The 225652-nt window shown below is 67.4% G+C and carries 226 protein-coding genes and 3 tRNA genes (1 of these 229 only partly in view); 99 read left to right on the plus strand and 130 right to left on the minus strand.

Annotated features, from left to right (window positions below; translation table 11 throughout):
* Positions 1 to 21 carry the beginning of an SDR family oxidoreductase gene (locus OHA70_RS03055; protein ID WP_328328254.1) on the minus strand. Its footprint begins 732 nt before the window's first position, so only the first 21 of its 753 coding nucleotides appear in the window; the start codon lies at positions 19 to 21; its stop codon lies off the left edge, out of view.
* 151 nt (positions 22 to 172) lie between these two features.
* On the opposite strand from OHA70_RS03055, the gene OHA70_RS03060 reads away from it, so the two are divergent.
* The 3 genes from OHA70_RS03060 to OHA70_RS03070 all read left to right on the plus strand — a co-directional run bounded on the left by OHA70_RS03060 (position 173) and on the right by OHA70_RS03070 (position 2868).
* On the plus strand, positions 173 to 712 hold the full coding sequence (locus tag OHA70_RS03060) for a MarR family winged helix-turn-helix transcriptional regulator (protein ID WP_328328256.1): 540 nt from the start codon (positions 173 to 175) through the stop codon (positions 710 to 712).
* A complete protein-coding gene (locus tag OHA70_RS03065; protein WP_328328258.1) occupies positions 709 to 2310 on the plus strand; it encodes an MDR family MFS transporter in 1602 nt (533 codons plus the stop codon). The genes OHA70_RS03060 and OHA70_RS03065 overlap by 4 nt, the downstream gene beginning before the upstream one ends.
* A gap of 84 nt (positions 2311 to 2394) precedes the next feature.
* Positions 2395 to 2868: a hemerythrin domain-containing protein gene (locus OHA70_RS03070; RefSeq protein WP_328328260.1), complete on the plus strand. Its 474-nt coding sequence runs from the start codon at positions 2395 to 2397 to the stop codon at positions 2866 to 2868.
* A gap of 165 nt (positions 2869 to 3033) precedes the next feature.
* Here OHA70_RS03070 and OHA70_RS03075 read toward each other — a convergent pair whose 3' ends face one another.
* The 3 genes from OHA70_RS03075 to OHA70_RS03085 are packed head-to-tail and all read right to left on the minus strand — an operon-like array spanning position 3034 to position 6936.
* Positions 3034 to 4383: an AI-2E family transporter gene (locus OHA70_RS03075; protein WP_328328262.1), complete on the minus strand. Its 1350-nt coding sequence runs from the start codon at positions 4381 to 4383 to the stop codon at positions 3034 to 3036.
* 31 nt (positions 4384 to 4414) lie between these two features.
* Complete coding sequence (locus tag OHA70_RS03080; RefSeq protein ID WP_328328264.1) at positions 4415 to 5785, minus strand: glutamate mutase L; 1371 nt, start codon at positions 5783 to 5785, stop codon at positions 4415 to 4417.
* A complete protein-coding gene (locus OHA70_RS03085) occupies positions 5782 to 6936 on the minus strand; it encodes a cystathionine gamma-synthase (RefSeq protein ID WP_328328266.1) in 1155 nt (384 codons plus the stop codon). The genes OHA70_RS03080 and OHA70_RS03085 overlap by 4 nt, the downstream gene beginning before the upstream one ends.
* A gap of 162 nt (positions 6937 to 7098) precedes the next feature.
* Here OHA70_RS03085 and OHA70_RS03090 point away from each other — a divergent pair, with 162 nt between their 5' ends.
* Together OHA70_RS03090 and OHA70_RS03095 are read left to right on the plus strand one after the other, a co-directional pair.
* Entirely contained in the window at positions 7099 to 7680 is a 582-nt protein-coding gene (locus tag OHA70_RS03090; protein WP_328328268.1) for a hypothetical protein, read from the plus strand.
* A gap of 8 nt (positions 7681 to 7688) precedes the next feature.
* Positions 7689 to 8894, plus strand: a complete 1206-nt coding sequence (locus OHA70_RS03095; protein ID WP_328328270.1) for a hypothetical protein — start codon at positions 7689 to 7691, stop codon at positions 8892 to 8894.
* Between the two features lie 393 nt (positions 8895 to 9287).
* Here the strand turns inward: OHA70_RS03095 and OHA70_RS03100 are convergent, their stop codons facing one another.
* Together OHA70_RS03100 and yczE are read right to left on the minus strand one after the other, a co-directional pair.
* Positions 9288 to 9872: a TetR/AcrR family transcriptional regulator gene (locus OHA70_RS03100; RefSeq protein WP_328328272.1), complete on the minus strand. Its 585-nt coding sequence runs from the start codon at positions 9870 to 9872 to the stop codon at positions 9288 to 9290.
* A gap of 56 nt (positions 9873 to 9928) precedes the next feature.
* Entirely contained in the window at positions 9929 to 10618 is a 690-nt protein-coding gene (yczE, locus tag OHA70_RS03105; RefSeq protein ID WP_328328274.1) for a membrane protein YczE, read from the minus strand.
* A 62-nt stretch (positions 10619 to 10680) separates the two neighbouring features.
* On the opposite strand from yczE, the gene yczR reads away from it, so the two are divergent.
* From yczR to OHA70_RS03120, 3 genes are all read left to right on the plus strand, one after another.
* On the plus strand, positions 10681 to 12120 hold the full coding sequence (gene yczR / locus OHA70_RS03110; RefSeq protein WP_328328276.1) for a MocR-like transcription factor YczR: 1440 nt from the start codon (positions 10681 to 10683) through the stop codon (positions 12118 to 12120).
* 87 nt (positions 12121 to 12207) lie between these two features.
* The gene (gene msrA, locus OHA70_RS03115; RefSeq protein WP_328328278.1) at positions 12208 to 12852 is read left to right on the plus strand and encodes a peptide-methionine (S)-S-oxide reductase MsrA; all 645 of its coding nucleotides are present in this window, start codon (positions 12208 to 12210) and stop codon (positions 12850 to 12852) included.
* 223 nt (positions 12853 to 13075) lie between these two features.
* Entirely contained in the window at positions 13076 to 13450 is a 375-nt protein-coding gene (locus OHA70_RS03120; protein WP_328328280.1) for a YciI family protein, read from the plus strand.
* A gap of 58 nt (positions 13451 to 13508) precedes the next feature.
* On the opposite strand, the gene OHA70_RS03125 is transcribed toward OHA70_RS03120, so the two are convergent.
* Positions 13509 to 14270, minus strand: coding sequence for a class I SAM-dependent methyltransferase (locus tag OHA70_RS03125; protein ID WP_328328282.1), 762 nt, complete (start codon positions 14268 to 14270; stop codon positions 13509 to 13511).
* A 157-nt stretch (positions 14271 to 14427) separates the two neighbouring features.
* Here OHA70_RS03125 and OHA70_RS03130 point away from each other — a divergent pair, with 157 nt between their 5' ends.
* From OHA70_RS03130 to OHA70_RS03145, 4 genes are read left to right on the plus strand one after another with little or no spacing between them, the layout of a single operon-like run.
* Complete coding sequence (locus OHA70_RS03130; RefSeq protein ID WP_328328284.1) at positions 14428 to 14778, plus strand: hypothetical protein; 351 nt, start codon at positions 14428 to 14430, stop codon at positions 14776 to 14778.
* Between the two features lie 10 nt (positions 14779 to 14788).
* Entirely contained in the window at positions 14789 to 16186 is a 1398-nt protein-coding gene (locus tag OHA70_RS03135) for a hypothetical protein (RefSeq protein WP_328328286.1), read from the plus strand.
* A gap of 32 nt (positions 16187 to 16218) precedes the next feature.
* On the plus strand, positions 16219 to 16899 hold the full coding sequence (locus OHA70_RS03140; protein ID WP_328328288.1) for a vWA domain-containing protein: 681 nt from the start codon (positions 16219 to 16221) through the stop codon (positions 16897 to 16899).
* Positions 16896 to 17885, plus strand: coding sequence for a protein phosphatase 2C domain-containing protein (locus OHA70_RS03145; RefSeq protein ID WP_328328290.1), 990 nt, complete (start codon positions 16896 to 16898; stop codon positions 17883 to 17885). The genes OHA70_RS03140 and OHA70_RS03145 overlap by 4 nt, the downstream gene beginning before the upstream one ends.
* Before the next feature lie 143 nt (positions 17886 to 18028).
* Here the strand turns inward: OHA70_RS03145 and OHA70_RS03150 are convergent, their stop codons facing one another.
* On the minus strand, positions 18029 to 18559 hold the full coding sequence (locus OHA70_RS03150; protein ID WP_328328292.1) for a DinB family protein: 531 nt from the start codon (positions 18557 to 18559) through the stop codon (positions 18029 to 18031).
* Positions 18560 to 18659: 100 nt separating this feature from the next.
* On the opposite strand from OHA70_RS03150, the gene OHA70_RS03155 reads away from it, so the two are divergent.
* Both OHA70_RS03155 and OHA70_RS03160 read left to right on the plus strand, forming a co-directional pair.
* On the plus strand, positions 18660 to 18965 hold the full coding sequence (locus tag OHA70_RS03155; protein ID WP_328328294.1) for a hypothetical protein: 306 nt from the start codon (positions 18660 to 18662) through the stop codon (positions 18963 to 18965).
* 5 nt (positions 18966 to 18970) lie between these two features.
* Complete coding sequence (locus OHA70_RS03160; protein ID WP_328328296.1) at positions 18971 to 19180, plus strand: hypothetical protein; 210 nt, start codon at positions 18971 to 18973, stop codon at positions 19178 to 19180.
* Positions 19181 to 19194: 14 nt separating this feature from the next.
* Here OHA70_RS03160 and OHA70_RS03165 read toward each other — a convergent pair whose 3' ends face one another.
* Entirely contained in the window at positions 19195 to 19509 is a 315-nt protein-coding gene (locus tag OHA70_RS03165) for a nucleoside triphosphate pyrophosphohydrolase (RefSeq protein WP_328328298.1), read from the minus strand.
* A complete protein-coding gene (locus OHA70_RS03170; protein ID WP_328328300.1) occupies positions 19502 to 20122 on the minus strand; it encodes a histidine phosphatase family protein in 621 nt (206 codons plus the stop codon). The genes OHA70_RS03165 and OHA70_RS03170 overlap by 8 nt, the downstream gene beginning before the upstream one ends.
* Before the next feature lie 55 nt (positions 20123 to 20177).
* On the opposite strand from OHA70_RS03170, the gene OHA70_RS03175 reads away from it, so the two are divergent.
* Positions 20178 to 20333 (plus strand): hypothetical protein, encoded by a 156-nt coding sequence (locus tag OHA70_RS03175; RefSeq protein WP_328328301.1) that lies wholly within the window; start codon positions 20178 to 20180, stop codon positions 20331 to 20333.
* Between the two features lie 90 nt (positions 20334 to 20423).
* Positions 20424 to 21386: an alpha/beta fold hydrolase gene (locus OHA70_RS03180; protein WP_328328304.1), complete on the plus strand. Its 963-nt coding sequence runs from the start codon at positions 20424 to 20426 to the stop codon at positions 21384 to 21386.
* On the opposite strand, the gene OHA70_RS03185 is transcribed toward OHA70_RS03180, so the two are convergent.
* Complete coding sequence (locus tag OHA70_RS03185) at positions 21358 to 21684, minus strand: ArsR/SmtB family transcription factor (protein WP_328328306.1); 327 nt, start codon at positions 21682 to 21684, stop codon at positions 21358 to 21360. The genes OHA70_RS03180 and OHA70_RS03185 overlap by 29 nt on opposite strands.
* Before the next feature lie 64 nt (positions 21685 to 21748).
* On the opposite strand from OHA70_RS03185, the gene OHA70_RS03190 reads away from it, so the two are divergent.
* Both OHA70_RS03190 and OHA70_RS03195 read left to right on the plus strand, forming a co-directional pair.
* A complete protein-coding gene (locus OHA70_RS03190) occupies positions 21749 to 22747 on the plus strand; it encodes a zinc-dependent alcohol dehydrogenase family protein (protein WP_328328308.1) in 999 nt (332 codons plus the stop codon).
* Between the two features lie 44 nt (positions 22748 to 22791).
* Complete coding sequence (locus OHA70_RS03195) at positions 22792 to 23499, plus strand: DinB family protein (RefSeq protein WP_328328310.1); 708 nt, start codon at positions 22792 to 22794, stop codon at positions 23497 to 23499.
* Between the two features lie 32 nt (positions 23500 to 23531).
* Here OHA70_RS03195 and OHA70_RS03200 read toward each other — a convergent pair whose 3' ends face one another.
* Positions 23532 to 25556 (minus strand): copper-translocating P-type ATPase, encoded by a 2025-nt coding sequence (locus OHA70_RS03200; RefSeq protein WP_328328312.1) that lies wholly within the window; start codon positions 25554 to 25556, stop codon positions 23532 to 23534.
* 138 nt (positions 25557 to 25694) lie between these two features.
* On the opposite strand from OHA70_RS03200, the gene OHA70_RS03205 reads away from it, so the two are divergent.
* Positions 25695 to 26414: a nucleotidyltransferase domain-containing protein gene (locus tag OHA70_RS03205; protein ID WP_328328314.1), complete on the plus strand. Its 720-nt coding sequence runs from the start codon at positions 25695 to 25697 to the stop codon at positions 26412 to 26414.
* A 118-nt stretch (positions 26415 to 26532) separates the two neighbouring features.
* Here the strand turns inward: OHA70_RS03205 and OHA70_RS03210 are convergent, their stop codons facing one another.
* Positions 26533 to 27435, minus strand: coding sequence for an aminoglycoside phosphotransferase family protein (locus OHA70_RS03210; RefSeq protein WP_328328316.1), 903 nt, complete (start codon positions 27433 to 27435; stop codon positions 26533 to 26535).
* A 30-nt stretch (positions 27436 to 27465) separates the two neighbouring features.
* The gene (locus OHA70_RS03215; protein WP_328328318.1) at positions 27466 to 28977 is read right to left on the minus strand and encodes a phospholipase D family protein; all 1512 of its coding nucleotides are present in this window, start codon (positions 28975 to 28977) and stop codon (positions 27466 to 27468) included.
* Positions 28978 to 29038: 61 nt separating this feature from the next.
* Between OHA70_RS03215 and OHA70_RS03220 the strand changes: the two genes are divergently transcribed.
* A complete protein-coding gene (locus tag OHA70_RS03220; RefSeq protein ID WP_328328320.1) occupies positions 29039 to 29854 on the plus strand; it encodes a hypothetical protein in 816 nt (271 codons plus the stop codon).
* On the opposite strand, the gene OHA70_RS03225 is transcribed toward OHA70_RS03220, so the two are convergent.
* A complete protein-coding gene (locus tag OHA70_RS03225; RefSeq protein ID WP_328328322.1) occupies positions 29762 to 30838 on the minus strand; it encodes a LacI family DNA-binding transcriptional regulator in 1077 nt (358 codons plus the stop codon). The two genes, OHA70_RS03220 and OHA70_RS03225, sit on opposite strands and share 93 nt — an antisense overlap.
* 99 nt (positions 30839 to 30937) lie before the next feature.
* On the opposite strand from OHA70_RS03225, the gene OHA70_RS03230 reads away from it, so the two are divergent.
* A complete protein-coding gene (locus OHA70_RS03230; RefSeq protein WP_328328324.1) occupies positions 30938 to 31942 on the plus strand; it encodes a hypothetical protein in 1005 nt (334 codons plus the stop codon).
* 4 nt (positions 31943 to 31946) lie between these two features.
* Here OHA70_RS03230 and OHA70_RS03235 read toward each other — a convergent pair whose 3' ends face one another.
* Positions 31947 to 33335: an FAD-binding oxidoreductase gene (locus OHA70_RS03235; protein WP_328328326.1), complete on the minus strand. Its 1389-nt coding sequence runs from the start codon at positions 33333 to 33335 to the stop codon at positions 31947 to 31949.
* Between the two features lie 194 nt (positions 33336 to 33529).
* On the opposite strand from OHA70_RS03235, the gene OHA70_RS03240 reads away from it, so the two are divergent.
* Together OHA70_RS03240 and OHA70_RS03245 are read left to right on the plus strand one after the other, a co-directional pair.
* Entirely contained in the window at positions 33530 to 34771 is a 1242-nt protein-coding gene (locus OHA70_RS03240) for a lactate racemase domain-containing protein (RefSeq protein WP_328328328.1), read from the plus strand.
* Positions 34772 to 34804: 33 nt separating this feature from the next.
* On the plus strand, positions 34805 to 36286 hold the full coding sequence (locus OHA70_RS03245; RefSeq protein WP_328328330.1) for a flavin-containing monooxygenase: 1482 nt from the start codon (positions 34805 to 34807) through the stop codon (positions 36284 to 36286).
* A gap of 836 nt (positions 36287 to 37122) precedes the next feature.
* Here OHA70_RS03245 and OHA70_RS03250 read toward each other — a convergent pair.
* Positions 37123 to 38496 carry a cystathionine beta-synthase gene (locus OHA70_RS03250; protein ID WP_328328332.1) on the minus strand — a complete coding sequence of 458 codons (1374 nt, stop codon included), beginning with the start codon at positions 38494 to 38496 and terminating at the stop codon, positions 37123 to 37125.
* A 76-nt stretch (positions 38497 to 38572) separates the two neighbouring features.
* Here OHA70_RS03250 and OHA70_RS03255 point away from each other — a divergent pair, with 76 nt between their 5' ends.
* Complete coding sequence (locus tag OHA70_RS03255) at positions 38573 to 39601, plus strand: SGNH/GDSL hydrolase family protein (protein WP_328328334.1); 1029 nt, start codon at positions 38573 to 38575, stop codon at positions 39599 to 39601.
* An 88-nt stretch (positions 39602 to 39689) separates the two neighbouring features.
* Entirely contained in the window at positions 39690 to 39938 is a 249-nt protein-coding gene (locus OHA70_RS03260) for a DUF4287 domain-containing protein (protein ID WP_328328336.1), read from the plus strand.
* Positions 39939 to 40025: 87 nt separating this feature from the next.
* On the opposite strand, the gene OHA70_RS03265 is transcribed toward OHA70_RS03260, so the two are convergent.
* The 4 genes from OHA70_RS03265 to OHA70_RS03280 form a co-directional block, all read right to left on the minus strand.
* The gene (locus tag OHA70_RS03265; RefSeq protein ID WP_328328338.1) at positions 40026 to 40463 is read right to left on the minus strand and encodes a VOC family protein; all 438 of its coding nucleotides are present in this window, start codon (positions 40461 to 40463) and stop codon (positions 40026 to 40028) included.
* Positions 40464 to 40565: 102 nt separating this feature from the next.
* On the minus strand, positions 40566 to 41384 hold the full coding sequence (locus OHA70_RS03270; RefSeq protein WP_328328340.1) for a Bax inhibitor-1/YccA family protein: 819 nt from the start codon (positions 41382 to 41384) through the stop codon (positions 40566 to 40568).
* Between the two features lie 132 nt (positions 41385 to 41516).
* On the minus strand, positions 41517 to 42125 hold the full coding sequence (locus tag OHA70_RS03275; protein ID WP_328328342.1) for a hypothetical protein: 609 nt from the start codon (positions 42123 to 42125) through the stop codon (positions 41517 to 41519).
* A gap of 164 nt (positions 42126 to 42289) precedes the next feature.
* Positions 42290 to 43039: a DUF4118 domain-containing protein gene (locus OHA70_RS03280; RefSeq protein ID WP_328328344.1), complete on the minus strand. Its 750-nt coding sequence runs from the start codon at positions 43037 to 43039 to the stop codon at positions 42290 to 42292.
* A 107-nt stretch (positions 43040 to 43146) separates the two neighbouring features.
* Here OHA70_RS03280 and OHA70_RS03285 point away from each other — a divergent pair, with 107 nt between their 5' ends.
* The 3 genes from OHA70_RS03285 (at position 43147) to OHA70_RS03295 (ending at position 44566) form a co-directional block, all read left to right on the plus strand.
* Positions 43147 to 43662 carry a DinB family protein gene (locus tag OHA70_RS03285; protein WP_328328346.1) on the plus strand — a complete coding sequence of 172 codons (516 nt, stop codon included), beginning with the start codon at positions 43147 to 43149 and terminating at the stop codon, positions 43660 to 43662.
* A gap of 81 nt (positions 43663 to 43743) precedes the next feature.
* Positions 43744 to 44136 carry a hypothetical protein gene (locus OHA70_RS03290; RefSeq protein WP_328328348.1) on the plus strand — a complete coding sequence of 131 codons (393 nt, stop codon included), beginning with the start codon at positions 43744 to 43746 and terminating at the stop codon, positions 44134 to 44136.
* Entirely contained in the window at positions 44126 to 44566 is a 441-nt protein-coding gene (locus tag OHA70_RS03295) for a DUF4440 domain-containing protein (RefSeq protein ID WP_328328350.1), read from the plus strand. The genes OHA70_RS03290 and OHA70_RS03295 overlap by 11 nt, the downstream gene beginning before the upstream one ends.
* A 713-nt stretch (positions 44567 to 45279) precedes the next feature.
* Here the strand turns inward: OHA70_RS03295 and OHA70_RS39755 are convergent.
* The 3 genes from OHA70_RS39755 to OHA70_RS03305 form a co-directional block, all read right to left on the minus strand.
* Complete coding sequence (locus OHA70_RS39755) at positions 45280 to 45744, minus strand: DUF4304 domain-containing protein (RefSeq protein WP_442913867.1); 465 nt, start codon at positions 45742 to 45744, stop codon at positions 45280 to 45282.
* Positions 45744 to 46427 carry a Type 1 glutamine amidotransferase-like domain-containing protein gene (locus OHA70_RS03300; RefSeq protein WP_328328352.1) on the minus strand — a complete coding sequence of 228 codons (684 nt, stop codon included), beginning with the start codon at positions 46425 to 46427 and terminating at the stop codon, positions 45744 to 45746. Before OHA70_RS03300 ends, OHA70_RS39755 begins: the two co-directional genes overlap by 1 nt.
* A 150-nt stretch (positions 46428 to 46577) precedes the next feature.
* On the minus strand, positions 46578 to 47510 hold the full coding sequence (locus OHA70_RS03305; RefSeq protein WP_328328354.1) for a hypothetical protein: 933 nt from the start codon (positions 47508 to 47510) through the stop codon (positions 46578 to 46580).
* A gap of 115 nt (positions 47511 to 47625) precedes the next feature.
* Between OHA70_RS03305 and OHA70_RS03310 the strand changes: the two genes are divergently transcribed.
* From OHA70_RS03310 to OHA70_RS03340, 7 genes are all read left to right on the plus strand, one after another.
* The gene (locus tag OHA70_RS03310) at positions 47626 to 48468 is read left to right on the plus strand and encodes a phosphoribosylaminoimidazolesuccinocarboxamide synthase (RefSeq protein WP_328328356.1); all 843 of its coding nucleotides are present in this window, start codon (positions 47626 to 47628) and stop codon (positions 48466 to 48468) included.
* Between the two features lie 2 nt (positions 48469 to 48470).
* Positions 48471 to 48659 (plus strand): hypothetical protein, encoded by a 189-nt coding sequence (locus OHA70_RS03315; RefSeq protein ID WP_328328358.1) that lies wholly within the window; start codon positions 48471 to 48473, stop codon positions 48657 to 48659.
* 70 nt (positions 48660 to 48729) lie between these two features.
* Positions 48730 to 49473 carry a GntR family transcriptional regulator gene (locus OHA70_RS03320; protein WP_328328360.1) on the plus strand — a complete coding sequence of 248 codons (744 nt, stop codon included), beginning with the start codon at positions 48730 to 48732 and terminating at the stop codon, positions 49471 to 49473.
* Between the two features lie 163 nt (positions 49474 to 49636).
* The gene (locus tag OHA70_RS03325) at positions 49637 to 49918 is read left to right on the plus strand and encodes a hypothetical protein (RefSeq protein ID WP_328328362.1); all 282 of its coding nucleotides are present in this window, start codon (positions 49637 to 49639) and stop codon (positions 49916 to 49918) included.
* Positions 49919 to 50014: 96 nt separating this feature from the next.
* Complete coding sequence (locus OHA70_RS03330) at positions 50015 to 50275, plus strand: hypothetical protein (RefSeq protein ID WP_328328364.1); 261 nt, start codon at positions 50015 to 50017, stop codon at positions 50273 to 50275.
* A gap of 143 nt (positions 50276 to 50418) precedes the next feature.
* Positions 50419 to 51069 carry a DddA-like double-stranded DNA deaminase toxin gene (locus OHA70_RS03335; RefSeq protein WP_328328366.1) on the plus strand — a complete coding sequence of 217 codons (651 nt, stop codon included), beginning with the start codon at positions 50419 to 50421 and terminating at the stop codon, positions 51067 to 51069.
* Between the two features lie 4 nt (positions 51070 to 51073).
* A complete protein-coding gene (locus OHA70_RS03340; protein ID WP_328328368.1) occupies positions 51074 to 51520 on the plus strand; it encodes an Imm1 family immunity protein in 447 nt (148 codons plus the stop codon).
* Between the two features lie 50 nt (positions 51521 to 51570).
* Here OHA70_RS03340 and OHA70_RS03345 read toward each other — a convergent pair.
* The 3 genes from OHA70_RS03345 to OHA70_RS03355 all read right to left on the minus strand — a co-directional run bounded on the left by OHA70_RS03345 (position 51571) and on the right by OHA70_RS03355 (position 53306).
* A tRNA-Leu gene (locus OHA70_RS03345) sits at positions 51571 to 51651 on the minus strand.
* Positions 51652 to 52227: 576 nt separating this feature from the next.
* Positions 52228 to 52803: a peptide deformylase gene (locus tag OHA70_RS03350; RefSeq protein WP_328328370.1), complete on the minus strand. Its 576-nt coding sequence runs from the start codon at positions 52801 to 52803 to the stop codon at positions 52228 to 52230.
* Positions 52800 to 53306, minus strand: coding sequence for a glycine cleavage system protein R (locus tag OHA70_RS03355; RefSeq protein WP_328328371.1), 507 nt, complete (start codon positions 53304 to 53306; stop codon positions 52800 to 52802). Before OHA70_RS03355 ends, OHA70_RS03350 begins: the two co-directional genes overlap by 4 nt.
* Before the next feature lie 103 nt (positions 53307 to 53409).
* Here OHA70_RS03355 and OHA70_RS03360 point away from each other — a divergent pair, with 103 nt between their 5' ends.
* From OHA70_RS03360 to OHA70_RS03370, 3 genes are all read left to right on the plus strand, one after another.
* Positions 53410 to 54534 (plus strand): sensor histidine kinase, encoded by a 1125-nt coding sequence (locus OHA70_RS03360; protein ID WP_328328373.1) that lies wholly within the window; start codon positions 53410 to 53412, stop codon positions 54532 to 54534.
* Positions 54531 to 55196 (plus strand): response regulator transcription factor, encoded by a 666-nt coding sequence (locus OHA70_RS03365; protein WP_328328375.1) that lies wholly within the window; start codon positions 54531 to 54533, stop codon positions 55194 to 55196. The genes OHA70_RS03360 and OHA70_RS03365 overlap by 4 nt, the downstream gene beginning before the upstream one ends.
* A gap of 87 nt (positions 55197 to 55283) precedes the next feature.
* Positions 55284 to 57638, plus strand: a complete 2355-nt coding sequence (locus tag OHA70_RS03370) for a GH92 family glycosyl hydrolase (protein WP_328328377.1) — start codon at positions 55284 to 55286, stop codon at positions 57636 to 57638.
* A gap of 3 nt (positions 57639 to 57641) precedes the next feature.
* On the opposite strand, the gene OHA70_RS03375 is transcribed toward OHA70_RS03370, so the two are convergent.
* From OHA70_RS03375 to OHA70_RS03400, 6 genes are all read right to left on the minus strand, one after another.
* On the minus strand, positions 57642 to 58949 hold the full coding sequence (locus OHA70_RS03375) for an NAD(P)/FAD-dependent oxidoreductase (RefSeq protein ID WP_328328379.1): 1308 nt from the start codon (positions 58947 to 58949) through the stop codon (positions 57642 to 57644).
* 224 nt (positions 58950 to 59173) lie between these two features.
* Positions 59174 to 60004 carry a hypothetical protein gene (locus tag OHA70_RS03380; RefSeq protein ID WP_328328382.1) on the minus strand — a complete coding sequence of 277 codons (831 nt, stop codon included), beginning with the start codon at positions 60002 to 60004 and terminating at the stop codon, positions 59174 to 59176.
* Positions 59991 to 60986 (minus strand): type IV toxin-antitoxin system AbiEi family antitoxin, encoded by a 996-nt coding sequence (locus OHA70_RS03385; protein ID WP_328328383.1) that lies wholly within the window; start codon positions 60984 to 60986, stop codon positions 59991 to 59993. Before OHA70_RS03385 ends, OHA70_RS03380 begins: the two co-directional genes overlap by 14 nt.
* Before the next feature lie 78 nt (positions 60987 to 61064).
* The gene (locus OHA70_RS03390; RefSeq protein WP_328328385.1) at positions 61065 to 61604 is read right to left on the minus strand and encodes a hypothetical protein; all 540 of its coding nucleotides are present in this window, start codon (positions 61602 to 61604) and stop codon (positions 61065 to 61067) included.
* Entirely contained in the window at positions 61601 to 62431 is an 831-nt protein-coding gene (locus OHA70_RS03395) for a uracil-DNA glycosylase (RefSeq protein ID WP_328328387.1), read from the minus strand. The genes OHA70_RS03390 and OHA70_RS03395 overlap by 4 nt, the downstream gene beginning before the upstream one ends.
* Before the next feature lie 18 nt (positions 62432 to 62449).
* On the minus strand, positions 62450 to 63874 hold the full coding sequence (locus tag OHA70_RS03400) for an MFS transporter (protein WP_328328389.1): 1425 nt from the start codon (positions 63872 to 63874) through the stop codon (positions 62450 to 62452).
* 108 nt (positions 63875 to 63982) lie between these two features.
* On the opposite strand from OHA70_RS03400, the gene OHA70_RS03405 reads away from it, so the two are divergent.
* On the plus strand, positions 63983 to 64561 hold the full coding sequence (locus tag OHA70_RS03405; RefSeq protein WP_328328391.1) for a TetR/AcrR family transcriptional regulator: 579 nt from the start codon (positions 63983 to 63985) through the stop codon (positions 64559 to 64561).
* A 4-nt stretch (positions 64562 to 64565) separates the two neighbouring features.
* Here the strand turns inward: OHA70_RS03405 and OHA70_RS03410 are convergent, their stop codons facing one another.
* From OHA70_RS03410 to OHA70_RS03435, 6 genes are all read right to left on the minus strand, one after another.
* Positions 64566 to 65483 (minus strand): Ppx/GppA phosphatase family protein, encoded by a 918-nt coding sequence (locus OHA70_RS03410; protein WP_328335025.1) that lies wholly within the window; start codon positions 65481 to 65483, stop codon positions 64566 to 64568.
* A gap of 70 nt (positions 65484 to 65553) precedes the next feature.
* Complete coding sequence (locus OHA70_RS03415) at positions 65554 to 66036, minus strand: DUF501 domain-containing protein (protein WP_328328393.1); 483 nt, start codon at positions 66034 to 66036, stop codon at positions 65554 to 65556.
* The gene (locus tag OHA70_RS03420) at positions 66033 to 66467 is read right to left on the minus strand and encodes an FtsB family cell division protein (RefSeq protein WP_328328395.1); all 435 of its coding nucleotides are present in this window, start codon (positions 66465 to 66467) and stop codon (positions 66033 to 66035) included. Before OHA70_RS03420 ends, OHA70_RS03415 begins: the two co-directional genes overlap by 4 nt.
* Positions 66468 to 66665: 198 nt before the next feature.
* Positions 66666 to 67946, minus strand: a complete 1281-nt coding sequence (gene eno / locus OHA70_RS03425) for a phosphopyruvate hydratase (RefSeq protein ID WP_328328397.1) — start codon at positions 67944 to 67946, stop codon at positions 66666 to 66668.
* 37 nt (positions 67947 to 67983) lie between these two features.
* Positions 67984 to 68544: an RNA 2'-phosphotransferase gene (locus OHA70_RS03430; protein WP_328328399.1), complete on the minus strand. Its 561-nt coding sequence runs from the start codon at positions 68542 to 68544 to the stop codon at positions 67984 to 67986.
* Positions 68541 to 69410 (minus strand): LysR family transcriptional regulator, encoded by an 870-nt coding sequence (locus OHA70_RS03435; RefSeq protein WP_328328401.1) that lies wholly within the window; start codon positions 69408 to 69410, stop codon positions 68541 to 68543. The genes OHA70_RS03430 and OHA70_RS03435 overlap by 4 nt, the downstream gene beginning before the upstream one ends.
* Positions 69411 to 69480: 70 nt before the next feature.
* Between OHA70_RS03435 and OHA70_RS03440 the strand changes: the two genes are divergently transcribed.
* Together OHA70_RS03440 and OHA70_RS03445 are read left to right on the plus strand one after the other, a co-directional pair.
* Positions 69481 to 69987 carry a hypothetical protein gene (locus OHA70_RS03440; protein WP_328328403.1) on the plus strand — a complete coding sequence of 169 codons (507 nt, stop codon included), beginning with the start codon at positions 69481 to 69483 and terminating at the stop codon, positions 69985 to 69987.
* Between the two features lie 9 nt (positions 69988 to 69996).
* The gene (locus OHA70_RS03445; RefSeq protein ID WP_328328405.1) at positions 69997 to 70182 is read left to right on the plus strand and encodes a hypothetical protein; all 186 of its coding nucleotides are present in this window, start codon (positions 69997 to 69999) and stop codon (positions 70180 to 70182) included.
* A 60-nt stretch (positions 70183 to 70242) separates the two neighbouring features.
* Here OHA70_RS03445 and OHA70_RS03450 read toward each other — a convergent pair whose 3' ends face one another.
* Genes OHA70_RS03450 through OHA70_RS03475 form a run of 6 tightly spaced genes read right to left on the minus strand, consistent with a single transcriptional unit; the run spans position 70243 to position 77068 of the window.
* On the minus strand, positions 70243 to 70506 hold the full coding sequence (locus OHA70_RS03450; protein WP_328328407.1) for a hypothetical protein: 264 nt from the start codon (positions 70504 to 70506) through the stop codon (positions 70243 to 70245).
* 34 nt (positions 70507 to 70540) lie between these two features.
* Positions 70541 to 71524, minus strand: a complete 984-nt coding sequence (locus OHA70_RS03455; RefSeq protein ID WP_328328409.1) for a MazG family protein — start codon at positions 71522 to 71524, stop codon at positions 70541 to 70543.
* Positions 71525 to 71528: 4 nt separating this feature from the next.
* Positions 71529 to 72173, minus strand: a complete 645-nt coding sequence (locus OHA70_RS03460) for a hypothetical protein (RefSeq protein WP_328328411.1) — start codon at positions 72171 to 72173, stop codon at positions 71529 to 71531.
* Between the two features lie 29 nt (positions 72174 to 72202).
* Entirely contained in the window at positions 72203 to 75829 is a 3627-nt protein-coding gene (gene mfd / locus OHA70_RS03465) for a transcription-repair coupling factor (protein WP_328328413.1), read from the minus strand.
* Entirely contained in the window at positions 75826 to 76401 is a 576-nt protein-coding gene (gene pth / locus OHA70_RS03470; RefSeq protein WP_328328415.1) for an aminoacyl-tRNA hydrolase, read from the minus strand. Before pth ends, mfd begins: the two co-directional genes overlap by 4 nt.
* A gap of 43 nt (positions 76402 to 76444) precedes the next feature.
* Positions 76445 to 77068, minus strand: a complete 624-nt coding sequence (locus OHA70_RS03475) for a 50S ribosomal protein L25/general stress protein Ctc (protein ID WP_328328417.1) — start codon at positions 77066 to 77068, stop codon at positions 76445 to 76447.
* 318 nt (positions 77069 to 77386) lie between these two features.
* On the opposite strand from OHA70_RS03475, the gene OHA70_RS03480 reads away from it, so the two are divergent.
* Both OHA70_RS03480 and OHA70_RS03485 read left to right on the plus strand, forming a co-directional pair.
* Positions 77387 to 78250, plus strand: a complete 864-nt coding sequence (locus tag OHA70_RS03480) for a cobalamin-binding protein (protein WP_328328419.1) — start codon at positions 77387 to 77389, stop codon at positions 78248 to 78250.
* Between the two features lie 10 nt (positions 78251 to 78260).
* Positions 78261 to 78923: a PhzF family phenazine biosynthesis protein gene (locus OHA70_RS03485; RefSeq protein WP_328328421.1), complete on the plus strand. Its 663-nt coding sequence runs from the start codon at positions 78261 to 78263 to the stop codon at positions 78921 to 78923.
* Here OHA70_RS03485 and OHA70_RS03490 read toward each other — a convergent pair.
* Genes OHA70_RS03490 through OHA70_RS03500 form a run of 3 tightly spaced genes read right to left on the minus strand, consistent with a single transcriptional unit; the run spans position 78913 to position 82282 of the window.
* On the minus strand, positions 78913 to 79677 hold the full coding sequence (locus tag OHA70_RS03490; protein ID WP_328328423.1) for an NAD(P)-binding domain-containing protein: 765 nt from the start codon (positions 79675 to 79677) through the stop codon (positions 78913 to 78915). The genes OHA70_RS03485 and OHA70_RS03490 overlap by 11 nt on opposite strands.
* 17 nt (positions 79678 to 79694) lie before the next feature.
* A complete protein-coding gene (locus tag OHA70_RS03495; RefSeq protein WP_328328425.1) occupies positions 79695 to 80327 on the minus strand; it encodes a response regulator transcription factor in 633 nt (210 codons plus the stop codon).
* Positions 80315 to 82282 carry a sensor histidine kinase gene (locus tag OHA70_RS03500; protein WP_328328427.1) on the minus strand — a complete coding sequence of 656 codons (1968 nt, stop codon included), beginning with the start codon at positions 82280 to 82282 and terminating at the stop codon, positions 80315 to 80317. The genes OHA70_RS03495 and OHA70_RS03500 overlap by 13 nt, the downstream gene beginning before the upstream one ends.
* Before the next feature lie 140 nt (positions 82283 to 82422).
* On the opposite strand from OHA70_RS03500, the gene OHA70_RS03505 reads away from it, so the two are divergent.
* Positions 82423 to 83067, plus strand: coding sequence for a hypothetical protein (locus tag OHA70_RS03505; protein WP_328328430.1), 645 nt, complete (start codon positions 82423 to 82425; stop codon positions 83065 to 83067).
* On the opposite strand, the gene OHA70_RS03510 is transcribed toward OHA70_RS03505, so the two are convergent.
* From OHA70_RS03510 to OHA70_RS03535, 6 genes are all read right to left on the minus strand, one after another.
* Positions 83064 to 84044: a ribose-phosphate diphosphokinase gene (locus tag OHA70_RS03510; RefSeq protein ID WP_328328431.1), complete on the minus strand. Its 981-nt coding sequence runs from the start codon at positions 84042 to 84044 to the stop codon at positions 83064 to 83066. The genes OHA70_RS03505 and OHA70_RS03510 overlap by 4 nt on opposite strands.
* Entirely contained in the window at positions 84041 to 85507 is a 1467-nt protein-coding gene (glmU, locus tag OHA70_RS03515; protein ID WP_328328433.1) for a bifunctional UDP-N-acetylglucosamine diphosphorylase/glucosamine-1-phosphate N-acetyltransferase GlmU, read from the minus strand. Before glmU ends, OHA70_RS03510 begins: the two co-directional genes overlap by 4 nt.
* 86 nt (positions 85508 to 85593) lie before the next feature.
* A complete protein-coding gene (locus OHA70_RS03520; protein WP_328328435.1) occupies positions 85594 to 86808 on the minus strand; it encodes a hypothetical protein in 1215 nt (404 codons plus the stop codon).
* A gap of 10 nt (positions 86809 to 86818) precedes the next feature.
* Positions 86819 to 87034 (minus strand): hypothetical protein, encoded by a 216-nt coding sequence (locus OHA70_RS03525; RefSeq protein WP_328328437.1) that lies wholly within the window; start codon positions 87032 to 87034, stop codon positions 86819 to 86821.
* 21 nt (positions 87035 to 87055) lie between these two features.
* Positions 87056 to 87697, minus strand: a complete 642-nt coding sequence (locus OHA70_RS03530; RefSeq protein ID WP_328328439.1) for a hypothetical protein — start codon at positions 87695 to 87697, stop codon at positions 87056 to 87058.
* Between the two features lie 17 nt (positions 87698 to 87714).
* Positions 87715 to 88605, minus strand: a complete 891-nt coding sequence (locus tag OHA70_RS03535) for an aminoglycoside phosphotransferase family protein (protein ID WP_328328441.1) — start codon at positions 88603 to 88605, stop codon at positions 87715 to 87717.
* A gap of 203 nt (positions 88606 to 88808) precedes the next feature.
* Here OHA70_RS03535 and OHA70_RS03540 point away from each other — a divergent pair, with 203 nt between their 5' ends.
* Positions 88809 to 89168 carry a YciI family protein gene (locus OHA70_RS03540; protein ID WP_328328443.1) on the plus strand — a complete coding sequence of 120 codons (360 nt, stop codon included), beginning with the start codon at positions 88809 to 88811 and terminating at the stop codon, positions 89166 to 89168.
* Positions 89169 to 89557: 389 nt separating this feature from the next.
* On the opposite strand, the gene OHA70_RS03545 is transcribed toward OHA70_RS03540, so the two are convergent.
* Positions 89558 to 90064 (minus strand): DinB family protein, encoded by a 507-nt coding sequence (locus tag OHA70_RS03545; RefSeq protein WP_328328445.1) that lies wholly within the window; start codon positions 90062 to 90064, stop codon positions 89558 to 89560.
* A 222-nt stretch (positions 90065 to 90286) separates the two neighbouring features.
* On the opposite strand from OHA70_RS03545, the gene OHA70_RS03550 reads away from it, so the two are divergent.
* Complete coding sequence (locus OHA70_RS03550) at positions 90287 to 90721, plus strand: NUDIX hydrolase (protein ID WP_328328447.1); 435 nt, start codon at positions 90287 to 90289, stop codon at positions 90719 to 90721.
* Here OHA70_RS03550 and OHA70_RS03555 read toward each other — a convergent pair.
* Both OHA70_RS03555 and OHA70_RS03560 read right to left on the minus strand, forming a co-directional pair.
* Positions 90706 to 91152, minus strand: a complete 447-nt coding sequence (locus tag OHA70_RS03555) for a hypothetical protein (RefSeq protein ID WP_328328449.1) — start codon at positions 91150 to 91152, stop codon at positions 90706 to 90708. The genes OHA70_RS03550 and OHA70_RS03555 overlap by 16 nt on opposite strands.
* Before the next feature lie 198 nt (positions 91153 to 91350).
* The gene (locus tag OHA70_RS03560) at positions 91351 to 91878 is read right to left on the minus strand and encodes a DUF6326 family protein (RefSeq protein WP_328328451.1); all 528 of its coding nucleotides are present in this window, start codon (positions 91876 to 91878) and stop codon (positions 91351 to 91353) included.
* A 409-nt stretch (positions 91879 to 92287) separates the two neighbouring features.
* On the opposite strand from OHA70_RS03560, the gene OHA70_RS03565 reads away from it, so the two are divergent.
* From OHA70_RS03565 to OHA70_RS03595, 7 genes are all read left to right on the plus strand, one after another.
* Complete coding sequence (locus tag OHA70_RS03565) at positions 92288 to 93265, plus strand: acyl-CoA desaturase (protein ID WP_328328453.1); 978 nt, start codon at positions 92288 to 92290, stop codon at positions 93263 to 93265.
* Positions 93266 to 93317: 52 nt separating this feature from the next.
* Entirely contained in the window at positions 93318 to 93959 is a 642-nt protein-coding gene (locus OHA70_RS03570) for a TetR/AcrR family transcriptional regulator (protein ID WP_328328456.1), read from the plus strand.
* A 72-nt stretch (positions 93960 to 94031) separates the two neighbouring features.
* On the plus strand, positions 94032 to 95231 hold the full coding sequence (locus tag OHA70_RS03575; protein ID WP_328328458.1) for a sensor histidine kinase: 1200 nt from the start codon (positions 94032 to 94034) through the stop codon (positions 95229 to 95231).
* The gene (locus tag OHA70_RS03580) at positions 95228 to 95899 is read left to right on the plus strand and encodes a response regulator transcription factor (protein ID WP_328328460.1); all 672 of its coding nucleotides are present in this window, start codon (positions 95228 to 95230) and stop codon (positions 95897 to 95899) included. The genes OHA70_RS03575 and OHA70_RS03580 overlap by 4 nt, the downstream gene beginning before the upstream one ends.
* Positions 95899 to 96198 (plus strand): hypothetical protein, encoded by a 300-nt coding sequence (locus tag OHA70_RS03585; protein ID WP_328328462.1) that lies wholly within the window; start codon positions 95899 to 95901, stop codon positions 96196 to 96198. Before OHA70_RS03580 ends, OHA70_RS03585 begins: the two co-directional genes overlap by 1 nt.
* Positions 96199 to 96307: 109 nt before the next feature.
* Entirely contained in the window at positions 96308 to 97087 is a 780-nt protein-coding gene (locus tag OHA70_RS03590) for an ABC transporter ATP-binding protein (protein WP_328328464.1), read from the plus strand.
* Between the two features lie 3 nt (positions 97088 to 97090).
* The gene (locus OHA70_RS03595; RefSeq protein WP_328328466.1) at positions 97091 to 99550 is read left to right on the plus strand and encodes an ABC transporter permease; all 2460 of its coding nucleotides are present in this window, start codon (positions 97091 to 97093) and stop codon (positions 99548 to 99550) included.
* Here the strand turns inward: OHA70_RS03595 and OHA70_RS03600 are convergent, their stop codons facing one another.
* Positions 99551 to 99898 carry a VOC family protein gene (locus tag OHA70_RS03600; protein WP_328328468.1) on the minus strand — a complete coding sequence of 116 codons (348 nt, stop codon included), beginning with the start codon at positions 99896 to 99898 and terminating at the stop codon, positions 99551 to 99553.
* Positions 99898 to 100683 (minus strand): methyltransferase domain-containing protein, encoded by a 786-nt coding sequence (locus tag OHA70_RS03605; protein WP_328328470.1) that lies wholly within the window; start codon positions 100681 to 100683, stop codon positions 99898 to 99900. The genes OHA70_RS03600 and OHA70_RS03605 overlap by 1 nt, the downstream gene beginning before the upstream one ends.
* A 96-nt stretch (positions 100684 to 100779) precedes the next feature.
* Here OHA70_RS03605 and OHA70_RS03610 point away from each other — a divergent pair, with 96 nt between their 5' ends.
* Positions 100780 to 101277, plus strand: a complete 498-nt coding sequence (locus OHA70_RS03610; protein WP_328328472.1) for a MarR family winged helix-turn-helix transcriptional regulator — start codon at positions 100780 to 100782, stop codon at positions 101275 to 101277.
* Positions 101278 to 101664: 387 nt separating this feature from the next.
* On the opposite strand, the gene OHA70_RS03615 is transcribed toward OHA70_RS03610, so the two are convergent.
* Positions 101665 to 103455, minus strand: a complete 1791-nt coding sequence (locus OHA70_RS03615) for an ABC-F family ATP-binding cassette domain-containing protein (RefSeq protein ID WP_328328474.1) — start codon at positions 103453 to 103455, stop codon at positions 101665 to 101667.
* A gap of 12 nt (positions 103456 to 103467) precedes the next feature.
* Positions 103468 to 105294 (minus strand): translation factor GTPase family protein, encoded by a 1827-nt coding sequence (locus OHA70_RS03620; protein WP_328328476.1) that lies wholly within the window; start codon positions 105292 to 105294, stop codon positions 103468 to 103470.
* Positions 105295 to 105465: 171 nt separating this feature from the next.
* On the opposite strand from OHA70_RS03620, the gene OHA70_RS03625 reads away from it, so the two are divergent.
* Entirely contained in the window at positions 105466 to 107835 is a 2370-nt protein-coding gene (locus OHA70_RS03625; RefSeq protein ID WP_328328478.1) for an ATP-binding protein, read from the plus strand.
* A gap of 50 nt (positions 107836 to 107885) precedes the next feature.
* Here the strand turns inward: OHA70_RS03625 and OHA70_RS03630 are convergent, their stop codons facing one another.
* The 11 genes from OHA70_RS03630 to rsmI form a co-directional block, all read right to left on the minus strand.
* Complete coding sequence (locus OHA70_RS03630; RefSeq protein ID WP_328328480.1) at positions 107886 to 108812, minus strand: 4-(cytidine 5'-diphospho)-2-C-methyl-D-erythritol kinase; 927 nt, start codon at positions 108810 to 108812, stop codon at positions 107886 to 107888.
* 9 nt (positions 108813 to 108821) lie between these two features.
* Entirely contained in the window at positions 108822 to 109640 is an 819-nt protein-coding gene (gene rsmA, locus OHA70_RS03635) for a 16S rRNA (adenine(1518)-N(6)/adenine(1519)-N(6))-dimethyltransferase RsmA (protein ID WP_328328482.1), read from the minus strand.
* Between the two features lie 87 nt (positions 109641 to 109727).
* The gene (locus tag OHA70_RS03640; RefSeq protein ID WP_328328484.1) at positions 109728 to 110840 is read right to left on the minus strand and encodes a ubiquitin-like domain-containing protein; all 1113 of its coding nucleotides are present in this window, start codon (positions 110838 to 110840) and stop codon (positions 109728 to 109730) included.
* 219 nt (positions 110841 to 111059) lie between these two features.
* Complete coding sequence (locus tag OHA70_RS03645) at positions 111060 to 111674, minus strand: nitroreductase family protein (RefSeq protein ID WP_328328486.1); 615 nt, start codon at positions 111672 to 111674, stop codon at positions 111060 to 111062.
* Positions 111675 to 111686: 12 nt separating this feature from the next.
* On the minus strand, positions 111687 to 112589 hold the full coding sequence (locus tag OHA70_RS03650) for an ornithine cyclodeaminase family protein (RefSeq protein WP_328328488.1): 903 nt from the start codon (positions 112587 to 112589) through the stop codon (positions 111687 to 111689).
* Positions 112583 to 113497 carry a TatD family hydrolase gene (locus OHA70_RS03655; RefSeq protein WP_328328490.1) on the minus strand — a complete coding sequence of 305 codons (915 nt, stop codon included), beginning with the start codon at positions 113495 to 113497 and terminating at the stop codon, positions 112583 to 112585. The genes OHA70_RS03650 and OHA70_RS03655 overlap by 7 nt, the downstream gene beginning before the upstream one ends.
* Positions 113498 to 113515: 18 nt before the next feature.
* Positions 113516 to 115759: a hypothetical protein gene (locus tag OHA70_RS03660; RefSeq protein WP_328328492.1), complete on the minus strand. Its 2244-nt coding sequence runs from the start codon at positions 115757 to 115759 to the stop codon at positions 113516 to 113518.
* A 48-nt stretch (positions 115760 to 115807) separates the two neighbouring features.
* Positions 115808 to 116236 (minus strand): SRPBCC family protein, encoded by a 429-nt coding sequence (locus OHA70_RS03665; protein WP_328328494.1) that lies wholly within the window; start codon positions 116234 to 116236, stop codon positions 115808 to 115810.
* Between the two features lie 73 nt (positions 116237 to 116309).
* Positions 116310 to 117221, minus strand: coding sequence for an NADP-dependent oxidoreductase (locus OHA70_RS03670; RefSeq protein WP_328328496.1), 912 nt, complete (start codon positions 117219 to 117221; stop codon positions 116310 to 116312).
* Positions 117222 to 117299: 78 nt separating this feature from the next.
* Positions 117300 to 118871, minus strand: coding sequence for a methionine--tRNA ligase (metG, locus tag OHA70_RS03675; RefSeq protein ID WP_328328498.1), 1572 nt, complete (start codon positions 118869 to 118871; stop codon positions 117300 to 117302).
* Between the two features lie 22 nt (positions 118872 to 118893).
* Entirely contained in the window at positions 118894 to 119757 is an 864-nt protein-coding gene (gene rsmI / locus OHA70_RS03680; protein WP_328328500.1) for a 16S rRNA (cytidine(1402)-2'-O)-methyltransferase, read from the minus strand.
* Positions 119758 to 119795: 38 nt separating this feature from the next.
* Between rsmI and OHA70_RS03685 the strand changes: the two genes are divergently transcribed.
* Positions 119796 to 121460, plus strand: a complete 1665-nt coding sequence (locus OHA70_RS03685; RefSeq protein WP_328328502.1) for a dolichyl-phosphate-mannose--protein mannosyltransferase — start codon at positions 119796 to 119798, stop codon at positions 121458 to 121460.
* 9 nt (positions 121461 to 121469) lie between these two features.
* Here the strand turns inward: OHA70_RS03685 and OHA70_RS03690 are convergent, their stop codons facing one another.
* The 16 genes from OHA70_RS03690 to OHA70_RS03765 form a co-directional block, all read right to left on the minus strand.
* Positions 121470 to 122147, minus strand: coding sequence for a DUF1707 SHOCT-like domain-containing protein (locus OHA70_RS03690; RefSeq protein WP_328328504.1), 678 nt, complete (start codon positions 122145 to 122147; stop codon positions 121470 to 121472).
* A 105-nt stretch (positions 122148 to 122252) separates the two neighbouring features.
* Complete coding sequence (locus OHA70_RS03695) at positions 122253 to 125123, minus strand: S8 family serine peptidase (RefSeq protein ID WP_328328506.1); 2871 nt, start codon at positions 125121 to 125123, stop codon at positions 122253 to 122255.
* 94 nt (positions 125124 to 125217) lie between these two features.
* Positions 125218 to 126426 carry an MFS transporter gene (locus OHA70_RS03700; RefSeq protein WP_328328508.1) on the minus strand — a complete coding sequence of 403 codons (1209 nt, stop codon included), beginning with the start codon at positions 126424 to 126426 and terminating at the stop codon, positions 125218 to 125220.
* Positions 126423 to 127235, minus strand: coding sequence for a Rossmann-like domain-containing protein (locus OHA70_RS03705; protein ID WP_328328510.1), 813 nt, complete (start codon positions 127233 to 127235; stop codon positions 126423 to 126425). The genes OHA70_RS03700 and OHA70_RS03705 overlap by 4 nt, the downstream gene beginning before the upstream one ends.
* Entirely contained in the window at positions 127232 to 127990 is a 759-nt protein-coding gene (locus OHA70_RS03710; protein WP_328328512.1) for a phytanoyl-CoA dioxygenase family protein, read from the minus strand. The genes OHA70_RS03705 and OHA70_RS03710 overlap by 4 nt, the downstream gene beginning before the upstream one ends.
* Before the next feature lie 10 nt (positions 127991 to 128000).
* Positions 128001 to 129047 carry a pyridoxal-phosphate dependent enzyme gene (locus tag OHA70_RS03715; RefSeq protein WP_328328514.1) on the minus strand — a complete coding sequence of 349 codons (1047 nt, stop codon included), beginning with the start codon at positions 129045 to 129047 and terminating at the stop codon, positions 128001 to 128003.
* Entirely contained in the window at positions 129044 to 130600 is a 1557-nt protein-coding gene (locus tag OHA70_RS03720) for an ABC transporter ATP-binding protein (RefSeq protein ID WP_328328516.1), read from the minus strand. Before OHA70_RS03720 ends, OHA70_RS03715 begins: the two co-directional genes overlap by 4 nt.
* Positions 130597 to 131403: an ABC transporter permease gene (locus tag OHA70_RS03725; protein WP_328328518.1), complete on the minus strand. Its 807-nt coding sequence runs from the start codon at positions 131401 to 131403 to the stop codon at positions 130597 to 130599. Before OHA70_RS03725 ends, OHA70_RS03720 begins: the two co-directional genes overlap by 4 nt.
* Positions 131400 to 132338, minus strand: coding sequence for an ABC transporter permease (locus OHA70_RS03730; RefSeq protein WP_328328520.1), 939 nt, complete (start codon positions 132336 to 132338; stop codon positions 131400 to 131402). The genes OHA70_RS03725 and OHA70_RS03730 overlap by 4 nt, the downstream gene beginning before the upstream one ends.
* A complete protein-coding gene (locus tag OHA70_RS03735) occupies positions 132339 to 133877 on the minus strand; it encodes an ABC transporter substrate-binding protein (RefSeq protein ID WP_328328522.1) in 1539 nt (512 codons plus the stop codon).
* Positions 133878 to 134082: 205 nt separating this feature from the next.
* The gene (locus OHA70_RS03740) at positions 134083 to 134646 is read right to left on the minus strand and encodes an NADPH-dependent FMN reductase (protein ID WP_328328524.1); all 564 of its coding nucleotides are present in this window, start codon (positions 134644 to 134646) and stop codon (positions 134083 to 134085) included.
* 94 nt (positions 134647 to 134740) lie between these two features.
* Positions 134741 to 135202, minus strand: a complete 462-nt coding sequence (locus tag OHA70_RS03745; protein ID WP_328328526.1) for a MarR family winged helix-turn-helix transcriptional regulator — start codon at positions 135200 to 135202, stop codon at positions 134741 to 134743.
* Between the two features lie 29 nt (positions 135203 to 135231).
* The gene (locus tag OHA70_RS03750; protein WP_328328528.1) at positions 135232 to 136095 is read right to left on the minus strand and encodes a copper resistance D family protein; all 864 of its coding nucleotides are present in this window, start codon (positions 136093 to 136095) and stop codon (positions 135232 to 135234) included.
* Positions 136096 to 136241: 146 nt separating this feature from the next.
* Positions 136242 to 136751 (minus strand): copper resistance CopC family protein, encoded by a 510-nt coding sequence (locus OHA70_RS03755; RefSeq protein ID WP_328328530.1) that lies wholly within the window; start codon positions 136749 to 136751, stop codon positions 136242 to 136244.
* Between the two features lie 2 nt (positions 136752 to 136753).
* A complete protein-coding gene (locus OHA70_RS03760; protein ID WP_328328532.1) occupies positions 136754 to 137437 on the minus strand; it encodes a YcnI family copper-binding membrane protein in 684 nt (227 codons plus the stop codon).
* A gap of 38 nt (positions 137438 to 137475) precedes the next feature.
* Positions 137476 to 138360 carry a hypothetical protein gene (locus OHA70_RS03765; RefSeq protein WP_328328534.1) on the minus strand — a complete coding sequence of 295 codons (885 nt, stop codon included), beginning with the start codon at positions 138358 to 138360 and terminating at the stop codon, positions 137476 to 137478.
* Positions 138361 to 138621: 261 nt separating this feature from the next.
* On the opposite strand from OHA70_RS03765, the gene OHA70_RS03770 reads away from it, so the two are divergent.
* From OHA70_RS03770 to OHA70_RS03805, 8 genes are all read left to right on the plus strand, one after another.
* Complete coding sequence (locus tag OHA70_RS03770; protein ID WP_328328536.1) at positions 138622 to 139149, plus strand: SigE family RNA polymerase sigma factor; 528 nt, start codon at positions 138622 to 138624, stop codon at positions 139147 to 139149.
* 1 nt (position 139150) lies between these two features.
* Entirely contained in the window at positions 139151 to 139870 is a 720-nt protein-coding gene (locus OHA70_RS03775; RefSeq protein ID WP_328328538.1) for a hypothetical protein, read from the plus strand.
* A 31-nt stretch (positions 139871 to 139901) separates the two neighbouring features.
* A complete protein-coding gene (locus tag OHA70_RS03780; RefSeq protein WP_328328540.1) occupies positions 139902 to 140747 on the plus strand; it encodes an ROK family protein in 846 nt (281 codons plus the stop codon).
* Positions 140748 to 140773: 26 nt separating this feature from the next.
* Positions 140774 to 141460 (plus strand): pentapeptide repeat-containing protein, encoded by a 687-nt coding sequence (locus OHA70_RS03785; protein ID WP_328328542.1) that lies wholly within the window; start codon positions 140774 to 140776, stop codon positions 141458 to 141460.
* Between the two features lie 85 nt (positions 141461 to 141545).
* A complete protein-coding gene (locus OHA70_RS03790) occupies positions 141546 to 142850 on the plus strand; it encodes an MFS transporter (protein ID WP_328328544.1) in 1305 nt (434 codons plus the stop codon).
* Between the two features lie 4 nt (positions 142851 to 142854).
* Positions 142855 to 143508, plus strand: coding sequence for a response regulator transcription factor (locus OHA70_RS03795; protein ID WP_328328546.1), 654 nt, complete (start codon positions 142855 to 142857; stop codon positions 143506 to 143508).
* Positions 143505 to 144869, plus strand: coding sequence for a sensor histidine kinase (locus OHA70_RS03800; RefSeq protein ID WP_328328548.1), 1365 nt, complete (start codon positions 143505 to 143507; stop codon positions 144867 to 144869). The genes OHA70_RS03795 and OHA70_RS03800 overlap by 4 nt, the downstream gene beginning before the upstream one ends.
* On the plus strand, positions 144866 to 145864 hold the full coding sequence (locus OHA70_RS03805) for a TAXI family TRAP transporter solute-binding subunit (RefSeq protein WP_328328550.1): 999 nt from the start codon (positions 144866 to 144868) through the stop codon (positions 145862 to 145864). The genes OHA70_RS03800 and OHA70_RS03805 overlap by 4 nt, the downstream gene beginning before the upstream one ends.
* 19 nt (positions 145865 to 145883) lie before the next feature.
* On the opposite strand, the gene OHA70_RS03810 is transcribed toward OHA70_RS03805, so the two are convergent.
* On the minus strand, positions 145884 to 146612 hold the full coding sequence (locus OHA70_RS03810; protein WP_328328552.1) for a TetR/AcrR family transcriptional regulator C-terminal domain-containing protein: 729 nt from the start codon (positions 146610 to 146612) through the stop codon (positions 145884 to 145886).
* Between the two features lie 57 nt (positions 146613 to 146669).
* On the opposite strand from OHA70_RS03810, the gene OHA70_RS03815 reads away from it, so the two are divergent.
* Positions 146670 to 147467 (plus strand): alpha/beta fold hydrolase, encoded by a 798-nt coding sequence (locus OHA70_RS03815; protein ID WP_328328554.1) that lies wholly within the window; start codon positions 146670 to 146672, stop codon positions 147465 to 147467.
* Here the strand turns inward: OHA70_RS03815 and OHA70_RS03820 are convergent.
* Together OHA70_RS03820 and OHA70_RS03825 are read right to left on the minus strand one after the other, a co-directional pair.
* Positions 147464 to 148450, minus strand: coding sequence for a LuxR C-terminal-related transcriptional regulator (locus OHA70_RS03820; protein WP_328328556.1), 987 nt, complete (start codon positions 148448 to 148450; stop codon positions 147464 to 147466). The two genes, OHA70_RS03815 and OHA70_RS03820, sit on opposite strands and share 4 nt — an antisense overlap.
* Positions 148451 to 148580: 130 nt before the next feature.
* On the minus strand, positions 148581 to 148991 hold the full coding sequence (locus OHA70_RS03825; RefSeq protein WP_328328558.1) for a hypothetical protein: 411 nt from the start codon (positions 148989 to 148991) through the stop codon (positions 148581 to 148583).
* A gap of 453 nt (positions 148992 to 149444) precedes the next feature.
* On the opposite strand from OHA70_RS03825, the gene OHA70_RS03830 reads away from it, so the two are divergent.
* The 5 genes from OHA70_RS03830 (at position 149445) to OHA70_RS03850 (ending at position 153772) form a co-directional block, all read left to right on the plus strand.
* Positions 149445 to 150080: a hypothetical protein gene (locus OHA70_RS03830; protein WP_328328560.1), complete on the plus strand. Its 636-nt coding sequence runs from the start codon at positions 149445 to 149447 to the stop codon at positions 150078 to 150080.
* 10 nt (positions 150081 to 150090) lie between these two features.
* Complete coding sequence (locus OHA70_RS03835) at positions 150091 to 151344, plus strand: hypothetical protein (RefSeq protein ID WP_328328562.1); 1254 nt, start codon at positions 150091 to 150093, stop codon at positions 151342 to 151344.
* Entirely contained in the window at positions 151341 to 151511 is a 171-nt protein-coding gene (locus OHA70_RS03840) for a hypothetical protein (protein ID WP_328328564.1), read from the plus strand. The genes OHA70_RS03835 and OHA70_RS03840 overlap by 4 nt, the downstream gene beginning before the upstream one ends.
* Before the next feature lie 28 nt (positions 151512 to 151539).
* Positions 151540 to 152742, plus strand: coding sequence for an OmpA family protein (locus OHA70_RS03845; RefSeq protein WP_328328566.1), 1203 nt, complete (start codon positions 151540 to 151542; stop codon positions 152740 to 152742).
* An 82-nt stretch (positions 152743 to 152824) separates the two neighbouring features.
* Positions 152825 to 153772 carry a hypothetical protein gene (locus OHA70_RS03850; protein ID WP_328328568.1) on the plus strand — a complete coding sequence of 316 codons (948 nt, stop codon included), beginning with the start codon at positions 152825 to 152827 and terminating at the stop codon, positions 153770 to 153772.
* On the opposite strand, the gene OHA70_RS03855 is transcribed toward OHA70_RS03850, so the two are convergent.
* The 16 genes from OHA70_RS03855 to OHA70_RS03930 all read right to left on the minus strand — a co-directional run bounded on the left by OHA70_RS03855 (position 153751) and on the right by OHA70_RS03930 (position 170111).
* The gene (locus OHA70_RS03855) at positions 153751 to 154656 is read right to left on the minus strand and encodes a hypothetical protein (protein WP_328328570.1); all 906 of its coding nucleotides are present in this window, start codon (positions 154654 to 154656) and stop codon (positions 153751 to 153753) included. The two genes, OHA70_RS03850 and OHA70_RS03855, sit on opposite strands and share 22 nt — an antisense overlap.
* Positions 154657 to 154770: 114 nt before the next feature.
* Positions 154771 to 156720, minus strand: a complete 1950-nt coding sequence (locus tag OHA70_RS03860) for a hypothetical protein (protein ID WP_328328572.1) — start codon at positions 156718 to 156720, stop codon at positions 154771 to 154773.
* A complete protein-coding gene (locus OHA70_RS03865) occupies positions 156713 to 157864 on the minus strand; it encodes a CHAT domain-containing protein (protein ID WP_328328574.1) in 1152 nt (383 codons plus the stop codon). Before OHA70_RS03865 ends, OHA70_RS03860 begins: the two co-directional genes overlap by 8 nt.
* The gene (locus OHA70_RS03870) at positions 157861 to 159345 is read right to left on the minus strand and encodes a hypothetical protein (RefSeq protein ID WP_328328576.1); all 1485 of its coding nucleotides are present in this window, start codon (positions 159343 to 159345) and stop codon (positions 157861 to 157863) included. The genes OHA70_RS03865 and OHA70_RS03870 overlap by 4 nt, the downstream gene beginning before the upstream one ends.
* A 225-nt stretch (positions 159346 to 159570) precedes the next feature.
* Positions 159571 to 160089, minus strand: coding sequence for a nucleotide exchange factor GrpE (locus OHA70_RS03875; RefSeq protein WP_328328578.1), 519 nt, complete (start codon positions 160087 to 160089; stop codon positions 159571 to 159573).
* Positions 160090 to 160094: 5 nt separating this feature from the next.
* Positions 160095 to 161249 (minus strand): tetratricopeptide repeat protein, encoded by a 1155-nt coding sequence (locus tag OHA70_RS03880; RefSeq protein WP_328328580.1) that lies wholly within the window; start codon positions 161247 to 161249, stop codon positions 160095 to 160097.
* A 4-nt stretch (positions 161250 to 161253) separates the two neighbouring features.
* Positions 161254 to 162771, minus strand: coding sequence for an Hsp70 family protein (locus OHA70_RS03885; RefSeq protein WP_328328582.1), 1518 nt, complete (start codon positions 162769 to 162771; stop codon positions 161254 to 161256).
* 195 nt (positions 162772 to 162966) lie between these two features.
* Positions 162967 to 163968, minus strand: coding sequence for a LuxR C-terminal-related transcriptional regulator (locus tag OHA70_RS03890; RefSeq protein ID WP_328328584.1), 1002 nt, complete (start codon positions 163966 to 163968; stop codon positions 162967 to 162969).
* A gap of 400 nt (positions 163969 to 164368) precedes the next feature.
* A tRNA-Ala gene (locus OHA70_RS03895) sits at positions 164369 to 164444 on the minus strand.
* A gap of 91 nt (positions 164445 to 164535) precedes the next feature.
* A complete protein-coding gene (sepX, locus tag OHA70_RS03900; RefSeq protein ID WP_328328586.1) occupies positions 164536 to 165354 on the minus strand; it encodes a divisome protein SepX/GlpR in 819 nt (272 codons plus the stop codon).
* 98 nt (positions 165355 to 165452) lie between these two features.
* Positions 165453 to 166064, minus strand: a complete 612-nt coding sequence (locus tag OHA70_RS03905) for a GNAT family N-acetyltransferase (RefSeq protein WP_328328588.1) — start codon at positions 166062 to 166064, stop codon at positions 165453 to 165455.
* A complete protein-coding gene (locus OHA70_RS03910; protein ID WP_328328590.1) occupies positions 166064 to 166552 on the minus strand; it encodes a MogA/MoaB family molybdenum cofactor biosynthesis protein in 489 nt (162 codons plus the stop codon). The genes OHA70_RS03905 and OHA70_RS03910 overlap by 1 nt, the downstream gene beginning before the upstream one ends.
* Positions 166549 to 167031: a cyclic pyranopterin monophosphate synthase MoaC gene (gene moaC / locus OHA70_RS03915; protein ID WP_328328592.1), complete on the minus strand. Its 483-nt coding sequence runs from the start codon at positions 167029 to 167031 to the stop codon at positions 166549 to 166551. Before moaC ends, OHA70_RS03910 begins: the two co-directional genes overlap by 4 nt.
* Positions 167028 to 168254: a molybdotransferase-like divisome protein Glp gene (gene glp, locus OHA70_RS03920; protein WP_328328594.1), complete on the minus strand. Its 1227-nt coding sequence runs from the start codon at positions 168252 to 168254 to the stop codon at positions 167028 to 167030. Before glp ends, moaC begins: the two co-directional genes overlap by 4 nt.
* Complete coding sequence (locus OHA70_RS03925) at positions 168251 to 168730, minus strand: GNAT family N-acetyltransferase (protein ID WP_328328597.1); 480 nt, start codon at positions 168728 to 168730, stop codon at positions 168251 to 168253. Before OHA70_RS03925 ends, glp begins: the two co-directional genes overlap by 4 nt.
* The gene (locus tag OHA70_RS03930; protein ID WP_328328598.1) at positions 168723 to 170111 is read right to left on the minus strand and encodes a UTP--glucose-1-phosphate uridylyltransferase; all 1389 of its coding nucleotides are present in this window, start codon (positions 170109 to 170111) and stop codon (positions 168723 to 168725) included. Before OHA70_RS03930 ends, OHA70_RS03925 begins: the two co-directional genes overlap by 8 nt.
* Positions 170112 to 170181: 70 nt before the next feature.
* Between OHA70_RS03930 and OHA70_RS03935 the strand changes: the two genes are divergently transcribed.
* A complete protein-coding gene (locus OHA70_RS03935; protein WP_328328600.1) occupies positions 170182 to 170739 on the plus strand; it encodes a 5-formyltetrahydrofolate cyclo-ligase in 558 nt (185 codons plus the stop codon).
* Here OHA70_RS03935 and OHA70_RS03940 read toward each other — a convergent pair.
* On the minus strand, positions 170736 to 173273 hold the full coding sequence (locus tag OHA70_RS03940; protein WP_328328602.1) for a penicillin acylase family protein: 2538 nt from the start codon (positions 173271 to 173273) through the stop codon (positions 170736 to 170738). The two genes, OHA70_RS03935 and OHA70_RS03940, sit on opposite strands and share 4 nt — an antisense overlap.
* 205 nt (positions 173274 to 173478) lie before the next feature.
* Between OHA70_RS03940 and OHA70_RS03945 the strand changes: the two genes are divergently transcribed.
* From OHA70_RS03945 to mscL, 3 genes are all read left to right on the plus strand, one after another.
* Positions 173479 to 173841: an FmdB family zinc ribbon protein gene (locus tag OHA70_RS03945; RefSeq protein WP_328328604.1), complete on the plus strand. Its 363-nt coding sequence runs from the start codon at positions 173479 to 173481 to the stop codon at positions 173839 to 173841.
* Positions 173842 to 173905: 64 nt separating this feature from the next.
* Complete coding sequence (locus OHA70_RS03950) at positions 173906 to 174529, plus strand: SAF domain-containing protein (RefSeq protein WP_328328606.1); 624 nt, start codon at positions 173906 to 173908, stop codon at positions 174527 to 174529.
* 135 nt (positions 174530 to 174664) lie between these two features.
* The gene (mscL, locus tag OHA70_RS03955; protein WP_328328608.1) at positions 174665 to 175072 is read left to right on the plus strand and encodes a large conductance mechanosensitive channel protein MscL; all 408 of its coding nucleotides are present in this window, start codon (positions 174665 to 174667) and stop codon (positions 175070 to 175072) included.
* 103 nt (positions 175073 to 175175) lie between these two features.
* Here the strand turns inward: mscL and OHA70_RS03960 are convergent, their stop codons facing one another.
* The 3 genes from OHA70_RS03960 to OHA70_RS03970 form a co-directional block, all read right to left on the minus strand.
* Positions 175176 to 175658 carry a GNAT family N-acetyltransferase gene (locus OHA70_RS03960; RefSeq protein WP_328328610.1) on the minus strand — a complete coding sequence of 161 codons (483 nt, stop codon included), beginning with the start codon at positions 175656 to 175658 and terminating at the stop codon, positions 175176 to 175178.
* Positions 175659 to 175720: 62 nt separating this feature from the next.
* Positions 175721 to 176332, minus strand: a complete 612-nt coding sequence (locus OHA70_RS03965; RefSeq protein ID WP_328328612.1) for an alpha/beta fold hydrolase — start codon at positions 176330 to 176332, stop codon at positions 175721 to 175723.
* A 13-nt stretch (positions 176333 to 176345) separates the two neighbouring features.
* Positions 176346 to 176480 (minus strand): hypothetical protein, encoded by a 135-nt coding sequence (locus tag OHA70_RS03970; RefSeq protein WP_328328614.1) that lies wholly within the window; start codon positions 176478 to 176480, stop codon positions 176346 to 176348.
* 164 nt (positions 176481 to 176644) lie between these two features.
* Here OHA70_RS03970 and OHA70_RS03975 point away from each other — a divergent pair, with 164 nt between their 5' ends.
* The 11 genes from OHA70_RS03975 to OHA70_RS04025 all read left to right on the plus strand — a co-directional run bounded on the left by OHA70_RS03975 (position 176645) and on the right by OHA70_RS04025 (position 185833).
* On the plus strand, positions 176645 to 177250 hold the full coding sequence (locus tag OHA70_RS03975) for a hypothetical protein (RefSeq protein ID WP_328328616.1): 606 nt from the start codon (positions 176645 to 176647) through the stop codon (positions 177248 to 177250).
* A gap of 193 nt (positions 177251 to 177443) precedes the next feature.
* On the plus strand, positions 177444 to 177938 hold the full coding sequence (locus OHA70_RS03980) for a SigE family RNA polymerase sigma factor (protein ID WP_328328618.1): 495 nt from the start codon (positions 177444 to 177446) through the stop codon (positions 177936 to 177938).
* Entirely contained in the window at positions 177935 to 178555 is a 621-nt protein-coding gene (locus OHA70_RS03985) for an META domain-containing protein (protein WP_328328620.1), read from the plus strand. Before OHA70_RS03980 ends, OHA70_RS03985 begins: the two co-directional genes overlap by 4 nt.
* Before the next feature lie 195 nt (positions 178556 to 178750).
* The gene (locus OHA70_RS03990) at positions 178751 to 179956 is read left to right on the plus strand and encodes a hypothetical protein (protein WP_328328622.1); all 1206 of its coding nucleotides are present in this window, start codon (positions 178751 to 178753) and stop codon (positions 179954 to 179956) included.
* A gap of 32 nt (positions 179957 to 179988) precedes the next feature.
* Positions 179989 to 180061: transfer RNA gene (locus OHA70_RS03995), tRNA-Arg, on the plus strand.
* A 39-nt stretch (positions 180062 to 180100) separates the two neighbouring features.
* Entirely contained in the window at positions 180101 to 180580 is a 480-nt protein-coding gene (gene smpB, locus OHA70_RS04000; RefSeq protein WP_328328624.1) for an SsrA-binding protein SmpB, read from the plus strand.
* A gap of 142 nt (positions 180581 to 180722) precedes the next feature.
* Entirely contained in the window at positions 180723 to 181889 is a 1167-nt protein-coding gene (locus tag OHA70_RS04005) for an EfeM/EfeO family lipoprotein (RefSeq protein WP_328328626.1), read from the plus strand.
* Entirely contained in the window at positions 181886 to 183166 is a 1281-nt protein-coding gene (efeB, locus tag OHA70_RS04010) for an iron uptake transporter deferrochelatase/peroxidase subunit (RefSeq protein ID WP_328328628.1), read from the plus strand. Before OHA70_RS04005 ends, efeB begins: the two co-directional genes overlap by 4 nt.
* A gap of 24 nt (positions 183167 to 183190) precedes the next feature.
* Positions 183191 to 184840, plus strand: coding sequence for a phospholipase C (locus OHA70_RS04015; protein WP_328328630.1), 1650 nt, complete (start codon positions 183191 to 183193; stop codon positions 184838 to 184840).
* A gap of 93 nt (positions 184841 to 184933) precedes the next feature.
* Entirely contained in the window at positions 184934 to 185464 is a 531-nt protein-coding gene (locus OHA70_RS04020) for a hypothetical protein (protein WP_328328633.1), read from the plus strand.
* Positions 185465 to 185476: 12 nt separating this feature from the next.
* Positions 185477 to 185833: a YciI family protein gene (locus tag OHA70_RS04025; RefSeq protein ID WP_328328635.1), complete on the plus strand. Its 357-nt coding sequence runs from the start codon at positions 185477 to 185479 to the stop codon at positions 185831 to 185833.
* 43 nt (positions 185834 to 185876) lie between these two features.
* Here the strand turns inward: OHA70_RS04025 and OHA70_RS04030 are convergent, their stop codons facing one another.
* The gene (locus tag OHA70_RS04030; protein WP_328328637.1) at positions 185877 to 186158 is read right to left on the minus strand and encodes a hypothetical protein; all 282 of its coding nucleotides are present in this window, start codon (positions 186156 to 186158) and stop codon (positions 185877 to 185879) included.
* A 153-nt stretch (positions 186159 to 186311) separates the two neighbouring features.
* Here OHA70_RS04030 and OHA70_RS04035 point away from each other — a divergent pair, with 153 nt between their 5' ends.
* The 3 genes from OHA70_RS04035 to OHA70_RS04045 are packed head-to-tail and all read left to right on the plus strand — an operon-like array spanning position 186312 to position 188147.
* Complete coding sequence (locus OHA70_RS04035; protein WP_328328639.1) at positions 186312 to 186995, plus strand: PadR family transcriptional regulator; 684 nt, start codon at positions 186312 to 186314, stop codon at positions 186993 to 186995.
* Positions 186992 to 187393, plus strand: a complete 402-nt coding sequence (locus OHA70_RS04040) for a DUF1707 SHOCT-like domain-containing protein (RefSeq protein ID WP_328328641.1) — start codon at positions 186992 to 186994, stop codon at positions 187391 to 187393. The genes OHA70_RS04035 and OHA70_RS04040 overlap by 4 nt, the downstream gene beginning before the upstream one ends.
* 25 nt (positions 187394 to 187418) lie before the next feature.
* Positions 187419 to 188147, plus strand: coding sequence for an LmeA family phospholipid-binding protein (locus OHA70_RS04045; protein ID WP_328328643.1), 729 nt, complete (start codon positions 187419 to 187421; stop codon positions 188145 to 188147).
* Between the two features lie 22 nt (positions 188148 to 188169).
* Here OHA70_RS04045 and OHA70_RS04050 read toward each other — a convergent pair whose 3' ends face one another.
* Positions 188170 to 189105 carry an alpha/beta fold hydrolase gene (locus OHA70_RS04050; protein ID WP_328328645.1) on the minus strand — a complete coding sequence of 312 codons (936 nt, stop codon included), beginning with the start codon at positions 189103 to 189105 and terminating at the stop codon, positions 188170 to 188172.
* Positions 189106 to 189183: 78 nt separating this feature from the next.
* On the opposite strand from OHA70_RS04050, the gene OHA70_RS04055 reads away from it, so the two are divergent.
* Complete coding sequence (locus OHA70_RS04055; RefSeq protein WP_328328647.1) at positions 189184 to 191916, plus strand: ATP-binding protein; 2733 nt, start codon at positions 189184 to 189186, stop codon at positions 191914 to 191916.
* A gap of 47 nt (positions 191917 to 191963) precedes the next feature.
* Positions 191964 to 192242, plus strand: a complete 279-nt coding sequence (locus tag OHA70_RS04060) for a hypothetical protein (RefSeq protein ID WP_328328649.1) — start codon at positions 191964 to 191966, stop codon at positions 192240 to 192242.
* Between the two features lie 9 nt (positions 192243 to 192251).
* On the opposite strand, the gene OHA70_RS04065 is transcribed toward OHA70_RS04060, so the two are convergent.
* From OHA70_RS04065 to OHA70_RS04085, 5 genes are all read right to left on the minus strand, one after another.
* On the minus strand, positions 192252 to 193259 hold the full coding sequence (locus tag OHA70_RS04065) for a DUF2278 family protein (protein WP_328328651.1): 1008 nt from the start codon (positions 193257 to 193259) through the stop codon (positions 192252 to 192254).
* Between the two features lie 53 nt (positions 193260 to 193312).
* Positions 193313 to 194062, minus strand: coding sequence for an SDR family NAD(P)-dependent oxidoreductase (locus OHA70_RS04070; RefSeq protein ID WP_328328653.1), 750 nt, complete (start codon positions 194060 to 194062; stop codon positions 193313 to 193315).
* A 548-nt stretch (positions 194063 to 194610) separates the two neighbouring features.
* Positions 194611 to 198216: a CARDB domain-containing protein gene (locus OHA70_RS04075; protein WP_328328655.1), complete on the minus strand. Its 3606-nt coding sequence runs from the start codon at positions 198214 to 198216 to the stop codon at positions 194611 to 194613.
* Between the two features lie 146 nt (positions 198217 to 198362).
* Positions 198363 to 199358, minus strand: coding sequence for a hypothetical protein (locus OHA70_RS04080; RefSeq protein ID WP_328328657.1), 996 nt, complete (start codon positions 199356 to 199358; stop codon positions 198363 to 198365).
* Between the two features lie 189 nt (positions 199359 to 199547).
* A complete protein-coding gene (locus tag OHA70_RS04085; protein ID WP_328328658.1) occupies positions 199548 to 200375 on the minus strand; it encodes an SAM-dependent methyltransferase in 828 nt (275 codons plus the stop codon).
* Between the two features lie 287 nt (positions 200376 to 200662).
* Here OHA70_RS04085 and OHA70_RS04090 point away from each other — a divergent pair, with 287 nt between their 5' ends.
* Together OHA70_RS04090 and OHA70_RS04095 are read left to right on the plus strand one after the other, a co-directional pair.
* Positions 200663 to 202099, plus strand: coding sequence for a polysaccharide lyase 6 family protein (locus OHA70_RS04090; RefSeq protein ID WP_328328660.1), 1437 nt, complete (start codon positions 200663 to 200665; stop codon positions 202097 to 202099).
* Between the two features lie 56 nt (positions 202100 to 202155).
* Complete coding sequence (locus OHA70_RS04095) at positions 202156 to 202692, plus strand: dihydrofolate reductase family protein (RefSeq protein ID WP_328328662.1); 537 nt, start codon at positions 202156 to 202158, stop codon at positions 202690 to 202692.
* Between the two features lie 167 nt (positions 202693 to 202859).
* Here the strand turns inward: OHA70_RS04095 and OHA70_RS04100 are convergent, their stop codons facing one another.
* Entirely contained in the window at positions 202860 to 203879 is a 1020-nt protein-coding gene (locus OHA70_RS04100) for a GntR family transcriptional regulator (RefSeq protein WP_328328664.1), read from the minus strand.
* Positions 203880 to 204163: 284 nt separating this feature from the next.
* Between OHA70_RS04100 and OHA70_RS04105 the strand changes: the two genes are divergently transcribed.
* Positions 204164 to 206434, plus strand: a complete 2271-nt coding sequence (locus OHA70_RS04105; RefSeq protein ID WP_328328666.1) for a polysaccharide lyase 8 family protein — start codon at positions 204164 to 204166, stop codon at positions 206432 to 206434.
* Here OHA70_RS04105 and OHA70_RS04110 read toward each other — a convergent pair.
* Positions 206424 to 206786 (minus strand): YciI family protein, encoded by a 363-nt coding sequence (locus tag OHA70_RS04110; RefSeq protein WP_328328668.1) that lies wholly within the window; start codon positions 206784 to 206786, stop codon positions 206424 to 206426. The genes OHA70_RS04105 and OHA70_RS04110 overlap by 11 nt on opposite strands.
* An 86-nt stretch (positions 206787 to 206872) precedes the next feature.
* On the opposite strand from OHA70_RS04110, the gene OHA70_RS04115 reads away from it, so the two are divergent.
* A complete protein-coding gene (locus OHA70_RS04115; protein WP_328328670.1) occupies positions 206873 to 207406 on the plus strand; it encodes a GNAT family N-acetyltransferase in 534 nt (177 codons plus the stop codon).
* On the opposite strand, the gene OHA70_RS04120 is transcribed toward OHA70_RS04115, so the two are convergent.
* Together OHA70_RS04120 and OHA70_RS04125 are read right to left on the minus strand one after the other, a co-directional pair.
* Entirely contained in the window at positions 207371 to 208165 is a 795-nt protein-coding gene (locus OHA70_RS04120; protein ID WP_328328672.1) for a class I SAM-dependent methyltransferase, read from the minus strand. The genes OHA70_RS04115 and OHA70_RS04120 overlap by 36 nt on opposite strands.
* A gap of 38 nt (positions 208166 to 208203) precedes the next feature.
* Positions 208204 to 209133, minus strand: coding sequence for an SDR family oxidoreductase (locus OHA70_RS04125; protein WP_328328674.1), 930 nt, complete (start codon positions 209131 to 209133; stop codon positions 208204 to 208206).
* Positions 209134 to 209230: 97 nt separating this feature from the next.
* On the opposite strand from OHA70_RS04125, the gene OHA70_RS04130 reads away from it, so the two are divergent.
* The gene (locus OHA70_RS04130) at positions 209231 to 209899 is read left to right on the plus strand and encodes a TetR/AcrR family transcriptional regulator (RefSeq protein WP_328328676.1); all 669 of its coding nucleotides are present in this window, start codon (positions 209231 to 209233) and stop codon (positions 209897 to 209899) included.
* A 7-nt stretch (positions 209900 to 209906) separates the two neighbouring features.
* Here the strand turns inward: OHA70_RS04130 and OHA70_RS04135 are convergent, their stop codons facing one another.
* The 5 genes from OHA70_RS04135 to metH all read right to left on the minus strand — a co-directional run bounded on the left by OHA70_RS04135 (position 209907) and on the right by metH (position 217807).
* A complete protein-coding gene (locus tag OHA70_RS04135; protein WP_328328678.1) occupies positions 209907 to 210758 on the minus strand; it encodes an HAD family acid phosphatase in 852 nt (283 codons plus the stop codon).
* A gap of 59 nt (positions 210759 to 210817) precedes the next feature.
* Positions 210818 to 211090: a DUF4242 domain-containing protein gene (locus OHA70_RS04140; RefSeq protein ID WP_328328680.1), complete on the minus strand. Its 273-nt coding sequence runs from the start codon at positions 211088 to 211090 to the stop codon at positions 210818 to 210820.
* A 91-nt stretch (positions 211091 to 211181) separates the two neighbouring features.
* Positions 211182 to 213701 carry an ATP-binding protein gene (locus OHA70_RS04145; RefSeq protein WP_328328682.1) on the minus strand — a complete coding sequence of 840 codons (2520 nt, stop codon included), beginning with the start codon at positions 213699 to 213701 and terminating at the stop codon, positions 211182 to 211184.
* Positions 213702 to 214178, minus strand: a complete 477-nt coding sequence (locus tag OHA70_RS04150; protein WP_328328684.1) for a GNAT family N-acetyltransferase — start codon at positions 214176 to 214178, stop codon at positions 213702 to 213704. It abuts the gene before it with no gap.
* Between the two features lie 17 nt (positions 214179 to 214195).
* Positions 214196 to 217807: a methionine synthase gene (metH, locus tag OHA70_RS04155; protein WP_328328686.1), complete on the minus strand. Its 3612-nt coding sequence runs from the start codon at positions 217805 to 217807 to the stop codon at positions 214196 to 214198.
* 280 nt (positions 217808 to 218087) lie between these two features.
* Between metH and OHA70_RS04160 the strand changes: the two genes are divergently transcribed.
* Positions 218088 to 218612: a hypothetical protein gene (locus tag OHA70_RS04160; protein WP_328328689.1), complete on the plus strand. Its 525-nt coding sequence runs from the start codon at positions 218088 to 218090 to the stop codon at positions 218610 to 218612.
* A complete protein-coding gene (locus tag OHA70_RS04165; protein ID WP_328328691.1) occupies positions 218612 to 220066 on the plus strand; it encodes a multicopper oxidase family protein in 1455 nt (484 codons plus the stop codon). The genes OHA70_RS04160 and OHA70_RS04165 overlap by 1 nt, the downstream gene beginning before the upstream one ends.
* On the opposite strand, the gene OHA70_RS04170 is transcribed toward OHA70_RS04165, so the two are convergent.
* The gene (locus tag OHA70_RS04170; protein ID WP_328328693.1) at positions 220063 to 220596 is read right to left on the minus strand and encodes a TetR/AcrR family transcriptional regulator; all 534 of its coding nucleotides are present in this window, start codon (positions 220594 to 220596) and stop codon (positions 220063 to 220065) included. The two genes, OHA70_RS04165 and OHA70_RS04170, sit on opposite strands and share 4 nt — an antisense overlap.
* Positions 220593 to 222026: an MFS transporter gene (locus OHA70_RS04175; protein WP_328328695.1), complete on the minus strand. Its 1434-nt coding sequence runs from the start codon at positions 222024 to 222026 to the stop codon at positions 220593 to 220595. The genes OHA70_RS04170 and OHA70_RS04175 overlap by 4 nt, the downstream gene beginning before the upstream one ends.
* Positions 222027 to 222175: 149 nt before the next feature.
* Here OHA70_RS04175 and OHA70_RS04180 point away from each other — a divergent pair, with 149 nt between their 5' ends.
* Together OHA70_RS04180 and OHA70_RS04185 are read left to right on the plus strand one after the other, a co-directional pair.
* A complete protein-coding gene (locus OHA70_RS04180; RefSeq protein WP_328328697.1) occupies positions 222176 to 222619 on the plus strand; it encodes a cupin domain-containing protein in 444 nt (147 codons plus the stop codon).
* Entirely contained in the window at positions 222619 to 223479 is an 861-nt protein-coding gene (locus OHA70_RS04185; protein WP_328328699.1) for an NAD-dependent epimerase/dehydratase family protein, read from the plus strand. The genes OHA70_RS04180 and OHA70_RS04185 overlap by 1 nt, the downstream gene beginning before the upstream one ends.
* Here OHA70_RS04185 and OHA70_RS04190 read toward each other — a convergent pair.
* Complete coding sequence (locus tag OHA70_RS04190; RefSeq protein WP_328328701.1) at positions 223446 to 225044, minus strand: aminotransferase-like domain-containing protein; 1599 nt, start codon at positions 225042 to 225044, stop codon at positions 223446 to 223448. The genes OHA70_RS04185 and OHA70_RS04190 overlap by 34 nt on opposite strands.
* Positions 225045 to 225652 lie beyond the last annotated feature (608 nt).

The raw sequence follows: 225652 nt of genomic DNA on the forward strand, positions 1-225652 counted from the left end.
CACCACCGCCACCTGCTGCATGCCGTCCTCCACCCTGCTCGCCCGATGCCCCCATTCTCGCTGGTTACCTCTGTGTGACCGGCCGATGACGAGAAGTTGACAACTTGCGACATCGTCAAGAGATCCGGAAACTCATTTGCGTGCATCACGCAAGTATGTATATGCTTGCACCATGCATGTAAATGAGGGATGGGTGCCGCAGACGCCGGTGGAGGGCGTCCTGCACGCTTTCACCCGGATCGGCCGCCGGCTGAAGAGCAAGCAGCCCGGCGACACGATCGACCACAGCGCGCACCTGGCGCTGTTCGTGCTGCGGTGCAACGGGGCACTGCGGCTGTCCGACCTGGCCGCCAAGATGGAGATCGACGCCTCCACGGCCAGCCGGCACGTCCGGGCGCTCGAGCAGGCGGGGCTACTGCGCCGCTCCCCCGACCCGGACGACGGGCGTGCTTTCCGGGTCGAGCTGACGGAGCAGGGTACGGCGGAATGGGAAGCCGCCGCCAAGCGCCGGATGGGACTGCTCTCCCAGGCGATGGACGGCTGGTCCGAGCAGGACATCGAGACCTTCGAGAAGTTGATGACCAGATTTGCCGACGGGGTGATCAACCTCGTCGACGAGCGCGATGCCGGCAAAGCATGGGCCGACAAGGGGTGGGCTCTAGAAGCGGCCGCCGCGCACCAAACTGCAGAGAACGTGGAGAACAACGCATGAGCACGACGGAGCCCGCAGTCGCGGCGCCTGATTCCAACACACCCAGCTATCTGTCCCACAAGCAGATCCTGGTGATCCTCGGCGGCCTGATGGCCGGCATGTTCCTGGCCGCACTGGACCAGAGCATCGTCGGCACCGCGCTGCCGCAGATCGTCAGCGAGTTCAACAGCCTGGACAAGCTGTCCTGGGTCGTCACGGCCTACCTGCTGACCTCGACCGCCTCCACTCCGCTGTGGGGCAAGATCTCCGACCTGTACGGCCGCCGCCCGCTGTTCATCGCGGCGATCGTCACCTTCCTCGCCGGCTCGGTCCTGTCGGCGATGTCGCAGAACATCGAGATGCTGATCGGCTTCCGGGCCGTCCAGGGTCTGGGCGCCGGTGGCCTGATGTCACTGGCCTTCGCCACCATCGGCGACGTGATCCCGCCGCGCGAGCGCGGTAAGTACATGGGGTACTTCGGCGCCGTCTTCGGCCTGTCCTCGGTGGCCGGCCCGCTGCTCGGCGGCGTCCTCACCGACGGTCCCGGCTGGCGCTGGATCTTCTGGATCAACCTGCCGATCGGCCTGGTCGCCCTGGGCGTCGTGGCCGCCGTCCTCAAGCTGCCGCACGTGAAGCGCAGCCACAAGATCGACTACCTCGGTGCCTCGATCGTGACCGGTGCGGTGACCGCGCTGCTGCTGGCCGTCTCCTGGTCCGGTCCGAGCAACGGCTGGGGCAACGGCACCACGCTGGCCCTGCTGATCGGCGCGGTCGTGCTGGCCGTCGCCTTCGTCCTGGTCGAGCTGCGGGTCTCCGAGCCGATCATTCCGATGGACCTGTTCAAGGGCCGCATCTTCTCCGGCTACGCCGGGTTCGCGTTCCTGCTCGGCTTCGCGATGTTCGGCGCGCTGATCTTCCTGCCGCTGTACCTGCAGGCCGTCAAGGATCTGTCCCCAACCCGCTCGGGTCTGGCGCTGCTGCCGATGATCGTCGGTATCTTCTCCGCCTCGATCCCGAGCGGCCAGCTGATGAGCAAGACCGGCCGGTACAAGATCTACCCGATCATCTCGGCGATCCTGGTCGGCGCAGCGATGGTGATGCTGTCCACGATCGGCATGAACACCCCGTACTGGCACCTGGCGATCTTCATGTTCGTGATGGGCGCCGGGCTGGGCCTGTCGATGCAGATCACCGTCACCGCGGCACAGAACAGCGTTCCCCGGCAGCACATGGGGACCGCGACCTCGACGATGACCTTCTTCCGCTCGATGGGTGGAGCGATCGGTACGGCCGTCTACGGCGCGGTACTGACCAGCCGCCTGAAGGTGCACCTGGAGGACATCGTCCCGGCCGCCGCCCAGAACATGGTCGAGCCGCTGTCGAAGGCCGCCAACAGCGTGCCGGTACTGCACGCCCTGAAGGAGCCGATGAAGGGCTGGGCCCTGAACGGCCTGGTCAGCGCGATGGACGACGTGTTCCTGGTCTCGCTGCCCTTCCTGGCGATCGCCCTGGTGATCGCGATCATCACCCCGGAGCAGCGTCTGGCCGGCCGCACCGACGGCGCCCCGAAGCCCGAGGAAGAAAACCTCGAGGCCTCAGCCGCCGCCGCGATGCACTAAGCACCAACCAACAGAACAGCCGCTCCCGGGACTTCCCGGGAGCGGCTGTTTTTCTGTGGTTCTTCGGCAGTAGGCTCGGTTCCGATGTCACGACTTGAGGCCTTCGGCAATCAATTGATTCAGTTCCATGTGTATCTGCGGGAATTGCTCGACGACCTCCGCGACCAGGTCGAGGCGGGTGAGCCGGTCAGCGTCGGTGGGCTCGACCTGCGCGCGCATTGCCTGAGCTTCTGCCAGGCCGTCACCAGCCATCACACGGGTGAGGACGACGGCGCGTTCCTGGTGATCGGCGAGCATTATCCCGAGCTGCGGCCGGTACTGGCTGAGCTCAAGCGCGACCATTACCTCGTCGCTAGCGCGCTCCGCCGGATCGAGGTCCTTGATCAACTCGAGCCCGCCGCGCAGGCGCAGGAGCTCGCCACAGTGGCGGCATTGCTGGAGACACACTTCACCTACGAGGAGCGGAAACTCCTCGACGCATTCAACGCGTTGAGCGACGTGGACGCCCTCGATCGGGAACGACTCGCGCTGCCCTTCCGGCGTACCGCATCGAGCTGACGGCGGCGTTCCGGAGTACCGAATCGGGCTGCGGCAGACCGGGGCGCCTGGACCGCCGCCACACCCCCTACGAACAGTCCCGCAACCCCAACGACCTAGGCCGCTGACCCCCTCGCAGGACGCAGGCGCACCGGGCGCCGGGCGGGGCGTCCCGGCGTACCGGGGTCAGGTTGTTGGTTGTTCTGCCTTGGGGGTTGGCGGGCGGCGGCGGGGGATCGGCCGTGGGATCGGGCGAGGTGGTTCCGGGTCCACGTCGTTGCCGGCCAGGTGGTTGACGATGGTGCTGAGGACCGCGGCCGTCGGTACGGCGAGCAGGGCGCCGACGATGCCGGCCACGATCACGCCGGTGGCGATCGCGAGGATGACTGCCAGCGGGTGGACGTTGACCGCGCGGCCGAGCAGGAACGGCTGGAGCACGTGGGCTTCCAGTTGCTGTACGCCGATCACCACGCCGAGCATGATGATCGCCACGATCGGTCCCTTGGCGACCAGCGCGACCAGGACGGCGACGATGCCGCTGACCAGCGCACCAACCACCGGTACGAACGCACCGACGAAGACCAGGATCCCGATCGCGCTGACCAGCGGCAGCCCGAGGATCGCGGCCCCGAGCGAGATACCGATCGCGTCGACCGCGGCCACGATGATGGTCGCCCGGACGAACGCGGTCAGCGAGACCCACGCCTTGCGGCCGGACGAGTCCGCCTTCTCACGCGCGTGCCGCGGGAACAACCGCACCACCCAGGCCCAGATCTGCGGGCCCTGGTACAGGAAGAAGAACAGGCAGAACAGCGCGATGAACAGGCCGGCCACGACATGCGTCGCGGTCGTCCCGACCTCGGCCGCCCGCTGACCGATCCCGCCACCGTTCATCACGGTGCCGCGGAGCTTGTTCAGCGAGTCGGTGATGTCCTTCTCGGTCAGCCCGAAGTTGAGCCGGAGCAGATCCCGCAGCTTCTGCCAGCCCTCGCCGACCTGGCCCGACAACTGGTCGAACTGGTTGGCGATCTGCGTCCCGACCAGAGTCAGCAGCCCGGCGACGAGCGCGATGGTCCCGATCACGGTGATCCCGGCCGCGGGTCCGCGGGCAAGTTTGATCTTCTGCAGCGCGTTCGTGATCGGCACCAGCAGGGCGGTCAGCAAGATGCCGACCGTCACCGGTACGACGACCTCGGACAGGTACCGCATCCCGTACGCGATCACCAGGACGGCCGCGACGATCACCAGGAAACGCCACGCCCAGGCGCTCGCGATCTGCATCCCAGGGGTGACCCCGAGGTCGACCGTCCCCTTGCTGGACGCCGCGAGCAGATGCTGGTCGTCGGGTACGGAGACGACCGTGTCGCTGACCTGCTCGGCTGCCGCGTTGTCGGCTACCGGGCTCTCCTCGTCCCGCCAGACGTCGGGTACGCCCGCTCCGCGGGCGTCGTCATCCGGTCGGTCGACCCTGCTTGCACTGCCTGCGGGCACCTCGGCCGAGTCGTCCCGTCCTACCGGCTCGTCCGGCTTGCTCATGACACCTCCGGGGTCTCAAGTCTCACTGAGACTAGTGCCCGGCTTCGGCGGTTCCATGAATATGAGCGGCCAGTCCTTCGGCCGCCTTCGGATCGAGCTCTGCGAGCAGTCCCACACCCGCCAGCACGTAGTCAGAGTCCACGCAGGTGCGCGCGGCGACCGGCACCAGCCAACCCTCTTCCTGAGCGCCTAGCGAGATACCGCCGAGAATGCGGCTGGCGACCTCCGGCCCGTTGTGCCGCAGCACTCCCCCGGACCCGACCAGCAGGTCGACCTCGCGCAGATCCTTCCCGGACCGCTCGATCACCCGGCCACCCGGCCCGAACACCACCCGCTGCCGCCCTGCATGCCGCCGGAGCGCCACGGTCGCCGCCACTCGAGCCAGCGTCTCGTCGTACGACGCCTCGGTCGCATCACCCGGCAAGAACGACGGGTCCTCATGCCGACGCACAGCGGCCGCCTCGAGCACAGTACCGGCCTCGAGCAACCCCGCCTCCACACCAGCACCAACGACCGGTACTGCGCTCCAGCGCATCCCCAGATCGCCTTCGACCGTCCGGGTCACGGGATGTGTCGCGACCACCTCACGCCCGAGGTTCGCGTCCTCCGGGTCGAGCTCGATGACCGAGTGCACATCGGTCGTCGCCCCACCGATGTCGACGACGGCGACATCCCCGTGCAAGGTGGCGAGGACCTCGACTCCGCGGAGTACGACATCCGGCGTCGCCGCCCGGACCATCCTGGCGAAGCCCGGGTCGCGCGACAGGTTCTTGCCACCGATCACGTGCGCCAGGAACATCTCCCGGATCGCCGCCCGCGCACTGTCCGGCGCGAACACCCCGATCTCCGGTACGACATTGTCCGCGATCACATGCGGAACGTTTGCCGCAGACAACAACTCACGGATCTGCGGCTGCGCCTCAATGTTGCCAGCAGCAACTACGGGACGACGCCACTTGTACTTCGCCAGCACGGCAGCCGCATTGGTGATCACCGCCGAGTTGCCACCATCGGTACCACCGAGCAGCAGCACCACGTCCGGGCGTTCGGCCCTGAGCGCCTTGAGGGAAGTTGCCGTCAGCCCGCCGTTGACCACGGCAACCACTCGGCCGCCGCTCGACAACGCGACCCGCCGGCCCGCTTCCGCGGTCACCAGCTCTTCGTTGCCGACGACACCGATCCGCAGACCGCCGCCGGCACTCGAACAGGCCAGCACCTCCGCCTCGGCGACACCTGAGTCCGCCGCGAGCAACGCAGTACGGCAGGCGTGCCAGCCGTCCATCACGTCGCTGTCGACGGTGGTGCGGTGTTCGGCCCGGGCGACCAGGTCACCCGAGCCGGCGTCCACCGCGATCGCCTTGGTGAAGGTCGACCCGAAGTCGACCGCCACCCATAGGCTCATGACATCGCGCGGTCGAGGTCCTGCAGCAGGTCGTCGATCGTCTCGATGCCGACGCTGAGCCGGATCAGGTCGGCCGGCACCTCCAGCGGCGTACCGGCGACCGAGGCGTGCGTCATCTTGCCCGGGTGCTCGATCAGCGACTCGACCCCGCCGAGCGACTCGCCCAGAGTGAAGACCTCAGCCTTGTTGCAGATGTCCAGCGCGTGCTGCTCGCCACCGGTGACCCGGAACGACACGATGCCGCCGAACCGCTTCATCTGCTTGGCGGCGGTCTCGTGGCCGGGGTGGCCGTCGACGCCCGGGTAGAGCACCGAGGTGACGCCCTGGTGCCGCTGCAGGAAGTCGACGACCTTCTCCGCGTTGTCGCTGTGCCGGTCCATCCGGACGCCGAGCGTCTTGATGCCACGCAGGACGAGGAAGGAGTCGAACGGGCTCGCGACGGCGCCGATCGCGTTCTGGTGGAAGGCGATCTTGTCGGCCAGCTCGGCGTCGCGGACGATCAGCGCACCGCCGATTACGTCGGAGTGCCCGCCCATGTACTTCGTGGTCGAGTGCACCACCACATCGGCACCGAGCTCCAGCGGCTGCTGCAGGTACGGCGAAGCGAACGTGTTGTCGACGACCAGGATGGCGCCCGCGTCGTGCGCGATCTGCGCGACGATCGCGATGTCGGCGACGTTCAGCAGCGGGTTGGTCGGCGTCTCCAGCCAGACCACCTTGGTCTTGCCCGGGCGGATCGCGGCCCGGATCGCCTCCGGGTGCGTCACCGCCGCCGGGGTCATCTCGACACCCCAGGCGCCGAGCACCTTGGAGAACAGCCGGAAGGTGCCGCCGTACGCGTCGTCGGGGAAGACCACGTGGTCGCCGGGCACGCACAGCGACCGGATCAGGGTGTCCTCGGCCGCCAGCCCGCTCGCGAAGGCGAACCCACGGGTACCGGCCTCGATCGCGGCCAGACACTCCTCCAGAGCCGTCCGGGTCGGGTTGGCCGACCGGGAGTACTCGTAACCGTTGCGCAGCCCGCCGACACCGTCCTGCTTGTAGGTGCTGGTCGCGTAGATCGGCGGTACCACCGCGCCGGTGGTCGGGTCGGGCTCGTTTCCGGCGTGGATCGCAAGCGTCTCGAAGCCGTAGGAGTGTTCAGAGTTCACCGGACCAGCGTACGGCCTGGTCCCATCCGGGCCGGAATCCAGTCCCAGCCGCGAGACAGGGCTGTGGCGTGGCTGTGGCGTGGCTGTGGATAACTCTGCGTGGTGCCCCTGGGTTGGGCCTAGAGTTTCCGTGGCCGACGACGTACGGAAGGAATCCGCCGGATGAAGACGCAGGACAGGTCGCTGGACGAGGACAGCCTGGCGATGGCCGACCTCGCCGAGATCACCGACTGGACCCCGATCGCCGGACCCGACGACGACGAGTCGGGCGAGGCAGTGGTCCGCGCGCTCGTCCACCGGGTGATGGCCTCGACCACCTGGAAGCCCTGGCCGCTCGAGCCGGGCGAGGTCATCGACGCCGAGATGGTCTCCTGGGGTTTCACCACCGGCCGCGGGATCACGATGATCGTCTTCGCCGGGCTGGCCTTCTCGGACTGTCCGGACAGCGGCTGGTCGGCGTACGACATCGGTCCTGACGACCTGGCCGCGGCCGAGGCCGGGCTGGACGAGCACTGGCCGGAGCACCTCGCGCTGGCGACGCAGCACTGGGGTGTGCCCGACTACGTGAACGACGACAGCGCCGACGGGTTCGACGACGAGTGGGAACCGGGCGCGGGTGCGGGCCGTCGGCATCTTGCGGTCTGGGTTCGCCCCGGGGCGCAGTACCGGCTGTACAGCACCAGGCCGAGTAGCGATCCTCTGACGACGGCTGTCGGGGTCAACTACGCCGTCTACATCGACTAGGAGATCCGATGAGCCTCTCGAACCCGTCCCCGCGCCGGATGACCCGGCGAGGCACTCGGACGCTCAAGGCCGCGTACGCCCAGGCACAACGGGACGTCAAGCGGATGGACCCGGCCGTGCTGGCCGCCGTCGGTCGCTCCAAGATGAACAGTCTGGACCTCAAGCACCTGGCGCACGCCAACATCAACGGCCTGTACGGCTCGAACCACGAGCGCTTCGCCAACCAGCTCAACGCCCAAGCGGCCGCGCAGGTCCAGGCGACCACTCCCGCGTCGCAGCGGACCCGCAACCCTTTCAAGCAACTCTCGAACTGGAACCAGAACCGCAAAGACATCCGCAGCGGCCGGCAGACACTCGAGATGGCGTACGCCCAGGCCAAGAGCGAGGTGAAACGGATCGACCCAGCCGTCCGGCAAGGCATCGGCCACTCCCGCGTCAGCAAGCAGGACCTGGCCAACCTCTCCATCGCCCAACTGGACGCCCCGCTGCGCGCCGGCATCAACCAGGCAGCGCAACACCACCACACCCAGGCACGCATCTCCGCAGCCGCGGTGGCCGCACAACCACCCCGCCAATCCGCGGGCCAACGGGTGGCGAACGCGGTGAACACTGCCTCCCGGTGGAAGAACGCCGTTCGCGATGGCGCGAACGGCGCGATCGCCAAGGCCGAGAAGTTCCGCGCCGACTACAACGAACGCCGCCAAAACCCCATCGGCCGCAACGCCCCGGCCGCCGCTCCCACCGTCGCCCCTGCCGCTGCCGCTGCCGCGCAGACCGCGCAGGCCGCCGGGCCGCGGACTCCCGATGTCGCCGCCGACAAGGCCGCCCAAGCCAAGGCAGTCCACGCCGGCCTCAACAACACCATGCCCATGCCATCGCCGGAAGCCGCTCCCCAGGCCCCCGAACCCGGCACCGGCCGCCACCGCGCCCCCGAAGCCTCCGCCGCCTTCGACGGCCTAGCCCCCGCCAACGGCGCCGTAACCGGCCAGAGCGCACCAACCAGCACGACAACCCCAACCCCCCAAACCCAGCAAGCAGCCGAGGCAGCAACAAACCAACCCCACACCGGCTCCTTCAACGGCCAACTAGACCCCGCCATGGCCCCCGCCGCCGGCGCCGTAGCCACAAAGCCACCCGCCCAACAATCCACCGGCCAAGGCGAGGCAACCCCCACCCACGGCAAACACCACAAACCCGAAGGCCAAGAACGCTAACCGTCCAATCCCCCACCCGTACTCGTCTGGCGGCCTGAAGCATTGCGCCCACCCGAACCACTGGGGTGCAGCGCACACGCGTACGGGACGCGCATCGCCTTGGCCAACGAGCGGCTCGCGTAGCCACGCAATACGAGCCGGCTGCTTAAGTGCGCTGCATCGGAGGTGTTCGGGTGGAATTAAGACGCTGACCAGCAATGTGGGCCACGGGGTGGTGGTAACACGCTGGCCCGGTGTGAGTGCGTATGGCGCCAGCCCGCCAGCGCCACGCGGGCTCGGTAGCACTGGCGACGGACCCTCAAGTGGTTCGGGCGGGGGCAATTCGTCAGCGCGACGAGTGAGTCGGGGTGGGGCCTATGCGCCGACCCGGGTGATCTCGGTCGGGAGGTGGGATTAGTTGGTTTTGCGGGAGAGTACTGCGCCTGCGGCGTCGAGGAGGATGGTTTTTAGTTCCTCGTCGGAGAGCTCGGCGGCGTCGAGGCCGGCCGACAGGACTGCGCCGACTACCTCTACGGCCGCGGCGGCCAGTACGCGGTCGGTCGGTGTCGGGTCGGGCCCGGCCAGCCACAGTTGGAAGGCTCGGCTCTGGGCGATCAGGTCGTCGAGTTGGTCGTCGAAGGCGGCCAGTACGGCGGTGATGTCGCGCAGTACCGTCGGGCCAGTCGAGCGGTGCTTGATCACCACGTCCAGGTACGCCGAGAGCAGCTCCACCTCGCGCTCGACCGACCACGGCTGCTCGCCAACCTGCGCGAAGACGCGTTTGATGTCGTCGAAGAACGTACCGATGATCGCCTGCAGCAGATCCTGCTTGGACGAGTAGTGGTAGTACAGCGACGCCTTGGTGATGCCGACCTGCTCGGCGATCTCCCGCAGGCTGGTCTTCTCGTACCCCTGAGCCGAGAACAGCTCGAGCGCCGCCCGATGGATCTCGGCCTTGGTGTCGCGACTCTTCTCGCGCCCTGCGGTCTCGCGCTGCACATCGCCAGCCTACTGACTGTGCGGATGCCGGGCCCCCTGGTCCGGCATCCGCAGCTTTACTTCGCCGCTGCTTCGGTCTTGAGCTTGACCGTGAAGAGCGGAAGCAGGATGTGGACCAGCGGTCCAATCGCCAGCGCATAAGCGATGGTCCCGATACCGACCACGCCACCGAGCAGCCAGCCGACCGCAAGCACGGTGACCTCGATGCTCGTACGAACCAACCGCACGCTCTTGCCGGTACGCCGGACAAGCCCGGTCATCATGCCGTCGCGCGGGCCGGGGCCGAGCTGGGCGCCGATGTAGAGCGCACCCGCCAACGCGTTCACCACGATGCCCGAGACCATGAACACGATCCGCAACCAGAGCTGGTCCGGCCGGTCCACGAGCTCCAGCGTCAGATCCACGGCCAGCCCGATCACGATGGCGTTGCTGATCGTGCCGAGACCAGGCCACTGCCGCAGCGGGATCCAGGCCAGCAGGACGAGGAAGCTGACCGCGATGGCGACCGTACCGAAGCTCAGATCCACGTGCTTGGTGATGCCCGAGTGCAGGACGTCCCACGGGTCGAGGCCGAGGTTGCCCTGGACCATCAGGCCCATCGAACCGCCGTACAGGAGCAGCCCGATGTAGAGCTGGACCAGGCGGCGCGGCAGATGACCGGCCTTGAGTTGCTCGATCGGGTTCAGCGCGGCCAGTTGGCGGCCACGGACTGGTTTGGTGGCAGGGGCTTCGGAGGTGGCGGTCACACGATCCAGTTTGCGGCCGATTGGCCTGGTGTTCGATAGCCACTTGGGCAATAGTGGACTGCATGACAGGGCAACAGCTTCCCGCAAGCACGCTCGCCGGACTACTCGGCAGTTGGTCGGACGACTCTGGACCGGCGTACCGGAGCCTGGCCGAGCGGCTGCGGCTCCTGATCGCCGACGGGCGGATCATGCCCGGCGCGCGGGTGCCGTCGGAGCGCGAACTGACCGACGCGCTCGGTGTGAGCCGTACCACCGTCGCCTCGGCGTACCGGGAGCTGCGAGACCGCGGGTACCTCAACAGCCGGCGCGGCTCGGGCAGCGTGACCTCCCTGCCGTCGAAGGTAGAGCCGGAGCTCGGCCGGCATCACGCGCCGTGGATCGACACCGTCGGGCTCTACGACTTCACCTGCGCGGCCTCGCCGTCCGTACCGGGGATCAGCAGTGCCGTCGCCGAGGCGGTCGAGGACCTACCGCTGCATCTGGCGACTCCCGGGTACCACCCGCAGGGGCTGCCCGAGTTGCGGGAGGAGATCGCCGCGTCGTACCGGGCCCGCGGACTGCCGACGACGGCGGACCAGATCATCGTCACGGCCGGTGCGCTGGCGGCGACCGCGATCGCGATCCGGGCGATGACGCAGATCGGTGACCGGGTGCTGACCGAGAGCCCGACGCATCCGAACTCGGTGGACACCATCCGGCGGAGCGGGTGCCGGGTGGTCGGCGTACCGATGAGCCCCGAGGGCTGGGACCTTCCCTTGCTAGAGGCAACGATTCGGCAGTCGGCGCCGCGGGCTGCCTGGATGGTGGTGGACTTCCAGAATCCGACCGGGCGGTTGATGTCCGCCGCGGATCGGCAACGGTTGGCTCGGGCGTTTGCACGCGCTCGGACAACCGTGATCATCGACGAGACCCTGTACGAGCTGCCGCTGGACGGGCAGGAGATGCCGCCGCCGTTCGCGTTGTTCGACCCGCAGGGTGTGATCACGCTCGGGTCGGTCAGCAAGTCGTTCTGGGGCGGCCTGCGGATCGGCTGGCTGCGCGTGCCGGAGACGCTGGTCGCCCGCATCCTCGATGCGCGGGCCTCGCTCGACCTGGGGGCGCCGGTACTTGAGCAGCTGGTCGTGACTCGCCTGCTGCGTTCGTACAGGTCGGTACTACCGGAGCGGCGGGCCGCGTTGGCGCTGCGGCGGGACACGCTCGCATCGGCGCTCCGTACTGCGCTGCCGTCCTGGCGGTTCACGTTGCCCGGCGGCGGGTTGTCGATGTGGTGCGAGTTGCCCGAGCCGGTGGGGTCGAGCCTGGTGGGGGTCGCCCAGCGGAACGGAGTACTGCTCGTGGCCGGGTCGCGGTTCTCGCCCGATGGCGGGCTGGAGTCGTTCTTGCGGCTGCCGTACACACTGGATCCGGACACTCTCCGTGACGCCGTGTCGCGCTTGGCGGCGTCGTACGAGTCATTGACGGCGGGACCACCGCTCCGGCGTACCGCCGCGATGATCGCCTGACGTAAACGCCCCGTAATCGGCCGGGGGAAGGTTCACTCCGGGCACGACGTTGAGAGACTATGAAAGCCACTTCGCGAGAGGCGTGAGATGTCGTTCTTCAACCGCAACACAGCCCTGGTCGAGCCGGAGCGCGCGCTACCAGGCCGCCCGGAGCCCACCTTCGCCGTACCGGCGGACAACATCGTGCTCGGTACGCCGCAGACCGCACCCGCTCCCGAGGGATTCGAGGAGGTCTGGTTCGGTACCGGCTGTTTCTGGGGCACCGAGGAGATCTTCTGGCAGCAGCCAGGGGTCTACACGACCGCGGTCGGCTACGCCGGCGGCTACACCCCGAACCCGACGTACGAAGAGGTCTGCTCCGGCCGCACCGGCCAGACCGAGGCCGTCCGCGTCATCTACGACCCGACCAAGACCACCTTCACGAACCTGCTGAAGGTCTTCTGGGAAACCCACGACCCGACACAGGGCATGCGCCAGGGCAACGACCTCGGCTCCCAGTACCGCTCCGCCGTCTACTACACGACTGAGGCCCAGAAGGCAGAGGCAGAACGCACCCGCGACCTCTACGCCCCAGTCATCAAGCCCCTCGGCTACGGCGACATCACCACCGAAATCGCCCCACTCGGAGCCCACTACTACGCCGAGGCCTACCACCAGCAGTACCTGGCCAAGAACCCGAACGGCTACCGCTGCCACAGCAACACCGGCGCCAAGTTCCCAGCCGACGCATAGCACCCACCCCGACTCACCTCGCCGGCTGAGGTTTGAGCCCACCCGAAGCACTCCGCGGCCCCACGCGATGCGAACTGACTCGCATCCCGTGGGGCCGGCGCGTGGCGCTCGCCCTTTCTCGGATCCCGGACCGCACCCCACCGAAATGTCGAGAGTCGTCGGCTGGTCCCGATGTAGCTTCGAGAGGGCCGATCGGCGGCTGCTCGGACGTTAGGGAACCCTGATGAAGTACGTCGTACTGATCCATTCCAACCCGCAGCCGTGGGGTCACCCGACCGGCGACACGGTGGCCGAGCACCAGGCGCTTCCCAAGGCGGAGCGCGACCGGCTGAACTCCGACTTCGAGAAGCTCTTGGGCGAGCTCCAGGCCAGCGGCGAACTGCTCGGCGGCGAAGCCCTGGGCGACCCGGCCGCGTCCCGCCTCTACCGGTACTCCGGCCGCCCGGTCGTCACCGATGGCCCGTACTCGGAGGCCAAGGAACAGCTGGCCGGCTTCTTCCTCATCGACGTCGACACCCCGGAACGCGCCGACGCCGTGGCCCAAACCTTCGCCGGCCCTGGCGAAACCATCGAACTCCGCCCGATCCACGTCTTCTGAAAGTCCCTGGCCGGGCCAGTACGCCGTACTGGCCCGGCGGTCAGGGCGCCGCGTCGTGCTAGTGGCGGCGGCGGGCTAGGTGGACGTGGATTTCGGCGTTTAGTTCTACGGTTTCGGGGAGGGCCTCGAGGGTTCGGCGGAAGACCTCGGCTCGGTCGGCGGGCTGCAGGAGCACGTATGCCGAGACCGTTGAGAGTTGGCCGATGTAGTCGTGGGCGCTCATGGTCACGCGGCGGTCGATGACCGACTGCTGGACGTCGGTGAACCACTCGGACTGCTCGAGCTCAGTACCGGGCCATTGCATCGGGCGATCTGCGGGGGTGCCGTCGGGCGACGGGACGCCGTCGTCATCGAGGTACGGCGCACGTGCTGCGCGTGCGGCCGCCTGTAGTGCCGGGTCGGCCAGCTGGATCGGTACTCCGAACGAAGCGAATACGCCACCCGGTCGGACGAGCGCGCCCATGCGCTCCCAGCGGCCTTCGGGGTTGGTCCAATGCAGCGCGGCCGCCGAATACACCAGGTCATACGACGTATCCAGCGGCAGATCCTCAAACGCGGCCTGCACGGTCGTGACGTCTGCCGGCAGGTGTTTGCGCAGCTCCGCGAGCATCGCCGCGTCGGGCTCCGTAGCCGTGACCGCGATCCCTCCCTGCACGAACAGACGCGTCGCCTTACCCGTCCCGGCGCCGATCTCGAGCGCAGTCCCGATCGGCCCACCGGCGTACGCGACCACAAGATCGAGAAGCTCCACCGGATACCCGGTCCGGTACCGCTCGTACGCCTCTGCCACCGACCCAAAACTCAACGCCCGCATCACCATCCCCGCATCCTGGCACCTCCCCACACCCCAGCGCCTGTCGTTTTCCACTGCCGGAGCCCCTGTCCGTCAGGGATAGACGTGTGACGGCGGGGTGGACATTCAGGGGTGTGGAGGGGATGCAAATGGAGCAAATTCACGCGCGATCGGGGCTGGGCCAATGGTGAACGCGCCGTTCTTCGTGAACTTCACCTGCAGCTCGACCAGGCATCCCGGCGTGGCCAGGTTCGAGTGGGTGAACGAGCAGTGGCTGCTCGTCGGGGCGTCGCGACAGCGGCCTGAGAGCAATCCGGTGGCCGCCGAACAGCGCTCGCAGTCGGGCAGTTTCGCCTGCGCGTCGACGTACACCGGATGTCCGAGTTGTAAAGCCGACAGCTTCGTCCAGTGCGGCCGTTGCCAGAGCCTGGGGTGCTGGGACAACAGCTGGCCGGAGTACACCTGTCCTGCATGCGGCAACCAGGGCCCGGTGTCGGGCGGAATCGAATCCGTCTCAGCAACCGGTAGCAGCTGAGGAGCCGGCGATGGGATTCGATCTCGAGCGCGGCCAGTACGGCGCATACCAGGTGAACCAGGCCACCCTGGCCAAGGGCGGGGTGGGCTCGATCCACCGGACCGACGATCCGCGCTTCGTCTTCAAGCGGTACTTCAGCCCGTCCAAGGCACCGAGCCTGGGACAACTCGACCCGCTGATCAAGGTCGGGCGAGAGGTACTGGTCACCCGCGGCAAGCGCCCCGGCGACACCCCGGAGTCCTCGGTGAACTGGCCGGTCGACTTCGTGCTCGACCGGTCGGGCGGCGTCAGCGCCGTCGTGCTGCCCGCGATTCCCGACGAGTTGTTCAACGCCGACCTGGGCAACGTCCGCACCCTCGACTTCCTGATCATGTCCCGGGCCAATCCGCCGCAGACCAAGGAACGGATGGCGCTGCTGCTCCGGATGGCCGAGATCCTGGCGTTCGTCGATGCGCAGAAGCTCGTGCACGGCGATCTCAACGCCAAGAACCTCGCCTGGACGCTGACCCCGGAACCGATCATGTACCTGATCGACTGCGACGGAATGGTCCTGCGAGACCCGCCACCCCAGGTGGGCGTCGCGGCGGCCGGCTGGACCGATCCGCGGGTGGTGAGCAGGGCGATCAAGGCGCACGACCATTACAGCGACTGGTACTGCCTCGCGCTCGCCATGTACCGCGGCCTGCTACTCACCCCGGGTCGTCTCGACCGGGCAGCCGACGGTACTTGGCCGGAACCCGGCAACATTCCGGCCCAGCTCGACAAGGAGGTCGCCGCCCTCATTCGGCGCGGCCTGTCACCGCTGGATGCCGGTAAGCGGCCGCGGCCCAAGGAGTGGGTCGATGCGCTGCTCCGTGCCTATGTGCCGGGCGGACAGTTCGATCTGAAGGCACTGCGAGCCCTCGACGCCATCACCAAGCCGAGGCCGAAGCCGAAGCCGGCCACTCCGTTCGTTCCGTTGCCGCCGACCTCCTGGGATCCGACGTCCACGGTTCGGCAGCCGCCGCCTCAGCCCAGGCCGACTCCTCCACAACCCCCGCCGACTCCGCCGCCTCAGCAATGGTCGCCGCCACCACGACCGTTTGTTCCCCAACCACCGCCGCCGGCTTTCCCGTACCGCTATCCGACCACCCCTGCCTACCCGTCGTACGAAGTCATCTCCGGTCCCCGCGGCGGCGTGGCCAGACGGGCACTGGCCGGCGGAGTTGCCTGGTACCTGAAGGGTGCGCTCGCCTCCGTCATGTTCTCACCGGTGGCACTGCTCTATTGCATCATCGGAATCCTGCAACTGATCCGGGTTGATTCCCGGTACCCCGGAGTGACCCGGGCAATGGTCAGCCTGGTGGTTTACGGCGGAATCGCGGGCCTCTTCACCCTGAGCCTCATATCGGCCATTAGTAATCCATAAGCATCGCCTGAATCCGCAGAAAGAGAAATAGAATGACTGAAAACTCGGAGTCCTACACAATCTTTCCGATCTTCCTGCTCGTCGACGTCAGCGCGTCCATGGCGGGCGGACCGATCGAGGCCCTGAACTCGGCCATGCCGGAGATCCAGAAGGCGATGCTCTCGGATCCGACGGTCGGCGAGATCGCGCGGGTCGCGCTGGTGACGTTCTCGGACGTCGCCAGGACCGTCATCCCGCTCTGTGACCTGGCGGACGCGAGTATCCCCGAGGTCATGGTCGAGAGCGGCACGAACTTCGCGGCCGGTTTCCGCGAGGCCAAGTCCGCCATCGACAGCGGTCTGCGCTCGATGCCGAAAGGTACGCCGTTCTACCGGCCGGTGGTGTTCTTCATGAGCGATGGCGAGCACATTGCCCGGGAGGACTACCGGCAGGCACTGTCGGAGTTGAAGGACCCGAACTGGAAGCTCGCCCCGGAGGTGGTGTCTTTCGGTCTGGGCGAGGCCAAGGTGGAGCCGCTGAAGGAGATCGCGACCCGCTTCGCGTTCATGGCCAAGGACACCGATCCGGCCGTCGCCGTCAAGGAGATCATCAACGCGCTGATCAGCAGCATCCGCACGACCTCGCGGAGCTTCCACGATCCGAACCAGGCCGACGGTCTGCACATCGACGCGCCGAGCGAGCTCTTCACGCCGCTACCGAAGATGTCGCTGTGACCGCCGGCCAGGACGAGCGCATCGAGTCGCCATCGGATGCGCCGGATCAGCAGGCGACCGCGCCGCAGATCCAGTCGACCGAGCCGCCGGCTGAATCATCGGCCCAGTCATCAGCCCAGGCATCGGCGCAACCTGACCGCGACCCGGAAACCCATGACCTGCCGACGTCTGCGCCGTTCATCGGCAAGGTGAGGCCGCTGCCCCTGCTGCACCTCAGCCCTGGGGTGACACATCGCACGCCGACGGTAGCTCTCGACGGACTGAGCGTGGGCCCCTTCCATGTCGGGGCGGCATCCCAGGCGGGTACCGCGCACCTCATCAAGGGCGAGCCGCGCCAAGACGCGTACGACTTCGTCCTGACGCCCGAAGGCCGGCTGGTCGTAGCGATCGCCGACGGTCTCGGCTCGCGCCGCGCTTCGCAGGTCGGGGCCCGGATCTTCTGCGAGCATGCGACGGCCCTGGCCGGTACGACGGACTGCACCGCGGCCGAGTACCTGGTACAGGCAGCCGCCCTGACCAGCACAACCGCCGAGAACAACTACGGTCTGCACAGCGAGGACATCTCGTTCGTTGGTGCTGTCGCCGTATTCGACGAGGCCGGCGAGGACGTCGTCGACATCGCGCGCGTCGGGGATGTGTCCGCGTTCGTACTGACGTCTGATGGCGCCATCAGCGAGCTGTTCCAGCATGACGACGCGGCCCTCAACATCGTGACCGCGCTACTACCGGGAAAGGGCGCGCCCGAGCCTGAGGAGGTCCGCACCGGCGGCGACAGCCAGATCGTGCTGACCACCGACGGACTCGCGACGGACCTGCGGAACTCCACCAGCCTGCGGGAGTGGCTCGCCCAAGAGTGGCGACTGCCTGTCGGGCCCTATGCCATGGCCGACAGCCTTCGGTACCGCCGACAGGGCTCGCACGACGACCGAACGGCAGTAGTCGTGTGGAGAACCAAGGAAAGCGCCGCCGAGCCGCCGGTCGACTAACGCGCGAGCTTTGGGGAGATGCGTAGGAGTAGTGGGGAGGCTAGGAGGATGCCGGAGGCAACTACAACGGCGAAGATCGACGCGGCCGTCAGCCCGGTCAGGAGTGCGGGGATGAGCACGGTTCGCCGCCCGTACCAGTCCGGTCAGCCCATCGTCTTCTGGCCGTCGATCGTTTCGCGAATGATGTCTGCGTGGCCGGCGTGCTGGGCGGTTTCGGCGGTGATGTGCATGAAGACTCGGCGGACCGACCAGAAGACGCCCGGCGGCTGCCACGGCGCGGCCGGGAGTTCGTAGCTGGCGTTGAGGTCGAGCGTGCGGACCAGCTCGTCGGTGGCCGCCGCGACCTTCTCGTACTCAGCTAGTACGCCGGCCAGCGTCTCCCCCTCGGTAAGGCGGAACTGGTTCTCCCACTCCGCGATCAGCTCCGGCGTGAACTCGATCTCCGCCGGTACCTCCTCGCCACCACCTGTGACCGCGAACTCGGCCCACTTCTTCTCGACCGCGGTCACGTGCTTGATCAACCCACCGATCGTCAACTCGCTGACGGTGCTGCGAGTGTTCGCCTGCTCGTCGGTCAGCCCCTCGGCGGTGTGCCGCAGGAAGTACCGATGCTTGCCAAGAAAGTCCAGAATGTCGTCGCGCTCGCCGGTCGAGATCCGCTCGTTCGTAGTCATGCCTTCAGCGTAAGCACAGTAGCGGCCAGCTCCTGACCTCTACTCGAAAATCTCCACACGAGTTCGAGGCCCCGTCGGGTAGCTGGAATACGCTGCATCAATGGACGAGCACGGGTATCCCGAGGCAGTCGTCGACGGCTTCACCCTGGGCATGTTCGTGAGTTACGACCACTGCGGCGACGCCTGGGTCACCGCTCCCGACGGAAGCGTTGGAACGCTGATCTGGGAGACGGGATCGCCTTCGTACTTCGAAGAGTCGATCGCCCCCGACCCGAACGGCCGCTGGGGCACGTACGCGGTCCAACTCCCCCTTCCGTTGACCACCGACGCGGAGGCCGCGGAGTACCTGCGAACTCTCCTACCCGAGTTGCGCACCCGCTGGGAGTACTGGACGACCAACCGATAGCTCTGATGCTGCGTTTGGCCGGATCCGCCGTTCTCGGACTGGCGACTGCGACCGCTGTGGTTGGCCTGCAGGTACTGCCCTCCCGGCACGACGAATCGGTAGCGGCCGCCAACCAGGTCATCACCTTCCTCGAGAGATCGCCCGGTGTGCTGACCCAGGTCGACACGGTCGGCTGGTACGACGGCGACAGCCTCATCCTGCAGGAGCGCGGCTAGACGAAGGCAGGCGGTCAGCGGGTGCCGAGCCACACCAGGCGAGCGGCGAAGGTGCCTCTCTCGGTTGCTTTGGCTTGGCGGAGCTGCTCCAGGGTCGGCCGGTCGGTGTCTAGGTCGGCGGCCAAAGCGTAGACGACCTCCAGTACGTCCGCCAGTTCCTCGATGGCTGCTCCGTCGTCGGCGGTCAGGAACTCGTTGACCTCTTCGAGGAGCTTGGCGCGGAGTCTTTGGCGGTACTCGGCCGGGTCGGCCTGATAGGTGATCGGCTCTTCGCCGTTGGCGCGGATGATGTCCGGGATCCGGTCCCTGACCAGCTTGCCGTCAGACATGGGACTCGGGTGGGAAGCCGGTCCAGCGGAGGTCCTTCGTTAGGTGGCGCATGTCGTTGTAAACAAGGGCCGTTGGAGGACGGCCGGGGGTGTAGCGGAGGACTGTCAGGGCGGCGTTGCAGTGGTTGAGGGAGAGCCAGCGCCAGCCTGGGGCACCCAGGGCCACGCTCACGAGATACGCCACCAGGAAGTTGTGGGTGACTAGTAGGTCGTGCCGATCGCTAGGGCCGTCGGCTGGGCCGGTGAAGAGTTCCAGAGCCTGGCGGGCGAGTAGAGGGCCGTCGCGCAGCTCATCGGGTGTGAACTGAGCCAGTACGTTGCGGATGAAGTCGGCGTATTCGGCCGGTACTTCGCCAGCCTTCGGCGCGGCAGGGAGGTAGTCACCGGCGGCCTCGGAAACCTCCGGCGGAACACCTGCCCGCAGTTGCCCACTGACCAATCCAGCAGTCTGTACTGCGCGTGGCAACGGACTGTGGTGGAACGCCGCGAACGGCACGTCCCGCAGCCGCTTGCCGAGGAGCTCCGCCTGGCGGCGACCCTTCGCCGTCAACCCGCTCTGGTCCGGCAACGCCTCGCCGTGCCGGGCGAGGTACAGGTAACGAGTAGCGGACATTCCGGCCTCCTTCGCTCTTGCGATACTCACACAACCCGAGGCAGGAGACCGAGAGATGGTTGATCCCGAGTTCGACCCGCACCCAGACCCGGTACCACCGCCAAGCTGGCCGTGGGATCCTGAACTGCCGCCAGGCGCCACTCTCCGCCGCGAAACCGTCACGAATGCGGACGGTTCGACTACCGAGACGGTCACCCTCGCTGACGAGTGACTGATCAGCCGGGGCGTGACCCATGGGGCATTTAGTGTGCCTGGACGGCGGTGTCGATCCGCGGGGCTGCCTGGCGAGGGGTGGGGCGAGATGGAGATGGACCGGAGGCGGTTGCTCGCGCTTGGGGCTGGGGCGGCCGTAGCGGCTGGGGTTACCGGGTCGGCCACGACAGCGGAGGCCACGGGCACAAGCGGCGTGCCGTCGGACGCGGCACTGGCACGGAAATTGGGCCTGCGGAGCAAGTACGCGAAGGGTCAGCACTACGTCATCGGTGGGCGCGGTGAGCCTCTGGTACTGCTGCCCGGCTGGCCGCAGACCTGGTGGTCGTACAACAAAATCCTGCCTGCGTTGGCAAAGCGCTACACGGTGATAGCCGTCGACCTGCGCGGGATGGGCGGATCAGCCAAGCCCGCGGACGGATACGACAAGAAGACGATGGCCGGCAACGTCCACGACCTGATCCGCCATCTCGGCTACGACTCGGTCAACATCGCCGGCCACGACATCGGCGCAATGGTCGCGCACAGCTTCGCGGTCAACCACCGTGCGGCGACCCGCAAGCTCATGCTGATGGACGTCGGCCACCCCGATCCGTCGATCTACGACCTGCCGCTGCTGGTCCGACCCGGGCAGGGCTTCAGCCTGTGGTGGTTCGCGTTCAACCAGGTCCAGAGCCTGCCCGAGAAGCTGATCACCGGCCGGTCGCGGTACATCGTCGACTACTTCATGGACGCCTTCCCGCCCGACCCGTCAGCCATCGACGAGCTGTCCCGCCGCGTCTACGCCCACGCGTACGCCGGTCCGGACGCGATCCGCGCCGGCAACGCGTGGTACCAGGCCTTCCACCAGGATGTCGTCGACTTCGCCACCTACGGCAAGATCACGGCGCCGTTCCTCGGCCTGACCTCGGAGTACAGCTTCGAGTCCAACCAAGCTGTCTGGTCCGGCCAGGGCACCGACGTACGGGTTCACAAGGTCCCCGGTACCGGCCACTTCCTCGCCGAGGAGAACCCGCAGGCAGTGATCAGCGAGCTGACAGCGTTCCTCGGCTAGCGCCCGTGAGCGCGTCCAGCAGCCCTGGGAAGGCTTGATCCAGGTCGTCGCGGCGGAGTGCGTTGAGGCGGGAGGTCCCCAGGTAGTACTGGCGGATCAGGCCCGCCTCGCGCAGGACCTTGAAGTGATGCGTGGCCGTCGACTTGTGCACCGCGATGTCGAAGTCGCCGCACTTGATGTCGTGCCCCGCCGCGTCGAGCTGCTCGACGATGCTCCGGCGGACCGGGTCGACGACCGCCTCCAGCACCTGCTGGAGCTCGAACTCGGACACCTCGGGATGCTGCGGCGCACGTGCCATGACTCCGATAGTACGACACTCATCATAGTTTGACAGCCTTCAAACTACCGCCTTGACTGGGTCCATGACGACGACCGTGCGCTTCCACACCACCGGCGGCCCCGACGTACTGCAGCTGCACGACCTCGACCCGGGGCAACCTGGCCCTGGCGAGGTCCTGCTCCGCATCGACGCGATCGGTCTCAACCGCGCGGACGTACTGTTCCGCAGCGGCCACTACATCGAGTCGGTCAAGCAGTTCCCCGCCGGCCTCGGCAGCGAAGCAGCCGGCGTCATCGAAGCCCTCGGCCCCGGCATCACCGGCTTCACGATCGGCCAGCCGGTCAGCGTCATCCCGAACTTCTCCCAGAACGACTACCCCCTGTACGCCGAACGCGCACTGGCCCCCGCGACCGCCCTCATCCCCCGCCCCGACTCCGTCGACGCCGTCTCAGGTGCAGCGGTGTGGATGCCGTACCTGACCGCGTACGGCGCGATGGCCGAGATCGCCCACGTCCGCCCCGGCGACGTCGTCGTCATCAACGCCGCCTCAAGCAGCGTCGGCCTAGCCGCCATCCACACAGCCAACCGCCTAGGCGCAACCCCCATCGCCATCACCCGCACCACCACCAAACGCCAACGCCTACTCGACGAGGGCGCCGCCGAGGTAATCGTCTCGGACGAAGACGATGTCGCGGGCACCATCCTCGCCCTCACGGACGGACGCGGAGCGGAGTACATCTTCGATGCCGTGGCCGGTCCAGGCGTCGCCGACCTGGCGCGAGCCGTCGCGCCGGACGGCACCCTCCTCCTCTGGGGCGCCGCGAGCGGCCAGCCGACGCCGTACCCGGGATTCGATCTCGGCATGCCCGCCCTCAACCTGCGCACCTACACAGTCCACGAGATCACCCGAAACCCAGAACGCCTACGCCGCGCAACAGCCTTCGTCACCAGCGGTCTCCGAAGCGGCGCGTTCAAACCCACCGTCGACCGCCTGTTCACCCTCGACACCATCGTCCAGGCCCACAAACACCTCGAATCCAACACCCACATCGGCAAACTTGTTGTCACCGTCTCGCACTGATTCGCGGACGGGGAACGTCCGGGTCATGCTCTAGCGTGCAAGGTATGACCGGCTTGGTGTTGGAGGATGTTCAGGTGCGCGGAGCCTTTCTGCGCAAGGTGCGGTTGATCGGCGCGGAGCTGTGCGACGTCGAGATCACCGGCGACATCCAGAACCTGACCATCAACGGAGTCGAGGTCGGCGCGCTGATCGACGCCGAGCTCGATCGGCGCGACCCCGACCGGATCAAGATGCGCCCGGCCGACGCCGACGGCTTCCGCGAGGCGTGGGACCTGCTCGAGCGCCGCTGGACCGAAACCACTCAACGCGCCCGCGCCCTGCCACCAGCGCTCCTGCACGAGAGCGTCGACGGCGAATGGTCGTTCATTGAGACGCTCCGCCACCTCGCCTTCGCCACCGACGCCTGGATCCGCCGCGCGATCCTCGGCGACCCAACCCCTTGGCACCCCCTCGACCTCCCGTGGGACGAGATGGCCGACACCCCCGGCGTACCGCGCGACCGCACCGCCCGACCCTCCCTCGACGAAGCCCTGGCCCTCCGCCAGGACCGGATGGCCACCGTCCGCCAGTACGTCGACCAGCTCACCGACGAGCAACTCGCCGCCGACACCACGCCCGTCACCACAACCCAAGGCTGGCCCCGCCCGATCAGCTACCCGGTCCGCGAATGCCTGCTCATCACGATCAACGAGGAGTACCAGCACCGCCTGTACGCCGAACGCGACCTGGCCGTCCTCGCCGCCGCGAACTGATCGACGGGAGGACTGAGCTGGGTCAGGACACGCTATGATGTCAACCGTTCTGGCGACAGATTCAGCCGGCGCAGCAACTGCGCATTGAGGGCGACAACGATCGTCGACAGCGACATCAGTACTGCGCCCGCCGCAGGCGACAACACAATCCCGGCAAAGGCCAGGACACCCGCCGCCAGTGGCACAGCGATCACGTTGTAGCCGGTAGCCCAGACCAGGTTCTGCCACATCTTGCGGTAGCTCGCCTTCGACAGATCGATCACCGACAACACCGCCCGCGGATCGTCCGCGGCCAGTACGACGCCCGCCGACTCGATCGCGACATCCGTACCGGCGCCGATCGCGATCCCCACCTCGGCCCGAGCCAGCGCCGGCGCATCGTTCACGCCGTCACCGACCATCGCCACCTTCAGCCCGCGCGCCTGCAACTCGGCCACCTTGGCGTCCTTGTCATGCGGCAGTACCTCCGAGAACACCTCATCGATCCCCAGCTCAGCCGCCACCGCGTCGGCCACCTGATGCGCATCCCCAGTGATCATCGCGACCTTCACGCCACGCTTGTGCAGCGCATCAACAGCCTGCCGCGACTCGAGCCGGACCTCATCCTCCAACGCAACCGCGCCGAGAACCTCACCCTCACGAACCACCTGAAGTACCGCCGCCCCACGCGCCTTCCACTCCTCGATCCTGCCCTCCAACGAAGCAGGAACCTGTACTCCGGACTCGCGCAGCAACGCAGGTCCGCCGACCGAAACGCGAGCGCCGTCAACAACAGCCTCGACCCCACGCCCAGTCAGCGACCTGAACTCAGCTGCCTTCAAAGCCTCCCCACCAGCCTCCACCGAAGCCCGTACGATCGCCTTGGCCAACGGATGCTCGCTGTCCGACTCAACCGCCGCCGCAATGGCCAGCAACTCGTTGTCAGCAAGGGAAACCGCCGCAACCCCGGTGACGGCCGGCTCGCCCTTCGTCAGCGTGCCCGTCTTGTCGAACAGGACCACGTCGATCGTCCGCATCCGCTCCAGCGCCAACCGGTTCTTGACCAGTACTCCGGCCCTCGCCGCACGCTCGGTCGAGATCGCGATCACCAGCGGGATGGCTAGCCCGAGGGCGTGCGGGCAGGCGATCACCAGTACGGTCACGGTCCTGGTGACCGCTTCGTCCAGCTTGCCCAGCAGGCTCCAGACCAGGAACGTGATGACGCCTGCGCTGGAGGCGAAGTAGAAGAGGAACGCGGCCGCGCGATCGGCGAGTGCCTGGGCTCGCGATGTCGAGGCCTGTGCTTCTGCGACCAGGCGCTGAATCCCTGCCAGGGCGGTGTTTTCGCCGACGGCGGTGATCTGGACACGCAGGGCGCTGTCGGTGGCGACGGTACCGGCGACGACCTGGTCGCCGACGGCGCGGAGTACCGGGCGGGACTCGCCGGTGATCATCGACTCGTCGACCTCGGCCTGGCCGGCGACCACTTGGCCGTCGGCGGGCACCCGACCGCCGGAGCGGACCAGGACGACGTCACCCTCGGAGAGGTTGCTCAGAGCAACTTCGACGACGCCGTCGGCGGTGACCTTCTCGGCGGTGTCTGGCAGAAGCGCGGCCAATGCGTCGAGCGCACCGGAGGCGGCGCCGAGCGCCCGCATCTCCAGCCAGTGCCCGAGCAGCATGATCACGATCAGCAGCGCGAGCTCCCACCAGAAGTCCAGGTCGAATCCGCCGATCCCGAGCGTCGTCACCCAGGACGCCGCGAACGCGACCGAGATCGCCATCGAGATCAGCAGCATCATCCCCGGCTGCCGGGACTTGATCTCACTCCACCCACCGCGCAGGAACGGCTGCCCGCCGTACAGGAAGATGATCGTGCCGATGATCGGCGCGATCAGGTCGGCGCCGGCGAAGTCCGGCCGGCTGTAGCCCAGCAGATCCGAGAACATCTCGCTGAAGAACACCACCGGCACGGCCAGCCCCAGACTGATCCAGAACCGGTCCTTGAACTGCGCCGCATGATCCCCATGCCCAGCGTGCCCGCCGTGCTCATGCTGCCCCACGTGCTCGTGGCTCATCTTGACCTCCATCGGTTCCCCAGCACCTCAAACATACCCCCATGGGGTATGACCTCGGCAACCCGGCACCCCCGCGCCCTATTCCCACCCGCGACAAATTTGCTGGAGATCGCCTCCACCACCCGTGAGACTGTGCGGATGATCGAGGAAGCGACACAGACCGCTCGGCGACTGGTCGAGGAGCGATATCCGCAGGCACGCGCCGCCTGGCTCGGCGGCAGTATTGCCCGAGGCGCCGCCACGGCCACCTCGGACCTCGACATCACCGTCCTCCTCCCCGGCCCGCCCGCACCGCTACGCGAGTCCATCCGGTACGCCGATTGGCCGGTCGAACTCTTCGTGCACACCGAGGCCTCCCTCGCCCACTACTGCGACAAGGACCGCCAACGGCGCCAACCGTCGATGATGCGCCTGGTCGGCGAGACGATCGTCCTCCTCGACACCGACGGCTCCGGCGCCCGCCTCCAAGCGACCGGCAAAGCCCAACTCCTGGCCGGCCCGCCGCCGCTGCCACGCCAGGACATCGACATGCTCAGGTACAAGATCAGCGATCTCCTCGAAGACCTGATCGGTGCCAACAGCAACGATGTGCGGACCGTTGTCGCCTCCGTCCTCTGGCAGGAAGCCGCCACCCTCCTACTGACCGGCGCGAACCACTGGGCCGGCACCGGCAAGGGCCTCCTGCGCGAACTCGCCGCCTACGACGCAACGCACACCACCGACTACGCAACAGCCCTCCCCGCCGCCGTCCGCGCAGCCGCCGACGGCAACTCAGCGGCGATGATCACCGCCGTCGACACAATCCTCGAGCCGTACGGCGGCCGCCTTTTCGCCGGCTACCACCTCTCTGGCGACTGACTCAGCCATCGCCGAAGTCGGAGCTGGACGCCTGGCTTCGTCCCGCTCGACAGGAGGTAGTGCCCGTTCAGCACCCGACCGAGGCCCTGGTGAGCCTGGCGCCCGGCCCGCCTGCCGACTACTTCCTGTCGGGCGGGACGCTTAAGTTGGCAATCACCTCGTTGATCACGTGCTGGGCGTTGGCGGCGATGCCGGGGTTGGTGTTGCGGTAGTACGGGAGCTGGATGAGCGCCATCGACAACGCCCGGCCGCAACCACGCACCCAGGCGTCGTCGTCAACCTCCAGCGCCTCGCGATAGACGTGGCGTCCGGCCGCGGGGAGCAGATTCCACGCCGGGATCAGGTCGCAGGCCGGATCCCCGACTCCCGCTGTCGCGAAGTCGATCACCGCCGCTACCCTTCCCTCGTCGGTAACCAGCAGGTTGGACGGCATCAGATCGGCATGCACCCAGCTCAGCGAGGTTGGCGGAGTCGCGGCCAACGCCGATTCCCAAGCAGCCAACGCAATCCCCGTATCAATCCACCCCTCAAGCTGCACGAGCGCCTTCCGAGTCTCCTCGTTCTGCGACGACAACGGCCCACCCCGATACGCCGCCGGCCCACCTGGTAGGTCGACCGCCCGGAATGCACGCACAAACGAAGCCAGATCTTCCGCCAACCCGACCGGCTCGCGCACCTCGCCGGCAACCGCGATGGACCCCGGGATCCACTCCTGCACCAGCCACGGCCACGGATACCCGTCGGCCGGTTCCCCCAACGCGATCGGCGTCGGAATCCGTACCGGCAGCAACGGCGCCAGCCGCGGCAACCACTCGAACTCCTTCTCGATGTCCGACACCCCACCCGCGATCCGCGGCAGCCGTACGGTCAGCGAGTCGCCCAGCCGGTACATCGCATTGACCGTCCCGCTCGACGGGATCTCGCTCACCGGCAACCCGCTCCACTGCGGAAACTGGCCCGCCACCAAGCGCAGTAGCAGCTCGTCGTCGATCAGCGCCTCGTTCGCATGCATCCTGCCCATGACCTCATCCAAGCCCAGGCAGCGCGATTCTCAGAACGAATTTCGCCGCCGCATCCGCCGCGGCCGCCCGTCGGGGTCATAGACATGGTCGTAGAGCGGCCGCGCCCACACCCTCGCCACCCGCCCGACCGGCACCGGCTCATGCCGCCGAAGCTGCCCCGCCGGCCGCGGCCCCACCTCGCCACCCGCATGCCAGGAGTCCAGCGCCTCCGCTGCGGCCTTCCACTGCTCAAAACCCTTTACCGGGTCAAGTTCGGGCTCGGCTCCCAAATGCTCCGACCACAGCTCCTCCCGTACCGACCGCGCCAGCCCGTCGCCGACCACGGCACACGTCAGCTCGCTGTCGTTGGTCCACGAGCGCCGATTGAAGTTGTCCGACCCACACGTGAACCACTCGTCGTCCACCACACACACCTTCGCGTGCACGTAGATCGGCGTACCGGCGTCGTTCTCCAGGTCGTACACAGCAAAGCGATCTGGCGCTGCGGCATGCAACATATCGAGCGCCTGCAGTTGCCCGTACCGGGCCGGCGGCCCGCTGAACCGCCCGTCGGCATCCGGGTACCGCGGCACCACCGCGATCACCCGCAACTCCGGCGACCGCTCCAACGCCTCACACAACCCCTCGGCTACCACCGACGACCACAGGTACTGGTCCTCGAGGTAGATCAGCCGCCGCGCCCGCCCGAACGCCTTCCGATAAGCCCGCGCGATGCTGTACTCCCCCTTCGGCGCGAAGCGGAACGGCGGATGCTTGTGCCCGAACGTCCGCAACACCTGTACCGCGTGCTGCCCAGCCGCCGGCGGATCAGGAAACGTCTCCGGCAACTTCGACGGATGCCGCGGCATATCAGCCTTCCGCTGCACGAGTATCCGGTACGGCGTACGCCGGTCCAGCGGATGCGGATCGTCCCACCGCTCGACAAAAGTCCGGAGCACATCCCCAACAACCGGCCCGCGCAACTCCAGCGTCGCGTCATGCCACGGCGTCTGCTTCCCGTACCGCGGATCCATCGGCGCCTGCTGCGGATCCCCGAGATGCTTCGCGTCGTCACGCCGTTGGTGACTCAGATCGATCCCACCAACGAACGCGACATCCTTCGCTGCCTCACCCCGATGGCGAATCACGAACATCTTCTGATGATGCGAAGCCAACCGCCGCACCCGCTGATCCAGCAGCACCTCCGCCCCGGCCTCGTTCAGCTCGGTCCCCAGCCGCTGATTCTGCTGAGCATTGAACTGCACATGATCCGAATGCGACCGCCACAACAACCCCCGAACCTCCACCCCCGCCTTGGCAAGATCACAAAGCACCTCACCAACGGACGGCCCACCCTCGTACAGCACCTCATCCGCATCCCCACGCCAATCCGTGAAGTAGACCCGGTCCCCCTCCCCCAACGCACACAACTCGTCATACAACCGCCGAAAATAAACGGCCCCATGCACCAGCAACTTCACCGAGTTGCCGTCCGTCCACGCACTGTCGATATCGGTCGCCCGATTACCCCGCTCCTCAGCCGTCAAAAACCAATCACTCATCCACCCCAGGTACCCCAGCCGAGTAGATCCGAACTGATGAGAGGGTGGGCGAGTGGATCAGGTGAGGCGAAGTACTGGCAGTGAAGGCGTCATCACCTTCGTCAAGCGAAGGGCCGGCAGTGTGCTCGCGCTCGGGCTGGTGTCGATGCTCGGGTGGAGCATGGCGGTCTCGGCGTCGATGCCGAGCTGGTACGAACCCGATCGCGAGTGCGAACAGGCCTTCCCCCTCGCCCAGGGCAACGGCCTGCACATCACCAGCGACTGGCTTCCCCCGCACGCGACCTGCGACTTCGGCGATGGCCAGGTCCACCAGTTCATCTCGCCGACCCGCTCAACAGTCCTGACGATCGTATTCGCCCTGACGGCGGCCCTGACCCTCTTCGGCCTGTACTTGATCATCCGCCGCCTGACCGACCCCGCCGGGACGGTCCGGTCCGCGGAAGCCGTCGACCTCCGCCGCCGCAAACTCCGTCACCTCGGAATCGGCGCCTTCCTGACCCTCCTGATCGTCGCCCTCTTCGCCGGCGCCAACGTCTTCGCAGCCTTCATGGGCGGCCCACCCGGCATGCTGATCGTCGCGCTCACCGCCACCGCCGCCCTCTCCGCAGTAGCAGCCGCCATCGACCGCGAACAAGGCCCCCTCCCCAGCACAGCCCGCGACTCCCACCGCCGAGGCGCGGTCGCCGGCTGCACCACCCTCGCCACCGTCTTCGTCGTCACAGTCGCCTCCGGCAACTTCCCCTTCTACCGAATCTGGGTAGCCCCGGTCGGCGCCATCACCTATCTACTTGTGACCACCCTCCAGTGGTCTCGCAATCGTGGAGCCGGGGATCGGAATGCAGTCGAGGAGGATTTGCTCTGGGGACCTCGTACTTGACGACGTGATCTGGTCGACTAGCAGGCGCACCGCTTGGCGGCCGAGGTTGTGGCGGGGGACTTCGAAGCCGCTCAGGTTCGGGTGGCCGGCGGGTTGGCCGAGGACGGCGATGGAGAGGTCGTCTGGGATTCGGATGTCGTGGAGGGCGTCGAGTAGGGCGGCTGAGAGTGAGCCCGTGTCGGTCTCCTCGACGACGACGGCTGTCACGCCCTCGCCTCGCCAGCGCTCGACGAGACCGCGGACCTCGGCGTCGGCGGCGCGTACGACGATTCGGCGTACCGGCAACCGTGCGGCTTGGGCTGCGGTGAGGACGCCTTGTTCGCGGTCGGTAGAGGAGAGGGCGTCATCGACGGAGCGCAGGTAGCGGATCTCGCGGTGGCCGGCCGCGACCAGGCGGTCGATGACGGCGGCGGAGGCGGCGACGTAGTCCACGCCTACGTACGGGATCCGGCCGGCCAGCTCGTCGCGCCGGCCGATGTAGACGAGGGGGAAGCCGCCGCCGAGCAGCCAATCGATCGGCTCCTCGGGTACATACCGGCCGAAGAACAGGCAGCCGTCGGCGATCCTGGTACGCCGGATCGCGAGCTTGTCATCCGCCCGCCTCTCGGCACCGCCGGCCGCGTCCGGGTCGCCGGGCTCCCGCGCATCGAGACCGCCGGTGCCGGTGAAGAGGATTAGGTCTTGGCCTAGGGCGGCTGCTTCCTCCTCGATGCCGGCCAGGATCGGGTAGTAGAAGCCGTCCACCGCGGTCGGGAACGCGGATGCGAACGTGTACACCCCGATCATGTGATTACGCGCCGACGCCAGCCGCGTCGCAACCGGATCCGGCACATAGCCAAGCGTCTCAGCCGCCTTCAGCACCCGTTGCCGGGTCGATTCGGCCAGCCGCATGCCGTCGGTGTTCCCGGACAGGATCAGCGAAACCGTCGTCTGCGAAACCCCCGCAGCGGCGGCGATATCCGCCTGACGCGGCGCCCTTGCCATAGACATCACCTTAGCTAATACGGATTAGCTTATTGACGGACCGAACAGAAGAATCTCACACTCGGCAGCAACCGCCCCCGACAGTGTGAGGAATCAAGGATGACGAACCTACCTCCCGTCAGCCGCCGGACCCTACTCCGCGGCACCGCCGGTCTCGGGCTCGGCCTCGCGGCCGGAGTACCGCTGACCACCTCCGCCCAGGCCGCGCCCGGTGGATTCCCCAACTACAGCTACACAAGAGTCGCGTTCACCAAGGCCAACCTGCGCTACAACCCCACCGGCGAGCTGATCTTCCCCAGCGTCCGCGGCACCGTCGGCCGGATCAGCAACGCCCTCGGCCGCTTCTACCTGTACTACGCCCCGCACGACGCCCCCGGCGGCCTCTGCCTCGCGTACTCCAACTCGCTAGGCGGCCCCTATACGGAGTACCAGAGCAATCCGATCATCGCCCGCACCTGGTCGCCGTACTACAACGTCTCGCACGTCTCCTCACCCCACGCACTGTGGAACGACGACGTCAACGAGATGTGGATGTACTTCCACGGCGAGAACACCACCACCCGCCTGGCCCGCTCGACCGACGGCATCCACTTCACCTACGACAAAGTCGTGCTCTCCACCTCGATGCTCCCAGCCGGTACGACGGAAACCTCGTACGCGCGAGTCTTCCGCCACGACCTCCCGTCGAAGAATGCCAGGTACGTGATGGTCTTCATGATCAACACCACCGCGAACCGTCGCTCGATCGGCTGGGGCTGGTCGTCCGACGCCCGCAACTGGTCCTTCTCGCAGACGCCGCTGATCAACCCGCAGGACGTCGGCGCGACCAACATCGGCGCCCCGGCGATTGCCGAGCGCAACGGTTCGACGTACGTCATCTACCACACGAACATCGAGGCCGGCGGCTCGATGCGGATCACCGAGGTGGGCACCAACTTCGACAAGCGCAACCACCTCGGCGTCTTCCACGCACCGCTCGCCGGCGCACCGGACAACGGCCGGTGCGCGGCGCCCGCGTTCGGCTCGGACAACGGCGTGGAGTACATGATCTACGAAGCCGGCGAACGCCTCGCCGGCTCCATCGCCATCGCCAAAGCCGTCTGAACCACTAACCAGGCTTGATGTTCTGATTCAGATGGAACACGTTGCCCGGGTCGAACTCCGCCTTGACCCGGGCAAGCCGGTCATAGTTCTCCCGCCCGTACCCGGCCATGACTCGATCAGCACCCTCGTCACCGATGAAGTTCAGGTAGACCGCACCCGTCGACCACGGCTTCATCTCGGTGCAGACGTTCCGCGCCCACTCGATCCCCCGCTGGTCATCAGCAGCATCGGCCCACAGCCCGAACGGATGGACCACCCAAGCAGCACTCCGGTGTGGCAACGGCCACTTGCCGGCATCGCGCGCGACCGCACCGCCCCACGGCACCAGGATCTGCTGCGAAGGCGACGGATGCAGCATGCCGGCCGCAGCCCCGGCGAACGCGCCGATCGCCTCGTCGGGGAGCTCACTCAAATGCTCCGCCGACCAGTAGTTCCGGAACCCCGGCGGATCATCCAGAGCCGACTGGATCGCCGAGTACGGCATCTCCGCGATCATCACTCCCTCAGGCGACAGGTCCATCATCGGCTGGAAGACAGCCCGCGTCTCCTCCTCGGTCCCGGCATAGAACGCGGCCGCGCCGACCAACCGCTCGCCCTGCAGATGTACCGGAACGAAGTCCTCCGGCGGCCCGGTGAGGTAAATGACCCCACCGCCCAGCTCGTCCGGTACCCCCGCCTCGATCAGATCGCGGTACCGGCGGATCACCTCCGGCCCGGCATCAGCCGGCCAGAACAGCATCGCCAGCGTCATCGAGGTCAGCGGCCGCAGCTTGAACGTCAGCGACGTCGCCACCCCGAAGTTGCCGCCGCCACCGTGCAGCGCCCAGAACAGCTCGGTGTTCTTGGTCTCGTCGGCGATCACCAACTGACCGTCCGCGGTGATCAGCTCCGCCGACACCAGACTGTCGCAGGCCAACCCGAACTTGCGCTCCAACCATCCGGACCCGCCCCCCAGCGTCAGCCCGGCCACCCCCGTTGTCGAAACCCGGCCGCCGGTCGTCGCCAGCCAGTACTGCTGACAGGCGCCATCGACATCCGCCCAGGTCGCACCGCCGGCAACCCGAGCGAGCTTCGCCTCCGGATCGACCTGTACGGACCGCATCTTGCGCAGGTCGACGACGATGCCGCCCTCCGTCACCCCCGCGCCGGCAACGCTGTGGCCTCCCCCTCGTACCGCGATCTCCAGCCCCTCCGAGACCCCGTACCGCACCGCCGCGGCGACGTCGGCCGCCGACTCGCACTGCGCGATCACCCCCGGCCGCTTGTCGATCATCGCGTTGAACACCGACCTGGCTCCGTCGTAGGCCGGATCGCCAGGCCGGATCACCTCTCCCCCGAACCCGTCCGGCCGCCCCCGATGAGATCCAGGCGAACGCGCCATCGTGTCGGACATGGGAACTCCCCCCTTGCTCAGCTGCTCCCCAGTTGACACCCCGATGCTGCGCCCGCTCACCGGGCCGGTCAACGCTTCGCCGCTTACCGAAAGCTGACGCGAATCCCTTGTCTACCAAGGGTTTCCACCCGGCTACGGTCGGCACCCAAAGCCGCACCACGCCCTCGGTAATCGCTTGCCGATAGGATTGGCAGATGACCGTCACCGACGCGCAGACCGCCGCAGTACTGGGTGGACCCGGGCAGGTCCTCTCCGATGCCGACGTCACCGCCTTCATCCACGAGCAGCTGGCCGGTGCGGGTCTCGACGGCCGGAGCGTCTGCGTCATCGTCCCGGACGCCACCCGGAGCTGCCCGCTGCCGCTCCTGCTGAAGGCGGTCCACGGCGCCTTGACCGGCAAGGTCTCCCGGCTGACCGTGCTCGTTGCCCTCGGCACCCATGCCGAGATGTCCGCCGAGGAGCTGACGACCCACCTCGGCGGCGAGTACGACGTACTCAACCACGAATGGTGGAAGGACGAGACGTTCGCCGACCTCGGCACGATCAGCGCGGACAAGGTCGGTGAGATCTCCGGCGGCCTGCTGCACGAAGCCGTCCCGGTCCGGCTCAACCGCGCGGTCGTCGAGCATGACGTCGCCCTCGTCGTCGGCCCGGTCTTCCCGCACGAGGTGGTCGGCTTCTCCGGCGGCAACAAGTACTTCTTTCCGGGCGTCGCCGGGCAGGAGGTCATCGACCTCTCGCACTGGCTCGGCGCGCTGATCACCAGCGCCGGCATCATCGGTACGCCGGGCATCACCCCGGTCCGCGCGCTGATCGACGAGGCCGCCGCACTCATCCCGGCCGACAAGCTCGCGATCAGCGTCGTCGCCCAATCCGGTACGAACGGCCTGCATGCGGTGGCTTTCGGCGATACCGCATCCTCCTGGCAAGCTGCAGCCGCCGTCTCCGCGCAGACCCACGTCCGCTACCTCGACCGGCCGGTACGCCGGGTCGTCTCGCTGATGCCGTCGCGCTATCAGGACATCTGGACCGCGGCCAAGGGCTTCTACAAGGTCGAGCCGATCGTGGCCGATGGCGGCGAGGTCATCCTCTACGCGCCCCACGTGACCCGGTTGGCCGCGATGCATCCGGAGATCGAGCAGATCGGTTACCACTGCCGCGACTACTTCCTCGGCCAGTGGGATTCGTTCCGCTCGATGCATTGGGGTGTACTCGCGCACTCGACCCATCTCCGGGGTGCGGGGACCTGGGATCCGGTCAACGGCGAGCGCTGCCGGGTCGACGTCACGCTGGCGACGGGCATACCGGAGGACGTCGTCCGGGGCGCCAATCTCGGGTACCTGGATCCGGCGGGGTTCGAGCTTTCGCAGTACGAGAACGACCCGGAGACCCTGGTCATCCCGAACGCCGGCGAGATCCTGCATCGACTCCGCTGACACGGACCTGACTGACGGGTAACCTTCGCTGGTATGACTGCTGAGGCTGGATCAGGACAGGGCCGGGTCGAGGTCGCCATCGTCGGGTCCGGGTTCGCCGGGATCTGCATGGCGATCAAGCTCCGCCAGGCCGGCTGCGAGAACTTCGTCATCCTCGAGCAGGCCGATCGCCTCGGCGGCACCTGGCGCGACAACACGTATCCGGGCTGCGCCTGCGACGTACCGTCGTACCTGTACTCCTTCTCGTTCGAGCAGAATCCGCGCTGGACGAGGATGTTCGCGCCCTGGGACGAGATCCTGGCCTACCTGGAGCACTGCGCCGCGAAGTACGGGATCGCGGACAATATCCGGTACGGCTCGGACGTCACCGAAGCGGCGTACGACGAAACGACCGGGCACTGGACCGTCACGATCAACGGCACCGAGACGCTCGAGACGCAGGCGCTGGTGAGCGGGGTGGGCAACCTGCACAAGCCCAAGTTCCCTGACATCGCCGGCCTCGATTCCTTTACTGGTAAGGCTTTTCACTCGTCGCAGTGGGAGCACGAGCACGACCTGACCGGCAAGCGGGTGGCGGTTATCGGGACGGGCGCCTCGGCGATCCAGTTCGTCCCTCGCGTTGCCGAGCAGGCGGCGCAGGTCGATCTGTACCAGCGGACGCCGCCGTGGATCACGTCCAAGCCGGACCGCGCGATCGGTTCGCTGGAGCGGTCGCTGCATGCACGGTTCCCGGCCGGGCAGCGGGCGATCCGCGACATCATCTTCTGGGGGCTGGAGGCGCGCGGGCTCGGCTTCGCGGGCAACCCTCGCCTGATGAAGGGGCTCGAGCTGCAGGCCAAGCGGCAGCTCCACAAACAGGTCACTGATCCGGTACTCCGGGAGAAGCTGACGCCCGATTACCAGATCGGCTGCAAGCGGGTCCTCATTTCGAATGACTACTATCCGGCGCTGGCTCGAGACAATGTCGAGGTCGTCACGGACGGGATCGCGCGGGTGACGCCGACCGGCGTGGTCACCGCGGACGGGGTCGAGCGGGAGTGCGACACGATCGTGTACGGGACCGGGTTCGAGGTGTCCGGGAACCTGACCCGGATCGGCATCCTCGGGCGGGACGGGGTCGAACTGGCCGACGCGTGGAAGCAGAACGGGATCGGCGCGCACCTGGGCATCACGGTGGCCGGCTACCCGAACCTGTTCCTGCTCGTCGGGCCGAACACGGCGCTCGGGCACTCGTCGATGGTGTTCATGATCGAGGCACAGGTCCGGTACGTGATGCAGGCGCTCGATCTGCTGCGCCGGCGCAACGCCACCGCGGTCGAGGTGCGTGAGGACGTCCAGGAACGGTTCGTCACCGATGTCCAGCACGACCTCGACGGCAGCGTCTGGCAGGGCGGCTGCACCAGCTGGTACCTGGACGCCCAGGGCCGCAACTCCACCATCTGGCCGGATTTCACCCTCACGTACTGGCGCCGCACCCGCCGCCTGAACCCGGCTGACTACGTCATCACCCACTGACCCTGAGGCGCCCCGGACTACTGGAGTAGGAGACGGTCAGGGTCGGCGTACGACTATAGGCGGAGACGAAGACAGGTCTTTGGACCGACGCTTTCCCCTCGTTTCCGGAGGACTCTAGAACCATGAACCTCCTCCAGATCCTCAGCACAGTCGTCATCGTCGGCGGTGTCGTGATCACCGCCCTGATCGCCATCATCCCCACGGTCGTAGACCGCTGAATCAGTCCCCGCACTCGAGCCGGGCGCGCTTCCACCCAAACCCCCACGCCCCGGTAGCCGGCCCAGGCGCCACCAGCCACCGAGCGCTCGAGTGCGGCCGCCCCACCCGAAGAACCTCGGGGGGTTCATCGGCCGTGGAGCATTAGTAGTACACCGGCGCCGCGATCAACCACGCCCAGCGTGGTCCGCGGCGCCGGCTGCGCGACAACAGAGCCAGCGCGCGAGATGCCGGACAACCAGCTGCTGCGGCAGAGCGGGTGCGCGACAGCTCACGAGCAGCTGCTGGCGCGCAGCGCCAGCGCTAGCTCGCTCTCCATCTCTCGGGCTGCGTACTACTTCGCACTACCAGAAACGCCGACGCCGGCCGTCCCCGTAGGGGGCGGCCGGCGTCGGTGGTTCTGTTTATTGCTTGGGGCAACAGAAGTATGAGGGATATAAGGGGTTCTGCTACCTCAGGTGGAGCACAAGACGGGCCCGGAGACCGATGGGCAGAACAAGTTTCCGAAGGATTCTTGAGGTATGGAAATTCTTCAGATACTCGGGTCAGCAGCGATCGTGCTCGGCATCTTGCTCACGGTCCTGATCGCCATCGTTCCCACGGTCGTGGACAGATAGGAGTCAGCTGACGGACAGGTGACCGAGCAGGTCCTGCCGGGTGAGCACGCCCACCGGCTTCCCGTCGTCCAGCACCATCAGGGCGTCCCGGCCCTCCAGCAGTTCGACCGCCTGGGTAACCGATTCGCCGGCACCCAGCGACGGCAGCGCCGCGTCCATGTGCAGCTCGACGATGTCCGCGAGCCGCGCCTTCCCGGAGTACAGGGCGTCCATCAGCGTCCGCTCCGACACCGAACCAGCCACCTCGGCCGCCATGATCGGCGGCTCAGCCCGCACCACCGGCATCTGGGAGACGCCGTACTCACGCAGGATCTCGACCGCCTCGGCGATCGTCTCGTGCGGGTGCGTGTGGACCAGCGGCGGCAGGCTGCCGTCCTTGCGCGCGAGCACCTCGCGCAGCGTCGCCCCCTGCCGCTCGTGCGCCAGGAACCCGTACTGTGCCAGCCACTCGTCGTTGAACACCTTGGTCAGATACCCACGCCCGCCATCCGGCAGCAGCACCACGATGACCGCGTCCGGGTCGTCGAGCTCCTTCGCCAGCCGGATCGCCGCCGCGGCCGCCATCCCAGCGGACCCGCCGACGAGCATCGCCTCTTCGCGCGCCAGCCGCCGCGTCACCGCGAAAGAATCGGCGTCCGACACCTCGATGATCCGGTCGCAGATGTTCCGGTCGTACGTCTCCGGCCAGAAGTCCTCGCCGACACCCTCGACCAGGTACGGCCGGCCGGACCCACCGGAGTACACAGAACCCTCCGGGTCAGCGCCGATGATCTGCACGCGCCCGCCGGAGACCTCCTTCAGGTACTTCCCGGTGCCGCTGATCGTGCCGCCGGTACCGACGCCCGCCACGAAGTGGGTGATCTTGCCCTCGGTCTGCTCCCAGAGCTCAGGACCGGTCGACTCGTAGTGCGAGATCGGGTTGTTCACGTTCGCGTACTGGTTCGGCTTCCAGGCGCCCTCGATCTCGCGGACCAGCCGGTCGGAGACGTTGTAGTAGGAGTCAGGGTGCTCCGGCGCGACCGCGGTCGGGCAGACCACCACCTCGGCGCCGTACGCCTTGAGCACGTTGCGCTTGTCCTCGCTGACCTTGTCCGGGCAGACGAAGACGCACTTGTAGCCCTTGGCCTGGGCAACCATCGCCAGCCCGACGCCGGTGTTGCCCGAGGTCGGCTCGACGATCGTGCCGCCCGGCTTGAGCTCGCCGGAGGCCTCGGCCGCCTCGATCATCCGGACGGCGATCCGGTCCTTCACGGACCCGCCCGGGTTGAAGTACTCGACCTTCGCGAGCACCAACGGCCGAGCACCGTCGGTGGTCTTCGAAAGCCGCACGAGCGGCGTGTTACCGACCAGGTCCAGGAGAGATTCTGAGTAGCGCACGATCTCACTGTACGAGACGTGCGTGGCGTTCCCCTATTTCACTTGCGTGGGCGTCACAGCGTGTAATCCTGGTCGTATGACAAAAGCCCGGGCTGCCAAGAAACTGGCCCAGGCCGCAGCCTTCGGGGGCGGGGGACTCGGACTGATCGGTGCGACGCTGTACGGCGTACTGACCGCGGAAGCGCGGTACGCCAAGCGCGTCATCGGTCCGATGAAGGCGCACCCGGCCAAGGGCGACGGCCTGTACGGTCGGTACCCAGGTCGTCCGATCACGCTCGCGATGATCGGCGACTCCAGTGCAGCCGGATACGGTACTTCCTCGCCCGACGAGACTCCCGGCGTACTGCTCGCCTGCGGTCTCGCCGAGCTGGCGAAGCGTCCGGTCCGGCTCGTCGACGTGTCGCGAACGGGGGCCAAGTCCGTCGACCTGGCCGGCCAGGTCGACAACGCCCTGCTCGCCGGCCCGCACGTGGCCGCGATCCTGATCGGCGTCAACGACGTGAAGGCTCAGGTGCCGCCGTCAACCTCGGTCCGGCTGCTCGACTCCGCCGTACGCCGGCTGCGCGCCGCCAACTGCGAGGTCGTCGTGGGTACCTGCCCGGACCTCGGCGTCGTCCGGCCGATCATGCCGCCGTTGCGCCAGGTCGCCCGCTCGTGGAGTCAACGCCTCGCCGCCGCGCAGACCATCTGCGTGGTCGAGGCCGGTGGCCGCACGGTGTCGATGGGCTCCTTGCTGAGCGAGGCCTTCCGGACCAATCCGTCGATGTGGGGCCCGGACAACTTCCACCCCTCCGTCACCGGGTACGCCGCTGCGTCGGCCGCGTTGCTGCCGTCGGTGGCCGCCGCGATGGGGATCGGCCCCGAGTCGTACATCTATCCGGAGCCGTTCCGGGGCGAGGCGGTGCTGCCGATCGCGGAGGCCGCGGTACAGGCTGCCCGGACCGCTGGTACCGAGGTCGCGGCCACTGAGGTGGCCGGCCACGAACGCGGCCCGCGCGGTCGCTGGGCCGAACTCCGGCACCGCCGCCGCCATCCCAAGGTCGAGGTCGAGCGGGTCGAAGTGGCCGCCGATGGGACCGCGGACGCCGTACCCGTTGGGAAATAGAGCGTCCGCTGAGCGTTGACTTTCATGAAGAAGGGCTTGCACGCAACGTCTTCCTGATGCACAGTCGAATGACTACGCGATACCCCGGATGAAACGGGAGGCGAAGATGGGCTTGAACCACTCCGAGGAGACGCACCAACGTCTGGTGGAGAAGGTGCCCAGGTGCACTGGACGTGAGATGGCCGAGTGGTTCAGGTTGATGAACGACGGACCGTCGTTCCTGCGCTTCGACGACAGGGTGAGATGGCTTTCCAGCGAGTACGCCCTCGCACACGGGCACGCCACAGCCATCGTCCATGAGTACGACCTCGCCAAAGCGCACAGGCGAATGGGCTGACGAGCCGAACAGGAGACTGAATTTAGCCGAAGACCTGCCCTTTCAGGTGGAGGGGCAGGTCTTCGTTGCCTTCAGCGACTGTTTGCTTCAAACAACGCAGAAGTCGTTGCCTTCGGGGTCGGCCATCCAGAAGTGATCCAGTACGCCGTTCTGCGCGACCTCATGGACCACGGTCGCACCGGCGTCGACCAGTTGCGCGACCTTCTGTCTGATCGCCGTTTCGCGAGCATCTGAAGGGATGTCGCGGCCGCCGCTGACCTGGAGATCCAGGTGCAGCCGGTTCTTCGCAGTACGGGCCTCAGGCACCTTCAGGAACGAGATGGACGGCAGTACGCCGTCCGGGTCGGACAGGCTCGCACCGTCGTTCCACTCGTCCTCGGGCACGCCCTGGTCGACCAGCCAGCTCTCCCAGGTGTCCCATCCCCGGGGCGGATCGGCTTCGACGTACCCGAGAGCTGTGATCCAGAACCGCGCGACCAGAGCCGGGTCGCCGCAGTCGATCGTCATCGTCCAGCGAGTTGTCATCTGCCCACACTCGCAGGGTCCGCCGACAGTTTCCGTGGGCATGACGAAGGCCCGGCTCCTCCACCTGAAGGAACCGGGCCTCGCTGTCTGTCGAGCTATTCGCTAGTTGCCGCGGAGAATCGCGAGGATCCGCAGCAGGTTGATGTACAGCCAGACCAGCGTGACGGTCAGGCCGAACGCGGCCCGCCAGGCCTCTTGCTGCGGGGCTCCGGCGCGGACACCCTGCTCGACCATGTCGAAGTCGAGGATCAGGTTGAACACCGCCAGGCCGACGCCCAGTACGGCGAACAGCAGGCCCATCGCGCCGAACCCGCCGATACCGGTGTGGAAGCCGAACAGGCTGGCCACGAAGTTGATCAGCAGCACACCGGCGAAGGCCATCGTGCCGATGACGACCATCTTGGTGAAGCGCGGCGTCACCTTGATCGCGAAGTACTTGTACGTCGCCAGCGTCAGCGCGAACGTCACCATGGTCGCCAGGACGGCTTGCACGATGACATCGGAGCTACCGACGTAGCCGGCGATGAACTTGCTGAAGATCCCGAGGAACGCGCCCTCGACCGCGGCGTAGGCGAGCACCAGCGCCGGGTTGATCCGGCGCGAGAACGACAGCACCATCGCGAGCGCGAAGCCGAGCAGCGCCGACGCGATGAACACCGGTGATACCAGCCGGTCCGGAATCACGTTCCAGGCCACTGCGGCACCGGCGATGACGACACCCAGCGTGATGCTGGTCTTGACGATGACGTCGTCCAACGTCATCGGACGGCTGTTGGCGGGGGCTCCTTGGTACTGCTGTCCCGGCACTCCGGGCCCGCCGTATTGGCCCGGCTGACCGTACGGAGCGGCACCGGGATAAGCCTGGCCTTGGCCAGGCGCAAACGCACTCGACCGGTTCAGGACCGGGTTACTGCTCTGCATGTCATCCTCCTGATAACCCACTGTGGGTCGTAACGAGATACTACGGGCCCACCCTTAACAACGCCTGAGGATCATCCAGGTGTTCCCCAAGCGATATCGCCTCCTCCTGAACAGGTTGCACAACCCAACCGTTCACGCGGTAACAGGCTTCTCCCCCAGCATCCGCAGCCGCTCAGCCGCCAACGGCGGCGCTCCGAGCAGCACCCACCGGATCCGGGCACGGAACTGCACCGGCCGGTTGGCCGCGTGCAGCTTCAGCCAAGCCACCACGCGCTCCCTTCCGACCACCTCGACGAACGCCGCGTCCGCCCGCCGGCTCATCCAGCGGCACCAGAGGAAGTTCATCAGCACCTGGACAGGCACCATGACCACATAAGCGCAGGCCAATGCCAGCAGCAGGGCCAGCCAGTGGTTCTCGACGAACTGGCCGGCGAGCAGGATAGCGAGGAGTCCCACGACACCACTGAGGGCCGTCATCGCCACCTTGAGCCGCCGACGCCCGCGCGCCGGTCCGAGCCTCGCCTGCACGAGCCCCTGCACGATGACCAGTTCCTGCTCTTCCTCCGTAGAGAACTCGTTCACATGGTCGTGCACCGTGAGGGTGGCGACCCCCTGGCTGTTCTCCTGCAGCCGGATGCAGTCCTCGCCGACCACGCCTTCGACCCAGTTGATCGTCGGCATCGGGTAGCCGATGCGTCCGGCCCACTCCCCCACGCGGAGGAACATCTCTTGCTCATTCACCCGCGCATGATGGCGTACGGCGGCCAGTCGGGGCTAGTGGGTTGGGCTGGGCGTACCGGCGTACCGGCGTACCGGGCCGAGCGCGGTACGGCGTCGTACTTGTATGGGCAAGTACGACGCCGGGACCGGTGGCCACCCAGGATGTGGTTCTCCCGCAGGCCAGTTCAGGGGTTACGCAGAGTGCTCTCCTGCGAGGCGAGGGCCGCACCGACCTGGTCGGCCAGGGCGACGGCGACCAGGCGCTGCTCGAGGTCGGGGCGGGAGATCCGGCTCGCCGCGGTCAGCAGGAACCGCCCGCGGACGACGCCGGCGTGCTGGACGACCAGCTCGATCTCGGCATCGGTCGGCAGCCCGTCCCGCTCCACCTTGATCACGCGGTCGCGCCGGGAGACGGAGCCGTCCGGGTTCAGCTGCGGCGAATGCTCACGCTTGCCCCCGGCAAGGAACCGGCAGCCGTCGATCCGCAGTACGGCGGTCAGCTCCGTCCGTACCTGGTCGATCACCTCGGCCGTCGACCCACCCGCCGCGATCGCCTGCGAAGTGGTCATCACACCCGCCAGGTAGCCGGTCTGCTGGCTCGCCCGAGCTTGTTGCCGCCGGCCCCAGATCGCGATCTCGGTGACCGCCGCGCCGATCACCACGAGCAGGATCGTCGTCTCGATGTCGTCCTGGTTCTCGATCGTCAGCCGGTTGTAAGGCACCGTCAGGAAGAAGTCGAACCAGACCGCACTCGACACCGCCGCCACCACCCCGGCCGGCCGCACCCCGAAGGAGGCCACCGCCACGATCACCAGCACGAGCAGCAACGCCGCATTGGCATTGTCAAAACTGTCCCTGAACGGCGAAACCGCCGCACAAATGGCCAAAGGCGCCAACACCGCACCCGTCAACACCGGATTCCGGTAACTCTCCACACCCCATTGATACGCCCCACCCCCCAACATTCCAACGCTTCTCACCAGACTCTGACAAAGTCACGGCCCAGATCACAGCTGCACCTGCCGTCTCCTAGTCTGAGCCGATGACGTCCGACCAGGTGCAACCCGTGGAGCGCTCGCGCCCGCTGCAGGCTGCGGGTGAGCGCGCGACGCTGAACAGCTTGCTCGACTTTCTGCGCGGCACCGTGGTGAACAAGGTCGCCGGCCTCACCGACGAGCAGGCCTTCAGCCATTCCGTCCCCGCCTCGGCCCTCACCCCGGCCGGCCTGGTGAAGCACCTCGCGGGCACCGAACGCTTCTGGTTCGCCATCGACTTCGCCGCCCAGGACATCGAATGGCCCTGGCCCGACGACAACCCCCACGGCAACTTCGTACTCTCCCCCGACGACACCCTCCCCGCCCTGGTCGCCGACTACCAGGCGGAGTGCGCCCGCTCCCGCGCAGTAGTAGCCGCCGCCTCCCTGGACGACATGGCCCAGGGCGAAGGCATGAATTTCAATCTCCGCTTCGCCCTGACCCACCTGATCGAAGAAACCGCCCGCCACCTGGGCCACCTAGACCTCCTCCGCGAGTCCATCGACGGCTCCACCGGCCAGTAAGGGTCCCGCATGAGCCTTCTGCTGGGTTGGGGCCACCGAATCAGACGCTGGCCGAAGTTCAGAGACTCGGAGACGGCCTGGGTGGACAATCGACCCAGCGACATCAAGGTCGTCACCACCAACAGGCTCGAGGAGCTGATGGCCTTGGCCGCCCGGAGGCCGGGGGTGAGTTCCGGCCGCCCCGCGTGGCTGGAGGAGCACCGGAGCCAACTCGGCGCCCACTACATCGTGGCCGCCGGACCGCAGCCTCCCGAGCACTACCTCTGCTTCGTCACCAGCGAACTCGCCGGTGAACCAACCGGGTACTACCGCCTCGACATCCCCCAGCGCACCTTTCACGCGCTACCGGACATCTCCCCGGACCTGCTACTGACATTCGCTCACCGCAACCTGACCGCGCTAGGGCCGATCCCGCCGGACCCCGGCACACTGCAAGCCGACGACGACTTCCTGCGAGGCCTAGATGACCACTGATCAGCAGCCAACCGACCGCATTGAGCTCGAGGGGATGGTGGATGCGTTCTTCTCAGCCTTCACCTCCGGCGACGGGGTGGCCAAGCGCCTCGACGTACTGCGGAAGCTGCTCATCCCCCAAGCCGTGATCGTCCGAACCTGCGGCGGGGAGCCGGCCGTCTACGGGGTCGAGGACTTCATCGCGCCGCGGCAAGCGCTGCTCGAGGGCGGCACGCTGGTCGACTTCCACGAATGGGCACTTGGCGGAAGTACAGAGATCTGGGGCGACATCGCCCATTGGTGGGGCAGCTACGCCAAGGAAGGCGTGCAGGACGGCGTCCCCTTCACAGGCCGCGGCCGGAAGACGATCCAATTCATCCGTACCACCGAAGGCTGGCGAATCTCCGCCGCAGCCTGGGACGACGAACGCCCCGGCCTCACCATCGACTAGTCGAACGGCCCCCGCGTCCCACTCACCTCATGCTTGAACACCTGGCCATCCAGCATCTCGAAGTGCTCCCGCACCTCCGGATCCACATACGCCCTGCCCGCCACGATCACCTTCACACTCCACTCCTTCCGTCACCAGTACGACGTACAGCCCGACCCGAACCGGACAGACCCCGTTGAAGCTGTCCCGCTCGACAGGAGGTACTCGCGTTTCCTGCCGACGCCCCCGCTCACCACCGGGTCAACACGCCGCCGAATCGGCAGTACCTCCTGTCGAGCGGGACAGAAACCGGCCACAGCTGATGGAGTTGTTCAGCTCAACACCAGCCAACAGACCGCCTGGCCGCCTTCACCCGAGTCCTAGTCGCCAGCGAACCGGAGTGTGCTCCCCGAGGTACCTCGGCACGTCAAAGCCATCGCACGAAGCCGCAGAAGCCCTCTGCGCTGAAGACCAGGCATGGCAGAAACAACTAGCCGATCGATCTCCAGGAGCAGTCCGCCCATATCGGTCGGCGAGAAGCTCGCATCCTCGAACGGGCCTACCTGACTGAGCAGCGGGTACCCAGCGACATCGACCGGCATCAACTCATCGAAGTCGCCAGCGGCATCAAAAGTGCCACCCGCTGGATCCGGCAGCCGGATCACGGTGCCATCGGAACCAACAAGCTCAGCGCGAATACCCACAAGAACATCATGCCCGGCTGTCGCCAGGCTCTATGTCCGAACCGCGAGTTGTTGCCGCCAGAACGGCTCTGCCTGCGACTCTACGAATCGCAGGACTTCAGCAGCGACCGCTTCGTAGGTCGCCTGGGGCTGCAGCTGATCCGCGCCCGGCTCGTAGTTTCGCGGCCCGAAGACGAACCAGTGATCGCCCTCAGGGAAGTCCGCACTTCCAAGGCGCGGCCGGGGCGCGAGGATGTCCTGGGCCGTCACCTTCTGGGGAGGCTTGTGCTTACCCCACGCGGAGGTGAAACCATCAGGCCCACACTCAGCAACCTCCACGACAAAGCTTCCACCGGACGAAAAGAACTGAAAGCTCACCAAGCAGATTTGAGCCTCGGAACGGCGCCGCAGGTGCGGCAAGGATCCGGTGAAACCCTTAGGACGCAGGTGCTGCGTAACCGCGTCCTTCAACGCACCATTCATCGCCTCACGCGGAGTCGTCACAGTCTCCCCCATCAATCGCTGGCCGGCGGCGAGGCGGGGAAAGCCTTCCAGTGCCCTTCGGAGATGACCTCAACGACGCCGTCGGTCACCTTGATGGCGGTATCGTCATCGATCGCGTACGCCGGACCTGCGATGTCAGCGGCCCACATTTCCGCGTCGGCCATGGTGTTCCCCGGCATGAGCTCGTGATCCAGGTGCGGGTAGATCGAGAAATCGACCACCCCGAGCCCGCGATCATCCGGCGCAGAAGGCCAGCGGACAAACCCCTCACCGATCCGCGGCGTCATCACCATGCTGCCAGCACTGAGCCCCACCCAAACCATCTCGGACAACGACGAGACGACGTCGGCCAGCCCCGACTCCCGCATCCAGTGGCACAGATACGTCGCCTCACCACCGTCCACCAGCAACACATCAGCCTCCCGCACCCACGGCACCCACCGCTCCTCCCCAATGCTGGGCAGCGCAGTGAGCTCCAGGACCCCCACGGACGCCCACCCCAAGCTGGTCATAAGAAACGGAGGCTCGCCCGCGACGGCGCCCCTTACCGAGGCAGGCCCCAACATCGGATGCCCCCACATCGCCGTGGGAATGCAGAGCGCATGAGCCTCAGAGATCGGCTTACCCAACAGCTCAACCAGCGCATCCCGAATACTCTCGTTCGTAATACCACCAGACGTAAGAAGAAGCTTCACAACACCTCCCAAGCCGAGTACGACGGATTCGTGAACCAAAGGCGCCGCGAACCAATCATCGCCTGACCTCGATGGGCGGAACGCGTTCGGGCCCTGAAGGTGCCTGTCTTGAAGACGTAGAGGACCTGTCAGCTGAGTTCGGGATGCATCTCATAAGGAGTCTTTCTCTACGATCGGCAACGGACCAACCTCTTCCGAACCGGCGCCTTTCACCGGATGTTCAGCCGAGGAATCAAATGTGAGTGTGACCCAACCCGTGCCGTCATCCTGGGGGTACCCGACCCACAACTTGATCTCCCGTGGATCACCACCGAACTCCTCAGGGGCCGCGCCACCAGCCAGCCGAGTGATCTCTGAGGCCCAGTTGCTCTCCGAAATCTCGTGAGCCATCGATACGATCTCGTACTCCGGGCCACTGAGATGCCCAACCCGAAGGAGGCCGTGATCCAAGAGGACCGCCTCAGTATCTCTACGGCCTTTCGACCCGCTCCTGTCCAAGTTGCGACGCGGATCGAAGTGAACGCCTCCCTTGCGATTTGCGATGTACTTGATGACAGCGGCACGGGTGATCTTCTTCAGCGTCCCGTCAGGCACTTTCACGGCCATCGAGGTTGAGTTCATCCACGCATCGATACTGAACTGCCTACGATTGCTGGTCATCGGCAAGGGATGTGCGGCCTGATAGGCATCTGCCGATCCGTATGGCGCCCAGGTAGCTGCGGGTATCACCGCATGGATCAGACCGGCGTGGTTCGCATATTCCGCCGAGCCGGCTCCCCCTGCCCAGGCAAGTCGAACTTGATCTGGAGGCCAGACCGACAGCGTCTGGTCGATGTCTCCAGATATGACCGTCCACTGGGGTCCCCCCGAGGGATTCATGAGCCGCCACAGATGCTTGAGCTGACCTTCCGTCAACAAGCGGCGAAGAACTGAGGCAGCCAAACGCACTTCCGTGTGGCTTGGCAGGTCTTGCCGAGTGATCGAATTGAGGTACTCGAGGTCGCCTCCCACCACCACCAGGAGTTCGACATCCGGCCCAGTTAGCTTGAACGGGATGGTCAATTCGTCATGGTCGTCCGACATCACGGCTCCCTGCCGGACTCAATGAAGATGTGCGCACAGGAAGTTCTCATGCCCCGTATCAGAGGGGGCGGCACCAGTTCAGTCAACCCCTCAAGGGTGTGCTAGAACAGTGGGCGTGGAGCTTCTTCATCAGGGCAAGGTTCGGGATGTTTACAGCGATCGGCCGGGGGAGGTCATCCTCGTTGCGACTGATCGGGTGTCGGTCTACGACGTGGTGTTGCCTACGCCGATCCCTGACAAGGGCAAGCTGCTGACGAGTCTCTCGTTGTGGTGGTTCGAGCAGCTCAAGGACGTGATGCCGAACCACGTGATCTCGGCTACCGATGTGCCGGCTGAGTTCGAGGGTCGGGCTGTGCGGGTGCAGCAGGTCGACATCATTCAGGTTGAGTGCATCGCTCGTGGATACCTTGCTGGGCTTGGGTGGGAGGCCTATCAGGAGAGCGGGAAAATCTCCGGCGTGTCGATTCCTCCGGGGCTGCGAGAGGGCGACAAGCTGCCTCAGCCGGTGTTCACGCCGACTACGAAGACGGCGCCTGAGGATGGGCATGACGAGCCGATGACCTTTGAGGAGGTCTCGGAGGCTGTTGGGCCGGAGCTGGCGAAGACGCTTGAGGCTAAGACGCTTGAGCTGTTTACCCGGGCTACCGAGATCACGGCCGGCCGCGGAGTGCACCTGGCTGACACCAAGTTTGAGTTCGGGCTGGCGAAGGACGGGACGCTTGTCCTCGCAGATGAGGTTCTGACTTCGGACTCGTCGCGGTACTGGCGGGACGAGGACTGGAAGCCTGGGCAGCGGCAGGTGTCGTACGACAAGCAGTACGTACGGGACTGGGCGCGAGACTTGGGGACCTGGGACAAGACTCCCCCGGGCCCGGAGATTCCCGGCGAGGTTGTCGACGAGACTCGGGCTCGCTACGTGGCGATGTACGAGCGCATCACCGGGCTGAAGTGGGACTGACCATGGCGACATGGGAAGAGATCCAGGAGGCCCGCTTGAGCGAGGTATTGGAACTGCAGAAGGTCCATCACCGACTGCTGGCCGCTAAGGATCAGGGTGTCGAGCCGGAACCGGCGGATGTTGAGGTCGCCAGGTCCGTTGCGGCCACAGGGTTGAGCATCGACCGGGTCAACGCGCGGGACGATTACTAGACCTTCGCGCGCAATTCTGCCTATGCTAGCGGTGTTCTAGAACACCGATTGAAGAGTTTGAGGTCTCGTCATGCCCCCGAAGTTGGTGCGTCCCGCGCCGCCGTACCTGCAGATTGCTGACGCGATCCGTACCCGGATCTCCAACGGTGAACTGCAGGCCGGCGATCGCGTGCCGTCCGTACGAGCGTTGATGCGTGACTACGGCGTGGCGATCGCGACGGCGCAGCGGGCATTGACCAGCTTGCGGGCCGAGGGGTACATCCGGCCCGAACGTGGCGTCGGGAGCATCGTCACGACCGAGGATGAACGCGGCCGGGCAGCAAACGACCGCGTCGACAAGTCCCGGCGTACCGGCAAGGTCTATCCGACCGGCCAGTACGCCAAGATCACCCACGCCGCCCTCGACGAGGCCAGCGAACAAGTCGCCGACGCGCTTGGACTCAAGATCGGCGACGCGGTGATTCGACGCGTACGAGTCACCTATCGCGCCGACAACAAGCCGATCTCCGCCTCGACTTCCTACTTCAAAGGCGAACTGGCCGAGCTCGCCCCGCTGTTGCTGAGCACCGAGCGAATCCGCGAAGGAACATTCGCGTACGTCGCCACCACACTCAAACGCGCCATCGACGCCTGGCAGGACCAATTCGAGCCGGCCGCAGCGACCGCTGACCAGGCAGGCGAACTCGGCCTCGACGAAGGCGACCTCATCCTCGTCGGGCGCAACTGGATCTACGACGACGCCGGGGACGTCCTCGAGTACGGCGAAAGCATCACCTACGGCCGCGTCACCTACCGCGGCCGCCTCGGCGACTGACCTCAACTCCCGTACCACCGACAGCCGATCGCAATGGGCTTGTGCATCTCGATTCGAGTGTTCTAGTCTCTGAACTAGAACACTCGAATCTTTGGAGTACGCGATGAGCGACGCGGATCGCACGAAACCTCTTGTTCACGGCTACGTCCGACAGCACCTACTGATGACCGAAGACGAACTGGTCGGCGTCAAGGAACGACCCGCCTGCTACGCCACCACAGAGGGCTTCGCGATGGGAACGGTCTTCGTGGAACAGCGGGAGTCCACACCCGCTGCCTTTGAAGCGCTGATCCAAGCAATCCATCAGAGCCAAGCCACGGCCGTCGTACTACCGAGCATGCTGCACTTCGCCGTCCTCGGCGCTCCGCTCGCCGTCAAGCTCACCTTCGAGCGCGCAACCGGCGCCCAGGTGTTCGTCGCCACTCCCCTCGACGCGACTCCATAAGCCGGCGGGTGGACGTACCGGCCCCTGCAGCCTGCGCCCACCCGCCGCTCCACCTCGACCTGTTTGCCTATAGCAACCAACCCAGATGAGGCACCGATGTCCGACATCCAAAGACTCAAAGCCCAGCTCTACCAACTCATGACTGAAGCCCAGCAAGGCGCCGGAAGCCTCGGCGGTTTCCGGCAGAAGTTCGGCCAGACCGGCGCACAAGTCCAATCCCTCATCGCCGGCTCAGCCACCGGCGCCGACCGCGACATCTCCCAACTCCTCGACGCCGCCGGACGTTCCCTCGAACAAGCCGTTGAATCCCTCCAGATCGCCGCCCAGGGCTGCCGAAGCTATGCCGACCAGATCTAGTCGCCAGAGGCACCGCGATGCCCTCCGAACTCCAGCGAGTGGCTCAGGCGCTCCTTGCCACTCTCGACGAGACGCCTCGCGTTGCGGAGTACCTACGGCGAATGGCTCACCGATGCCGGGAGAACGCCAGCCAGGTCGGCCACATGTCCAACCACCCGGCAGCCCGGCTGGCCGCGGCACAACTGGACGAGGCCGCCCGACGCTGCGAGGACGCAGCTCAGTACCTAGCCGAGGTACGGCCAAAAGCGCGCGGCTGGGCCGAGCAGATGATCAATGGCGGCGGGCAAGGCAATGACCGAGCCACGGAGGGGAAGCCGTCAGGATCTGTCGCGAAGGCAGGCGACGACTCGAGCTCGGAAGGCAGGCGCTCGCAGCCCACGATCAGCGACCAAGAGGCGCAGGATCTGTTTCGGAGATTGCCGGTACGCGTTGAGCGTCGAGGCCACAGAGAGAAGACGAGCGGCTTCTGGCGAGATCCTGATGGCAATGAGCAGCCCTTACTCAGCGGCATCGATGGGCATCGAGAAATGGCTGACCGTCTGGCGTCGGACAAGAAGCTGGGTGACCCGCCACATACTTTGGCGATCACCTCGCATGTTGAGGTCAAGTTCGCGCTGATGATGCGTGAGCGCGAACTCACGGACGAGACGATTGTGATCAACAAGAGGCCATGCGACGGTGACCTCGGGTGTGACCAGATGTTGAGTCGGTTTCTCCCGGCGGGCGGTAGTTTGACCGTCTACGGACCAGCTGGATTCAAGCGGACCTATCGCGGCACGGAACAGGATGGATGACGACATGACGGCGACTGTGCGGGCCTTCTACAAGAATGGCGCAGGCCCGACCCTGCTGACTTCGGCCGCCGATGTTGATGCTCTGGTCGACGCTGTCCTGGCTGAGCCGTTCGAGAACTCGGTTGTCGCGCTTTACAGCGAGGCGCGCCCGCTGCTGGAGTCCGGCGTACGCGATCACGAACTGCGGATCGGCATCGATGCCGAGGCGAAGGTGGGTGGCATTCGGTACGCCGGTGACGACGGGGCCACGCGAGGCGTTTGGTACGTGCCGGGAAAGCACAGCGAGCGGGAGGAAACGTTCTTCTACTACCAAGGCCATGACGAGGGCTGGCCCCAGGATTCCGAGGTGTCGATCGAGGAGGTCCGGCGCGCAATCGGCGAGTTCGTCGAGACCGGCGGGAACCGACCAGCTTCGTTTGAATGGGCAGAGTGGCCGAGAGACATCGCCTGACGGGTGACGCTCTGTCGGCCGCGCCGCAGGGTCGGTTGGTTTAAGCGTTGTGCCCGGGACGGGATTCGAACCCGTATGCCTTTCGGCTGCGAGGTTTAAGCTCGCTGCGTCTGCCGTTCCGCCACCCGGGCCTGCGACCAAAGGAGCACCCTACAAGTAGATCCTGGTCACGGACACAGGGTAAGCGGGTCAGAGTCGGTTGGTATGTGCGGACATCCTGTTGACACATGCTGAGCCGGCAGGAGACGGCGGTTCGTGGATTTGACCTTCTGTCAGGGCAGACGGTCGGGACGGCATGGTTGGCCGACGCCTTAACGCTCAGCCCGTGGGGAGGGTGGGCGGGGAATCTTCAGCAGCCTGACCCACACTCCAACTCCGCCAAGGGCGGGTGGGCGGGGAAGCCACAGCCACCCCACCCCACACTCCAACTCCGCCAAGGGCGGGTGGGCGGGGAAGCCACAGCCACCCCACCCCACACTCCAACCCCGCCTTGGGGCGGGTGGGCGGGGACACCACACCCGCCTTATCCCACACCCCAACCCCGGCTGGGGCTGGGCGGGCGGGGAAACCACAGCCACCGCACCCCTCACCCCAACCCCGCCAAGGGTGGGCGGGCGGGGAAGCCACAGCCGCCTGAACCCATACACCGGCCGCGCCTTGGGTGGGTGAGGTTGGCGAGTTGATTGGCTGTTCGGAGTACGGGGTTGTTACAGGTAGACCTTGCGGGGGTAGATGGCGTGGGCGCCGGCTACTCGGTCTAGGAAGAGGGCTCCGGAGCAGTGGTCTATTTCGTGTTGGAGGGCTCGGGCTTCGAAGGCGTCTGTGGTGATGGTCAGTTCGTCTGTGGTGCCGGGGAGGACGCCGGTGATGGTGAGGCGGGTGGCTCGTTTGACGTCGCCGGTCAGGTCGGGGACTGACATGCAGCCTTCACGGGCCTTTTCCTGGCGGGTGGCTTCGACGATGACGGCGTTGCAGAGGACGAAGACGCCGTGGCAGGTGCGGGTTTTGGGGTGGCCGGTGACGTCCAGGGCGAACATCTGGGCTGCTACGCCGACCTGAGGGGCGGCGAGCCCCACACAGCCGGGTGAGACGCGCATGGTGGCTACCAGGTCGGCGGCGAGGGCCACCATCACCGGGTCGAGCGGGTCGACAGCGGCGCCTTCGGTGGCTAGTACGGGATGCGGCGCACGGACTACTTCCAGTACGTCGCCGGTCAGGCCGAGTTGAGCGGGGCTCCAGCTGGCGACGGTCTGGTTGAGGTGGGCGGTCACCGGGGAGCTCACAGATCGTCGCTTTCGGCCGGGCGCAGTGTGACTCCGACTCCGAGTTCCTCGGCGGTGATCTCCAGGGCGCGCTGCAGCATGCTCAGCTCAGCCCCGGCCGGCAGCTCCACCTCGGCGGTCAGCACGTACAAAGCACCGCTCAGCCGTGTGGTCTGGTCGGTGATCGTGCCGCCGACGCTCGCGATCATCCGGGTCACGGCGGACACGATGCCGGGACGGTCGGCGCCGTGGACGCTCAGGATGTACGGCGAGCCGATCGGCGCGTGGGCCTTCTCCGGGCCCATCTCACGGACAGTGATGACGAGTTCGCCGCGCAACGGCTCGAGCGCCTCGCGGACCTCGGCGAAGCCGCCCGAGCAGACGATCATCATCGCGAAATGCCCGCGCAGGAGCGTCATCGTGGAGTCTTCGAGGTTGACGCCGGTCTGGGCGAGCGCCTCGGTGACGTCGGCGATGATGCCCGGGCGGTCCGGGCCGATGACGGTGACTGCGAGCTGACTCATGGGCGGAAACTTACCTGGACCAAAGTCTTTACCCGGTCAAACTTCGGTATCCGGACGGTCCAGAAGGCAGCCACCCACCGTCAAAGCTCGTTAGATTCGACCCATGGCGGGTTCAGATGGTCCACGACGCAGCGCCCGGGACTGGGTGGTCGACAGTCTGAGCTTCGTCCTCGCGATCCTGATCAGCCTGCTCTCGTACGACAGCGGCCGGAAAGACCCGATCCCTGGGTGGCTGCACGACGTCGACTTCATCGTCGGTATGGCGTTGTGCCTGACGCTGTGGTTCCGGCGGCGCTGGCCGGTCCAGCTCGCGGTCGTCGCGGCCGCGATCTCAGCCTTCTCGGATGCCGCCGCCGGCCCGACCCTGATGATCATCCTCACGGTGGCGATCTACCGGCCGTTCCGGACGACGCTGGTGATCTTCGGCGTCAACACGGTCAGCCTGGCCATCTACATCGCGGTCCGAGACAAGCCCGAGTCCATCCAGGAAACCGCTCTCTGGGGGATCCTGATCTACTGTGCCCTGGCCGGCTGGGGCCTGTACCTCCGTTCCCGCCGCCAACTCCTCCAGACCCTCCGCGACCGGGCCGACCGCGCCGAGGCCATGGCCCTCCTCCAGGCTGAGCGCGGCCAGCTCAGAGCCCGTGAGGAGATCGCCCGCGAGATGCACGACGTCCTCGGCCACCGCCTCTCCCTGCTCAGCGTCCACGCCGGAGCGCTTGCCTACCGCCCGGATGCCAGCACGCAAGAAGTCGCCAGCGCGGCCGAGATCATCCGGGCCAGCGCGCATCAGGCGCTCCAGGACCTGAGAGAGGTGATCGGCGTACTACGAGCGCCGGTCGGCGAGCTCCCCCAACCGAGCTTCGCGGACCTGCCCGCCCTGGTCGAGGACTCCCGCAAGGCCGGCCTCCCCGTCGACCTCGAGCTCGATGCCCCCGGCAACCTCCCCGAGCACGTCGGCCGAACGGCGTACCGGATCGTCCAGGAGGGCCTCACCAACGCGCTCAAGCACGCCCCGGGCGAACCGGTGAAGATCAAGGTGATCGGTGCACCAGGCAACGGCTTGACCGTTGAGCTCCACAACCCCGCCGGCCAAGCACGCAAAGGCGACGGCCAGGGCTTGATCGGCCTGACCGAACGCGCCCAGCTAGTCGACGGCCGGCTCGAACACGGCCGTACCCCCGAAGGCGAATTCCGCCTCGCCGCTTGGCTACCGTGGCCCGCATGACCATTCGGGTATTGATCGTGGACGACGATCCGCTGCTGCGCGCCGGGCTGCAGTTGATGCTCGGCGGTGCGCCGGACATCCGCGTGGTCGGTGAGGCCGGCGACGGCAGCGGCGTACAGAGCCTGATCGACCGGCTCTCCCCCGACGTCGTGCTGATGGACATCCGGATGCCCGGCATGGACGGTCTGACCGCGACCGAGGCCGTCCGGAAGCGCCCGGGCGCCCCCGAGGTCGTCATCCTGACCACCTTCGACGCCGACGAGCACGTACTCCGCGCGCTCCGCGCGGGCGCCGCCGGGTTCATCCTCAAGGACACCCCGCCGGCCGAGATCGTCGAGTCCGTACGCCGCGTCGCCGGCGGCCAGCCGGTCCTCTCGCCAGGCGTCACGAAGAGGCTGATCACCCGCGTCGCCGCCTCCGGCCAGGACCAGCGCAAGAGCAAGGCGGCCGAGCGCCTCAAGGACCTCAACGACCGCGAACGCGATATCGCCGTCGCGGTCGGCGAGGGCAAGTCGAACGCCGAGATCAGCGCGAGCCTCTACCTCAGCATCCCGACTGTGAAGACCCACGTCTCCCGCATCCTCACCAAACTCGACCTGAACAACCGCGTCCAGATCGCCCTCCTCGTCCACGACGCCGGCTTCCTCGACGACACCCGCTGATCACCGATCCTTCACCCGATGGCATAGCCGCACCGACCTCACCGGCACTAGCCTCTAGGGGTTTCATCCGCCCTTGGAAGGTTTCAAATGCGCCTGCTCGTCGGTGGTCTCGCCCTGGCTCTCTTACTCCCCGCCCTGCCAGCCCAGGCGGTCGCGGACCAAGTCGTCACAGACCCGGCCGCCTACGTCGATCCGCTGGTCGGGTCCGCGCGAGACGGCACAACCTGGCCGGGAGCAGTCCGCCCATTCGGGATGATCTCGTGGAGCCCGACGAGCACCCGCGGCGACCAGACCAGCACCGGCGCGGCGAACGGCTACCAGTACGACGTGAGGCGGGTGCGCGGCTTCTCCCTCACCCACGTGAGCGGCGCCGGCTGCAATCCCGGCGCGGCCGGCGACATCCCGATCATGCCGTACGTCGGTACCGTCGACACCTCGCCGACCGCCGACACCACGGACGCGAAGTACGCCAGCAACTTCAGCCACACCGACGAAATCGCCAAGCCCGGCCGGTACACGGTCAAGCTGGCGAACGGCGTGAAGTCCGACCTGGCCGTCACCACCCGCGCCGGCGTCGGCGACTTCACCTTCCCGGCCGACGGCCAGCCGAATCTGCTGTTCCGTACGTCGAACTCGCTCAACGGCAGCCAGGACGCCGAGATCACCATCGACGCGGCCAACCGCAAGGTGACCGGCTCGGTCCTGACCGGCGCCTTCTGCGGACGGCGGGCGAACGGTGGTACGAACAACCGGAAGACCTACTACCGCCTGTACTTCACCGCCTCCTTCGACCAGCCGGTCGTTGCCACCGGCACCTGGAAGGACGGCACGATCACCCCGGGCGGCACCCAGACCACCGGCGGCGAAGGCTACGCGACCGGTGCCGACCGGGCTGGCAAGGGCTCGGGCGGCTTCGTCAGCTTCAACCCTGGCGCCAAGGTGAAGATGCGGATCGGCATCTCCTACGTGAGCGCGCAGGGCGCCGAGCAGAACCTCGCCGCCGAGCTCCGTCCGGACGCGACCGTCAACCGGATCGCCAACGACGGCTACAAAACCTGGAAGAACGAGCTGCAGAACGTCCGGATCACCGGCGGCAGCGAGGCTCAGCGCAGCACCTTCTACACCGCCCTGTACCACGTACTCCTGCAGCCGAACGTCTTCAACGATGTCGACGGCAAGTATCTCGGCAGCGACCAGCAGATCCACGAGCTGGCGCCTGGGCAGAAGGCTCAATACGGGACCTTCTCGGGCTGGGACCAGTACCGCGCACACATCCAGCTGCTCGCGTTGCTCAAGCCGGAGATCGCGGGCGACTTCGCGCAGTCGATGTACCAATTTGCCCAACAGAACAAGGGGATCTGGGACCGCTGGCTCCACAACAACGGCCCCACGCACGTCATGACCGGCGACCCGGCCGCGCCGACGCTGGCGACCTTCGCGGCGATGGGCGTCACGAATTTCGATGCCGAGGGCGCCTATGACTCATTGGTGCACCAGGCAACTGTTCAGAACCCGGATGCCGAGAACGACGGCGGTTGCCCCGGGCAATGCACTGGGCAACGACCTGCACTGAACACCTACCTGGCCAAGCACTACGCACCACAGGACGCCTGTCACTGCTGGGGTGGCGCCGCCGAGACGCTGGAGAACTCGCTCGCCGACTTCTCCCTTGCTCAGTGGGGATCCCGGCTCGGCAAACCAACCGCTGACCTCCAAGACCGCGGCTCCTGGTGGAAGAACACCTACGACCCCAGCGTCGGATATCAGCGAGCACGCAAGGCGGATGGGACCTGGCAGCCGGGCTTCACGCCGTCCACCGATGTGGGATTCGCGCAGGGTTCCAGCGCGACGTACACGTGGATGGTTCCGCAGGACGTGTCGGGGCTCGGGACGCTGATGGGCGATACCGCAGTACAGAGGCTGGACGGCTTCTTCCATGACGCTGCGGGCAACTGGGCGGTCAAGGGCGGTAGCGCACTCCGCTACGACCCGACGAACGAGCCCGGCCTGCACACGCCCTGGCTCTACAACGGGCTCGGCGTTGCCTGGAAGACGCAGGCGACGACGCGCGAGATCGTGGACACCGTCTACGGCACCGGCCCGTCGGGACTGCCGGGTAACGACGACCTGGGGACGCTCTCGGCCTGGTACGTCTTCGCCGCGATCGGCCTCTTCCCGCAGACGCCTGGCCGGGCCGAGTTGCTCGTCGGCAGCCCGCTGTTCCCGAAGGTCGAGCTCAAGCGCAGCAACGGCGTACGGCTGACCATCGAGGCGCCGGCAACGTCAGACGCCAACCAGTACGTCGAGGCGCTGGACCTCAACGGAAAGCCGCGGACCGAGTCGTGGCTGCCCGAGTCGTTCATCACCAACGGCGGCCGGATCAATGTACAGATGGGAGCGACGCCCACAAGCTGGGGCACCGCTCCCATCGATCACCACTGAGGATCAGCTGTCAGTCGCCCGGCGGAACTCGTCGTTGGGCGTCTGCAGGCTGCCGAGGCTGGTGACCTCGCGCCGGAAGAACAGCGCGAGGGTCCAGTCCAGGATGACCCGGGCCTTGCGATTGAAGGTGGGGACGCGGGACACGTGGTACGTCCGGTGCAGGAACCAGGCCGGCCAGCCCTTGACCTTCACGCCGTACAGCTGGGCGACGCCCTTGTGCAGTCCGAGGCTGGCCACCGAGCCGACGTACTTGTGCTTGTAGTCCTGCGGCGGCTGACCGTCGACGACGCGGAGGATGTTCGCGGCGAGGCGGTTGGCCTGCCGGACCGCGTGCTGGGCGTTCGGCGCGCAGTACGCACCGGTCTCGGAGGTCAGATCCGGTACTGCGGCATTGTCGCCGGCGGACCAAGCGTCGCTGACCCCTTCGATCCGGAGGTTGGCCAGGCACTTGACCCGGCCGCGCTCGTCGAGCGGGAAGCCGGTCTGGGCGAGCGCCGGGTTGGCCTTCACGCCGGCCGTCCAGACGATCGTGTCGGCGTCGAACTCCTCGCCGTCGCTCAGTACGACATGGCCCTTCTCACAGGACTCCAGCCGGGTCTCGAGCTTGATGTCCATGTTGCGCTTGCGGAGCTGCTCGACGGTGTACTGGCCGAGCTCCGGGCCGACCTCGGGCAGGATCCGGTTGGTGGCCTCGACCAGGACCCAGCGCATGTCGTCGGGCGTGATGTTGTCGTAGTACCGGGTGGCGTAGCGGGCCATGTCCTCGAGCTCGGCGAACGCCTCGATCCCGGCGTACCCGCCGCCGACGAAGACGAAGGTGAGCGCGGACTTGCGCAGCGCCGGGTCGGGCTGGGACGACGCGACGTCGAGCCGGTCGAGCACCTTGTTGCGCAGGGCGATCGCCTCTTCGACGTTCTTGAACCCGGTGGCCTCCTCGGCCAGCCCCGGGATCGGCAGCGTCCGGGCGATCGAGCCGATCGCGATCACGATCTGGTCGTAGGCGAGCTCGTAGTCGGGGCCCTCCTCGGGCATCACCTGGGCGACCTTGCGCTCGTGGTCGACGCCGACCACGCGGCCGGTGACCACCCGGCAGCCCTTCAGCGTCTTGCGCAGCGGCACCACCACGTGCCGCGGCTCCACCGAGCCGGCCGCCGCCTCGGGCAGGAACGGCTGGTACGTCATCACCGAGCGGGGGTCGACCACGGTGACCCGGATCTTGCCCCGGCGGGCGGCCTTGCGCAGGCCGTACGCGGTGTACATCCCGACGTAACCGCCTCCGACGACGAGGATGTGCGGTACCTGGGCTGCCATTGCCTTCACTCTCCCTGAGTGCTGTTCCAACTTCATGTCCACTTCAGGATAGCGGGCTCGTGAAAACTTTCACAAGCCATCTTCCGGGTGATCTCAACCACCGGAAGTCCCCCATCGGAGGGACTTTCGTCCTCTATCCTGCGTCCTGCCCCCGCCCGGACCTAGCCCTGACCCCACCGGTAACACAACCGCAAGTTCACCGGCTTCGCGCAAGGCGTTGAGGGTCAGCCCCACAGGCCGGAACACAGACTCTCGATAACTGCCTCGCGCCGCAGAAGATCGGCGGTCCAACTCGGGATGGTGTCATGACCGAACTCGCCCACCAGCCGGTTCCGGACCAGAGCCGTCCATCGGCACTTCAACTCGCGCGTACGTTCTGACCCGATCAATCGAGCGATGTCCCGACCCAGAAGCTCCGCGGATGCCAGCAGGCGATCGACCTCCGCGGCCAGCAGAATCGCATTGCCTTCATCAGTGTCGTAGAGCCGCTCTTCTACCTCCGCCCATCCGGCGTACCAATACGCCACCGTGGCAATGTCGGCGCCGTCCCGGAACTCGTTGTCCAGGCATCGATTGGCCCAGGCCGACAACTTCAGCGCGCAGTATCCGGCTGGATCAGGGAGCCGAACCTCGAGATCCGGGCCCAGCGGAAGTACCAGCGACCCACCAAAAACCTCATTGAACGCGAAGACGTCCATAGACTCGTCCCGTCGCACCGGTAGCACCGAGCCCACCGGGTCCTCCACCTCACCGAACGGTACGAGGTCGACCGCAATCTCCCGTACCAGGTAGCGAATCCCATTGTCGCCCACCGGCCGCAATCTCTTGACCAGGTTGTCGAACGGCGCCCAGGCGGGTAGAGCGATAGCAACGTCAACATCTGTCGTCGCACGCAAGGGAAAGCCGTGGCCTAGGCCGGCATGAAGGATGTCCCGGCACGAAGCTCCGACGATCATGATGTCGGCCGGCTCGAGATCTCCAAGCTCCAAGAGCTCCTCGACGACCAGCCGCGCCAGGTCGAGCTGTCTGACGTTGACACCTTCAAAACTGAGCAAGGTCGGCTCTCAACTGGTGAGCAGCTTCTCGTTGACGCGACTCGCCGGTTGCCATCAGGTCGGCGTACGCCAGCGTCCACGGCGCCAACAGCTTGCCGTCCGACAGTTCCTTGGGCTCTCCGGGGTCCGTCCAGAACTTCCGCCTGACGACTATGTTCGGCTGCTCATCCGAACGCCAGCGGTTGCGGATCGCCAGCATCGGATCCAGCTCGTCCACGTAGATGGTCAACGAGACTGGCCGGATCATCCGCGGGACAGCCGACTCGCCACTGACGAAGATCGGCTGATCCGGACGGACAGCTCGCGCTTCACCGATATCACCAGAGAACTCACCGAGCCGCAGAGTCGGCGCCAGCCCTGACGGATAGGTAGCGGTCCAGTGATCCAGCAGTTCCTCGCCGTCGCGAAGCTCCCGTTCCCGGCCCGGGCTCAGATAACCGTTCCGCTCCAGAAGCTCGAGACAATCGTGGGCGAGACCAGACGAGACCCCGGCCACTGAGGCAAGTTCCCTAACGCTTGCCCGCGCAAGACGAGGCCAGGTCACCAGGGCGAAGACCACTCGCGCCCGACGGGCACTGAAGAGGTTGACCGATCGCGCCGGTACTGACGATCTGGACAAGGGCACCGAGCTCCGGCGCCCTCTGATATCTATCAGGACATCTTCGAACGAGATGTAGGCGTTTCCCGCGCTGTCTAGGTATTGCACATCCGCTTCTCGCAGGGCGTTCGCGGATCGCTCAGTGATCCGCTCGCCGAGCACGAGGAGTGGGTGGTCCGCCGCCCAGCGTTTCAGCTGAACGATCTCCATGAAGGTCATGTCTCGCCTGTAGGCCAGCCAGTAGGGCGCCCGCACGTTGCGCCGCAGGATCCCGCCAGGCACAGCTCCATCGGAGGCAAGCACCTCGGGCACGGTCGGGCCGTAGATATCCAGACCGATTGCGTCCAGTTGCTCGCTGAGGAGCGAAGCGATCTGGGATTCCATCTGAACTCACTCCGTTCAATTTTGCATCGTGTTCAATATAGCTGAACATGTCCGGAGGCTGAACGCGGCTCGCCAAATTCACAGATGCGTGCGGACCACCCGCACTCTGGTGCCGACGAGCGGTGACAGGTCGGCGATGAACTCGTCGCGCAGATTCCAGTTGTTGAAGCAGACGCCGAAGTTGGCGACGTAGAAGGTCCACCTGCCCGGCCAGTCGCCCAGCGGCGTCACGACACCGCACACGACGCACTGCAGCGTCGGCTCGGGCCCCGAGAACCACACCTCGGCCAAGGCGGCATGCGCATCCTCGTCGGCGTCACTCCCACACTCCGGGCAGGTGGGTGGCGTGTAGTTCCCCATCGGATGGTGCACCGTCCGGCCCACCTCCAGATCGATCCCGCAATTGCTCATCGTGAGGATGTGGCCCTCGGGGTCCTCGTCGGCCAGCCTGTACTGCGGTCCTGCGGCGAGCTCGCTCGGATGCATGAGCTTGTCCCGTTGGCTGTTGACCTGGGCGCTGCCGCGATCGAGCAGCCACTGCCGAACCCGGGCAGCCCTGGCAGGCGCCTCCTCCTCGGACACAGCGAGGTCGACCAGGGTGATGAAGTTGTCGCTCACAGGCCTCCGATCGCCTTGGCCCTGGCCAGGACGGCGTCTGTCATGGGTTCGGTGAGTTTGCCGGTGAAGGTGTTCTGCTGGCTGGGGTGGAAGCAGCCGAGGACGGTGACTTCGCCGTACGGGCCTGGTACTACGTACTCCACCGCGTGCCCGAATTTCGGGCGTGGGGACGGCACCGCGCCGCCGACGGCTTGCAGGGCGTTCAGCAGGACGTCGAAGCCGAATTTGCCCAGGCAGACGATCGCGCGGGTCGAAGGGAGGACCAGCTCCAACTCGGCATGAAACCACGGAGCGCAGGTGTCGCGTTCCTCCGGCGTCGGCTTGTTGGCGGGTGGCGCGCAGCGGACGGCGGCCATCATCCGGGCGCCGATGAGCCGCAGCCCGTCGCCGGCGTGCTCGCTAGTCGGTTGATTAGCCAACCCGACGCGATAGAGCGAGGCGAAGAGCCAGTCGCCCGAGCGGTCGCCGGTGAAGACCCGGCCGGTGCGGTTGCCGCCGTGGGCAGCGGGGGCCAGTCCGGCGATCAGGATTCGCGGCGAAGGATCGCCCCAGCCGGCGATCGGGCGGCCCCAGTACGGCTGGTCGGCGAAGGACTTTCGCTTGCCTAGGGCAACATCTTCGCGCCACTCGACCAGCCGGGGACACGCACGACAGACGGACACCCTGGCGTCGAGTTCCGCCAGGTCGTCCGTCCGTGCGAGCTTGAGGACTTCCGCCGCGTCGTGGGCGACCGGAGTACTGCCGGCCGCCGGATCCTCGGGCCAGCCGGTGCCCGGTGGTACCGGGCTCTCGTACAGCTTCCCGGTCAACGGGTGCGGCAGCTTCATGCCCTCAGCGTAGAACCGTCAGATGACAAGCTCCTCCAGGAGCGGATCCGGCGTCGTCTTCGTGACCCGGCGAGTGGCCGGGATGGCGAGGGCCAGGACGACCGCAGCCGCCGAGAATGCCGCCAGCAGGTGGAACGTGTCGGTGAAGCCGGACTCAGCGGGCAGGCCCGAAGGCTGAAGGTGGCCGGTGATGATGGAGCTGGCCACCGCCGTACCGATCGATCCGCCGATGGTGCGGATGTTGGCGTTCATCCCGGTGGCCGCGCCGGTCTGCTCACGGGGCACGTTCTGCACGATCAGGCTGGTCATCGACGCGTACGCCAACCCGAGCCCCACACCGAAGAGCGCTGTCGAGAGCGCAAGCTGCCACGGCGAGTCATGCAGCCGCGCGAACAGCAGCGCCGCGACCAGGCTCAGCGCCGAACCCGAGACCACCTGAGTCTTCGCCCCGAAGCGCGATGCCAACGCCCCGCTCAGCGAACCAGCGATGGCCATCGTGATCAGCATCGGCAGCATCAGCAGTCCGGCCTGCGACACGCTCGAGCCGAATCCGAAACCCGCGGCCTTAGGGATCTGTACGAACTGCGGCACGAACGCGTAGACCGCGAACATCGCGGCGCCGAACAGCAACGCCACCAGGTTGGTCGTCCAGACGGCCGGCAACCGCATCATCCGCATGTCGATCAGCGGGTTCTTCGAGCGCAGCTCGACGGTGATCCAGCTGGCCAGCAGCACGGCGGCTGCGACGAACAGGCCGACGGTACGGGCGGATCCCCAGCCCCAGGACCGGCCGATGCTCAAGGGCAGCAACAACGCGATCAGCCAGCCGGAGAGGAGGAGGGCGGCGAGCCAGTCGATCCGGCCGGGCACCCGATTCGGCGACTCAGGGATGTACCGGCGTACCAGCACCGCGGCGGTCGTGACGACGGCGAGCGGGATCCAGAACAGCCAGCGCCAACCGAGCGCCTCCACGATCGGTCCGGCCAGTACGATCCCGAGCCCACCGCCGACCGCGATCACCGACGACACCAGGCCGACCACGGACGGGACCCGCTCAGCGGGGAACTCGTCGCGGATGATGCCGAACGACAGCGGGAAGACCGCCGCGCCGAGGCCCTGGACCACCCGGGCCGCGATCAGTACGCCGATGTTCGGCGCGATCGCCGCGAGCAGGCAACCGATCGCGAGGGCGACCAGGCCGGCGAGCAGAGTGCGCTCCTTGCCGACCATGTCGCCGACCCGGCCGAGCAGCGGGGTCGATACGGAAACCGAGAGGAGCAGGGCGGTGAACACCCAGGTGACGAGGGCTGGAGTGGTGTGCAGGTCGCGCTGGATCAGCGGCAGTGCCGGGGTCACCAGCGACTGCAGCATGGAGAAAGCAGCCACGACGGTCGCCAGCACGGCCAGCGTCGTTCGTGGAGAGGTATGCCTGATTCTGGGCATGCGGAAGTCCTTCGAGAGGGTGTGAGCGTGCCCCGATCTGCTAAAGTCGAGGTATGCCTCCACTATAACGGAGGAGGGCCTCCGGTTCTAGTGGATAGGGTGGTTGGGGTGACTGAGACCACAAACGCGCGTGGCAGCCTGGGCGTCGCGATCAAGCGCCCGCACCGGGCGGACGCCCGCCGCAACTTCGACGCCCTGCTGGCCGCCGCCCGGGATGCCTTCGCCGAGCACGGCTCCGGGGCCTCGCTGGAGGACATCGCCCGGCGGGCAGGCGTCGGCATCGGGACGCTCTACCGGAACTTCCCGACCCGCCAGGACCTCTTCGACGCCGTCTACTTCGGCGAGATCGAGGAGCTGTGCCAGGCCGCGGACGAGGTCGCCGACCTGCTGCCGTGGGAGGCGCTCGAGACCTGGCTGCAGCGCTTCGTCGGGTACGCCGCCACCAAGCGCGCGATCTACGAGGAGCTGAACCGCGACTCGGACCTGTTCCGCACCGCCCGCGAGGCGATGTACGACGCCGGCCAGCCTCTCTTCGACCACGCCCAGGCCTCCGGCGCCATCCGCCCCGACACCAACTTCGACGACGTCCTCCGCATGGTCAGCGGCCTCACCGCCGCCGGCTTCGTAGACGAATCCCAACGCACCCGAGTCCTCAACCTAGCCCTAGACGGCCTCCGCCCCCGCTAGCGCCTTACTGGCGGGCGAGGGCTAGGGCTACTCCGTCGAGGATGTCGTGTTCTGAGACGAGGACGCCGTCGTAATCGAGGCGGTCGTGGAGGCGTTGGAGGATGAGGGCGCCGGCGCCGATGACGTCTACCCGGCCGGGGTGGATGGCCGGTACTTCGGAACGCGCCATTCTCGTCGAGCCCATCAGCCACGAGGTGGTGTCGAGCAGCAGGTCGGACGGGATTCGGGCGTGGTGGATCACGCCTGGGTCGTACTCGGTGAGCTTGAGCGCGACCGCAGCCACCGTCGTCACCGTCCCGGCTACACCGATCAAACACCGTGCCTCCGACAGCGGCACGACCGTCGAATCGAGCAACGCGTCGACGTCCTTCGTCGCGGCAGCCATCTCCTCGACCGTCGCGGGGTCGGAGTGCAGGTGCCGCTCCGTCATGCGCACAGAGCCCATGTCGAGCGATTCCGACGCCATTACGCCGTCAGCATCGCCCAGTACCAACTCAGTCGACCCGCCACCGATGTCGGCCACCAGGTACGGCCCCGGCACCTCCAGCGCCGCCAGCCCGCTCGTCGCGCCCTGGAAGCTCAGCGCGGCCTCCTCGTCACCGGAGATGATGTCCGGCACGACACCAAGCCGCTCGGAGACGCCAGCGAAGAACTCGTCCCGGTTGCTCACATCCCGAGCCGCCGACGTCGCGACGAACCGCACCCGATCCACCTCGGCGGCGCGAATGATCTCGGCGTACTCCGCGCAGGCGGCGAACGTCCGCACCAACGCGTCAGCAGCAAACACTCCAGTGGAGTCGACCCCTTGCCCGAGCCGCACCACCCGCATCTGCCGATCAACCTCGACCAGCGAACCGTCGACGTAGTCCGCGATCAGCAACCGGATCGAGTTGGTCCCACAGTCGATCGCCGCAACCCGCACCGACTCCGCATCATCAGCCGCGTCCGAGTTCGGCGAACCACCAAGTACATATCCTTCAGAGCCGACGTCGTCAGACACAAGGCCCCCGCCGACCCCAGTCAGGGAGCATGGCCAGCGCCTCGTCACCCAGCGGATTCACCCCAGGCCCAGCAGCCAGTGAATGCCCAACCAACACATGCAGGCACTTCACCCGAGTCGGCATCCCACCCGCGCTGATTCCGTCCACCTCAGGCACGTCACCCAGCAACGCGCGCCGCCGCAGATAATCCTCATGCGCCAATCGATACCGACCAGCCAGCTCCTCGTCCAAAGCCAGCCGGTCCGTCATCTCCTTCATCACGCCCTCCGCCTCCAACCGCCCGATCGCCGAGGCGAGTCGCGGGCAGGTGACGTAGTACGTGGTCGGGAACGGCGTCCCGTCGGGCAGCCGCGGCTCGGTCTCGACCACATCGGGCAGCCCGCAACCGCAGCGATGCGCGATCGAACGGATCCCGCGGGCGGGGCGGCCGAGTTGCTCGCTGACGGCCGTAACGTCCTCGGGTGTAACGCTCACCTGCTGCCTTTCGGTGGTGCGGTCAGTACCGGCTTGGGGGTCGGCTTCGGCGTGGCCGGTTTGGCCGGCGCGGGCGGATTGCCGGCACCCTCGACGCTCCCCCACAGCTTCGTGTACCAGGTCGGCTTCTGCGGATCCGCGTGCGGATCGGCCGGTCCGGCCGGCTCGGGCGGGGCGCCGACGGGCTTGCCGTCCGCTCCGATCACCCGGTACCCGACCTCGCCCGGCATCACCCAGCCGAGCCGTTGCCGGGCCTGCGCCTTGACGTAGGCGTCGTCGTTCCAGCGCTCGACCTCGTCGCCCAGCTGGTCCACCCGCGTCTCGCGGTCCTTGATCTCCTGCTGCAACGAGCTGATCTGCTGGTGCTGGTCGAACCAGACCCGCAGGCTCTGCGCGTACGAGACGATCAGCGCACCGAGCACGAGCAGCACGACGGCTGCCCGGCCGGTGAGGTTGCGCGAACCCCTGGTGCGAGGCGTGCCCGCGCCAGGGGTTCCCGTCGTACGACGTTTCGGCGGCTGGTTGCCGTCCCTTCGGGCAGGCGGGCGCGACTGGCTACGACTCGTCGGTCGCGAGCCTGGGCGCGCACCTGGATCCCGGCGGGAGGACATCTGCCAAGCCTACGTCGGTCAGCCCTTGAATCGCGGGAAGGCCGAGCGACCGGCGTACCGGGCCGCGTCGTCGAGCTCTTCCTCGATCCGGAGCAGCTGGTTGTACTTCGCCGTACGGTCGGACCGGGCCGGCGCGCCGGACTTGATCTGGCCGCAGTTGGTCGCCACCGCGAGGTCGGCGATCGTGGTGTCCTCGGTCTCGCCGGACCGGTGGCTCATCATGCAGGCGAAGCCGTTGCGGTGGGCGAGGTCGACGGCGTCCAGCGTCTCGGTCAGCGAGCCGATCTGGTTCACCTTGACCAGCAGGGCGTTGGCCGCCTTCTCGTCGATACCGCGCTGCAGCCGCTCGACCTGGGTGACGAACAGGTCGTCGCCGACCACCTGGATCTTGTCGCCGAGCTGGGCGCTGAGGTTCTTCCAGCCGTCCCAGTCCTCTTCGTTCAGCGGGTCCTCGATCGACACGATCGGGTACGCCGCCACCAGGTCCGCGTAGTACGCGATCATCTCGTCGGCCGACTTCTTGCCGCCCTCGAACGCGTACACGCCGTCGGTGTAGAACTCGCTCGCCGCCACGTCCATGGCCAGCGCGATGTCCTCGCCCGGCTTGAAGCCGGCCCGCTCGATGGCGACCAGGATCAGGTCCAGCGCGTCGCGGTTGCTCGGCAGGTTCGGCGCGAAGCCGCCCTCGTCGCCGAGGCCGGTGGACAGGCCCTTCTCCTTCAGTACCGCCTTCAGCGCGTGGTAGACGGTCGCACCCTGCATCAGGGCGTCCGAGTACGTCGATGCGCCGATCGGGGCGATCATGAACTCCTGCACGTCGACATTGCTGTCCGCGTGCGAGCCACCGTTGAGGATGTTCATCATCGGCACCGGGAGCACGTGCGCGTTCGGGCCGCCGACGTAGCGGTAGAGGTCCAGGCCGGCGCTCTCGGCGGCTGCCTTGGCGACCGCGAGGCTGACGCCGAGGATGGCGTTCGCGCCCAGCTTGGACTTGTTCGGCGTACCGTCCAGGTCGATCAGGGCCTGGTCGATCAGCCGCTGCTCGTGGACGTCGTAGCCGACGATCTCCTTGTCGATGTCCTCCAGGATGGCCGTGATGGCCTTCTGGACACCTTTGCCGCCGTACCGGGACTTGTCCCCGTCACGCAGCTCGACGGCCTCGAACTGGCCGGTGGAAGCTCCCGACGGCACTGCCGCCCGGGAGACGGTGTCGTCGTCGAGGAGAACCTCGACCTCGACAGTGGGGTTACCGCGCGAGTCAAGAATCTCGCGGGCGCCGACGGCCTCGATGGTGGCCACATCTACTCCCTTGTTCACACCTGATGTCAGCCCGAGCCTAGCGGCCAGACCAGTCGGCCCCGTGGACCGCGTCTCCCTTCAGCACTTGGGAGATCGCTTCAGGCGGTACCGACCGGACCAGCAGAACTCCGTTGGGCGCTTGGAAAACCGGCTGATCGAGCTTGGCCGGGTCGATCCCGAGCAGGACGTCGACCCTGGATCGCCTGCCCACATGGCTGTTCGGGCTCGGCGCGAGATGGACGTGAGTACGCCGGCCCGGGTGCAGGCCGGTCCGCAGGATCTCGTCCAGCACTGTCAGGTTCGTACCGTGCCACAGCTGGTCGACGGGCTGAACCGGTCGCCAACTGTTCTCCAAAGCTTCACAGGTGACCTGCATTCCGTCGGCGGAGTGGCCTTGGCAGGCCCGGATCCGGTCCCCGTCGACCTCCAGACGCGCCTTGTCGTTGTGCTCGACGGCTGCTGCGAGGGCAGTACGGTCCATTCTCAGGACTTTGCAGACGTCTTCGATCAACACCCAGCCGTCTGGGGTCATCGCGAGTCCACGGGCGCCTGCCGTGTGTCTGAGCAGTCGGGACAACTGCCTGCTGGCCTGGCTCACGTGACGAAGCGTGTCAGGAGGGTGCGAAGCGTGTCGAGCCTCGCGTCCGTGGGGCGGTTGCGACGGGTGACGACGTAGTAGCGCACCGGCGGGAGGTCTTTGACCGGGATGGTTCGCACAGCTGCCGGCGTACGGACGAATCCGTTGACGACTGCCGGGCCGACGCCGAGACGGACGAAGTGGACCAGGAGAGCCCAGCCTTCCGCCTCCACCGCGACGGTCCAGTCGACGCCGGCGTCGAGCAGGCCGCGCTCAAGTTGCTGCCGATGTGGGCGGGTCTTCGGCGGTACGACGAGAGCCTCGCCCTGCAGGTCCTTCAGCCGGACCGTACGCCGGTCCGCCAGGCGGTGCTCTGGTCGGACCGCGAGCACTTGCGGGTACTGCGTGAGCAGCTCGCACTCGAGGTCGTCGGGCGGGATGGTGAGCGCCGTGACGCCGAAGTCGGCGGTGCCGTCGCGGATTGCGGCGATCGTGGCGTCCGAGTCGGTCGTCATCAGGCGAAGGCCGGGCTCGCGTGCGAGGTACCGGCGGAGGACGTCGCCGATGACGTACAGGTAGGCGCCGGAGCCGGCCGCGAGCACGAGCGGCCGCGGCGGCAGTACGTCGAGCGAGTCGAGGAACGCGGCTGCGCGGGTGCGAGTGTCGTTGGCGAAGGCGGCGAGCTGGTCACCCGTAGCGGTCAGCAACAGGTTGCGACCTTGGCGCTCGTAGAGCTGTTTGCCCAACGTCTGCTCCAGTTTGCGGATCCTGGCGTGCAGCGCCGGCTGGCTGACATGCAGCTCACCGGCCGCGTGGGTGAAGTTCCGATGCTTGGCGAAAACGGCGAACGCTTCCAGGTCCTCGGCCACCAACCGATCAAGAATCATCACCCCAAACTATAGCTTTGGCGTCTATTAATAGTTCTGTCGACATAGTCGCGCCGCCCACGCTTAACCCATGAACAGATTGGGAATCGATATAGGCCGCGTCATCATCAACAGCCCACCCGGCCAAGACACCGCCTTCTTCGGCGGCACCCCGGAGGCCGCCCTCCAAACCCCCGCCGTCCCCGGCGCCTTCGACACCATCCCCCGCCTGGTCGACCTCTTCAACGGCCAAGCCTGGCTCATCTCCAAATGCGGCCCGAGAATCCAGCAACGCTCCCTAGCCTGGCTCCACCACCACAACTTCTTCACCCACACCGGCATCCCCGCCGAAAACGTCCGCTTCTGCCTCCGCCGCCCCGACAAGGCAATCCACTGCGCCGACCTATCCATCACCCACTTCATCGACGACAAGGCCGACGTCCACCAAGCCCTCACCGGCCTAGTCCCCCACCGCTACCTCTTCGGCCCGCAGAAATCCATCCCGGCCGACCTGACCCACACGCCCACCTGGCCCACAGCCGAAGCCGCAATCACAGCCGACCTCGCCAGATACCCGATGGAGCCACAACGGCAATAGAATCAGCCCATGAACGACCGGCTCGGCGACCTGCTGGCAGAGCTCGCGAAGCAACACAGCCCAGCAACCGAGGAAGAACTGGCACGGGCCCGCGCCGAATGGCCCGATCTCCCCGCGAGTGCAATCACCCACCGCAGGCACTTGCGGCGCTCCGGTCGGGGATCGGCTGGCAGGTTATTCGACCGGGAGCGCTAGCCGCCCAAGAACCTGCTAGTGGCCCGTGTCAATTGCTGGTGAACCAGCGGTGGGCGTCGGCTAGGCCGATCTGGTTGCCGTCGGCGGCGGTGAGGCCGGTTTGTACGTTGGTTGAGAGGCGCCAGGCTTCTCCAGGTCGCCGACCGGGGTCTGGGAGAGCTGGTGCACCCGAGCGAGCGTCGTACCGACGGCTTGCTGGTCTTCCGGGGTGGCCAGCAGGGGGTTGCCGCCGACGTACTCCAGTACGGCGAATTGCCGGTCGCCCCAGCGCTCCACCAGATGGCCGTCGCGACTGGGGATCGGTGCGCCGTCGGTGAGCTGCACCTGCGTCAGGCGGTCGCGGGGAGCGTCGAAGGAATTAGCGGGCTTCGGCGGTTCGTACTTGGTCGGCGATGCGGTGGGTGGCGGTGCGGAGGGCTTGTTCGGGGTCTACGCCTAGGGCGCGGGCCTCTCGGACCAGTTCCAGAAGTGCGTCGCCGATCCGAGCGTTCTCGTCTGTTGCTGCCGCGGGCGGCAGTTGATCGGGCAGGACCTTGGCGGCTCGGCCCAGGACCTTGTCGGCTAGCGCCAAAGCCGGGAGGGCTAGGGGGATGCCTTCTAGGACTGAGGTTCGTTGTTTTTCGGCTGCTTTGATGGTTTCCCAGTTGGCCTCGACTGCGGCGGAGTCGGTGGCGGTGACGTCGGCGAAGACGTGGGGGTGGCGGCGGATGAGTTTTTCGACGAGGGTGCCGGCTACGTCGTCGATGGAGAAGCCGTCGTCTTCTTCGGCTACCTCTTCGGCGATTCGGGCGTGGAAGGCTACCTGGAGCAGGAGGTCGCCTAGTTCTTCGCGGAGGTGGATGTAGTCGCCGGAGTCGATGGCTTCGAGGGTTTCGTAGGTTTCCTCGAGGAGGTAGCGCGCCAGCGACTCGTGGGTCTGTTCCTGGTCCCAGGGGCAGTTGGTGCGGAGGCGGTCCATCACGCGGACGAGGTCGATCAGGCGGGCGCCTGGTACGTCGTACGAGCCGTGGACGATCTCGACCTCGTACGAAGGGCGCTCATCGCGGCTCAACGTGTCGGCGATCAGCCGCAGCAGTCCGGGCTCGCCGTCTTCGCCGACCAGCCAGGCTACGCGGGCACCCGCCGAGGCGGCGCCAACAAGCCAGGTCCACTGGTCGGCTACGTCACCGAGAATGTGCTGGACGACCAGGCCGGACCCGATCAGCGCCTGGACGTCAGGCCGTGAGGGCCCGGCCGAGGCGCCGATCGCGGAAGCGTCGGTGAAGACCTGCCAGCCGGCCCGGGTCAGCAACCCGGGCGCGACCCGTGGACTGGTCAGGACGACCTTGATCGAACCCGTCAAAGGCTCAGCCCTGCGGCTCGGCCGGCGGCTGCTCAGCGGGCGCGGACGGCGTCGCGGCCGGCTTGCTCTGCTCGGACAGCTTCGACAGCGAGCCCGAACCGTCCTTGAGCTGGGTGCCGTCCCAGGTGCCGAAGCGCGGCGCGATGTCGACGGTGATGTTCTTCGCCGCCTCCTCGACCAGCTTGGCGCCCTCGGTGCTCTGCTGCTGCGCATTCGGGTCGGTGATCGACCCGGTGCCGCCGGCCAGCTTGATCTGGCCGACCACGGCGCGCGCCGCGGCCCGGAGGAAGTCGCTGGTGACCGGGTTGGCCGCGAACTTCGGGTACAGCGACTGGTCCACGACGACCTTCATGGCCGGCACGATCTCGGCGTCGCTGACCTTGATCGAGCGCTGGTCCAGCACCTGGGCGGCCAGCTCGTTGTTCACCAGGATCTTCAGCACGGCCGCGGGGGCGATCTGCTGCTGCCCGCCGACCGCGCTCTGGATCGCCGCGGTGCTCTTGTCCAGGTCGGTGACGCTGATCTCCTTGTCGCCGATCGTCGCCGCCGCGCCCGGGTGCGTGCCCGCGGCACAGCCGCCGAGCAGCAGGACCGAGGCCAGGCCTGCGCCGACAACCTGCGCCGCACGAAGCCGTCGCGAAGTGCTCACCGAATCTCCTCGAATCTTCCAGTTCATGGTCAGACCGCTGCGCCGACCGGCTCGGCGATCACGTCGTCGATCAGTCTCGCGCACCATTGCAGCAGCTCCTGGTCGCGAAGCGGCTGACCGGCGACCGGCCGGGTGGCAGGTCTCGGCACCAGGATCGTACGCAGTTGCGGCTTGACCAGACTCTTCGGGTACAGCCTGTTCAGCCGGAGCACCTTCGAATCGGGCAGCTCGACCGGCCCGAACCTGATCAGATTGCCCTGCAGGGTGACGTCGTGCAGCCCCGCCCGGCGGGCGTGGTTGCGGAACTTCGCCACCTCGATCAGGTTCAGCACCGGCTGCGGGATGTCGCCGTACCGGTCGTGCAGTTCCTCGACCAGCTCCGCGATGCCGTCCTCGTCCCGTACTGCGGCCAGCCGCTGGTACATCTCCAGCCGCAACCGCTGCGAAGGCACGTAATCGTGTGGCAGGTGAGCGTCGATCGGCAGCTCGATCTTGACCTCGGGCTCGTCGGCCTGGGTGTCACCCCGGTACTCCGCGACCGCCTCGCCCACCAATCGGACGTACAGGTCGAACCCGACATCCGCGATGTGCCCGGACTGCTCGCCACCGAGCAGGTTGCCGGCGCCGCGGATCTCGAGGTCCTTCATCGCGACCTGCATACCGGCGCCGAGGTCGGCGTGCTGCGCGATCGTGGCCAGCCGGTCGTGCGCCGTCTCGGTGAGCGGCTTCTCCGGCGGGAAGAAGAAGTACGCGTACGCCCGCTCGCGTCCACGCCCGACCCGGCCGCGCAGCTGGTGCAGCTGCGAGAGCCCGAGCAGGTCGGAGCGCTCGACGATCAGCGTGTTCGCGTTGGAGATGTCGATGCCCGACTCGACGATCGTCGTACAGACGATGACGTCGGACTCCTTCTCCCAGAACCCCTGGATGACCTGCTCGAGCTGGTGCTCGGGCATCTGGCCGTGCGCGACCGTGACGCGCGCCTCGGGCACGAGCTGGCGGATCCGCGCGGCCGCCTTCTCGATCGTGTTGACCCGGTTGTGGACGAAGAAGACCTGGCCCTCGCGAAGCAGCTCGCGCCGGATCGCGGCGGTCACCTGGCCCTCTTCGTACGCGCCGACGAAGGTCAGTACCGGGTGCCGTTCCTCCGGCGGGGTGGCGATCGTGGACATCTCCCGGATGCCCGTGATCGACATCTCCAGCGTGCGCGGGATCGGCGTCGCCGACATCGTCAGTACGTCGACAGCGGTCCGCAACTGCTTGAGCTGCTCCTTGTGCTCGACACCGAAGCGCTGCTCCTCGTCGACCACGACCAGCCCGAGATCCTTGAACGCGACCTCACCACCGAGCAGCCGGTGCGTACCGATCACCACGTCGACCGAACCGTCGGCCAGCCCATCGAGAGTCCCCTTGGACTCCTTCTCGGTCTGGAACCGCGACAACGGCGCGACATTCACCGGGAACGCGGCGTACCGCTCCGAGAAGGTCGCGTAGTGCTGCTGAACGAGCAGCGTGGTCGGAACCAGTACTGCGACCTGCTTACCGTCCTGTACCGCCTTGAAAGCAGCCCGTACGGCGATCTCCGTCTTGCCGTACCCGACATCGCCGCAGACGATCCGGTCCATCGGCGTGACGCGTTCCATGTCGTGCTTGACGTCGTCGATGGTGGCCAGCTGGTCGGGCGTCTCGACGAACGGGAACGCGTCCTCCAGCTCACGCTGCCAGGGAGTGTCCTTGGCGAACGCGTGCCCCTTGGTCGCCTGGCGCGCGGCGTACAGCTTGATCAGCTCGCCGGCGATCTGGCGGACCGCCTTGCGCGCACGGCCCTTGCGCTTGGCCCAGTCGCCGCCGCCCATCTTGTCGAGCGTGGGCTGCTCGCCACCGACGTACCGGGTGACCTGGTCGAGCTGGTCGGTCGGCACGTACAGCCGGTCGCCGGGTTGACCGCGCTTGCTCGGCGCGAACTCGATGACGATGTACTCGCGGGTGGCCTTCTGTGCCCCGGTACCAACGGTGCGCTGGAGCATTTCGGCGTACCGGCCGACGCCGTGCTGTTCGTGGACTACGTAGTCGCCCGGCGCGAGCTCGAGCGGGTCGACCGTCTTCTTGCGGCGGCTCGGCATCCGTTGCTGGGAACGCCGTTCGGCCGCCGATCGCTGGCCGGCGAGGTCGTTCTCGGTGAGCACCGCGAACTTGATGCCCTCGGCAATGAACCCGCGATCGAGGGCGCCCTGCGAAATCTGCACGACGCCGGTCGGCGGGATGCCGTCGATGCTGTCGACGGTCCGCGCGGGCAGCTCGGCCTCGGAGAAAACTTCGGCCAGCCGCTGGGCCGGACCATGACCTTCGGTGACGCAGACGACGCGCCAGCCGTCGCGCAGCCAGCCGCGCACATCCTCAACGGCAGCAGCGGTTTCGCCACGGTACGGGTCGACCTCATGTGCCGCGACGATCCGGCTGCGGACCGCGCCGGCGTCCGCATCAATGTCGATCGAGACCCGCTCGCCCATCGAGTCGCGCAGCTCGGCAGGCGCGTCCGTCGGAGCCGCCGCGAACGGTGACATGCTCCACCAGGCAAGGCCCTTGGCGAGCGCATGCGACCGGACATCGGCCAGCGACATGTACGCCGCTGCGCCAAGGTCGATCGGAGCGTCGCCACCACCGGCGGCCGCGGCCCAGGATGCCTCCAGGAACTCCTGACTGGTCGCAACCAGGTCGTGCGCCCGCGCCCGGACCCGCTCGGGGTCGCTGACGACGACGTGAGTGCCGGCCGGCATCAGGTCGACGAGCAGCTCCATGTCGTCGACGAGGACGGGCGCGAGCGACTCCATCCCTTCGACCGCATGGCCTTCGGCGAGCTTCTCGAACAGCTCGGACAGCTCCGGGTGCTCCTTGGCCAGTACTGCGGCCCGCGAGCGCACCTCGTCCGTCAGCAACAGTTCACGGCAGGGCGGGGCCCACAGGCCGTGCTGGGCGATCTCCAGGGATCGCTGGTCGGCGACTGCGAAGTACCGGATCTCCTCGACGTCATCGCCGAAGAAGTCGACCCGGAGCGGGTGCTCCTCGGTCGGCGGGAAGACGTCGATGATGCCGCCACGGACGGCAAATTCGCCCCGGCGCTCGACCAGGTCGACCCGGTTGTACGCCGCCGCGGAAAGGCGCTCGACGACGTCCTCGAGCTCGACGGAGTCGCCGACGTGCAGCTGGACCGGGCGGAGATCGGCGAGTCCGGCGACCTGGGGCTGCAGTACGGACCGTACGGGCGCGACGAGGATCTTGATCGGGCCAGTGGTCTCGTCCGACGGGTCGGGGTGCGCGAGCCTGCGGAGTACGGCGAGGCGGCGGCCGACCGTGTCGGAGCGGGGCGACAGGCGCTCGTGCGGGAGCGTCTCCCAGGCGGGGTAGTAGGCGACGGTACCGGGCTCGACCAGGCATTGCAGCGCCTCGGTGAGCTCCTCGGCTTCGCGGAAGGTGGCGGTGACGGCCAGGACCGGACGATCCGCTCCTTGGGCGGCCGCGAGGGCAGCCATCAGCACCGGGCGGATCGGCCCGGGAGCGCTCAGGTCGAGCGTCGTGATGCCGTCGTTCTTGGCGTCACGAACGGCCTCGGCCACCACCGGATCGGTGATCAGGGTGTCGACCAGACCGGCCAGTTTCACGAGTTGTACTTCCCTTGGGTCACTTCGAGGCCATCCGTCATCAAGGACTCCACCGCGTCTGCCGTCCGGTCGACGGCGAACGGGAGGTCCTTGCGTTCGGTTGAGGAGAACTCGTTCAGTACGAAGTCCGCGGGGCTCTGCCGCCCAGGTGGGCGTCCCACCCCGAACCGGACTCGATAGTAGTCACCCGTGCCAACCGACTTGCGGATCGACTTGAGCCCGTTGTGGCCGTTGTCGCCGCCGCCGAACTTGGCGCGCAGTACGCCGAAGTCGATGTCCAGCTCGTCGTGCAGCACGATCATCGATGTCGGCTCGACCTTGAAGAACTTCAGCAGGCCGGAGACCGGGCCGCCGGACTCGTTCATGTACGACCGGGGCTTGGCCAGGATCGTCCGGATGCCGCTGATCCGGGCCTCCACCACCTCGGCCTTGGCCTGCTTGTGCTGCTTCCAGTTGCCGCCGACCCGGGAGACGAGCTCGTCGGCGACCATCTGGCCGACGTTGTGCCGGGTCTTGACATAGGAAGGGCCGGGATTCCCCAGCCCGACGACCAACCACACGTCGTCCGCCACGAATCCCGGCCCTTCCTGTTGAAGCTTTTGTACTGCGGCGTGCTTACGCCTCGGCGGCGACCGGCTCGTCCCGCTCGATGCCGGCCTCGGCCTCGGCTTCGGCCATCTCGGCGTCGGCCTGGGCCGCGGTCTGCGCGGCGGTGATGTTGACGATCAGGGTCTCCGGCTCGACAGCCAGCGTCGTACCGGCCGGCAGCTTCAGGTCGGACGCGTGGATCTGGGCGCCGGCGTCCAGGCCCTCGATGGAGACGGTGACGCCATCGGGGATGTGGGTGGCCTCGGCCTCGACCAGGATGGTCGCGTTCTCGAGCACGACCAGGGTCTCGCTGACGGCCTCGCCCTCGAGGTGCACCGAGATCTCGACCTGGACCTTCTCACCGCGCTTCACGATGACCAGGTCGACGTGCTCGATGGTGTTCTTGATCGGGTCGCGCTGGACCTGCTTCGGCAGGGCGAGCAGGCTCTCCGAGCCCTCGACCTCGATCAGCAGCAGGGCGTTGGCGGTCTTCAGCGCCAGCATGGTGTCGTGACCGGGCAGCGTGATGTGCACCGGGTCCGTGCCGTGGCCGTACAGAACGGCGGGCACCTTGTGGTCCCGGCGGATACGGCGGGCAGCACCCTTGCCGAACTCCGTGCGCGACTCGGCTTGGATCTTGACCTCGGCCACGAGATGAACTCCTCAAGTGCGTTGCGGTGAAATGTCGTCGGTGGTGTTACACAAGTTGCTAGAGCCTCAGCGGGCACGTCTTGACTCCCGTACAGGCGTCAGGCAACGAACCACCGCGTCGATCACGGAGCCGCTCCCGACAGTTCGCGGGTGAGCGCGACTGTGTCCGGGGGGCGTCCCTCGCCGAGGCAACCAAAACAGTTTACCCACGACTCAGCCCAGACAGGAAATCCGTTCTGGGGGTGACTTTCTTCCGGTCCCCTGCCGCCACCGCTGACCACCCCCGGCTGAGCGCGATTACGCCGTAGGGTTGTGAAAATGAGGATTGTCTCTTTGCTGCCGTCGGCCACCGAGATCTGTTTCGCTCTCGGTGGCGGCGACGACGTGCTCGGCGTGACCTTCGAATGCGACTACCCGAGCGAGGCGCGAGCCCGCCGGATCGTCTCCACCACCAACCTCCCCGAGGGCCTCACCCCGCTCCAGATCGACACCGCCGTCCGCGAACGCGTCGCCGCCGGCGAGGACCTCTACAAGCTCGACCGCGACGCCCTCCGCGACGTCTCCCCCGACCTCGTCATCACCCAGGACCTCTGCGCCGTCTGCGCGATCGACATCGACGACGTCGAGGAGGCACTCTCCTACCTCGGCTGCCAGGCCGACGTGGTGACCACCGACCCGCACGACCTCGACGAGGTGTTCGAGTCGATCGAGCTGATCGGCAAGGCCATCGGTCGTCCAGCCGGCCGCTTCGTCGAGGACCTCCGCAAGCGCCTGGCGAAGGTCCGCATCCAGGGCAGTACGCGGGTGATGGTGCTCGAGTGGACCGATCCGCCGTTCGCGCCCGGCCACTGGATCCCGGAGATGATCGAGTACGCCGGTGGTGTCAGCGTCCTCGGCACGGCCGGCCTCCGCTCCGTACGCACCACCTGGCCCGCCATCGAAGCGGCCCGCCCCGAGGTCATCGTCTGCGCCCCCTGCGGTTTCGACCTGGACGCCGCGAGCGCCCTCACCCAGGACCTGCTCGACAACAACAGCCTGCCGAGCGACGTACCGGTCTGGGCCGTCGACGCGAACGGCTGTTTCGCCCGCCCCGGCCCACGCCTGGTCGACGGCGTAGAAGCCCTGGCCGGCCTCCTCCACGACGGCCCAGTCGACCCCGCCGTGGCGCGCCGCCTCAGATAACGTCATCCGTATGACTGACGTTCAGGTGGTGCGGGTGTTCGCGGATCCGGCCGGCAACTTCGGGAACAAGCTCGGGGTGGTGCTCGACGGCGCCTCGGTCCCCGATCCGGCCGATCGGCAGAAGCTTGCGGCCGAGCTGAACTACCCCGAGACGATCTTCTTCGACGATCTCGAGCGGGCCGAGTTCAAGATCTACACCCCGGCGATGGAGCTCCCGTTCGCCGGCCACCCATCGGTCGGCGCCGCCTGGGTACTCACTCGCGAGCTGGGCAAGGCACCCGACGTACTACGGCCTCCGGCCGGCGAAGTACCCACCTGGCAGGAAGGCGACGACGTCTGGGTCCGCGGCCCACTCGCCTCCGCACCCCCTTGGTGGCACGAACGCCTCGACTCCCCCGAGGCAGTCGACCAACTCACCGGCCCCCTCACTCCCGAACAGGACGCCACGCAACTCTGGGCCTGGGAAGACGAGGCGGCCGGTACCGTCCGGGTCCGCGTCTTCGCCCGCCGCTTCGGCATCCCCGAAGACGAGGCCTGCGGCTCCGCCTCCATGCGCCTAGCCGCCGCCTTGGGCCGCCGCCTAACCATCCACCACGGCAACGGCTCCCTAGTCCTGGCTCAGCCGGGCCCACCGTCGTACGCCGAAGTAGGCGGCCGCGTCGTCATCGACTGAGCTTCGTCCAGACCTCACGGAGGGCCCGGGCCGCGTCGCCTTCAAGCCCGGCTGCGTCGAGTGTCTCGGCCAGCTCGTCGAACTCCGGTCCCCACCGCCACGCCACACTCCGCAGCGTCTCCGGCAGCCCCGGATCCTTCAACGACCCCGCATCTCCCCGGACCTGCTGAGCCACCAACGCGTCCGTCACCCCATGCTTCTCAGCCAACTGAAAAGCCAGCACCGCGAGGGCTGCCTTGCCCTTGTTGTACAGCGCATAAGCCGACTTGGCCGCCGAAGCCGCCCCCACCGTCTCCCCCACCACCATCGGCGTCACCGCGGTCCCGGCCCACAGCTCGGCGGCTGTCGAGGCGGCGGAGCCGGAGAGCATCAGGTGGGTGGGGCTCGGGCCGCCGGTGGGTGGCGGGCCGACTACGCCGGCGTCCACAAAGGTTGCAGCGGGTAGTGCATCCTGCGCTTCCTGGAGGGATTTCGGGGAGAGCGGGTTGGCCTCGACGTAGATCCCACCGAACCCAGCCGCACCAACCTCCCGCGCGATCTCGACCGCCCCTTGCGGCGCACAGGAACAGAGCACGACCTCAGCCGACCCCACCGCGTCAGCGAAGGAAGTACCGATCAATCCGGCGGCCTCAGCCCGCTCGACCGAAGCCTGACTACGCCCGGCGGGGACCCAGTGGACTTCGTGGCCTGCGGCAACCAGTTGCCGGGCCAGCTGCGAGCCCATCGCGCCGGGGTGGAAGACAGCGATCCGCATTCAGCACATCCGTTCGGTCAGTTCTGACCAAGATATGCCAGTACTGCGAGCACGCGACGGTTGTGTTCGGCATTCGAGTACAACCCGAGTTTGCCCATGATGCTCGCGACATGCGTCTCGACCGTGCGTTCGTTGAGCCACAACCGGCGACCGACGCCCGCGTTCGTACACCCCTCCGCCATCAGCGCCAGCACCTCCTTCTCGCGCGGCGTCAACGCAGCAAGGCGATCGGCCCGCCCGAGTAGCCGCCCGACCACCTCTGGGTCCAGCGCCGAACCACCCGCGGCGACGCGAATCAGCGCATCCAGGAACTGGTCGACGTCCAGCACCCGATCCTTCAGCAGATAGCCGAAGCCGCCAGTGCTCACCAGCTCGACCGAGTGCCGGGTCTCGACGTGCTGCGACAGCAGGACGATCCCGAGCGACGGATACGAAGTCCTCAGCTCTCGCGCCGCCCGAGCCCCGTCGTCCGTATGGTCCGGCGGCATCCGGATGTCGATCACGGCGAGATCCGGCGCAGTCTCCGCGACCACCGTCAACAGGCTCACCGCATCGCCGGCCCGCCCGACCACCTGATGCCCGGCATCGTCGAGCAGCCGCGCGAGTCCCTCGCGGAACAGCGCCGAGTCCTCGCCGATCACGATCCGCACGGCAGCACCGCCTCGATCGTCGTACCGAGCCCAGCCGGACTGTTCATCGACAACGACCCGCCGACCGCCGCGACGCGATCCACCAACCCGCTCAACCCCGAACCAGGCCGGAGCATCGCACCCCCACACCCGTCGTCCTCGACCCGAATCCTCACGTCATCAGCCGACTGCGCCACCCGTACCGCGATCGACGTCGCCCGCGAGTACTTCGCAGCGTTGGCGACCGCCTCCGCCGCCACGAAGTACGCCGTCGTCGCCAAGTCGTCCGGCAACTCTCCCGGCCCGATGTGCAGCTGAACGGGGATCGGCAACGTCTGCGTGATCGCCGTGAGCGCGGCATGTAACCCGTCGTCGAGGCTGGTCGGCCGCAGTCCGTGGGCGATCTGGCGGAGCTCGGCGATCGCAGTGGCAAGCTCAGCCACGCCCTGGTCGAGTAGTCCGTTCACGTCGACCGTGCCGTCGTCGAGATGCCTTTGGGCCAGCCGCATCGCCATTCCGAGCGAGACGAGCCGCTGCTGGGCGCCATCGTGCAGGTCGCGTTCCAACCGTCGCCGCTCCTCGTCTCCAGCCTGGACCAGTCGGGTGCGGCTGGCTTCGACCTCACGCAGTGCTCCGGCCAATTCGGCGCGCAGGCGGCTGACCTCGACGAGACTTGCGGCGCTGGTCGCGACAGCGCGGAGTACGGCAGGACCGGTCGCGCCCTCCAGCAATCCGATCTGTACGCCGCCGAGCATCACCGGTACGCCGCCACCGGCACCGACCGGGCTGCCCTTCGCGTCGATGAACCCAGAAGCGCCCGGCACCAGCAGGCCGACCCTCAGCGTGGGGTCGCGAAGAGCGCTCTGCAGGGACTTCTCCAAGTCCTCCGGCTGAGCCTGATCGGTGTGGATCCGGCGTTGCAGGTCCTCGATCGCCAGCAGAGCGGCGCGGCGGGGTGGATAGAGGCGGCGGTCGACCAGTCGTTGCAGGCGTGCTCGTAGGGGCGCGAGGACGAGCGCGCAGGCCGCGGTGGCGATCGCGGCGGCGGTGGCGGATCCCTTGCCCAGGAAGAGTCCCAGGGTCAGCGCGCTCACGGCGTACGTACCGAGGAGAACGACCATGACGATCGCGTACGTGACGGTGTCGGCGATCACCCGGTCGACGTCGTACAGGTCGTGGCGGAGCATGGCGACCGCGACCGAGGCGGGCAGCGCGATCAGGGTTGCGACGCCGAAAACCGTCGAGATCACGCCGGTCTGGCCGGTGAAGAGGATCTCGGTGAGGCAGACGAACGGGTAGATCACGACGGCCAGGCCGGCCAGTGAGAGCCACTTCAGCTGCGCTCGTACCCGGCCGGTGGAACGCCGGAAGCGCACGAAGAGCGAGATCGCCGAGGCGACCAGCAACGCAAGCATCAGGCCGAAGACGACCTCGCTGAGCACCCTTACCACCCGCGGTGGCCGGCCGAAGGGCCTGGCGAGGTCCTCGAGCGGAGCCGGGAAGGGGATCGTCGCGAGGGCCCCGAAGGCCTGCTGGACAAAGCCGAGCACCACCAGGAGGACAGTGACCAGTCGCCACCGGCGGCCGGGGAGCAGTCCGTCGGGGAAGTGCAGCAGTAGCAGCGCGACCGCGATGAACAACCACCAGCCACTCTCGTCGAGCAACGCGACCACGCGGCTGTCGAGCGGGAGCGTGCTGGGGTCGGTGGCCACGATGGCGTAGTAGACGTCTCGGCCGGCGAGGAACATCGCGATCGCGCCGACCCAGGTCAGCAGCAGGCCGACCAGGTTGCCGGGGACCTTCCGGCTGATGATCAGGCCGAGCAGGGCGATCGCAGTACAGACACTGCCCAGGGAGACGAAGTTCCGGACCGTGTGCTCGCCGGCCGCGTGAGTGAGCAGCAACCAACTGCTTCCTGCCGCCATCGTCAGGACGAGCAGGAAGAGGCCGAGCGTCGCCCATCGCGGCCACCGCATGCCGTCAGCGTAAGTCCGGAACTGCCGCCCCGGCTCCGGGTTAGCACGGAGATCCATCTCCGCGCCCGCTCCGATGTGCGCACCTGCCCCGCGGCGGTTCGCTGAGGAGGTCAGAACTTCTCGATCAGGGGGTACCCGAAATGTCCACCGAAACGCTCACCCGCACCACCAGCCCGCGCCGGGTCGGCTACGTCGCCCTCGCCCTGGCGCTTACTGCGCTGGCCGCGATCCCCGGCGGCCTGCTCTGGCCAGAACCGTCCGGCAGCGGCCACACCTACTCCTACGCCGACATCCAGCCGCACCGCGCACTCTGGTGGGGACTGCTGGTCGGGCTGGCCGCGAACCTGGTCATCAACGTGCCGGCCCAGGCACTGCTCACGGTCCTGCTCGTCCGGGCTCGCGGAGCCGCCTGGGCGACGGTCGGCGGCATCATCATGTGGATCGGCACCGCCCTGTACGCCGTGGGCGTCGGCGGCTGGGCATCGGCGTACTACTTCGCCACCGCGCCCGGCGTCGACCCGTCGGTGATCGAGCGGGTCAACGACGATCCGGCGCACATCTTCGCCGTGATGATCTCCGGGTCGCTCCTTGTTGCCCTGGGCACCGTTATCCAGGCGGTCGGGCTCTGGCGCTCAGCTGCCGTCCCGCGGTGGATCCCGGTGCTCTGGCTGACCATCGTGGCGACGTTCGTCGTCTCCGGCAACGGGGTCGCCGGACTGATCACCGCGCTGCCGATGACCGCCGCCGGCCTCGGTACGGCGTACTACGCCTGGAAGAAGCTTTAGGCGCGGCCGTCGAAGAGCTTGGTTACCGAGCCGTCCTCGAAGACCTCGCGGATGGCTTGGCTGATCAGCGGGGCGATCGTCAGCACGGTCAGCTTGTCGAACTCGCGCTCGGCGGGGATGGGCAGCGTATTGGTGACGATCACCTCGGTGGCCTGGCAGTTCTTCAGCCGGTCCACTGCCGGACCGGACAGAATCGCATGGGTCGCGGCGATCACCACGCCCGCGGCGCCGTCGGCCATCAGCGCGTCGGCCGCCTTGGTGATCGTGCCGCCGGTGTCGATCATGTCGTCGACCAGGATGCAGACCCGGCCCTTGACCTCACCGACGACCCGGTTGGCGACCGTCTCGTTCGGCCGGTCGATGTCGCGGGTCTTGTGGATGAAGGCCAGCGGCGCGTTGTTCAGCCGGGCCGACCACTGCTCGGCGACCTTGATCCGGCCGGCGTCCGGCGAGACCACGGCCAGCTGCTGCTCGCCGTACTTCTCCCGCACGTAGTCGGTCAGGATCGGCAGCGCCATCAGGTGGTCGACGGGTCCGTCGAAGAAGCCCTGGATCTGCGAGGTGTGCAGGTCGACGCAGATCAGCCGGTTCGCGCCGGCCGTCTTGAACAGGTCGGCCATCAGCCGGGCCGAGATCGGCTCCCGGCCGCGGTGCTTCTTGTCCTGCCGGGCGTACCCGTAGAACGGCAGCACCACGGTGATCCGCTTGGCCGACGCCCGCTTCAGCGCGTCGACCATGATCAGCTGCTCCATGATCCACTCGTTGATCGGCGAGGTGTGGCTCTGGATCACGAACGCGTCCGAGCCGCGGACCGACTCCTCGAACCGGACGTAGATCTCGCCGTTGGCGAAGTCATACGCCGAGGTCGGCACCAGCCCCGAGCCGAGCTCCTCGGCGACCTGCTCCGCCAGGGCCGGATGGGCCCGTCCGGAGAACACCATCAGGTTCTTCTCGGTCGCCCGTTTCATTCCACTCATGGCCGCGCCTCCCGTTGGTCCTTCTCGCCAGTGTCACCCTGGAGCGCCTCTTCCGCAGCCTTCGCGGTCTTCGTACCGGCACGCTTGCGGGCGACCCAGCCCTTGATGTTGCGCTGCCGGACGCGGGCGAGGGCGATCTCGCCCGGCCCGACCGGTGTGTCGATCGCGCTGCCCGCCGCGATGTAGGCGCCGTCGGCGATGTCGGCCGGCGCGATCAGCACCGAGTTGCTGCCGACGAACGAGTACTTGCCGATCGTGGAGTGGAACTTGTTGACGCCGTCGTAGTTGGCGAAGATCGTGCCGGCGCCGATGTTCGCGCCCTCACCGATCGTCGCGTCACCGGCGTACGTGAGGTGCGGGACCTTGGCGCCGTCCGCGATGGCCGCGTTCTTGGTCTCGACGAAGGTGCCGATCTTGCCCTTGACGCCCAGCGTGGTGCCGGGGCGGAGGTACGCGAACGGCCCGACACTCGCCTGAGCGCCGATCACAGCGCCGAAGCCGTGCGTGCGGATGATGGTGGCGCCCTCGCCGACCTCGATGTCGGTCAGCGTGGTGTCCGGGCCGATGGTGGCACCGGTGGCGACCGTGGTGGCGCCGTGCAGCTGCGTGTTCGGCAGCAGGGTGACGTCGCGGTCGAGGGTGACGGTGGAGTCGACCCAGGTGGTGTTCGGGTCGACCACGGTGACGCCGGCCCGCATCAGGGTGTCGAGGGTACGGCGGTTGAGCTCGGCGCGGAGGGTGGCCAGCTGGACCCGGTCGTTCACGCCCTCCGTCTGCATCGCGTCCTCGGTGACGTACGCGCCGACCCGCTTGCCGTCACTCTTCGCGATCGCCAGTACGTCGGTCAGGTACAGCTCGCCCTGAGCGTTGTCGGTGGTGATCCGGGTCAGCCCGTCGCGCAGGGTGGCCGCGTCGAACGCGTAGATGCCGGCGTTGATCTCGTCGATCTGGCGCTGCTCGGGGCTCGCGTCCTTGTGCTCGACGATGCCCGCCACGCTGCCGTCGTCGCCAGGGATGATCCGGCCGTAGCCGGTCGGGTCCGGAACCCGCGCGGACAGCACGGTGATCGCGTTGCCGCTCCGCTCGTGCTCGGCGACGAGCTCCTTCAGCGTCTCCGCCTCGAGCAGCGGGACGTCACCCGACGTGACGATGACGGAGCCGTCGAAATCGGCCGGTACTGCGGTCAGGCCGGAGCGGACGGCGTCGCCGGTGCCCAGCTGCTGCTCCTGGACGGCGGTACGGACTCCGGGGTCGATCTCGGCCAGGTGGGCCTCGACGAGTTCACGGCCGGTACCGACCACGACCACGAGGTGTTCCGGGGCGAGCGCACGGGCGGTGACGACCGCGTGGCCGACGAGGCTGCGCCCGCCGATCTCGTGCAGCACCTTGGGGAGGGCGGATTTCATCCGGGTCCCCTGCCCGGCGGCCATGATGATGACGGAGGCAGGACGGTGGGAAGTCACTCGGTCTTCTCCTCGAGTTCCCGGCAAGTTCGGCTGGAACAGCTGTCTACGGACACTCGGTACGGTGCCCTGGTCAGCCTACTTGCTCAGCCGGCAGACCCTCGCACGGACTCCACCAGCTGCTCCTCGGTCAAACCGGTGTATTCCTGCATCAGACGGTCCCTGGCAGCGTCGTTGTAGCCGCGACGGGCCACTTGGCGGTAGTACTCCGTGACCCGTTTCACTCCGGCTTTAGCGATCAACTGCTCCACGGCCCGGAGGCTGATGGCCTCGTTGTCGTCCGGTAGCCGGGTGATTTGGGCGAGCTGTTCCTTGGTGAGTTCGGCGCGTTTTGCGGCTTGCTCGGCTCTTGGGAGGGCCTGCAGTTCGGCGTACTGGGCCATGCCCTCGGCGAGCCAGTGGGGCGCTCCGTCACCGAGTCTGACCGGCAAGAGGTGCATGAGAGCGTGTGTCATCTGGGCCTGGGTCAGGGTGGTCTGCCGGAGTACGACCCATCCACCCGCGGGCTGGATCGTGCCGATGGCGGGGCTGAGCATGGCTCGCACCTGGGCCGGCTCGGCGCCGGGGAGGGTCGGCGGGATCTCGGTCAGTACTTGCGGCTCGCGCAGCGCAACGACGTACGGGACGACCTGTAGCTGTCCCGGCCAGACGGCTCTGACCCGCTTCGCCGCGGTGATCGTCTCGGTGGCGAGACGCTGCGCCTTTGCGCTCTGACCTTGGTTCGTGATGACGACGACGTTGGGCTTACGTAGTACCGCGATCGGCCCGAAGTCCCACGGCTGGCGGTTGGACCCGATCTCCTGGTCGAGCGCGCGATCGGACGTCATCCACAGCCGCCCTTTGCGGATGGCATAGCTGTAGCCCACATCCGTCGCCACCTGCCCAAGCCTGCTGCCTTGGAGAGTGAACCTCATGCTGACCCGAAAGGTCCCCTGCTGTCCTTTCAAGTTCTCCCACGGCTCGGCGCGACGATAAACCACGCTCATCCCCACAGCCCGGAGATTCCGGAACAACTGCGTCTGCCGAGGCTTGAGCGCCGGTACGACATCCTGCAGAAACAGCTTTTCGTTGTTGGTCTCGACGGCGATCCCGCGGCGGGCCAAACTCGCATCCACCGCATTGGCCAACCCCGGATCCACATCCCCGGTCCGACTCGGCCACATCGTCGTCAGCGTCACCCCGCGGGTCGCCTCACTGGTAAGCCGCGCAGTACTAGCGGTCGGCGTAATCGCCAACCACAACCCACCAGCCACCACCAACGCCGCAACCACCGGCGTCCACGCCCCTCGCAACCCACGCACCGCCCGAACGTTATTCGATATAGCCGGTGGCGGGGTCAACCTGCTCGAGGAACGACCGAATCGACTCCTCCATCAAGGCCGCGCTCAGAGCCGACCCATCCGAGGTCGCCGAGCTGAATCCATAGCCAGCATTAGGCCCAGAAACCCAGTCAAAGTGATAGTGCCCGGGCGGATCAACGCGCACCTCGAACAACTCCCCATCAACCTCAACCCGCTCAACACCCATGCCACAGAAGGTAGCAAGCTGTCAGGGCGTGATGGTGAGCTCCAGGGGTGCGGATAGCAGGTGCCCGTTGGCGGTGTCGAGCTCGACGACCAGTCCCCAATGCCCCGGCGGAACCGCGTACCCCGACTCGGGTGCCATTGAGGCAGTACCGATCAGGACGGGCACAGGACGGCTCTGCTGAGGTTCGATCTCGAACTGCACACGCGCGGCGGTATGTGGGCCGACATACGCACCAACCACGTTGCCGGAGTCGTCGATCACCGCCGAAAACAGGTCGCCGTTGGTGGACAGCACATGCCGGTACGACGCCCGATTCGTCACCAGTACGTCCGTACGCGCGAACCGGCCGGTCCGAACCGACAACGGCGACAGTGCACTCACTTCGAGCCGGACGGATTCAGCCGGTGCTCCGGGCGACTGATACCAGCCCTCGCCCGTCCACAGCTCTCCAGCCGGAAAGGTCATCGCCCCGACCTTCAGCTCGACGAGGTCCCCGTACTTGGCGTCCAGATCCGCCGCGATGTCGGTTGCCCAGGCAGCCAACTCGATGTGGATCCGCCGCTCAGACCGTTCACTGTCAGGGTGAGGGCCCGACACCACCGCGCCCGGCGACTCCTCGAACAACCGCCGGAGATCGACCTGCAAACTCTCCCAACCAGCCATGCCTGACGATACGTCCGCTAGCCGGTGATACCTGCGACCGCTTCGTTCACTGCAGCTCGTTCGCGCGACTCACCGAATTCCACACTCCAGAGCGCATCCTTGACCGCACACGCCTGCACCCAGCGCACAACACGCTCTCGATCCAATTCAGCGGCCTCAGCAAAGACCGCCAACTGGTACGACAACGTCTTCACCAGATCCACCATCGTGTGCCACCGATCCCGCAGCAGATTCACAGCGTCGTACGCCGGATCACCCACCCACCCCTTCGGATCGATCACCAGCCAAGGCTCACGACTCCCCCGGAGCACATTGCTGAAGTTCAGATCCCCATGCACCAACAGATCCGGCTGGTACGCCGCAAGCCCACGGCAACTCTCCACCGCCCGCCCGACAACCCGATCCACCAGCGGCGCCCCCAACCTCCGCTGCCTCGACTCGATCTCCGTAGCCCACTCATCAGCAACACCCCTCAGCGAGGGAACTCCCTCCGGCGCAACCACCGCCAGCCGCCGATTCAGCCGACCCGCAACCACCATCCGATCGACGCCATCAGGCACCTCGCGCAGCGAACCTCGCCCCGCCTTCTCCAGCACCATCGCAAACCCCTCGGCGTCATGCTCCAGCAACCGCACCGCCCCACACCCCGCCCAAGCAGCCAGCGCCTTCGGCTCAGCCACATTGCCCGGATGAGGAAACGAGACCTTCAAAACAGCAGGTTCCCCACCAACCCGGCGTACCGGCACAACAACACCAACCGCCCCGTGCATCGCCCGCCCCGCCAACGTCAGCCCCCACCGCACCAACGCCTCATCAACCACCCCCGGCAACGCATCAAGCCAACTACGCCCCGCCTCCCCCTCCCGCGCGCAGGTCTCCCGCACGAACGCCCCAGGAACCTCGATCACCCGCGCCATCCCCTCACAATCACCGTCCTCCCCACCCTAGGCTCGCAAAACATCCCCTCCGCTGGGCCTGGACCACCCACCAAGCCGCCATCGCGAAGGCCTGCCGCTCGAACTTTTGCCGATGCCCTGTCGTATCCGCCGGCCGCCGTTCGTAGCGTTGGTGGAGGCGGACACTTGATCCGCTCGAGTCCGAAGGAGCAGACATGCCGGAGTACCTCATCTACTTCAACCAGCAGTGGGTTGGCGACCACACCGAAGAGTGGTTCGCCGGTCGCGGCCCACTAGCCATGGCCGTCGTCAACGAGATGAAGGCGGCCGGTGTGTACGTCTTCGCCGGCGGCCTGGAGGAGGAAGACGGTCCCGTGTACGCCGCCGACCCCACCAGCGGCGAAGTCGTGATGACCGACGGCCCGTACGTAGAAACCAAGGAATTCCTAGGCGGCTTCGCCCTCGTCAACGTCCCCGACGACGAAACCGCCAAGATGTGGGCCGCCAAGGTCGCAGAAGGCTGCGGCTGGCCCCACGAAGTCCGCCGCTTCAAACCCCAACCCCGCACCGAGTGAACTCTTGATGCAACGGCGCACGAAGATCCTGACGCGCCTCTCACGCCATGCACGGAACGAGCTCCCGGGGTCACCTTCTAGGAGTTGGGATCCCGCGATTGCGTTCGCGGGCGGCTTGCCATGCGCAACCACACCACGAAAGTCGCAGTCCCGGCCGCAAAGAGCCACAGGACCGCCCCAACCGCCCAGGGCCACCACCTGTCGCCGTCCTCTGATGCCACCGCTGCCCCGGCGACCAGCGCCCCGGTCGGCCCGGCAACCAGTACCAGCAGGAAACGCAGGAGATAGAACTCGCGATCCTCGTCATCCATCCGGAGCCGAGTCCACCATCCACCGCGCGGCGTCTGCATAACCTCGATGGTCCCTCTTCCCGAACTCGCGCGGCGACGCTACTCGCCTGTGGCGCCGTCGATGCGTTCGCGGAGGAAGTCCGCGTGGCCGTTGTGGCGGGCGTACTCCTCGATCATGTGCAGGTAGATCCACCGCAGCGTGTAGTCGTCGCCCGGGCTGACCTCGTCGAGACTCAGCCCGGCGACGGCCGCTCGTGACCGAGCGACACTCGCCTGATAGCTGGCCAGGTCATCGGCGGCACGCGCGACGTCGACCTTCGCGCTGCCTCCCGTCGAGCCCGGCGCGTAGTCCCAGAAATACAGGTGGTCCGGCTGGTCGTCGTACTCATGGAACCAGGCCTCAACTCCAGACATGTGCCGAACAAGGCCGAGCAGCGAGAGCATCGACGGCGGCACCGACCGCAGCGCCAGTTGCTCCGGCGTCAGCCCGCCACATTTCAGCAGCAATGTCGTGCGCTGGAATTCGAGCCGGTCCTCGAGCGCGGCCCGCTCATCGACCGGATTGTTCGGCGGCACGACTCGCTCGGGCGTACTCCACGTCGACATTCCGGCAACCTTACGTACGCGTCGACCCGGCCGCCATCAGTTTCCTGTGTCGCGGCTCTCCTGATGTCACGATGTGCCTGTGACCAAAGGCTCCGACTGCAAATCATTCTCGATCGGCGCTGCACTCCACTGACATCGGCGCTACGCCAGACCGATGCGCCCGTACGCCGCACCGCCGGCGGTCCACGTCGTTTTGTCGGCAGGACCGCCTAGTGTGCCGCCATGGTCGCCCGGATTCAGATCGCAGTCGCCGTTCTTGTACGCGACGGTCTCGTGCTCCTCGTGCATCGCCACCCATCGCGTCGCTGGTATCCCGACAGCTGGAGCTTCTCCGCCGGCGGCCATGTCGAGACAGGCGAGTTGCCTCACCAAGCAGTCACTCGTGAATGCCTCGAAGAACTAGGGGTCCAAGTCCACGACCCCGTACCCGTCCCGATGACGATCAACGACCCCACCCTCGACGTGCAGGCGTTCCTCATCACACACTGGGACGGCGAACCTTTCAACGCCGCCCCCGAGGAGCACGACGACCTCCGCTGGTACCGCCCCAGTGATCTAGCAGACCTGAAGATGGCCCACCCGGAAAGCCTGCCAACCCTCCTGAACGCCATCCAGACCGCAACCGGGCCTGCGGGCGCGTACTACGCGTCTCCGTAGAAGACCGACCGGTCGAGGACGACGCCGATCGGCTCCAGTTCGTCATGCGTGAACATGTAGCTCGTTTCGCCGACGCTGACCGCATACTCCCAACCGTTCGGACCCTGCGCTCGTCCGAGGACAGCGCCGAGTGCGACCGGCTTGCTGGGATCGACCCGAGTGCCCGGTCCGCGGGTGTTCACCAGGGAGTAGAACGGCAACGGCTCGACGACGGACTCAACAGCCGGGCTGTCGCTCGTGCCGCCACTGGACGGATCAGATCCGTGTACTGGCCGCTGCCAAACGCCGGTCGTCAGAAACTCGTCGACTTCCAGCTGACGGGTCTCCAGATCGGTGTCCTCGTCGATTCGTGGGACAGCTCCGGCGAGGAACCCCCGGACCCAAAGGCGAGTGGCCTCAGGTGCGTCATCAGGCAGATCACTGAGGCTCACGCGATAGCTGACTTGTTTGTGCTCGCACCATGCCGGCATCCGACCGCGAAAGGTGTTACCCGCCGAGGGATACAGGATGTCCCGCTCCCCTTCGTGCTCGGAGCAGGGAAACCAGAGTTCCGGATCAAGGTCGCCACTGCGCTGGTCGAGGTGCACCCGACGAAGGTTAGCCACCATGCCATCGGACGGGCACCTGGATTACCTCACATCGGCAGCGCGAACGGTTTCACGGTCCGGGCTGGTCGTCAGGATCGCCGACGGCGCGGTCCGGGGCCAGGTCCAGGCGAACCGCAGGATGAGGGCGAGAACGATCAGTTCCAGTGCGACGCCAAGGCCGTAGAAGTATGTCCAGGACTCACCCACCACGTTGAATGCCGAGACGGGGACGTAGACCGAGGCCACGACGAGGTTCGTGATGCGGTTCGCCCGGGCGGGCAGCGTCGTCGACAGCACGACCATGAGGGTCGGGATCGCCACAAGAGTCAGCGCCGTGGTCGAAAAGGTCTGGGAGAGGTCGAACTCGAACACCCTGCCGTCGAGGATGTCTCCGATGACGCCGGGCGTGAAGAAGTTGAGAATGTCCACGTAGGCGTACAGCAACATGAAGCTCGTCCACGCTGCCGCGAGCTTGACTCTCACCGGGACCTGCTGCTCTTCCAGTGTTGCGATGGGTCGACGTGTTCTCATCCTGGGCTCCGTTGTCGTGGTGAGGATCGATAGATCCACGATCGCCGAGCCCGGCGACGTCCACCTCGCCCCGGAGGCCGGAGTTCACCTGGCCAATGGCACGGTCCCTCCCTCGTACTTTCGGCCGATGCCGCCCCAGCGGTTCGGGCGACGCAACGCTCCAGCCCGCCACGCGGGCCGGGTGGGTGCCTCGTACGTCGGTGCGAAAAGAAACCCCCAGGTCAGAGTCACCCCTGACCTGGGGGCTGCGTTGCTCCCCCGCCTGGTTTCGATCCAGATCTTCGAGATTCAAAGTCTCGCGGGCTGCCGATTACCCCACAGGGGATCGCTGGTACGCCGGAACAGTCTGCCATGGGTGGGCAAGGTGACACGCGAAGGGGTTCCTTACCTACGACGCCGTAGGTTACGGTTGCGTAGGTATAGCCGTCCTCCACCACGAGGGAAAATCATGACTCCAGTTGCGGCTCCGGAGGCGCCCACCGGCGCCCGGCAGGCTGGCGAGTTCGACACCGACCACGGGACGCGCGGCGGTGAGCAGAAGGGGCCCTGGGAACAGATCGCCCTCGCGCTGTTCATCGGGATCCCCTTCCTGGCGGTGCTTGCGGCGGTACCGATCGCGTGGGGCGGCTTTCTCAGCTGGCGCGACATCGTGATCGCGGCCGTCTTCTACACGATCTCCGGGCACGGCATCTCGATCGGCTTCCACCGGTACTTCACCCACAAGTCGTTCAAGCCGAACCGTCCCCTCAAATACGCGCTGGCGATCGCCGGCTCACTCGCGATCGAAGGCCCCGTGGTCCGCTGGGTGGCCGACCATCGCAAGCATCACAAGTTCTCCGACCGCGAGGGCGACCCGCACAGCCCGTGGCGGTACGGCACCAGCCTCAGGGCCCTCACCAAGGGGTTCTGGCACGCCCACATCGGCTGGCTCTTCGACAGCGAGCAGACCCCGCAGCGGCAGTACGCGCCGGACCTGCTCAAGGACCGCGACATCGTCAAGGTCTCCCGGATGTTCCCGTTCCTGGTACTGGCGAGCCTGTTCGCACCAGCCGTCATCGGCGGTCTGTGGTCGTGGTCGATCGAGGGCGCGCTGACCGCGTTCTTCTGGGCCAGCCTGGTCCGGATCGCCCTGCTGCACCATGTCACCTGGTCGATCAACTCGATCTGCCACACGATCGGCAACCGGCCGTTCAAGTCCCGCGACAAGTCCGGCAACGTCTGGTGGCTGGCGATCCTCAGCCAGGGCGAGTCCTGGCACAACCTGCACCACTCCGACCCGACCTGCGCGCGGCACGGCGTACTGAGAGGTCAGCTCGACACCTCGGCAAGGACCATCTGGTTCTTCGAGAAGCTGCGCTGGGTCAGCGACGTCCGCTGGCCGGTCAAGGAACGCCTCGAAGCGCGCAGGGTCACCGCCCAGCCGTAAATCTCCCACCCTCTAACCCCGATCTGCGGCATGATGCTGACGTGATCCCGAAGTGACCGACCCCAAGCCGCGCCGTACGACCCGAGTCCGGATGACCAGTGCCGACCGGCGCGAGCAGTTGATCGTGATCGCCCGTGGCCTGTTCGCCGAGAAGGGCTACGAGGCGACTTCCGTCGAGGAGATCGCGGCCCGCGCCGAGGTCTCCAAGCCGGTCGTGTACGAACACTTCGGCGGCAAAGAGGGCCTGTACGCCGTGGTCGTGGACCGCGAGGTGCGCAAACTGCTCGACACCGTGACGGCCAGCCTGACCGCCGGCCGCGCGCACGAACTGGTCGAGCAGGCGGCGCTGGCCCTGCTGGACTACATCGAGAACTCCTCCGACGGCTTCCGGATCCTGGTCCGCGACTCCCCCGTCGGCTCGTCCAGCGGTTCGTTCATCTCGATCCTCAGCGACGTCGGTACCCGGGTCGAGCACATCCTGGCCGAGGAGTTCAAGCGCCGCGGCCTGGATCCGAAGTTCGCCCCGATGTACGCGCAGATGCTGGTCGGCATGGTCGCACTGACCGGTCAGTGGTGGCTCGACGTCCGCCGCCCGAAGAAAACCGATGTCGCAGCCCACCTGGTCAACCTCGCCTGGAACGGCCTGTCCGGCCTCGAGACCAAGCCGACGCTGTCCACCCGGCCGCACAAATAGGACCCCGGTCGTACGGCGACATCCGCCCGCAGCATGACCAGCCGGGCCGGATTTCACCGTAATCTGGCGACCATGACGGGGACCATGTCCGGGATCCTGGCGCCCCGGCGACAGGTCAGCCCGCGCAGCAAAGCGTTCGACCTGCTGCTCGCGGGCGCCCTCACGCTGTTCTTCGGACTGCTCGGGCTGGCCCAGGCGGGCTACGCGGGCGTCCTCGGCTTCGGCATGCTGGCACCGCTGGTCTGGCGCCGCACCCATCCCGAACTGGTCCTCTTCGCCGTCTCCGCGGTCGCCGTCTTGCAATGGCTCAGCGGCGCCGAGCTGCAGCCCGGCAACATCGGCCTGCTCGTCGCGCTCTACTCGATCTCCGTGTACGGCGAGGTGAAGTACAGCCGGATCGCCCTCGGCATCGGCGGACTCGGCGTGCTGATGGCGACGTCGCGCTACTGGAGCGGCTCCGACTGGCGCCAGCAGATCACCATGATGGTCGCGCTCGGCGCACTGGTGTTCGGCGTCTGGGCGATGGGCGAGCGCCGGCGTACCAGAGGCCTGTACGTCGCTCAGCTCGAGGAACGCGCGATCCAGGCAGAGCGAGACCGCGACCGTGAGTCCAAACTTGCCGTCTCGAACGAGCGCACCCGGATCGCCCGGGAGATCCACGACGTCGTTGCCCACGGCCTCTCCATCATGATCGTCCAGGCAGACGGCGGCCTGTACGCCGCGGACGCGTCGCCCGAGCAGGCCAAGAAAGCACTCGCCACGATCGGCGACACCGGCCGGGCCTCACTGAACGAGATGCGCAAGATGCTCGGCCTGCTCAAACAAGACGCCCAGCAGGAGCTCGATCCGGACCAGCCGCGCCCGCAACCCGGCATCTCGTCGCTGCCCGAGCTGATCGACAACGTGCGCCAGGCCGGCCTGACCGTCGACTACGAGGTCACCGGTACCCCTCGTGACCTGCCCGCGTTGCTGGGGCTCACGGCGTACCGGATCGTCCAGGAGGGTTTGACCAACACGCTGAAACACGCCGGGCCGGGAGCGCGCACGTCCGTCCATCTCGACTTCGGGCGCGAGATGCTGACCGTGATGGTCAGCGACGACGGCCGTGGGGCCGGCGTCGCGCCGAGCAGCGATCCCGGCCACGGCCTGGTCGGGATGCGGCAACGCGCGTCCATCTCCGGCGGTACGGTGAACGCCGGACCCAAGGCGGGCGGTGGTTACGAGGTGATCGCCAAGCTGCCGTACAACCTGCCCAACGGAGGAATTCAGTGACCGACGACAACGTCATCCGGGTCTTTCTGGTCGATGACCAGGAGCTTGTCCGCGCCGGCTTCACCATGCTGGTGGACTCGCAGCCGGACATGCGGGTGGTCGGTCAGGCCGGTGACGGCGGCGAGGCGCTGGAGAAGCTCCAGGTGACCGGCAGCGACGTCGTACTGATGGACGTCCGGATGCCACGGCTGGACGGCGTCGAGGCGACCAGGCAACTACAGTCGTTGCCCGAGGCCCCCAGGGTGATCGTGCTGACCACGTTCGACCTGGACGAGTACGCGTTCGCCGCGATCAAGGCCGGCGCGGCCGGCTTCCTGCTCAAGAACACTCCCCCGGCCGATCTGCTGAACGCGATCCGCCAGGTGCACTCCGGCGACGCGGTCGTCTCCCCCAGTACGACCCGCCGCCTGCTCGAGCACTTCGCTGGCTCGCTCCCCGACGGCGAGACCGAGCGCCCCGACCTGGGCGACCTGACGGCGCGCGAGCGCGAAGTACTGGTCGAGGTCGCCCGCGGCCTGTCGAACACCGAGATCGCCACCCTCTTCACGTTGTCCGAGGCAACGGTCAAGACCCACATCGGCCGCATCCTCGCCAAGACCGGTCTCCGCGACCGGGTCGCCCTCGTCGTCCTCGGCTACGAAACCGGCATCGTCAAACCGAGCAGCTGATGCCGCGCCCACTCCTGCGCCGTCTGTTCCCTCCTCAGTACGAACTCTCCGAGGACGAGCTGACCCTGCGCTACTGGTTCGTCGTCAGGCACCGGATCCCGAGGTCCGAGGTCGCCTTCGCCAAGTTCGAGTACGACTTTCCCGGCATCGCCAGACTGCACGTCCACCGGCGAGACGGCAGCGTCGTCAAAGTACGGATGGAACCACGATGGACGTCGACCGAGTTGAGCGGGGACCCAGCGCAACCCGGCAGTGCGGCGTACGAAATCACTGAGTGGGCAAGGAAAAGTACGACCTAGGTCGTACGCGGAGTCCATTCCCTGGTCCGACTCTTCTACCGGCCGGAATCAGTAACTTCTTGGAACGTGGGTGAGAACGTCTCGCCCCCGGCCTTTTCCGAGGAGAACGATGACCATCCAGACCGGCGAACTCGCGCCAGGGCGTCTACCGCAGGACTCAGCTGACCGGACCGCCATCCGCGCACACGAACTTCGCAAGGTCTACGGGCAGGGAGACACCGCGGTCGCCGCGCTCGACGGCGTCTCGGTCGACTTCGGGGTGGGACGCTTCACCGCGATCATGGGCCCCTCGGGCTCCGGCAAGTCGACCCTGATGCACTGCCTGGCCGGCCTGGACACCCCGACGTCGGGCCAGGTACTGCTCGGCGAGACCGAGCTGACCCAGCTCCCGGACGCCGCGCTGACGAAGATCCGGCGGGACCGGATCGGCTTCGTCTTCCAGTCCTTCAACCTGCTGCCGATGCTCTCGGCCAAGGACAACATCCTGCTCCCGCTGGAGCTAGGCGGCCGCAAGCCCGACCAGCAGTGGATGTCCACGCTGATCGACGTACTCGGCCTGCAGGACCGGCTCACGCACCGACCGTCGGAGCTGTCCGGTGGTCAGCAGCAGCGCGTCGCCGTGGCTCGCGCGCTCGTCGGCCGGCCCGAGGTGGTCTTCGCCGACGAGCCGACCGGCAACCTGGACTCACGCTCCGGCGCCGAGGTCCTGGGCTTCCTGCGCCGGAGTGTCCGCGAGTTCGGCCAGACCGTCGTGATGGTCACCCACGACCCGCTAGCAGCGTCGTACGCCGACCGCGTCGTGATGCTTGCCGACGGCAAGCTTGCCGGCGAGCTGGCCGACCCGACCCCGGAGTCCGTACTCGGCGCCCTGCGGCAGCTGGGGGCCTGACCCGTGCGACGCTCCATTCTCTCCTCCCTGCGCGCCCACCTGGGCCGCCTGGTCGCCGCCTGCCTGGCGATCGTGCTGGGTGTCGGGTTCGGCACCCTGGCGATGACCGCGCACTCGTCGGCCACCAACGGCATCGACGAGACCATCGGCAAGCAGAACGCCGGGGTCGACGCGGTCGTCGACTCCGACCGTCGACAGGCCTCGGCGGCCGACGTGGCCGCGGTCAAGAAGCTGCCGCAGGTCGCCTCGGTCGTGATCGACACCTCGGCGTTCCTGCAGGTCCAGTGGGCCGGTCAGGTCCGGCCGGACTCGCTCGGTATCGACGCCCGGTACGACACCTCGAAGATCGCCGGCCCGACCACCTCGGCCGGGAAGTTGCCGGAAGCAAAGAACGAGATCGCGCTGCCGGCCAAGCTGGCGGACAAGTACAAGGTCTCCGTCGGCCAGGACCTGAAGCTCACTACCTGGGACGGCAAGGCCTACCCGGTGAAGGTCGTCGGCCTGATCGACGACAGCACCTCGATCGGTGGCGGGAACGCGGTCGCCACGGCCGAGACGGTGAAGACCTTCGAACCACAGGGCTACATCAACCAGCTCAAGGTCGCTGCCAACCCCGGCGTGACCCAGGCGGCATTGAGCAGCGCGATCACCGCCGTCGTCAACGAAGGCGTCCAGGTCTACACCGGCGAGGGCTGGATCGACCACGAGGTCTCCAGCATCACGCACGGGATCGACGTCCTCGGTGGGGTGTTCGGCATGTTCGCCGTCATCGCGCTGTTCGTCGCCTGCCTGGTGATCGGCAACACCTTCACGATCGTGATCGCCCAGCGGACCCGCGAGATGGCGCTGCTGCGCTGCGTCGGGGCGTCGCGCAAGCAGGTGTTCTCCTCGGTACTGGCCGAAGCGACCGTGGTCGGGTTGGTTGCCTCTGGCATCGGTGTGGTCTTCGGGGTCGCACTGTCCGCCATCGCGCTCACGCTGGCCCGGTCCTTCGACTGGGGCCTCCCGCCGGTCGACCTGCACCTCGACCTCGCGTCGGTGTTCATCCCGCTCCTGCTCGGTACGATCGCGACGATCCTGGCGGCCGTAGTACCGGCTCGGCGAGCGACTCGGGTTGCTCCGCTGGCAGCGTTGCGGCCCGAGGCGGCTCCGGTCGCGAAGTCCAAGGCCGGCATCGTGCGCTTGGTCTTCGGCTTCCTCCTGCTGGCCGGCGGCGGGGCGTTGCTCGCCCTGGGCGCCAGCTCACACCAGGTGATCATCGGCGTCGCCGGCGGCGTGATCTCCTTCGTCGGGATCCTGTCGATCGGCTCGCTGCTGGTCCCGGCCCTGGTCAGGTTGCTGGGCGCGTTGCCCGCGCGGAGCGGCGGGGTGCCCGCGCGGATCGCCGTCGCCAACGCCGTCCGCAACCCGCGGCGGACCGCGGCGACCACCTCGGCGCTGCTGATCGGTGTCACGCTGATCAGCCTGACCTGTGTCGGGATCGCCTCGGTCCGCAAGACGTTCGATGTCACGATGGACAAGGAATACCCGGTCGACGTGACGATGAAGGTGTACGACGAGAAGCTGCCGGCCACCGCGGCCAACCAGCTGAAGAGCATCAAGGGCATCACCCAGGTCGTACCGGTCCGGTCGGCCTCAGTGAAGTCGGCCGGCAACACCCTCGAGATCACCGGCATCGACCAGGCCTCCGCCTCCTCGGTGATCCACAACCCGACGCTGGTCAACCAACTCCAGCCCGGTACCGCTCTGGTCGACCGCAACACGCTGTACTCGCTGAACGTCGAGAACGGCGCCATCGTCACCATCGTGTCGGGGCAGCAGAAGATGAACTTCAAGGTGATCCAGGCGCAGGGGCTCGACCCGATCACGGTCACCTCCGCCGACCTGCAGAAGCTCGCGCCGAAGGCAGCGGTGACCGGCTACTGGCTGGCCTCCGACCCGAAGGCCGACGGCCCGAAGGTGATGGACGAGCTCAAGCAGTCGCTGCCGACGATCAAGAACCTGAACATCTCCGGCGGGCTGCCCGAGCGGAGCTTCTACACCAAGGTGTTCGATATCCTGCTGCTCGTCGCGGTCGGCCTGCTCGGGGTCTCGGTACTGATCGCGCTGGTCGGCGTCGGCAACACGCTCAGCCTTTCGGTGCTGGAGCGGACGCGTGAGAACGCCCTGCTCCGGGCGATGGGCCTGACCAGGCGTCAACTGCGCGGCATGCTCGCGGTCGAGTCGTTGCTGATGGCACTCGTCGCGGCGGGCCTGGGAATCGCCCTCGGGTTGGTCTACGGCTGGACCGGCACAGCGGCCCTGATGGGCGGCCAGGTCGACGGACCGATCTCGTACGCCGTACCGGGCCGGCTCCTGATCACGATCGCGCTGGTCGCCGCGGTCGCCGGTCTGGTCGCGTCGATCCTCCCGGCCCGGCGCGCCGCGAAGGTCGCACCAGCCGGGGCGCTGGCCACCGAGTAGTCAGACGATCTCGACCCGGTTCCCGTGGCCGTCGGCGGTGTGAAACCGCCGGCGGCCCGGGATCGTCTCGTTGTCCCACTTGACCGGATAGCCCTTGTTCTGCAGGGTTTCAGCCAGTTGATCGAGGTCGTCGACAGCCAGCGCGGGATGCGCCTTCAACGCGGGGCTGAAGTCCTCTTCCACGCCGACGTGCACCTCCGCATCGCCCTCCTTGAACCAGCATCCGCCCCGCGCCGCCAGCAACGGCGGCTTCTCCAGCTCAGTCATACCGAGCGCATCGCGATAAAAGGCGCGCGCCACCTCCTCGCCACCGGGCGGGCAGGACACCTGCACGTGATCGAGTCTCATCAGCTCTCCTTCTGGGCAACTGCGAAGATCCGGCGGAACGGCAACAGCGTCCCGAACTCCTTTTGCGGATAAGCCTCGTTCAACCGAGCCCCGTACTCCGCTTCGAACCGCGCGCGAAGCTCATCAGGCAACGACTGCAGGACGGGCCGGGCCCCTGTCCCCTTCACCCACTCGAGGACGGCGTTGTCGCCTTCCAGCAGATGGCTGTACGTCGTCTCCCACGCGTCGACCGTGCATCCTTCGGCACTCAGCGCCGCCACGTACTCCGCCGGCCCCGGCACGTCCGGCCGAAGCGACTTGTCCTTCGCGTACTCGGCGTACGGATCCGTCGCGGCCAGCTCCCGCAGGATGGCATGCGACGGCGCGTTCCCGTTGCCCGGAATCTGGATCGCCAGCCAACCGCCCGGCTTGAGCGCCCGCACGAAGCCCGGCAGCAACTCGAGCTGCTCAGGGATCCACTGCAGAGTCGCGTTGGTGACGATCACATCGATCGACTCGGGCTCAGCACTCCACTCCAGCAGATCTCCCACCTCAAAGGTGAGCCGATCGCCGGCCAGCGGCTGAGCCGTCTCGATCATCTGCGGCGAGCTGTCCACCCCATGCACAGTCGCACCCGGCCACCGATCCAGCAGCGTGGCGGTCAGATTGCCGGGCCCACATCCGAGATCGACCACCGTGGCGGGCTCGTCCGCCCGGACGCGGCCGATCAGGTCGGCGAACGGGCGGCCTCGCTCGTCGGCGTACTTGTTGTATTGCTGGGGGTTCCAGACCGGGGACGTGCGCATGCGGGGAGCCCTTCTCCTGAGATCTCTTGACGTCGAGATACTTTACGCCTGCCGGTTGTCTTGATGTCAAGAGTCTTGATGGCATACGCTCGAACCATGAGAGACGAGGTCGACCGGCTGATCGAGGCCTGGCGTCGGGAGCGACCCGATCTCGACGTGGCGCCGATGGAGGTGCTTTCCCGGGTGACCCGGTTGGCGCGCCATCTCGATCGCGCCCGGAGCCATGCGTTCGCGACGCATGGACTGGAGTCCTGGGAGTTCGACGTACTGGCGGCACTGCGGCGGGCCGGGGAGCCGTACCAGCTCTCCCCCGGGCGGTTGCTCAAGGAGACTCTGGTGACGTCGGGGACGATGACGAACCGGGTCGACCGGCTGACCGCGCGCGGCCTGGTGGAGCGGTTGCCCGATCCGGGTGACCGGCGAGGCGTACTGGTTCAGCTGACCGACGCCGGCCGTGACTCGGTCGACGCGGCGATGGCCGATCTGCTCGCACACGAGCGCACCCTGCTCGGTTCGATCAGCGAGCGCGACCAAGCCAAGATCGCCCGCGTACTGCGCGAACTGGTCGGCCCGTTCGACCAGGAAAAACACTGAAGCCGCATTTCTTCGCGGCCGCCAAGTTACTCACCGGAATTGTGCCGGAATAATCCGAAAAGACGACCCGTCACTTTATGTGGGCACCGATCGTTGCTAGTTGCAACGAGATCGAGAGATTGCTGTAGTCCACGACTATCGACACTGAGTGACCGGTCCAACTAGTGTCCTGACTGTTGGTGGTCAAGCGACTACAGAACGTCCACGAGATCGGTGACTTCGGCGGCAAGAGGTGGTTCGCCGAAGCCGGTTGGTGGTGTCCGGGGCTCGGGGCTCGGACAACCCGGCCGGTCGGGGCCCGCTCGCCCGCAGTCGCGGCATACCCTCCCAATCACAGGGGATAGGAGGGTGTGCCGCGACTCACGCATTCACCAAGAATGTACTGACCTATTCGGTGAGTTCGGCCGCTTCGAGCCAGGCGGTTTCCAGCTCGGCGCGTTCATCGGCGAGCTTGCGCAGGTCGGTGTCCAGTTCGGCCAGCCGTGCGTAGTTGCTCGCGTTGGCGGCCAGCTGGTCGTGCAGCTTCGCCTCGTTGAACTTCACCTTGGACAGCTGCCGCTCGATCCGGTTGAGCTCCTTCTTCGCCGCCCTGGCAGCCGCCGCGTCGACGACGGGCGCGGTGCTCACGGGTTGCACCTTGGTCGACGGAGCGGTGGCGCGGCGGCCCGAGCCGGCCTTGAGCTCTTCGAGGTACTGGTCGACGCCGCGCGGCAGGTGCCGGACGGCTCCGTCGCCCAGGATCGTGTAGACCATGTCGCTGACCCGCTCGAGGAAGTACCGGTCGTGGGTGACGATCACGACGACGCCCGGCCAGTTGTCGAGGAAGTCCTCGAGCACGGTCAGCGTCTCGACGTCCAGGTCGTTGGTGGGCTCGTCGAGGATCAGCACGTTCGGCTCGTCGAGCAGGATCCGGAGCAGCTGCAGCCTGCGGCGTTCGCCACCGGACAGGTCGTTGATCCGGGTGGTCAGCTTGTCGCCGGTGAAGCCGAACCGCTCGAGCAGCTGGGACGAGTTCATCTCGCCGACGCCGGCGGCCAGGGCCGCGACCCGGCGGATGCCGGTGATGTGCGCGAGCACCGTCACCGTGCCGTCGAGATCCTCCAGCGTCTGCGAGAGGTTGGCGATCTTGACCGTCTTGCCCTGCTTGACCTTGCCGGAGTCCGGCGGGAGCAGGCCGGTCAGCACCTTGAGGAAGGTCGTCTTGCCGGCGCCGTTCGGGCCGAGCAGGCCGATCCGGTCGGCCGGGCCGATCCGGAAGGTGACGTGATTGAGCATCACCCGGTCGCCGAAGCTCAAGGTGACGTCCTCGGCGTCGAAGACGTCCTTGCCGAGCCGCGAGGTGGCGAGCTTGGCCAGCGCGAGCTTGTCGCGGGGCTCGGGCTCGTTCTCGATCAGGGCGTTGGCCGCCTCGATCCGGAACTTCGGCTTCGCGGTCCGCGCGGGCGCTCCCCGGCGCAGCCAGGCGAGCTCCTTCTTGACCAGGTTCTGCCGCTTGCCCTCGACGACGGCTTCGTTGCGGGACCGCTCGGCCTTGGCCAGTACGTACGAGGCGTAGCCGCCGTCGTACGAGTTGACCTTGCCGCCCTGGACCTCCCAGGTCTCGTTGCAGACCTCGTCGAGGAACCAGCGGTCGTGGGTGACGACGATGAGCGCGCCGGCCCGGTCGACGACGTGCTGCGCGAGCCAGTTCACCGCCTCGATGTCGAGGTGGTTGGTGGGCTCGTCGAGGATCAGCAGGTCGACCTCGGTCATCAGCAGGTGCGCCAGCGACGCGCGCCGGCGCTCACCACCGCTGAGCGTGCCGACCAGCGCTTCGTGGTCGACGCCACCGAGCAACTGCTCCATGACGTCGCGTGCTCGCGGATCGGCAGCCCAGGTGTAGGTCTCGACGTCGCCCAGCACGGCCTGCGCGACGGTCAGCTCCGGGTCGAGGCTGTCGGCCTGCCCGAGGAAGCCCAGCCGCAGGTCGCGGTTGTGCGTCACCCGGCCGGCGTCGGCCGTCTCCTCCCGGGCCAGCAGGCGCAGCAACGTCGACTTGCCGTCGCCGTTGCGCCCCACCACCCCGATCCGCTCGCCCCGGCCGATGCCGAGGGTCACCCCATCGAGCAGGGTGCGGGTTCCGAAGCCTTTGGAGACGGCTTCAAGATTGACAAGGTTGGGTGCAGGGGTAGCGGCCATATCCCCTCAAGCCTAACCGGTGATCGGCTGGTACCCGTCGAAGGTGGTCAGGAGCACCCCCTCGCCATGGGTGAGGCCGGGCAATTGGGCTTCGAAGGCATGGATCCGGCCGACCGGGATCAGGCCCTTGAGGGTTGCCCGGTCGGGGGTGACCTCCGTGTTCTCCAGGGTCGCGTTGGCCTCCGCCAGTTTGGCGATCACGGGCGAGACGGAGTCCGGCGGGAGCTCCAGGTCGAACGAGTTGACCGGCTCGTACACCTTGGTTTTGGCTTCCTGGAGCGCCTGGTTGAGCACCACCGGGACGAGTCGGCGGAAGTCGCCGGCGACGGTCATCACCGATGAGTAGGCCGTACGGATGAGATCCACCCGGCAATCCAGCACCTCCCAGCCGTGCAGTCCTTGCTGCAGGGCGAGCCTGACCGTCTCTTCGATCGCGGTGTGGAACGCCCGTGGCAACGCGCCGAGCTCCACCTCCAGCCGGTAGTCGAGGCCGGTACCGACCGGCGCCGGCGAGATGCGGAAGCCGACGGCGGCGCACCACTGGTTGCCGGGTTCGCCGATCTCGCGGACCGCTTCGCCGACTCCCACAGGTCGCTCGACGTGGATCGGCGTCGTCTCGCTGAAGGTGACCGCGAGCCCGTACTCCTCCTCCAGCAGCGACGCGATCACCTCCTTCTGCACCTCGCCGTACAGGTTCACCGAGATCTGCCCGTGTGCGTCCTTCCGGACCCGGATCAGCGGATCCTGCTCCGCGAGCTGCTGCAACGCCTGGAACAGCTTCACCCGATCCTGCGCCCTCACGACCGTCTCCAACGTCGGCGGCGCGAAGAACTGCCCGCCCCTCTGGATCGGCGCCCCGAGCTGGTCCCCGATCTGCACCTGCTTGAGCCCGCGCAAGGCAACGATCCGCCCCGCCTCAGCCGTGTCGGCCGTCCGCGTGCCGCCACGATCGAACACCTGCACAGAAGTCGGCTTGACCTCGTACGTCGATGCGCCGCGATGCACGTCAACTGGTTGCCGGACCTGGAGTCGCCCGGCGAACACCCGCGCCGACGCGATCTTCTCCCCCGCCGACCCGCGTTCCACCTTGAACACCTGGGCTCTGAGTGGCTCATCCTGATTACCCGTTGCTCGCGGCAACCAGTCGCGGATGCCGTCGATCAGCTCCGGCACCCCTTCGCCGGTCATCGCCGATCCGAAGAACACCGGGTGTACGCGGGTCCGGCGGACCTGCTCGGCCAGCTCACGCCGGCAGTCCTCTGGCGTCAGCTCGTCCTCGAGATACTGGGCCAGGAACCTGTCATTGCCCTCAGCAAGCAATTCCCTCGCGTCTCCCAGGGGAGTTTCGTGGTACTTCGCCTGCCTGGTGCCCAGGTCGGCCACCGATCCCATCGGTAGGGCGGACGGGGTGAGCAGCCGGGCGATGTCCGCCAGCAACTCGTCGTACCGGGCTCCCATCCGGTCGATCTTGTTGACGAACAACAGCGTCGGGATGCGCAACCGGGTCAACGTGCGCATCAGCAACCGGGTCTGCACCTGGACGCCCTCGACGGCCGAGATCACCAGTACGGCGCCGTCGAGCACGGACAGTGCGCGCTCGACCTCGGCGATGAAGTCGGAGTGGCCCGGGGTGTCGATCAGGTTGACGGTCAGGTCGCCGAGCTCGAACGAGACCACGGCCGAGCGGATGGTGATCCCCCGCCGGCGTTCCAGGTCCATCGAGTCCGTACGGGTACTGCCATCGTCCACGCGGCCGACGTGGTCGATCACGCCCGCGGCGTACAGCAGGCGTTCGGTCAGGCTGGTCTTACCGGCGTCGACATGCGCCAGAATGCCCATCGTCAGAGTGTTCAAAGGTCCTCGCGGGTGCGTCGCAGCGATCAGGAGTGATGGCGTAGACCGACGCTCGGCGCATCTGGAGCTCCTTCTCTGCGGATACCGCGGACGACTGGTTTGGTGAGGATAACCTGCGGGTGAGGCGCTGGCGATTGAGTTTCGAGAGGACAGCGGATGGAAGCGGACTTCGCGACCCTGCTCTACCGGTACCGCCGCGCCGCCGGCCTGACCCAGGAGAAGCTGGCGCAGAAGGCCGGCGTGAGCCTGGCAGCCATCGGCGCACTCGAGCGCGGAGTGCGGCGGTACCCACGCCGCGAGACGGTCGACGCCCTCGCCTACGCGATGGACCTGACCTCCGACGAACGCGCTGCCTTCACCGCCGCCGCCACACGCCGCCAGAAACGCATCCAACCGGAGACCACAGCGGCGACTGCTCCGTTGGTACCTCGTCAGCTGCCCTTGCCCGATGCGAGCTTCACCGGCCGGGCCGCTGATCTCGATGTCCTGCACACCGCTCTCACCAGCGGAACCCGGGTCGCGATCCTCGCCATCACCGGGATGGGTGGCGTTGGTAAGACGACCCTCGCGGTGAAGGCCGCTCATTCCGCGATCGAGGAGTATCCCGACGGCCAGGCTTATCTGGATCTCCACGGCTATGACATCGGGGCCGCCGTCTCGCCACTCGAAGCGCTCAACTACCTCCTTCGCGCCTTCGGCTTGTCCGGCCCCGACGTACCAGTGCAGGTCGACGAGGCCGCAGCCCGGCTGAGGACTCTCCTGGCGGGCCGCCGGGCGTTGATCGTGCTGGACAACGCGCGAGATGCCGCCCAGGTGCAGTCGTTGCTGCCCGGTACTGGCCGTTCTGCCGTCATCATCACGAGCCGGCATGAGCTGTCCGGGATGCCGACGGCGCAGATCGTCCGCCTCGGACTGCTGTCTTCGTCGGAAGGGCTCGACCTGCTCCGTACCACCGTCGGCGCCACCCGCGTCGATCACGAGCCGCAGGCCGCCCAGTCGATCGTCGAAGCATGTGGTCTCTTGCCACTCGCCTTGAAGATCTCGGCCGGTCGCCTGGCGGCCAGGCCGCAATGGCCGTTGGCGCACCTGGCCGGGCTGTTGCAGGACGAGCGGCGGCGGCTGGATCAACTGCAGGATCACGAGCTCGGAGTACGGGCCAGCTTCGACGTCTCGATCGACGATCTGGCGGCTGGGGCCAGTGCCCGTGAGCAGCGGGCAGCGGGGGCCTTTGCGCTGTTCGGAGTACCGGATGGGCCTGATCTGACCGTCGAGGTCGCGGCCCGGCTGCTGGATTGCGATGAGCATGCGGCGCTGGATGCGCTCGAGGATCTCTGCAATCTGCATCTGGTCGAGTCGATGGCGCCGCGGCGGTACCGGCTGCACGATCTGCTGCGGATGTACGCGAGGGAGCGGGCGCAGGCGAGTGTCAGCCCGACCCAACAGGCTGCGGTGATCACGCGGATCCTCGACCTGTACGCGTCGGCGGCGTGGCAGTCGATCGAACTCGGCTTCCCTCGATCCGGTCGGCTGCCGTGGTACCGGGCTCAGCCTCCTCTCGTTGGCGGACCTGCCTACGCGGACATGAGTTCAGCACTCTCCTGGCTCGACGGCCAGCGGCCGCACCTGCTCGCGCTGGCATCGCAAGGCGCGCGAACTGACGGCGTGCCAGTTGTGTCGGTGCTCCGGCTGGTGATCGGCCTCCACACGTTCTACGCCATGCGCGGCCATTGGCTGGACTGCTTGCGGATCTTCCGGACGGCGCTCGAGGTGGTGAACGACCCGCGGGCCGAGGCGCACATCCGCAGCGACCTCGGCCTGGTCCTCTGCGACCTGGCCCGATCCGGAGCTGGTGATCCAGACGACTCGATCGCCGAACTCCAGCGCAGCCGCGACCTCTTCGAAGCCACCGACGACCTGGTCGGCGAGGCGTTGGCTTTGGCGAACCTGAGCCACGTTCTCGACCTCAACGGCGACTACCAGCAAGCGATCGACGCCGGTGAACGAGCCCTCTCCCTCTACCGCAAACTCGACGACGCCCCCGGCGAAACGATCGCCCACATCAACCTCGGCAACTCCCAGGGCAAGCTCGGCCGAGCCGCAGCCCAACGATCGTCCTACGACGAAGCGATCGCCATCAGCACCCACCACGACGCCCAGCACCACCTGGCCGCCGCCCTCCTCTGCTCCGGCGTCGCCTACCAACAAGCCGGCGACCTCCTGTCCTCCACGGCCCACCTCCACCAGGCCGTCACCAAATTCAAGTCCCTCAACGACCAGATAAGCCTCGCCGAAACCCTGGACGAACTAGGCGTCACCAACCGCCTGTCAGGCGACCTCCAGTCTTCGATCCGCCACCACGAGAAAGCCCTGACCATCAGCACCCACTACGACGACGGCCTACGCCACTACCTGATCCTCACCCACCTAGCCGACTCCCTGGACGCCATCGGCAACCACGCCCTAGCCACAGAACACCGCACCCAAGCCCAAACAATCACCCAAAGCCGCGGCCCGAATCGCAGTTGACCGCCCGCGCGACGGAGCGGCGGGCGGTGGCGCGTGGGCGTAGTACCGGGCTAGCGCGGGATGGGAGCGGGGAGGATTCTGGCGCCGGGGACTGGGCCTTCGGCTTGGCGGACCATGCGGCAGAGGCCGGATTCGGCTAGTTCTACGGCTAGGTCTACTGCTCGGCGGCTGTCGGCGGCCAGGAAGAGGCAGGTCGGGCCGGAGCCGGAGATCATGGCGGCCAGGGCGCCTTGGTCGAGGCCGAACTGGAGGGTGGCGGCCAGTTCGGGGCGGAGGGAGAGGGCGGCTGCTTGCATGTCGTTGCTTAGGGCAACTGCCAGGGCGGCCGGTTGGCCGGAGAGAAGGGCGGTGAGGAGTTCGGGGTGGACTTCGGGTGGTTCGACGCGGCGGAGGGGGCGGAGGCGGTCTAGTTCGCGGTAGACGGCAGGAGTCGAGAGGCCGCCTTCGGCGATGGCGAAGACCCAGTGGAAGGTGCCGCGGGACATTACCTCGGTGACCTGTTCACCGCGGCCGCGACCGAGCGCAGTGTGGCCGACGAGGCAGAACGGGACGTCACTGCCCAGGTCGGCCGCGATGCGTTCCAGCTCGACCTGCGCGAGCCCAAGCCCCCACAGCCGGTTGCAGGCAACAAGAGTCGCAGCAGCGTCCGTGGAGCCGCCGGCCATTCCACCGGCGACCGGGATGGTCTTGCGGATCACCAGATCGACGCCTTCTTCGACGTCGTACTCCGCCTGCAGCACCTGAGCCGCCTTCACGGCCAGGTTCGTACTGTCCGTGGGGACGTCCGCCGCGAAGTCACCGAGCACCTCGACGGTGACGTCCGAGTCGTCGCGCAGGGTCGCCGTCACATCGTCGTACAGGGCAACGGCCTGGTAGACGGTCGCGAGCGGGTGGAAGCCGTCAGGGCGCGGCGGGCCGACGGACAGGCCGAGATTGATCTTGGCCGGCGCCCGGACCGTGACCTGATGAGCTGACACGGGCACAGGCTAATGCCCAGCGGACGCAATCGCGGCGAACTGTTCGATTCCCAACATCTCGCCGCGCAGTGACGGGTCGACGCCGGCCGCGGCCAGCGCAGCGTCCAGGCGCTCGCGGTCGGGCATCCAGCGGGCCAGCGCGGAGCGGACGGTCTTGCGGCGCTGCGAGAAGGCGGCCTCGATCACCTTGAAGACTTCTTCGCGGGACGCGGTGGAAGCGGGCGGTTCGCGGCGGGTGAAGGCGACCAGGCCGGAGTCGACGTTCGGGGCCGGCCAGAAGACGTTGCGGCCGATCGGACCTGCGCGGCGCACCTCGGCGTACCAGGCGGCCTTGGCGGACGGTACGCCGTACGTCCGTGAGCCCGGCGGCGCCGCGAGCCGGTCGGCCACCTCGGACTGCACCATCACGAGCCCGTGCCGCAACGACGGCGCGATCGCCAGCAGATGCAGCAGAACCGGTACTGCGACGTTGTACGGCAAGTTGGCCACACAAGCGTCAGGCGTCCCGATCTGAGCCGGCACGACGGTCATCGCATCCGCCTCGACCACCGTCAGCGAAGCGGCCTGGTTCGGCGCGTACTCCGCGATCGTGGCCGGCAGCGCTCCGGCCAGCACCGGATCGATCTCGACCGCGGTGACCCGGTGGCCCTCGGCAAGCAACGCGAGCGTCAGGGACCCGAGCCCGGGGCCGACCTCGAGCACAGTCTCGCCGTCAGACGACAAGTCCGCCGCGCGGACGATGCGGCGCACCGTGTTGGGATCGATGACAAAGTTCTGGCCGCGCTGCTTGGTCGGGCGGACCCCGAGCTGCGCGGCCAGTGAACGCACTTCCGCCGGACCGAGAAGTCTCGGTCCGGCGGAAGTGGATGAATCAGCGCTGGTCACAAGCGCCAGTCTCGCAGAGAAGGCCGTGAATCAAGCCTTCTTGCCACAGACAGGCCAGGCGCCGTAGCCACCGCGGTCGGCCTTGACCTTCTCCGCGATCGAGATCTGCTGCGCCTTGGACGCGCCGTTGGCGTTGTTGGCATACGCCGTACCGCCGTACGCGGCCCAGGTGCCGTGGTCGAACTGCAGGCCACCGTAGTACCCGTTGCCGGTGTTGGAGGCCCAGTTGCCACCCGACTCACAAGCGGCGATCCGGTCCCAGGCGCCGGCGTTGCCACCGGTGGCGGGCGGAGTGTCCTCGACCGGCTTCTTCTTGGTGCCGACCGTGACGAGCTCGTCGACGGGCTTGGTGACGACCGCGCTGGAGACGAGCTTCTTGCTCGACAGCTTGCCGTCCAGGTAAGTCAGCAGGTACTTGACCGACTTGGAGCCCGCGACGCCCTTGGCGGTCGTCTTGGTCTCGCCCTCGAGCATCGTGGCGTCCTTGGTCTCCTTCTTGCCGAAGGCGACCGCCTGCTGCTCGCTGAGCGTCTTCGTCTCGACCTTGACCACGACGACCCGGGTGATGCTGCCGGGCTTGAGCACGGTGGCCACCGCCGGGACGATCCGGTCGTTGGAGTCGAACGGGACCTTGGCGCTGGTCAGCGCCTCGCCGACCGTCGTCGCCATCGACTTGACCGCGACGGTCTTGCCGAGCCGGACGATCTGCAGGGTCTTGGGGGTGCGAACGGTCAGCTCGAGGCCTTCGCGCCCGATCGGCGCGCTCCGGCTGGTGGAGAAGACTGCTCCGTCATAGCGCAGGCCCAGGTCGGTCATCGCCTCGCTGAGGCTGTCCGCCGTGGTCCAGAAGCTTCTCTTCGTGCCATCCGCGTTGACGGTGAGCTGGCGGCCGTACTGCACCGCGATCTCCTGGCCGTCCTGCAGCTTGGCGTCCAGCGAAGGGGCCACCACGTCTCGCTCGGAGACCTGGATCTTCTTCGCCTTCAGGGCGTCCCCGACGGTGGAGCCGAAGGTGTGCACCTTCTGCACCTGGCCATCGATGGACAGACTGACGGTTTTGCTCTTGGTCGCATAGGCCACGGAGCCGCCCACGACGGCAAACACAGCCGTGGCGCCCACGGCCGCGATGATGGACTTACGCACTAACGCTCCCAGGTAGGGCTACCCGAGCACGAGGTCTGGACGGCACTGGCGCGAGGCCGCGTATGCCGGGTACAGGGCCCGGAAACCACGGTCAACCGCCGAGGGGCGTGCCGTCCGGAATCTTCCCCGATCCCGGCCAACATCACGAGACAGTAACGAAGAAGTCGCTGAAGCGCCAATCCCCTAGTCGGCGCGGCGGCAAAAGGTGTAACGGGCCGCTCACGCCTGGTGATGACCCCAGTGCCCCCGATGCACCACTTCGGCAGTACTGCGACGCCCTCTTTTGAGCGACGGCGACCGCTTGTCCGGGGCCCGGTAGCCGATCGAGATGACCCCGATCGGATCGAACCCGTCCGGTACTCCGAACTCCTCCTTGAGCCGCCCGACCTTCTCCGCGGGAGGCCCGAAAAGGCAAGCACCCAAGCCTTCGTCGACCACCGTCTGCAACATCAGCAGCGCCGCCATGCCGGTGTCGATGTACCAGTACGGCGCCGTCCAGTGCTTCTCGTCGCGGTCGGTCCAGCCCTTGTCCGGCGCGGTGTACCGGTCGAGGTACGCGTCCTTGTGGGCGAAGGCGAAGATCAGCAGCGGCGCCCGCCGCAACCCTGTGATCCACTCCACATACTTCTCATCCGGATCCTCGGCCGCGATCCGCCAATACCGCTCCCGATCGTCGCCTTCGAGGGTCAGGAACGCCCAGCCCTGGCTGAACCCGCCGGACGGCGCGTGGAGACCGTTCTCCAGGATCCGTTCCCGGAGCTCGGCAGGCACCGGCCGGTCCGGGTCGTAGTTGCGGACCATGCGCCGGCGCCGGACGACCTCACTGAACTCCATGAGCCCTGTCTATCAGCCCAGCAGTTTGGCCAGCAGGTACGTCTCGGTCCCCGCGAGCCCGACCGAGCAGAAGATCACCGTCTGACCCAAGGCGGGAGCCGGCGCATCCCCAGCCAGTACTGCGCCCAGACTCACCAGCCGGTCGTGTTGCACGGTGCCGGTCAAAATGAAGGGCGGGTCGTACGCCGCAGTCTGGGCCAGCGAGTCCGTCACGGCGAGATCCGCCCGCGCGACCAGGTCAGGCCCGAACTCAGCGCGTCCGAATTGCTTGGGTCCGAGCGTCGTCACGTAACTCCCCGGCGCGACCCACGACGCGTCGATCACCGGCACCGGACTGTTGGTCGCGAGCACCACGAGCGCCTTGCCCTCGACCGTCTCACGCGCCGACGGCGCCGCCACTACGGGCAGCCCCAATTCGGTCGAAACCCTTGCAGCAAAGGCGTTCCGGCGATCCGCCGAGCGACTGAAGACGGTCACCTCGGTCAACTCACGGACCACCGAGATCGCCCACAACTGATTCCAGGCCTGTACGCCGGTACCGACGATGCCGAGCGTGGATGCCGAGGAAGGAGCCAGCGCGTCGACCGCGACCGCACCGATCGCCCCGACCCGGCGCGGCCCCAATTCGTTGCCTACCGCAACACCACGGACGATGCCGGTCCGCCGATCGTGGACCACCACGACCTGCGCACCCGGCGACGTATCGAAGGAGTCATAGGAGCGGTACCCGTACCACTCCCCCTCCAGCGCACCGGTCGTGAACACCAGCCGGCCGTCCCCCAGCGGCGTGCTGACCCGCGGTGGCGAGTGCAGTTCACCCCGATGCTCGGCAAGCAACGCTGAGCGCATCCAGCCGACCGCCGAGCGGGCATCGAGCCGCGCGGCGATGTCGGAGTCGGTCAGAACGGTTACCACGAACCACCGAACGCGCGGTTGGCGTTGTCGGACAGCGCTTGGCAGAGCTCGGCGACCGAGATGTTGAGCACGCCGGCCATCTTCCGGACGGTGTGCGGGATCAGGTACGACGCGTTCGGTTGGCCGCGATGCGGCGACGGGGTCAGGTACGGCGCGTCCGTCTCGACCAGCACGCGATCCAGTGGCGTGACGGCGAGCGCGTTGCGCAGCGACTGCGCGTTCTTGAAGGTGACCACGCCGGCGAAGCTCAGGAACGCGCCCCGGTTGACGCATTCGCGGGCGAACTCGGTGTCGCCGGAGAAGCAGTGCATCACCAGCCGGTCCGGCACGCCTTCGCGGTCCAGGATCTTCAGGATGTCGTCGTGCGCGTCCCGGTCGTGAATCATCAGCGTCTTGTCGAGCCGCTTGGCCAGCTCGATGTGCGCCGCGAACGACTCGTGCTGCGCGGCCCGGCCGTCCTCGCCGGTACGGAAGTAGTCGAGGCCGGTCTCACCGATCACCCGGACTTTTGGTGAGGAGGTGGCTAGGCGCTCGATCTCGGCCAGGGCATCGTCCAGTTTGCCTGCGGAGGCCAGCTTGGGTGCCTCGTTGGGATGCAGGGCGATACCGGCGATCAGGTTCGGGTACTGCTCCGCGGCGTCGACTGCCCAGGCCGCGCCGGGCAGGTCGCAGCCGACCTGGACGATCCGGGTGACGCCGACCGACGCGGCCAGCTTGATCGCCTCGGCCGCAGCCAGCCAGTTGCCGTCCTCGCCGTCGGCGATGTCCAGATGGCAGTGCGCGTCGACCACACTCATCGGCAACGGGTCCGGCACCGCGGGGCGACTGCGGTCGCGCGACCGGCCGTCCTCCCCGATGGCAGCACGTTCCCGCGTCGGGCGATCGACCTCCACACCGTCGGTAGACATGGGGTCCAGGGTACTTAGTTATTTGAGTCGGTAGATCCGGATATCTTGGTTCCGGTAGATCGGGATGGCCAGCTGGTCCAGCTTCGGCGAGACCGGGCCGGCCCGCAGATCCCCGATGATCAAGGTGATCCCGACATCGCCGGCCAGTTTGGCGAGGTGCGCTTCGGACGGTTTCTCGACCGCGATCCGGCTGTCCAGCACTCGGTCGGGCCAGGGCGACTGCTGCAGCAGGAAGCTGTGCTTGTGCTCGGTCGCGGCGAGGTTGGCCGGCGCATAGGCCCAGCCACCCATCCACATCTGCACGCCGCTCAGGCCAGACATCCAGTACGCATCGTTGGGGCAGCCCGGACGGTACGGCACCGGCATGCAGAAGACGTTGCTGACGGCCACATCGTTGGGCTCGAGGTGCTTGCTCAGCCAGAGCATCGCGCTCTGTTCTTCTCGCGTCAGATAGGTCCGGTACTCGATGTTCGGCGGCGGCAGCGGCTGCGACGCATCCCGGAGCGCATCCCCGATCACGATGAACTGCACCGGCAGACTCGCCGCGACCGTCAACACGATCACCTGTACTGCGGCCGACGCAGCCTGCCGCGTCCGGTTGATCCCGAGGATCACGACCGCCCCGACCACGGCCAGCACCCCGAACGGCGCCAGCAACCCGGCCGCTGCGCGCGCCACGGTGTGCGTCTCGGTGTCGGTCGGCCAGAAGAGATAGAGCGCAACTGAGGTGGCCAGGCCGGCGGTTGCGACGACGACGAGATCCCGTGCGCGCGTTTGGTTCGCAAGGTTGACCCCGACGGCAACCACCCCGACCATCCCGAGCGCCAGGATCGCGCCGAGGAAGTGGTACTCCGAATAGCCCGTGTGCGAGAACACGAGCGTCACCCCGGTACCGGCCGCGACGCACCCGCTGATCCACCAGTACGCCGGATCGCGGCGCATGGGCGACATCTTGAGACCGAGCAGCGTGAGCAGCCGTGGCGCGTCGACCAGTAAGTAATAGGACACGAGTACGACCGCGAAGAGGATCATCCGGGCGTTGCCGTGCTCCAGCGAGGGCAGCACCCAATTGCCGGTAGCCGGGTAGGACTTGTCGCCGGTGACGGCCTGGTAGTACGGCTGGACCCGCAGCGCCGCGAGCAACTGGAACCGGCTGCCACCAGTACTACCGGTCAGCGCGAACGAAGACGCCAATAAGAAGGTCGCCGCGACACCAGCCAACGCCGCTATGCGCCAGGGCGCTCGACGTTCGGAGACCCACGCGCCGGCGCCCGCTATCAGGCAGCCGACCAGCGTGATCGGGAGCAAGGTCGGTTTCGTCCCGGTCGCCAGCGCGAGCATCAGGACCATCGCCGCCCAAACACCGGGACCTGCCTGGCGTCGCAGGATCAGTACGGTCGGTCCGACCAGCCCGAGCATCACGACGGCGGCCATCGTGCCGGTCGGTCCCTGCACCACCTGTGCGGCCGACATGTTGGCCGTTGGGGTGTCGACTAGCTGGATAGCGCCCGGCAGGACACCAGCGAGCAGACCGGCGAGCGGCGCGGCCCACTTGCGCTCGCTGAGCAGCTCCCCCGCCGCCCAGCCGACCAGGACCAGCGTGAGCAGCATGGTCAGCGGCCACTGGTGGATAAGCACAGTGGCCGGCCGGACGTCGGCCATCACCGAGCCGCTCGCCATGGAGGCGGTCGCGAACCAGTGGTAGATCAGTGGCTCCCCCAGCACCCAGGGGTCGGCCGGCGTGACGTCGTGCAGCAGTTGCTGGACCAGGCCGAGCTGGTACCAGATGTCCTGGTGACGGGTGGCCGGGAGCGGCGGGAGCGGAACGGGCCTGAGTAGCACGACCACTGTCCGGACCATCGCCAGTAGGAGGCTAGAGACGAGCAGTACGTGCCACCAGCGGGGTGGGGCACTGACGGGCGGGCGCAGGGACTTCTTGGTCGCGAAGACCAGCAGGAGTCCCGCTACGAAGGCCCACTGGAGTAGTGGGACGCCGAGCGCAGTACAGATTGCCCAGACGGCCAGTTGCCAGGCGAGGCCGAGTACTGCGCCGAAGCCCAGGTCCTGGGTCAACGAGCGGCCGCCGGCCAGTGCGCGCCAGAGGAGCGTGCCTGGCAGTAGTACCGCGATCAGCCAGGTGAGCATCCAGCGGACGCTCTCCCCGGTCGAGTCGCCGATCCGGACCAGCAACAGGACCGCACTGAGGGGCACCAACAGCCACCACCCGAGCAGCCCGAACCCGGGCCGTAATCGAGTGGTCACTGTCGGAATAGTCCCCGTCATCCGGTAATGATGACGGGTGCCCGGGGGCTACTCGCCTTCGGATGCCTTTTTCACGCCGTCGACGAGCATCTTCCACATGCCGCTGGAGTGATCCGCCTCGTCCTGGCTGCCGTTGTTGTCCTGGGTCAGCTTCAGGTGCGTGCCGCCCTCACTCGCAGACAGTGAGTAGGTGAGCGTGTGGTAGTTCTCCGGTACGTCGGGCTGCCCACCCAACGGGCTGTAGTGGGTCACCTTGAGCAACCGGGCCTTCTCGACCGCGACGATCTCGCCCTTGTCGGTGTACTTCTTGCCCTCGTACTCGCCCTGCCAGGTGATCGGACTGCCCGGTTGCCAGTCGGTCTCCACGTCGGCCCCGAACATGAACTTCTTGATCTGCTCCGGGTCGGTCAAAACGTTCCAGACCCGCTCGGGCGACGCATTGATCTCGGTCTCCGCTGTGGCCAGATAGTCGGCCATGGTGTCCAACTCCCATCTGTGTCTTCTGACAAGACCGTACGACGTCAGCGCCGTACGGTCTTGTAGAAAAGCGTCAGGGAAGGATCACGAGCTTGCCGCGGTTGTGGCCGGCCTCGCTGATCTCGTGCGCGGCGCGGGCCTCGTCGAGCGTGAAGGTCTTGGCGACGGCCAGCTTCAGTTTGCCGTCGGCGGCGAGCTGGACGTGCTCGGCCAGACCAGCCTCCTTCACCTCGTCGGCCACACCCCCGCTGGAGACGGCCACGCCGATCTCACCGGCGGCCATGTCGGCGATGGTGACGATCCGGTCGGTACCACCGCGCAGCTCGATCGACTCCTCCAGACCGCCCTTGCCGGCCGCGTCGAAGACGGCATCGACACCCTGCGGCGCGACCTCCTTGACCCGGTCGAGCAGGCCCTCGCCGTACGCGACGGGGATCGCGCCGAGCGAACGAAGGTACTCGTGGTTGGCCTCGGACGCCGTACCGATCACGGTCGCGCCGAGCGCGACGGCGAGCTGGACGCCGACCGAGCCGACCCCACCGGCGGCTCCGTGCAGGAGCAGCGTCTCGCCTTCCTTCAGGCCGAGCTCGTTCAGCACCCGGGCCGCGGTCTCACCGGCGACCGGGACGGCGACGGCCTCTTCCCACGAGAGGTTCGCGGGCTTCTTGGCGGCGGCACCGAGCAGCGCGCGCTCAGCGTACGAGCCGCTCTGGGACCAGCCGACAACCTCGTCGCCGACGGCGAAATCGGTCACACCCTCACCGATCTGGTCGACCACACCGGCCACCTCGATGCCCGGGACCGCCGGGAAGGTGGTCGGCATGAAGCTGTCGAACCAGCCGTACCGGATCTTGAAGTCCATCGGGTTCACACCGGCGGCCTTGACCGCGACCCGGACCTCGCCCCGGCCGGCCTGCGGCTCCTTGGCGTCCTTGACCTGCAGGACCTCGGGTCCACCGAACTCTTCGAAGACAACCGCTCGCATCGCACTGCTCCTTATTCGTTGAAGCGTCAACTGAACTGGTTTAGAGTTCAATCGACACGGCGACGCGGATATTCCCGATCAGGCTTCTGGGTCGGCCAGGCGGGGGAAGAGGGAGTCGCCCTTGACCAGGACGGAGCCGACCGGGAGCTGGGCCCAGGTGCCGGCGTCCTGGATTCGCTGGTCCTTGAGGGGGCCGAGTTTGGCTTCGGCGCCGAGGAGGGTCCAGAGCTTGGCGGCTGTCTTGGGCATCGTCGGGTTGTGCAGGACCGCGACAGCGCGGAGTACCTCGGCTGAGGTGTACAGGATGGTGGCCAGGCGAGCCTTCTGGGACTCGTCCTTCGCTACCTTCCACGGCTCCTGGTCGGAGACGTAGCCGTTGACGGCGCCGACCAGGTCGTTGATCGCGGCGAGGGCGTCGTGGAAGGCCAGGGAGTCGATCGCCTTGTCAGCTGCGGCGACGGTCTCGGCGAGCTTGTCGGCCAGGGCCTGCTCGGCGGAACCGTGGTCGGTGGGCTCGGGGAGTTCGCCGTCGAAGTACTTGTTGACCATCGCGGCGATCCGGCTGGCCAGGTTGCCCAGGCCGTTCGCGAGCTCGGAGGTGTAGACGGCGTTCAGGTGCTCCCAGGAGAAGGAGCCGTCGGAGCCGAACTGGATCGTGCGCAGGAAGTAGTACCGGAAGGCGTCCGAGCCGAAGTGGTCGGTGATCTCCTTCGGCGCGATCGCGGTCAGCTTCGACTTGCTCATCTTCTCGCCGCCGACCAGCAGCCAGCCATGCGCGAAGACCTGCTTCGGTACCGCGACGCCCGCGGCCATCAGCATGGCCGGCCAGATCACGGCGTGGAACCGGAGGATGTCCTTGCCGACCAGGTGCACGTCGACCGGCCACAGCTCCTCGAACCGCTCCGGGTCGGTGCCGTAGCCCGCCGCGGTGACGTAGTTGAGCAGCGCGTCGATCCACACGTAGAGGACGTGGTCCTCGTCCCACGGGACCGGGATGCCCCAGTCGAAGGTCGACCGGGTGATCGACAGGTCCTGCAGGCCCTGCTTCACGAACGAGATGACCTCGTTGCGGGCGCTCGACGGCGCGACGAAGTCCGGCTGCGACTCGTACAGCTCGATCAGCTTGTCGGCGTACGCCGAGAGCCGGAAGAAGTAGTTGGTCTCCGAGACCGTCTCCAGCTCGGTGCCGTGGATCATGCACCGCTGGGTGCCGTCCTCGTCGGTCCGGATGTCCGCGGGGAGCTTGAACTCCTCACAGCCCACGCAGTACAGGCCCTCGTACTCGCCCTTGTAGACGTCGCCCTTGTCGTACAGCGTCTGCCAGAAGTCCCGGACCCGCTCGGTGTGCCGCTTCTCGGTGGTCCGGATGAAGTCGTCGTAGTCGATGTCGACGTCGACCCAGGCCGGCTTCCAGGCCTCCTCGACCAGCTTGTCCGTCCACTCCTGCGGGGTCATGCCCTGCGCCTGAGCGCTGCGCATCACCTTCTCGCCGTGCTCGTCGGTACCGGTCAGGTACCACTTGCGCTCGCCGCGCTGGGCGTGCCAACGGGTCAGGACGTCCCCGGCCACCGTCGTGTAGGCGCTGCCGATGTGCGGCGGGGCCGTGACGTAGTAGATCGGGGTGGTGACGTAAAAGGCCTTCTCGGACATGGGTCAAGCGTAGTGCGCTGGACTAGGTGGCCTTACCAGGGTCTCGAGCGGCCAGTACGGCGTCGTAGACCGTCCTCTTCGGTACTCCGAACCGCTTGGCGACATCCGAGATGGCCTGCTTACGCGGTGTGCCCGCCTCCTCGTCGGCGGCGACCTCGGCGGCCAGCTCCTCCGGGCCGAGTTCCCGCGCGGACGGATCGGCACCGGCCACCACGATGGTGATCTCGCCGCGCACGCCGTCCACCGCCCACTCGGCCAGCTCGGCGGCCGTGCCACGCTTGACCTCTTCATAGGTCTTGGTGAGCTCGCGGCAGACCGCAGTACGGCGATCCTTGCCGAGCGCGTCGGCCAGATCCTGGAGGGAGGCGGCCAATCGGTGCGGCGCCTCGAAGAAGATCATCGTGCGCTGCTCCCGGGCAAGCTCGGTGAACCGCTTGGACCGCTCGGCCGACTTCCGCGGCAGGAATCCCTCGAAGGTGAACCGGTCCACCGGCAGCCCGCTCAACGCGAGCGCGGTCAACACCGCGGACGGGCCCGGTACTGCGGTGACGTCAACGCCGGCCTCGATCGCGGCAGCCACCAGCCGGTACCCCGGATCCGACACACTCGGCATCCCCGCGTCGGTCACCACCGCCACCGTCTGCCCCTCGAGCAGTACGGCGACCAGCTCATCGGTCCGCTGCCGCTCGTTCCCCTCGAAGAAGCTGACGACCCGCCCGCTGACGACGATCCCCAACTCACTCGTCAGCCGCTTCAACCGCCGGGTGTCCTCCGCGGCCACCACGTCCACTTCCCCTAACACCCGCCGCAACCGCGCAGACGCGTCCGAAAAGTCCCCAATAGGAGTCCCCACCAACACCAATCGCCCGGTCACACCCGCCATCATCGCAGCCGGGGAGGCGGTGGTACCGCATCCTCCGTACGATGGCCGACGTGACTGCCGTGATCGAGGACGAGTCTGAGGCTGAGGCCGACGCGCGCGAGACGCTGGGGCGGGACGTTCTGGGCAGACGGTTGCCGCCGCTCAAGGAGCGGCTTTACCCGCCGATGCCGAAGGACTTCGAGGGTGGCTGGATCGCGACGCTGGCGATCACCGCGCTGGCCGCGATCCTGCGGTTCTGGAACCTCGGCAACCCGGTGAAGTTCGTCTTCGACGAGACGTACTACGCCAAGGACGCGTACTCGCTGCTCAAGCACGGCTATGCGCTGCAGTTCATCGACAAGCCGGAGGGGGCCGCCGACAAGGCGATCCTGGCCGGCAACCTGGACGTCTTCAAGACCACCCCGAGCCTGACCGTGCACCCCGAGGTCGGCAAGTGGATGATCGCGGCCGGCGAGCAGCTGTTCGGGATGAACACCTTCGGCTGGCGGTTCATGCCGGCGCTCTTCGGCACGCTGACTGTTCTGCTGGTCATTCGGACCGTACGCCGGATGACGCGATCGACCCTGATCGGCTGTATCGCCGGTCTGCTGCTCGCCGTCGACGGCCTGCACTTCGTGATGTCGCGGGTCGCGCTGCTGGACATCTTCCTGGCCTTCTGGCTGGTCGCCGCGATCTCCTGCCTGGTGGCAGACCGCGACTGGACCCGCCGCCGGCACGCGGACTCCCTCGAGCACCGCGACGGCAGCCGCAAGATCGGCCGCTGGCTGCTGCTCCGTCCGTGGCGTCTCGCCGCCGGCGTCTGCTTCGGCCTGGCGCTCGGCACCAAGTGGTCCGCGGTCTGGGTGATGGCCGGCTTCGGCATCCTCGTCTTCGCCTGGGACCTCGGCGCCCGGCGTGCGCTCGGAGCCCGGTACGCCTTCATCAAGTCGGTCTTCGTCGACGGCCTGCCCGCGTTCGTCAGCATCGTGCTCCTCGCCGGTATCACCTACACCGCGACCTGGACCGGCTGGCTGCTGCACGACAACGCCTACGACCACGACTACGCCGCGAACCATCCGGCGCAGGGCGTGATGAAGGTGGTCCCGGACGATTTCCGGTCGCTGATCCACTACCACCAGGAAGTACTCGCCTTCCACACCGGCGACTACATCAAGAAGGCCACCCACCCGTACCAGTCGCACCCAGCCGGCTGGCCGATCATCGCCCGGCCGATCGGGTTCGACGCGGTCAACGACATCAAGCCCGGTACCGACGGCTGCACCGCGCCGGCCGGGGTGAACTGCCTGTCGGTGATCTCTGCCGTCGGTACGCCGCTGCTGTGGTGGGCCGGCGCCTTGGCGCTGATCGCCTCGCTGGTGTTCTGGATCGCGCAACGCGACTGGCGGTTCGGGATCCCGATCGTCGGCTTCTTCACCTGCTGGATCCCATGGTTCTTCTTCGACGACCGGCCGATCTTCTTCTTCTACGCCGTCACGATGATCCCGTTCACCTGTATGGCGCTGGCGATGGTGCTGGGCAAGATCCTCGGCCCGGCGAAGCAGGCGCTCCAGGCATCGACGCCGCGCCGGCTGATCGGCAGCGCGGTCGTCGGCGCTTTCGTCGTACTGGTCGTGCTGAACTTCGCCTACATCTGGCCGATCCTGACCGACAAGGTGATGCCGCATCCGGACTGGCTGAACCGCATGTGGTTCAAGTCCTGGATCTAGTGCAGGGCACTAGTGCAGGTGGCCGTGGCCATGGCCGCCTTGGTCGCGGAAGCGCCTCCTGTGGCGCTTGGAGCTGGTCTGGCCGCCCACGCCGCCGAACAGCGCGAGGCCCTTGACCACAACGACGGGTGCGTTCGGGTCGGGTGACTCGCCGCCCCGGGCGCCGAAGCCGCCGAAGATGCCGACACCTTCGTTGCGGACCTCGACGCTGTCCGGCACGGTGATGTCGATCCCGCCGAACATCGCGAACGCCCAGATCGTCACCTCGCGGCCCTCGAAGACGGCATCCGTCATGTCCAGGTCGTACCCGCCGAAGACGCAGATCGCGTTGGTCCGCCGCCGCACCCGCCAGCGACCCTTCCGCTCACCGCCCCCGAAGATGCCGACCAGCGACTCGAAACTGTCCGCCGGGTTGGCCGGCTCCTCGATCGGCACCGGACTGTTCGAGTGCTGCGAGGCAGCCACCGGCTGGAACGGCTGACCCGGTACCGCGAGGTCCTGCGTGATCGGCTCGAGCTCACCCAACGTCCTGGCCTGCAACGTCTGCTCCAGCCGCTCGGAGTGCTCCTCCTGCGTCAGCCGCCCGGTCATCAGCGCATCGCGCAGAACATCCACGACCTGATCCCGATCGGTATCGGAGGCCCGCAGATGAGCATGCGGATTCTGGCGCTCGGGCAGATTGTCCATAATCCCGAACGATATCCCCACCCCACCCCCACCGAAACGAGATTTCCCCCGATCTCAGGGTCCACCCAGGGCCTTCACCGAGTTATGAAGGCCCTCCAGCAGTGGTCAGCTGACCTTCACGATCCTTTGCGGGCTGAGGGCCTGGGCGTGGTCCGCGTCGGCGGTGAAGAGGACGCGGTACGCGAAGGAGCCTCGGGTCGTCGGCTTGATGCCGAAGGCGTAGCCACCCGTGGTGCTCAGTTTGACCGAGGCGATGTTCTTCCAGGTCTTGGCTGAGTAGAGCTGCAGGGATACGAGCTTGCCTGCGTGGGCCGGCGTGACGACTCCGGAGAAGCGCGCCGTCTTACCGAGCGTGATGGCGGTCGGCGACAGGACCGAGGTGACGGTCGGCGCGACGGCGACGTTGAGGTCGGCGGTGCGGGTTCCCATCAGGTCGGCGTCACCGACGAAGACCATCGTGTAGACCGAGGACGTGGTCGGTTTGATCGCGTAGCTGACCGCGCCGGTCGAGCTGGTCGTCAGCGTGGTGATCAGCTTGAGCGCCGCCACGTTCTTGGCCCGGCCGTACAGCTGTACCGGCAGACCCGCGAACGCCTTGTTGTCGATCCGCAGCACGCTGCCCTTGAGCGTGATCGTGCCGCCGTAGTTGATCGCCGCAGCAGTCGTCGTGATGCTCGACTTGACCCCGTTGACCGCCTTCGAGGAGATCGGGCTGATCTTGCCGCCCTTGTCCTTCACCCAGCCGGCGTACGTGTACGTCGTCGCCGCCTTGAGACCGGTCACTTTGAACGACGTCCCGGTACCGGCGTAGACGGCCGTACCGGTGTTGATCGTCGGGGCGACGCCACCGACGTTCTGCCGGATGATCACCTGGTCGAGATCCGTGATGTCCGGGATCGTCCACGACACGTTCGCGGCCAGGTACGCCCCGGTCGCGGTGAACGTCGTGAGCTTCGGCGGGATCAGGTCGCTCGTGTTGAAGACCGTCTGGATCGACGCCAGCGGCGTGCCACCCGTCTCCTCCACACCATCGACGACGATCTTGTACGCCGTTGCCTCCGGCAAAGGAGCGGTCGGCGTGATGGTCGCCTTCAGCGTCGCCGGGTCGTAGGCAACAGTCGCGGGCACCGTGGCCCCCGTCTTACCGTTCTGCAGCTTGACCGTGCCGGCGGTGACCGTCGACTCGACGACCGCACGAGCGAACGTCACCACGGGCTTGGTGTCCGGGGTGGCGACCGAGGACAGATGAGCGGGCGTGACGTCCCGGATCGGGTACGCCGGAGCAGTGCTCGTCCCGCCGGAACCCGCCTCGGTGACGGACAGGCTGTACGACCGGCTGTCCCAGGACCCGTTGTTGTTGCGGACCGCGATGTACGTCTGGCCAACGGCGGCGCTGACGTCGACGGACGCGGTCAGCGGACCCCAGATCGGCTCCTTCGTGGTCGGGTTGATCGGCGGGAAGGCGTTCACCTTGTGGCCGAGCGATTGCAGGTCGGCGTTGTAGACGTCGACCTCCGGGCCGACGTTCGCCCAGTTCTGGTTCCGCTCGTCGAAGGACGGGCCGGTCACCGAGACCCGCAGGTTGCGCGCGGCCTCGGAGTTGATCGAGTACCAGTCGACGTCGCCCTCGGTGCTGATCAGCCCCGACACGGGAGTCAGGCCGACATGGGTCGAGCGGGACGGCTGGTCGTTGCCGTCGGCAGCGCCGCCGGTGAAGTCCGTCGTCGTCTTGCCACCGAGGGCCGCGTACGCGTCCACGATGCCGGCGCCGTAGTACTGGTCGAAGCCGCGCGGACCGGCGTCACGGGACAGCGCCATCAGGCGCTGACGGATCTGGGCCGGCGTGAACGCGGGGTACTTGTTGCGGACCATGGCCGCGATTCCGGTGACGACCGGCGCGGAGCACGAAGTACCGGTGCAGTACCAGTACGGCAGGTAGTCCGGGTCCGTGAGTGCGCGCGGGCCGGTGCTCAGCAGGTGGGTGCCTGGGGCAGCGATGTCGACCCAGTCGCCGAACGAGCTGAAGTCGGACAGCTTGCCCCGCGGGTCGGTGGCCGCGACCGCGATCACCTCCGGGTAGGAGGCCGGGTACTGCAGGAGCGAGCTGCCGTCATTGCCAGCAGCAACCACTACCACGACCCCGTCGGCGACGGCCTGCGCGATCGCGTCGTGCAGGACCGGATCGTCCTGGTCGCTACCGAGCGACATGTTCACGACGCGGGCGCCGTGCTGGACTGCCCAGTTGAGGCCCTTGATGATGTCGGAGTCGAAACCGGAGCCCTCGTTGTCGAGCACCTTGACCGGCATCGCCTTCGCCGACCACGCGGTACCGGCGACGCCGATCGCGTTGTTGCCGGCCGCGGCGATCAGGCCGAGCGTCATCGTGCCGTGGCCCTCGTCGTCGATCGGCTGGCTGGCCGGCGTGATGGCGTTGTAGCCGGTGACGAGGTGGCCGGCCAGGTCCGGGTGGCCGAGGTCGACGCCGGTGTCGAGCACCGCGACGATCTGGTTGCCGGATGACTTGGACAGGTCCCAGGCCTGCGGCAGCCGGACAGTGCTCGCGAAGAGCGACTGGTCCTCGCCGTAGAACTCGTCGTTCGGGATGGCCGAGATGTGCCGCTTGTAGTTCAGCGAGGCCAGCTCGACGGTCGGGTCGGCCTTGACCTTCTTCAGCAGCTCCGGCGCGGGCACCTCACCGGTGACCTCGATGGTCTCGGCGGTGACCGAGTCGTCGGTCTTGCTCTTGAACCGCGACAGCGCCGACTGCCGGGCCGCCTTGGTGGCGGTCGGCTTGAACTTCACCACGACCGAGTTCGGGTCGTACTTCGGCCCGGACGCGTCGTGGGCCTTGAACTTCGGGGTGTAGGGGCCCGGTTGGGCCGCTTGGCTGGCGGAACCGGTGACGGCTACCAGCGTGGCTGCGACCAGGGCGGCAGGGATGCCGAGGCGCAGGAGATGGGCAGGACGGAAGGACACAGGACCCCCCCAGGGTCTTCAGAAGTGACAATGAGCCGGAGTATGGCAGAGGTACGGACCAGAATTCGCGCCGGTTTCCTGTCAATAGCTGCAACTAGCTTTGAACTTCGGGCCTTAACCGCAAGGCGAGGAGAACGCCACCGAGGGTGACGGCCCCGAAAATCAGCGCCAGCCCGGGATATCCCCCGAGACCCAGGCCGAGACCACCCAGCGCAGCGCCCAGGAACGTGCCCATGCTCATGCCTGCGGCGTTGACGCTGAGCGCCGAGCCGCGGAGGTCGCCACTTCGGCGTACCAGCAGAGTCGTGACGCAGGCTGCGACGGTGGCGTGGGCCGCGCCCATGAGTGAGGTCAGCAGGAGGGTGAGCGGGAGGCTCGGGGTGAAGTAGAAGGCCGAGACGGCGACGAGGGCCGTCAGGAGACCCAAGAGGAGGGTCTTCTCAGGGCGGACGGCCGCCACGAGATACCGGCCCGCGAAGAGGTTTCCCAGGAAGAAGGACGCGCCGCTGAGGGACCAGACGAGGGCGAACCAGCCGGGAGCCAGGTCGAACTTCTCGTCGTAGAACGCTGCCAGGTAGGCGAGGTAGCCCATGAAGGCCGCCGTCCGCAGCATCGCTACGCCCAGGAGAGGCAGCGCTCCCGGGATGTGCGCCAGAGCCCGGTACGTCGCCAAGTAGCTCGTCCGTTGCGTCGGCTTCAGCGGCGACTTCCGGCCCCGGCCGCGCCAGAAGAAGGCGGTCGAAAGGGTCAGTGAGATGGCCGAGGCAGCCAGCAGGTTGCCGCGCCAGCCCCAGAACAGGCCCGGTACTGCGAGCACGGGCGCCGCCAGCATCGCCATCATCGAAGTGGTTGCCGAGACCAACGTTGCCGCACGACCCGCAGCAGCAGGAGTCCTGAACCGGTCGGCCGCCGCCGCGCCGATCGACGGGCCGAGGATCGAGGTCGAGGCGCCGATCAGCAGGCAGAAGGTGGCAAGTGCAAAGACGTTGCCGATGGCACCTAGAGCGGCAGAGATGCCCAGCAGGGCGAGGCCACCGGCGGCGACCAGTTCCCGCGCCAACCGGTCGATGAGCGGCGCGAGCGCGATGCCGACAATGAGGGCTGCGAGGCCTCCGAGGCCCCGCAGTCCACCGATCTCGGCGACGCTCCCGTCCGCGGCCGCCGCGATCGGGACCAGGTACATCCCGAAGACGGTGAACGGAATCAGGCTGACCGTGGAGGCAAGCAGGAACGGCCACAGCCGCTTGGCCATCCGCCAATCGCCTGGTACTTCTCCTGTCCTGCGTACTTCGGTGGTGCTCACGGCGTCTGCGGTCCGTTCTGGCGGTAGCGGTAAAGGGAGGTCGGGCGGGCACTGAACTGGGAGAAGGGGAAGGGCTCCGCGGACAGGGCGGTGACGCCGGCGCCGAGGAAGGCGCGGGCGACGGCGCTGCCGGTCTGAGCATAGATGGCCAGCGGCTTCGATTGCTGTAGGCAACGATCGAGTAGAGGGTCGAAACTCCCGTTGCTCAAGGTCATTCCGGTCGCCACGACGGCATCGGCCTGGTCGATAACCGCCGTCATGTCGCGGGAAACCGGGAGTCCGGAGGCGGTCTCCCGGAGATTGAAGTCGCAGGGCAGACAGGTCCCGCCCAGCGCCGTGATCGCGTCGACCAGCGGGTTGACGACGCCGATCAGCGCGACCTTCGAACCCTCGGATACGTCCAGCAGGCCGGCCACTGCGGCGTCACGGGCTCGCGCGCGGATGTCCGGAGTACCGGCGGGGAGGATGACTTCTTCGGCCTGGGCTGACAGATGGTGTGGCTCAACGGCGGCCAGATAGGCATCCAGAGCTGCGATGCGGACGGGAAGGGGGCCTTTGGCAAGCAAGTCGGAGAGGGGCAGGCCGGAGGCGCCGGCGCAGTAGTCGGGGTCGACCTCGCCGGCCTCGAAGGAGCAGGCACCGAAGACTTCGCCGACTCGCAGGAGCACGTAGTAGTTGCGGTAGGTGACGTCGGCGCCGGGCAGGCGGGTTGTGTTATGGAGCCAGAAGGCGCTGGTGACATTCAATTCTGCGGGCGAGGGGCCGTGGGATCCGGCGAGGACAGCGGCGGTGAGTGCGGCAACGGTCATGGAAGATCAGCCAGCCTTTCGGCGTCGTAGGTCAGGGCGGACAACTCAGAACGTCCAGCAGGCTGGAAGCAGTACAGCAGCGACCTGCGATCAGAAGCGGTCCGATTGGGCGCGGACCGATGCACCATCAGGCCTGGAAACATCAGCACAGATCCGGCCGGCGCCGTCACGGTCACTGTCCTGGCCACATCCACCGTTGAGGGATCCACCAGCAATCCGGTCGGATCGAGCGGGTCCCGTCGGGCGGGCCCTTTGAGTTGGCTTCCCGGTACCAGAGTCATCGCGCCGTTCTGCACGGTGTTGTCGTCCAGCATCACGATCGCCGTCGCGATCTCGTACGCCGCGTCGCCGGCGCAGCAGTACCAGTACGGAAAGTCCTGATGCCAGGCGAACTCCGACCCGACACCGGCCCGCTTGAAGTTCAGCTTGGACACGAACGGCCCGGGCTCGGTCCCAACCACGGAGGACATCGGCGAGGTCAGCCTCGGGTCGGTCCACAACGCAGTGAGCGCTGGATGCAGGTGAGCAACCGGCGCCAGGCTGCGGACGGTCTTCCCGACAGCGTCCGGCTCCCAATGGATCGTCGTTCCGCGGATCTCCTCCAGGCGGTGCCCGTCCGGCCATACGGTCACGGACGTCTCGCCGGACTCCGCGGCCGTCACCACTTCGGCGTGCACCTGCTCGGCGGCGTCCCGTAGCCGGTTGACTTCTGTTGCCGTGAACAACTCGGGCAACACCAGGTACCCCGTGGTCATGACTGACACTTTAATGCGACTTGGTCGCAGATGGGAACTCGCGGCGCTCGGCCCAGGCCGATTCACGGCGGTCCCAGGACATGGCGGACCAGGGCACGGCGAGCTCGTCGAGGGAGTTGATCTCGCGGGGGCGCATGGTGTCCATCGGGCGCGCTTCGGCGTACCGGGAGAAGGCGGAATCGATGTACCGGGTGCCGGTGTCGGCGGCGAGGAAGACGTGGGTGCGGCTGCTGTCGCAGTTGTGCTCCCAGAGGGCCGAGAGGTACGCCGCGCCTGCGGAGAGGCCGGCGAAGACGCCGCTCGTTCGGAGCAGATCGACGGCCGCGGACATCGCGTAGTCGAAGGAGACCCAGTGCAGGCGGTCGTACAGCTCGTGGCGGACGTTGCGGAACTCGATGGAGCTGCCGATGCCGGCGATGATCATCTCGGGATCCTGCGTATGCCCGGCGCCGAACGTGATACTGCCGAACGGCTGCACCCCGACCAGATTCACGTCCCGCCCCCGATCCCGCAGGAACGCTGCGATCGCGCCGGTCGACGCGCCGGTGCCGACTCCCCCGACGAGACACAGCGGCCCCGCCGGCACCAGCTCGGCGACGAGATCCGCCACAGCGCCGTACCCGAGGTAGTGAATGTCATCGTGGTACTGCTGCATCCAGTGGTACGACGGGTTGTCGCGCAGGATCTCCCCGATCCGGCGGACCCGGAGGTTCTGGTCCAGCTGCAGGTTGTTGGACGACGGCACCTGCTCGACCGTCGCGCCGAGGATCTCGAGCTGGATCTTCAACGTCCGGTCGACCGTGGTGGAGCCGACGATGTGGCACTTCATCCCGTACCTGTGACAGGCGAGCGCCAGCGCGTGCGCGTAGATCCCGCTGGAGCTGTCGATCAGGGTGTCCCCCGGCCGGACCGCGCCCGTCTCCAGCAGATGACGTACGGCGCCCAGCGCGGAGTACACCTTCATCGTCTCGAACCGCAGGCAGATCAGGTCCTCGCCGACGCGGATCGGGTCCGGGTCCTTGATCGCCTCCGCCAGGTGATCGTGGAGTTGTCTCATCGGTGCGGTTCGCTCCTCGTGTCGGCACTACTGGTCAGCACGGGCGGAGGTTCAGGAGGTTGGCGCCCGATCCGAGCGGCCCTCACCAGCCGCTGGGTCAGTTCGGTACCGGGCTTGGTCATGACTGTTGCTGGCGGCCCCTGTTCGATCACGCGGCCGGCGTCGAGCACCAGCACGTGATCGGAGACGTTGGCAACCAGGGCGAGATCGTGGCTGATCCACACCAGGGCTGTGCCTTGGGTTTTCAGCTCGTTCAGGAGCTCGACGACGAGCGTGGTGCCGTGCTCGTCGAGGGCGGTGGTGATCTCGTCGCAGATGAGGACGTCGGGGTGGGCGAGCAAGGCTCTGGCGAGGGCTGCTCGTTGGAGTTCTCCACCGGAGAGGCGGCTTGGCGGTCTGGCGGCTGTGTGGGCGGAGACGCCTAGGCGGGCGAGGGTTGCCACTGCTTCGGCTTTTGCGTTTGCTGGGGTGAGGCCGCGGAGGCGGATCGCGGTACGGGCTACTTGTTCGTCGACTAGGCGGCGCTCGTCGAAGGAGCCGCGGACTTCCTGCCAGACGTATTGGACTCGGCGGTTCTGGGTGAGGGTGCGCTTGCGTAGTACGGGGAGGTCTTCGCCGGCCAGGGTGATGCTGCCGGTGTGGCGCTCGTGCAGGCCGGCCAGGCAGCGGGCGAGGGTCGTCTTGCCGCTACCGGAACGGCCGACCACGCCGACGCAGCCGCCGGGTGGCACGGCGAGATCGACCTCCTGGAGGATGGGATCGCGGCCGCGGGTACGCAGCGACGCGGAGACGTTCATTGCCTGGAGCAACGGCTCGCCTCGTTGGTGGGTTCCCTGGGGCGCCGCCGATTGTGTTGCGGTTGGAAGAACATCGCCGAGGACGCGGCCGGCGTCGAGCACGACCACCCGGTCAGCGAGCGCGCGGACCAGGTCGAGATCGTGACTCAGCAGCAAGATCCCCAGCCCTGCCGCCGCCAACTCCTTCAGCTCTTCAACCAGCTGCAGCCTCGTGATCGAGTCCAGCCCCGTGCTCGGCTCATCCAGCACCAGTACCTTCGGCCGGCAGACCAACGCCTGACTCAACGCAATCCGCTGCCGCTGCCCACCCGAGAACTGATGCGGAAACCGCCTGAGCGTCGCCCGATCCCCCGGCAACTGAGCACCCCGCAGAGCTTCCGGTACGACGTTCAGCCCAGGGTGATGCAGCTTCGCAAGCTCAGTCAGACCCGCGCCGATCCGCCTCGCAGGATTGAGCGCACTACCGGGATGCTGCGGCATATACGCCACAACCCGCCCCCGCACGCCAGCCGCCGCTGCGGTCACCCCGTCGCCATCGACCACCAGCCGCCCATCAACCGCGACTGAGCCGCTCAACGTCACACCCTGCCCACGCTCCCCGAGCAAAGCCAACGCAGAAGTCGTCTTCCCCGACCCCGAGGCCCCGACGAGGGCCGTCACCTCACCCGGCCAGATCTCGAAGCCGACACCGTCGACCAGGATGGCCTCCCCTGCCACCGCAGCCAACCCAGCGACCTTGACCAGAGGCTCCGTCATCGGGTTGCCTCGGCTAGGCGTCTGGTCCGATGGACCAGCCGGTCAGCTAGCAGGTTGAACCCCAGGGTGAAGGACACAAGAAGCAGTGCAGGGGCAAGCACGGCCCAGGGCTGCAACAGCAAGCCTTCGCGGTTGCGCGAGACGCTGACCGCCCAATCGGCCGCGGTCGGACTCAGCCCAAGGCCAAGGAAGTTGACCGAGGCAACCAGGAAGACGGCGAGCGTGATCCGTGTGCCGACGTCGGCAGCGACCGGACCGAGCACCGCCCGGCCGACATACCCGAGGTGGATCCCCACCCAATTCTCCCGCTGCATCCGCAACGCTTCCACCACAGGCCCGCTCGCCGCATCCAACGCGGCCGCCCGCACCAGCCTCGCCACCGTCGGAACGTTGACCGCGGCAACCGCCAACGTGATCGCCAACGGCGACGCCCGCCATCCCACGGCGACGACGCTGATCACCAGCAGCGAAGGCAACGGAAGCAACACATCAAGCGGCCGGATCAACAGCTCGTCAACCCACCGATGCCTGGTCGACGCCGCAACCAATCCGATCAGCCCGCCCAGCAAGTACGCGATCAGTACGGCCCCCAACGCCATCCCCAGCGCCGTCCGGCCACCCACCAACAGCAGCCCGAAGACATCCCGGCCAAGTCCATCCGTCCCGAGCAAGCCCGCGTTCTCGTACGGCAGCGCGGGCCTGGCCGGCACGTCGACGAGCGGCCCCAAGACAGCCACCAGCAGCGGAATCAGCACGAGCAACGCCGAGATCGCGAGCGGAGTACGGGCTCTGAGCGCCCTCATCGCAGCAGCTCCGTCCGCGGCACCAGCCGATTGCAGACGAGATCAGCACCGAGATTGATCAACAGCGCAACCACCGCCAGTACCAGCGTCAGCCCTTGCACCACAGGCACATCCCGCGTCTCAACCCCGTCAACCAGCGCCGTCGCAAACCCCGGGATCGCGAAGATCGCCTCCACCACCAGAACCCCACCCAGCAAGGTGTCCCCAGTCCGCGCCAACTCCTGCACGCCAGGAACCGCCGCGTTCGGCAACACATGCCTGAGCAGCAACCGCCGCCGCGGCACCCCCAACCGCCGAGCCTGTACGACGTACTCCGCGTGCAACGCGTTGATCGTCCCCGCCCGCACCTGCCGCGACAGCAGACAGACCGTCCGACCGAGCAGCACCGCAACAGGCAGCACCAGCAACACCGGCGAAGCCAGCAACGACCCACCAACCCAAGTCGCCGGAAGCCACCCAAGCTTCAACGAGAACAACGCGACCAGCACCACCGCGATCACGAAGTCCGGAATCGCACTCAACGCCAACGTGATCGACGTGATGATCCGATCCAGCCGGCCGTTCTCCCGAGTCCCCATCAAGATGCCAAGGGCAACAGCCAGCGGCACCACGACGATGAGCGTCGCAACCGTGAGCACCAACGTCGCCCCGACCGACGCCTTCACGATCTCCAGTACCGGCCCGCCGCTGATCAGCGAAGTACCGAGATCACCGGTCAGCACATTGCCGAACCAGTGCATGAACCGCTCGAGCGCGGGCTGATCCAACCCGAGCTGCTCACGAAGACGGACGACCTGCTCAGGCGTCAGCGTCTCGGTGAAGCGCATGTCCGCGGCATCGCCCGGCAGCAACGCGGTGAGGACGAAGACGAGTACAGAGAGAACGGCCAGCTGGACGATCGCCAATGCAGCCCGCTGGGCGGCATACGACCGCATTCAGGCCAGCCACACCTTGTCGAACCGGCCCGAGTCCAAGGTGTTCGGCGGTACCGCCTGGACGCCCTGCACCTTGGCCGAGACCGCGACCAGGAAGTCCGGATGTCCCCACGCGAGGATGCCGCCCTGATCCCGCAACGTCTTCTGCAGTTCCCCGTACTTCGCCGCGCGCGCCGCCTCGTCCGTCTGCACCTGCGCCGCGGCGAACGCGGCATCGAAGGTCGGCCGTCGCCAATGCGTCACGTTGAACGGCGATTTCGACAACAGCCGATCGGTGACGTACTGCGGAATCGGCATCGCACCCGAGCGATGACTGCCGATCGCGCCCTTGGTGAGCAGGTCCTTGGCATAGGTCTGGGCGCTACCCGTCGTCACCTTGAGCTTCACGCCTGCCTCGCCGACCTGCTCCGCGAACAGCGTCGCCGCTTCAACGAACCCGGCTGTTGCGTCGGAGGTGAAGATCTCGACCTCCTTGTTCAGCAGGCCGGCCTTCTTGAGCAGCGCCTTGGCTTCCTCGACATTGCGCTCGCGCTGCGGCAGATCTTTGGGATAGTACTGAAACCCCTTGCCGAAAAGATCGTTGCCCACAGCACCTCTCCCGGCGAGCACGACATCCACCAGCCGCTGCCGGTCCGCGAGCAACTTGAAGGCCATCCGTACGTCGGGGTTGTCGAAGGGCGGTTGATCCACCTTCATCACGAACGCCTGCGTCGTACTGCCCTTGGCGGCCACGATCTTGACCGACTTGCCCGCCTCGGCGGTCCGGGCGAAGGTCGCGGTCATCTCGTTCGCGTACTCCGCCTGTCCACCCTGCAACGCATTGGCGCGCGCCTCGGCATCGGCGGAGAGGATCTGCAACTCCTCGATCTTGGCCGCGCCGTCCCAGTAGTCGTCGTACCGGTTGGCGACGAGGGATCGGCCCGCCTCGAAGGAGACGAACCTGAAGGCGCCGGTACCGACGGGCTTGGTCGGATCCTTGAAGCCGTCGCGGACGATCTGCGTGCCGATGCCGGCCAGCAGGGCGGGGAACTCGGCGTTCGGCGCGGTCAGTACGAGCTCGACCGTCTTCTTGTCGATCGCCTTGCAGCGCTTGAGATCCAGCGCCGCGAGCGAGGACTGGGCGACGCGCTCGGGAGTGTTCGGGTCGGCGATCCGGGCCAGACTGTAGAGCACGTCCTCGCTGGTCAGCTTCTTGCCGTCGTGGAAAGTCGCATCCCGGAGCGTGAAGCGCCAGGTCGCCGCTTGCGCGTCCGGCTCCCACTTCTCCGCCAGCCGTGGCAACGGTTTCAGATCCGGCCCGAGCTCGACGAGCTTCTCGTAGATCGCTTTGTGGCGGGCGATATCGACGAACAGGCTCTGCAGATGCGGATCAAGCACTTCTTTCGCGCCGCCGCCGGCGAAGACCGCCCGCAGCCGCCCACCGGCCGTCGGCTCAGCCGCTGATCCGGTACTGCCACCGGACCCGCAACCAGTCATCGCGGCCAGCCCCAAACCGCCGGCCAACCCGAGAAATCCCCGCCTGTTCAGAGCATCGGACATCCGCATTTCCTTCACGGTGAGGGGGTGCCGACGACGAGTGGTCGACGGCTCGAATCCTGCCGTTAATGAAAATCGTTGTCAAATTCAGGCGCATCTGAACGGACCCTTGTCATTCTTCCGGCAGACCCGGCCGGCCCGTCGTCCGTGACGGCGTGTCACCGTGCACGGACGCCGGGTACTGGGAGTTACTGCCGTTTCGCCAGGGTCAGGCGGCGGTGCGGACGGTGGTGAGGGCGTTGCCCCAGGAGACGACCTGGTCGAGCATGGTGGTCACCTCGGCGACGTGATACTCGGCCGGAGTGAACTCGCTGAAGTTCTTGAAGTCGGTCATCAGCGAGAGGGCGACCTGGGCCCGGACGGTGGCGACCTTGAGCTCGGCCATCACCAGGCGCAGGTGCTCGACCGCGCGGGTACCACCGGCGGAGCCGTAGCTGACGAAGCCGGCCGCCTTGTTGTTCCACTCCGCGAAGAGGAAGTCGATGGCGTTCTTCAGGGCGCCGGAGGTGGAGTGGTTGTACTCGGGGGTGACGAACACGTAGCCGTCGAAGGAGCCGATCTTCTCGGCCCACGGGAAGGTGTGCGGCTGCGCGTACTGGCCGGCCGCCGGCGGCATGACCTCGTCCAGGTGCGGCAGCTTGAAGTCGGCGATGTCGACGAGCTCGAACTCCGCATCGCTGCGCTGCTTGGCGATGTCGAGCACCCACTGGGCCACGGCCTCGCCGTTGCGGCCGGGCCGGGTGCTACCGAGGATGATCGCGATCTTGGGCATGTTCTTCCTAACCAGAGTGGGGGCCCATCTGCGGGCTTTTGGTGACGCATCACCAAAAATAGCAGATTTAGATGACGCGTCAACCTAGGAGGTTTCAGCAGTCGGTTTTCGGCAGTTCGGCGAGGACGCGGTCGAGCATCTTGGTGAGCTGCTCCTGCTCCTCGCGAGTCAGGTGCTCCAGGAAATGCGTCCGGACGGCGTCGACGTGATCCGGGGCCGCGGCCTCGATCGCGGCGCGGCCGGCCGGGGTGATCCGGACCATCGAGCCGCGGGCGTCGGACTCGCACTCCTCGCGGACCACCAGGCCACGCTTCTCCATCCGGCTGACCTGGTGCGACAGCCGGCTGCGCTCCCAGCCGATCGAGCGGCCGAGGTCGCGCGTTCGCAGGATGCCGGCTTCGGAGCTGGACAGGGGATGCAGCAGGGCATAGTCCGCGCCGGACAGCCCGGAGTTCACCAGACGGGCCTCGAGCGTCGCGCTCAGCTCGCGGTAGGCGTCACGCCATGACTGCCATAGATGCGCCTCGCGCGCATCGAGCCACCGCGTCTCCGTCATCCACCTATCCTACTGCTTCTGTTGACATGTCACGGTGTCCGCGACAACGCCACGGCGAGTCCGACCGTACCGGCCATCACGAGCAGTTCGACGGCGGCGAGTCGCCAGAAGGCACCCGGCTCGTTGGCAGCCAGGGCCGGGAGTGTTGCTTGACGGTGTCGCCAGCCGATCCAGACGAGTACCGCGAACGCGACCGCCTTGGCGAAGACCAGCGCGCCGTACCCGGTCGTCACCCACTGGGTGATGAGCCCGAAGCCGTCCTCACGCCCGCCGAGGTGGATCTCCGCGGTGAGCAGACCGGTCGCGCCGATCGTCACCGCACAGACGAGAGCCAGCTGGCTGAACTTCTCCACCGCCGCGCGCTGGTCCCGCCCGTACCTGATCAGCGACCCGAGTCCGCCGATCCAAGCGGTCGCGCAGAACACGTGCACCACCAGCGAGGCAGTCGCGAGCACCGACCAGAAGGCGGTCCGCTCGATCGCCCCATGCCCGGTCAGCAGCGGGCCGGTCAGCGCGGCGGCCGTCAACACCAACGCCACCCGCGCGGCCTTCACCGTACGAGCTCCAGACAGGATCACAGCCAGTACAGCGGTCAGCACCACCGCAACCGCAAGCGCCCGCACCTGGTTGACCCCACCAGCGTCCCCAGCCCGAGAGCCCAACTGCGAAAGAGGAATCCCGAGGATCACCGAAGCAGTAACCAGCAGGCCACCAAGGCTCGCCACCGTCCAAACCCCAGCCGCCACAGCCGCATCCTGACAAGCCCGCAGCCCTTGCCCGGCGAGCTTCCCATTTGTTGCTGGGAGCAACCATGCGGCGGCTAGCACGGCGCCGCCGGTGGCGATGGCGGCTAGGTCGGCGAGCACGCGTAGTACCGGAACTGCCCAAGCCACAGGCCGACCCGCGCCCGCCAGCCCTGGGGGTAGCGGCTTGGGAGCACCTCCGCCGGCTAGGAGCGCCAAGACCACAACCACAAACGCAGCCGCGACAACCCCGAGCCCCAGCACCTTCCCTGAGACCCGAGGCGTCGTGTCGATGCTCATTGGGGCGCAGGCCGGCGGCGGACGATGACGATCGCCAAGGCGACGACCACCAGCATGACGAGCGCCATCGCCACGATCACGACGACGTTCGAGTTGCTGTCCGAGGTCGGCGGAGTCGCCGCGACCGGTACCGCCGGATGACCAGCGTGGGTGATCTTGAAACTGCCGCCGACGGTGATCTGGTGGCCGTCGGCGGAGACGATCCGGGCGACGACGTTGTACTCACCGATGTCGACCAGCCCGTCGACCGGCTGCGTGACGGTGTTGTCGATCACCTTGATCTCGCCGGTGGAGACGTTCGTGCCCTTCGGCGACACCACCTGGACCTCGGCGCCGGTACTGCCGACCGGCTCGTTGAAGGTCAGCACCACCTGGGTCGGCGGTACCGCCTGGGTCGAGCCGTCGGCCGGCGTGATCGATTCGAGTTTGGCGTGCGCCGCCGCCGTCCCGGTGGAGACCACCAGGACGGCGAACGACGCAGCCAGCAGAGCAATCAGTCGGCGCACGATTACGGCGTGACCTTCCGTGTCCGGCCGGCCCGCAGACCGAGGCCGAGCCCGGCCAGCCCGAGCAGCAACCCGGCCCCACCGAGAACCCGGGCCAGTGTGTCCGACGAACTCTGGTCCCCGGAGGTGGCGGCGACCGTGGTGATCGCGGTCGTCAGCTTCAGCGACGGCGCCGGGTGTTCCGGCTTGTCCGCGGCGTCCTTCGCGATCTGCTCCCACTTGACCACCTCCCCGTCGCTGTAAGTCTGTACCGCCGGGAAGCTGAGCGAGTCGACGCCCTCCGGAATCCGGCCGACCGACAGCCCGAACTCGTCGAAGGAATTCGGCGGTACGCCGCCCGCGGCCGCGGTCCAGGTCACGCTGGTGATCGCCTCGGTCAGCGTGACGTCGCCGACCTTCACCGGCTGGGCAAGCTTCTCGGTCGTCTTGACCACCTTCCAGCCGTCCTTCACCTGCGGGCTCACGCTGGCGAACGGCTTGTCCTTCGGCAGGTTGACGACGAGCTTGGTGGTACTAGCGGTGTCGGACTCACTCGGCACCCGGAACACGAGCTTGGCGTAGCCGCCCGGCTTCGCGTCCGGCGACGACACGGTGACGTGGGCGGAGGCCGAGCCGGCCGCCCCGATCAGAACGAGTGCGGTCGCCGCGGTGATCGCGGCAGCGCGCAGTACAAGTTTCCTGGGCATGACTGGGAACCCTCTCTAGGGCAACGGTGTGGGGCGGATCAGTACGAAGCTGCAAGCACTCCGCACGCCGGCGGCCCCCGCCGCGAAACCCCCGAAACCAACCACCGCTGAGTCAGCTCCGGTACCTCCGGTACGCCGATCAGCACCGCCCGCAGCACTGGCAGCACCACGCCCGGAGCCGGAACCTGCGGCACCAGCCGCCCAAGAATCCCGGCCACCCGGTACACCCACCGATGCGCCCGAGCCACCAACGCAACACCCAGCAACAACACAACGAGGTGCGCGGCCGACATCGTCAACGCATCGGCAACTCCGCCATGCATCGCCCCCGGCATCCCACCAGTGGCGCCACCGGCCAGCCCGGCGGAGGCGGCATGGGCAGCCGCCCCCGAGGCAGCATCAGCAACGCTGGCTGCGCCAGCCAAGCTGCCCGAGGCAGCGTGGGCCAGATCGCTCGAGGCGGCATCCGCCAGGCTGCCGGCGGCAGTGCTCGCCGAAGCCTCGGCCCCGGGCATCGCCATCCCGGGCATGGCGTCCATCCCGGGCATCGCGTGCGTGCCGGCCATCTCGTGCATCGAGCTGTGCCCCACGGCCGCATGGTCCATCGGCGCACCAGACGATGAATCGGCCGCGGATGCGGCCGCCGCGGTGGCAATGGACGTTGGGGCGCGGTGGCCGAGCTCCAAGGCGAGGTGTGCGGTCAGCTGGAGAGCGGCGAGGAAGGCGACCGACAGCCAGCGGCGGCCGGCTACGTGTTCGCCGACTGACCAGGCCAAGGCTGCTAGGACGATGAGTTGTGGAACAGCGGCGAGAGCGACGGTGCCTCCTGCGACGGCGTGGCCGGCCACGGCTACCGCGACGCTGAGCGTCGCGATGGCGGCGGTCGGGGTCGTCTCGGCACGCAACTCGGTCACCTTCGTCATTCGCAGTGATGGACGCGTGACCGACGGTGGGCGGACCGCGCTCCAGACAACTCTACGAGCGGGGAGGGCCCGGTGGTTCCCGTCTCAGTGTGCCGCCGCGAAACGGAGTACGGATCCGAAGAACTGCTGCGGCTCCTCCAGGCGCCCGAAGTCCCCTGAATCAGACGACGCTTAGTTCTGACATGACGTCAGTTTGCCCGACCCGTGCAACCGATCCGGACAGTCGGCACGTTGAAAGCCCGACCACGGAAGGGAGTGAGCGTGAAGAGCGAGGCGGAGAGCGAGTACGTCGACTTCGTGACCCATCACGCCAACGGGCTCTGCAATACGGCGTACCTGCTGTGCGGAGACTGGAAGCGTGCCGAGGACACGACCCAGGAGGCGCTGCTCAAGCTGTACCGGAACTGGCCTCGCCTGCAACGCAAGGGCGCCATCGGCGCGTACGCCCGCAAGGTGGTGGTCTCGACGACCCTGGACGCCCTGCGGCGCAAGTCCAGTGCCGAGGTGGTCGGCGGCGAGACCTACTTCGCCTCCACCGCCGACCCGGCCGACCCGGTAGGGCTGCTGGAGAACCGGTTGCTGATCATCACGGCGCTCGCCGGCCTGCCGCCCCGGCAGCGCGCCTGCGTCGTCCTGCGGTACTTCGACGAGCTCTCCGTCGACGAGACCGCCGAAGCACTGGGCTGCAGCGCGGGCACGGTCAAGAGCCAGACCCTGCGAGCACTGGAGAAACTTCGCCTCGACCCAGCGCTCGCCGACCTCACCGACTTCGCCGGACTGGGAGGCTGAGATGACCCGTCAGCTCAAAGATCTGATGCACGAGGCAACCGACCGGCCGGCCTTCACCCCGGACGTGGAGCTGCTGCTCGCCACCGGCCACCGACGTCGGCGCAACCGCCGCCTGGCGACCGCCGTCGCCGTCGCGGCCTCGATCGCGGTCGTTGCCGGCGGCACCATCCTCACCTTGGACACCACTGACCGCTCGGCCCCGGCCGTCGCGCCGTCCTGGCCGCTGCCGTCGGTAGATCCTGGCGGCTCGACCGGCTTGTGCTCCGACGAGAACGGCGACCCGGTCCCGACAGCAGGCGCCAGCGTCTGGAGCTGGCCCGTCAGCCTCAGTGTCCAGGATACCTACGGCATCTCGCTGCTGCGTCGCTCACCGAAGAGTCCCGGGATCGTTGCCTACTGCACCACCGAATGGGGCAACGGAGCCAAGGACTCGGTCGTCCCCGGCGGCGGTACGGGCGGCATCGTCCTCCGCAAATCCGCAGCCGTCGGCCGCGGGCTGACGGAGCCCGGCAGCGTCACCACGGTGTTCGGTCAAGCGCCGAAGAACGTTCAGCGCGTCACCGTGGAGACCGAGGACGGCCACGTCGGCATCGCCCAGGTCAGGGGCGGCTACTTCGCCTACCGGCGGATCGAGAAGACGCCTTGGCCCGGGGCTCAGCCGACCGTGATCGTCCGCTTCACGATCCCCGGCAGGCCGGAGTACATCGCCGCCCAACGCTGAAGACCGCTGCCTGTCAGGGATGATGGGCGGTATGAGCTCGGGTGTGCCGGTCCTGGAGGTCGGCGGAAGTCATGTGACGGCGGCGATGGTCTCGCCCGCAATCGACGGGGTGGAGGGGATGTACCGGGCGGGGCTGGATTCGAAGGCCTCGGCTGAGTCCATCGTCGGGGAGTTGTGCGAGGCGGCGAATCAGTTGCCGTTGGCAAAGGGTCTGGCGGTGGCGCTGCCCGGTCCGTTCGACTTCGCGGCGGGCGTCGCTTGGTACAAGCTGGACAAGTTCGCCGCCCTCTACGGGCACGATCTCGGCCGGAGTCTGCGGGAGCGGCTCGGGCTCGACCAGGTCGTCTTCCTGAACGACGCGGAGGCGTTCACGGTCGGCGAGTGGTCGGTGGGCGAGCTGCGCGGGCTCGATCGATGCGTCGGGATCACGATCGGTACCGGGATCGGCTCAGCCTTCCTCAACGACGGCCGCGCGGTCCGTACCGGCGACGCGGTCCCGCCCGGCGGCGAGCTGTACAAGACGTCGTACGACGGCAAGCCGATCGAGGACTGGATCTCCGCCCGAGCGATCCTCCGCCGGTACGCCGAGAAGCTCAGCGACCCACTTCCGCCAAGTACCGGCGTGAAGGAGATCGCCGAAGCGGCCCGAGCCGGCGACGCCATCGCCAAGAGCGCCTTGGTCGAAGCCTTCCAGGTGCTGTCCGACGCTTTGACGCCCTGGCTCGAGCGGTTCGGTGCGACCAGAGTCGTGCTGGGCGGATCGATCGCGGGAGCCTTCGACGTGGTGGCGGAGGTGTTCCCGTTCCCGGTGAGCGCGACCGCCGACGCCGAGCACTCCGCGCTGATCGGGGCAGCGGAGCACTACCTCAGAAACTGACGGTGGAGCCCGTTACGGTGGCGGACATGCCTCCACCGCGCAAAGCCGCCACCAAGCTCGCCGCTCCTCGCTTGCGGACGCAGCTTGATGATCGAGCGGTGACCGAGGTGGGTGATGAGGACCGGCTCACCGATCTGGCGCTGACCGATCAGGATCTCGGCGGGCTGCTCGCGGAGCATGTCGAGCTGAGCGGCTGCCGGCTGACCCGGGTCAACCTCGGCGGTTCGGATCTGGACAAGCTGATCCTGGTCGACCTCGAGCTCGACCACTGCGATCTCGCGAACGCTCGCTGGCGGGACGCCTCCGGGACCAGGCTGGCGATCTCGTCGTCACGGCTGACCGGGTTCGCGGGGTCCGGGATGAGCCTGCAACACGTGACCGTGCGGGACTCAGTGCTCGACTTCAGCTCGTTCCGGTTCGCGAAGTTCCAACGGGTCGAGTTCACGGACTGCCGCATGCAGAGCGCCGACTTCGTCTCGGCCGACCTGACCGGCACGGTCTTCCGGCGCTGCGACCTGACCTCGGTCGAGTTCTCCCAGGTGACCGCCACCGGCGCCGTCTTCGTCGACTGCACCTGGGACGGCACCCGCGGCATCGGCAGCCTGGCCGGCGCCACGATCGCCAACTCCTCCCCCATCGACACCCTGGCCGTCACGGTCGCGATGGCCACCGCCCTGGGCATCACCCTGGGCGACCCGGAGGACCACTCTTAAGGCGAGTTAAGGATGCCGCCGGTGATCTTGTCGCCACCGTCCGTCGCTCGGACAGTTGCGGGCACAAGGACACCTGGAGGCAATCGTGGATTCACGACGAGTGGTCAGCAACATCTTCAAAGGGTCGATGGGCAATCTGGTCGAGTGGTACGACTGGTACGTCTACACCGCCTTCGCGATCTACTTCGCGCCGGTCTTCTTCCCGTCAGGCAGCCAGACCAGCCAGCTGCTCAACACCGCGGGCGTCTTCGCGGTCGGCTTCCTGATGCGCCCGGTCGGCAGCTTCCTGCTCGGCCGGTACGCCGACCGGCACGGCAGACGAGCCGCCCTGACCCTGTCGGTGACCCTGATGGCCACCGGCTCGCTGGTGATTGCGTGTACCCCTGGCCACGCGACCATCGGCGTCGCCGCACCCGTGCTGCTGGTGACAGCACGGTTGCTGCAGGGCCTGTCGGTCGGCGGCGAGTACGGTACCTCCGCGACGTACATGTCAGAGGTTGCCTCGGAGGGCCGCCGCGGCTTCTTCTCCAGCTTCCAGTACGTCACCCTGGCGGCGGGTCAGCTGGTGGCGCTCGCAGTACAGATCTTGTTGCAGCAGACGCTCTCCAAGAGCGCGCTGGCCGAGTGGGGCTGGCGGATCCCGTTCGTGATCGGGGCCGTTGCCGCGGTCATCGTGTTCTGGTTGCGCCGGTCGATGGACGAGTCGGCCGAGTTCGAGGCGCAGCCCGCGTCGCGACGGTTCCGGCAGGGTTCGCTGGCCGAGCTGGCCAAGCACCCGCGCGCGGTCCTCACGGTGGTCGGGCTCACGCTCGGCGGCACGGTCGCGTTCTACACCTTCACGACGTACCTGCAGAAGTTCATGGTCAACACGACCGGTCTGCAGAAGACGACGGTCACCTGGATCAACTTCTTCGCCCTGCTGCTGTTCGTCCTGCTGCAACCGCTGGGCGGGATGCTGTCCGACCGGATCGGCCGGCGGCCGCTGCTGATCTTCTTCGGCGCCGGTACCGCCTTACTCACCGTCCCGATCCTGACGGCGCTGGAGGACGCGACCCCGGTCCGCGCGTTCCTGCTGATGCTCGCGGGGCTCGTCGTGGTCACCGGGTACACCTCGATCAACGCGATCGTGAAGGCCGAGCTGTTCCCGACCAGCATTCGCGCGCTCGGGGTCGGGATGCCGTACGGCGTGACGGTGGCCGTGTTCGGTGGGACCGCGGAGTACGTCGCGCTCTGGCTCAAGGACGCCGGTCACGAGTCGGCCTTCTACTACTACGTCGCCGGCTGCGCAGCGGTCAGCCTGATCGTCTACCTGACCATGTCGGAGACGCGCGGCAAGTCGCTGGGCGGCGCTCGCCCGGTACACCGTGAGCGGACTACAACGGCACAATGACGCAATGCGCACTCTCATCGCGGAGGACGACAAGCTGGTCGGCCGGGCGCTGCGGGACGTCCTGAGCGCCAACGGGCACACCGTCACGCTGGTCGACTGCGGCGCCGACGTACTGCTCCGGCACGCCGAGGCCCAGGTCATCCTGCTCGACCTGGGCCTCCCGGACATGGACGGCCTGGAGGTACTGCGAAAGCTCCGCCGGGTCGACGACGTGGTGGTGATCGTGCTGACCGCCCGCGACGACGAACGCTCGGTGGTGCACGCGCTTCGGCTCGGCGCGGACGACTACCTGACCAAGCCGGTCCGGCTGGCCGAGCTGCTCGCCCGGATCGAAGCATCGGTACGCCGGTCGCGCCGGGCCGAGCTCGATGACAACGGCTATGAGTCGGACGGGCTGCGGATCGACTTCGGGCTGCGTCAGGTTGTGGTCGACGGAACGGTGCTGCACCTGACGCCTCTTGAGTTCGACCTGCTCGCAGTACTGGCTCGGCGGGCCGGTACTGCGGTCAGCCGGGAGGTGATCCAGGACGAGATCTGGGGCGACGCGTTCCTGACCAAGTCGAAGGCGCTCGACGTTCATCTGCACCAACTGCGGATGAAGCTCGGCAAGCCGGTCATCACCACCATCCGCGGCTTCGGCTACCGGCTCGCCCCATGAGAGCGCGGCTGATGAGTGTGCTCGCGATCGTCTCCTTCGTGTTGCTGGCCGCGTTGGTACTGCCCTTCCTTTTCGCTGTCTCCGATGCGCAGACCCAGCGCTTGCAACTGACTCGGAGCGCCGCGTTGGATCGCTTTGCCGGGCTCGCCAACCGGTCCGACTACAGCTCGGTCCGGATCGAAGCCGAACGCCATCAGGAGCTGTACGGCGAGTCGATCCTCGTCATCGATGCCTCCGGCAACGTCGTCGTCTCCACCGGCGGGCTGACCAAGTCTTCCGCCGGCGTCGGCGCCGTAGCCGACCTGGCCGCCCGGGACCTGCCCCAACTAACCATCGATGCCCTGCGCCCGTGGAGCTCTTCTCATCCCTTGATCGCGACCCCCGTCGGCTCCCCCCACGAGCCCGAAGGCGCAGTGGTCCTCGCTGTCGACGCCTCACGTGCAGTCGGCTCTGTACGCCGCCTCTGGCTAGCGATCTGCCTAGCCGCCTTCGCCGCCGCTCTGTTATTGCTGTTCATGGCTTCCCGCACCGCTCGCTGGGTGATCCGCCCGGTCAAGGTGTTGGAGGATGCCGTAGTCGAGCTAGGCCGATCAGCCACCTGGAACCAGTCCCTGGAAGCCAGCGGCCCACCCGAGCTACGCCGCTTGGCCCAAGCGGTAGAGGTAATGGGCGCGACAGTCCAACGCTCCATCGACGTCCAACGCCAAATGGTCGCCGACTCCTCCCACCAACTCCGCAACCCCCTGGCCTCGATCCGCCTACGCATCGATGGCCTGGCCCCAGAACTACGCGACCCCGCCAGCCCGGCCTTCCTCCATCTCCAAGACGACCTGGAACGCCTGGAAGACGTCCTAAGTGACCTACTAAAACTAGCCGCCCTGGAAAGCCGCGTCACGGATGGCCTGCCGCCCTCAGACGAGTCCTGCGTCGTCGCAGCGGTGTTGGCCGAGGAATTGGAAATCTGGCGCCCAGCAGCCACATCCGCAGCCATAACCCTCACCCTGCAAACCGAAGACGACCTCATCGCCGCCGCAGCCGAACACGACGTCCGCCAACTAGTAGGCGTCCTCCTGGACAACGCAATCAAGTACGCAGGCAACTCCGCAACCGTGGCGCTGACCGCTGCGCGGGTGCCTGGTGGCCTGGAGATCCAGGTGTCGGACAACGGCCCAGGGTTGCCAACCGAACAGCTAGACCTGGCCACCCGCCGCTTCTGGCGCGGAAGCGCCTCCACCCTAGGCACAGGCCTCGGCCTAGCAATAGCCGAACAAACCGCCCTAGCAATCGGCGGCACCGTCACCCTGACCCCCACCACCCCCCACGGCCTGACCGCCACCATCCAGTTGCCAGAGGCAACATGAACCCCCACCACAGCAAACCCACCCCAGACCTCCAGCCCACACCACACCACCACACGCCCACTACGCACCTCCAGCCCACGCACACCCGCCGCACCGTTCTTGCGGCCCTGGCTGCCTCGACCACAGCGTTGGTCCTGGCCGCTTGCGGCAAATCGGACGACGCCAGCGATCGGTTGACCATCGCAGCCGGGGAGCCGGGTGGGTTCTATTTGGAGTTTGCTCAGCTACTGGCGGCCCAACTCAACATGGCGGGCGTCGCCAAAGATGTTGTTGTGCTGCCGACGCTCGGGAGCAAGGACAACCTGCGGCTGCTGGGTGAGCACAAGACTGATCTCGCGTTGAGTCTTGCGGATGCTGTGTCACCGAGCCCGCAGGTGAAGGCGCTGGGGCGCGTCTACGAGAACTATCTGCAGTGCGTGGTCCGCGCCGACAGTTCGTACAAGACGCTCGCGGACCTCGCCGGTACCAGGATCTCCGCAGGTGCCGCCGGCTCCGGCGCCGCTCTGACAGCCGCCCGCATCCTCACCACCGTCGGCGTCGACTGCACCGTCGACCACCTGCTACTGGACCAAGCAACCAAGACGCTCGCGGCGCGAGGGATCTCCGCGATGTTCTGGTCCGGCGGCGTTCCGACGTCCACACTCGACAAGCTCAGCCAGACCGTCCCGCTCCGCCTGATCCCGCTCGACGGCCCACTCCCCGCGCTTCGACGTACGTACGGCCCCGTATATCAAGACGTCCGAGTACCAGCCGGCGTGTACCGCGGCACGGCACCCGTGAAGGTCGTCGGCATCCCCAACCTCCTCCTCTGCCGCCCCGACCTGCCGAACGCGACAGCGCGCCGGATCGTGGAGACCCTCGTCCGCCGCGCCAGCAACCTCGTCCCACCGTCGGCCGTCGGGGCGCAATTCCTCAACCTGCAGTCGCTGGTTGTCAGCGCCCCGATCGACCTCCATGCCGGCGCCGTACAGCAGTACCGCCGGATGTACGGCTGATCAACTGTTGTACGGCACTTCAATCCCTCGATCTATCCATACCGTCGATCAGCAGGCCGACAGCTCTGCCGAATGCCTGGTCAGCAGCCTTCACCCAGGGCTGCGCACCTTGCCGGCGCTGATGATCGGCGATCGCCGCCGACTCCGGGAAACGCTCGGCGAAATCCGGCGCGGCCTCGGCGAGCGCTTTGCCGGCGGCGGCCCACCACTCGAAATCCGCCTCTGTGATCGCCGCCCGGGCATCGATAGCCTGCCTGGCCGCGCCCTTGACGATGCTGAACAGCGCGCTGGTCGCCGCCTGGCGATCCTCGATCGTCAACTCCGCGGACGCCAGGATCCGGAGGAGTGACTCCAGCACCTGCTGCTCGTGCGGACCGAGCACCGGTCGCTGAATCTCCAGCAGCCACGGGTGCTGCAGATAGAGGTCGCGAAGTTTGACGCTCCATCGCGCGACAGCCTTCCGCCAGTCGCCGCCACTGCGCACCTCACCCAGCTCCGCGTGAACACTGTCGTACATCAGATCGATCAGCACGTCCCGGCTGACGACATAGGTGTAGAGCGACATCGCGGTCCGGCCGAGTTCGTTGCCGACAGCCCGCATCGTGACGGCGTCGAGCCCGTCTTCGTCAGCGATCCCGACCGCGGAGGTGACGATCTCCTCGACACTCACGGCCTGCCGCGGACCGCGCCTGGGGCTCGCGGCCCGGCCCCACAGCACCGCGATCGCGCGCGCCGGATCAGTCCGCATTTTACTCCTTACGACGTAAAGTGTTATCGTCTTTCTATACAGCGTAAGGAGTTTATCGTGATCGACTTCGAAGTACACGGCGACGGGCCGGATCTCTTGCTGCCGGTGAATCCAGCGGCTCCCGTGGAGGGCCCGGCCGCTGACCAGATACGGGCCTGGGGTGGGGATCCAGGGCTCGGCCACACGCTGGTCGACGGGTTCAGCAAGCGGTTCCGGGTGATCGCCTTCGACTACGAGAGCTTCCTCCAAGCGCATCCGAAGCCGTCGACACTCACGCCTTCAGTTCTGGTCGACGACTTCCTGGCGGTCGCGGATGCCGCCGGAGCCTCCTCGTTCGCGTACTACGGCTACAGCTGGCTCGGCATGGCCGGACTGCAACTCGCTGTCCGCACCGATCGGCTGACCGCATTGGTGATGGGCGGCTTCCCACCGCTCGACGGCCCGTATGATGCGATGCTCGCCGTCACGGCCGCCACCCACGCCGAGGCCGGCCAGCCGGTGTCTGGTGCCGTCGTCGAGCCGGGCGACTGGGACAGTACAGAAATCGCCCTGACCAAGGACCAGACCCAACAATTCCTGACGCTCTACCAAGCCCTACAGGGTTTCGACGACCGCGCCGTCCAACTCTCCATCCCACGCCTCTGCGTAGTGGGCAGCGCGGACAACATCCAGTACGGCGAACGCTGGGGCAACACCTTGGTCAACATCGGTACCCCAGTGCTCGAAAACCGCGCCGAACTAGAGCAACGCGGCTGGACAGTCGAGATCCTGGACAACCTCGACCACATGCAAGCCATGCACGCCGCACAGATCCTGCCCGTCGTCGAGCCCTGGCTCGCGGATCGGCTGCTCTAGCGGGCGAGGTACTTGCGGACGTCGTCGGCGACCTGGGCCCGGTGGACCATTCCGTACTTCTTCAGGATCGCGCTGAGGTGGGTCTTGACCGTGTTGAGGCTGATGCCGAGCTCGACAGCGAGCTGGTCGTTGTCGAATCCTTCGACCAGGAGCACCGCCACGCCCTGCTGCGCCTTGGTCAGGGTGGCGAAGCGGCGTTCGGGTCCCTGGTCGGTGTCGAGCATCATCTCCATCAGCTCCGACTGGATCTGCTCGGTCGCGCGCACCAGCCGGCCGAGGTGTCCCTGGACCGCCGCGCCGGACCCATCGGGTTCAGCCATCGCCTCGACGGCGATCGCGCGCAGCGACGCGATCTGGTGACCGAGGTACTCCATCACCCGGTCGGAGGTCAGCAGGCTCTGTCCTTCGTCACCCGCCGGCAACCGGCGCAGCGCCTCGGTGTCCTCACCTTCCCTGGTCAGCACCCGTGCCACGAATCCACTGAGCCACTCGAAGGCGCGGACCGCGTTGTCGTCATAGCTGTTCGGCTCGTAACTGTGCATCGACAACATGCCGAACAACCGATCCGTGCCGCCGTCCCCAGCCCGGAAGATCGGCACCGTGACAGCATCCGCCGACGCCCGGGTGAGGTCGCCGAACTGGACCCCTGACCGCAGAACGGCACCGTTGTCATAGGCGAGCCGGTAGGTCTGCCGATGCTTCAGCAGCCAAGCGGTCTGACCGTTCGGCCCGAAGTTGTGCGTGTCCGGATCGATGTAGGCGCCGCAGTCGTAGCCATAAGGGAAGCGGACCCGGTTCGTACCGTGCAGAAATCCGACGTAGAAGGTGTCCACTCGGGCGATCTTCGCGCACACGGCGCGCACGTAGTCGTACAGACCGTAGTGGTCGCCCCGATAGAGCGACTGGATCTTGTGGTACGCCTCGCGCAAGATGATCGCCGTCTCGGCATCCACCCGCAGCGGAGCAGGCTTGTCGGAATTCACCGGCCGGCGTCCCCCTGTAGCTAGTCCGTCTTGCAAAGAGGACTATGCCGCCGTCACGCTCGGTTGCCAAGGGCTCGCCCGGTACAAAGGGACATGCCAATAGCTGCAACTGGTGACGATGCCAGGTGGATCAATTCAGTCGATTGACCAGGTCACGGACGCACGCGACCGTCTTCTCCCCTCGACCGGACGCCAACCTGGTGAGCGCTTCGATCAGCTCGGCGTCGCACTCGGCGACCCGTACCACCCCATCGGCCGCGACCACCTGGAGTTCCCCGTGGCCCAGCAGCCGGCTCCGGTGAATCGGCCGCACTGCGCCCAAGCGCAGATCGAACACCAACCCACCCCGCCGTCGATCGACCTCCGCCCGCACCTGCCGAACCGCTCCGGGCTCTCCCACCACGAGTACCGAGGCCTTCACCGGCCGGATCCCACGAAACGGCGGCACCTCAGCCGTCACGACCCCGACCCGCTCGGCCGTCTCCCGGATCGCCGGCAGATCAACGGGATCGATCACCACCACTTCACGAACGGCCTCCACCGTTTCTCCTTCTCAGCCAGACCGTTCACGTGAACGCGGGGGTGGCGACCCTGCGCGACCAGTAGATGCGGACCGCCCGATGTGCCGCCCCCAGCACACCTCGCGATCAATCGACTCGAGCTCACCACCTGGTTGAGCTCAACCGACCTTTACCCGCATCCCCAACCTGGAGCCCTGCAACTCCCCGGCCGCACCATCCACCACCACCCACGCCCACAGTTCCGAGACCGGCCCCAGCGCCCGAACCACCTGTCCCCAGTGCCCCCACCGGAACAAGCAACCCATTGACCGCCAGAACCATCGGTCTCCTCCATCCCCCCAACAAGAACACTGTCACTCTCCGCACTCCCCGCCCATCCCCCACCGAATGAGCCTTCAACCACTGCCCCCTCACCCTCGGGGTGATACGGGTCCCGGCCGTCCGTCAGGACCCGGTAGTGATGAGGAGGCGCGATGAACAGAAAGTCCCTTGCCGGGTGGGCGGCGGAGGTGACGGTTCCGCCGGAGATCGAGCGGCGGGAGCGCTGGGCGATCAGGTGGAAGGCGTTTCGTGACTGCGCGCGGTACCGGCGGGTGCCGATCGGCCAGGCCACTGGCTGGACGCTGACGGTACATGCCCGGTACTACGAGATCTCACTGGCGCACCGCAAGCATCTCGAGGAACGCCAAGACAGGCTGGAGATCGAGCAGACGACTTTGCAGGCGCAGCTCGACGCGCCACCTGCCGGGCCGTACGCATCCCGGCCCCGGCCGACTGGCGACGCGCGGGAGCTGCACGACTGGGCGCGGGAACGGCGGATCGAGCTGAAGTCTCTGGATGCGCAGCGGACCGGGACGGAGAAACGCCAGTCGGCCGCTGTCCGGCTGGCGGCCGTGCGAACCGAGCTCGGTCAGCTGGAGAGCGAGTACGAGACCTTCGACGCCTTGTGCGGAGGCGCGTATCTGATCCGCGTCGAGCTGTACAACCGCAGCCGCTACTCCAGGGCCGATCGCAGGATCACCGAAGTAGCGTCCGGGCCGCCGTACGAAGGGCCGGGCTGGCGCCATCGCCGGACTCATCTGGCCAGCGTCCAAACCCGCAGTGCCTGAGGAGGCGAGCATGAAGTTCTTTTCCCGACGTGTGCGAAACAACGGCATCGAGGCACTGGTGCAGCGCAACAGCGACCTGCCCGCCTTCACCCAGCTGCCGCCGGAGTTCGATCTGCCGCTGGAGCTGAAGGCGGCCGAGGCGAAGGCGCAGGCTGACGTGCAGAGCGGCGCGTACGACGTGACCGTGGTGGAGGCGATCGAGGGACAACTCCCGTACGAGAACGAGATCGACGCCAAGATCGAGCGGCTGCGGTCCGAGGAAGAGGTCCGCCGGATCCTGGCCGAGGCCGAGGGCGACCACTTCGTCCACCACGCGCTCGAGTCGACCGAGGACCGGAACGGCGACCAGCTCTCGTACGCCAAGCTGGAGCTGCAGGCCGGCCATCTCGAAACCGACCTGGCGGCCGCTGAGGCGAGCAGGGCTGAGCTCGGCCGGATCCTGCGCGGCGAGAAACTCGCGTCCGACGACACCGACTGGAGCGCGACCGAGCCCTCCGTGCCGACCTCGGACAAGCCGTGGCGGATCGTACTGCGGCCCGAGCGGCTCAAGTTGTGGTTCACCACGGTCGGCCTGCTGATCCTCTTCGGCCTCCCCGAGGGGTACGTGCTACGGCGGATCCTGGCCACCTTCATCCACGACGAGCAGGACTGGGAACTCAGCACCGGCCTGGCCGCGATGCTGATCGTCTTCATGGTGATGGTCCCGTACGTCTGCGGGACCCGGCTGGTCGGCTGCAAGCGGCGCGGCAACGCCAACCGGCTCGACAAGATCGTCTTCCTCGGGACCGCGCTCTGGGTCGTCTTCGGGGCCGGCCTGGCGCTGGCCCGGACCGACACGTCGCGTCAGCTCTTCGAGGCCGACCAGCTCGGCAAGGCAGCCGAAGGCGGTACCACCGAGACGTTCCCGTACTGGCAGACGCTGCTGATGTGGTTCGTCGCCATCCTCGCCGTCGGCATCGCGATGATGTTCATCAAGGTACTGACCCACAACCCGGTCCGGGCCGACGCGATCAAGACCGACACCACCATCGCCCTGCTGCGCCGCAAGCTCAGCAAGGTGCGGACGTCGCTGGCGGCGGTGACCAACCACGCCGACTTCAAGCGCCGGATGATCGACAAGCAGAACGAGGCCCGCCGGCACGTGTACGACGTGGTGCTGGTCCGGGCCGGCGCCCATGTGAAGCGCCACTACCGCGACAGCCTGATCACGATGATGGGCAGCCCCGACTTCACCACCGGCCTGACCAGCGGGGAAGTCGCATGACCTGGCGGTTCTGGAAGTGGCGGCGGATCGAGCCGGACCGGTCCGGCCGCTGCCGCGCCTGCGCGGAGCCGCTGGAGGTCTGCGAGTCACCCGGCCACGACCGGATGGACTACGTGCACTGCTTCCTGAAGGTCAGCTGTCCGACCCACGGCCGGAACTGGTTCTAGAGCTTCACTACTAGGGGGGACTACCCGTATGACCACAAGATCCGCCGGCCCGCAACGGCTGCTGACGGCAGCCGTCGTACTGGCCGTCGCCTCACCGATCGTTGCCTGTGGCACCCAAGCCGGAGCGGAGCCGGCGATGAAGTCCGACGTCGCGGTGGTGGTGAGTGTCCACCGCAACGCGCCGAAGATCTCCGGCCAGCAGCTGCTGAAGGTCCTGCCGGAGTTGACGAACGGGGACCACCTGACCGCCACCGGCGTGGACGGTACCGTCGACGGCCTGCCCATCGGTGAATGGAAGATCACCACGGCCAAGTCGGACTCCGACAAGCGCAATGCGATCTCCAAGACCAAGCTGGACCTGGTCGCGAAGATCGGCGGCGCGACCGCCGAGGCGCCCGAGAGTGATCCGCTCGGTGCGATCGCGGCCGCGGCCCGGCAACTGAAGGGCAGCGCCGCCGCCCAGAAGATCCTGATCATCGCCGACCCGCTGCTGCCGACCGCAGGCGATCTGCCGTTCCAGCGGCTCGGCTTCGACTGGACGACCGAGGACATCTGGGAACGGCTGAACAGCCACAAGCCCACCAATCTGCCTGATCTGAAAGGCATCCGCGTCGTCGTTCTCGGTCTCGGCGCGACGACGCCGCCGCAGGAAGCGCTGGACGAGGGGCGGAAGAAGCAACTGGAGGACCTCTGGCGGACGATCCTGATCCGGTCCGGAGACACGCGCACGACAGTCGCCTTCGCTCCGGCAGTTCTCGCGGCCGAGCCGTCGACGTCGCAGTTCGAGGTCTCCCCGGTTCCGGTCAAGCGAGCCGAACCCACGGAGCCGAAACCACAGCCCTGCAAGGAACAGGTGATCCCCGAGACCGTGGTGCAGTTCAAGCCGGACACCGCCGAGTTCCTCGCGCCCGCACAGGCCCGAGCGGCCGCCGAGCGAGTCGCGGAGGCGTTCAAGAACTGCCCTGGCAGGTTGACGGTCACCGGTACGACGAGTTCGTGGGGAACCGAGGCCGGCCGCAAACTCGTGTCGACCGACCGGGCGGAGTCGTTCCGGAGTCTGCTCGCCGACGTACTCGACGTCTCACCGGCCTCCATCGTCGCCGTTGGGGTCGGCAGGCACTTCCCCGCCTACGTCAACGACCGTTCGCGAGCCGGTGAGCTGATTCCCGAACTCGCGATCCGCAACCGGACCGTCCGCGTCACCGTGGCGCCGGCACCGCCGACGCACTGAACAGGCGCCGGGCCGCCAGGAGCGATACGGTGCGGGTAGGTCCCCCATTGTTATCCGCTACACCGGACCGAGGTGAGAGTTTGTGAGTTCCAGAGTCGACCTGCTGACCAGTGAACTGGACGATCTGCACAGAGGCCGGGGAATCCACGCGCCCGCCGTCGGCGAGCGCCTCGGCCCCACCCTGCGGGAGCTGATCTACGGCGACAACGAGCCCGACGAAGCCGAGAGCCGCAGCCTGATCCGGGCGACGCTGGTCTCGGCCGCGGAGGTCCTCCCCCTCGATCTGGCCAGGGTGTTCCGGGCCGGTCTCGGAGTCGACGACACCGCACCGCTGCTGACCGAGCGGCTCGAACGGCTCGGCCGGTCGATGGACCGGGGCAACCGGACGATGAGCCGTCGGCTGACCGAGGCGGACCGGGCCGTCGCCCAGGTGCTCGAGCGCCGGGCGCTGATCAACGACGACCGCAATCCCTTTGCCACCAAGGGCTGGTACGTCGACCGGCTCGAGTCGCATGCCGTGATCGGCCGGCGTCCTCGCTTCACCGGCGTCCGCGACATCAAGTTCACCCACGACAACGTCCGGTACCTGTGCGAGTCGTTCAGCGTGCCGCACAGCGCCGGCACACCGGCCGGCGAGGACCTCACGGTCGAGGCGATCGAAGGGGCCGAACTGGTCGAGGTGAACCGGTTCTCCGTCAGCTGCTGGCAACTGACGATCCATCTGCCGCACGCCTTCAAGGCGATGGAGACGCATCGGGTCGGCATCGCCGTCACGATGCCGTCCCGGTCCTTCGTCCGGCCCTACAACGCGCTGGTGGCAGTACGGCGTACCCGCTCCTTCCACGCCAGCGTCACGTTCGACCCCGACACCGACGTCGGCGCGGTCTGGAGCTACGACGGTGTGCCACCACTGTCGATCGAGGACGGCGTGCCGACCGACCGGATGCTCGACCTCGGCACCGGACGGTCGGTCGCCGCCGACTGGCCCATCGTGCGCCAGGGCCTGGCCTACGGAATCGGCTGGTCCTGATCGCTCGACGGCGCCAGCAGATCGTCCAGTACGTCGCCCACGTCGCACTCGGCCCGATGGCCCAGCACTTCGTCGGCTGACCGGTCCAGCGCCTCCTGGGCCGACACACCCGCCCGTAGCAGCGACCAGAACCTGCTCCGCAACGCGGCGACCGCGATCACGTCGAGCGGGTCGACCTCCGCGGCGACCAGCTCACGCTGGCTGTCCTCAGGCATCGGACCGACGAAGGTGAGCAGCGGATGACGGATCGCGTCGTCGACCCAGCGGCGCCCGGCGACCTGCTCGGCGGTAGCCAGTACCAGGCCGATATCGGCCGACAGCTCGGCCCGGGTGGCGGTCGCGCCGATCACCCGGAGTCCGCCGTCGACCCCGCTCTTCTCACCGGCCCAGGCATCGACCGGCCAGACCGCGCTGCGCCGGTCGTCGCGACAGGCGTAGCCGCGCATCATCCGGAACAGCATCCGGAACCAGTGCCGCTGGTGCTCGTCCACGCCCTTGGCGTCCAGCGCGACGTTGATCCGGGCCGCGATGCCGTCGTTGCGGGTCGGCTTGGCCGGCAGACCCCGGCGTACCCGGCCGTCGCGTTCGTAGTCGGCCACCTGTGACGACACGATCGTACGGGCGTATCCCAGCCGGTCCTTGACCGGTGACATCGATTCCCGGCGGTCCCCCAACCGCTGGATCGCCCGCACGTAGACGTCGTGCATGATGCCCAGGCAACCATCGTCGCGGCAGAGTTGGTGCACCCTGCCCTCGTTCTCCGCGTACGGAACTCCACGGGTCGGGCAGTGCGCGTGCCCCACTGCCACATGCGCTCGCCGCCGGAGCTTGGCGGTCCCGTGCCAAACCAGCTCGGCCAGTCGATCATCAACAACTGCTGACATCCCCTCAACCCCCTGATGCGAACCATCGCCGCCCCCCTCCGAGCGGTTGGTGTTCCATGGTTGTGGCGAGGACCCCGCAGGACCGAGTAGATCGATCGAACTGTCAACTATCTGTCAGGTCCAGACCGGATCCAGCCCGACCCGGCCCGAATCTCTCTCGACGTCGGGTGGATAGCTCAGCCAGCGCGCGAGGGCGATCGATCCCCAGGGCATGACGATGTACGGCGGTGGCGGCAGCTCCACCCCGGGTGTGGCCGGTTCGGCTTGCGGCTCGACAACGGTCAGTACAGCGCCGAGCAGCGAGCCGAGTGGTCCAGCCGTCTGACCGTTCGCGGAGACGTACGGGACGGCCTGCGCCCGCAGCACTTCGAGGAGTTCCGCCATCAGCCGCGCATCCCGCAACTCCTCAGCGGCCTCAATCGCCCAGTCGCGCACATCCCCGTGCAGGCCGGCGAACGCCAGCCGGTCGCTGCTGTCGGCCTTGGCACACTCCAATTCCTGAGCCGCGGTCAACGCGACAACTGCTGCCTCGAACGCCTCCTGCGGTTGCCGAAGCACCTTGAGGTGAAGGTAAGCCGCCGCGGAGGCTCCCACGGAGGTGAACGCCAGCGAGCCGGCTGCCTGGCTCTTCCGCCAGCTCGCATCCAGCATCCGGGCCGCTTCGTCCGGCCGCCCGTCGGCCAACTCGATCATCACGTCGGCCATCTCCAGGATCAACCAGATCTGCTGGGGATAGCCGCCTGGCTTGGCCTCCTGGAGCCACTGGTACGCCGTACGCCCCTGTTCCGTTGCCTGCCGAGCTTCCGGCACTCGCTTGAGGGTGGCCAGCACCATCGCCTTGATGGCGTACAGCGAGACGATGAGGGGCCCATGGACGGCCGGTTCGCACTCCGCCACGGTCCGGTCGATCAACTCGAGCTCACTGGCCTGAACGACCCCGGAACGGATCCGGAGTACCAGGTCGTTGAGAACTTTCACTACATCGTCCGCAGTACCGGGCTCCGACGAACCAGCCGCACCGGTCGCACACCGGACGAGTACTTCGAATCGGCCTCGCTGCTCGTCGCTGCCCGCTTGCCTGATCCACGGCTCCGCACTCCGCACTGCCCGTTCGACGGCGATCGGGTCGCCGGCAATCACTCCGGTCTCACCACGGGTCAGTTGCCAGTCGGCCCGTACCGACTCGTCGGCCTCGTCCCAGTAGAGCCGCGCCTTGGCGAGGTGATCGAGTGCCCCGGCGATATCGTTGTCCTGTACGGCCGCGCTGGCGGCGAGGACGCTCAGGTCCGTACCGCCGGTCCCCTCGGGCCACCAGTGCGGCCTGGCCAGGATCCTGTCGATCAGCGCCCGGATCTGCTCGATCGGCCCGTTGGCGGCGTGCAGGTGATCGATTGCCACCGCTTGCGCCGCGATGACGTCGTTCCAGAAGTCCTGGTCTTCGTCCGGCTCGGTCTCCTCGACCAGCAGGCCGGCCCGCCAGGCCCACTCCGCGGCATCGACCAGCTCCTCGCGGTCGGCCAGCGCGACCGCCAATTCTGTGGCACAGGCGATCCGTAGCTTCGGGTCTTCGGACAAGCCGTAGGCCTCGACCCAGTCCGCGACGCTGCTCTGCACGGTCCCGCGCTCGCGCTCGGCGTCTGCCCTGACCATCAACGCCTCGGCCCGCGTCTCGGTTTCGACGGTGTCCCCCATCGCCAGCAGCGCGGACATATCCGCGATCACCGGCTCAGGCCCAGTCTCGGGGTCGAGCCGGACGAGCAGGAGCCAGGCGAGCTCAGGGCAGGGCACGAGCAGCACGAACTCGCAGACGGCGTCGAGACAGGGCGCCAGCATCGGTGGCGGCTCCTCGTCACCCTCGGGCCACAGGTCGCTCAGGTAGCCACGAAGTTCCTCCGTGAGCGCGTCGGACCACCGGCCCGGGTCGGTCGATCGACCGGCCACGAGCACCATCTCGCGCACGAGCGGTACGACGTCCTCGCCGGCGATCAGATCTGCCTCGAAGCGTGCCAGCAATTCCTGCAGGGCCGTGAAGATCACTGATTCAGTTGGCCCGATGTCATCCACGGCCACCGCCTGGGGCTAGATAGCTGGTCAGCGCGGCCCAGTACAGAGGAGAAGTCTCCTGGACCGGATCCGCCTTCCAGGCTTCGAGTTTTTCGAGTTGCCAGTCCCGCAGCGCCCGGATCGGGCTCTCCGATCGATGAGCATGATGTACCGCAAGCGCCAGCTCTGTCGTCGGTAGTCCGGAGGAGTGCAATCGATCAGCCGGCAACGTCCAGCGGGTCCACGTCACCAGTTGCGCGCCGGCGTTGATCGCTGCCACCGGGAGTCCACCGGCCTCGGTGAACCGGGCATCGTCGCTGCCACAGCCGATCAGCGCGACCCGGGCGGGCGCGGGCCAGCGCGCAGGATCCGCCAGCCACATTCCAGCCGTCAGCGGATCGCGGATCCCGTGCCGCTGGAACACGAGTGCGGCCGCCTCCGGTCGTTCCGGACTGCCCACGGTCAGCTGGCCGAGATACAGCAACCTCGACCAAGTACCCCCTGCCAGGGTCCGGGCAGCCTCCGCGGCACTCATCACATGTTTGCCTGGGGCAACAGTATCCCCGGCGGCCAGTCCGCCGGAGCCGATCAGCTCGGCCGGCAGCCTGCCCGGGTAGATGGCGGACTCGCCGGTGATACCGTCCTCCGCCGGCCCGGCGTCCACGATCACGAGTCCCGGAGCGGTCGGGTCGACCGGGATCGCCGATCTGGCCCGCGTGGCCTCGATTCCGGGTGACATCGCGCTGACCAGGACGGCTCGCTCGATCAACCGGAGATTTGCCCGGTCGTCGATCGACACCGCCTCCCATGGCACATTGGCCAGCCAGCCCCGCGCCGCGATCTGCACCGTATGCCTGCGGTTCTCACGCAGACCTTCCAGCAGGACGGGTGGCAGCAACCTGGCGCCGAGCAGCCTGGCCGTCGCTCGCTCGAGGATCGGATCGGCCAGGCTGTTCCTGGACAGGTCGATCTGCCCGTCGGCCGATCGCCGCGGAGCGATGGCCAGGCTCGACGTCACGGCGTCGCGGCTGTCCCTGATCACACCCCCGGCGATCGCGGACGCCGGACTCGTGTCGCCGGCGTGCAGCAGGGACCACGCGACATGTGCGCCCATCGGTTCGAGGGTGAGGCGCCAGACCGCCTGCCGGCCGGCGATGAGCGTCATGACGCTGCCGGGTGGACGGAGAGCGGTGCCGCAGCGGCGTACCAGATCTCGGCTGCTGTGGCCCGAGCGGCGCCGCCGACCGGATCACCACCCACCGCTGAAGGGTCTGGTCCCACCTCGAAGTCGTCGGGAGTCCAGTACTGCCGGTCTTCGGCAGACGCAGGGATCAACGCCATGCACTGCGCGGCGGCGCTGGCCCCGTCCGGAAGCTCGGTGTAGCGGCGCGCGGCGAAGGCGAGGGCCTCCGCACCGGTCATGGCGAGGGCACTGCGGGCAGCGGGCGGGGCGACCGGTGCCAGACGGAGGCAGCACAGACCTCGGGTAGCCCACCGGACGGCGGCGGCGCGCCTGGCGTCGGCGCCCCAGCGTGGAAAGTGCGGGACCCCACGGGCCTCGACCTCAACGGACAACACCGAACCCTCGGAGTTCCGGATCCTGTCCGCGACGGCCGGCTCCAGCCGGAGCGACCCCATCAAGGCCCCGTTCTCCGGACGTGAGGTCAGCTCGACGACTGCCAGCGGTAGCGGCCAGTCCGACGAATGCAGTGTCGCCTGCAAGTCGGACGGCCCGGGCCGCAACGCGTCCGGTAGGACCAGGACGTCCGCGTGTGGCGCCGGCGGAAACGCTTTGACCACAACGGTCATCAGATCTCCTCCGGCCCGCGCCATGATCCGCCAGGACACGGCATCCTCGGTCCGCGAGGTCGCGGTCGGCGAGGTTCGATCCCAGTCGACGGGCCCCCAGCCGCGACGCATCAGCGAGTCGTCGTTGCCCATCACCGGTGCACCCTGCGGGCTGAGCTCATCGATCACCGCCCAGGCGCCGCCGGAGTCCGTGGCGGGTACTTCAAAGGTTGTCCTTCCTTGGAGCAGGTCGGCTTCGTGGCGAACCTCCGCCAACGCCTCAGGGTCCGTCAGTCGCGCTTCGATCTCCCGAAGGGCCGCCTCGATGAGGGCCGGTACGGCGTCGGTACGGCGGAACTCCGCCCCGGTGCGGTGGCACAGCCGCGCCCAGTCAAGAACGGCAGGCGCCCAGTCGAGCAGCGCGTCGGTACGGGTGTGATTCTCGTCGAGAAGGTCGCCGAGGCGCGCGGCCAGGACGTTCTCCTCGACAATCAGCAAGGGACGGTCCAGCGCAATCGGGCACCGGGTGCCAAGCCAGCGCAGTACGGCGAGACTCACCAAGGCATCGCGAACCGGCGAGGCCACGAGCGGAAGGCGGATCGACATGCTGTCCGCCGCCTTCACCGCTGCCGCGACCTCCGCACCGTAGACCGCCTCGACGACGGTCACCTGGGACGGGTCGCTGACCCGGAGCTGCCATGGACCATGCGGAGCCATCGGATCGACAGTCAGCAGGCCTCCACTCAGAGCGATGATGACCAGCCCCGCGGCGCCGACCTGCGGCGGGCCGACGACGACGGCTCCATCCGGTTCGGCGCGTACCTCGACGCCGCAGTCCAGCTCAGGTTCGATGCTCAATGCGTCCTCCGCCGCCCGGGTACAGCGCGACCAGTTCCTTCAGTCCGTCGATGCGAACCGATCCTGGTCCTCACGACTTACCGACGGACAGACGCCGCAGCACCGGCCTGAGCGCGAACGAGCGCGGCGCCATCCGGACTGACCGGATGACGCCGCGCTCGTTCCAATCCCCCCTGCTACTGCCTCAAACGGTCGCCGGTGTCATGCCGAACGGCACCCAACACATCAGCTTGTTCCCCCTCCGGTTGTGTCTTCTTCCCCCACACCCGCGGTCTCCCGCGGGCAGCTTGTTGTCGACGGCAACTGACCGACGGTGACCTCGGCGGGGCGCAGTACCGTCCCGTCGAGGACGTAGCCGGGCCTCAGCTCCGTCGCGACCACGCCGTCGCCGGCCGGGTCGGTGACCTCGGTCCGGGCGACCGCGTGATGGAACCGTGGGTCGAACGGGAGGCCGGCCGTCGGACCGACGGGGAGCACCCCGCACCGGGTCAGGATCTCGGTCAGCTCGTCGCGCACCGAGGCAATCGGCGCCTCGGCGTCGATGCGGTCCAGCACCAGCACCAGCTGGCGTAGTACAGGTGCCTGCATCGCCGCGGCCGCCCGGCGGTCTGCGTTGTCGAGGCGCTTGGAGAGTTCGTCGACAACCTGTTGCTGGGCCTTGTCGTTCAGCAGACGCCGGTGGAACAGGTCCCGCAGCGCCGCCAGCTCCTCGGTCAGGCTCTCGATGCTCGTGCTGGTCTCCATCCGCGTCAGATCCCGGGCCGGAGCAGGCGCCCGCTCTCGGTCAGCGACTTCAGCTTCTGCTTCCACACGGGCAGCCGACGGCTGTTCGTGAAGATCGCCGCGATCAGGCCACCGGCGACCAGGCCGAAGAACACGGCACCCGCGCTTCCGCTGAATCCGGCGAAGAACGGGATCACACCGAGCAGGATGAAGGCCCCGATCCAGGGTCCGCTGCCGTCCAGGTTCCAGCGCACGATGCGGCTTTCGACGGCCATCTCGATCAGCCGCTCGCCCAGCCTGCGGATCTCGGGGTCCTTGCTCTTCAGCGCCCGGATCCGGCCGCCCTGCGCTTCGACCCAACGGACCTGGGCCTCCGACACCACCGCGTATCCACCGGCGTCGACCATCCGGCCGTTGTAGACGAAGGGCTTGATCTGGCCGAGGGAGTCCAGCGCGTTGTCGTGCAGCGCAAGGCCGAGGTAGTACTTGTACACCTCGGTGCCGGGAAACTCCGAAACCAAGGACTCCATGATCTCGACCGCCCGGCCGGCCATGTCGTCCTGCAGGTAGGCGACCGCGATCGACGTCCGGTACTCCGGGTTTCCCGGGTCGAGCCGCAGCGCGTGCTCGTACTCGACCAGCGCTTCCTTCCACTTCTCCTGCGCCGCGAAGGCCTCGGCGAACCCGTAGTGGTAGAGCGCCGAGTCCGGACGAAGCCGGATCGCCTCGACGAATTCGTAGCCGGCATCCCGCCCGTTCCCGAGCAGGAAGGACGAGTGCGCACGCAGGAACCACGCCTCGGCGTCATTGCCCTCCTTGCCGATCGCCTCTCTAGCCGCGTAGTTCGCGGCGCCGGGGTTGTCGGCGAGCAGGTACTCACGGGCCTTGTCGATCCAGCTGCCCGTGATCTCGCCGCCGGGTGTTTCCTGCTCGGACGGCCGCTGACCGGCTCGCTCGCGGTCGAACCCCTGCCGGGTCAGCTGATTCAGCAGTACCTGTTCGGCGCGGTCGATGTCGCGGACCCGCGCCTCCGCCTCCGTCCGTCGGTCCGGGTCGGCGCTGGTCTGCCGCTTCACCCACTGCCGTCGCTGTTTGGTGACCGCGGACCGGATCTCCTCCTCAATGGCGGTCGCCGGCACCTGCAGGACCTGGTAGAGGTCCACAAAGTGCGTCGTCTTCATCGTCTCAACTCACTTCCAGTTCATGGATCTTGCGGGTGGCCCGGTCCCTTTCGGCCGGCGTCATGTTCGCCACGTCGGACACCTCGAAGGTGCCCAGGGACCGGTGGCTGGTCAGATCGGTCAGCTCGATGGAGACCGTCTGGTCGAAGTCGTAGGCGAAGGCGACCGAGACCAGCGCGCCGGCCGGGTACGGCGGGATCGACAGCTCCCGCTCGCCGATCACCTTCACGTAGGCGGCGTCGCGGTCATCGCCTTGGGTGACCTGGACCAGCAAGCTGGTCTGGTTGTCCACCACGGTCTGGAACAGCTCGCTGTTCGACGCCGGGATCGGTGTGTTCGGTGCGACGATGACGACGTTCTCCATCCGGGACGTGCCCTCGATCCGGGCCAGTGTCCCGAGGCCCTGCGAGGTGACGTCGCGAATCGTGATCGGTACGCCGTTCACCCGCGGCCGGGGGACTGCGCCGTCACTGTGCTCAGCCGTCAGCACCTGTGCCTGTACCGCCGCCCCGAGCGCCACGATCTCGTCGGGGTTGACCGCCGACTCCGCGACCCGGCGCGACATCTTCGCGACCATCGCGCGGACCGCCGGCATCCGGGTGGAGCCGCCGGCCAGCAGTACCCGGTCGATGTCGCTCCAGACCAGCCCGGCATCCTCGATCAGGATCTCGGCGATGTCGCGGGTCCGGCTGACCAGGTGCGACGTGACGTCCTCAAACTCGGCGCGAGTGATCTCGATCGTCTGGGTGCTGCCACCGGCACTGATCACCACCCGGGCGGCCGGCATCATCGTCAGCGCGTGCTTCGCCCATTCGGCCCGGTCCCGCAGGTCCGCCTCGGTCCGGTCGTCGTCGAGCAGATCCGGTCCGCCGGCTGCCCGGAACCGTTCGTTGATCAGGCGCATCAGGGCGTTGTCCCACTCGAAGCCGCCGAGGTTCCGGTCGCCGCTGGTCGCCACCGTCTCGAACTCGCCGTCGGCGATCCTCATGATCGTGACGTCGAAGGTCCCCCCGCCGAGGTCGTAGACCAGCACCGTTCCGACGGTCGGCCGGTTCGCGCCGTAGGCGAGCGCGGCAGCGGTGGGTTCGTTCAGGACCCGGTGGACCGTCAGGCCCGCGATCGCTCCCGCATCCTGGGTCGCTCGCCGGGCACCGTCGTCGAAGTACGCCGGTACGGTGATCACGGCGTCGGTCACCGGTTCGCCGAGGTACGCCTCGGCATCCTCTTTGAGTCGCCGCAGGATGATGGCGGAGATCTCCTCCGGACGGAACTGCTGGCCGGAGACGGTCTCGAACCGCCAGGCCGGATCGCCCATCGCCCGTTTCACGAACTGCACCGTGTCCAGTGGCGCGACCGCGGCCGACCGTTTGGCGACCGCGCCGACCAGCACCGCGTCACCGGAGAAGAAAACTACGGACGGTGTGATCCGCTGCCCCTCGGCGTTCGGCAGGATCTCCGGCCGGCCGGACCGGTCCACCACCGCGACGGCCGAATACGTCGTCCCCAGATCTATTCCGATCATCAACCCCACAACAGCCCCTCCCCCGTCACCAATTCCTCGGGAAGATAGTTGCGCGAATTGCGGTGACGACACTATCCCCCACCGGGTGAAATCGAATACGGAGATTCTCACCTTCCGGGTGATCACCGGGTATCCGGGCACACGGGCGGGCCGGGCCGTCACCTGAATGTGACGGCCCGGCCCGGGGAGTTCATATCAATTCCTGGGTGAGGTCCTGCCCAAATGCGCCGAGATGTCGTCGGCGAGCTGGGATCGCTCGGTCATACCGTATTTCTCCCGGATCCTGGCGAGGTGGGATTTCACCGTCTCCGCGGAGACGGACAGCCGCTCGGCGATGTCGGGATTGGTGAGCCCCGCGGCCAGCAGTACGGCGACGGCCTGCTCCCGTTCGGTCAGGGTGCCGAAGCGCCGGGTCGGCTCGTCGTCGACGCGCAGCAGCAGTTCGGTGAGGTCGGTCTGGAAGCTCCCGCACTCGTGCCCGAGGTCGTCGAGCGCGCCGGCCGCGGCCGCAGTACCGAGCTGGCCGTCCTCGAGCCGTCCGGCGGCTGCCTGCAACTGGCCCCGCAGCCGATCAAGCCTTGTCACCACGTAGTCCACGACGCTCTCAGCGGTCAACGGCACGACGGAGCCGCCTGCCTCACCGGGGAGGAGGCTGATGACGCGGTCGTCCTCCCAGTCCCGGTTGAGCGCCCTGGACAGTACCTCCGCCAGCCACTCGAAGGCGGCTACTTCCTCGTCGCCGTACACGTTGGCCTGGTAGGAGTGCATCGAGACCACGCCGAAGATCTCCCGGCGCGCCTCCGGCAGTCTGAACAGCGGAACCGTGACCACGTCGGCGGACAGTTTCCTCGGGTCGCCGAACGAGAGCCCGGCCCGGACGACCTTGCCGCCGTCCATTCGGTAGCGATAGGTGCGTTGCTCCCGGAAAACCCACGCGGTCGGCCCGTTCGGTGCGAACGTGTGCGTCTCCGGTACGTCATATTTCTCGCCGTCGTAACAATAGGGCAACCGAATTCTGGTCGCCCCTTGAAACAATCCGACATAAAAAGCGTCGACACTGGTGATTCCCGCCATGACATTGCGAACCAGGTCATAACGGCGGTAATGATCACCACCCGGCAACACACCGATCTTGCGATGTGCCTCGGACAGAATCGCCGCCGTTTGCGGGCCGACATCCAGCACTCGCGGCTGCATGCGATTTCCCCCGTTGAATTCAGCCATGTCGAACCCGCCCGCGCGGTCTCACTCCCCTCCGTCACATCGCTACGACCCCACGTACCGTTACAGAGAGCAGCGAAGAACCCGGCAACGATGCCACATCGTTGCCTGACCTAACCCACCCCTGACGGACACTTCAGCAGCGCAGACACCACCCCAGCCCAACCCCAGCCAAGCGGCCGGCGGCGAGCCAACCACCGCAAAGGCGACCCAACCGCCAAACCCAGCCACCGCAAGGGGGCTGCGACCGCCAAACCCAGCCACCGCAAGGGGGGTGCGGGGTGGCGAAGCCCCCCGCCCGCGGCGCGAAGCGCCGCACAAATGACCAGGGCGACCAGGTTCACGGACTTTCGTGAACACAGGTCGCCCATCGCCCTGGTGGAGCTGAGGGGATTCGAACCCCTGGCCTCCTCGTTGCGAACGAGGCGCGCTACCAACTGCGCCACAGCCCCAGGTTGTCGCTGTGTTCCCTTGCGACCGCGAAACTCTAACACGCAACTGGTCGCTCTCTGAAACCGGTATCGCCCCGGCCTCAGAGAAGCGTCAGTCGCCCACCGCCCGGCGGATTTCGGGCTCCTCGACAGGTGCCGGAGCGGGCTCCGGTACTACGGGAGCCGCCTCCGGCTCCGGGTCCGCAGTGCGGGCTGAGGAGAAGACCTCGGGGCCGGACAGGCTGATGGTGCGGACCGTCCGGTCGGGGGCCTTCTCCTTCATCACGTACGTCGGCAACGTCACCGGGACCGGGTCCCACAGGCCGTCGGTGCGTGGCTCGGGCTTGGTGTCGGCAGCAACTGGCTTCGGGGTGACCGGGAGCTTCACCTCGATCGTCAGCTCCTGGTCAGGCGACAGCGGTGGCGCCGTCGCCGGGCCGCGGTCGTGGTGAGCCTCTGCGCGAGCACGACGCTCAGCAGCCACGGCAGCCCGCTCCCGGGCCTGACGGCGAAGCTGTACGCGCGTCAGTACGACGAAGCCTACGATCAGCGTCGCCGGTACCGACAGCGTCCACCACGCGAGCATCTGGAAGCTCGCCAGCGCGGTGACCGACAACAGCGAAAGGGTCAGGATCGACAGCACCCGCCGGCGGCGCATAGCGGCCACCCGGCGGGCTCGGTTCGGAACGTGCCGCGCAGGCGGCGACAGATCCTCACTCACTTCGTCCGGCGACTGGCCCGGCGGTCGTACGACATACCGCGACCGCGCCTGTACGTCGGTAGCCCGCGACAGCACGCGTGCTTCCGACGACGAGTACTTCTCCGCCGAGCGGCGTGCACTCGCCTCGTCATTCCGCTTCAGCAGCATCGGGACGAGGTAGGCAGCCCACGCGGCGACGATCGCCACATAGATCAATCCTGTCGTCCCCATGCGACGACGCTAAGACCCCGGACGGGTCAGGTCCGGTACGTGAGCCGGTGTGTCGCAAGAAGACTCGTGTGACTGGTGTGAATAAGCACGCAGCGTGATCAGGGCAGACGTGCTACCAGGCCGGGCCCGACTTCCTCGGCGTTCAGGGCGAAGATGCGATGGTCGCGCCACTCCCCGTCGATGTGCAGGAAGCGCGGCCGGTCTCCTTCGTAGCGGAAGCCGAGCTTCTCCACTACCCGCAGACTTGCCTTGTTCTCTGGGCGGATCGCGACCTCTAACCGGTGCAGGCCGAGGGTGAACCAGCAGTGGTCGGCAGCGAGCGCTACTGCCGCCGGTACGATCCCGCGGCCGGCGTACTGCTCGTCTACCCAGTAGCCGAGGTTCGCCCAACGCGCCGAGCCGTAGGTGATCCCGGAGACCGTGAGCTGTCCCACCAGCGGCCTCTTGGCTCTAGGACCAGCGGCACCGGTGTACGTGATGACGAAGGGCAGCATGCGTCCGTACCGCGCCTGGCGGTTCCAGTCGCGGGCCATTGCCCGGAAGGTGCGAGCACCGTCGTCCGCACCCGGCGGTTGGGTCGCATCCCATGGCCGGAGCCAGCTGATGTTCCGTTGGCGCGCAGCACTCCACTCGGGTCCGTCAGTGGACTTGAGGGGTCTAAGCCCTACCTGCCCGTGTTGGAGTTCCACGGGCCAATGCACAACCGCCATCAGTCCTGGTCCGTCCGTACATGGTCTCCGCCGCGTACCTGGTCGACCGCATGACGCAGTAGCGGCTCCAGCACGATCAGCCCGTCCTTGACGCCACCACGCGAGCCGGGGAGGTTCACGATGACCGTGTTGCCGGCTAACCCGGCCAAGCCTCGGGACAACGCTGCAGTGGGCACGCCCTGCGCTATGCCGTAAGCACGGATGGCCTCAGCGATCCCAGGGATCTCTGTCTCGAGTACTGCGCGCGTGCGCTCAGGCGTCTCGTCAGTAGGCGAGATACCCGTACCACCGGTGGTCAGTACGACGTCATACGTCGCTTCAACCGCCTTCACCAGCGCCTCGCCAACAGGAGCACCGTCCGGGACTACGTATGGGCCGTCGACGGTGAAACCCCAACTAGCGAGCCGTTCCGCGATCAGCGGCCCAGTGGTGTCCTCGTAGACACCAGCAGCAGCTCGGTTGGAGATGCTGATGACCAGAGCCCTCACGGCCGCTCCCAGTGCCCAGTCTTGCCGCCTTCTTTCAGCTCCACCCGTACGTCGGTGAGCACAGCCGCCGGATCGAGTGCCTTCACCATGTCGATCACAGTCAGGCCGGCGACCGCGACAGCCGTCAGGGCCTCCATCTCCACCCCGGTGCGGTCCGTCGTCTTGACGGTGGCAACGATCAGTACTGCGTCGTCCGCCACCTCCAGCTCGACCTTGGCCCCGGTGATGGCGATCGGGTGGCACAGCGGCACCAGGTCAGGCGTCCGCTTGGCCCCCATGATCCCGGCGATCCGCGCGACCGCCAGCGCGTCCCCCTTCGGCACACCGTCGCCGCGCAACGCAGCGACGACCTCGGCCGAGACTGAGACCTTGCCGGAGGCAACCGCTCGCCGCGCGCCGGCCGACTTCTCCGAGACGTCGACCATCCGGGCGGCACCGGTGGCGTCCACGTGGGTCAGCCCCCCGGCAGGTTCCGTCATCCGGTCTCCTCGTCCAGCAGCCAGAGCTCCGCCTGGTCCCCGGCCCGCACGGACGTGACGTCCTCGGGCACCACGATCAGCGCGTTCGACCGGCTCAACCCACCGAGCAGGTGCGAGCCGTGGCCGCCGACTGTACTGGCCATCCAGCCCTGATCGCCGGAGGTGGCCGCTGCCCGGACGAACTGCCGCCGCCCGGCCGGGGACGAGAACCCGTCCAGCACCACGCCCTGCACTGTCTGGCGGCGGTACGGCATCGCCCCCATCAGCTTGCGCAGCGCGGGCCGCACGAACACCTCGAACGACACGTACGCCGACACCGGGTTGCCCGGCAGCGTGAAGATCGGTACCTCGTCGTCACCCATCACACCGAAGCCCTGCGGCTTGCCCGGCTGCATGGCGACCTCGGGGAAGTCGATGGTGCCGAGCTTGGTCAGCACCTCCTTGACCACGTCGTACACACCCTTGCTGACGCCACCGGAGGTGATCATCAGGTCAGCGCGGACCAGTTGGTCCGACAGCGTGTCCATGATCTTCTTCGGGTCGTCGTCGACGATGCCTACCCGATAGACGACCGCCCCGGCCTGCCTGGCCGCCGCAGCGAGCGTATGGCTGTTGGAGTCGTAGATCTGCCCGTCGCCCAACCTCGTACCCGGCTCACGGAGCTCAGCGCCGGTAGAGACGACTACTACCCGCGGGCGCGGCCGTACGGTCACCCGGGCGCGTCCAACGGCAGCCAGTACTGCGATCTGCCGCGGACCCAGCACCGTGTCGCGGTCCATGACCTTGTCGCCCGCCTGGAGGTCCTCACCAGCCCGGCGTACCGAGGCACCCAGTGGCGGCTGCTGCGCGATGTGGACCCGCGCGGCTCCCCCGTCGGTCCACTCGACCGGTACGACACTGTCGGCTCCACGGGGCATCGGTGCGCCCGTCATGATCCGCACGCAGGTCCCCGGAGTCACCACGATCGGCTGAGTCCGCCCAGCGGCGATCTCACCGACCACCGGCAGCGCAATCGGGTTCTGCTCGGATGCGCCGGCCAGGTCGGCCGCCTGTACGGCGTACCCGTCCATGGCGGAGTTGTCGAAGCCAGGGAGACTCACTGGAGAGACAACGTCCTCACAAAGCACCAGCCCGAGCGCCTCCATCAACGGCTGCTCGAACGGCGGCAGCGGCCTCACCCTGCCGAGTACTGCTTCCAGATGCTCGTCAACACTCCGTCTCACCCAGAGGACTCTAGTCGCTCGGGGTGAGACCCCCAGACCATGCGTACGTCCGGCACGCGCTCTTCGTTGTCCGCGCCGTCGGTACGCCGTACCTCCGTGAACCCGTGCCGCCGGTAGAACTCCTGCGCCCGGGTGTTGCTCTGGAACGTCCACAACGCGAGTCCACCGGGCCGCAGGTCCTTGGCCAGGTCGACCAATGTCGAGCCGACCCCCTGGCCGGCCACCTCCGGGTCGACGTACAGCTGGTCGAGGTCGTCGCCGTCCAGCGTCAGTACGGCGACGATCCGCCCGTCGTCCATCGCTACCCAGGTCTGTCCGTCCGGTAGCAGCACCTCGGCGAACCAGCCCCGCACCTGTTCTTCAGAGTGGATCGCCGGTGGCAACTGCGAATCCTGTGCATGCCGGGACCGCCACCAAACCGCTGCGGCCTCGTCCGTGTCGTACGGCTCCAACGGCCGGATCCAGACATCATCCACGAAGCTCGGTCCCGTCGGGGATCTCCCGGCGTTCACCGGCAGGAGCCTCGATCTCAACCTCGCCGAGCACCACCACATCCTTGCCGAAGGCAACATCACCGCGCACCTCGAGCCGGTCGGCCCGGACCAGCGACGGCGGTCCACCCGCGAACCGCGACTCGAAGTCGGCCAGGATCTTGTAGTACTCCGGATCCAGGTCGACGTACGGCTCGTCGCCCTCGTGATGCGTGGTCAGGTCGCCCGCTTCGTTCAGCTGGTACACGTCGGAGCGCAGTACGAGCAGGTCGTTGGTCGTCTTGACCGGCTTGAACCGGCTGCGGTCCACGATCACCGCCTGCGAGCCCTCGAAGGTCTCGATCGCGGTGCCCATCGCGGTCTCCAGCTGGATCACCTTCGGCGAGGACGAGATGGCCGGGTCGACGGTCTTGCGATTGACGATGATCGGCAGCCCGAGCACACCGTCGTGACCGGCCATCAGGTCGGCGAGCCGGTCGAGGTCGATCCACAGGTTGTTCGTGTTGAACGTCTTGTGCCGGGCGACGTCCTGGAAGTACTTGTCGTCATCCGCGTGCACCTGGGCGCTGTCGCGCAGGATCAGCCGGCCGTCGGACTTGCGGACCGCGACGTGACCGCCCTTGCGGTCCGACCTGGTCCGGCGGCAGACCTCCATCCCGAACGGGACGTCGTGCTCGGCCATCCAGGCGGCGATCCGGCCGTCCGGGGTGGCGCCGAGGTTGTCCGCGTTGGAGATGAACGCGTGCCGGAAACCCTTCTCCCGCAACGCGTCGAGCGTGCCGGACGCGACCAGCGCGGTGTAGATGTCGCCGTGGCCGGGCGGGCACCAGGCGAGCTCCGGGTCGTCGGGCCACTCGGCCGGCGTCAGGTCGTCGGCGAGGAGCTTGGGCTCCATGTTCTGCTGGAAGTCGAGCGGGATGCCGGCCACCGGCAGGTCGGAGTACTCGCCGAGGATCGCCAGCGACTCCTTCTTCGTGCGGAAGGAGTTCATCAGGACGAGCGGCAGCGGGACGTCGTACGCCTTGCGGGTGGCCAGGATCTGCCGGGCGATGATGTCGAGGAAGCTCAGCCCGTCCTTCACCGGCAGCGCCGACTTGGGTCCGGTCACGCCCATCGACGTACCGAGACCGCCGTTGAGCTTGATCACCACCGTCTCGGCGAGGGCGGCGCGGCGCGACTCCTGATCGGGATCGAGGTGCTCCAGATGCGGCAGTTCGCCCACCGGATCGATGTCGTCCTCGCGGATCGTGCCCTGCTGGCCCGACTCGAGCAACCGGTAGTAGTGCGAGAAGACTTTGATCGCGACGTCGGCGGCTCCGGCCGCGCGCATCTTCTCCTGTGCCTGTTGAAGACCTGCCTCACTCATGAGCCAACACTAGGGTAGGCACCGTCACCGCGACGTTAACTACGTCACTACGCGTCTCTAGGATCACGCTGTGTTCTCTTCTAAGGCGGCATTGCGTTCGCAACTGTTGGCCGCCCGGCAGGTAACGGCTGCTTTGTCCGGACCTGGCCTGCTGGCGGTCGCCCGTGAGCAGGTCGAGGTGGTGGCCGCGCGGACCATCGCGCTCTACGTCTCGATGGGCAACGAGCCGCAGACCGGACCGCTGATCGACTGGCTGCTCGCCTCCGGCCGCGAGGTCCTGCTGCCGGTCCTGTACGCCGACAACGACCTCGGCTGGGGTATCGCCCCGGGCGCGGCCGACCTGGTCCCCGGGCGGCTGGGGCTGTCCGAGCCGCGCGTAGATCTCGGCGCCGACGCGATCCACGCCGCCGAACTGGTGATCTGCCCCGCGCTCGCGGTCGACCGTCACGGCGTACGGCTCGGGCGTGGCGGCGGTTCGTACGACCGGGCTCTAGCGCGCGTCTCCCCCGGTACGCCGACCTGGGCCGTGGTTCACGACTCCGAGATCCTCGACGAACTCCCGGCCGACCCGCACGACCAGCCCGTCAAGGCAGCACTCACCCCGACGCGGCTGGTCCAGCTCGGTTAGTTCTCCTTCTCCGGCTTGGTGAAGGTCAACGTGTGCTTGCGGGTCGCCTCGACCGCGCCGCGGGTGTAGGCCCACGGCAGCGTCTCGCCGCGCACCCACAGGTCGGTCTGGTCGGTGTAGTTCGACGAGAACGCGTGCCCGGAGACGCCGGTCAGGTTGATCCAGCGCGACTTGTCGAAGTCGGACAGGTCGACCACCATCCGCATCGACGGCGTCGAGGTCACCGCGTAGCCCTCCGCCGCGTCCCACGAGGTCGCGTCGACGATCGACGAGCCGCCGCCCAGCTCGTACGGGCCGCGGTTGAACAGCTTGTCCACCACGCCGATGCCGGACTTGCCCAGCGTCTGGTTGGTCAGGGTCAGCTTGTGCAGCCGGCCCCACTGCCAGTTCGAGGGCTCGCGGGCCATCTTGGTGGTGATCTCGGCCCGGGCGTTCACCAGCGCCTCGCGCAGGATGTCATCGCGGCTCTCCCGCTGGGTGGTGTCGAGGTTGTCCCACCAGGTGCTGTTCGGCTGGGTGACCAGGTTGCGCATCACCTCGAACCAGCGTGATCCACCGTCCGGCCAGGTGCCCGCCGGCAGCTGGTCGTGGAAGGTGAGTTGGAGCAGATTGCGCCAGACGACGTTGAAGTACGCCGCCGGCGCGGAGTCGGCCGGCTGGGTGAAGTCCCAGGTCCGCAGGGTGTCCTGGCCCTGCCGGTCGAACTCGTCGTTGATCTGGACGTGCAGCAGGTACGGCATCAGTTGCTCGGCGTTGCGGTTCTTCGTGTCGAGCTGGATCGAGGCCATCGAGTTCGCGTCGAGCTTGCCGGCCGCACGGACCCGCTCGAGGATCTGTTGCGACCGGTAGCCGTAGTCCCAGTCGTCGGTCAGGTGGTACGGGTAAGTCTTCGGTACGACGGCCTGGTTCGCCGTCACGATCACACCGTCGTCGGGGTCGGCCTCGGTCGGCATCGCCTCGAACGGGATGTAGCCCTTCCAGTGGTACCGCGAGTCCCAGCCCGGTACGGGCCAGTCGCCGTAGCCCGCATTGCGGATCGGGACCCGGCCGGGTGCCTGGTAGCCGATGTGGCCTTCGCGGTCGGCGTACACCAGGTTCTGGGACGGGACCTCGAAGATCGAGGCGGCGGCGCGGAACTGGGTCCAGTTCTGGGCCCGGTTGATCGCGAACAGCGCGTCCGCGGTCCGGCCCGGGGTCAGCGCGGTCCATTGGATCGCGACGCCGTACGCCTCGGCGCTCTTCAGTTTCTTCGCCGCGAGCTCACCGGTCTCGCGCTGGTCGTCGCCGACGTCGGAGATGATCGGCCCGTGCCGGGACTCCCGGACGATGATCGTCTCTTCCTTGTCCTGACCGGCGACCTTGAACTTCTCCTCGCGCCGGGCCAGCCCGGTGCGTTTGTTGTCGTACATGACCGCGTTCGGTCCGGCGAACTTCTCCAGGTACAGGTCCGTCACGTCGGGGTCGAGGTTGGTGAAACCCCACGAGATCGCGTTGTTGTGGCCGATCACCACGCCGGGCAGGCCGGAGAAGCTGAACCCGGACACGTCGTACGGACACTGGGTGCCGAGGTTGTTGCAGTGCAGGCCGACCTGGGTCCAGATGCCCGGCATCGTCGCGCCGAGGTGCGGGTCGTTGGCCAGTAGCGGCTTGCCGGTCGTCGTGTGCTCACCGGAGACGACCCAGGAGTTCGAGCCGATGCCGTCGCCGCGGCCGATCAGGTCCGGCAGACCCTTGGCCACCTTGTCGATGGTGTCGAGCGACTTGAGCAGGTCCTTGGTCAGCATGCCGCGCTGGGGCGGCGGAGCCGACTCGGTGGTGAACGTGCCGCCCTTCGTCACTCCGGCCGTCGCGATGATCGGCTCGTTGCGCTCGTACGGGTAGTCCGGGTAGAGGCTGGCGATGTTGGCGGTCGGGTACCTCGCCGCGAGCTTGGTCCGGGTGATCTCGTCGTCCATGTTGCCGCCGAGGTCCCATGCCATCGCCTTCAGCCAGGCCAGCGAGTCGGCTGCCGTCCACGGCTCCGGGTGGTAATCGGTGCCCTTCAGCGACAGTACGGCGTACTCGAGGCTCAGCGCGGAGCCCTCGTGGGTGCTCATGTACGCGTTGACACCGCGGGCGTAGTCGTCCAGGTACTGCCGGGTGGTCGGCGTGAGCAGGGCGAGTTCCTTCTCCGCGACCCGGCGCCAGCCGAGCGTGCGGACGAACTTGTCCGTCTCCAGCGCGTCCTTGCCGAACAGCTCGGCCAGCCGGCCCGACGTCACGTGGCGGCGGAAGTCCATCTCGAAGAAGCGGTCCTGAGCGTGCACGTACCCCTGGGCGGCGAACAGATCACCCGGCTTGTCGGCGTAGATCTGCGGGATGCCGTTGGCGTCGCGGACCACCTCCACGTCCGCGTCGAGTCCGGTCAGCTCCACCGTCCCGTCATAGCCGGGGAAGGAGTGGCGGACGACGAAGACGCCGGTGCCGGCCACCACCAGGAGCAAGGTGGCGAACACGATTCCGGACAGGATGATGACACGCAGCAGGCGACGCACGGACCAAACTTAGAGAATCCGGCCCCGCACCCCAAATGCCGCTCCCCCATCTGTGGACAACCTTCACGCTTCGGCGCCTGTCTCCAGATCGCCTGGAAGTGGACTAGACCGGCCGATCGATCGGCTGAACTTGGAATACTTCGGGCCCGTAGCGCATTATTAGCAGTCGAGTAGTAGGAGTGCCAGCGGCCTGAAGGGGAATCACGTGCCGACGTACCAGTACCAGTGCACCGAGTGTGGTAACTCGCTCGAGGTCCGCCAGAGCTTCACCGACGACGCCCTGACGGTCTGCCCCGAGTGCGAGGGAACCCTGCGCAAGGTGTTCAACGCCGTGGGTGTCGTGTTCAAGGGCTCCGGCTTCTACCGCAACGACAGCCGGTCCTCTGGGACCAGCACGCTGCCGGCCAAGAGTGAGTCCTCCTCTTCGTCGTCATCGGAGTCCTCGTCCAACGGGTCGAAGTCGTCGTCGGATTCGTCGAAGAGCTCTTCGTCCTCCTCGACCTCGGGACCCTCCGGGTCGTCGGGCTCGTCCGGTTCGTCGTCGAGCAGCAAGACCAGCGCCGCCTGATTTTCTCCGCATTCCCTTGTGGATAACGAGGGAACGGCGCTCGTAGGCTCGTACTTTCTCTGGCATGAGCCGACTTCTTCTTCGTGACCTGCTGAAAGCCGTTCGTCGGCACCGCCGCCTGCTGGCTGGGGTGTCCGCGGCGGCAGCCGTGTACTGCGGCATGACCGCCCTCTCTCCGCCACCACCGCCGACCGTGGCGGTCCTGGCCGCCGCCAGAGACCTGGCCGGTGGCTCGCCACCGACGGCGCGCGACCTTCGAACCTTGCGACTACCCGCTGCGGTCGTGCCCGCGGGCGCGCTCCAGCCGGGCAGCGACGTCGTCCGGCGCGTGCTCGCGGGGCCAGTGCGCTCTGGCGAGCCACTCACGGATGCGCGATTCGTCACACCGGCGTCACTGCCAACCGGACAGTTCGCCTATCCCGTCCGAGTCGACGATGCCGACCTGACCACCCTGCTCCAGGTCGGCGATCGAATAGACCTGTACGCCGCAACGAGCACTCCCGTCGATGCCGCGACTCCGTTGGCCAGTGCTGTGCGCGTGATCGCGTTGCCCGCAGGGCGCTCATCGGTGGCCGGGACCTCGGGCGCGCTGGTCGTGATCGGCGCCGGGCGAGAGGTGATCAGCCGGGTTGCCCAGGCCACGGCGAACTCGCGAATCAGCTTTGCGCTGACGCCGGATACGAGCTGACCACTTATCGGACACGCGCAGTAGCGATCCGTGGTGCTGCGGCGCGGTCCCTCGCCATCGGCGGGGCAGAGTCCTACGTTTTGCGGGTAACCCAGCCGAGGGTCCCCGGGCCCCGCATCGTGGAGGCATTGCAAAATGATCGAGGGCTTCAAGAAATTCCTAATGCGAGGCAACGTCCTCGACCTCGCCATCGCGTTCGTCATCGGCACCGCCTTCGCCACCGTGGTGAAGACCGTGGTCGACAACCTGGTGAACCCGCTGATCGCTGCGATCGGAGGGTCGAACGTCAACGGGCTGGCCGTCCAACTCAACGACAAGAACCCCAAGACGGTGATCGACTTCGGCGCCATGATCAACGCCGCCGTCGTTTTCTTCCTGACCGCCGTGGTCGTCTACTTCGTGCTCGTCGTTCCGATGAAGAAGCTCCAGGACCGCCGCGCCGCCAAGGCCGGCACCCCGGAGGAGGAGCCCGAGACCCTCACCATGGACCAGGAACTGCTGGTCGAGATCCGCGACGCCCTCCAGGCCCGTCCGCGGCCCTGACCGAAGCTGGTGGTCCGGTCGGCTGCACCCTGCAGCACATCGCAGTCGACCGGCACGAGGCCTGCGGACCAGCAGCCGAGTTGGCTCAAGCTGGTCCAGTAGGTCAGGTAGTAGTCGGGTATTGAAGCCAGGTGTAGTCGATCGGCTGTGGCTTGTTCCATTCGGCGGCCAGCTCCTCGGCCACCGGCTGGAAGCCGGCGCGGAGGTAGGCGCGGATGGCTTGGGTGTTGTCGGGGCGGACGCGGAGGAAGATCTCGGCATAGCCCGCCGACTTGGCCGGCCCGAGGAGGGCCCGGACGAAATCGGTGCCGATGCCTTTGCCTCGGAGGTCGGGGGCGACGATGAGACGGGCCAGCTCGACCTCGTCCTCTTCGTCGTCCAGCCAGAGTTCGCCGTACGCGACCGGGGTCTCGCCGTCGAAGTACAGGAAGGCCTGGATGTCGTCGGCGATCGCGCGCCAACTGGTCAGGACGTCGGCCGGGAACGGGTACTCGTCCCGTCCGGTCAGCAACGAGACTTCCTGTGCTGTGGTCGCCCAGCCCGCCACGAGCGCCGAGTACTCGCTCTCGAACGATCGCAGTTCCATCAGGACTCTCCTCGTGAACGACACCGGACGAATGACAGTACGGCGGTCACGGCGCTATCGGATCACCTGGCGAAGGCAGCCAGCGTCTCGGCCAGTTCGTCCTTGTGGGGTGGGAAGTGTGGGGTTGGTGGCTCCGGGCATCCGGGGAGTTCGCGGCTGCCGGGGATCAAGCTCAGCAAGGTGTCGACGGTCTTGCGTTGGTGAGGAGGATTCTCCGGTACCGATGGCAGTACGGCTACCGGAATACGCAAGAGAGCAAGGTCGTCGTCTCGCACTCCCCGCAAGGTGTTCGCAGTCAGCAACTCGTCAGCCACAGCTACCGACGCGCCTCTGGAGGTGAGGCCTGCCCGGGTGCGTTCGTCGACTACAGGGTCGCCGCCTGTCGCGGGCCAGGCCAGGACGAGGCGTTGCACCAAATCCGGGTACTCGATGGCGAGTAGGGCTGCTGCCGAGCAGCCGTTGGAGGCGCCGACCACCACTACCGGTTCCGGCGGAAGGAGCTTGCGTAGTACGGCGACTTCCTCGGTCCAGCTGTCGGGCGACTGCGGACGGTCGGGCGCGAGGACAGTGATGCCGCGCGTCTCCAGCGCGGCGACGATCCCCGGAGTACGCCAGAAGCGTTCCGCGTTCATCGGGTCCCACAAACCACCGTGGACCAGGAAGACCGTGTTCATCGAGGGCGGCCGGTCAGTGGTGCGGCGGGACCTCGCGCAGGATTCGCTCGTCGTCGTCGCTGGAGTCGTTCTCACCCCAGGTGCGGGGATCGTCGTCCCGAGTCTGGTCGGGCAGCAGCGGCTCGTCGTCTTCGTACGGGCTCGTCATGTCTCCAGGTTACCGAACAGGCCGCACGCATCACAGAACTGCTGCTTTTGCCGCTCGATCTGCCTCGTGACCAGATAGACGCCGTGCCGTGACAGTTCTGCCACGACCAGTGAGATCCTCAGCGACCATGATGGGTTTCCTTGCCCAACCGGAAGGACCGAGTCGTGAGTGCATCAAGGACACGGGGCTTCATCGGGGCGACGCTCGTCGTGACAGTGCTCGGATTTACCGCCGCCTGCGGTAACGAGGACTCCAGCGGCGCCGGCGCCCAGCCCAGCCAACCGCCGACCACCCCCACAGCGCCAACGCTGCCCACCGCCACCCCGAGCGGAACACCCAGCATGGACTGCCCGGAGACCATCACCGCCGTCCGTACCGCCGTCGGCAAGGCCGTCTGGGGCAAGGGGATCGCCAAGTCCCTGTTCCAGCCGGTCAGCGTCACGATCTGCCAGTACGACGCGCAGGCGACCGGCCAGGACTATGCGACCGTCACCACCAAGCGGACCGCGGCCCAGGCCGTCGACCTCTTCGCCCTGGTGAACAGCGCGAAGCCGGTCGCCAAGAAGCCGGCCATGTGCACCAAGGAACTGGGGCCGACCTACGTGCTCCGGTTCACCGACAACGACCGCGGCGTGCTCTCGTACACGGCTGAGGCGTTCGGTTGCCGTCAGCTGGTGGCGACCTCGTTCGAAGGACAAGGCAAGCCCGGCGAGCTCGCCGCGCCGCGGCAGGTCTCCCCCGAGCTGATCAAGGCGCTCGGCCTGCGCTGACCCTGCCCCGGACGTGCCCCCCGAAGCCGTCCGGGCCGGGGTCACCCCGCCCGCCTTGTGGGTTCAACCCGCAAGGCGGGCGGCTCGGCCTCAGCGGCCGAGACAGAACTGTGTGTGAATCTCTGCAGCACCCTGGGTAGCACACTGCGTCTAATAGGTGTGAGGTGTTGTACGCCCAGTTGGGGAGTTGCGAGTGGAGTTCGAGGAGTACGCGTCCGCGCGCGGGCAGGAACTGGTGCGCCTCGGTTTCACCGTCTCAGGCGACTATCAGCGGGCGGAGGATCTGGCCCAGATCGCGCTGATGCAGGCGTTCCGGTCCTGGCGCAAGGTGCAGCGGGCCGACGACCCGCACCACTACGTGCGCCGGATCCTGATCAATTCCTACCTGTCGATGACGCGTCGCCGGTCCTTCACCGAGGCCCCGGCGGCCGACCTCGACACCGATCGCACGGTGCCGGATCCGGCCACGGACATCGTGAACTCCGACGACCTCTGGCGAGCCCTCGCCACGCTGTCGGCCCGGGAAAGGGTCGTCCTGGTGCTGCGCTACTACCAGGACCTGGACGACCGGACGATCGCCGACCTGCTCGGCATCAAACCGTCCTCGGTGCGCGCGACCGCGAGTAGAGCCCTCGCCGCGCTCCGCAAGACGAGGCAGTCCCACCGTGTTGATGAGAGGTTGTCGTGAGCAAGACAGAGCTAGACACAGAGCAGCTGGAGGACGGCCTGCGCGCCACCTTCGAGCGCGCCGCCGCTTCGGTGCCACCGTCCGCCGACCTGGTCGGCCGGGCCACCGTCGGCGCGCAGCGCGCACAGCGGCGTACCTGGGTGATCTCCGGTGCCGCGGCCGCCGCGGTGGCCGTGGTCGCCGCGGTCAGCTTCAGCTTGGCCGGCCCGTCACAGTCGACCCCGCAGCCTGCGGCCGGGAACAACCCTGCGTCGACCAACTCGAGTGCTCAGGCTTCGGCCGCGACGGCGCAGACAGTGGTCGGGACGTGGCGACCGGTGCGGCTCAACGGTTTCACCACGCTCAAGGCAGCCCGCCCTAACGACCCGACCATCACCTTCAAGGCCGACGGCACCTGGGTCGGCTCCGACGGCTGCAACGGACTCCAGGGCACCTACTCGATCGGCCAGCGCGGCGAATTCAGCAGCAGGTCGGGCCTTCAACGCATGGTCGGTTGCGACAACGTCCCGCACACGGCGGTCCTGAAGGCCACGAAGCGGATCACCAGCGACAAGACCGGCCTGACCTTCTACGCCGGCGACGGGCAAGAAGTTGCAAGATACGCTCGCGCACGGTAGTCAAATTTGCTTGCAGACGGTGATCACCTATTGACTATCAGCAGTCCCTGACCGGACGATTCACGGAGCCCGTCCACCCGATTGGGGAGCTTAGTGCGACTCTCAGCTACCGTTCCGCTGCTCGCTCTTAGCTCAGTGTCACTGGTAACCGCAACACTCTCGGCTCTGCCGTCGACGGCTGCGCCGGGAACACCGATGACTGTGACGAAGGCCACGGTCTGCAACCACGCGGACCCGACGACGACATCCTCGGACGCCACCAGGCTGTCCCAACCCGTCTCGGCGAAGGACCCACGGCCTCTTGGCCAAGCGATCGCGGAGGGTGTGACGACGGCCGTACGGTCGATCGAGCCGCTCGACGTGACCGGGCGGCCGACGTCGGGTCTTCCGTACGGGCTGAGCCAGGGCATCGTCGGCGTACTGGGGTCGCCCGAGACCGGCTACAAGGTTGTTGTCGACGACTCCGTGGTCGACCAGAAGAAGTACCAGGCCGCTGTCGCTGAGAACGTTCCGGCCGCCGGGCAGAAGATGCTCGGCCTCGAACGCAGCTGCCGCTCCGCCCGTTCCATCGCGGACGCCTGGAACCAGCTCGGCGCGCGCAAATGGACCGACGCGGCCAAGACGACGTACAGCGCGGATCTGGACCCGGTGACCGAGGACGTCGTGGTCGAGTACGACAAGGCCACGACCTCCGCCGCTTCGGTCGCAGCGCTGCAGTCGCTGGCCGGCGTCCAGGCATCGGCGGGCAGTCTGCAGCGGACGACGCGGGTGAGCGACACTCCGACCGGTGGTCACTGGGGCGGCGCGATGATCAAGTCGGCGCTCAAGCTGTGCTCCGCGGGCTTCTCGGTCGTCAAGCGATCGAACGGCCAACGCGGCTCGGTCACCGCCGGCCACTGCGGCGGCGTCGGCACGGTCTGGAACTCGGGTAGCAACTACTACGGCACCACGTCGGTCCGGACGAACTACCCCGACTACGACCAGTCCCTGATGACGGGCAGCTCGTACGGCGCCAAGATCTGGACAGACGGCCCCGGCGACTCGGTGGACACCCGGACGGTCAAGGCCGCCGGCGACCCGGCCCTCGGCTCGTACATCTGCCAGTCCGGCTACAAGAGCCTCTCGATGTGCCGGCTCACGGTGAAGTCCCTGAGCGCCAAGTACTGCGACACCGACGGCTGCACCACCTACGTCGTCCGCGCGACCCGCGGCAACGCGATCGCCATCCGCAGCGGCGACTCCGGCGGCCCCATCTACACGACCTCAGCCGGCGGCGGCGCCACCATCCGCGGCCTCTCCTTCGCCGGCGGCGGCTGCACCGGCGGCAACTGCATCACCCTCTACGCCGAGCGCTACGCCTCCATCTCCGGCCACCTAGGCGTCAACGCAGTCATCGGCTGACTCCGCTACCCTTATCCCCGGTCCACACGTGCGCCCCCGTAGCTCAGGGGATAGAGCGTCGGTTTCCTAAACCGTGCGTCGCAGGTTCGAATCCTGCCGGGGGCACCTAGTACGACCGCGCTGCTGGGCGGGCAGAATCAGAGGGTGAAGAAGCCTGAGGCCGACCCCGTGATTGCCCGTAATCGCAAGGCTGCCCATGAGTACGAGCTGGGTGAGGCTTGGGAGGCGGGGATTGTGTTGCAGGGGATGGAAGTGAAGGCGTTGCGGGCTGGGCGGGCTTCGCTGGTGGGTGGGTTTGCTCAGGTTGAGGACCGCGAGCTGTGGCTGCATGGGGTGCATATTCCGCAGTACTCGCAGGCTCGGTGGTACGAGGGTGGGTCGCGGCGGAAGCGGAAGTTGTTGTTGCACCGGGCGCAGATCGACAAGATCGAGCGGAAGGTCAACGAGGGCGGGCTGACGATCGTGCCTACCGTTCTGTACTTCAAGGATGGTCGGGCCAAGGTGGAGATCGCGTTGGCTCGCGGCAAGAAGAACTGGGACAAGCGGCAGGCGCTCGCCGAGCGGGAGGCGAGCCGGGAGGTCGAGCGCGCGGTCAGCCGCCGGCTGAAGGGTCGCTCGGACTGATTCAGCGGTGCCGGGGAGTAGGGAAACGGCGGGTTACCCGGAGGCCAACATTCGCGGGTACTGACATCTGTCATAGAGCGGTGCTCGCCAGGTGGCTTAGTGTCAGGGGTGATCAACCGTTTACCCCTCCCCCGGAGCCCTCGTGCCGCTTGTTGTGCGCTTGCGCCCCGCTGGTGCGTTGGCTGTCTGCGGGTTCCTGCTTGTCCTGTCCGGGTGTTCTGGCCATGACGAGCAAGGCGATGCGCTGACCGTCACCGTGTCGCGGGGTAACTGCGGTACCGGTTGGAAGACCCCGCACAGCGGCCCGCAGACCGTCCAGGTCAGCAATGTCGGCACGGTGACCACCGAGGTCGACCTGATCGACCCGAGGACCGGTGGGGTGTACGCCGAGGTCGAGGGGCTCGCGCCGAACACCAGTCGGCCTATGCAGCTCAACCTCGGCCGGGCCACCTATGCGTTCCGGTGCCTGGCGGAGGACACGGACGGGGTCACCGGGCCGGAGATCCGGGTCACTGACGGTCCTCCCCCACTGGCGCCGGCCGTCCTGCCGGTCACCAGACAGGACCTCAGCGGTGCGGTCGCGGAGTACCGGGCCTACGTCACCGGTGGGCTCACGACTCTCGCCGGGGAAGTCGCCACGCTGGTACGGACGTTGCGCGGCGGTGAATTGGCGGCATCCCGCTCTGCGTGGCTGACCACGCATCTGGCGTATGAGCGGCTGGGTGCTGCGTATGACACGTTCGGCGACTTCGCGGACCAGATCGACGGGATGCCGGACGGGCTGGTCGCAGGGGTGAAGGATCCGGGCTTCGTCGGGTTGCGGCGAGTCGAGTACGGGCTGTGGCACGGGCAGACGCCAGCCTCGCTGGTACCGGTGGCGAACCAGCTTGGCACCGCTGTCGCTGGGCTTCGTGAGGACTTCCCTAAGGAGCAGACCGATCCGAACGACCTGCCGCTGCGCGCTCACGAGATCATGGAGAACGCGCTGCAGTTCGAGCTGACCGGGCAGGCTGACCAGGGAAGCGGTACCGGGCTGGCGACGCTCGGGGCGAACCTGGATGGCACCCAGGCGGTGCTGCACGCGCTCGCGCCGCTGATGAGCAAGCGGTACTCCGGTTGGCCGCAAGTAGCCACATGGGTCGCGACCACCCGCAACCTGGTGGCCAAGGGGCACCGACCAGACGGCAGTTGGGTCGCGCCGACCGCGCTGGACACACAGACCCGCACGCGCCTCAACGCCGCCGTCAGTCAGCTGGTGGAAGTGCTGGCGCCGATCGCCGCAATCGGCGACGTCCGGAGGACCTCATGAGCGCCCCCGACGAAGCCCAGCCAACCGACAACCGGACCGGCACGGGGCGGTCCGGCACTGATCGGCGCGGGTTCTTGCGGGGTGCGCTGGGTGCCGGGGTAGCGGGGGTCGCGGTCGGGGCTGGTGCTGGGGTTGGGATTACGCGGGCGGGACGGGCTGACGCCGCACCGGCGGTTGAACCGGTCGTACCATTTCACGGCGTTCATCAGGCGGGGATCACCACGCCTGCGCAGCCGCATGCCATGCATGTCTCGTTTGACGTGCTTGCCGCGAACCGTGCGGAGCTCACCGACCTGTTCAAGACGTTGACCGAGCGGGCCCGGTTCCTCACCGCCGGCGGGACACCGCCCGATCCCGGCATCTCGGCTCCGCCGACCGACTCCGGTGTACTCGGCCCAACAGTCCCCGCGGACCGGCTGACCGTCACCGTCGGGGTCGGCGCCTCGCTGTTCGACGAGCGGTACGGGCTGGCCAAACGCAAGCCGTCCGGGCTGACCCCCATGGTCACCTTCCCCAACGACCACCTCGATCCCGCCGAGAGTCACGGCGACCTGAGCGTCCAGCTGTGCGCGGACAACCGGGACACGGTGCTGCACGCGTTGCGCGACCTCGCCCGGCACACCCGCGGCGCGATGCAGGTGCGGTGGCGGTACGAGGGGTTCAGCTCGCCGCCCCGGCCGAGCGGTACGCCGCGCAACCTGATGGGGTTCAAGGACGGTACCTCCAACCTCGACGTCAACGACGCGACCCAGATGGACAAGCTGGTGTGGTTGCCCCAGGCAACCGATCAGCCGTGGGCGGCAGGCGGCAGCTACCAGGTCGTCCGCCGGATCCGGATGCTGGTGGAGTTCTGGGACCGCGTCTCCATCAACGAGCAGGAGAACATGTTCGGGCGCCGGCGCGACACCGGCGCCCCGCTCGACGGCAACGACGAGCACGACGTACCGAATTTCGCCGCCGACCCGATCGGTTCGGCGATCCCGCTGACCAGTCACATCCGCCGGGCGAATCCGCGTACCCCGCAGAGCGACGAGAGCCGCATCCTGCGCCGGCCCTACAACTACGACCGCGGCACCGACAACGTCGGCAACCTCGACATGGGACTGGTCTTCGTCTGCTACCAGCAGGATCTCCGGCGCCAGTTCGAGGCGATCCAGAAACGCCTGGCCGACGAGCCGCTCGTCGACTACATCCAGCCGGTTGGCGGCGGCTATTTCCTCATTCTGCCCGGCGTCCAGGACACCGCTGATCACCTCGGACGCGGGCTGCTCGCATGAACTGTTCCACCAAAGGAGGCAATTGTGGTCCTCAAGCCCCGTACCTGGAGTAAACGAACCCGCACGGCGGCGATCGGCGGTGTGGCCGCGGTCAGCGCGATGACGCTGGTCGCCGTGGCCGGGCCGGCCTGGGCCGGCGACGACGCGTGGTGGCATCACGGCGGCGGCGGTGACCACCACCCCAAGCCGGTGGCCACGAGCACCCCGATCAAGCACCTGGTGGTCATCTTCGACGAGAACAACTCGTTCGACCACTACTTCGGCACCTACCCGAACGCCGCCAACACCGACGGCACCAAGTTCCAGGCCGCCCGGCACACGCCGCGGGTCAACGGCCTGACGCCGGCGCTGCTCAAGCAGAACCCGAACCAGTACAACCCGAAGCGGCTGACCCACGAGCAGGCGTTGACCTGCGACCAGAACCACGGATACGGCGCGGAGCAGAAGGCGTACAACGGCGGTAAGGCCGACAAGTTCGTCGAGTTCACCGAGACCGACAAGTGCACCGGCCAGCCGATCCTGTTCGGCGAGCCCGGGCTGGTGATGGACTACTACGACGGCAACACGGTGACCGGGCTGTGGAACTACGCCCAGCACTACGCGATGAGTGACAACTCGTACAGCAGCGTGTACGGGCCTTCCTCGCCCGGTGCGATCAACCTGATCTCCGGCCAGACCCACGGGATCTACGCCGTCGACCCGATCACCGGCCACAACGTCACCGACGCCTACACCTCGGTATCTCCGGACGCCAACGGCATCGGCACCATGATCAACGACCCGGACCCGGCCTTCGACGACTGCTCGGACAACAACCACACGTCGAAGAACGCGCTCGGCGTGATGACCGGCACGAACATCGGCGACCTGCTCAACAAGCAGGGCACCACCTGGGGCTGGTTCCAGGGCGGCTTCCGGCCGACCAGTACTGCGAACGGGTACTCCGTCTGCGGCGCCACCCACCAGAACGTCGGTGGCAACACAGTGGTCGACTACAGCCCGCACCACGCGCCGTTCCAGTACTACAAGTCGACCAGCAACCCCAAGCACCTGCCGCCGACCTCGGTCGCCAAGATCGGGCACACCGACCAGGCCAACCACCAGTACGACCTGACCGACTTCTCGGCCGCGGCCAAGGCGGGCAACCTGCCGGCGGTCAGCTTCCTGAAGGCCGGGGAGTACCAGGACGGCCACGCCGGCTACTCCGACCCGCTCGACGAGCAGCACTTCCTGGTCAACACAATCAACGAGGTACAGAAGTCGAAGGACTGGGCGTCCACCGCGATCGTCGTCGCGTATGACGACTCCGACGGCTGGTACGACCACGTGACGCCGCCGCTCCGCAACGGCTCCGCGGACCCGGCCAACGACCAGGCGGCCCTGTGCGGCAAGAAACCGGCCGCGGGCGGGTACGCCGATCGCTGTGGCTTCGGTCCGCGGCAGCCGCTGCTGGTGATCAGCCCGTTCAGCAAGACCAACTACGTCGACCACAACCGGACCGACCAGACGTCGGTTCTGAAGTTCATCGAGGACAACTGGCGGACCGGCACCATCGGCGACGCCTCGTACGACGCGCAGGCGCGCTCACTGACCGGAATGCTCGACTTCCACCACCGCCCGGACGCCCGGCCGGTACTGCTCAACCCCACCACCGGGGCAGTCACCAGGCACTGATTCTCCGTACTACGCGCCTCGGGGCCGGACGACTCATCGTCCGGCCCCGAGGTGTTGTTCAGCCACGGCCCGGAGGTTCGGGAAGATAGGCCTATGAACGAGGACGAGTACCTTCTGGCTGAGCAGGCGAACCAGGCGGAAGCCGATGCCGAACGCGTCCGGCAGGAGGTCGAGAGTGCCGCCGCCGATCCGGCTGCTCAGGAGGAATGGATTCGTCAGTCCAACCTGGTCTACGGCGGACTGGCGGCCGCCGGGCTGGTCGTAGTACAGCCGTTCCTGACCGAGGACCCGCTCGACCTGCCGGCGACGGTGTGCGTCATCGCGTTCGCCGTCTCGATCCCGCTGCTGGCCGCGCTGCTGGTGCTGAATCGGCAGGAGTCTTATCGTCGCCGGACGAGCAAGTCAGCCGCTGTCGGCGTGGCGAAGGCGGTTGCCCAGGGGGCCGCGTTCGTCGGACTCACGGCCGCCTTCTGGCACATCTCCCTCGTCGCGGGCATCGTGTTCCTGGCGATGGGGTTCGTGGCCGTGGGGGTGCACTCCTCGGGGTATGTGCAGCTCGAGTACGACTCGAGGTTCCGCTCCAGATTTCGTCGCGGCAAGCCTGCCGACGAGCAGTTGCCCTGAGAGGAGACGACGGTGGCTCAGTATCTGATCGCGTTCAACGATGAGTGGGTGCCCGAGCACACGCCCGAGGAGATCGGCCGGAAGTCCGCTTCGGTGAAGCCGGTGATCGACGAGATGAAGGAGACGGGCGTCTTCCTCTTCAGCAACGGCGGGATCGACGCCTCGACCGTGGTGTGCAGCGTCACCGCGCAGGACGGGGAGCCGGTCTTCAGCGACGGGCCGTACGTCGAGAGCAAGGAACACCTCGGTGGATTCTGTGTGGTCGAGGTCCCCGACGACGAGACCGCCCGGCACTGGGCCGGCCGGCTCGCCGTCGCGCTCGACTGGCCGCAAGAGGTGCACCGCTTCCCGCGGATGCCGCGTGCCTGAGCCGCTTACACGGAGATGAAGATCTTGCCTTGGCGGTCTGTGATCAGCGGCCGGTGAGGTCGTTGAACTTGTCGGTCGCCTGGTCGGTGAGACCTTCGGTTGGTACTTCGATGCCGGTGGCGTCGGCTAGCTGGTCGCCGGCGGTGTTGGCGTGGTCCTGGGCCGTTTCGCCGAGGCCTTGGGCCTGGTCGGTGAGGCCTTCGGCGTGTTCGGTGGCTTGGTCGGTGACACCGCTCAGGTCTACGCCGGTTGCTTCGGTGACCTTTTCGGTGGCGGTTTGGAGGAGTTCGGAGGCCTTGTCTTTGAGGCCGTCGAAGATGCCCATGAGGTGACCCTTCAGTCGTTGTCGGCTTGGAGGGAGTCACCGACGGTAGCAAGGCAGAGTAAGAGGTTGCTGAGAGCTGACGAACTCCTTGGGTGGTGAGCGTTCGCGATATATCGTCGAATTATCGTGATGGCTCGGTGAGGAGTGGTTGGGATGACGGGTTCGGCGTTTGTCGGTAGGTGGCCCGGGTTCGGGCGACTGGATTGTGAAGGGTTCGAGCAGCTCAAGGAGGAACTGCGCGCCGCGATGACCGGCCAGCGCGGCGGACGGCAGCAGCAAACGTTCGGAAGGCATCCCTTCGGAGGCGGGCAGAACCCGTGGGGGATGTTCGGCGGGCCGCCGTGGGCTGGTGGACCGCGTGGGTTCAGCAGGGGTCCGAAGGCCAGGCGGGGCGATGTACGGGCGGCGATTCTCGCAGTACTGGCGGAGCAGCCGATGAATGGATACCAGATCATTCAGGAGGTCGCCGAGCGCAGTGGTGGGGCGTGGAAGCCCAGCCCTGGTTCGATTTACCCGACCTTGCAGCAGCTCGAGGACGAGGGGCTGGTGACGGCCGACGCGGCGACCGGGCGGCGGACGTTCACGCTGACCGACGAGGGTCGCACCTATGTCGCCGAGCACGCCGACGAGGTCACGGCGCCCTGGGAGGCGATGTCGGCGCAGGACGACGACGAGAACGGGCTGAAGCCGATTCTCGGGCAGGTCGCGACGGCGATGTGGCAGATCATGGCCGCGGGCTCGGCCGAGCAGCAGGCGAAGGCGCGGGACGCGTTGATCACGCTCCGCCGCACGCTGTACTCCATCCTCGCGGATGACGACGACGGTGACCGGTCATGAGCGGATACCTCCCCGCCAGAGGTTCGCTCCGGATCGGTGACGCCGAGCGCGACAGGGCGGTCGAGCAACTGAGCGATCACTTCGTCGCCGGCCGGCTGACGCAGGACGAGTTCGAGGAGCGCAGCGACCAGGCGACCAAGGCCCGGTACGCCGATGAGGTCGACCTCCTCTTCGCCGATCTCCCGGAGCTGGAGGCGTCCCAACCAGGGCGCCGGGGCCCTCAACGGCGCGGACACCCGTCCCCGCTGATGTTCCTGATCCCGGTGCTGATGATCGGCCTGGTCGCCTCAGCGGTGATACTCGCAGCGCCCTGGTTGCTCTGGATGCTCTTCTGGGTCGCCATGTTGAGCGGACCCGCGCGCCATCACCGCTGGCAGCAGGGCGGCCGCAGGGGTTAGGGGTGCATCGCTAGGCTCTGCCTGCATGAGCTCCAGAAGACCACGCCGGGTACTCCGCGCGCTGATCGTCATCCTGTTGATCCTCGCCGGCCTCGCCGTCGCCGCCGACCGGATCGGTGAGTCGCTCGCCGAGGGCCAGCTGGCCAAGTCGGCGGCCGACGAGGCAGCGAAGTACGACGTCACCGCGGCCGACACGACGGTGGAGATCGGGGGTTTCGGCTTCCTGCCGCAGCTGGCCAGGAGCAAGTTCGACCAGGTCACGATGACCATGCGCGAGCCGGAGATCGAGAAGATCGCGGCCGAGGACCTGACCGTCGACATGCACACCATCCATGTACCTCGCCAGGCGCTGACCGGTGACCGGAGCGCCGCCGTCACGGTGGACCGGGCCGACGTCAAGCTGCGCCTGTCCCCGGCCGCGCTGGCGAAGCTCACCGCGAACACCAGGGGTATCGACGCACTCACCCTGCAGGTCGTCCGCGGCAACCTGGTGGCGAAGGCGACCATCCAGCGCTTCAGCGTCTCCGCGACGGTACGGCCCGTGGCGAGCAACGGCCGGATCGGCCTGGCGGTCGACGAGAGCACCCTGCAAGGCATCCCCGAGCAACTCCGCGGCACGGTCGGCGCCATCTTGTCGCGCGGCATCGTCGTACCGGAACTGCCGTTCAAAGCCACCCTTCAGCAGGTGGCCATTGAAGGCCAGTCCATCGTCCTGACGGCGTCGGCCACGAATCTCAAGCTCTCAGGAGCCTGAAGCGTTCCCCGAATCCCAGGCTCTACCGGCTCCGCTCCGCGAGGGCGTTCACGGCGGTGGCGATCTCGGCCGGGTTGGAGATCGGCGTGAGGTGGTTGGCGTCCGGGATGAGGGTCGGAGCCGGCGCGCCGATCCGCCCGGCCGTCTCGATAGCATTGCCGCCGTTGGTATCCCGAGCACCGAAAACCACAGACGTAGGAACCGGTACGTCGCGCAGCCGCACCAACCGATCGGCCGGTACTGCGGGAATCCCATGAGCCGTCATCTGCCAAACAGCCTTCTCGGCGCCTGGCTGACGGAACGGCCGCACCCATTGCTCGACGTCCATCGGCGGACACGACGGCCCACACGTCGACTTGTAGATCCGCCGGAGTAGCCAGTCGGACCCCAGCACCATCCGGAACAACGTCGTCCGGTACGGCGGAACGATCACGCCCGTAGGCGGACGACCACCGGGAAGCGGCAGCCCGTCGCCATCAAGAAACATGAGTCCGCCGATCCGCCCGGGCGCCTCCAACGTCGCCTCGGCCGCGACCCCCGCGCCGAGAGAATGCCCGACGAGCAACGGATGTGGTTGCCCAGGGCCTCCAAGATGCATCGCGTCCAGGAAGCCCAGCAGCTGCGAGGCGAGATGCTCGATCGTGTACGGCCCCTTGCGCTCGCTGTACCCGTATCCCGTGATGTCGTACGCATAGACCCGATGAGTCTTGGCGAGCAACGGCACCAGCCGCGACCACGTGTCGACCGACTCCACCGCGCCGTGCACCAGCACCACCGGCGTACCGGTCGTTCCCCAGCTGTCGTAGCGGGTGTTGACGTCCCCCGCCTGCACGAACTTCAAACCTTCCGGGGCCGACTCCGTGCCACCGGTGAACGCGTTGTACGTCAGCGACCCCACGGTGACGACCAGCAGGAACACGACGATGACGACGAGAGCCCGCCGCAGGAACCGTTTCACCGCCCAAGTCTGACCGACCACGCAAGCGACGGTTCACCGGGCTTCCCGAAGTACCGGGCGTTAGGTGATGCTGGGCGGATGGGGATTGTCGGGCGGGGGCGGGAACTCGGCGCGTTGCGTGGCTGGCTCGACGACGCACGCGACGGCCGGGGGCGGCTGGTGGTGTGCGGAGGCGAGGCAGGGATCGGGAAGACGCGGCTGGCGCAGGAGTTCGCGGGCATGGCGCTGGCGGCCGGTACTGCGGTTGCCTGGGGCCGCTGTGTTGAGGGCGAGGGGGCACCCGCCTACTGGCCGTGGCGGCAGGTACTGCGCGGGCTGAAGGTTGATGCCGACCAGGTACTCGCAGGAGAGGCCGGTGATCGGTTCCGCCTGTTCGAGGCGGTCACTGAGGCGATTGCCGAGGCAGCGGATCCGCAGGGACTGGTGATCCTCCTGGAGGACGTCCACCGCGCCGATGAGCCCTCCCTGCTGGTACTACGGCATCTCGCGGCCCAGGTGAGCGACCTACCGGTACTAGTCCTGGCCACCCACCGCATAGGCGCTCGCATGCTCGCTGAGCTGCCCGCCGAGCGCCTGGAGCTGCGCGGGCTTGATCTCGGAGCCGTCCGGGAGCAACTGCCGATGGCGTCAGCGGACCAGGCTGAGCAGGTCTTCCAGGTCACTGGTGGCAATCCCCTGTTCGTCACCGAGGTCGGGCGGGCCATCGCTGACGGCTCGTGGCAGCCGGACCGGCCGCCGCGGACGGTCCTCGACATCGTCGCTGGGCGGCTCGACCGGGTCAGCGCCGACTGCCGCCGGCTGGTGCAGGCTGCAGCGATCGTTGGGCGCGACTTCCAGCTCACGACTGTCGCTGCGGTGGTGGATATGACCGTTGAGAGGTGCTTGCCGCTGGTGGACGAGGCGGTGGCCTTCGGGTTCCTCGACCAGCCTGGCCGGTTCAGCCATGCGCTCACCCGGGATGCGGTGGCTGCTTCACTCGGTACTGCGGAGCGCGCCGGCCTTCATCGCGGTATCGCGGAAGCGCTGGAGCACCAGCACGCCGGCGACCTGAGTCAGCACCTCGTCGAGATCGCTCGGCATCGGGCGCATCTGGCGCAGTACGGGGAAGGTGCGATTGCGCAGTACTGGCTGACCCTCGCCGCGGACGAGGCGGTGCGGCGGCTGGCGTACGAGGAAGGCGTGCGGCTGTATCAGGCCGCCTGGGAGATCGCGCCCGTCGATCCGGCTGAGCGTTGCCAACGGCAAGTAAACCTTGGTCGCGCCGCCCGGCTGGCAGGTGATCTGCAGACCTGCGTAGCCGCCGCGACGGAGGCCGCGGCCGCCGCCGTGGATGACGAGCAGCGGGCCGACGCGGCGCTCGTTCTCGAGGCCGTCCCCGATCCGGGGATCAACACCGTCGCCAAAAGGCTGTGTGAGGACGCCATGGCAGGCCAGGTCAGTGACGCGACCAGGGCGCGGCTGCTGGCCCAGCGGAGCCATCTCGCGTTCTACGACGGCGAGCAGGACCGCACCGACGAGCTCAGCCGGGCAGCCCTCGACCTCGCTCGCCAGGCGAGCAACAACCAGGCGAGCGACGATCAGGCGGACGGCGACCAGGCCCTGGCCGATGCGCTGCACGCCAGGCAAGAGGCTTGCCCCGGTCCGGCGGGTCGCGCCGAACGATTGCTTCTAGCAACAGAGATGCTCGACCTGGCCCAGCGGAACGGCAATCCCCGCTCGGCCATGTGGGGTGAACTCTGGCGGCTCGACGCGTTGATCGAGAGTGGTCGGCTGGCGGCTGCGGCAGAGGAGTTGCCTGCTCTGGAGGTCGCGGTCGAGCGGGTCGGCGGCCCGGTGAGCGCTTGGCATCATGACCGCGTCGCCGCTTGCGTTGCCCAGGCTCGCGGCCGGTATGAGGAGGCTGCCGCGATCGCCCGGCGCGGGTACGAGCGGATGCGGGTGATCGAGAAGGCACCGGCCACAGGCGCGTACTACGCACTACTGGCGGCTCTGGCCGGTCATGTCGGGGTCAGCCCGGAGGTAGCCAGGCAGGCGTTCGACCCGCCGCCCCGCTTCGCCACGATGGCCCACTTGTCCCGTGCTTACCTCCAGACCTGTGCAGGACTCACCAGCGAGGCGGCCGCGTCGTACCGGCAGGCTGGTCCGCTCGACGCCTGGTCACTGCCCGTCTTCTTCACACTGCCCGGCTACGTGTACGCCGCACTCGCCTGCGCCGGCATCGGCCGGTACGACGACCTCGAGGAACTCCTGCGACGGCTGGAACCCTTCCGTGGCGAGCATGCGGTCGGCAACGGCGTGGCCTACCTGGGTCCCGTAGAACTGACGCTCGGTCGCGGCGCCGCAGTACTCGGTCGGCTGGACGATGCTGTGGAAGACCTGACGGCGGCCGTCCACCAGGCCGGGTGCGCGGGTGCGCCGGGATTCGTCGCGGAGGCGCAGTACCACCTCGCCCAGGCCCTCCGCGATCGCAACCGCCCAGGTGATCGGGCCGGGGCGGAGTCCAACTCGCGCGACGCGCTGCGGCTGGCCACCTCCCTGGGGATGACCGCCTACCTGACGCAGCCCGAGGTAGAACCGGTACTGAGCGCTCGCGAGACCGAGGTCGCCGCACTGGTCGCTGAGGGCCTCACCAACCGGCAGATCGCGACCACGCTGGTCCTGTCCGAGCGGACCGCGCAGAACCACGTCCAGCACATCCTCACCAAGCTCGGCTTCACCACCCGCAGCCAGATCGCCACCTGGGTGACCCGCGGCCAGGTGAGTACCGCGATGAGTGATTCGGCGGATTCGCGCGACGCGACCAACTCCTAACGTCAGGTGTGTGGCCACCAGCGGCCGCCCGGACAGAGGAGAAAGCCATGCCATGGATCACGATCGCCACCCCGCCGTTCGCCTCGATCGACCAGTTCGACAAGTTGATGGAGAACGTCGGCACCGAACCCGAGGGCCTGCAGGCCCGGTACGTCGGCTCCGCGGCGGACGGCCTCCGCGTCGTCACCCTGTGGGAGTCGAAGGACGCCGCCGACCGCTTCTTCGCCGACCGCCTCGGCCCGGCCCTGGCCAAGACACTCGCCCCCGAGCCGGCCGGCCGGCCCACTGTCGTCGGAGTCGAGGTCGCCCGCAGCTACACCCGCTGACCGCGCGGATCAGAAGACGAGGGTGAAGCCCTCCTCCGCCGCCTGCTCCTTCGTATAGGAGATGCCGTCGACCTTGAGCCCTCCCGGATCGAGGAGGGTCAGGGTGCCGCCTCGGTTGCCGAGCTGGACAGGAGCCTGGAGTGCGATCCGCAGAGCATCGCCAGCTGGCAACTCCTGAGCGGGAAGCGGCATCCGCTGACCGAGCCGGTCCACCAGGGACCAACCGTCGAGGTCGATCAGCACCGAGCCCGGGTTGAGCAGGGTGACCGTCTCGGGCTCGGGCGCGGGGCCGATCGGGTTGGCCAGCGCGGCGATGATGCGGAGCGTGCGATGCGGGTCGGTCGGACTCGGTACCGCACCCGGCTCACCCGGCAGCGCATGGCCGGTGCTGTCGTCGGTGTGCCAGGTCTGACTCTGGAAGGCGAGAAAGATCGCCACCCACTGATCCGTGAACTGGAACAGCAACCCACCGTCCTGCCAGACCCCGTCGTCACTCTTGAACGACCCGCTGTTGCCCTGGTTCATATGGATGTCGTGGACACCGTTGCCCGGCGAGAACCCGAAAATCTTGTCCGCTACGGCGTTCTCCGGCCCCCATCGGTCACCGATCGCATAGATCCGCGCCCCCGGATCGGCGAGCGCGCGAGCGGTGAAGAACTCCAGCCGGTCGGCGAGATCGTTGTCGGGCCCGGGCACCGTCGACGGCATCGGCCGCAGCTGCGACCGGTCGAACAGGTTGCCCCGGATGTAGTCGAGCGCAGCTCCGCCACCAACCATGTCCACGCCGGTGAAGCCGTCCGGCAGAGTTCGCAGCGACTCCAGCACCGGGTGCTTGAAGTCCTCGACCGCCAGGTAGAGCAGCTCCGACGGCGACTGCTGCGACAACACATTCACCGCCACCCGGTACTCCGTATCGCCACCCTTCACGTGCAGCTGGAAATGCGGCGAGTCCACCCCGCCCTCGGCCCGCCGCCCGACGACTGTCCCCACCAAAGCGCCGTACCGATTCAAGGTCATGGCGTCCCCTCCCTCCGCCAGCGTGGACCCGGAAGGTGAACAAAACAAGGCGTTCAGTCGGTGAAGCCGTTGGAGAAAAGCATCGCCGTAGTACCGGCGTCGACGAACAACTCGACCCCCGTGATCGCCCGCGCCTCCGCCGACAACAAGAACGCCACCGCATTGCCGATATCAATCGCTTCAACGGCGTTAGGCAGCATCTGTTGTTTGGCGACGAACTCGTCAAGCACCCGCTCATTGCCCCGGATCTCGACCGCCCCCGGATGCACGATGTTGCACCGGATCCCGCGTCGCCCGTAGTCCCGCGCGATCCCCCGACTCAACGCGGCCAGCGCGGCCTTTGTACCGGCGTACAAGGTGAATGTCTCGGCTGCCCCCGCCGCATGCACCGACCCGATGTTGACGATGCTTCCCCCACCGTTCTCCAGCATCACCGGCACGACTTCCCGGATGCAGTTCCACGGCCCGCCGTAGTTGATCCCATTAACCCGATCGAACTCTTCCCGAGTCGCCTCCGCCCCGTCCTTCCGAAGCCCGACCCCCGCGCTGTTCACCAGCCCATCAACAGTCCCGAACTCGGCAACCGTCGCCCCCACAACCTCCCGCACCGACTCAACATCGGTCACATCAAGCGCCATCGCCACCGCACTCCCCCCGGCCGCCCGCAACTCATCAGCCACAGCCACAGCCGCCGCCAACTCCTGATCGGCAACCACCACAGTCCACCCCTTGCCCGACAACGCCCGGCAGACCCCGCTCCCGATCCGCGGCCCGCCTCCACCCGTGACAATGCAGACGCTCATATCCCAGTACTTCCCTTCGCCGATGCTCCTCGTCATCCTGCCTGAGGTGCTGTTGTGGCGTGGTGCTGAGGTGAGGGACTGTGGTTCGCGGGCTCCCGCGGAGGGGTCTGAGCCAGAGAGTCCCTTGGCCAAGGTCGGCCGGGATCGCGGGGCGGGCCGGGCTGGACGGTTCGTTGCGGGGTTGCCTCCCCAAGTGGTGGGTTGCCACCTCGGATTCTCGGGCGGCAACCCACCATCTCAGGGGTCAACCCCCGAGCTGGAGCCGCCGCGGTGGTTGCTGAGGGCAACGAGCGGCCGTCGGTGCATACCTAAGTCGGTGGGCAATCTCTTACCCCGGCATGTTGGGGCCCTCGGCGAGGGTTGTGCGTGCACGGGGGTCCGGGCGGTGCCGTCGGTCGCCGGGCGATGAAGCGGTGTTCGGTGGCGGGTTTTGGTGCTGCTGGCGTGATGCTTCACGTCAGCGGCACGAATTCCTGCCAGTGGCCGGGCGGACAGGGCCGCAACCCCGGACCCGGTGGGCAGACCGGGTCCGGGGCTGGCGGATGGTGTTACTGCCCGGAGAAGACGAAGCTTGAGCCGGGTTCCTTGAGGATGTCGCCGTCGCGGGAGTTGGTGATGGTGACGTTGGAGAGGGTGGCGTTGCCGCGGGCGCCGCCCATGGCGAGGATGCCGGAGCCGTTGTTGGATTTGTCGATGCGGACTCCTGTGATGGCTACGTTCGGCATCTCGCCGCCGCCGGTTTTGAACTGGATGCCGTCGTAGGTGGAGTCGTAGATGTCGGTGTCGCGGATGGTGACGCCGGGGATCGGCAGGTTGGACGGGAACAGGGTGATCGCGCCGAACTCCTGGTCCTCGTTCCAGAACGCGCCGCCGGTGCGGTACAGGCCGTTGTTCGCGATCAGCGTCGTGCCCGAGAAGGGCAGCGGGTCGTGGTCGGTCGCGAGCATGATGCCGGGGTAGTTCATCGTGTCGTAGATCAGGTTGTTCTCGATCTTGTTGCCGTAGCCGCCGTAGATCGCGATGCCGTTGGCGCGCCAGGGCAGCTGGACGGTGTTGTTGGTGAACGAGTTGTCGTGGCCGATGTCGACCGACTGGTCCTTGACGTACTTGCTGGCCCAGACGGCCATCGAGTCGTCGCCCGTGGTCCGGAACGACGAGTTGAACACCTTGGAGTTGCGCGAGCCGTTGGCGAAGTTGATGCCGTCGGCGTAGATGTCGCGGATCCGCATCCCGCTGAGCTCAAGCCCGTCGGCCGGGCCCCAGAGGTCGGGGATGTTGTCGTAGTCGCGGCCGACCCAGACCGCGACGTTGGCGTGCTCGATCCAGACGTTGGTGATCTTGGTACCGGTACCGAACCTGCCGTTCAGTCCGACGCCGCCCTCGGCGTTGCCGTCACCACCCCGGATCCGGCCGGAACCGAAGATCGCGATGTCCGAGATCTGCGTGTTCTTGTCGATGTCGAACCCGAAGTTGCCCTCGTGCGGGTGGTTGATGCCGCCCGCGTTCTGCGGCTCGATCGTGGAGTAGAGCTGCGAGTACCACATGCCAGCGCCGCGAATGGTGACGTTGCTGATCCCGACCTGGTTGTACTGACCCCGGTTCAGCGGGTCGTCGGTGAGGATCTTCTTCTCCTGCCGCCACTGGCCGGCCGGGATCCAGACGCAGCTGATCACGCCGTTCTGGTCATCGGTGACGGCCCGCTGGATCGCGTCCGCGTCATCGATGCCGTCGCCGGCGATCGCCCCGTACTGCGTGATGCTGGTGCACCCCGCCGGCTGGGACAACGCGGGTGCGACCTGCTCGAGATCGATCATGTCGACGATGTAGTACGACGCGGTGTCACCCGAATCGCGCTGCAACTTGAACTTCGTACCAGCCGGGTAGGACTGCGAGAGCAATGCGTGCGACTCGTCGAAGAGCCGGCGCGCGTCGCCGCCCGGGGTGTTCGTCAGCGCTTCCGGCCCGTCGCTGGTGCCGTAGAGCCAGCTGTAGTGCGACGACAGGTTGAGCTTCTGCGCGAAGGTGCCGTTGACGTAGAGGCTCAGCGTCGCGTCGATGCCCTGCCCGTTGGCCGAGTCGGGGATCGAGTTGCGCACGACGATCGAGTTCGTCTGGTTGGTCGAGGTGAACTCGACGAACTGGCCGGTGGAGTTCAGCCGGACCGACTGCCGCCCCGACGATTCGGTGGCGAAGTTGGTGTGGCCGAAGGTACGGAGTGCGTCGGTACTGAGCAGCGTGCCGGTGTAGTTCGCGGCCTCAGCTTCGTACGACGTGTACGGAACCGCCGCGCCACGGCCGACGACGATCGCGCGGGACAACGAGTTGTTGGTCTCGTTCGTCTCGGCGACGGCGTTGGTCGAGTCCGCGGTAGCGGTGAGGGTCGCTCCCCCGCTGGTCGCGGTCCACGTCCCGCTGATGGCGACGTTCGAGGTTGCACCGGCCGCGATTGCTCCGGTGGCGCCGGTGAGAGTCGTGCTGCCGACGGTCAGTCGCGTAGTACTGGCTGCGGCTGATGACGTACCGCGGTTGTTGACCGCGACCGTGAAGCTGACCGGCGCTCCGACGGCCGGGTTCGGCGGGTTGGAGGTGATGCTCAGGACCTGCAGGTCAGGGCCGGGAGCCTGCGCAACCACGAGTTGAGTCGCGGCGGTGAAGGTGTTGTTGGTGTCGTTCTGCTCGACGACGGTGTTGGTCGGGTCGACGACCGCGGACACGCTGTACGTTCCTTCGGCGCGAGTACCGGCGTTGAAGGAGACCGTGGCTGACGCGCCGGCGGCGAGGGCGCCCACCGGGACGGTACCGACGACAGTGCCGCCCAGGTTGAAGTTGAGCGAGCTGGCCGGGGCCGCTGCCGTGCCGATGTTCTGTACGGTCGCCGAAAGCGTGATCGGGGTCGACTCACTCGGTGAGGCCGGGGTCCAGCTGGCCGACGTGACGACCAGATCCGGGTTCGGCGCCGGCGTACCGATCACCTGGAGTTCGGCGACCTGACCACCGGGCGCGCCGGTGTTGCTGAAGACCTGCAGCCGGAGGTCGGCGACGCGACCGGCGACCGGGATCTCGATGGTGTTGCCCGAGGCCGGGCTGAAGTCGTAGTTGGCGCGCGCCTTCAGCGTGGTGAAGGTGGTGGCGCCCTGGTCGCGGCCGAGCACCTCGATGCTCTGCGTCCGCGGACCCCAGGCCTGGTCCGGGTTGAGCTTCACGACGACCGAGCTGACGTCGGCGTTGGCGCCGAGCTTGACGGTCAGCGTCGACGGGAAACCGTTGGACTCCCAGTACGTGGCGACGTTGTTGTCGTTGGCGTTCGTCGCGACGAAACCGAAGACGGACGTGGACGCCTCGATCGGCTTGCCGTTCGCGAGGTTGGTACCACCGCCCTGGCCGGTGCGGCGGACGCGGTTGCTGTCGCCGGACTCGTTGCCGGCCGCGTCGCGGGCGCGGACGAAGTACTCGACCGTCGCCGTCGCGGGCTGCGATTCGGTGTACGTGAGCACATTGCCGGCGACCGTGGTGACGGCCGCGTTGTTGCGGTAGACGGTGTAGCCGGTCACGCCGACGTTGTCGGTCGACGCGGTCCAGGCGAGCCGGAGCTGACCGGAGCTCGGCTCGGTGAGCGCGAGGTTGCCGGGCACGGTCGGCGCCTGGGTGTCGCCGCCGGTGTCCGGGCCGTAGAGCTCGAACTCGGACAGCTGGCCGGCGGCCCAGCCGGTGTTGCCGGTGATGTTCAGCCGGACGTACCGGGTGGTCGCGGCGGGGAAAGTGATCGTGACGGTGTTGCTGCTCCCGGGCGCGAAGTTGTACCCCGCGCTCGCCACCAGGTCGGAGTACGTCGTGCCGTTGGTACTGCCCTGGACCGCCAGCGTCTGAGTGCGGGCGCCCCACGAAGCGGGCAACTTGAGAACGACCCGGTCGACCGCGACAGAGCTGCCGAGATCGGCGCGGATCCACTGCGGGAAGGCGTTGTTGGTGCTCTCCCAGTACGTGTTCTGGTTGCCGTCGCCGGCGTTGCCGACCGGGTAGTCACCCAGGGAACTGTTGGCGGTCAGGGTCTTGGTCAGAACCGCTGTGGTGGCGGCGGAGGCTGCGGGGGCGGTCGGCACGAGGCCGATGACGATCAGGGCGGCCACGACAAGGCCGCCGAGCATTCGTTTCATAGGAGTCCTCAGGGCGGAGGGGTGGGATCTCAAAGTTGCAGAGAATTGCGAGCTTTTTGCGAGACGGTAGCCAAAGGTTGCAGCCCGAATCTCTGTTCGTCAACGGCTCGTCACAGACAGAAAGAAAGAACAAAGAGGAGGTGGGGTTAGCGGACCACGAGCCCTCCGGTCAGTCGTTGCCAGCTCGACTGGTCGGACCAGAGGGAGGTGGGTGCCAGGTACGGACGGAGCAGCGCGGTCAGGCGGGGGTCGGCGCGGTTGCGGAGTTCGGCCGTGGCGAGGTACCGGGCGGTGCCGGCCAGGAGGTCGGCCAGCTGGATGCGGGGGTCGGTGCGGGAGTCGAGCATTGTGAGGCCGCGCAGGGGTTCCGGGTTCGGGGAGACCGTGCGCAGGAGTGCGCCGACCTGGGCTACCCGGTGGTGGGTGAGGGCGCTTTGCTCGTCGTGGAGGATCGTGATCGAGGAGCCGTCGGCCGTCCACAGGCGGGCGGTTTCGAAGAGCGCGGGGATCAAGGGCTCGAGCGGCGGAGGTACCGGCGAGCGGTCGTCCTGGAGTTCGGTGAGGACGTGGAACAGCTGCGGCCGGGCGTCGCGGAGCGGCTGCATCAGCGGGTCGAGCCGCTCGGAGCGCATTCCGTCGAGCGTCTGCAGGAAGTGCGCCACCCAAGGGCCGTCGATCAGGCGGTAGCGCTTGTGGCGCATCATCTCGACGAACGTGTCGAGGAACGCGCGCCACCTCGTCGCACCGAAGACGATCGGTCCGGCGCGATGCAGGGTGCGGGCGACCGGGCGCAGGTCGAGCGCGAGGCTGGTTCCGGCGGCGTACGTCGGTTCGCCGATCAGCAGGTCGACCAGGCGGGTGACGGTGAAGTACGTCTTGTCCGTGAGGTGCACGGTCGCGCGGCCGGACAACGTGCCGAGCAGCCATTCGACCGCGATCCGGTTGCGGAGGAGCTGGCTGGCCTTGTACTCCGTGGCCGAGTAGCGGTGGAATCTCGTGCGGATCAGGGCGGCGTACTCCGCCGCCTCCTCCGGCTCGAGGTGCACACCGGCGTGGGTGATGAGTTCATGGGTGGGATCGAGCATGTTCGTTCCGGTGAATCCGGACTCGTCACAGGCAATCTCGAGATGCTGCGAGGGCATGGGGCTCCCTGAGAAGGAAAAACTGCACGCTTGAGGGACCCGGCCACTGGGCAGGGTCATCGATCACGCGACCGTGTTGATTAACAGGGCGTGGATCAGTAAGCGGCAGCAGCCTTCGCAGCAGACATGCAGCCATCATCGAGGGATTGGCCGGTGATACACCAGCTATTTCATGAGAAGGTCACAGCATCAGGGCTTGCGGGCGAGGCCGGCCATGATGAGGCGGCTGGCGCCGGTGGGCGTGGCGGTCGGGGACGGCCACCATTCGCCGAGGCTGACCAGCCCGGGCTCAAGCAGTTCAAGACCTTCGAACAATGAGGCGATCTCGTCCGGGGTCCGGAACGTGACGGCCTTGAAGCCGATCCGCAGCTTCTCCTCCACACCGGTCGCGAACTCCGCCCGGACGCTGCCGTCGCGCGGGTTGCACGGGTGCGTCAGCGCGAGGTACGACCCCGAGGGCAGCGCGTCCAGGTAGCCGGAGACGATCCTGCGGGCTTCCTTGGTGTCGCGGATGTGGTGCAGTACGAGGCACTGGATCACCGCGACCGGCCGGTCGAGGTCGAGCGCGCCGGTGATGACCGGATTGGCGAGCACCGCGGCCGGATCGGACAGGTCGCCCTCGGCGAAGAAGCTGTGCCGGTCGTCGGCGAGCAGCGCCTGGCCGTGCCGGATCACCGTCGGATCGTTGTCGAGGTAGACGACCTTCGCCTTCGGGTTCACCCGGGCCGCGATCTCGTGCGTGTTGTCCGTGGTCGGCAGGCCGCAGCCGAGGTCGAGGTACTGGACCACGGCCGCCTCGCGCAGCAGCCGCTCGACCACCTCGGCGAGCCAGCGCCGGTTCGCGTGCAGCAACTCGGGCATCTCCGGCGCGACCTTGAGCACCTGCTGGGCCAGCTGCCGATCGCTCTCGTAGTTGTCCTTGCCACCGAGCAGCAGGTCGTAGATCCGAGCGTCGTTCGGCCGTTGCATGTCGACGTCCGGCCCTGTTCTGCGCCGGTCGCCGGTCCCTTCGTCCATCTCCACCCGCCCGAATCCGAAAATCGCGATTACCGGAGGCTATCGCAGCGATTCGCTCTGTACACCGCCAGCACACCCTTACCGCCGATCTGCCCTCGAACTGCCCCGGGCTGCCCCAGATCTCCTACCCTGCGGAACCTTGCTAGAACTGCGTTCCAGCCCACGGGACATCGCCCGGCGACACTCCAGCAAGCGCTTGCCGTTGGTGTTGAGGCCGCCCCAGACTGAGCCACCGGCCGGCGCAGTCGCGCCGGCCGTCCGGATCACCGCCCCGACCGGAGGACACCATGGACCGCAGGACCTTCCTGACCAGTACCGCCCTCGGCGCCGGCCTCGCCGCCGCGCTCCCCACCCTGGCCAGCGCGACCGCCACCCAGGCTCGCGCAGTACGAGTGACAACCCTCGACCAATTGCGCTCGGCGATCGCCGCCGCCAACCCCGGCGACACGGTCACCCTGGCGAACGGCACTTACGCCGTACCGTCCGGAAGGCCGATCGCGATCCAGGGCAAGCACGGCAACTCGACCGCGTCGATCGTCGTGCAGGCCGAATCGGTCGGCGGCGTGACGCTCACCGGCAGCCAGGGCTTCACGTTCGCCGACTCGTCCTGGGTGACGGTCAGCGGGTTCCGGTTCCGGCAGAGCACGATGATCGACCTGCCGACGAGCTGCACCCATCTCCGGCTCAGCCGCAACGACATCCAGCTCGCGAACACCGAAGGGCTCAACTGGCTGATGGTCCGCTCGGACTACTCGAAGGTGGACCGCAATCACTTCCACAACAAGTCGTCGCTCGGCGTCTTCCTGTGCGTCGAGGGGCTGGGCTCGGCCGGGATGGCGAAGGGCGTGCACATCCTGCGCAACTACTTCTCCGACCACACCTACGGCGGTTCCAACGGTGGCGAGCCGATCCGGCTCGGGCTGAGCGGCCGGTCCCTCAGCGACGCCGGCGCGATCGTCGAGCAGAACCTGTTCGAGCGGGCCAACGGCGACCCGGAGGCGATCTCGACCAAGTCGTGCAGCAACACCATCCGGGACAACACGGTCCGCAACAGCCTCGGCGGGATCGTGCTGCGGCACGGCAGCCGGTCGCGGGTCGAGGGCAACTTCATCCTCAACGGCACCAACGGCATCCGGATGTACGGCAACGACCACCTGGTGGTGAACAACTACGTGGAGAAGGTGACCGGCGCCGGGATCGTGCTCGGCAGCGGATCGGTCCGCGACGACAAGCCGGACGACTCCCCGGAGAGCCGCAAGGGCAACGACGCTCCGGACCGGGTGACGATCGCGCTCAACACCGTACTTTCCTGCGGTACCGCGATCGCCGGCGAGACCATGCGCACACTGCCGCCGTTGGGCTGCACGATCTCCGACAACCTTCTGGTGGGTGACTCGGGGCGTCAGCTCGTCGACATGCCGTACCAGCAGGGCATCACCTGGTCGGGCAACCTGCTCTGGGGCGCTGCCGGCAACGGCAATATCCCCGCGTCGGGCTTCAGCCGCAAGGATCCGTTGCTGGCAACGGGCTCCGACGGAGTCCGTCGGCTGACGTCTTCGAGCCCAGCGATCAACGCCGCTAGCAAGACGTACTCGACCGTCACCCGGGACCTGGACGGCAATCCCCGCTCAGGTCGCGCCGACACCGGTGCGGACGAATACAGCACGGCCACACCGACCAATCGGCCCCTCAACCCCGCCGACGTCGGGCCGCAATCTGCCTGAAGCGATGAGTTTTCCAGGGGTCGCTCGTCTCTATGGCGACGACTCTTGGAGGAACCATGGCAAAAGTGCTCTACGCGGTGACGATGTCGCTGGACGGCTTCATCGCCGGCCCTGCTGGTGACATGCAATGGATGACCCCGTACCTCGGGCCGAATCCCGAGGTACGGGACTTGATCGGGCAGATCGGCTCGCTGCTGGTCGGCCGGCGGACCTTCGACGGTGACGACCCGCACAAGGGCGACCCCGGCGAGGGCAAGGCGTTTGGCGGTGGGTGGGACGGTCCGCAGTACGTCATTACCCACCGCCTCCGGCCGAGCGCAACCGACCTGTACTTCGTGGATGACTTCGCGAGCGCGTTGGCACAGGCGAAGGAGGCCGCGGGCGACAAGTACGTGAACGTGCTCGGCGCGGACATCGCGCGGCAGTGTCTGGAAGCGGGCGAGCTGGACGAGGTACTGACCTGCATCGCGCCGGTCATGCTCGGCGACGGCGTCCGCCTCTTCGAGCACCCGGGCGGACGGACGGTGAAGCTCGAACGACTCAGCACTACTGAGGTACCGCTGGCGACAAACCTGTGGTTCAAGGTCGTCTGACAAGTTAGCTTCGGCCCATATCGCTCGACGCGGGTCTCCGCAGATCGAGCACCTGGACGAACTGCCGCTCGATCTGCGGCAGCGTCATCCCGCCATGGAGCTGGGCGACGACGGCTTCTGGCACCTCCCAGGCGATCCCATCCCGCTCCTGCTCACCTGCCAGGCGGTCAAGCCGGCCCGGTCGATTCCCTGACGACGAGTCGCGGCACGAGCGACACCTGCCGGCGCGGCGCATCCGCGTCGGCCAGCCGCGCGCGCAGCAACTCCACCGCGATCCGCCCAACCTCAAGTTTTGCAGGGGAAACCGCCGTCATCGGCACCTCGGACAGATCGGCGACCTCATCGTCATTGCTGATCACCGACAATTCCCCCGGTACTTCGATACCGCGAGCAAGCGCCGCATTGAGTAGCACCGTAGCCTCCCGGTCGGCGAAGCAGATGACCGCAGTCACCCGCTGGCGCTGTACCTCATCGAGGAACTCATCAGCGGCGGAGTTGCTCCAGCGCTCACGCGAATCGATCAGCACCGGTACGTCACCAAGCCCGGCCCTGACCTGCGGAGCCGTATGCGGGCTGACGCGTTCCAGATAAGCGATCCGGGTATGCCCGAGCCCACGCAAATGCCTGAGCGCCGCCCGCGCCCCCGCCGCATGATTGGTCCCGACGAACTCGTGCACCGTCGCCGGATCCTCTAAGCCGCGCTCGACCAGCACGATCGGCAGGTCCAAATCCTCCAGCTCCTGAACCCCTGATGGACCGTCCGGCGCGAGGATCAGCCCGGCCGCGCCCGCACCGATCAGACCGTCGACCGCCAGCCGCTCCTCGGCGCTGTCCCACTCGGTACTGCGCAACAGCATCTGCGCACCCTGCTTGGCCAGCTCCCGCTCGATCCCGACGATGATGCGCGGGTAGTAGTACGTCATCGACGGCACCGCGACCCCGATCAGCGGTCCGGTCTCGTTGGTCGCGATATACATCCCCGAGCCCTGCCGCCGGTAGACCAGCCCGTCCTGCACCAGCAGGTCGACCGCCCGGCGCACGGTGTTGAGACTGACCCCTTGCTCACCGGCGATCTGCTGCTCGGTCGGCAACTTCCCGCCCGGCCACCGCAGCTCGGCGATCCCCCGCCGCAACTCCTCCGCGAGATGCCGGGCCTTCTGCCCCCGCACCGCCTCCGACGCACTCATGCACGGACTCTACCTGGAAATTCATTAGCATGAATCTATTGACGGAAGGAATGACTTCCCAGAGACTCATGCGAACGGGGGTCGCTCCTCGTCCCGTGCAGTCGCGAGCAGGTGCTCGGTGCGGTAGCTCGGCGTGCTGGAGTGAAGGCCTCGATGTTTTTCCATCGTGGCCTTTGCTCCAGTGCGGCGAGGTGCCGTGCCGAGTGCCGCGCAGCACGCACGGGGCGAGGAGCGACCCCCGCTGCCCTCCTCAGTGATCCCGCCTCTCTGAAGGAACCTCCGCCATGCTGAAACGTCGTACGTTCCTGGCCGCCGGCACCGCTACCCTCGCGGCGATGCACCTCCCCAGCACCGCCTTCGCCGCCCCCGCTGACTTCGCAGCGCTGCGGGCCAAGTGGGTCGCCGACCTGACCGGTGGCGCGTCCATCGACCCCACCGACCCCGACTACGCCGCAGCGCTGACCCGGCTCGACACCGGGGTCAACGCATCGCTGGCCAAGCTCGACCGCACCACCGGCCGCAAGACCGTCTTCACCGACTACCCGCTCAACCAGGACCCGTCGATCGCCAACACCTACGTCCGCCTGGAGCAGTTGGCGACCGCCTGGGCCACTCCTGGTTCGGCGTACCACGGCAACGCTTCCCTGCTCGCAGACATCCAGGCCGCGCTCGAGTCGATGGACCAGCTGATCTACAACCCCAGCACAGCCGAGTTCGGCAACTGGTGGTCGTGGGAGATCGGCGCCACCCGCCCCCTCGCCAACACGCTGGTCCTCCTGTACTCCGAACTCCCACCAGCAACCCGTGAGCGCTACTGCGCCGCCATCGACCACTTCGTCGCCGACCCGTACTGGATGTTCCCGCCCGAGCGCAAGGTCCTCTCCACCGGAGCGAACCGGGTCGACCTCTGCCAGGCGATCATCGTCCGCGCCCTCATCACCGACGACGAGGCGAAGCTGACCCACGCCCGCGACGGCCTCAGCGACACCTGGCAGTACGTCACGACCGGCGACGGCTTCTACCGCGACGGCTCGTTCGTCCAGCACACCTGGGTCGCCTACACCGGAACGTACGGTCATGTCCTGCTCAGCGGCATCGGCAAACTCCTTGCCCTGCTGGCGAATTCACCCTGGCAGGTGACCGACCCGAAGCGCCAGATCCTCTTCGACTCCGTCGCGAAGGCGTACCTTCCGGTCGTCCACGACGCACGGATGATGGACTTCGTCCGCGGCCGCGCGGTCTCCCGGTTCAACGCCTCCGACCACAACGACGGCTACACCGCGGCCGAAGCGATCCTGCGCCTCGCGGCCGGGGTCGACACCGCGCTGGCCACTCAATGGCGGTCCGCGGTGGCCGGCTGGCTGCAGCGCGACACCTACGGCAACATGTTGTCGGGGGCAACGATCCCGCGAGTGGCCCTGGTGAAGTCGCTCAGCGGCATCACCCCGGCGCCCGAGCGCGACGGGCACACGCTGTTCGCCAGCATGGACCGCTCGGTGCATCGCCGCTCCGGCTGGGCGTACTCGATCTCGATGGCCAGCCGCCGGATCACGTACTACGAATGCGGCAACGGCGAGAACGAGCTGGGCTACCACACCGGCTCCGGCATGACGTATCTCTACGACAAGGACAACGGCCAGTACGCCGATGCCTTCTGGCCGACTGTCGATCGCACGCGGCTGCCCGGCATCACAGTGGACAAGCTCCCACTACCCCCGAAGGCCGGCGGCGAGTGGGGCGCACTCCGCCCCACCACCGCATGGGCTGGCGGCAGCACGCTCGACGGCTATGCAGCGGTCGGCCAAGACCTCCAGGGCCCGGCCTCTCCCATGAGAGCCCGCAAGTCCTGGTTCTGCCTCGACGAGTACGTCGTAGCGCTAGGCGCCGGCATCACGGGCACTAGCGGCTATCCGGTCGAGACAGTGATCGAGAACCGCAACCTGCACAGCACTGGCACCAACGCCCTGACAGTGGACGACGTGCGGAGGGTCCCCGCGCTAGGTGACTCGGCGACGGTCAGCAATGCCAGGTGGGCGCACCTGGACGGCGTAGGCGGGTACATCTTCCCCAGCGGCTCGACCCTGCAACTCCGCCGCGAGGAACGGACGGGCTCCTGGCACGACATCAACACCGGAGGTCCCCCCACGCCAATCACTCGTCGCTACCTGACCATGTGGCAGGACCATGGCGTCAACCCGAGCGGATCGGCGTACAGCTATCTAGTAGCACCAGGAGCCTCGGCAGCCCGGACCAAGCAGCTGTCAAAGGCCTCCGGCGTGCTGGTACTGCGCAACACGGCGGCGGTGCAGGCAGTGACCAGCATGCCGCTCAGCCTGACCCTGATGAACTTCTGGCAACCCGGCCAAGTCGGCGACTTCCAGGCAGACACCCCCTGCTCAGTGATCGCCCGGATCCGTGGCCGCAACGTGGAGCTGGCCGTCTCCGACCCGACCCAACTCGCCACCACCATCCACCTGACCTTCCGCGGCAAGAAGCTCACCGTCGACGTCAGCGGAGCGGCCGGCGCAACCCGCTATCTGACACTCAGCATCTGAAATCGAGGCCCGAGCTGCCCATGATCGGGCGGATCTCCACGGCCAGGCCGTCGATCCGTACGTCGGGAAGCAGGCCGGCCAGTTCGACCGCACGCTCCAGATCGTCGACGTCAACGAGGTAGTACCCACCCATGTAGTCCTCCCGCGAAGGCGCGGCCGCCACCTCTGGCCGGCCGCGCCTACTGCGGATCACCGTGCTCCGCGACGGATCAGCGAGCGCCTGCGTACTGACCAGCTCGCCGGCCTCGGACGCGATCCGCTCGAACTCGCCGCGCCCGGCGTCCACGGCCTCCCTCTGCCCGGTCGTCAACTGCACCCCGGCATCGACCTGCAGAACCAGCAGGTACTTCATCGGCCTCCTCCGTCCCGGTCCGCCCGTCGCGGCCCTCACCACAAGGACGAGGCCGAACGGCCCTTCTTGACATCCATACTTGGTGGATGATCACGACCGAACGACTGGAGCTGCGGTACTTCCGCCCCGAGGACGCGGAGGCCTTCTCCGCCTACCGGTCGGTGCCCGAGGTGGCCCGCTTCCAGTCCTGGAACGCGCCCTTCGGCCTCGAGGAGGCGCAGGCGAAGGTCGCGAGCTTCGCGGACGGCGATCCGTTGCAGCCGGGCTGGTTCCAGTACGCGATCGCGCTCGACGGGCTGCTGATCGGCGACATCGGGCTGAACACCTTCGACAACCTGATGCAGGCCGACATCGGCTACACGCTTGCCCAGGAGCACCAGGGCAAGGGCTACGCGACCGAGGCGGTCGGCGGGCTGCTCCAACACCTCTTCGTCGACCGCGATCTGCACCGGGTCTCGGCGGAGGTCGACGCACGCAACGTCGCGTCGGCACGTCTGCTGGTACGACTCGGCTTCCAGCAGGAGGGATTCAGGCCGGAGAACACCTGGTTCAAGGACGAGTGGACCGACGACCTGTTGTTCGGCTTATTGCGCAGCAACTGGCGACGTACCGCGGGCTGACCAAGCGCGTGCCGTGAGCTCGATGGAGCCGTCCGGGTTGGTCGGCAGCCGCGACTCCACCAGATGCCGGATCGCTGTCTGAGTGTCGGGATGAAGGCTGCGGAGATAAGCAGGTCCGGGCCCTTGACCACCGAGGAACGGCGTCCAGTAAGCATTGAAGGACTCGAACACGGTCGGTACGACGATCGCGCGGGTCTCGATGTCGCTGAAGCCGGCCTCGGTGAGCAGCCCTTCGAGCCCGGCAGGATTGCAGAACGGGAAGGCCCGCCCTTCGTCCCGCTCCCGATCCGCCGGTACGAGGTCGCCCGCCGCCTCCCAGAAGTACCGCATCAACTGCATGCCATCGGCGTAGTCCCACACGTAGACAGCGACCGTCCGGCCGAGCTCCCGCATCCGGCGCAACGCATCCACCCGGTCCGGGATGAAGTTGAGCACCAGCCCGGCCACCACCACGTCGACCGCCCCACCGATCGCCTCGCTGCTCAGCTCCCCCGCCGGCAACACCTCGAAGCGCGCTCGCTCATCCTTCACAGCACTCCGGGCAAACCCGACGAAGCCCTCCGACGGATCCACCCCGACCACTGCACTCGGCTCTGCCTGGGCAAGGACCGCCGTCGTCAACGCCCCGGTCCCGCAGCCCACGTCGAGCCAGCGCAGTCCCTCCGGCTGGTCCAGCCACTCCACGAACTCCTTGGCCACCAGCCGGCTCCACCGCCCGACGTACGACTCGTAAATCTCGCCCTGCGACCACTGGCTCATCTCCGCACCATAGGTTGCTTGGGCTCGCCCAGCCAGGCTCAAGCGACCCTGCTGGGCAGTGAAACTCCGGTGAGGCGCTCGGCCTCGAGCCAGAGCCGCGCATTGGTCTGCTCGTCGAGCGATCGGCGCGGAGACTTGGCGACCTTCGTCGGACCGACCATCCCGAACCAGTTGCTCGGACCGTAGTACGCGCCGGCGGTCGCCTCGGGACTGGTCGCCGCGTACAGCAACGGCTCGGCACCTTGCTGGACCTCCTGCGACGGGAGCGGGTTGAACCGCTCGAAGAACCTCACCAGCAAAGGCGTCTTGTCCAGGCCGAGGCTCGGGCCGGTGGACTGGAGATTGGTCCTGGTGAAGCCCGGGTGGGCGGCGTTGCTGATCAGGTTCCAGCCACGCTCCCGGGCGATCGCCGCGAGCTGGTGCGAGAACATCAGGTCGGCCAGCTTCGACTGCGCGTACGACGTGGTGGAGCGATAGCTCTGCTCCCATTGGAGATCGTCGAAGTGGATGCGGCCGAAGTTCGCCGCCCCGCTGCTCATCGTCGCCACGCGGGGCGCGGGCGCGGCCAGCAGCAACGGGAGCAGCCGCAGCGTCAGCGCGAACGGGCCGAGGAAGTTGCTGCCGAACTGCAGCTCGAAGTCGTCGGAGGTGGTCATCCGCGACGGCGGGGCCATCACGCCGGCGTTGTTGACAAGCAGGTCGATCGGTTTGCCGTCCGCGATCAGCCCGTCGGCGAACTCGCGGACCGAGTCGAGGTCGGCCAGGTCGATCCGGCGAACCTCCAACTGCGCCTCCGGGTACTGCGCCAGGATCTCCGCGCGGGCGGCCTCGCCCTTCGACGGAGTCCGGACCGCCATCACGATCCGCGCGCCGGCGCCGGCCAGCCGCCGGACCGTCTCCTTGCCGGTACCGCTGTTCGCGCCGGTCACCACTGCGTACTTGCCGGTCTGGTCCGGGACGTCGTACATGAGCTGCTCCTTCGTAAAAGACTGCCGGTCTGTTACGAACGAAGCTATCAGACCGCTGGTCTGATGACAACAGACCAGCGGTCTGTAGACTGTGACCATGACGACTTTCCAGCGGGCCCGCAGCGAGGAGCAGCGTGCCGTCCGGCGGCAGGCCATCCTCGAAACCGCCGCGGCGATGCTGGCCGAGATGCCCGTCGCGCAGCTCAGCCTGAACGAGCTGAGCCGCCGCGTCGGCCTGGCGAAGTCGAACGTGCTGAACTACTTCGACTCCCGCGAGGCGGTCCTGCTGGAGCTGCTCGACGCCGAGACGCGCGAGTGGATGGACCAGTTCGACGCGGAGCTGACCGCGACCGTCGACTTGGCAGCGTCGGTCGACGACCGCGCCGGCGTACTGGTCGACGCGATCGTCACGACGCTGGAGTCACGGCCGATGCTGTGCGCCTTGATCAGCGCGCAGGCTGCCGTACTCGAGCACAACGTCTCCGTCGAGGTCGCTGCCGCGTTCAAACGCAGCTCGATCGCGAACTACGGCGTGATGATCCAGCAGGTCCTCGCCCGGCTCCCCGAACTCGGCGAGGACGGCGCCGGCCGGCTGCTCGCAGCAACCGTGATGCTCACCGGCGTCGTCTGGACCCACGCCCACCCGTCGGCCGCGATCATCGCCGTCTACGAGTCAGACCCCGAGATCGCGGCCTTCCGGATCACCTTCGCCCCCGCCCTCCGCGAGTCTCTGCGAACGGTGCTGGTCGGCGTCCTTCCCCGCTAGCAGTGGATCAGGGCAGGTAGTAGTTCGGGTTCGGCAGTTTGAAGGTGCGGTCGGCATAGCCGCCCTTGAGGTCGCTGAACTGGTCGCCGAAGTTGGCGACGATGTCGTAGCCGAGGGACTCGATGTGAGCCCGGGTGGCCGACTTGTAGTGGATCGTCGTGCAGGAGCCGTTCGGGTCGGCGGCGCAGGCGGTCTTCAGGTACGCCGGGTAGTCCGCGACGGCCGGCTTGGTGAACAGGCCGTCCTCGCCGTTGCGCAGACCGGTCGGCTTCGGGTAGCCGGCGTCGACGCCGACACCGTCCTCGGTCAGGTTGCCGAGGGTCGCCTGCTCCTGGGCCGCACCGCGCCCGGTCAGGAAGAAGATCGCGTAGCCCTCACGCTCGGCCGACTTCACCAGGTCGACCATGCCCGGTACCGCCGGGAAGCGCTGCTCGGTCACGAAGGTGCCGTTGGTCCCGGGGTTGAACGCCCAGTTGCTGGCGATCTCGTAGTTCCAGGTCGCCAGCGACGTGTCGTCGACATCCAGCAGGATCGCCTTGGTACCACGCGTGTGGTGCCGCCCGGCCAGGAACCGGGTGCCGTCCTTGGCGACCGACTTGGCCTCCTTGGCATAGTTGCTGTCCGCCCCGAAGGTGCCGGTGCCGAGCGGGTCACCGTAGTAGTTGCGGAGCTGCTGCCGCAGTACGTCGATGTTGGTGACCTGCTTCTCGGACCGCGGCGTCGACGTCTGGATCGCCGGCTGCTGGGTCGCCACCCCGGCGGAGTACGCCACCCCGCCGGCCACGGAGGCAACGGCGAGAGTGGCGACCCCGGTGAGGACCAGCCGGCGCGACGGAAGGCGCCAGGAACGCTTGACCATGATTTCTCCCAAGTACGGGCTCAAATGCTTGCAAAAGCAAACTAACCCTGGGAGAGCCGTCAGTGGTAGAAGTACGGGTCGAGGACGCGGACCTCGGTGATCTTGGTGACCGGGAGGCCGTTGGTCTCGGCCGCGCTGCGGATCGCTTCCGGCGACGGGCCGTCGTACACGCAGTACGTCGTCTTGTGGTCCGGTGACACGTAGGAGTGCACCCAGGTGACCTCGTGCTGCGCGTTGCCGTCGACAACGTTCAGGCACGACTTGGCGCCGCGGTCGTCGGTCGGGATGGACAGGCCCTCGGGAAAGTTGCGTTCCACCAGGTAGCGGTTCATGAGTAGTGCCTTTCTTCGGTTCGGAGGCGCCGTTCGCCTCCCACGAAGAACTCTGCCGGGCCGCGGCCGCCCGGCCATCGGGAGCAGCTCCCTATGTTCGGGTCCCCAGCTCCCTATCTTGGGCGCGCACCCACTCGGCTGCTTCCTGCCGCGACGCTACGCCGAGCTTGCCGAGGATCGACGACACATGGTGATCGACCGTCTTCGGAGAGATGTGCAGGCGGGCGCCGATGTCGACGTTGCGGAGGTCCTCGGCCAGCAGGGCCAGTACTTCGGTCTCGCGGTCGGTCAGGTGCGCAGGGTTCTCGCGGGTGGTCCCGCGCGGGCGCCGGGGCAGGCGCTGGATGCCGCTCTCGCGCAACTGCTTCGCGACGATTTCAGCCGCAGGCCAGGCACCAAGCTGCTGCAGCCCGAACAGCCCGTCCACCTGTTGCTCAGGGTCGTCGCTGGCAGCCAGGGCCAGCGCAGCTTCGTACGGGCAGCCGAGCTCCATCCACCCGTCCCCAGTCAGATAAGGCCGAGCGACGTACTCCGGTAGGTCCGTCTCGACTCCCCCGAGCCGCAGCAGCCCGGCCAGCTCCCCCACCGCCCACGGATGCTTCAGCACCAACGCCTGCTCATAGGTCTCAGCGACGAACCCCTCGATCAGCTCAGGACGGCCAGTAAGCCAAGCGTTCTCCGCCAGCGCCGCAGCGGCCGGCCACAACCGCTGCAGATCCCCTGTCTGTACTGCGAGTTGCCACCCCCGCTGCAATGGCGTCTCCGCGTCCGGGTCCCCACGTCGGGCCCGAAGCCGGCCGAGTACGACATTGGCCACGATGTACGACGGCACGTGTTGGGTATGCGCAACGAGCACCTCAGCCGCCTTGGCACCTGCAGCAGTCCAATGCCCCTGCTCGAACAGGCTCCGCGACTGCCATGCCTGCACGTAGCTCCCGGATGCGTCCAGGTCGCGGTCTGAGCAGTACTCGGTGGCCGCTGCGAGCCAGTGGTCGGCCAACTCGTACTGGCGAACCTCTCCGGCACCGGACCCGAGATTCGTCATCGCCGAGGCGACGCCCATCTGGTCACCGGCTTCGACCGCCGCGTCGAGACTGGCCGACAAGACCTCGACCGCCCGCTCAGGATCGGTCAGCCAGTGCGCACTGCCGACTGCATTGAGTGCACGGCCGAGTGCTTGGGCGTCACCGAATTGCTCGGCATAGGCGGCCGCCTTGGTCCCGAGGACGATCGCTCCGGGCATGTCCCGGCCGAGCATGAGCAACCTGGCCAGGGCCGCGTACGCCATGGCTAGCCCGGGTCCCGGAGTACCGGCTTCGAGCAGGGCGACTGCTGCGCGCGCGATCGCGTGGGCCTCGGTATTGCGGCCCGCCTTCCACAGCACATGCGAGCAGCGAGCCATTACCGTGCCCTGCTTGTCGACCTCTCCCAGTGACGCCCAGAGCTCAGCAGCTCGCTCCGATGCCTTGACCGACTCGGCCAGGTATCCGCTGTTGTCACAGGCCTCCGCGTTGTCTCTCCACAACGCGGCCTGTACCTCCACAGGTGCTCCACTGGCATGCCGCAGTGCCCGCGCGTAGTGCTCGGCCGCCTGCCGATAAGCGCCGACCTCTGCAGCTTTCCGGCCGGCCAGGGGTGCGTACTGCAGAGCTGCAGCACGGTCCCCGGCCGCCTCTGCGTGGTACGAGAGCCGTGCCGGGTCTACCTCCTCCACTCCAACCAGGTAGTCCAACACCTGCCCATGCAGCACAGACAGCCGCACAGCCGGTACGTCGGACTCGATCGCCCGCCTGGCCAGCTCATGCCGGAAGCGGACAGTCTGCCCTTCCAGCAGGAGCATCCCGGACTCGATGCACTCCTCAACGCCCTTACCTGCAAGGGCAAGCTCAGCCCGGTCCGGCACCAGGGAGACGATGTCTAGTACCGCCCGAGCCTCGCGCCCGAGTCGAGCCGCTCTGGCCAGTACTGCGTCCCGCACTGTGGCCGGTAGCTCTTCACTGGGCGCACTGAGCGCCTCTGTGACGAAGAACGGGTTGCCGTCCGTCACTGCGAACAACTGGTCGGCGTTCAAGCCCAGTGGTTCAGCCAGCTCGGCCACTGCCGCCGGAGACAGCGCAGGTACTTGGAGCCGGTGTACTGGTCGGGCGGTGGCCAGGTCGCCGAGGACGCGGCGCAGTGGGTGGTCGCGGCCGACCTCCTCCGAGCGGTAGGTGACGAGGACGAGCGCGGGCAGCTCGTCGATGCGGCGGCCGACGAAGAGCAGCAGGTCGAGGGTTGCCTCGTCGGCCCAATGCACGTCCTCGACGACCGTCACCGACGGTCCGGCGGCCAGCAGGTCGAGGAATCCGGTGAAGAGTGTGTGCCGGTCGGCTCCTGACGCCAGCAGGGCGGTCAGTGCGGAGTCTTGGCTCGACCTGGCGATGTCATGCATCGGACCAAGCGCTCGAGGCGTACCGAGCGCATCGCAGAAGCCGTAGCGGACCAGGGGTTGGTCGGCGCAGAAGGCCCGGACGAGTGAGGTCTTGCCGATTCCGGCCTCGCCGGAGACGAACACCATCGCTCCGGGCTCGATCTCCCGGAGCGTTGCGAGCTGCGCCTCACGCTCGAGCATTCAGACCGTTTTCACATACCGGTGGCACGGCACTGGGATGGGTCCGTCGTCCGTGGTCGCCGGGTAGTCGAAGGCGCCCGCGTCCGCCCAACCGCTGCGTTCGTAGAAGCGCCGGGCTCGTGCGTTGCCGGTCGCGACCGCGAGCCAGGCCTCATCATGCCCGTTGGCCTTGACCTGCCGCTCGGCCTCGGCGATCAGCGTGCCGGCGATCCCTGAGCCGCGATGCTCGCCGGATACGTAGACCTGCTCGACCTCATCGCCGACCACCATCACGAAGCCGGCCACTTGGTCCCCGGCCAGCGCCACTGTGGTGTCGGGGATCCGAGCCGGCACCCGTTCCCAGAACGACTCCTTGGTACGGATCGCGACCAGCTCGTCCGGCACGTTCCCGAGATGGCCGTCGCCCCACCCGGAGTACCAGATGGAGGCGATCGCGTCGGCATCTCCCGCAGTCGCGGCCCGCAGCGTGACAGTCATCCCGTCACTGTAAATCCTCAGTCCGGGTCGTAGGCCAGGTTCGGGCGGAGCCAGCGTTCCAGTTCCGCCAGCGGCATGCCGCGTCGCTCGGCGTAGTCGGTGACCTGGTCCTTGCCGACCCGTCCGACGCTGAAGTACTTCGCCGCCGGGCTCGCGAAGATCAGGCCGCTGACCGCCGCGGCCGGTGTCATTGCGTACGACTCCGTCAGGCCGAGGCCGAGCTGGTCTGCCTCGAGCAGCTCGAAGAGCAGTTCCTTCTCGCTGTGGTCCGGGCTCGCCGGGTAGCCGAGGGCCGGCCGGATGCCGCGGAAGCGCTCCGCGTGCAGGTCCTCCAGCAACGGCTCCGCGTCGGGCTCGAACCAGCCCTTGCGGGCCTCCAGGTGGATCCACTCGGCGAACGCCTCGGCCAGCCGGTCGGCCAGCGCCTTGACCATGATCGCCTTGTAGTCGTCCTGCTGCGCCTCGTACTTCGCCGCCAGCTCCTCCGCGCCGTGGATCGCCACAGCGAACCCGCCGAGGTGATCACCCTTCGGCGCGATGTAGTCCGACAGGCAACGGTTCTCGCGACCCGCCGGCTTCTCTGTCTGCTGGCGGAGCATCGGGAAGGACGCATCCAGGTCGTCGAGGATGATGTCGTCGCCCTCGCTGTGCGCCTTCCAGTACGCGTAGGCACCCTTCGCGGTGAACGACCCGTCGGCGATGATCTGGTCGAGCATCGCGTTCGCGTCGTCGAACAGCTCCCGCGCGACCGGCTGCTCCAGGATGGCCGGGTACTTGCCCTTCAACTCCCAGGCCAGGAACAGGAACTGCCAGTCGACCATCGCCCGCAGCGTCTCGATGTCCGGTGCTACCCGGCGTACGCCGATGAACTCAGGGACCGGGATCTCGCCGTAGTCGACGACTTCCCGATTCGCCCGGGCGGCCTCGACCGTCAGCATTGGTTTGCGCTGCTTGTTCGCGTGCTGCTCGCGGAGGATCTCCTGAGCGGCACGGTTGCTCACGGCAAGCTCTTCGGCGCGATCGTCGTCGAGCAGATCGGAGACCACGCCGACCACCCGGGACGCGTCCAGCACGTGCACCGTCGTGTTCTCGTACGCCGGTGCGATCCGTACCGCCGTGTGCTGCTTCGACGTGGTCGCACCGCCAACCAGCAAAGGAAGTTTGAGCCCGCGCCGGTCCATCTCGGCGGCGACGGCAACCATCTCGTCGAGCGACGGCGTGATCAGCCCGGACAGCCCGACGACATCGGCGCCCTCGGCAACGGCCGTGTCGAGGATCCTTGCCGCCGGCACCATCACGCCGAGGTCGATCACCTCGTAGTTGTTGCAACCGAGCACGACGCCGACGATGTTCTTGCCGATGTCGTGCACGTCGCCCTTGACCGTCGCGAGCACGACCTTGCCCTGGCCGCGGACGTCCTCGGTGCGGCCCTCCTGCCGGGCCAGCTCCTTCTCGGCCTCCATGAACGGCTCGAGGTAGGCGACCGAGCGCTTCATCACCCGCGCGCTCTTCACCACCTGGGGCAGGAACATCTTGCCCGCGCCGAACAGGTCGCCGACGATCTTCATCCCGTCCATCAACGGGCCCTCGATCACCTCGAGCGGCCGCTTGCGGGTCAGCCGGGCCTCTTCGGTGTCGTCCTCGATGAAGTCCACGATGCCGTGGACGAGCGCGTGCGACAGCCGCTCCTCGACGGTGCCCTCGCGCCAGGTCAGGTCGACCTCACGCTGGGTGCCCTTGCCCTTCACGTTCTCGGCGAAGCTGACCAGCCGGTCGGTGGCGTCGTCGCGCCGGTCGAAGATGACGTCCTCGACCAGCTCCAGCAGGTCGGCCGGGATGTCCTGGTAGACCGCAAGCTGGCCGGCGTTGACGATTCCCATGTCCAGACCGACCTGGCCTGCGTGGTAGAGGAAGGCCGAGTGCATCGCCTCACGGACGATGTCGTTGCCGCGGAACGAGAACGACAGGTTCGAGATACCGCCGCTGATGTGAACGCCCGGACAGCGCTGCTTGATCAGCGGCAGCGCCTCGATGAAGTTCTTGGCATAGCCGTTGTGCTCGGACATACCGGTCGCGACGGCCAGTACGTTCGGGTCGAAGATGATGTCCTCGGGCGGGAAGCCGATCTTCTGCGTCAGCAGGTCGTACGCGCGGCCGCAGATCTCCACCTTGCGCTCGACGGTGTCGGCCTGGCCCTGCTCGTCGAAGGCCATCACCACCGCGCCGGCGCCGTAGTCGCGGATCCGCTGGGCGCGTTCGAGGAACTCCTCCTCGCCCTCCTTCAGGCTGATCGAGTTGACCACGCCCTTGCCCTGCACGCACTTGAGCCCGGCCTCTAGTACCGACCACTTCGAGCTGTCGATCATGATCGGGATCCGGGCCACCTCGGGCTCGGTCGCGACCAGGTTGAGGAAGGTCGTCATCGCCTGCTCGCTGTCGAGCAGGTCGGCGTCCATGTTCACGTCCAGCAGGTTCGCGCCACCGCGGACCTGCTCCAGCGCGACGTCGACCGCGGCCTGGTGGTTGTCGGACTCGATCAGCCGGCGGAACCGCGCCGACCCGGTCACGTTGGTGCGCTCACCGATCATCACGAACCCGGTGTCCGGCCCGATCGAGAACGGCTCCAGCCCGCTGAAGCGGGTCTGCTCGGACGGCGGGGCGACCACGCGCGGGGCCATCCCCTTGACCGACTTCGCGATCTCGGCGATGTGGGCAGGCGTCGTACCGCAGCAGCCGCCGACGATGTTGACCAGGCCGGACTCCGCGAACTCCTGGAGCATCCCGGCCGTCTCGTCCGGCGTCTCGTCGTACCCGCCGAAAGCGTTCGGCAGGCCGGCGTTCGGGTGCGAGGCGACGTAGGTGTCGGCGAACCGGGCGAGGTCGGCCACGTGCGGACGCATCTCGGCGGCGCCGAGCGAGCAGTTCACGCCGACGACGAGCGGCTTGGCGTGCTCGACGGAACTCCAGAACGCCTCGACGGTCTGGCCGGACAGGGTGCGGCCGGAGAGGTCGACGATGGTGACCGAGATCCACAGCGGCAGCTCGGGCGCGACCTCGCGGGCGGCGGCGATCGCGGCCTTGCAGTTCAGGGTGTCGAAGATCGTCTCGATCAGCAGCAGGTCGACGCCGCCCTCTTTGAGCGACGAGATCTGCTCGGCGTACGAGTCGCGGACCTGCTCGAACGACACCGCCCGGTACGCCGGGTCTTCGACGCGCGGGGACAGCGACAAGGTGACGTTCAGCGGGCCGATCGAGCCGGCGACGAACTTGCCACCGGCCTCGTCGGCGGCCTGCCTGGCCAGGCGTGCGCCGGCGAGATTCATCTCGCGCACCAGGGACTGCAGACCGTAGTCAGCCTGCCCGATGCTGGTCGCGGTGAAGGTGTTCGTGGTGGTGATGTCGGCGCCGGCATTCAGGTACTGCCGGTGGACGTCCAGGATGACGTCCGGGCGCATCAGGTTGAGCAGATCCGGATCGCCGGTCACGTCGTGGGTGTGGTCGACGAAGCGGTCGCCGCGATAGTCCTCGGGCGACAACTTCGCGCCCTGGAGCATCGTGCCCCAGGCGCCGTCCAGCACCGCCACCCGCTGGTCCAGCAGGTTCCGTAACTCGGTCTGACGATCCGTCACCGTCGGCCACCTCCAGAAGAGTTTCCGGAGGCGCCCTTACTCGGCAGAACCAGACCGAGCGTGGCGAGCCCTCCGGGCCCGTCGCAGCGCCTCTCGACCTGGACCCCGATCTTACTGACCGAGACACCCGAACTCACCATCGCTGCCCAACTATTGAGATTACCCGCCAGTACCTGAGATCGGCCCGGCCTAGGTAATGGCGTGGCTGAGATGGGCAGTCACCACCGATGACCCGTCAGGACTCCCCCGATGACTCTTGGATGAGTCTGAAGGGGGAGCCATGATCAAGAGAGTCGTGGCGCTCGGGGTGGTCGTGAACTACGTGACCGGCTGGGTGCTGCATTACGTCTACCTGCCTGACCAGCATGTCGCGGCGGGTGCTGTCGGCAGGCATGAGGGGCACGGGAGTCACGCCGCTGCTGAAAGCCATGAGTTGAGTCCGCTGGTGCATTTCCTGCGAGATTCGACTCTCGCGTTGCCGGTGACGATCGCAGTGCTGCTGGTCGCCGCTCTCGCGGTCCGCGCAGTCTGGCGCGACGACACCGGCCGGGCGCGGATCGCGTTCGCCGCCGCGGCCGCGGTCGTCGCTGGGGCGGCCAGCGTTCCCGAAGTACTGGCGCATGGGTGGCTGTTCGACGAGCAGGTCGCTGGGGTCTCGCTGGCCTCGCACCTGACCGGCGTCGCCCTCGTCACCGTTCGCTACACGTTCGCGCTCACCTTGGTCGCCGCCGTCCTGTTCGGCGTGCCCTGGCGAGCATCCCGCAGTACCGCCCGAGTCGGTCTGCCCGTTCACGGAGAAGCATGATGCCCAAGAGAAGAGACGTCCTGAAGTTCGGTCTGCTGGCCGGAGCGGCCGCGGCGCTACCGGTCGAGCGGCTGACCAGCGCGTTCGCCCAGCCCGCGACCGCCGCGGCATCGGCCGCGCCAACGATCAAGCTCTTCGAGACCCAGCTGGTGGTTCCGCCGGTGCTCAAGCCGACGCACACCATCGCCGGTACCGACTACTACGACATCACCATGCGGGTCGCGCAGCAGGAGATCATCCCGGACCTGGAGACCACCATCTGGGGCTACAACGGGATCTTCCCCGGCCCGACGATCCGCGCCCGCCGGAACCGCCCGATCGTGATCCGCCAGCACAACAAGCTGCCGAGCGAAGCGGCGGTCCACCTGCACGGCGGCAACGTCCCGTCCAGCTCGGACGGCCTTCCCGGCCAGGAGATTGCCCCCGGCAAGGACCGGCACTACCTCTACCCGAACCGCCAGCAGGCCACCACGCTCTGGTACCACGACCACGTCCACCACCACGAGGCCTTCAATACCTATCAAGGGCTTACCGGGCTCTATCTGATCACCGACCCGGCCGAGGACAAGCTCGGCCTGCCGAGTGGCAAGTACGACGTACCGCTGGTGATCCAGGATCGTTCCTTCAACGCGGACGGGTCGTTCCGGCTGCCCGATCCCAACCTCGGTGAATTCGCCGGTGAGGTTGCCGTGATCAACGGCCGGCCGAGCCCGCGCTTCACCGTCGAGCAGCGGCGCTACCGGTTCCGGCTGCTCAACGGCTCATCCGCGGACTGCCTGCACGAACTCACACTGGGCTCGGGCGACACCATGCACGTGATCGGCACCGACGGCGGCCTGCTCGCCGTACCGGTTGCCGTCAGCAAGTTGCCGCTGGCACCGTCCGAGCGGGCCGAGGTGATCGTTGACTTCAGCAAGTACCCGGTCGGCTCGCAGATCGTCCTGAACAGCTCCGTCTTCGGTACGCCGATGCAGCTGCTCCGCTTCGATGTCGTGAAGTCTCACAGTGGTCACCCGAAGCTGCCCAGCAAGCTGGTCCCGATCCAGCGGCTGAAGGAGTCGCAGGCGAAGGTCCATCGCGACTTCCAGCTCAACCTGGACAAGGCGCGCGGTGAGATGGTGATCAACGGCAAGAGCTTCGACCCGGACCGGATCGACATCCGGCCGAAGCTCGGCAGTACCGAGGTCTGGACGATCTTCAACGGCGAGACCCCCGACCTCCCGATCCCGCACGTCTTCCACACCCATCTGGTCCGGTTCCAGATCCTCGACCGCGACGGCAACCCGCCCGCGCCGTTCGAGTCGGGCTGGAAGGACAGCGTCACGGTGATGCCCGGCGAACGCGTCCGGATCATCATGCGCTTCGCCGACCACCCCGGCCGCTTCCTCTACCACTGCCACCTGCTCGGCCACGCCGACGCCGGAATGATGGCCACGATGTTCGTGACGCCCTAGGTGATGAGCGCTTGAATGGCGGGGGCGTAGAGGTCGGCGATCAGGGAGGGGTCGGCCGTGGCGGTCGGGCCCTCCTTGTCGACGGCGATGGTGGCGCCGAGGCCGAGGAGCTGGGCGACGATCAGCTCGGCCCGTACCGCCGTGTGGTCGCCGGTGAGCCGCTCGGCGAACGCGCGCACGACCTGGTCGCGGAAGTGTTCGCGGAGCAGTTTGCGTTCGTCGCCGACACCGATCGCAAAGATCACCCGCAGCAGCAGGTCCGTCTCGGTCTCGCGGCGCCAGCGGACCAGGGCCTCGACAGCATGCCGACCGAGCTCGGCATCCGGCGCCGCCAGCAACAAGGTGGCGGCGTCGCTGAAGTCGGCCACCCGGTCGAAGAGCGCTTCCTTGCCGCCGAAGTGCTTGATGATCAGCGAGGCGCTGACGTTGGCGTCCTTGGCGATCCCGCGCAGGGTGACCGCGTCATAGGGCTGGCGGGCGAAGGCGCGGCGGGCTGCCTTGAGGATGGCGGGGCGGCTGGCGTCGGTCACGTCGTCCGGCCTGCCTCGGCCAGCTCGGGGTGCCTCGCCGGTACTGCGCGGCGCGCCGGGATCAGCAGCGTCAGGCCGACCGCGACCAGCGCGCAGATGCCCGCGATCACGAAGACGATCAGGTACGCGTGCAAGGTCGGCGCGGTGACACCTTCATGAGTGGCGACCACGTTGGTCAGCACTGTCACCACGATGGCGCTGCAGACCGCCTGGCCGATCGTGCGCATCAAAGTGTTGAGGCCGTTCGCCGCGGCCGTTTCGGTCACCGGCACAGCATGCATGATCAGGGCGGGCAGTGCCGAATACGCCACGGCGGTTCCGGCCGCGACCACTGTGGCACCGACCACGATCGCGGCCAGGTTCTCGCTGGTGAACAGCCGGACGAGGTACCCGAGCGCCATCAGCCCGGACGCCACCGCGAGCGTGAACCGCGGCCCGCGAGCCTTCGAGAGTCGTGCCGAGACGGGCGAGAGCAGCACCATCGCGACGCCACCCGGCAACAAGCACAGCCCGCTCACCACGATCGACGCGCCGAGGCCGTAGCCGGTCGACTTGGGTTCCTGCACGAGTTGCGCAGTACTGAGTGAGTTGGCGTAGAACGCGAAGCCAATCAGCAGAGCCGCCAAGTTGGTGAACAACACGGCCGGCCTCGCGGAGACGCGCAGATCCACCAACGGCGTCTTACTGCGCAGCTCGTACCAGCCCCAGAGCGGCACGATCGCCAGGGCACCGACGAACAACCCGACCGTCGCCGGCGAACCCCATCCCCAGGCGCTCCCCTTCGACACCGCGAGCAGCAAGCAGACGAGGAAGCCGCTCAACCCCAGCGCACCCAGTGCGTCGAACCGCCCGCTGCTGCGCAGTTTCGACTCGGGGACGACGAGCAGCACGGCCACGATGTTGAGCAGCCCGAGCGCGAGGCAGATCCAGAACATCGTGTGCCAGTTCAGGTACTCGACCACGAGCGTCGCGGCGGGGATACCGAATGCGGCGCCGACCCCGAGCGTCGAACTCATGATCGCGATCGACGGGATGACGCGGTCCGGCGGGAGCTCGTCGCGCAGGATGCTGATGCCGAGCGGTACGACGGCGACCGCCGCGCCCTGGAATCCGCGGCCGAGGATCAGTACCGGCAGGAGGGAGCTGATGGCGCAGAGCAGCGACCCGAGGACCATCGACGCGAGCGCGATCAGCAGCACCTTGCGCTTGCCGTACATGTCGCCGGCGCGGCCGAGCAGCGGCGTGAAGACCGCGCCGGTCAGCAGCGTGACCGTGACCAGCCAGCTGACGTCGGCCGGCTTGCTGTGGGTCAGCGCGGGGAGCTGCGGCAGCAGCGGTACGACGATCGTCTGCATGACTGCGACCAGAACACCGCACGAGGAGAGCACGGCCAGGACGAGGCGTGGGTGAGCGGCGGGACGGACGGTCAACGGGGGTCCTCACGAGGCAGGGGTAAACACTTGTTCACCCCAATCGTAAACGATCGTTCATCTTTGCCGGCTGCCGTCTCAAGTGGACCAGCAGAACGAGCTCGAAGTGGACCAGTCGAATGGTCCGGAGGCCGAATAGCTTGGCGAGTATGACGAACAAACTGACGATGCTGCTCGACATCGTGCCGCCGATGGTCCCGGCCGGCGCGGAGGTCATGACGATCACCAATGAGCTGCCACCCGGCGACCCGGGCGCGGCGCCGCACCGGCACTCGGGACCGGTCTTCGGGTACATGCTCGAGGGCGAGATCCTGTTCGAGCTGGAGGGCGAGGACCCGTACGTGATCAAGGCCGGCGAGGCGTTCTGGGAGCCCGGCGGGGACGTCATCCACTATCAGGCGGCCAACAACTTGCCCGACCGCCAGAGCAAGTTCGTCGCCGTCATGATCGGCGTCCCCGGCGAGCCGATGCTCACGTTCGTGGACGCCGAAGAACTCGCAGCCCGGAGGGATCGACGCGGAGCGCCGCGAGGCACCGAGCAGAGCGCGGTCTCAGGCGCCGGCGCCGCTCCCAGCTCGGAGGCTGGGCGCTGATGCGGGTGTTCCTGGCCGGTGCGACCGGGGCGGTTGGGCGACTGCTTGTGCCTGAGTTGGTTGCGGCGGGACACGACGTCACGGGGTTGATCCGGCGGCCTGAGGCTGCTGAGGGGCTGCGGAGTAAGGGGGCCGAGTCGGTGCTGGCCGACATCTACGACGCGGCGGCGATTGCGGAGGCTGTTGCGGCGGCCGAGCCGGACGTGGTGATGCATCAGCTGACCGACCTGGCGAACCAGAACTACTCGGCCAACATGGAGATCCGGCGGACGGGCACCCGCAACCTGGTCGACGCGGCGGCGGCTGCCGGCGTACGGAAGGTGATCGCGCAGAGCATCGCCTGGGCCTACGCACCCGACGACGAGGGCGGTGACGAGCCCGCGACCGAGCAGGACCCGCTCGACCTGGGAGCTGATGGTGCTCGGCGGCATACGGTGGCCGCGGTTGCCGCGTTGGAGGACATCGTTGCTGAGGCGCCTGAGTGGGTCGTGCTGCGGTACGGGCTGTTCTACGGTCCGGGGACCTGGTACGCGAAGGGTGCGCTGATGGACGATGCCGTGCGCGCGGGCAAGCTGGCTCCGACGGCTGATGTGACGAGCTTCCTCCACATCGCCGACGCGGCGACTGCCGCAGTACAGGCTCTTGAGTGGCCGACTGGCCCGGTGAACGTAGTCGATGACGAGCCGGTTGCGGGCAGCGTGTGGGTGCCGGCGTTCGCGCGGTCGGTTGGTGCGCCGGAGCCGGCTGCGGTCGATTCCGAGCGGACGCCGTGGGCGCGTGGGGCGGACAATCACTATGCCCGCAAGCACTTGAAGTGGGTGCCGCGTTATCCGTCGTGGCGCTCCGGATTTGTTGCCTGAAGCAACTCTGCGAGGCGGTCGAGGGCCGTTCGCCAGGCGTGCGGCGGTGGAGTGGCGTAGCCGAGGACGAGTGCGGCCGGCTGGCTGTCGTCCTCGGTGTGCCAGTAGCCCATCGTGTGCAGGCCGTGGACCGACAGCCCGCCGTACTGCGCGACGTCGATCAGCCGCCATTCTTCAGCGGCCGATTCGAGCGGGAGCAGGGCGTGCATGCCGGCCGCGATTCCCTCCAGGGGATACGGCCAGACGGCTGCGACACGGTCGGCGAGCTCGGTCCGGCGGCGGCGATACTCCAGCCGGACCTTGCGGATGTGCCGGTCGTAGTCACCGCGGGTGATCAGGTCGGCCATCACCAACTGCTCGATCGAGGAGACGCCGGAGCCGGTACTGATGATTGCGTTGAGCAACGGCTTGCGGAGTACCGGCGGGACGACGAGCCAGCCGAGCCGGACGCCGGGCGCAAGGGACTTGCTCGCGCAGCCGGCGAAGATCACCCGGTCGGGAGCGAGCGCCTGCATCGCACCGACCGGCTGCTGGTCGTACCGGAACTCGCCGTCGTAATCGTCCTCGACGACGAACCCGTCCCTGGCCCACTCGACAAACCTCATCCGCCGCTCCGGAGCCAGTACCGCACCCCGCGGATGCTGATGAGCCGGCGTCAACACGGCAACCTGCCCTTGTACGTCATCCGGATCCGCGCCTGACGCATCAACTGCCAACGGGCTGACCTCCAGCCCCGCCGCCTGCACCAGCCTGCGATGCCGCCCCAACCCCGGATTCTCCATACTGACTCGATCGACCCCGAGCTCCCGAAACATCCTTGCCAGCAAGGCCAGTCCATGCGAGAACCCCGCCGTGATCACCACGTCCTCGACCGTCGCATGCACTCCCCGAGCCCGAGCCACATACTCCGCAACAGCCGCCCGAAGCGCCGGCACCCCCGCCGGCGACGGATAGTCAAAGCTCTCGTTACCCGCCTCCGCCAGCACCCGCCGGGTACTAGCCGCCCACATCCGCCGAGGAAACAAACTCAAATCAGGCCGCCCAGCCTGCAAACTAAGCACCCCCGTGGATACGGGACCCGGACGTGAGGCACCAACCGCTAGTCCGGCGATACCGGCGATACCGGCGACGCCGGGGCCGGTGGCGGCGGTGCCGGTGGCGCCGGTGCCGGTGGCGCCGGTGCCGGTGACGGTGGCGGCGGTGACGGTGGCGGCGGTGCCGGTGGCGGCGGTGGCGGCGGTGCCGGCGCCGATGGTGGCGGCGGCGGCGGCTGCTGCGGCGGTGGCGGCGGCGGCGGTGTTTACTGCGGCTACCTGCGTACCCGCTCCGGGGTTGCCTACCAGCCAACCTTCGGCCACCAGCTGCGAGTAGACCTGTACGACGGTTCCTCGCGCGACTCCGAGATCGCCGGCCAGAGACCTCGTCCCCGGCAGCCTCGTGCCAGTAGCCAGCCGTCCCGACCGGATCGCCTCCCGAAGCGCCTGCTCCAGTCCACGCCCAGTCGGCCGCCCCGGCTCCAACCGCAACTCCAAATGCAGATCGAGTCCCCCGCCAACCTTCTTCACCAGATCAGCCTGGCATGGCGGCAAGCTCGCCGCTTGAGGGGTTAACCCCTCAGCTGATGGGTTGCCCCGTCAGATTCCGATGGGGCAACCCGTCGTTTGAGGGGTTAACCCCTCAAACGTTGGTGCGCATGCGAACGGGCCCGGGCGCTCTGGGGGGAGGGAGCGCGCGGGCCCGTTCGGGGCGGTTCGCCATGCAGATCGAGTCCCCCGCCAGCCTTCTTCACCAGGTCAGCCTGGCATGGCGGCAAGCTCGCCGCTTGAGGGGTTAACCCATGAGCTGGTGGGTTGCCCCGTCAGATTCCGATGGGGCAACCCGTCGTTTGAGGGGTTAACCCCTCAAACGTTGGTGCGCATGCGAACGGGCCCGGGCGCTCTGGGGGCCGTTCGGGACGGTTCGCCGACGGGAGGGGTCAGCGGACCGGGTCGGCGGTCAGGTCAGATGGGTCAGCGGACCGGGCCGGGGGGCATGCAAACGGGCCCGGGCGCTCTGGGGGGAGGGAGCGCGCGGGCCCGTTCGGGGCGGTTCGCCGACGGGAGGGGGTCAGCGGACCGGGTCGGTGGTCGGTTCGGAGGTTGTCAGCGGACCGGGCCGGGGGTGGTGGCGGGCA

This window comes from Kribbella sp. NBC_00382 (assembly GCF_036067295.1).
GTDB lineage: Bacteria > Actinomycetota > Actinomycetes > Propionibacteriales > Kribbellaceae > Kribbella.

Bases quoted from the DNA above. Each gene is read 5' to 3' on its own strand.
- OHA70_RS03175 (WP_328328301.1), top strand. From the start codon at position 20,178: ATGGTTGATCCCGAGTTCGACCCGCACCCAGACCCGGTACCACCGCCA.
- OHA70_RS04180 (WP_328328697.1), top strand. From the start codon at position 222,176: ATGACGAACAAACTGACGATGCTGCTCGACATCGTGCCGCCGATGGTC.
- OHA70_RS03225 (WP_328328322.1), bottom strand. From the start codon at position 30,838: ATGGCAAGGGCGCCGCGTCAGGCGGATATCGCCGCCGCTGCGGGGGTT.
- OHA70_RS03740 (WP_328328524.1), bottom strand. From the start codon at position 134,646: ATGCCCAAGATCGCGATCATCCTCGGTAGCACCCGGCCCGGCCGCAAC.
- OHA70_RS03235 (WP_328328326.1), bottom strand. From the start codon at position 33,335: ATGTCCGACACGATGGCGCGTTCGCCTGGATCTCATCGGGGGCGGCCG.
- OHA70_RS04140 (WP_328328680.1), bottom strand. From the start codon at position 211,090: ATGAACCGCTACCTGGTGGAACGCAACTTTCCCGAGGGCCTGTCCATC.
- OHA70_RS03095 (WP_328328270.1), top strand. From the start codon at position 7,689: ATGAGCCTCTCGAACCCGTCCCCGCGCCGGATGACCCGGCGAGGCACT.
- OHA70_RS03890 (WP_328328584.1), bottom strand. From the start codon at position 163,968: ATGCAGCCGCGAGTGCTGGATGTCGGCCCGCAAACGGCGGCGATTCTG.
- OHA70_RS03265 (WP_328328338.1), bottom strand. From the start codon at position 40,463: ATGACAACTCGCTGGACGATGACGATCGACTGCGGCGACCCGGCTCTG.
- OHA70_RS04075 (WP_328328655.1), bottom strand. From the start codon at position 198,216: ATGAAACGAATGCTCGGCGGCCTTGTCGTGGCCGCCCTGATCGTCATC.
- OHA70_RS03365 (WP_328328375.1), top strand. From the start codon at position 54,531: ATGACCATTCGGGTATTGATCGTGGACGACGATCCGCTGCTGCGCGCC.
- OHA70_RS03615 (WP_328328474.1), bottom strand. From the start codon at position 103,455: ATGGCCGCTACCCCTGCACCCAACCTTGTCAATCTTGAAGCCGTCTCC.
- OHA70_RS04115 (WP_328328670.1), top strand. From the start codon at position 206,873: ATGATCACGACCGAACGACTGGAGCTGCGGTACTTCCGCCCCGAGGAC.
- OHA70_RS39755 (WP_442913867.1), bottom strand. From the start codon at position 45,744: ATGGGGGAGACTGTGACGACTCCGCGTGAGGCGATGAATGGTGCGTTG.
- OHA70_RS03950 (WP_328328606.1), top strand. From the start codon at position 173,906: ATGAGCCGACTTCTTCTTCGTGACCTGCTGAAAGCCGTTCGTCGGCAC.
- OHA70_RS03215 (WP_328328318.1), bottom strand. From the start codon at position 28,977: ATGAGTGATTGGTTTTTGACGGCTGAGGAGCGGGGTAATCGGGCGACC.
- OHA70_RS03230 (WP_328328324.1), top strand. From the start codon at position 30,938: ATGACGAACCTACCTCCCGTCAGCCGCCGGACCCTACTCCGCGGCACC.
- OHA70_RS04035 (WP_328328639.1), top strand. From the start codon at position 186,312: ATGACGGGTTCGGCGTTTGTCGGTAGGTGGCCCGGGTTCGGGCGACTG.
- OHA70_RS03835 (WP_328328562.1), top strand. From the start codon at position 150,091: ATGAAGTTCTTTTCCCGACGTGTGCGAAACAACGGCATCGAGGCACTG.
- OHA70_RS03645 (WP_328328486.1), bottom strand. From the start codon at position 111,674: ATGGAGTTCAGTGAGGTCGTCCGGCGCCGGCGCATGGTCCGCAACTAC.
- OHA70_RS03685 (WP_328328502.1), top strand. From the start codon at position 119,796: ATGGCCGACGTGACTGCCGTGATCGAGGACGAGTCTGAGGCTGAGGCC.
- OHA70_RS04045 (WP_328328643.1), top strand. From the start codon at position 187,419: ATGAGCTCCAGAAGACCACGCCGGGTACTCCGCGCGCTGATCGTCATC.
- OHA70_RS03505 (WP_328328430.1), top strand. From the start codon at position 82,423: ATGTCCACCGAAACGCTCACCCGCACCACCAGCCCGCGCCGGGTCGGC.
- OHA70_RS03155 (WP_328328294.1), top strand. From the start codon at position 18,660: ATGGACGAGCACGGGTATCCCGAGGCAGTCGTCGACGGCTTCACCCTG.
- OHA70_RS03715 (WP_328328514.1), bottom strand. From the start codon at position 129,047: ATGAGACAACTCCACGATCACCTGGCGGAGGCGATCAAGGACCCGGAC.
- OHA70_RS03930 (WP_328328598.1), bottom strand. From the start codon at position 170,111: ATGAGTGAGGCAGGTCTTCAACAGGCACAGGAGAAGATGCGCGCGGCC.
- OHA70_RS03165 (WP_328328298.1), bottom strand. From the start codon at position 19,509: ATGTCTGACGGCAAGCTGGTCAGGGACCGGATCCCGGACATCATCCGC.
- OHA70_RS03140 (WP_328328288.1), top strand. From the start codon at position 16,219: ATGACTGAAAACTCGGAGTCCTACACAATCTTTCCGATCTTCCTGCTC.
- OHA70_RS03965 (WP_328328612.1), bottom strand. From the start codon at position 176,332: ATGAACACGGTCTTCCTGGTCCACGGTGGTTTGTGGGACCCGATGAAC.
- OHA70_RS04185 (WP_328328699.1), top strand. From the start codon at position 222,619: ATGCGGGTGTTCCTGGCCGGTGCGACCGGGGCGGTTGGGCGACTGCTT.
- OHA70_RS04160 (WP_328328689.1), top strand. From the start codon at position 218,088: ATGATCAAGAGAGTCGTGGCGCTCGGGGTGGTCGTGAACTACGTGACC.
- OHA70_RS03075 (WP_328328262.1), bottom strand. From the start codon at position 4,383: ATGAGCAAGCCGGACGAGCCGGTAGGACGGGACGACTCGGCCGAGGTG.
- OHA70_RS03565 (WP_328328453.1), top strand. From the start codon at position 92,288: ATGACTCCAGTTGCGGCTCCGGAGGCGCCCACCGGCGCCCGGCAGGCT.
- OHA70_RS03665 (WP_328328494.1), bottom strand. From the start codon at position 116,236: ATGGCCGACTATCTGGCCACAGCGGAGACCGAGATCAATGCGTCGCCC.
- OHA70_RS03090 (WP_328328268.1), top strand. From the start codon at position 7,099: ATGAAGACGCAGGACAGGTCGCTGGACGAGGACAGCCTGGCGATGGCC.
- OHA70_RS03600 (WP_328328468.1), bottom strand. From the start codon at position 99,898: ATGAGACTCGATCACGTGCAGGTGTCCTGCCCGCCCGGTGGCGAGGAG.
- OHA70_RS04095 (WP_328328662.1), top strand. From the start codon at position 202,156: ATGGCAAAAGTGCTCTACGCGGTGACGATGTCGCTGGACGGCTTCATC.
- OHA70_RS03620 (WP_328328476.1), bottom strand. From the start codon at position 105,294: ATGGGCATTCTGGCGCATGTCGACGCCGGTAAGACCAGCCTGACCGAA.
- OHA70_RS04080 (WP_328328657.1), bottom strand. From the start codon at position 199,358: ATGCCCTCGCAGCATCTCGAGATTGCCTGTGACGAGTCCGGATTCACC.
- OHA70_RS03150 (WP_328328292.1), bottom strand. From the start codon at position 18,559: ATGACTACGAACGAGCGGATCTCGACCGGCGAGCGCGACGACATTCTG.
- OHA70_RS03590 (WP_328328464.1), top strand. From the start codon at position 96,308: ATGACCATCCAGACCGGCGAACTCGCGCCAGGGCGTCTACCGCAGGAC.
- OHA70_RS03315 (WP_328328358.1), top strand. From the start codon at position 48,471: ATGGCGACATGGGAAGAGATCCAGGAGGCCCGCTTGAGCGAGGTATTG.
- OHA70_RS03065 (WP_328328258.1), top strand. From the start codon at position 709: ATGAGCACGACGGAGCCCGCAGTCGCGGCGCCTGATTCCAACACACCC.
- OHA70_RS04070 (WP_328328653.1), bottom strand. From the start codon at position 194,062: ATGAGCGTCTGCATTGTCACGGGTGGAGGCGGGCCGCGGATCGGGAGC.
- OHA70_RS03485 (WP_328328421.1), top strand. From the start codon at position 78,261: ATGACTGACGTTCAGGTGGTGCGGGTGTTCGCGGATCCGGCCGGCAAC.
- OHA70_RS03785 (WP_328328542.1), top strand. From the start codon at position 140,774: ATGCCTCCACCGCGCAAAGCCGCCACCAAGCTCGCCGCTCCTCGCTTG.
- OHA70_RS03185 (WP_328328306.1), bottom strand. From the start codon at position 21,684: ATGGCACGTGCGCCGCAGCATCCCGAGGTGTCCGAGTTCGAGCTCCAG.
- OHA70_RS03445 (WP_328328405.1), top strand. From the start codon at position 69,997: ATGAACGACCGGCTCGGCGACCTGCTGGCAGAGCTCGCGAAGCAACAC.
- OHA70_RS03730 (WP_328328520.1), bottom strand. From the start codon at position 132,338: ATGCGGTCGTATGCCGCCCAGCGGGCTGCATTGGCGATCGTCCAGCTG.
- OHA70_RS03710 (WP_328328512.1), bottom strand. From the start codon at position 127,990: ATGACCACGGGGTACCTGGTGTTGCCCGAGTTGTTCACGGCAACAGAA.
- OHA70_RS03480 (WP_328328419.1), top strand. From the start codon at position 77,387: ATGAGGATTGTCTCTTTGCTGCCGTCGGCCACCGAGATCTGTTTCGCT.
- OHA70_RS04065 (WP_328328651.1), bottom strand. From the start codon at position 193,259: ATGACCTTGAATCGGTACGGCGCTTTGGTGGGGACAGTCGTCGGGCGG.
- rsmI (WP_328328500.1), bottom strand. From the start codon at position 119,757: ATGATGGCGGGTGTGACCGGGCGATTGGTGTTGGTGGGGACTCCTATT.
- OHA70_RS03990 (WP_328328622.1), top strand. From the start codon at position 178,751: ATGACTGTGACGAAGGCCACGGTCTGCAACCACGCGGACCCGACGACG.
- OHA70_RS03840 (WP_328328564.1), top strand. From the start codon at position 151,341: ATGACCTGGCGGTTCTGGAAGTGGCGGCGGATCGAGCCGGACCGGTCC.
- OHA70_RS04125 (WP_328328674.1), bottom strand. From the start codon at position 209,133: ATGTACGACGTCCCGGACCAGACCGGCAAGTACGCAGTGGTGACCGGC.
- OHA70_RS03885 (WP_328328582.1), bottom strand. From the start codon at position 162,771: ATGATCGGAATAGATCTGGGGACGACGTATTCGGCCGTCGCGGTGGTG.
- OHA70_RS03395 (WP_328328387.1), bottom strand. From the start codon at position 62,431: ATGAAGCTGCCGCACCCGTTGACCGGGAAGCTGTACGAGAGCCCGGTA.
- OHA70_RS03720 (WP_328328516.1), bottom strand. From the start codon at position 130,600: ATGACGGAGCCTCTGGTCAAGGTCGCTGGGTTGGCTGCGGTGGCAGGG.
- OHA70_RS03130 (WP_328328284.1), top strand. From the start codon at position 14,428: ATGGTGAACGCGCCGTTCTTCGTGAACTTCACCTGCAGCTCGACCAGG.
- OHA70_RS03385 (WP_328328383.1), bottom strand. From the start codon at position 60,986: ATGGAATCCCAGATCGCTTCGCTCCTCAGCGAGCAACTGGACGCAATC.
- OHA70_RS03575 (WP_328328458.1), top strand. From the start codon at position 94,032: ATGACGGGGACCATGTCCGGGATCCTGGCGCCCCGGCGACAGGTCAGC.
- mscL (WP_328328608.1), top strand. From the start codon at position 174,665: ATGATCGAGGGCTTCAAGAAATTCCTAATGCGAGGCAACGTCCTCGAC.
- OHA70_RS03760 (WP_328328532.1), bottom strand. From the start codon at position 137,437: ATGCCCAGGAAACTTGTACTGCGCGCTGCCGCGATCACCGCGGCGACC.
- OHA70_RS03830 (WP_328328560.1), top strand. From the start codon at position 149,445: ATGAACAGAAAGTCCCTTGCCGGGTGGGCGGCGGAGGTGACGGTTCCG.
- OHA70_RS03705 (WP_328328510.1), bottom strand. From the start codon at position 127,235: ATGACCGTTGCCGCACTCACCGCCGCTGTCCTCGCCGGATCCCACGGC.
- OHA70_RS04120 (WP_328328672.1), bottom strand. From the start codon at position 208,165: ATGAGCCAGTGGTCGCAGGGCGAGATTTACGAGTCGTACGTCGGGCGG.
- OHA70_RS03370 (WP_328328377.1), top strand. From the start codon at position 55,284: ATGCGCCTGCTCGTCGGTGGTCTCGCCCTGGCTCTCTTACTCCCCGCC.
- OHA70_RS03845 (WP_328328566.1), top strand. From the start codon at position 151,540: ATGACCACAAGATCCGCCGGCCCGCAACGGCTGCTGACGGCAGCCGTC.
- OHA70_RS04165 (WP_328328691.1), top strand. From the start codon at position 218,612: ATGCCCAAGAGAAGAGACGTCCTGAAGTTCGGTCTGCTGGCCGGAGCG.
- moaC (WP_328328592.1), bottom strand. From the start codon at position 167,031: ATGACGGAACCTGCCGGGGGGCTGACCCACGTGGACGCCACCGGTGCC.
- sepX (WP_328328586.1), bottom strand. From the start codon at position 165,354: ATGGGGACGACAGGATTGATCTATGTGGCGATCGTCGCCGCGTGGGCT.
- OHA70_RS04100 (WP_328328664.1), bottom strand. From the start codon at position 203,879: ATGAGTGCGTCGGAGGCGGTGCGGGGGCAGAAGGCCCGGCATCTCGCG.
- OHA70_RS04150 (WP_328328684.1), bottom strand. From the start codon at position 214,178: ATGACTGTCACGCTGCGGGCCGCGACTGCGGGAGATGCCGACGCGATC.
- metG (WP_328328498.1), bottom strand. From the start codon at position 118,871: ATGTCCGAGAAGGCCTTTTACGTCACCACCCCGATCTACTACGTCACG.
- OHA70_RS03190 (WP_328328308.1), top strand. From the start codon at position 21,749: ATGACGACGACCGTGCGCTTCCACACCACCGGCGGCCCCGACGTACTG.
- OHA70_RS03585 (WP_328328462.1), top strand. From the start codon at position 95,899: ATGCCGCGCCCACTCCTGCGCCGTCTGTTCCCTCCTCAGTACGAACTC.
- OHA70_RS04055 (WP_328328647.1), top strand. From the start codon at position 189,184: ATGGGGATTGTCGGGCGGGGGCGGGAACTCGGCGCGTTGCGTGGCTGG.
- OHA70_RS04145 (WP_328328682.1), bottom strand. From the start codon at position 213,701: ATGCTCGAGCGTGAGGCGCAGCTCGCAACGCTCCGGGAGATCGAGCCC.
- OHA70_RS03500 (WP_328328427.1), bottom strand. From the start codon at position 82,282: ATGCGGTGGCCGCGATGGGCGACGCTCGGCCTCTTCCTGCTCGTCCTG.
- OHA70_RS03540 (WP_328328443.1), top strand. From the start codon at position 88,809: ATGCCGGAGTACCTCATCTACTTCAACCAGCAGTGGGTTGGCGACCAC.
- OHA70_RS03295 (WP_328328350.1), top strand. From the start codon at position 44,126: ATGACCACTGATCAGCAGCCAACCGACCGCATTGAGCTCGAGGGGATG.
- OHA70_RS03255 (WP_328328334.1), top strand. From the start codon at position 38,573: ATGACAAAAGCCCGGGCTGCCAAGAAACTGGCCCAGGCCGCAGCCTTC.
- OHA70_RS03670 (WP_328328496.1), bottom strand. From the start codon at position 117,221: ATGCGAGCGGTTGTCTTCGAAGAGTTCGGTGGACCCGAGGTCCTGCAG.
- OHA70_RS04090 (WP_328328660.1), top strand. From the start codon at position 200,663: ATGGACCGCAGGACCTTCCTGACCAGTACCGCCCTCGGCGCCGGCCTC.
- OHA70_RS03690 (WP_328328504.1), bottom strand. From the start codon at position 122,147: ATGGACAATCTGCCCGAGCGCCAGAATCCGCATGCTCATCTGCGGGCC.
- OHA70_RS04030 (WP_328328637.1), bottom strand. From the start codon at position 186,158: ATGGGCATCTTCGACGGCCTCAAAGACAAGGCCTCCGAACTCCTCCAA.
- OHA70_RS04130 (WP_328328676.1), top strand. From the start codon at position 209,231: ATGACGACTTTCCAGCGGGCCCGCAGCGAGGAGCAGCGTGCCGTCCGG.
- OHA70_RS03550 (WP_328328447.1), top strand. From the start codon at position 90,287: ATGGTCGCCCGGATTCAGATCGCAGTCGCCGTTCTTGTACGCGACGGT.
- OHA70_RS04105 (WP_328328666.1), top strand. From the start codon at position 204,164: ATGCTGAAACGTCGTACGTTCCTGGCCGCCGGCACCGCTACCCTCGCG.
- OHA70_RS03195 (WP_328328310.1), top strand. From the start codon at position 22,792: ATGACCGGCTTGGTGTTGGAGGATGTTCAGGTGCGCGGAGCCTTTCTG.
- OHA70_RS03960 (WP_328328610.1), bottom strand. From the start codon at position 175,658: ATGGAACTGCGATCGTTCGAGAGCGAGTACTCGGCGCTCGTGGCGGGC.
- OHA70_RS03325 (WP_328328362.1), top strand. From the start codon at position 49,637: ATGACCGAAGACGAACTGGTCGGCGTCAAGGAACGACCCGCCTGCTAC.
- OHA70_RS03340 (WP_328328368.1), top strand. From the start codon at position 51,074: ATGACGGCGACTGTGCGGGCCTTCTACAAGAATGGCGCAGGCCCGACC.
- OHA70_RS03060 (WP_328328256.1), top strand. From the start codon at position 173: ATGCATGTAAATGAGGGATGGGTGCCGCAGACGCCGGTGGAGGGCGTC.
- OHA70_RS03125 (WP_328328282.1), bottom strand. From the start codon at position 14,270: ATGGTGATGCGGGCGTTGAGTTTTGGGTCGGTGGCAGAGGCGTACGAG.
- OHA70_RS03800 (WP_328328548.1), top strand. From the start codon at position 143,505: ATGAGAGCGCGGCTGATGAGTGTGCTCGCGATCGTCTCCTTCGTGTTG.
- OHA70_RS03070 (WP_328328260.1), top strand. From the start codon at position 2,395: ATGTCACGACTTGAGGCCTTCGGCAATCAATTGATTCAGTTCCATGTG.
- OHA70_RS04040 (WP_328328641.1), top strand. From the start codon at position 186,992: ATGAGCGGATACCTCCCCGCCAGAGGTTCGCTCCGGATCGGTGACGCC.
- OHA70_RS03545 (WP_328328445.1), bottom strand. From the start codon at position 90,064: ATGTCGACGTGGAGTACGCCCGAGCGAGTCGTGCCGCCGAACAATCCG.
- OHA70_RS03080 (WP_328328264.1), bottom strand. From the start codon at position 5,785: ATGAGCCTATGGGTGGCGGTCGACTTCGGGTCGACCTTCACCAAGGCG.
- OHA70_RS03530 (WP_328328439.1), bottom strand. From the start codon at position 87,697: ATGGCTGGTTGGGAGAGTTTGCAGGTCGATCTCCGGCGGTTGTTCGAG.
- OHA70_RS04020 (WP_328328633.1), top strand. From the start codon at position 184,934: ATGAACGAGGACGAGTACCTTCTGGCTGAGCAGGCGAACCAGGCGGAA.
- OHA70_RS04110 (WP_328328668.1), bottom strand. From the start codon at position 206,786: ATGAAGTACCTGCTGGTTCTGCAGGTCGATGCCGGGGTGCAGTTGACG.
- OHA70_RS03525 (WP_328328437.1), bottom strand. From the start codon at position 87,034: ATGGGTGTTGAGCGGGTTGAGGTTGATGGGGAGTTGTTCGAGGTGCGC.
- OHA70_RS03510 (WP_328328431.1), bottom strand. From the start codon at position 84,044: ATGAGTGGAATGAAACGGGCGACCGAGAAGAACCTGATGGTGTTCTCC.
- OHA70_RS03180 (WP_328328304.1), top strand. From the start codon at position 20,424: ATGGAGATGGACCGGAGGCGGTTGCTCGCGCTTGGGGCTGGGGCGGCC.
- OHA70_RS03775 (WP_328328538.1), top strand. From the start codon at position 139,151: ATGACCCGTCAGCTCAAAGATCTGATGCACGAGGCAACCGACCGGCCG.
- OHA70_RS04085 (WP_328328658.1), bottom strand. From the start codon at position 200,375: ATGGACGAAGGGACCGGCGACCGGCGCAGAACAGGGCCGGACGTCGAC.
- OHA70_RS03765 (WP_328328534.1), bottom strand. From the start codon at position 138,360: ATGACGAAGGTGACCGAGTTGCGTGCCGAGACGACCCCGACCGCCGCC.
- OHA70_RS03330 (WP_328328364.1), top strand. From the start codon at position 50,015: ATGTCCGACATCCAAAGACTCAAAGCCCAGCTCTACCAACTCATGACT.
- OHA70_RS03260 (WP_328328336.1), top strand. From the start codon at position 39,690: ATGAAACGGGAGGCGAAGATGGGCTTGAACCACTCCGAGGAGACGCAC.
- OHA70_RS03435 (WP_328328401.1), bottom strand. From the start codon at position 69,410: ATGATTCTTGATCGGTTGGTGGCCGAGGACCTGGAAGCGTTCGCCGTT.
- OHA70_RS03355 (WP_328328371.1), bottom strand. From the start codon at position 53,306: ATGAGTCAGCTCGCAGTCACCGTCATCGGCCCGGACCGCCCGGGCATC.
- OHA70_RS03810 (WP_328328552.1), bottom strand. From the start codon at position 146,612: ATGCGGACTGATCCGGCGCGCGCGATCGCGGTGCTGTGGGGCCGGGCC.
- OHA70_RS03335 (WP_328328366.1), top strand. From the start codon at position 50,419: ATGTCCAACCACCCGGCAGCCCGGCTGGCCGCGGCACAACTGGACGAG.
- OHA70_RS03200 (WP_328328312.1), bottom strand. From the start codon at position 25,556: ATGAGCCACGAGCACGTGGGGCAGCATGAGCACGGCGGGCACGCTGGG.
- OHA70_RS03210 (WP_328328316.1), bottom strand. From the start codon at position 27,435: ATGGGCAGGATGCATGCGAACGAGGCGCTGATCGACGACGAGCTGCTA.
- efeB (WP_328328628.1), top strand. From the start codon at position 181,886: ATGAGCGCCCCCGACGAAGCCCAGCCAACCGACAACCGGACCGGCACG.
- OHA70_RS03160 (WP_328328296.1), top strand. From the start codon at position 18,971: ATGCTGCGTTTGGCCGGATCCGCCGTTCTCGGACTGGCGACTGCGACC.
- OHA70_RS03735 (WP_328328522.1), bottom strand. From the start codon at position 133,877: ATGTCCGATGCTCTGAACAGGCGGGGATTTCTCGGGTTGGCCGGCGGT.
- OHA70_RS03605 (WP_328328470.1), bottom strand. From the start codon at position 100,683: ATGCGCACGTCCCCGGTCTGGAACCCCCAGCAATACAACAAGTACGCC.
- OHA70_RS03780 (WP_328328540.1), top strand. From the start codon at position 139,902: ATGAGCTCGGGTGTGCCGGTCCTGGAGGTCGGCGGAAGTCATGTGACG.
- OHA70_RS03305 (WP_328328354.1), bottom strand. From the start codon at position 47,510: ATGTCGGACGACCATGACGAATTGACCATCCCGTTCAAGCTAACTGGG.
- OHA70_RS03865 (WP_328328574.1), bottom strand. From the start codon at position 157,864: ATGACGCTCATCGCCGGCCGGCAGGCGGTCTGGCGCCTCACCCTCGAA.
- yczR (WP_328328276.1), top strand. From the start codon at position 10,681: ATGACAGGGCAACAGCTTCCCGCAAGCACGCTCGCCGGACTACTCGGC.
- OHA70_RS03245 (WP_328328330.1), top strand. From the start codon at position 34,805: ATGACTGCTGAGGCTGGATCAGGACAGGGCCGGGTCGAGGTCGCCATC.
- OHA70_RS03725 (WP_328328518.1), bottom strand. From the start codon at position 131,403: ATGAGGGCGCTCAGAGCCCGTACTCCGCTCGCGATCTCGGCGTTGCTC.
- OHA70_RS04060 (WP_328328649.1), top strand. From the start codon at position 191,964: ATGCCATGGATCACGATCGCCACCCCGCCGTTCGCCTCGATCGACCAG.
- OHA70_RS03745 (WP_328328526.1), bottom strand. From the start codon at position 135,202: ATGACGGAGACGCGGTGGCTCGATGCGCGCGAGGCGCATCTATGGCAG.
- OHA70_RS03285 (WP_328328346.1), top strand. From the start codon at position 43,147: ATGACGTCCGACCAGGTGCAACCCGTGGAGCGCTCGCGCCCGCTGCAG.
- OHA70_RS03205 (WP_328328314.1), top strand. From the start codon at position 25,695: ATGATCGAGGAAGCGACACAGACCGCTCGGCGACTGGTCGAGGAGCGA.
- OHA70_RS03135 (WP_328328286.1), top strand. From the start codon at position 14,789: ATGGGATTCGATCTCGAGCGCGGCCAGTACGGCGCATACCAGGTGAAC.
- OHA70_RS03360 (WP_328328373.1), top strand. From the start codon at position 53,410: ATGGCGGGTTCAGATGGTCCACGACGCAGCGCCCGGGACTGGGTGGTC.
- OHA70_RS03875 (WP_328328578.1), bottom strand. From the start codon at position 160,089: ATGGAGACCAGCACGAGCATCGAGAGCCTGACCGAGGAGCTGGCGGCG.
- OHA70_RS03970 (WP_328328614.1), bottom strand. From the start codon at position 176,480: ATGACGAGCCCGTACGAAGACGACGAGCCGCTGCTGCCCGACCAGACT.
- msrA (WP_328328278.1), top strand. From the start codon at position 12,208: ATGTCGTTCTTCAACCGCAACACAGCCCTGGTCGAGCCGGAGCGCGCG.
- OHA70_RS03440 (WP_328328403.1), top strand. From the start codon at position 69,481: ATGAACAGATTGGGAATCGATATAGGCCGCGTCATCATCAACAGCCCA.
- OHA70_RS03490 (WP_328328423.1), bottom strand. From the start codon at position 79,677: ATGCGGATCGCTGTCTTCCACCCCGGCGCGATGGGCTCGCAGCTGGCC.
- OHA70_RS03400 (WP_328328389.1), bottom strand. From the start codon at position 63,874: ATGCCCAGAATCAGGCATACCTCTCCACGAACGACGCTGGCCGTGCTG.
- OHA70_RS03610 (WP_328328472.1), top strand. From the start codon at position 100,780: ATGAGAGACGAGGTCGACCGGCTGATCGAGGCCTGGCGTCGGGAGCGA.
- OHA70_RS03240 (WP_328328328.1), top strand. From the start codon at position 33,530: ATGACCGTCACCGACGCGCAGACCGCCGCAGTACTGGGTGGACCCGGG.
- OHA70_RS04135 (WP_328328678.1), bottom strand. From the start codon at position 210,758: ATGGTCAAGCGTTCCTGGCGCCTTCCGTCGCGCCGGCTGGTCCTCACC.
- OHA70_RS03805 (WP_328328550.1), top strand. From the start codon at position 144,866: ATGAACCCCCACCACAGCAAACCCACCCCAGACCTCCAGCCCACACCA.
- OHA70_RS03170 (WP_328328300.1), bottom strand. From the start codon at position 20,122: ATGTCCGCTACTCGTTACCTGTACCTCGCCCGGCACGGCGAGGCGTTG.
- OHA70_RS03855 (WP_328328570.1), bottom strand. From the start codon at position 154,656: ATGTCAGCAGTTGTTGATGATCGACTGGCCGAGCTGGTTTGGCACGGG.
- OHA70_RS03270 (WP_328328340.1), bottom strand. From the start codon at position 41,384: ATGCAGAGCAGTAACCCGGTCCTGAACCGGTCGAGTGCGTTTGCGCCT.
- OHA70_RS03320 (WP_328328360.1), top strand. From the start codon at position 48,730: ATGCCCCCGAAGTTGGTGCGTCCCGCGCCGCCGTACCTGCAGATTGCT.
- OHA70_RS03905 (WP_328328588.1), bottom strand. From the start codon at position 166,064: ATGGCGGTTGTGCATTGGCCCGTGGAACTCCAACACGGGCAGGTAGGG.
- OHA70_RS03625 (WP_328328478.1), top strand. From the start codon at position 105,466: ATGGAAGCGGACTTCGCGACCCTGCTCTACCGGTACCGCCGCGCCGCC.
- OHA70_RS03880 (WP_328328580.1), bottom strand. From the start codon at position 161,249: ATGAAGACGACGCACTTTGTGGACCTCTACCAGGTCCTGCAGGTGCCG.
- OHA70_RS03655 (WP_328328490.1), bottom strand. From the start codon at position 113,497: ATGTCTACCGACGGTGTGGAGGTCGATCGCCCGACGCGGGAACGTGCT.
- OHA70_RS03795 (WP_328328546.1), top strand. From the start codon at position 142,855: ATGCGCACTCTCATCGCGGAGGACGACAAGCTGGTCGGCCGGGCGCTG.
- OHA70_RS03375 (WP_328328379.1), bottom strand. From the start codon at position 58,949: ATGGCAGCCCAGGTACCGCACATCCTCGTCGTCGGAGGCGGTTACGTC.
- OHA70_RS03120 (WP_328328280.1), top strand. From the start codon at position 13,076: ATGAAGTACGTCGTACTGATCCATTCCAACCCGCAGCCGTGGGGTCAC.